The sequence below is a fragment of the Pseudomonas sp. IT-347P genome (assembly GCF_949768005.1).
Taxonomy (GTDB): domain Bacteria; phylum Pseudomonadota; class Gammaproteobacteria; order Pseudomonadales; family Pseudomonadaceae; genus Aquipseudomonas.
Genome location: NZ_CATKPQ010000057.1, coordinates 1 through 227,272 on the forward strand (window position 1 = coordinate 1; position 227,272 = coordinate 227,272).

Annotated in this window: 208 protein-coding genes, 6 tRNA genes and 1 pseudogene (1 of these 215 cut by a window edge); 156 read left to right on the forward strand and 59 right to left on the reverse strand. The window is 58.7% G+C overall.

Features of this window, described 5'->3' with window-relative positions; all coding sequences use genetic code 11:
* Positions 1-256 precede the first annotated feature (256 nt).
* The 4 genes from ACM6IV_RS22430 (at position 257) to ACM6IV_RS22445 (ending at position 5,453) form a co-directional block, all read left to right on the forward strand.
* The gene (locus ACM6IV_RS22430; protein WP_414871704.1) at positions 257-1,861 is read left to right on the forward strand and encodes a response regulator; all 1,605 of its coding nucleotides are present in this window, start codon (positions 257-259) and stop codon (positions 1,859-1,861) included.
* Entirely contained in the window at positions 1,858-2,550 is a 693-nt protein-coding gene (locus tag ACM6IV_RS22435; protein ID WP_414871705.1) for a sensor histidine kinase, read from the forward strand. The genes ACM6IV_RS22430 and ACM6IV_RS22435 overlap by 4 nt, the downstream gene beginning before the upstream one ends.
* Before the next feature lie 200 nt (positions 2,551-2,750).
* Positions 2,751-3,992, forward strand: a complete 1,242-nt coding sequence (locus tag ACM6IV_RS22440) for a glutamine synthetase family protein (protein ID WP_414871962.1) — start codon at positions 2,751-2,753, stop codon at positions 3,990-3,992.
* A gap of 69 nt (positions 3,993-4,061) precedes the next feature.
* Entirely contained in the window at positions 4,062-5,453 is a 1,392-nt protein-coding gene (locus tag ACM6IV_RS22445) for an MFS transporter (protein WP_414871706.1), read from the forward strand.
* Between the two features lie 73 nt (positions 5,454-5,526).
* Here ACM6IV_RS22445 and ACM6IV_RS22450 read toward each other — a convergent pair whose 3' ends face one another.
* From ACM6IV_RS22450 to flgA, 4 genes are all read right to left on the reverse strand, one after another.
* Positions 5,527-6,273 carry a flagellar brake protein gene (locus ACM6IV_RS22450; protein ID WP_414871707.1) on the reverse strand — a complete coding sequence of 249 codons (747 nt, stop codon included), beginning with the start codon at positions 6,271-6,273 and terminating at the stop codon, positions 5,527-5,529.
* 88 nt (positions 6,274-6,361) lie between these two features.
* Positions 6,362-6,829 carry a flagella synthesis protein FlgN gene (locus ACM6IV_RS22455; protein ID WP_414871708.1) on the reverse strand — a complete coding sequence of 156 codons (468 nt, stop codon included), beginning with the start codon at positions 6,827-6,829 and terminating at the stop codon, positions 6,362-6,364.
* A gap of 48 nt (positions 6,830-6,877) precedes the next feature.
* Positions 6,878-7,204 carry a flagellar biosynthesis anti-sigma factor FlgM gene (gene flgM / locus ACM6IV_RS22460; RefSeq protein WP_414871709.1) on the reverse strand — a complete coding sequence of 109 codons (327 nt, stop codon included), beginning with the start codon at positions 7,202-7,204 and terminating at the stop codon, positions 6,878-6,880.
* A 148-nt stretch (positions 7,205-7,352) separates the two neighbouring features.
* The gene (flgA, locus tag ACM6IV_RS22465) at positions 7,353-8,114 is read right to left on the reverse strand and encodes a flagellar basal body P-ring formation chaperone FlgA (protein ID WP_414871710.1); all 762 of its coding nucleotides are present in this window, start codon (positions 8,112-8,114) and stop codon (positions 7,353-7,355) included.
* Between the two features lie 83 nt (positions 8,115-8,197).
* Here flgA and ACM6IV_RS22470 point away from each other — a divergent pair, with 83 nt between their 5' ends.
* From ACM6IV_RS22470 to flgE, 6 genes are all read left to right on the forward strand, one after another.
* Positions 8,198-9,130 carry a chemotaxis protein CheV gene (locus ACM6IV_RS22470; protein ID WP_007917585.1) on the forward strand — a complete coding sequence of 311 codons (933 nt, stop codon included), beginning with the start codon at positions 8,198-8,200 and terminating at the stop codon, positions 9,128-9,130.
* Positions 9,131-9,176: 46 nt separating this feature from the next.
* Complete coding sequence (gene cheR / locus ACM6IV_RS22475) at positions 9,177-10,004, forward strand: protein-glutamate O-methyltransferase CheR (RefSeq protein ID WP_414871711.1); 828 nt, start codon at positions 9,177-9,179, stop codon at positions 10,002-10,004.
* A 368-nt stretch (positions 10,005-10,372) separates the two neighbouring features.
* Entirely contained in the window at positions 10,373-10,780 is a 408-nt protein-coding gene (gene flgB / locus ACM6IV_RS22480; protein ID WP_053122819.1) for a flagellar basal body rod protein FlgB, read from the forward strand.
* 3 nt (positions 10,781-10,783) lie between these two features.
* On the forward strand, positions 10,784-11,227 hold the full coding sequence (gene flgC, locus ACM6IV_RS22485; protein ID WP_003227217.1) for a flagellar basal body rod protein FlgC: 444 nt from the start codon (positions 10,784-10,786) through the stop codon (positions 11,225-11,227).
* Between the two features lie 15 nt (positions 11,228-11,242).
* On the forward strand, positions 11,243-11,968 hold the full coding sequence (flgD, locus tag ACM6IV_RS22490; RefSeq protein WP_414871712.1) for a flagellar hook assembly protein FlgD: 726 nt from the start codon (positions 11,243-11,245) through the stop codon (positions 11,966-11,968).
* Positions 11,969-11,996: 28 nt separating this feature from the next.
* Positions 11,997-13,334 carry a flagellar hook protein FlgE gene (gene flgE, locus ACM6IV_RS22495; RefSeq protein WP_414871713.1) on the forward strand — a complete coding sequence of 446 codons (1,338 nt, stop codon included), beginning with the start codon at positions 11,997-11,999 and terminating at the stop codon, positions 13,332-13,334.
* Positions 13,335-13,650: 316 nt separating this feature from the next.
* Here flgE and ACM6IV_RS22500 read toward each other — a convergent pair whose 3' ends face one another.
* The gene (locus tag ACM6IV_RS22500) at positions 13,651-16,545 is read right to left on the reverse strand and encodes a ribonucleoside-diphosphate reductase subunit alpha (protein ID WP_414871714.1); all 2,895 of its coding nucleotides are present in this window, start codon (positions 16,543-16,545) and stop codon (positions 13,651-13,653) included.
* Positions 16,546-17,399: 854 nt separating this feature from the next.
* Here ACM6IV_RS22500 and ACM6IV_RS22505 point away from each other — a divergent pair.
* On the forward strand, positions 17,400-18,122 hold the full coding sequence (locus ACM6IV_RS22505; protein ID WP_414871715.1) for a response regulator: 723 nt from the start codon (positions 17,400-17,402) through the stop codon (positions 18,120-18,122).
* Positions 18,119-19,729: an ATP-binding protein gene (locus ACM6IV_RS22510; RefSeq protein ID WP_414871716.1), complete on the forward strand. Its 1,611-nt coding sequence runs from the start codon at positions 18,119-18,121 to the stop codon at positions 19,727-19,729. Before ACM6IV_RS22505 ends, ACM6IV_RS22510 begins: the two co-directional genes overlap by 4 nt.
* A 116-nt stretch (positions 19,730-19,845) precedes the next feature.
* On the opposite strand, the gene ACM6IV_RS22515 is transcribed toward ACM6IV_RS22510, so the two are convergent.
* Both ACM6IV_RS22515 and ACM6IV_RS22520 read right to left on the reverse strand, forming a co-directional pair.
* Entirely contained in the window at positions 19,846-20,571 is a 726-nt protein-coding gene (locus ACM6IV_RS22515; protein ID WP_414871717.1) for a 4'-phosphopantetheinyl transferase family protein, read from the reverse strand.
* Positions 20,572-20,708: 137 nt separating this feature from the next.
* Positions 20,709-21,500 (reverse strand): dienelactone hydrolase family protein, encoded by a 792-nt coding sequence (locus ACM6IV_RS22520; RefSeq protein ID WP_414871718.1) that lies wholly within the window; start codon positions 21,498-21,500, stop codon positions 20,709-20,711.
* Positions 21,501-21,644: 144 nt separating this feature from the next.
* On the opposite strand from ACM6IV_RS22520, the gene ACM6IV_RS22525 reads away from it, so the two are divergent.
* From ACM6IV_RS22525 to ACM6IV_RS22535, 3 genes are all read left to right on the forward strand, one after another.
* Complete coding sequence (locus ACM6IV_RS22525) at positions 21,645-22,250, forward strand: hypothetical protein (protein ID WP_123453372.1); 606 nt, start codon at positions 21,645-21,647, stop codon at positions 22,248-22,250.
* 148 nt (positions 22,251-22,398) lie between these two features.
* On the forward strand, positions 22,399-23,076 hold the full coding sequence (locus tag ACM6IV_RS22530) for a response regulator transcription factor (protein WP_016987432.1): 678 nt from the start codon (positions 22,399-22,401) through the stop codon (positions 23,074-23,076).
* Positions 23,073-24,419 carry an ATP-binding protein gene (locus ACM6IV_RS22535; RefSeq protein ID WP_038367433.1) on the forward strand — a complete coding sequence of 449 codons (1,347 nt, stop codon included), beginning with the start codon at positions 23,073-23,075 and terminating at the stop codon, positions 24,417-24,419. The genes ACM6IV_RS22530 and ACM6IV_RS22535 overlap by 4 nt, the downstream gene beginning before the upstream one ends.
* A gap of 204 nt (positions 24,420-24,623) precedes the next feature.
* Here the strand turns inward: ACM6IV_RS22535 and ACM6IV_RS22540 are convergent, their stop codons facing one another.
* Positions 24,624-25,622, reverse strand: a complete 999-nt coding sequence (locus ACM6IV_RS22540; protein ID WP_414871719.1) for an AraC family transcriptional regulator — start codon at positions 25,620-25,622, stop codon at positions 24,624-24,626.
* A gap of 351 nt (positions 25,623-25,973) precedes the next feature.
* Here ACM6IV_RS22540 and ACM6IV_RS22545 point away from each other — a divergent pair, with 351 nt between their 5' ends.
* Complete coding sequence (locus tag ACM6IV_RS22545) at positions 25,974-27,308, forward strand: dicarboxylate/amino acid:cation symporter (RefSeq protein WP_414871720.1); 1,335 nt, start codon at positions 25,974-25,976, stop codon at positions 27,306-27,308.
* A 145-nt stretch (positions 27,309-27,453) separates the two neighbouring features.
* Positions 27,454-28,635: a CaiB/BaiF CoA transferase family protein gene (locus ACM6IV_RS22550; protein ID WP_414871721.1), complete on the forward strand. Its 1,182-nt coding sequence runs from the start codon at positions 27,454-27,456 to the stop codon at positions 28,633-28,635.
* A gap of 108 nt (positions 28,636-28,743) precedes the next feature.
* Here ACM6IV_RS22550 and ACM6IV_RS22555 read toward each other — a convergent pair whose 3' ends face one another.
* Both ACM6IV_RS22555 and ACM6IV_RS22560 read right to left on the reverse strand, forming a co-directional pair.
* Positions 28,744-29,238 (reverse strand): SprT family zinc-dependent metalloprotease, encoded by a 495-nt coding sequence (locus tag ACM6IV_RS22555; RefSeq protein ID WP_122597276.1) that lies wholly within the window; start codon positions 29,236-29,238, stop codon positions 28,744-28,746.
* A gap of 127 nt (positions 29,239-29,365) precedes the next feature.
* Positions 29,366-29,968 carry a Yip1 family protein gene (locus ACM6IV_RS22560; protein WP_016773629.1) on the reverse strand — a complete coding sequence of 201 codons (603 nt, stop codon included), beginning with the start codon at positions 29,966-29,968 and terminating at the stop codon, positions 29,366-29,368.
* Positions 29,969-30,256: 288 nt separating this feature from the next.
* On the opposite strand from ACM6IV_RS22560, the gene ttcA reads away from it, so the two are divergent.
* Positions 30,257-31,081, forward strand: coding sequence for a tRNA 2-thiocytidine(32) synthetase TtcA (gene ttcA, locus ACM6IV_RS22565; protein WP_093442168.1), 825 nt, complete (start codon positions 30,257-30,259; stop codon positions 31,079-31,081).
* Between the two features lie 150 nt (positions 31,082-31,231).
* Positions 31,232-31,906, forward strand: coding sequence for a DNA-3-methyladenine glycosylase I (locus tag ACM6IV_RS22570; protein ID WP_414871722.1), 675 nt, complete (start codon positions 31,232-31,234; stop codon positions 31,904-31,906).
* A 99-nt stretch (positions 31,907-32,005) separates the two neighbouring features.
* Here ACM6IV_RS22570 and ACM6IV_RS22575 read toward each other — a convergent pair whose 3' ends face one another.
* The 3 genes from ACM6IV_RS22575 to arsC are packed head-to-tail and all read right to left on the reverse strand — an operon-like array spanning position 32,006 to position 33,380.
* The gene (locus ACM6IV_RS22575; RefSeq protein ID WP_414871723.1) at positions 32,006-32,431 is read right to left on the reverse strand and encodes a DUF2069 domain-containing protein; all 426 of its coding nucleotides are present in this window, start codon (positions 32,429-32,431) and stop codon (positions 32,006-32,008) included.
* Between the two features lie 2 nt (positions 32,432-32,433).
* Positions 32,434-33,030 (reverse strand): NAD(P)H:quinone oxidoreductase, encoded by a 597-nt coding sequence (gene wrbA / locus ACM6IV_RS22580; RefSeq protein ID WP_414871724.1) that lies wholly within the window; start codon positions 33,028-33,030, stop codon positions 32,434-32,436.
* Positions 33,027-33,380 carry an arsenate reductase (glutaredoxin) gene (gene arsC, locus ACM6IV_RS22585; protein ID WP_414871725.1) on the reverse strand — a complete coding sequence of 118 codons (354 nt, stop codon included), beginning with the start codon at positions 33,378-33,380 and terminating at the stop codon, positions 33,027-33,029. Before arsC ends, wrbA begins: the two co-directional genes overlap by 4 nt.
* 113 nt (positions 33,381-33,493) lie before the next feature.
* Between arsC and ACM6IV_RS22590 the strand changes: the two genes are divergently transcribed.
* The gene (locus tag ACM6IV_RS22590) at positions 33,494-33,961 is read left to right on the forward strand and encodes a TlpA family protein disulfide reductase (protein WP_414871726.1); all 468 of its coding nucleotides are present in this window, start codon (positions 33,494-33,496) and stop codon (positions 33,959-33,961) included.
* A gap of 409 nt (positions 33,962-34,370) precedes the next feature.
* Here ACM6IV_RS22590 and ACM6IV_RS22595 read toward each other — a convergent pair whose 3' ends face one another.
* On the reverse strand, positions 34,371-34,775 hold the full coding sequence (locus ACM6IV_RS22595; RefSeq protein WP_414871727.1) for an META domain-containing protein: 405 nt from the start codon (positions 34,773-34,775) through the stop codon (positions 34,371-34,373).
* Positions 34,775-35,209 carry a hypothetical protein gene (locus ACM6IV_RS22600; RefSeq protein ID WP_414871728.1) on the reverse strand — a complete coding sequence of 145 codons (435 nt, stop codon included), beginning with the start codon at positions 35,207-35,209 and terminating at the stop codon, positions 34,775-34,777. The genes ACM6IV_RS22595 and ACM6IV_RS22600 overlap by 1 nt, the downstream gene beginning before the upstream one ends.
* A gap of 133 nt (positions 35,210-35,342) precedes the next feature.
* Between ACM6IV_RS22600 and ACM6IV_RS22605 the strand changes: the two genes are divergently transcribed.
* Positions 35,343-35,789, forward strand: coding sequence for a hypothetical protein (locus ACM6IV_RS22605; RefSeq protein ID WP_414871729.1), 447 nt, complete (start codon positions 35,343-35,345; stop codon positions 35,787-35,789).
* A 12-nt stretch (positions 35,790-35,801) separates the two neighbouring features.
* Here ACM6IV_RS22605 and ACM6IV_RS22610 read toward each other — a convergent pair whose 3' ends face one another.
* Together ACM6IV_RS22610 and ACM6IV_RS22615 are read right to left on the reverse strand one after the other, a co-directional pair.
* Positions 35,802-36,791, reverse strand: coding sequence for a 2-hydroxyacid dehydrogenase (locus tag ACM6IV_RS22610; RefSeq protein WP_414871730.1), 990 nt, complete (start codon positions 36,789-36,791; stop codon positions 35,802-35,804).
* An 82-nt stretch (positions 36,792-36,873) separates the two neighbouring features.
* Complete coding sequence (locus tag ACM6IV_RS22615) at positions 36,874-39,627, reverse strand: response regulator (protein WP_414871963.1); 2,754 nt, start codon at positions 39,625-39,627, stop codon at positions 36,874-36,876.
* 219 nt (positions 39,628-39,846) lie between these two features.
* On the opposite strand from ACM6IV_RS22615, the gene ACM6IV_RS22620 reads away from it, so the two are divergent.
* The 7 genes from ACM6IV_RS22620 to ACM6IV_RS22650 all read left to right on the forward strand — a co-directional run bounded on the left by ACM6IV_RS22620 (position 39,847) and on the right by ACM6IV_RS22650 (position 48,366).
* Positions 39,847-40,569: a response regulator transcription factor gene (locus ACM6IV_RS22620; protein WP_414871731.1), complete on the forward strand. Its 723-nt coding sequence runs from the start codon at positions 39,847-39,849 to the stop codon at positions 40,567-40,569.
* Positions 40,556-41,980 (forward strand): histidine kinase sensor domain-containing protein, encoded by a 1,425-nt coding sequence (locus tag ACM6IV_RS22625; RefSeq protein WP_414871732.1) that lies wholly within the window; start codon positions 40,556-40,558, stop codon positions 41,978-41,980. Before ACM6IV_RS22620 ends, ACM6IV_RS22625 begins: the two co-directional genes overlap by 14 nt.
* A gap of 212 nt (positions 41,981-42,192) precedes the next feature.
* Positions 42,193-43,095 (forward strand): cysteine synthase CysM, encoded by a 903-nt coding sequence (gene cysM / locus ACM6IV_RS22630; protein ID WP_414871964.1) that lies wholly within the window; start codon positions 42,193-42,195, stop codon positions 43,093-43,095.
* A complete protein-coding gene (rlmD, locus tag ACM6IV_RS22635) occupies positions 43,095-44,471 on the forward strand; it encodes a 23S rRNA (uracil(1939)-C(5))-methyltransferase RlmD (protein WP_414871733.1) in 1,377 nt (458 codons plus the stop codon). The genes cysM and rlmD overlap by 1 nt, the downstream gene beginning before the upstream one ends.
* A gap of 101 nt (positions 44,472-44,572) precedes the next feature.
* Positions 44,573-46,816: a GTP diphosphokinase gene (gene relA / locus ACM6IV_RS22640; RefSeq protein WP_414871734.1), complete on the forward strand. Its 2,244-nt coding sequence runs from the start codon at positions 44,573-44,575 to the stop codon at positions 46,814-46,816.
* 148 nt (positions 46,817-46,964) lie between these two features.
* Positions 46,965-47,798, forward strand: a complete 834-nt coding sequence (gene mazG / locus ACM6IV_RS22645; protein WP_414871965.1) for a nucleoside triphosphate pyrophosphohydrolase — start codon at positions 46,965-46,967, stop codon at positions 47,796-47,798.
* Between the two features lie 25 nt (positions 47,799-47,823).
* Positions 47,824-48,366 (forward strand): DUF2058 domain-containing protein, encoded by a 543-nt coding sequence (locus tag ACM6IV_RS22650; RefSeq protein ID WP_038367495.1) that lies wholly within the window; start codon positions 47,824-47,826, stop codon positions 48,364-48,366.
* Positions 48,367-48,435: 69 nt separating this feature from the next.
* Here the strand turns inward: ACM6IV_RS22650 and ACM6IV_RS22655 are convergent, their stop codons facing one another.
* The 6 genes from ACM6IV_RS22655 to ACM6IV_RS22680 all read right to left on the reverse strand — a co-directional run bounded on the left by ACM6IV_RS22655 (position 48,436) and on the right by ACM6IV_RS22680 (position 55,967).
* A complete protein-coding gene (locus tag ACM6IV_RS22655; protein WP_034155814.1) occupies positions 48,436-48,624 on the reverse strand; it encodes a hypothetical protein in 189 nt (62 codons plus the stop codon).
* 390 nt (positions 48,625-49,014) lie between these two features.
* Positions 49,015-50,235, reverse strand: coding sequence for a beta-ketoacyl-ACP synthase I (gene fabB / locus ACM6IV_RS22660; protein ID WP_007957797.1), 1,221 nt, complete (start codon positions 50,233-50,235; stop codon positions 49,015-49,017).
* A gap of 11 nt (positions 50,236-50,246) precedes the next feature.
* Positions 50,247-50,762: a 3-hydroxyacyl-[acyl-carrier-protein] dehydratase FabA gene (gene fabA / locus ACM6IV_RS22665; protein WP_003227150.1), complete on the reverse strand. Its 516-nt coding sequence runs from the start codon at positions 50,760-50,762 to the stop codon at positions 50,247-50,249.
* 247 nt (positions 50,763-51,009) lie between these two features.
* The gene (locus ACM6IV_RS22670; RefSeq protein WP_414871735.1) at positions 51,010-52,914 is read right to left on the reverse strand and encodes an ATP-binding protein; all 1,905 of its coding nucleotides are present in this window, start codon (positions 52,912-52,914) and stop codon (positions 51,010-51,012) included.
* Positions 52,911-53,843 carry an ABC transporter substrate-binding protein gene (locus tag ACM6IV_RS22675; protein WP_414871736.1) on the reverse strand — a complete coding sequence of 311 codons (933 nt, stop codon included), beginning with the start codon at positions 53,841-53,843 and terminating at the stop codon, positions 52,911-52,913. Before ACM6IV_RS22675 ends, ACM6IV_RS22670 begins: the two co-directional genes overlap by 4 nt.
* Positions 53,844-55,967 carry a TonB-dependent receptor plug domain-containing protein gene (locus tag ACM6IV_RS22680; RefSeq protein ID WP_414871737.1) on the reverse strand — a complete coding sequence of 708 codons (2,124 nt, stop codon included), beginning with the start codon at positions 55,965-55,967 and terminating at the stop codon, positions 53,844-53,846.
* A gap of 196 nt (positions 55,968-56,163) precedes the next feature.
* Here ACM6IV_RS22680 and ACM6IV_RS22685 point away from each other — a divergent pair, with 196 nt between their 5' ends.
* The 9 genes from ACM6IV_RS22685 (at position 56,164) to ACM6IV_RS22725 (ending at position 64,355) form a co-directional block, all read left to right on the forward strand.
* A complete protein-coding gene (locus ACM6IV_RS22685) occupies positions 56,164-57,189 on the forward strand; it encodes an NAD(P)H-dependent glycerol-3-phosphate dehydrogenase (protein ID WP_095114424.1) in 1,026 nt (341 codons plus the stop codon).
* 21 nt (positions 57,190-57,210) lie between these two features.
* Complete coding sequence (locus tag ACM6IV_RS22690; RefSeq protein ID WP_122592244.1) at positions 57,211-57,558, forward strand: DUF4389 domain-containing protein; 348 nt, start codon at positions 57,211-57,213, stop codon at positions 57,556-57,558.
* Positions 57,555-58,007, forward strand: coding sequence for a phosphohistidine phosphatase SixA (sixA, locus tag ACM6IV_RS22695; RefSeq protein WP_414871738.1), 453 nt, complete (start codon positions 57,555-57,557; stop codon positions 58,005-58,007). Before ACM6IV_RS22690 ends, sixA begins: the two co-directional genes overlap by 4 nt.
* Before the next feature lie 203 nt (positions 58,008-58,210).
* On the forward strand, positions 58,211-59,866 hold the full coding sequence (locus ACM6IV_RS22700; protein ID WP_414871739.1) for an AMP-binding protein: 1,656 nt from the start codon (positions 58,211-58,213) through the stop codon (positions 59,864-59,866).
* A 31-nt stretch (positions 59,867-59,897) separates the two neighbouring features.
* A complete protein-coding gene (locus tag ACM6IV_RS22705; RefSeq protein WP_414871740.1) occupies positions 59,898-60,341 on the forward strand; it encodes a hotdog fold thioesterase in 444 nt (147 codons plus the stop codon).
* 312 nt (positions 60,342-60,653) lie between these two features.
* Positions 60,654-61,460, forward strand: coding sequence for an alpha/beta fold hydrolase (locus ACM6IV_RS22710; protein ID WP_414871741.1), 807 nt, complete (start codon positions 60,654-60,656; stop codon positions 61,458-61,460).
* Entirely contained in the window at positions 61,457-62,311 is an 855-nt protein-coding gene (locus ACM6IV_RS22715) for an alpha/beta hydrolase (RefSeq protein WP_123594404.1), read from the forward strand. The genes ACM6IV_RS22710 and ACM6IV_RS22715 overlap by 4 nt, the downstream gene beginning before the upstream one ends.
* 115 nt (positions 62,312-62,426) lie before the next feature.
* Positions 62,427-63,233, forward strand: a complete 807-nt coding sequence (locus ACM6IV_RS22720) for a DUF4892 domain-containing protein (RefSeq protein ID WP_414871742.1) — start codon at positions 62,427-62,429, stop codon at positions 63,231-63,233.
* A gap of 69 nt (positions 63,234-63,302) precedes the next feature.
* A complete protein-coding gene (locus tag ACM6IV_RS22725) occupies positions 63,303-64,355 on the forward strand; it encodes an AI-2E family transporter (protein ID WP_414871743.1) in 1,053 nt (350 codons plus the stop codon).
* Between the two features lie 798 nt (positions 64,356-65,153).
* Here ACM6IV_RS22725 and xopAW read toward each other — a convergent pair.
* The 3 genes from xopAW to ACM6IV_RS22740 form a co-directional block, all read right to left on the reverse strand.
* Complete coding sequence (xopAW, locus tag ACM6IV_RS22730; RefSeq protein ID WP_414871744.1) at positions 65,154-65,777, reverse strand: XopAW family type III secretion system calcium-binding effector; 624 nt, start codon at positions 65,775-65,777, stop codon at positions 65,154-65,156.
* Between the two features lie 145 nt (positions 65,778-65,922).
* On the reverse strand, positions 65,923-66,963 hold the full coding sequence (locus ACM6IV_RS22735) for a sensor histidine kinase (RefSeq protein WP_414871745.1): 1,041 nt from the start codon (positions 66,961-66,963) through the stop codon (positions 65,923-65,925).
* The gene (locus ACM6IV_RS22740; RefSeq protein ID WP_371260451.1) at positions 66,963-67,724 is read right to left on the reverse strand and encodes a response regulator; all 762 of its coding nucleotides are present in this window, start codon (positions 67,722-67,724) and stop codon (positions 66,963-66,965) included. The genes ACM6IV_RS22735 and ACM6IV_RS22740 overlap by 1 nt, the downstream gene beginning before the upstream one ends.
* Positions 67,725-68,008: 284 nt before the next feature.
* Between ACM6IV_RS22740 and pyrF the strand changes: the two genes are divergently transcribed.
* Positions 68,009-68,707 (forward strand): orotidine-5'-phosphate decarboxylase, encoded by a 699-nt coding sequence (pyrF, locus tag ACM6IV_RS22745; protein ID WP_414871746.1) that lies wholly within the window; start codon positions 68,009-68,011, stop codon positions 68,705-68,707.
* A 127-nt stretch (positions 68,708-68,834) separates the two neighbouring features.
* Here the strand turns inward: pyrF and ACM6IV_RS22750 are convergent, their stop codons facing one another.
* Together ACM6IV_RS22750 and ACM6IV_RS22755 are read right to left on the reverse strand one after the other, a co-directional pair.
* Complete coding sequence (locus tag ACM6IV_RS22750) at positions 68,835-69,839, reverse strand: NADP-dependent oxidoreductase (protein WP_414871747.1); 1,005 nt, start codon at positions 69,837-69,839, stop codon at positions 68,835-68,837.
* A complete protein-coding gene (locus tag ACM6IV_RS22755) occupies positions 69,836-69,973 on the reverse strand; it encodes a hypothetical protein (protein ID WP_414871748.1) in 138 nt (45 codons plus the stop codon). The genes ACM6IV_RS22750 and ACM6IV_RS22755 overlap by 4 nt, the downstream gene beginning before the upstream one ends.
* A gap of 95 nt (positions 69,974-70,068) precedes the next feature.
* On the opposite strand from ACM6IV_RS22755, the gene ACM6IV_RS22760 reads away from it, so the two are divergent.
* The 4 genes and pseudogenes from ACM6IV_RS22760 (at position 70,069) to ACM6IV_RS22775 (ending at position 74,498) form a co-directional block, all read left to right on the forward strand.
* On the forward strand, positions 70,069-70,830 hold the full coding sequence (locus ACM6IV_RS22760; RefSeq protein WP_414871749.1) for an SDR family oxidoreductase: 762 nt from the start codon (positions 70,069-70,071) through the stop codon (positions 70,828-70,830).
* 190 nt (positions 70,831-71,020) lie between these two features.
* Positions 71,021-72,421, forward strand: coding sequence for a PLP-dependent aminotransferase family protein (locus tag ACM6IV_RS22765; protein WP_414871750.1), 1,401 nt, complete (start codon positions 71,021-71,023; stop codon positions 72,419-72,421).
* Positions 72,422-73,412: 991 nt separating this feature from the next.
* A pseudogene (locus ACM6IV_RS22770) lies at positions 73,413-73,637 on the forward strand (HAMP domain-containing protein); the annotation flags it as partial.
* The gene (locus ACM6IV_RS22775; protein WP_414871966.1) at positions 73,635-74,498 is read left to right on the forward strand and encodes a methyl-accepting chemotaxis protein; all 864 of its coding nucleotides are present in this window, start codon (positions 73,635-73,637) and stop codon (positions 74,496-74,498) included. The pseudogene ACM6IV_RS22770 and the gene ACM6IV_RS22775, both read left to right, overlap by 3 nt.
* Before the next feature lie 617 nt (positions 74,499-75,115).
* On the opposite strand, the gene ACM6IV_RS22780 is transcribed toward ACM6IV_RS22775, so the two are convergent.
* On the reverse strand, positions 75,116-75,874 hold the full coding sequence (locus tag ACM6IV_RS22780; RefSeq protein WP_414871751.1) for a hypothetical protein: 759 nt from the start codon (positions 75,872-75,874) through the stop codon (positions 75,116-75,118).
* Positions 75,875-76,258: 384 nt separating this feature from the next.
* Between ACM6IV_RS22780 and ACM6IV_RS22785 the strand changes: the two genes are divergently transcribed.
* The 6 genes from ACM6IV_RS22785 (at position 76,259) to ACM6IV_RS22810 (ending at position 76,882) form a co-directional block, all read left to right on the forward strand.
* Positions 76,259-76,334: transfer RNA gene (locus ACM6IV_RS22785), tRNA-Glu, on the forward strand.
* Positions 76,335-76,336: 2 nt separating this feature from the next.
* Positions 76,337-76,412, forward strand: a tRNA-Gly gene (locus tag ACM6IV_RS22790).
* Positions 76,413-76,516: 104 nt separating this feature from the next.
* Positions 76,517-76,592, forward strand: a tRNA-Glu gene (locus ACM6IV_RS22795).
* A gap of 3 nt (positions 76,593-76,595) precedes the next feature.
* Positions 76,596-76,671, forward strand: a tRNA-Gly gene (locus tag ACM6IV_RS22800).
* A 57-nt stretch (positions 76,672-76,728) separates the two neighbouring features.
* A tRNA-Glu gene (locus ACM6IV_RS22805) sits at positions 76,729-76,804 on the forward strand.
* A 2-nt stretch (positions 76,805-76,806) separates the two neighbouring features.
* A tRNA-Gly gene (locus tag ACM6IV_RS22810) sits at positions 76,807-76,882 on the forward strand.
* A gap of 127 nt (positions 76,883-77,009) precedes the next feature.
* Here the strand turns inward: ACM6IV_RS22810 and ACM6IV_RS22815 are convergent.
* The 3 genes from ACM6IV_RS22815 to ACM6IV_RS22825 form a co-directional block, all read right to left on the reverse strand.
* On the reverse strand, positions 77,010-77,648 hold the full coding sequence (locus ACM6IV_RS22815) for a LysE family translocator (protein WP_414871752.1): 639 nt from the start codon (positions 77,646-77,648) through the stop codon (positions 77,010-77,012).
* A gap of 1 nt (position 77,649) precedes the next feature.
* Entirely contained in the window at positions 77,650-78,420 is a 771-nt protein-coding gene (locus ACM6IV_RS22820) for a 2OG-Fe(II) oxygenase (protein WP_414871753.1), read from the reverse strand.
* Between the two features lie 87 nt (positions 78,421-78,507).
* Positions 78,508-79,134 carry an alanyl-tRNA editing protein gene (locus ACM6IV_RS22825; protein WP_414871754.1) on the reverse strand — a complete coding sequence of 209 codons (627 nt, stop codon included), beginning with the start codon at positions 79,132-79,134 and terminating at the stop codon, positions 78,508-78,510.
* A gap of 90 nt (positions 79,135-79,224) precedes the next feature.
* On the opposite strand from ACM6IV_RS22825, the gene ACM6IV_RS22830 reads away from it, so the two are divergent.
* A complete protein-coding gene (locus ACM6IV_RS22830; protein ID WP_134178203.1) occupies positions 79,225-80,223 on the forward strand; it encodes a LysR family transcriptional regulator in 999 nt (332 codons plus the stop codon).
* A 61-nt stretch (positions 80,224-80,284) separates the two neighbouring features.
* Here the strand turns inward: ACM6IV_RS22830 and ACM6IV_RS22835 are convergent, their stop codons facing one another.
* Positions 80,285-80,692, reverse strand: a complete 408-nt coding sequence (locus tag ACM6IV_RS22835) for a PA2817 family protein (protein ID WP_007967565.1) — start codon at positions 80,690-80,692, stop codon at positions 80,285-80,287.
* Positions 80,693-80,766: 74 nt separating this feature from the next.
* Positions 80,767-83,214: an acyl-CoA dehydrogenase gene (locus tag ACM6IV_RS22840; RefSeq protein WP_414871755.1), complete on the reverse strand. Its 2,448-nt coding sequence runs from the start codon at positions 83,212-83,214 to the stop codon at positions 80,767-80,769.
* Between the two features lie 248 nt (positions 83,215-83,462).
* Between ACM6IV_RS22840 and ACM6IV_RS22845 the strand changes: the two genes are divergently transcribed.
* The 4 genes from ACM6IV_RS22845 (at position 83,463) to ACM6IV_RS22860 (ending at position 86,630) form a co-directional block, all read left to right on the forward strand.
* Positions 83,463-84,122 (forward strand): transglutaminase-like domain-containing protein, encoded by a 660-nt coding sequence (locus ACM6IV_RS22845; protein ID WP_414871756.1) that lies wholly within the window; start codon positions 83,463-83,465, stop codon positions 84,120-84,122.
* Between the two features lie 43 nt (positions 84,123-84,165).
* Positions 84,166-84,789, forward strand: coding sequence for a glutathione S-transferase family protein (locus ACM6IV_RS22850; protein ID WP_414871757.1), 624 nt, complete (start codon positions 84,166-84,168; stop codon positions 84,787-84,789).
* Positions 84,790-84,921: 132 nt separating this feature from the next.
* Positions 84,922-85,854: an ABC transporter ATP-binding protein gene (locus tag ACM6IV_RS22855; RefSeq protein ID WP_122597239.1), complete on the forward strand. Its 933-nt coding sequence runs from the start codon at positions 84,922-84,924 to the stop codon at positions 85,852-85,854.
* Positions 85,851-86,630, forward strand: a complete 780-nt coding sequence (locus ACM6IV_RS22860; RefSeq protein ID WP_007908200.1) for an ABC transporter permease — start codon at positions 85,851-85,853, stop codon at positions 86,628-86,630. Before ACM6IV_RS22855 ends, ACM6IV_RS22860 begins: the two co-directional genes overlap by 4 nt.
* A 141-nt stretch (positions 86,631-86,771) precedes the next feature.
* On the opposite strand, the gene ACM6IV_RS22865 is transcribed toward ACM6IV_RS22860, so the two are convergent.
* Positions 86,772-87,290: a DUF2062 domain-containing protein gene (locus ACM6IV_RS22865; protein WP_414871758.1), complete on the reverse strand. Its 519-nt coding sequence runs from the start codon at positions 87,288-87,290 to the stop codon at positions 86,772-86,774.
* A gap of 136 nt (positions 87,291-87,426) precedes the next feature.
* Between ACM6IV_RS22865 and ACM6IV_RS22870 the strand changes: the two genes are divergently transcribed.
* The 12 genes from ACM6IV_RS22870 to ACM6IV_RS22925 all read left to right on the forward strand — a co-directional run bounded on the left by ACM6IV_RS22870 (position 87,427) and on the right by ACM6IV_RS22925 (position 98,888).
* Positions 87,427-89,661: a DNA internalization-related competence protein ComEC/Rec2 gene (locus tag ACM6IV_RS22870; RefSeq protein ID WP_414871759.1), complete on the forward strand. Its 2,235-nt coding sequence runs from the start codon at positions 87,427-87,429 to the stop codon at positions 89,659-89,661.
* A gap of 101 nt (positions 89,662-89,762) precedes the next feature.
* Positions 89,763-90,398 (forward strand): MotA/TolQ/ExbB proton channel family protein, encoded by a 636-nt coding sequence (locus ACM6IV_RS22875; protein WP_007908216.1) that lies wholly within the window; start codon positions 89,763-89,765, stop codon positions 90,396-90,398.
* Positions 90,395-90,823, forward strand: coding sequence for an ExbD/TolR family protein (locus ACM6IV_RS22880; RefSeq protein ID WP_007908223.1), 429 nt, complete (start codon positions 90,395-90,397; stop codon positions 90,821-90,823). The genes ACM6IV_RS22875 and ACM6IV_RS22880 overlap by 4 nt, the downstream gene beginning before the upstream one ends.
* Complete coding sequence (gene lpxK / locus ACM6IV_RS22885) at positions 90,823-91,833, forward strand: tetraacyldisaccharide 4'-kinase (protein ID WP_414871760.1); 1,011 nt, start codon at positions 90,823-90,825, stop codon at positions 91,831-91,833. Before ACM6IV_RS22880 ends, lpxK begins: the two co-directional genes overlap by 1 nt.
* Before the next feature lie 21 nt (positions 91,834-91,854).
* Positions 91,855-92,040: a Trm112 family protein gene (locus ACM6IV_RS22890; protein WP_003179363.1), complete on the forward strand. Its 186-nt coding sequence runs from the start codon at positions 91,855-91,857 to the stop codon at positions 92,038-92,040.
* A complete protein-coding gene (gene kdsB, locus ACM6IV_RS22895) occupies positions 92,037-92,801 on the forward strand; it encodes a 3-deoxy-manno-octulosonate cytidylyltransferase (RefSeq protein WP_414871761.1) in 765 nt (254 codons plus the stop codon). Before ACM6IV_RS22890 ends, kdsB begins: the two co-directional genes overlap by 4 nt.
* Positions 92,801-93,265, forward strand: a complete 465-nt coding sequence (locus ACM6IV_RS22900; RefSeq protein ID WP_414871762.1) for a low molecular weight protein-tyrosine-phosphatase — start codon at positions 92,801-92,803, stop codon at positions 93,263-93,265. Before kdsB ends, ACM6IV_RS22900 begins: the two co-directional genes overlap by 1 nt.
* Positions 93,262-94,281 (forward strand): UDP-N-acetylmuramate dehydrogenase, encoded by a 1,020-nt coding sequence (gene murB, locus ACM6IV_RS22905; RefSeq protein WP_414871763.1) that lies wholly within the window; start codon positions 93,262-93,264, stop codon positions 94,279-94,281. The genes ACM6IV_RS22900 and murB overlap by 4 nt, the downstream gene beginning before the upstream one ends.
* A gap of 245 nt (positions 94,282-94,526) precedes the next feature.
* Positions 94,527-94,997, forward strand: a complete 471-nt coding sequence (locus ACM6IV_RS22910; RefSeq protein WP_414871764.1) for a (2Fe-2S)-binding protein — start codon at positions 94,527-94,529, stop codon at positions 94,995-94,997.
* Positions 94,994-97,315 (forward strand): molybdopterin cofactor-binding domain-containing protein, encoded by a 2,322-nt coding sequence (locus ACM6IV_RS22915; RefSeq protein ID WP_414871765.1) that lies wholly within the window; start codon positions 94,994-94,996, stop codon positions 97,313-97,315. The genes ACM6IV_RS22910 and ACM6IV_RS22915 overlap by 4 nt, the downstream gene beginning before the upstream one ends.
* Positions 97,315-98,295 carry an XdhC family protein gene (locus ACM6IV_RS22920; protein WP_414871766.1) on the forward strand — a complete coding sequence of 327 codons (981 nt, stop codon included), beginning with the start codon at positions 97,315-97,317 and terminating at the stop codon, positions 98,293-98,295. Before ACM6IV_RS22915 ends, ACM6IV_RS22920 begins: the two co-directional genes overlap by 1 nt.
* Positions 98,292-98,888, forward strand: a complete 597-nt coding sequence (locus tag ACM6IV_RS22925; RefSeq protein ID WP_414871767.1) for a nucleotidyltransferase family protein — start codon at positions 98,292-98,294, stop codon at positions 98,886-98,888. Before ACM6IV_RS22920 ends, ACM6IV_RS22925 begins: the two co-directional genes overlap by 4 nt.
* Before the next feature lie 266 nt (positions 98,889-99,154).
* Here the strand turns inward: ACM6IV_RS22925 and rne are convergent, their stop codons facing one another.
* Positions 99,155-102,367, reverse strand: coding sequence for a ribonuclease E (rne, locus tag ACM6IV_RS22930; RefSeq protein WP_414871768.1), 3,213 nt, complete (start codon positions 102,365-102,367; stop codon positions 99,155-99,157).
* Positions 102,368-103,066: 699 nt separating this feature from the next.
* Here rne and rluC point away from each other — a divergent pair.
* The 3 genes from rluC to sppA are packed head-to-tail and all read left to right on the forward strand — an operon-like array spanning position 103,067 to position 105,689.
* A complete protein-coding gene (rluC, locus tag ACM6IV_RS22935; RefSeq protein WP_414871769.1) occupies positions 103,067-104,026 on the forward strand; it encodes a 23S rRNA pseudouridine(955/2504/2580) synthase RluC in 960 nt (319 codons plus the stop codon).
* Positions 104,013-104,675 (forward strand): HAD-IA family hydrolase, encoded by a 663-nt coding sequence (locus ACM6IV_RS22940; protein ID WP_414871770.1) that lies wholly within the window; start codon positions 104,013-104,015, stop codon positions 104,673-104,675. The genes rluC and ACM6IV_RS22940 overlap by 14 nt, the downstream gene beginning before the upstream one ends.
* 24 nt (positions 104,676-104,699) lie before the next feature.
* A complete protein-coding gene (sppA, locus tag ACM6IV_RS22945; protein ID WP_414871771.1) occupies positions 104,700-105,689 on the forward strand; it encodes a signal peptide peptidase SppA in 990 nt (329 codons plus the stop codon).
* Between the two features lie 49 nt (positions 105,690-105,738).
* Here sppA and ACM6IV_RS22950 read toward each other — a convergent pair whose 3' ends face one another.
* Positions 105,739-106,317: a Maf family protein gene (locus ACM6IV_RS22950; RefSeq protein ID WP_414871772.1), complete on the reverse strand. Its 579-nt coding sequence runs from the start codon at positions 106,315-106,317 to the stop codon at positions 105,739-105,741.
* Between the two features lie 105 nt (positions 106,318-106,422).
* On the opposite strand from ACM6IV_RS22950, the gene ACM6IV_RS22955 reads away from it, so the two are divergent.
* The 27 genes from ACM6IV_RS22955 to ACM6IV_RS23085 all read left to right on the forward strand — a co-directional run bounded on the left by ACM6IV_RS22955 (position 106,423) and on the right by ACM6IV_RS23085 (position 131,627).
* Complete coding sequence (locus ACM6IV_RS22955; RefSeq protein WP_038364482.1) at positions 106,423-106,950, forward strand: YceD family protein; 528 nt, start codon at positions 106,423-106,425, stop codon at positions 106,948-106,950.
* 13 nt (positions 106,951-106,963) lie between these two features.
* Positions 106,964-107,146: a 50S ribosomal protein L32 gene (gene rpmF, locus ACM6IV_RS22960; protein WP_003179396.1), complete on the forward strand. Its 183-nt coding sequence runs from the start codon at positions 106,964-106,966 to the stop codon at positions 107,144-107,146.
* 4 nt (positions 107,147-107,150) lie between these two features.
* Positions 107,151-108,161, forward strand: coding sequence for a phosphate acyltransferase PlsX (plsX, locus tag ACM6IV_RS22965; RefSeq protein ID WP_414871773.1), 1,011 nt, complete (start codon positions 107,151-107,153; stop codon positions 108,159-108,161).
* 123 nt (positions 108,162-108,284) lie between these two features.
* Positions 108,285-109,223: an ACP S-malonyltransferase gene (gene fabD / locus ACM6IV_RS22970; RefSeq protein ID WP_414871774.1), complete on the forward strand. Its 939-nt coding sequence runs from the start codon at positions 108,285-108,287 to the stop codon at positions 109,221-109,223.
* 16 nt (positions 109,224-109,239) lie between these two features.
* Positions 109,240-109,983 carry a 3-oxoacyl-ACP reductase FabG gene (gene fabG, locus ACM6IV_RS22975; protein ID WP_034155354.1) on the forward strand — a complete coding sequence of 248 codons (744 nt, stop codon included), beginning with the start codon at positions 109,240-109,242 and terminating at the stop codon, positions 109,981-109,983.
* A gap of 196 nt (positions 109,984-110,179) precedes the next feature.
* Complete coding sequence (gene acpP / locus ACM6IV_RS22980) at positions 110,180-110,416, forward strand: acyl carrier protein (RefSeq protein WP_003175607.1); 237 nt, start codon at positions 110,180-110,182, stop codon at positions 110,414-110,416.
* Positions 110,417-110,524: 108 nt separating this feature from the next.
* Positions 110,525-111,769 (forward strand): beta-ketoacyl-ACP synthase II, encoded by a 1,245-nt coding sequence (fabF, locus tag ACM6IV_RS22985; protein WP_101156232.1) that lies wholly within the window; start codon positions 110,525-110,527, stop codon positions 111,767-111,769.
* The gene (pabC, locus tag ACM6IV_RS22990; protein WP_414871775.1) at positions 111,769-112,584 is read left to right on the forward strand and encodes an aminodeoxychorismate lyase; all 816 of its coding nucleotides are present in this window, start codon (positions 111,769-111,771) and stop codon (positions 112,582-112,584) included. Before fabF (ACM6IV_RS22985) ends, pabC begins: the two co-directional genes overlap by 1 nt.
* A 3-nt stretch (positions 112,585-112,587) precedes the next feature.
* Positions 112,588-113,763: an endolytic transglycosylase MltG gene (gene mltG, locus ACM6IV_RS22995; protein WP_414871776.1), complete on the forward strand. Its 1,176-nt coding sequence runs from the start codon at positions 112,588-112,590 to the stop codon at positions 113,761-113,763.
* Positions 113,764-113,782: 19 nt separating this feature from the next.
* Positions 113,783-114,415 (forward strand): dTMP kinase, encoded by a 633-nt coding sequence (gene tmk, locus ACM6IV_RS23000; protein WP_414871777.1) that lies wholly within the window; start codon positions 113,783-113,785, stop codon positions 114,413-114,415.
* Positions 114,408-115,391 carry a DNA polymerase III subunit delta' gene (locus ACM6IV_RS23005; RefSeq protein ID WP_414871778.1) on the forward strand — a complete coding sequence of 328 codons (984 nt, stop codon included), beginning with the start codon at positions 114,408-114,410 and terminating at the stop codon, positions 115,389-115,391. The genes tmk and ACM6IV_RS23005 overlap by 8 nt, the downstream gene beginning before the upstream one ends.
* A gap of 42 nt (positions 115,392-115,433) precedes the next feature.
* A complete protein-coding gene (locus ACM6IV_RS23010; RefSeq protein WP_414871779.1) occupies positions 115,434-115,790 on the forward strand; it encodes a PilZ domain-containing protein in 357 nt (118 codons plus the stop codon).
* A gap of 14 nt (positions 115,791-115,804) precedes the next feature.
* On the forward strand, positions 115,805-116,596 hold the full coding sequence (locus ACM6IV_RS23015) for a TatD family hydrolase (RefSeq protein ID WP_414871780.1): 792 nt from the start codon (positions 115,805-115,807) through the stop codon (positions 116,594-116,596).
* Between the two features lie 352 nt (positions 116,597-116,948).
* On the forward strand, positions 116,949-117,587 hold the full coding sequence (locus tag ACM6IV_RS23020) for a TetR/AcrR family transcriptional regulator (RefSeq protein WP_007950805.1): 639 nt from the start codon (positions 116,949-116,951) through the stop codon (positions 117,585-117,587).
* 138 nt (positions 117,588-117,725) lie between these two features.
* On the forward strand, positions 117,726-118,694 hold the full coding sequence (locus ACM6IV_RS23025; protein ID WP_414871781.1) for a GTP 3',8-cyclase MoaA: 969 nt from the start codon (positions 117,726-117,728) through the stop codon (positions 118,692-118,694).
* A 169-nt stretch (positions 118,695-118,863) separates the two neighbouring features.
* Positions 118,864-119,469 (forward strand): DUF4823 domain-containing protein, encoded by a 606-nt coding sequence (locus ACM6IV_RS23030; protein ID WP_007908280.1) that lies wholly within the window; start codon positions 118,864-118,866, stop codon positions 119,467-119,469.
* Positions 119,470-119,484: 15 nt separating this feature from the next.
* Positions 119,485-120,045: a DUF1285 domain-containing protein gene (locus ACM6IV_RS23035; protein WP_414871782.1), complete on the forward strand. Its 561-nt coding sequence runs from the start codon at positions 119,485-119,487 to the stop codon at positions 120,043-120,045.
* Positions 120,046-120,237: 192 nt separating this feature from the next.
* Positions 120,238-120,954, forward strand: coding sequence for a FadR/GntR family transcriptional regulator (locus tag ACM6IV_RS23040; RefSeq protein WP_414871783.1), 717 nt, complete (start codon positions 120,238-120,240; stop codon positions 120,952-120,954).
* 131 nt (positions 120,955-121,085) lie between these two features.
* Positions 121,086-121,961, forward strand: a complete 876-nt coding sequence (locus ACM6IV_RS23045; protein ID WP_414871784.1) for an SMP-30/gluconolactonase/LRE family protein — start codon at positions 121,086-121,088, stop codon at positions 121,959-121,961.
* Between the two features lie 271 nt (positions 121,962-122,232).
* Positions 122,233-123,051, forward strand: coding sequence for an SDR family oxidoreductase (locus ACM6IV_RS23050; RefSeq protein WP_414871785.1), 819 nt, complete (start codon positions 122,233-122,235; stop codon positions 123,049-123,051).
* A 137-nt stretch (positions 123,052-123,188) separates the two neighbouring features.
* The gene (locus ACM6IV_RS23055) at positions 123,189-124,193 is read left to right on the forward strand and encodes a substrate-binding domain-containing protein (RefSeq protein ID WP_414871786.1); all 1,005 of its coding nucleotides are present in this window, start codon (positions 123,189-123,191) and stop codon (positions 124,191-124,193) included.
* Between the two features lie 53 nt (positions 124,194-124,246).
* A complete protein-coding gene (gene araG / locus ACM6IV_RS23060) occupies positions 124,247-125,794 on the forward strand; it encodes an L-arabinose ABC transporter ATP-binding protein AraG (protein WP_414871787.1) in 1,548 nt (515 codons plus the stop codon).
* 12 nt (positions 125,795-125,806) lie between these two features.
* Entirely contained in the window at positions 125,807-126,775 is a 969-nt protein-coding gene (araH, locus tag ACM6IV_RS23065) for an L-arabinose ABC transporter permease AraH (RefSeq protein WP_034155398.1), read from the forward strand.
* A gap of 544 nt (positions 126,776-127,319) precedes the next feature.
* Entirely contained in the window at positions 127,320-128,033 is a 714-nt protein-coding gene (locus tag ACM6IV_RS23070; RefSeq protein WP_325721419.1) for a GntR family transcriptional regulator, read from the forward strand.
* On the forward strand, positions 128,030-129,028 hold the full coding sequence (locus tag ACM6IV_RS23075; RefSeq protein ID WP_414871788.1) for an ADP-ribosylglycohydrolase family protein: 999 nt from the start codon (positions 128,030-128,032) through the stop codon (positions 129,026-129,028). Before ACM6IV_RS23070 ends, ACM6IV_RS23075 begins: the two co-directional genes overlap by 4 nt.
* Positions 129,029-129,238: 210 nt before the next feature.
* Complete coding sequence (locus tag ACM6IV_RS23080) at positions 129,239-130,705, forward strand: purine-cytosine permease family protein (RefSeq protein ID WP_414871789.1); 1,467 nt, start codon at positions 129,239-129,241, stop codon at positions 130,703-130,705.
* Complete coding sequence (locus ACM6IV_RS23085; protein WP_414871790.1) at positions 130,698-131,627, forward strand: PfkB family carbohydrate kinase; 930 nt, start codon at positions 130,698-130,700, stop codon at positions 131,625-131,627. Before ACM6IV_RS23080 ends, ACM6IV_RS23085 begins: the two co-directional genes overlap by 8 nt.
* A 107-nt stretch (positions 131,628-131,734) precedes the next feature.
* On the opposite strand, the gene ACM6IV_RS23090 is transcribed toward ACM6IV_RS23085, so the two are convergent.
* The 4 genes from ACM6IV_RS23090 to ACM6IV_RS23105 form a co-directional block, all read right to left on the reverse strand.
* On the reverse strand, positions 131,735-132,115 hold the full coding sequence (locus ACM6IV_RS23090) for a Rho termination factor N-terminal domain-containing protein (protein WP_414871791.1): 381 nt from the start codon (positions 132,113-132,115) through the stop codon (positions 131,735-131,737).
* Positions 132,116-132,178: 63 nt separating this feature from the next.
* The gene (locus ACM6IV_RS23095) at positions 132,179-132,436 is read right to left on the reverse strand and encodes a hypothetical protein (protein ID WP_414871792.1); all 258 of its coding nucleotides are present in this window, start codon (positions 132,434-132,436) and stop codon (positions 132,179-132,181) included.
* 44 nt (positions 132,437-132,480) lie between these two features.
* Positions 132,481-132,822 (reverse strand): hypothetical protein, encoded by a 342-nt coding sequence (locus ACM6IV_RS23100; protein ID WP_414871793.1) that lies wholly within the window; start codon positions 132,820-132,822, stop codon positions 132,481-132,483.
* Between the two features lie 97 nt (positions 132,823-132,919).
* Positions 132,920-133,573: an HD domain-containing protein gene (locus tag ACM6IV_RS23105; RefSeq protein ID WP_414871794.1), complete on the reverse strand. Its 654-nt coding sequence runs from the start codon at positions 133,571-133,573 to the stop codon at positions 132,920-132,922.
* Positions 133,574-133,714: 141 nt separating this feature from the next.
* Between ACM6IV_RS23105 and ACM6IV_RS23110 the strand changes: the two genes are divergently transcribed.
* Entirely contained in the window at positions 133,715-134,194 is a 480-nt protein-coding gene (locus tag ACM6IV_RS23110) for a GNAT family N-acetyltransferase (protein WP_414871795.1), read from the forward strand.
* 273 nt (positions 134,195-134,467) lie between these two features.
* Here ACM6IV_RS23110 and ACM6IV_RS23115 read toward each other — a convergent pair whose 3' ends face one another.
* Entirely contained in the window at positions 134,468-134,914 is a 447-nt protein-coding gene (locus ACM6IV_RS23115) for a hypothetical protein (protein ID WP_414871796.1), read from the reverse strand.
* Positions 134,915-135,107: 193 nt separating this feature from the next.
* Here ACM6IV_RS23115 and ACM6IV_RS23120 point away from each other — a divergent pair, with 193 nt between their 5' ends.
* The 5 genes from ACM6IV_RS23120 to ACM6IV_RS23140 all read left to right on the forward strand — a co-directional run bounded on the left by ACM6IV_RS23120 (position 135,108) and on the right by ACM6IV_RS23140 (position 140,232).
* Complete coding sequence (locus ACM6IV_RS23120; RefSeq protein WP_414871797.1) at positions 135,108-136,097, forward strand: 2-dehydro-3-deoxygalactonokinase; 990 nt, start codon at positions 135,108-135,110, stop codon at positions 136,095-136,097.
* A gap of 19 nt (positions 136,098-136,116) precedes the next feature.
* Positions 136,117-136,737, forward strand: coding sequence for a 2-dehydro-3-deoxy-6-phosphogalactonate aldolase (locus ACM6IV_RS23125; RefSeq protein ID WP_414871798.1), 621 nt, complete (start codon positions 136,117-136,119; stop codon positions 136,735-136,737).
* A 46-nt stretch (positions 136,738-136,783) separates the two neighbouring features.
* The gene (gene dgoD, locus ACM6IV_RS23130) at positions 136,784-137,932 is read left to right on the forward strand and encodes a galactonate dehydratase (protein ID WP_007908327.1); all 1,149 of its coding nucleotides are present in this window, start codon (positions 136,784-136,786) and stop codon (positions 137,930-137,932) included.
* 123 nt (positions 137,933-138,055) lie between these two features.
* A complete protein-coding gene (locus ACM6IV_RS23135) occupies positions 138,056-139,366 on the forward strand; it encodes an MFS transporter (RefSeq protein WP_414871799.1) in 1,311 nt (436 codons plus the stop codon).
* A 62-nt stretch (positions 139,367-139,428) separates the two neighbouring features.
* Positions 139,429-140,232, forward strand: coding sequence for an IclR family transcriptional regulator (locus ACM6IV_RS23140; RefSeq protein ID WP_007908330.1), 804 nt, complete (start codon positions 139,429-139,431; stop codon positions 140,230-140,232).
* Here ACM6IV_RS23140 and ACM6IV_RS23145 read toward each other — a convergent pair.
* A complete protein-coding gene (locus tag ACM6IV_RS23145) occupies positions 140,229-141,281 on the reverse strand; it encodes an NAD(P)-dependent alcohol dehydrogenase (RefSeq protein WP_414871800.1) in 1,053 nt (350 codons plus the stop codon). The two genes, ACM6IV_RS23140 and ACM6IV_RS23145, sit on opposite strands and share 4 nt — an antisense overlap.
* Before the next feature lie 192 nt (positions 141,282-141,473).
* Here ACM6IV_RS23145 and ACM6IV_RS23150 point away from each other — a divergent pair, with 192 nt between their 5' ends.
* Positions 141,474-142,364, forward strand: coding sequence for an AraC family transcriptional regulator N-terminal domain-containing protein (locus ACM6IV_RS23150; protein WP_414871801.1), 891 nt, complete (start codon positions 141,474-141,476; stop codon positions 142,362-142,364).
* A gap of 186 nt (positions 142,365-142,550) precedes the next feature.
* Here the strand turns inward: ACM6IV_RS23150 and ACM6IV_RS23155 are convergent, their stop codons facing one another.
* Positions 142,551-144,215 (reverse strand): electron transfer flavoprotein-ubiquinone oxidoreductase, encoded by a 1,665-nt coding sequence (locus ACM6IV_RS23155; RefSeq protein WP_414871802.1) that lies wholly within the window; start codon positions 144,213-144,215, stop codon positions 142,551-142,553.
* 548 nt (positions 144,216-144,763) lie between these two features.
* Between ACM6IV_RS23155 and ACM6IV_RS23160 the strand changes: the two genes are divergently transcribed.
* From ACM6IV_RS23160 to ACM6IV_RS23205, 10 genes are all read left to right on the forward strand, one after another.
* Positions 144,764-145,513 (forward strand): electron transfer flavoprotein subunit beta/FixA family protein, encoded by a 750-nt coding sequence (locus tag ACM6IV_RS23160; RefSeq protein ID WP_007908338.1) that lies wholly within the window; start codon positions 144,764-144,766, stop codon positions 145,511-145,513.
* A gap of 2 nt (positions 145,514-145,515) precedes the next feature.
* Positions 145,516-146,445 carry an electron transfer flavoprotein subunit alpha/FixB family protein gene (locus ACM6IV_RS23165; RefSeq protein WP_414871803.1) on the forward strand — a complete coding sequence of 310 codons (930 nt, stop codon included), beginning with the start codon at positions 145,516-145,518 and terminating at the stop codon, positions 146,443-146,445.
* Positions 146,446-146,525: 80 nt separating this feature from the next.
* Positions 146,526-147,347, forward strand: coding sequence for a substrate-binding periplasmic protein (locus tag ACM6IV_RS23170; protein WP_414871804.1), 822 nt, complete (start codon positions 146,526-146,528; stop codon positions 147,345-147,347).
* A gap of 9 nt (positions 147,348-147,356) precedes the next feature.
* On the forward strand, positions 147,357-147,713 hold the full coding sequence (locus tag ACM6IV_RS23175; RefSeq protein WP_414871805.1) for a DUF4398 domain-containing protein: 357 nt from the start codon (positions 147,357-147,359) through the stop codon (positions 147,711-147,713).
* Positions 147,710-148,522, forward strand: coding sequence for an OmpA family protein (locus tag ACM6IV_RS23180; RefSeq protein WP_414871806.1), 813 nt, complete (start codon positions 147,710-147,712; stop codon positions 148,520-148,522). The genes ACM6IV_RS23175 and ACM6IV_RS23180 overlap by 4 nt, the downstream gene beginning before the upstream one ends.
* Positions 148,523-148,724: 202 nt before the next feature.
* Positions 148,725-150,164: a PLP-dependent aminotransferase family protein gene (locus ACM6IV_RS23185; protein ID WP_414871807.1), complete on the forward strand. Its 1,440-nt coding sequence runs from the start codon at positions 148,725-148,727 to the stop codon at positions 150,162-150,164.
* A 78-nt stretch (positions 150,165-150,242) separates the two neighbouring features.
* Positions 150,243-150,713 (forward strand): translation initiation factor 2, encoded by a 471-nt coding sequence (locus tag ACM6IV_RS23190; protein ID WP_414871808.1) that lies wholly within the window; start codon positions 150,243-150,245, stop codon positions 150,711-150,713.
* 166 nt (positions 150,714-150,879) lie between these two features.
* Complete coding sequence (locus tag ACM6IV_RS23195) at positions 150,880-151,134, forward strand: YkgJ family cysteine cluster protein (RefSeq protein ID WP_007908349.1); 255 nt, start codon at positions 150,880-150,882, stop codon at positions 151,132-151,134.
* Between the two features lie 41 nt (positions 151,135-151,175).
* Positions 151,176-151,781: an START domain-containing protein gene (locus tag ACM6IV_RS23200; RefSeq protein ID WP_414871809.1), complete on the forward strand. Its 606-nt coding sequence runs from the start codon at positions 151,176-151,178 to the stop codon at positions 151,779-151,781.
* A gap of 296 nt (positions 151,782-152,077) precedes the next feature.
* Positions 152,078-154,171, forward strand: coding sequence for an LTA synthase family protein (locus ACM6IV_RS23205; RefSeq protein ID WP_414871810.1), 2,094 nt, complete (start codon positions 152,078-152,080; stop codon positions 154,169-154,171).
* Positions 154,172-154,248: 77 nt separating this feature from the next.
* Here the strand turns inward: ACM6IV_RS23205 and ACM6IV_RS23210 are convergent, their stop codons facing one another.
* The gene (locus tag ACM6IV_RS23210; RefSeq protein ID WP_169432680.1) at positions 154,249-154,407 is read right to left on the reverse strand and encodes a DUF3309 family protein; all 159 of its coding nucleotides are present in this window, start codon (positions 154,405-154,407) and stop codon (positions 154,249-154,251) included.
* A 323-nt stretch (positions 154,408-154,730) separates the two neighbouring features.
* On the opposite strand from ACM6IV_RS23210, the gene ACM6IV_RS23215 reads away from it, so the two are divergent.
* The 3 genes from ACM6IV_RS23215 to csrA all read left to right on the forward strand — a co-directional run bounded on the left by ACM6IV_RS23215 (position 154,731) and on the right by csrA (position 156,262).
* Positions 154,731-155,546 carry an SDR family oxidoreductase gene (locus tag ACM6IV_RS23215; RefSeq protein ID WP_414871811.1) on the forward strand — a complete coding sequence of 272 codons (816 nt, stop codon included), beginning with the start codon at positions 154,731-154,733 and terminating at the stop codon, positions 155,544-155,546.
* Positions 155,547-155,609: 63 nt separating this feature from the next.
* Positions 155,610-155,942 carry a YnfA family protein gene (locus tag ACM6IV_RS23220; protein WP_414871812.1) on the forward strand — a complete coding sequence of 111 codons (333 nt, stop codon included), beginning with the start codon at positions 155,610-155,612 and terminating at the stop codon, positions 155,940-155,942.
* Between the two features lie 134 nt (positions 155,943-156,076).
* On the forward strand, positions 156,077-156,262 hold the full coding sequence (gene csrA, locus ACM6IV_RS23225; RefSeq protein ID WP_414871813.1) for a carbon storage regulator CsrA: 186 nt from the start codon (positions 156,077-156,079) through the stop codon (positions 156,260-156,262).
* 5 nt (positions 156,263-156,267) lie between these two features.
* On the opposite strand, the gene ACM6IV_RS23230 is transcribed toward csrA, so the two are convergent.
* The 4 genes from ACM6IV_RS23230 to ACM6IV_RS23245 all read right to left on the reverse strand — a co-directional run bounded on the left by ACM6IV_RS23230 (position 156,268) and on the right by ACM6IV_RS23245 (position 161,541).
* A complete protein-coding gene (locus ACM6IV_RS23230; RefSeq protein WP_003199186.1) occupies positions 156,268-156,495 on the reverse strand; it encodes a YheU family protein in 228 nt (75 codons plus the stop codon).
* A gap of 170 nt (positions 156,496-156,665) precedes the next feature.
* Entirely contained in the window at positions 156,666-157,856 is a 1,191-nt protein-coding gene (locus ACM6IV_RS23235) for an osmoprotectant NAGGN system M42 family peptidase (RefSeq protein WP_414871814.1), read from the reverse strand.
* A gap of 160 nt (positions 157,857-158,016) precedes the next feature.
* The gene (gene ngg, locus ACM6IV_RS23240) at positions 158,017-159,765 is read right to left on the reverse strand and encodes an N-acetylglutaminylglutamine synthetase (RefSeq protein ID WP_414871815.1); all 1,749 of its coding nucleotides are present in this window, start codon (positions 159,763-159,765) and stop codon (positions 158,017-158,019) included.
* Positions 159,766-159,768: 3 nt separating this feature from the next.
* On the reverse strand, positions 159,769-161,541 hold the full coding sequence (locus tag ACM6IV_RS23245) for an N-acetylglutaminylglutamine amidotransferase (RefSeq protein WP_414871816.1): 1,773 nt from the start codon (positions 161,539-161,541) through the stop codon (positions 159,769-159,771).
* A gap of 230 nt (positions 161,542-161,771) precedes the next feature.
* Between ACM6IV_RS23245 and ACM6IV_RS23250 the strand changes: the two genes are divergently transcribed.
* A complete protein-coding gene (locus ACM6IV_RS23250) occupies positions 161,772-166,607 on the forward strand; it encodes an NEL-type E3 ubiquitin ligase domain-containing protein (RefSeq protein WP_414871817.1) in 4,836 nt (1,611 codons plus the stop codon).
* A 3-nt stretch (positions 166,608-166,610) separates the two neighbouring features.
* Here the strand turns inward: ACM6IV_RS23250 and mnmC are convergent, their stop codons facing one another.
* Positions 166,611-168,590 carry a bifunctional tRNA (5-methylaminomethyl-2-thiouridine)(34)-methyltransferase MnmD/FAD-dependent 5-carboxymethylaminomethyl-2-thiouridine(34) oxidoreductase MnmC gene (gene mnmC, locus ACM6IV_RS23255; protein WP_414871818.1) on the reverse strand — a complete coding sequence of 660 codons (1,980 nt, stop codon included), beginning with the start codon at positions 168,588-168,590 and terminating at the stop codon, positions 166,611-166,613.
* 172 nt (positions 168,591-168,762) lie between these two features.
* Here mnmC and pap point away from each other — a divergent pair, with 172 nt between their 5' ends.
* Both pap and ACM6IV_RS23265 read left to right on the forward strand, forming a co-directional pair.
* Entirely contained in the window at positions 168,763-170,277 is a 1,515-nt protein-coding gene (gene pap, locus ACM6IV_RS23260) for a polyphosphate:AMP phosphotransferase (RefSeq protein ID WP_414871819.1), read from the forward strand.
* A gap of 102 nt (positions 170,278-170,379) precedes the next feature.
* Positions 170,380-171,564, forward strand: coding sequence for a thiolase family protein (locus tag ACM6IV_RS23265; RefSeq protein ID WP_414871820.1), 1,185 nt, complete (start codon positions 170,380-170,382; stop codon positions 171,562-171,564).
* 111 nt (positions 171,565-171,675) lie between these two features.
* On the opposite strand, the gene ACM6IV_RS23270 is transcribed toward ACM6IV_RS23265, so the two are convergent.
* Entirely contained in the window at positions 171,676-171,870 is a 195-nt protein-coding gene (locus ACM6IV_RS23270) for a DUF6316 family protein (RefSeq protein WP_414871821.1), read from the reverse strand.
* Between the two features lie 212 nt (positions 171,871-172,082).
* Between ACM6IV_RS23270 and ACM6IV_RS23275 the strand changes: the two genes are divergently transcribed.
* Entirely contained in the window at positions 172,083-173,042 is a 960-nt protein-coding gene (locus ACM6IV_RS23275) for a DMT family transporter (protein ID WP_414871822.1), read from the forward strand.
* Between the two features lie 122 nt (positions 173,043-173,164).
* Here ACM6IV_RS23275 and ACM6IV_RS23280 read toward each other — a convergent pair whose 3' ends face one another.
* Positions 173,165-174,559 carry a class II fumarate hydratase gene (locus ACM6IV_RS23280; RefSeq protein WP_414871823.1) on the reverse strand — a complete coding sequence of 465 codons (1,395 nt, stop codon included), beginning with the start codon at positions 174,557-174,559 and terminating at the stop codon, positions 173,165-173,167.
* Positions 174,560-174,752: 193 nt separating this feature from the next.
* On the opposite strand from ACM6IV_RS23280, the gene ACM6IV_RS23285 reads away from it, so the two are divergent.
* The 7 genes from ACM6IV_RS23285 to ACM6IV_RS23315 all read left to right on the forward strand — a co-directional run bounded on the left by ACM6IV_RS23285 (position 174,753) and on the right by ACM6IV_RS23315 (position 182,582).
* Complete coding sequence (locus ACM6IV_RS23285) at positions 174,753-175,271, forward strand: DUF2059 domain-containing protein (protein ID WP_102354097.1); 519 nt, start codon at positions 174,753-174,755, stop codon at positions 175,269-175,271.
* Between the two features lie 12 nt (positions 175,272-175,283).
* Positions 175,284-175,583: a BolA family protein gene (locus ACM6IV_RS23290; protein ID WP_007908388.1), complete on the forward strand. Its 300-nt coding sequence runs from the start codon at positions 175,284-175,286 to the stop codon at positions 175,581-175,583.
* 102 nt (positions 175,584-175,685) lie between these two features.
* Complete coding sequence (locus ACM6IV_RS23295) at positions 175,686-176,627, forward strand: rhodanese-related sulfurtransferase (protein ID WP_250606018.1); 942 nt, start codon at positions 175,686-175,688, stop codon at positions 176,625-176,627.
* Positions 176,628-176,662: 35 nt separating this feature from the next.
* A complete protein-coding gene (locus ACM6IV_RS23300) occupies positions 176,663-177,265 on the forward strand; it encodes a DsbA family protein (protein WP_414871967.1) in 603 nt (200 codons plus the stop codon).
* Positions 177,258-179,084, forward strand: a complete 1,827-nt coding sequence (locus ACM6IV_RS23305) for an ABC transporter ATP-binding protein (RefSeq protein ID WP_414871824.1) — start codon at positions 177,258-177,260, stop codon at positions 179,082-179,084. Before ACM6IV_RS23300 ends, ACM6IV_RS23305 begins: the two co-directional genes overlap by 8 nt.
* 197 nt (positions 179,085-179,281) lie before the next feature.
* Entirely contained in the window at positions 179,282-181,741 is a 2,460-nt protein-coding gene (locus tag ACM6IV_RS23310; RefSeq protein ID WP_414871825.1) for an EAL domain-containing protein, read from the forward strand.
* A gap of 79 nt (positions 181,742-181,820) precedes the next feature.
* Positions 181,821-182,582 (forward strand): TenA family transcriptional regulator, encoded by a 762-nt coding sequence (locus ACM6IV_RS23315; protein ID WP_414871826.1) that lies wholly within the window; start codon positions 181,821-181,823, stop codon positions 182,580-182,582.
* 137 nt (positions 182,583-182,719) lie between these two features.
* Here the strand turns inward: ACM6IV_RS23315 and ACM6IV_RS23320 are convergent, their stop codons facing one another.
* The 5 genes from ACM6IV_RS23320 to ACM6IV_RS23340 all read right to left on the reverse strand — a co-directional run bounded on the left by ACM6IV_RS23320 (position 182,720) and on the right by ACM6IV_RS23340 (position 187,548).
* Positions 182,720-183,646: a GGDEF domain-containing protein gene (locus ACM6IV_RS23320; protein WP_414871827.1), complete on the reverse strand. Its 927-nt coding sequence runs from the start codon at positions 183,644-183,646 to the stop codon at positions 182,720-182,722.
* A 362-nt stretch (positions 183,647-184,008) separates the two neighbouring features.
* Positions 184,009-184,749, reverse strand: a complete 741-nt coding sequence (locus ACM6IV_RS23325) for a YciK family oxidoreductase (RefSeq protein ID WP_007908397.1) — start codon at positions 184,747-184,749, stop codon at positions 184,009-184,011.
* Positions 184,750-184,781: 32 nt separating this feature from the next.
* Positions 184,782-185,453 (reverse strand): N-acetylmuramic acid 6-phosphate phosphatase MupP, encoded by a 672-nt coding sequence (mupP, locus tag ACM6IV_RS23330; RefSeq protein WP_414871828.1) that lies wholly within the window; start codon positions 185,451-185,453, stop codon positions 184,782-184,784.
* Positions 185,454-185,457: 4 nt separating this feature from the next.
* On the reverse strand, positions 185,458-186,156 hold the full coding sequence (gene ubiG / locus ACM6IV_RS23335) for a bifunctional 2-polyprenyl-6-hydroxyphenol methylase/3-demethylubiquinol 3-O-methyltransferase UbiG (RefSeq protein ID WP_007908399.1): 699 nt from the start codon (positions 186,154-186,156) through the stop codon (positions 185,458-185,460).
* A 57-nt stretch (positions 186,157-186,213) separates the two neighbouring features.
* Complete coding sequence (locus ACM6IV_RS23340) at positions 186,214-187,548, reverse strand: TRZ/ATZ family hydrolase (RefSeq protein ID WP_414871829.1); 1,335 nt, start codon at positions 187,546-187,548, stop codon at positions 186,214-186,216.
* Positions 187,549-187,656: 108 nt separating this feature from the next.
* Between ACM6IV_RS23340 and mtnA the strand changes: the two genes are divergently transcribed.
* From mtnA to ACM6IV_RS23470, 26 genes are all read left to right on the forward strand, one after another.
* Complete coding sequence (gene mtnA / locus ACM6IV_RS23345; RefSeq protein ID WP_414871830.1) at positions 187,657-188,733, forward strand: S-methyl-5-thioribose-1-phosphate isomerase; 1,077 nt, start codon at positions 187,657-187,659, stop codon at positions 188,731-188,733.
* A gap of 423 nt (positions 188,734-189,156) precedes the next feature.
* Complete coding sequence (gene gyrA / locus ACM6IV_RS23350) at positions 189,157-191,931, forward strand: DNA gyrase subunit A (protein ID WP_414871831.1); 2,775 nt, start codon at positions 189,157-189,159, stop codon at positions 191,929-191,931.
* Positions 191,932-192,162: 231 nt separating this feature from the next.
* Positions 192,163-193,248, forward strand: coding sequence for a 3-phosphoserine/phosphohydroxythreonine transaminase (gene serC / locus ACM6IV_RS23355; RefSeq protein WP_414871832.1), 1,086 nt, complete (start codon positions 192,163-192,165; stop codon positions 193,246-193,248).
* Positions 193,248-194,342 (forward strand): prephenate dehydratase, encoded by a 1,095-nt coding sequence (gene pheA / locus ACM6IV_RS23360; protein WP_016770924.1) that lies wholly within the window; start codon positions 193,248-193,250, stop codon positions 194,340-194,342. The genes serC and pheA overlap by 1 nt, the downstream gene beginning before the upstream one ends.
* 13 nt (positions 194,343-194,355) lie before the next feature.
* The gene (hisC, locus tag ACM6IV_RS23365) at positions 194,356-195,468 is read left to right on the forward strand and encodes a histidinol-phosphate transaminase (RefSeq protein WP_414871833.1); all 1,113 of its coding nucleotides are present in this window, start codon (positions 194,356-194,358) and stop codon (positions 195,466-195,468) included.
* A 28-nt stretch (positions 195,469-195,496) separates the two neighbouring features.
* Positions 195,497-197,704, forward strand: coding sequence for a bifunctional prephenate dehydrogenase/3-phosphoshikimate 1-carboxyvinyltransferase (locus ACM6IV_RS23370; protein WP_414871968.1), 2,208 nt, complete (start codon positions 195,497-195,499; stop codon positions 197,702-197,704).
* On the forward strand, positions 197,701-198,390 hold the full coding sequence (cmk, locus tag ACM6IV_RS23375; protein ID WP_064391442.1) for a (d)CMP kinase: 690 nt from the start codon (positions 197,701-197,703) through the stop codon (positions 198,388-198,390). Before ACM6IV_RS23370 ends, cmk begins: the two co-directional genes overlap by 4 nt.
* Positions 198,391-198,509: 119 nt before the next feature.
* Positions 198,510-200,195, forward strand: coding sequence for a 30S ribosomal protein S1 (gene rpsA, locus ACM6IV_RS23380; RefSeq protein WP_414871834.1), 1,686 nt, complete (start codon positions 198,510-198,512; stop codon positions 200,193-200,195).
* A 203-nt stretch (positions 200,196-200,398) separates the two neighbouring features.
* Positions 200,399-200,677: a hypothetical protein gene (locus tag ACM6IV_RS23385; protein ID WP_414871835.1), complete on the forward strand. Its 279-nt coding sequence runs from the start codon at positions 200,399-200,401 to the stop codon at positions 200,675-200,677.
* 152 nt (positions 200,678-200,829) lie between these two features.
* Positions 200,830-201,126 (forward strand): integration host factor subunit beta, encoded by a 297-nt coding sequence (gene ihfB, locus ACM6IV_RS23390; RefSeq protein ID WP_007950920.1) that lies wholly within the window; start codon positions 200,830-200,832, stop codon positions 201,124-201,126.
* Positions 201,127-201,156: 30 nt separating this feature from the next.
* Entirely contained in the window at positions 201,157-201,396 is a 240-nt protein-coding gene (locus ACM6IV_RS23395; protein ID WP_414871836.1) for a lipopolysaccharide assembly protein LapA domain-containing protein, read from the forward strand.
* Between the two features lie 224 nt (positions 201,397-201,620).
* On the forward strand, positions 201,621-202,697 hold the full coding sequence (gene rfbB / locus ACM6IV_RS23400) for a dTDP-glucose 4,6-dehydratase (protein ID WP_414871837.1): 1,077 nt from the start codon (positions 201,621-201,623) through the stop codon (positions 202,695-202,697).
* The gene (gene rfbD / locus ACM6IV_RS23405) at positions 202,694-203,587 is read left to right on the forward strand and encodes a dTDP-4-dehydrorhamnose reductase (protein WP_414871838.1); all 894 of its coding nucleotides are present in this window, start codon (positions 202,694-202,696) and stop codon (positions 203,585-203,587) included. Before rfbB ends, rfbD begins: the two co-directional genes overlap by 4 nt.
* Positions 203,584-204,474, forward strand: a complete 891-nt coding sequence (gene rfbA / locus ACM6IV_RS23410) for a glucose-1-phosphate thymidylyltransferase RfbA (RefSeq protein WP_414871839.1) — start codon at positions 203,584-203,586, stop codon at positions 204,472-204,474. Before rfbD ends, rfbA begins: the two co-directional genes overlap by 4 nt.
* A 56-nt stretch (positions 204,475-204,530) precedes the next feature.
* Positions 204,531-205,454 (forward strand): glycosyltransferase, encoded by a 924-nt coding sequence (locus ACM6IV_RS23415; protein WP_414871840.1) that lies wholly within the window; start codon positions 204,531-204,533, stop codon positions 205,452-205,454.
* Entirely contained in the window at positions 205,451-206,413 is a 963-nt protein-coding gene (locus tag ACM6IV_RS23420; RefSeq protein ID WP_414871841.1) for a UDP-glucose 4-epimerase family protein, read from the forward strand. The genes ACM6IV_RS23415 and ACM6IV_RS23420 overlap by 4 nt, the downstream gene beginning before the upstream one ends.
* A complete protein-coding gene (locus tag ACM6IV_RS23425) occupies positions 206,410-207,426 on the forward strand; it encodes an MraY family glycosyltransferase (RefSeq protein ID WP_414871842.1) in 1,017 nt (338 codons plus the stop codon). Before ACM6IV_RS23420 ends, ACM6IV_RS23425 begins: the two co-directional genes overlap by 4 nt.
* Positions 207,427-207,751: 325 nt before the next feature.
* Positions 207,752-208,690, forward strand: coding sequence for a glycosyltransferase family 2 protein (locus ACM6IV_RS23430; RefSeq protein ID WP_414871843.1), 939 nt, complete (start codon positions 207,752-207,754; stop codon positions 208,688-208,690).
* 186 nt (positions 208,691-208,876) lie between these two features.
* Complete coding sequence (locus ACM6IV_RS23435; RefSeq protein ID WP_414871844.1) at positions 208,877-209,707, forward strand: ABC transporter permease; 831 nt, start codon at positions 208,877-208,879, stop codon at positions 209,705-209,707.
* Positions 209,697-211,100 (forward strand): ABC transporter ATP-binding protein, encoded by a 1,404-nt coding sequence (locus ACM6IV_RS23440; protein ID WP_414871845.1) that lies wholly within the window; start codon positions 209,697-209,699, stop codon positions 211,098-211,100. Before ACM6IV_RS23435 ends, ACM6IV_RS23440 begins: the two co-directional genes overlap by 11 nt.
* A complete protein-coding gene (locus tag ACM6IV_RS23445) occupies positions 211,093-212,292 on the forward strand; it encodes a sulfotransferase (protein ID WP_414871846.1) in 1,200 nt (399 codons plus the stop codon). Before ACM6IV_RS23440 ends, ACM6IV_RS23445 begins: the two co-directional genes overlap by 8 nt.
* Before the next feature lie 23 nt (positions 212,293-212,315).
* Positions 212,316-214,331 (forward strand): rhamnan synthesis F family protein, encoded by a 2,016-nt coding sequence (locus ACM6IV_RS23450; RefSeq protein WP_414871847.1) that lies wholly within the window; start codon positions 212,316-212,318, stop codon positions 214,329-214,331.
* Positions 214,332-214,447: 116 nt separating this feature from the next.
* Entirely contained in the window at positions 214,448-216,277 is a 1,830-nt protein-coding gene (locus ACM6IV_RS23455; protein WP_414871848.1) for a rhamnan synthesis F family protein, read from the forward strand.
* A gap of 78 nt (positions 216,278-216,355) precedes the next feature.
* A complete protein-coding gene (locus ACM6IV_RS23460) occupies positions 216,356-217,783 on the forward strand; it encodes an MBOAT family O-acyltransferase (RefSeq protein ID WP_414871849.1) in 1,428 nt (475 codons plus the stop codon).
* Between the two features lie 3 nt (positions 217,784-217,786).
* Positions 217,787-219,286 (forward strand): alginate O-acetyltransferase AlgX-related protein, encoded by a 1,500-nt coding sequence (locus tag ACM6IV_RS23465; RefSeq protein WP_414871850.1) that lies wholly within the window; start codon positions 217,787-217,789, stop codon positions 219,284-219,286.
* A 29-nt stretch (positions 219,287-219,315) separates the two neighbouring features.
* Positions 219,316-220,380, forward strand: coding sequence for an NAD-dependent epimerase/dehydratase family protein (locus ACM6IV_RS23470; protein WP_414871851.1), 1,065 nt, complete (start codon positions 219,316-219,318; stop codon positions 220,378-220,380).
* Positions 220,381-220,466: 86 nt separating this feature from the next.
* Here ACM6IV_RS23470 and ACM6IV_RS23475 read toward each other — a convergent pair whose 3' ends face one another.
* Both ACM6IV_RS23475 and cysC read right to left on the reverse strand, forming a co-directional pair.
* Entirely contained in the window at positions 220,467-221,846 is a 1,380-nt protein-coding gene (locus ACM6IV_RS23475; protein ID WP_414871852.1) for an FAD/NAD(P)-binding protein, read from the reverse strand.
* On the reverse strand, positions 221,843-222,436 hold the full coding sequence (gene cysC / locus ACM6IV_RS23480) for an adenylyl-sulfate kinase (RefSeq protein ID WP_414871853.1): 594 nt from the start codon (positions 222,434-222,436) through the stop codon (positions 221,843-221,845). The genes ACM6IV_RS23475 and cysC overlap by 4 nt, the downstream gene beginning before the upstream one ends.
* A gap of 363 nt (positions 222,437-222,799) precedes the next feature.
* On the opposite strand from cysC, the gene ACM6IV_RS23485 reads away from it, so the two are divergent.
* The 4 genes from ACM6IV_RS23485 to fabF (ACM6IV_RS23500) form a co-directional block, all read left to right on the forward strand.
* Positions 222,800-224,794 (forward strand): polysaccharide biosynthesis protein, encoded by a 1,995-nt coding sequence (locus tag ACM6IV_RS23485; protein WP_414871969.1) that lies wholly within the window; start codon positions 222,800-222,802, stop codon positions 224,792-224,794.
* A gap of 110 nt (positions 224,795-224,904) precedes the next feature.
* Positions 224,905-225,240, forward strand: coding sequence for a ComEA family DNA-binding protein (locus ACM6IV_RS23490; RefSeq protein WP_414871854.1), 336 nt, complete (start codon positions 224,905-224,907; stop codon positions 225,238-225,240).
* A 215-nt stretch (positions 225,241-225,455) separates the two neighbouring features.
* A complete protein-coding gene (locus ACM6IV_RS23495; RefSeq protein ID WP_414871855.1) occupies positions 225,456-226,259 on the forward strand; it encodes an SDR family NAD(P)-dependent oxidoreductase in 804 nt (267 codons plus the stop codon).
* Positions 226,260-226,281: 22 nt separating this feature from the next.
* A protein-coding gene (fabF, locus tag ACM6IV_RS23500; protein ID WP_414871856.1) for a beta-ketoacyl-ACP synthase II crosses the window boundary here: on the forward strand, positions 226,282-227,272 show its 5' portion. The gene runs 284 nt beyond the window's last position; 991 of the gene's 1,275 nt are visible here — the first part of the coding sequence; it begins with the start codon at positions 226,282-226,284; the stop codon falls past the right edge of the window.

Consider the following 227,272-nt stretch of genomic DNA (forward strand, 5'->3'; position numbering starts at 1 on the left):
TAAACGCCCTCGTAGAAGGCGCTCGCTAAAAGCCCCGACAGAGTCATCTGCCGGGGCTTTTTTCACGCCTACCGCCTGCACAGAAAATTAATTGTGGCCGCAGATTCTTGAAGGATTCGCTTCAGAGAACGCCACTTCTGGCCGATAACCCATTCGGTGACTTCAAAGTCGCGCTATATCGCTTGATAGCATCTGGCCGCCAGCTATCATCTGCGCGCCTGAAACTGCCCTCACTTCAATTGCCTGGAAATCTTCGATGCTGTCGTATCACCAAAAAAGTTTTCTGATCGTCGATGATTTTTCGGATTTCCGCAGTTCCGTACGTTCAATGCTGCGCGAGCTTGGGGTCAAAGACGTCGACACCGCTGACACCGGTGAGCAGGCGCTGAAGATGTGCGCGCAGAAGTCCTATGATTTCATCCTGCAGGATTTCCATCTCGGCGATGGCAAGAAGAACGGCCAACAAGTGCTCGAAGACCTGATGTCGGAAAAGCTCATCAGCCATGAAGCGGTGTTTGTCATGGTGACGGCCGAGACTAGTCAGGCGATGGTGCTCAGTGCATTGGAGCACGAGCCGGATGCGTACCTCACCAAGCCGTTCAACCGCTCCGGTCTGGCCCAGCGCCTGGAACGCCTCGAGCAACGCAAGACCTTGCTCAAACCGATTCTGCAAGCCCTCGACCGCGGTAAACCGGTTGAGGTGCTCAACGCTTGCATCGCCCTGTGCAAACAGGACATTCGCTATGCACCGCTGTGCCTGCGTTATCGCGCCGATGCGCTGCGCGATATGAATCAGAACGAAGCGCTGGAACGCCTCTACGACAGCATCATTGCCGACCGACCGTTGCCTTGGGCGTTTGCCGGGTTGGGTAAATTGCTGTTCAAGCGTGGCCAGGTCGCACAAGCCAAGGGCGTTTATGAAAAGGCGCTGAAAGTGTTCCCGATGATGCCGGCGCTGTACGACGGCATGGCCGATGTACTGGTCGCTGAAGGCGATAGCAAAGGTGCGCAGCGTGTGCTGGAAGAAGCTATTCGCCTGTCTCCGTTGGCGGTGCGCCGGCAGGCATTGCTGGGCAAACTGGCAATGGCCAACGAAGACTTCGACACTGCCTCGCGCGCCTATCGTCAGGCTGTGGCGCAGGGTGCGCAATCGCGCTTCAAGGATCCGGAAAGTAATCTCGGCCTGGCTCACGCGCTGATCAGCAAAGGCAGTGAGCGTGGTCTCGACACCCGCACACGGCTGGAGATCAACACCACGCTCAGTGCAGTGGCAAAAGAGAACCCGACCGACCCCGGCCTGCAGATTCGCGCGCGTCTGATGAAGGCCACCAGTCTGTTGCTCAATGACGCGGAAACCGCTGACAAGCTCACCGAACAAGCGCTGATGCGCCTCGACGGCATGGAGCAGTTCATGAGTCCCGAGGCGGCGCTGCTGGTCGCCAAGCAATTGCAGATGCTCGGGCAGGCCGAGGCGGGCACCTCGATGCTCAAGAGCTGTGCAGAGATCTACGGTGACGATCCGGCAGTGATGAAAGACATCGCCAAGCTCACCGATGACCCGACTATCCTCAGTTCCAGCAACGCCGCTGCCGATCTCAACCGTCAAGGCGTGCGTGTGTACAAGACCGGCAACCTGGTGGAGGCTCGCGAGGTCTTCCGCAAGGCGCTGAAGATGCAACCGAAGAACATCAGTATCGCGCTGAACATGGCCCAGTCGCTGCTCCACGGTACTGACACCAGTCTGCCGTCGGCGGAGCTGGAAGAATGTCGGGCCTGCCTGAAAATGGTCGGCCTGATGCCCGACACCGACGCGCGTTATGCGCGTTATCAGAAGCTGAAAAGCAAGGCGTTTGGCGAATGAACCTAGACGAGCAGGCACTGGATTTTTCCACGGTGATTGCCTCCACCGTCCACGACATGAAGAACTCACTGGCCATGCTGATGCAGGCCCACAGCCAATGGCTGGGACGTTTGCCCCAGGACCTGCGCGAGGGCTCGGAGCAGGGCGTCATTGACTTCGAGTTTGCCCACCTCAACGGCATGCTCGTGCAGTTGCTCGGGCTGTACAAGCTCGGCGTCAATCAGCTGCCGCTGCAACCGGCGTATCACGAACTCGATGACTTCATCGAGGCGCAACTGGCGGCGCATCAAGAAGTGTTCGCCAGCCGCGGCATCATCGCCACCTATGAAGTCGATCCGCTGAGCCCTTTGGGTTTCTTCGACCGAGAGCTGATTGCTTCGGTGCTGGGCAACTGCATCAACAACGCCATTCGTTATGCGCGCGAATCGCTGTTGATCACCGTCAGTGACGAAGCCGGGCAATTGGTGCTGAGCATCAATGATGACGGCGACGGTTACCCTGCCGAGATGCTCGAGCGCCAGGCCGATTATGTGCAGGGCATCAATCACAGCAGTGGCAGCACCGGGCTCGGTTTGTATTTCGCCAATCGCATCGCGGCGCTGCATCAGCGCAATGGTGTCGAAGGGCGCACCGAAATCCGCAATGGCGGACCGCTTGGCGGCGGGGTGTTCAACCTTTATCTGCCGTGACACAGGTTTTTGTTTGACGTTGCTTGATATTCCGAACAGCCGGTGCCTATTTTGTTCGGGTCGCCGTTCGCGGCTCGCACAATAACAAGGATTGCGTCATGACAACCGATGGCCAGCGTTCACTCGCGCAGCGATTGACCGGCATTGATGAGATTGAATGTGTTACGCCTGATTTGAATGGCGTACCGCGAGGCAAGGTGATGACCGCCGAGGGTTTCCTTGAAGGACGGCGTTTGCAACTGGCGCGTGGCGTGCTGTTGCAATGCATCATGGGCGGTTACCCGGCAGCACGGTTTTACGGCAGCGACGACGGCGATCTCGCCCTGATTGCCGAGCCGACCCAGATCCATCGTTTGCCATGGAGTGATGACTCCCGTGCCCTGGCCATTTGCGACGCCGACGAGCTGACCGGCGAAAGCTCCAACCTGTCGACCCGCGGTCAGCTCAAGAAAGTCATCGCCCGCTACGCCGCGCGCGGCCTGGCACCGGTGGTGGCGACCGAGCTGGAATTCTTTGTCTTCGCGCCGAACACCGATCCGACCCAGCCGTTCCGTCCACCTGTTGGGCTCGACGGACGTCGCGAAGATGGCCAATCGGCATTCAGCGTCAGTTCCAATAACGGTCTGCGACCGTTCTTCAACGAAGTCTATAAATGCATGGCAGCCCTTGGCTTGCCGCGCGATACCTTCATGCACGAGATGGGCGTCAGCCAGTTCGAGATCAATCTGCTGCACGGTGATCCACTGTTGCTGGCCGACCAGACATTCCTGTTCAAGCATCTGCTCAAGGAAGTCGCGCTCAAGCACGGCCTGACCGTGGTGTGCATGGCCAAGCCGCTGGCACACACGCCGGGCAGTTCGATGCATATTCATCAGAGCCTCGTCGAGATCGACAGCGGCAAGAATGTCTTCAGTGACGAACACGGTGAGCCGACGGCGATGTTCCGCCACTTCATCGGTGGTCAGCAGGCGGGCATGGCCGATTTCACCGCGCTGTTTGCACCCAATGTGAATTCTTATCAGCGCCTGTGCCATCCGTACGCATCGCCGAACAACGCCTGCTGGTCCCATGACAACCGGGCGGCCGGGCTGCGAATTCCGGCCAGTTCGCCGGTTGCCCGTCGGGTGGAAAATCGTTTGCCGGGCGCCGACGCGAATCCGTATCTGGCGATCGCCGCGAGTCTTGCCGCTGGTTTGCATGGCATCGAGCATGAGCTGGAACCGAGCGAGGCGATTCAGGGCGAGTTCGCAGTGCCGGACAATCTTGCGCTGCCGTGTACCTTGCATGCCGCGCTCGAACGTCTGAAACGTAGCCAATTGGCGAGGGAACTGTTCGGACCGGAGTTCATCGAAGGCTACATCGCTTCGAAGACCATGGAGTTGACTAGCTTCTTTGATGAAATCACTCCCTGGGAACGGCGTGTTCTAGCAGCCCAGGCCTGACGTACCGCCGCCATCGGGCTATCGTTCTGGTAGTCCGATATTTACTGCAAGGAGCCGCTCGGAACGCCGATGCGCCAAATCTGGAAATCCTTTCGAGCCCTGTATTTCGCCTCGCTGATGATGTTGATCGGCTCCGGCCTTTTATCCACTTATCTGGCATTGCGTCTGGCTGCTGACAATGTCGACGGCCTGTGGGTCGGTGCGCTGATGGCGGCCAACTATTTCGGCCTGGTGCTGGGTGGCAAGATCGGCCACCGCCTGATCGCCCGGGTCGGGCATATCCGAGCATATTCAGCCTGCGCCGGGATCGTCGGGGCGGCGGTGCTTGGTCATGGTCTGGTCGATTGGCTGCCGGCGTGGCTGGTGCTGCGGACCATCGTCGGTCTGGGCATGATGTGCCAGTACATGGTGATCGAGAGTTGGCTCAACGAGCAGGCGGACGCCAATCAGCGTGGCCTGGTGTTCAGCGGTTACATGATCGCTTCGTATCTGGGGCTGGTGCTCGGCCAACTGATTCTGGTCATGCATCCGGGCCTGGGCCTGGAACTGCTGATGCTGGTCGCCCTGTGCTTTGCGCTGTGTCTGGTGCCAGTGGCATTGACACGACGGATTCACCCGGCGCCTTTGCATCCGGCGCCGATGGAGCCGCGCTTCTTTATCAAGCGGGTGCCGCAGTCGTTGAGCACGGTACTGGGTGCCGGTTTGATCATCGGCTCTTTCTACGGTCTGGCGCCGCTGTATGCCTCGCAACAAGGGCTGTCGACCGAGCAGGTCGGTCTGTTCATGGGTAGCTGCATTTTTGCCGGGCTGCTGGTGCAGTGGCCGTTGGGCTGGTTGTCCGATCGTTACGACCGGGCGCTGCTGATTCGCTGCTTTGCCGGATTTCTCGCGGTGGCGGCGTTGCCATTGGCGGTGTTGCCGCAGGTCCCGCTGGAAGTGCTGTTCGGGGTTGGCTTCCTCTGTTCGCTGGTGCAATTCTGCTTGTATCCGCTGGCGGTGGCGTTCTCCAACGACCACGTCGAAGGCGATCGTCGTGTGTCGCTGACGGCGATGCTGCTGGTGACCTACGGGGTGGGTGCGAGCATCGGACCGTTGCTCGCGGGTGTGCTGATGAAGCTGTTTGGCAGCCAGAGCCTGTATGCGTTCTTCAGCTTCTTCGCGTTGGTGCTGGTGTGGCGAATCCGGCCGAAAGCCGTGACCAATCTGCATCAGGTCGACGACGCGCCGTTGCATCACGTGGCCATGCCCGACAGCATGTCCAGCTCGCCGCTGGTGGCGGCTCTCGATCCTCGGGTAGACGAGCAAGTGGTGCAGGAGCAGATGGTGCAGGACCCTGTGCAGACACCGGCAAATCCAGAGCCTGAATCTGAGGCTCAGCCAGAGCCAGCGGCAGTGGTCGAACCGGATCGCGACACTGACACCGACACGCCTGCGCCCGATCTCAGCGGCGGCAGACCCTGAACTGAACAAAAAACACCGCGCATAAAAAAGGGCAGTCCCGCCAAGGACTGCCCTTCTTATTGATCGCGACGAATCAAAGATCGTCTTTGTCGAAGCGGCGTGCTTCCCGCTGTAACTGATACACGAAACGCTCAACGTTGCGCGCTGCCTGACCACTGATGTTGTGGAAGCGCAGGCCGGCAAAAGTGATGTTGAGTTTTTCTTCAAAGTGCAGATAGCGCAGTTCGACGGAAATCGGCTGATTACCGAACAGCGGCGGGGCGATCAATCGGTCATAGACCTGGCCCAGTTGCAGACGGTCAGTGATATCGCCGTCGAAACGGAACTTGCAACCGGTCGCAGAGATATCCAGCAGCTTGCCCTGCAGAGGCGATTTGAGCTTTTCCCCGCCCAGCTCAACGCTGACCAGATCGGTCAGTTTCAACGCAGCCCGGAAGGCATTGCGGCGCTGGTGATAAACCACTTCGGTCGGCAGCTCGCCGGTGTAGAAGCGATCACCGTCGGATTCCTCGATATTCAGCTTGCCGGTGCATTCCCAGGCAATACGCACGCCATCATGAAAGCCTTCAACCTTGAACGGCTCTCCGGCCTGCAGAAAACGTTCGCCATCACGCGGGATCATCTCGTCCAGGGCGATCGAAGCGCTGTCGCGGTCGACTTTGATCAGATAGCTCTGGAAGCGCTGACTGCGCTCATGAAAGGTAATGATCAGCGGATCGTGGCTGTCTTGCAGCTGGCGCAGGTTGCTGGAGATTTCCAGTGGCGTGGTGAGCACCTTAGGGGGCTGCGGAGCATCATCCGCGCTGAGGGCGTTGGACACGGTTTATCAATCTCCAGACAAAATATGACGACTAGCCAGCATTTTGCCAGCATGTTTCGCAGGTAGATAGTGCTGGCGCATCAACGGCTCATGCCTGGCTGAGCGGACGCGGTGTGGCGGGTTTGGCAAATGTACCGCTGGCGTTATACAGGGCCGGCGCCTCACCACCGGTGAGGATCTTCAGCTGATTGGCCGTGGCGGCCTGCTGGATCTGGATCGACTGGCCATTCTTGAGGTTGGCCGCCTGGCACTGGGCAATCAGGTCGGTCAATGCGTCGCCTTGCGTCAGCAACTGGTCGCCAATGCTCGATTGGCTGGCCAACTGCGCCAGACCTGTACGGTCGGTCGGCAAATTGAGGCTGGCGAGGATTTCACTGCGCTTGCGGCCATGCTGTTCAAGCAGAATGATCAGTGCCTGTTTGTGCGCCAGAATTTCTTCCAGCAACGGCATGTCGCGACCGTGCAACGCGAGGGATTCGGTTTGCAGTAACTCCAGCAATTGTTGAGCTGGAGCAAAGTCGTCGTTGATCAATTGCAATAAGTTAGTGTCGTGCATGGCTGGCCTTGGGTTTTAAGCGTCCAAAAGCCTGGCGCCGGCAAAAGCCTAGCGCTGGGCTTCGAAGTTGAGCAGTTTGCTGGCTACACGGTTGCTGTCGACTTTATAGCTGCCATCGGCAATCGCGGCTTTCAACTCGGCCACACGGGCTTTGTCGACAGCAGGTTGATCGCGCAGCTTGTCAGTGACCTTCTGCAACTGTTGAGCCTCATTGCTGAGGTGTACCGATTCCCCGCTTTTTGCGGTACTGGCCGGTTCGGCCTGGGTATTCAGCGGCGCAGAGGTGCCGGTTTCGGCGGTTTCCTTGGCGTTGCTGGTACGTGTACTGCCTGTAACTGACGAGGAGCTGTTCAAACGGCTGAAATCGATGACCATGATAAAAACCTCTGGGAATTTGGACGCTTGCCATGTTTTCGGCCATCCCCTGGAAAACTTTAGGCACATTTGCAATGAGCCTTGCATGCGCCGGCGCGTGTCCTGCTGCGGCACAGTTTAGGGAACAGCCGGGGCCAGCGCCAGTTTTCTACATCGCCACTTCCACTTGGCCCGGCGCGGTGACTTGCGCCTTGATGACCCGTTGCGAGTTGAGGTTTTTCACCCGGATCTGTTCTTTCAAACCGCCATTGGCCAGCGCTTCGCCGGGCATGCGCACGGCGAGTGTGCCGCTGCGCGCGGTGATCACGACTTGATCGCCCTTGCGAATGACTTCCGCCTGTTCCAGATGAACCAGGGTAATGACCTGATCGGCTACCGTTGGTCGGGTCAATTTTTGCCCGATCGCTTCGTCAACGGAGGTCAGAAAGCCCTGGTTGATCTGACTGATGTCGCGCTCCCGCAAGGTCACGTCCTGCGGCTCTATAATCCCGGCCCGTTTGAGCGGGCGCGTAGTGGTTACGATCTCGCGAAACAGGCGGACTTGAGCGGGCACGAACACGGTCCAGGGCGAGGCGCCCTCACAGCGAACCTTCACGGTAACCCGGCCCAGCGGACGTGCTGGGCTCTCCAAAGTGGCTGTCAATTCCTTGTCGCACATAGGCATGCGCATACGGGGATCGAGCTGGTTTACTTCGATTTCGTAACGGCCTTCCGTTTGACTGGTAGCCAGATAGTCTTCTACGGTGAATTCAAGAAAGCCCTGAGTGACGCCGATAAGCATGTCAGGCAAGGTAACCGCATCAGCAATGGCAGGGCTGCCAGCGAAAAAGCAGCAAATGGCAGACGCAGCACAAAACCCTCTGCGGAGAGGTGATGTCAGGCGTCGAAAAAATGTCGTTTGAGCGTTCATGCAAGTTAAAAAGCAAGCGCCGTGCCGTTTAGCAATGAATGTGCGTCGCAACAACACTTGGCGTTGGTGTAGGAGTCTGGGGCATGGCTGGTGTAATGGATTCGGTGAACCAGCGCACGCAACTGGTGGGGCAGAATCGCCTGGAGCTGTTGTTGTTCCGTCTTGACGGTCAGCAGCTCTACGGAATCAACGTGTTCAAGGTACGGGAAGTGTTGCAGTGCCCGTCGCTGACGTTGATGCCCAAGTCCAGTCCTGTCGTGTGCGGGGTGGCAAATATCCGGGGGGCGACCATTCCGATCCTTGATCTGGCGATGGCCACCGGTTCCGGAGCGTTGAAAGACAAGAACAACCCGTTCGTGATCATCACGGAGTACAACACCAAGACGCAGGGTTTCCTGGTCCGCTCGGTGGAGCGCATCGTCAACATGAACTGGGAAGAGATTCATCCACCACCCAAGGGCACGGGTCGCGATCATTACCTGACCGCTGTGACTCGGGTGGACAATCAGTTAGTCGAAATCATCGACGTCGAGAAAGTGCTGGCCGAAGTTGCGCCGACACCGGAAGCGATTTCGGTGGGCGTGGTCGATGTCGAGACCCAGACCAAGGCACTGTCGTTGCGTGTCTTGACGGTCGATGACTCGTCGGTGGCGCGCAAGCAGGTCACGCGTTGTCTGCAGACCATCGGTGTCGAAGTGGTGGCGCTGAACGACGGCAAGCAGGCGCTGGATTACCTGCGCAAGCTGGTCGATGAGGGCAAGAAGCCGGAAGAAGAGTTCCTGATGATGATTTCCGACATCGAGATGCCGGAGATGGACGGGTACACCCTGACGGCGGAAATCCGCGGCGACGCACGCATGCAAAAGCTTCATATCATCCTGCATACTTCGTTGTCGGGGGTATTCAATCAGGCGATGGTCAAGAAAGTCGGTGCTGATGACTTTTTGGCCAAATTCCGTCCTGATGACCTCGCATCCCGGGTAGTCGACCGGATCAAAGCAGCAGATATCAGCTAGGCGCGTTTTGCTCCTGGCGGTCAACACGATTTAAGAGGCGGCATCATTGTCTACGGGTAATTTGGATTTCGAACAGTTCCGGGTCTTCCTGGAAAAAGCCTGTGGCATTCTGCTCGGTGAAAACAAGCAGTATCTGGTCTCGAGCCGTCTCAACAAACTGATGGAGCAGCAAGGCATCAAGTCCCTGGGTGAGCTGGTTCAGCGCATCCAGACCCAGCCGCGCAGCGGTTTGCGCGAGCAGGTGGTCGATGCCATGACGACCAACGAAACCCTGTGGTTTCGTGACACCTATCCGTTTGAAGTCTTGAAGAACAAGGTACTGCCGGAAGCGATCAAGGCGAGCCCCAACCAGCGCCTGCGGATCTGGTCGGCAGCCTGCTCGTCGGGTCAGGAACCGTATTCGCTGTCGATGTCGATCGACGAGTTCGAGCGCAGCAATCTTGGCCAGTTGAAGATGGGCGTGCAGATCGTTGCCACCGACCTGTCGGGCAGCATGCTCAACAACTGCAAGACCGGCGAGTACGACAGCCTGGCCATCGGCCGTGGCCTGTCGCCGGAACGCCTGCAACGCTATTTCGACCCGAAAGGGCCGGGACGCTGGGTGATCAAGGCGCCGATCAAGAACCGTGTGGAATTTCGCTCGTTCAACCTGCTCGACAGCTATGCCGCGCTGGGCAAGTTCGACATCGTGTTCTGCCGCAACGTGTTGATCTACTTCTCTGCCGAAGTGAAGAAAGACATCCTGTTGCGCATTCACAGCACGTTGAAGCCGGGCGGTTATCTGTTCCTTGGCGCCTCCGAAGCGTTGAACGGTTTGCCGGATCACTACCAGATGGTTCAGTGCAGCCCGGGGATCATTTACCAGGCGAAATGATTGCAGTAGCAATAAAAACGGGAGACCCCAAAAGGTCTTCCGTTTTTTTGTGCCTGAATTATCTCCCAAACCACCAAAAATCCCCTTGTGGGAGCGGGCTTGCTCGCGAAGGCGGTGTGTCAGTCAATATTTGGTTTTCTGATACGCCGCCTTCGCGAGCAAGCCCGCTCCCACAGTTGTCCGGCGGTGGTAGTGAGGGAGGAGGCAAGCGGCAGAAAAGCGGCATCCAGCGGAAACCGGTTGCCGCTTTTCTGGCATTGCCGCTTTGCCGACTCCCGGCAAAGCCCCGGTTTATGGGGCTTTTATGGTTTGGCACGGCGCTTGCTAAAGCTCAGTTACGAAAAACCGGTCACCTGAAGGTTCCCGACATGAGCATCAGCTTCGATAAAGCGCTCGGCATTCACGAAAAGGCATTGGGCTTCCGCGCCCAGCGTGCCGAAGTACTGGCCAACAACATCGCCAACGCCGATACCCCGAACTACAAGGCGCGGGATCTGGACTTCTCCAAAGTGCTTGAAGCACAGACCCAGAAAAACGCCAACGGCACCATCGCCCTGAACATGACCAACAGCCGTCACATCGAAGCTGAAGGTCTGGGCAACGGCGACGAATCGCTGCTGTATCGCACGCCGATGCAACCTTCGATCGACCAGAACACCGTGGACGCCCAACTGGAACAGTCGAACTACGCGGAAAACGCCGTCGGCTTCCAGGCCAGCTTCACCCTGCTCAACAGCAAATTCAAAGGGCTGGTGTCAGCCCTGCGCGGAGAGTAATCCATGTCCCTGTCCAGCGTTTTCAACATTGCCGGCAGCGGCATGAGCGCACAAACCACGCGTCTGAACACCGTGGCCTCGAACATCGCCAACGCCGAAACCGTTTCATCGAGCATCGACCAGACCTACCGTGCCCGTCACCCGGTGTTCGCCACCATGTTCCAGGGCGGTCAGAACAGCGGCAGCAACTCGCTGTTCCAGAGCCAGGATGCGGCCGGTCAAGGCGTACAGGTACTTGGTGTGGTTGAAGACCAGAGCAACCTCGAAGCGCGCTATGAGCCGAACCATCCGGCGGCCGACGCCAAAGGCTACGTCTACTACCCGAACGTCAACGTGGTGGAAGAGATGGCTGACATGATTTCCGCGAGCCGGTCGTTCCAGACCAACGCCGAAATGATGAACACCGCCAAAACCATGATGCAGAAGGTACTGACCCTCGGTCAGTAATAAGGGGCGACTGCCATGAGTGTTTCCGATACCACCAGCAGCCTGAGCATGAATGACATCCTGGCGAACTCGTCGAAAAAGACCAGTTCGACCACCGGTGGCATTGCTTCGGCGACCAACAGCGCTACCGGCGGCCAGGCACTGGGCAAGGATGCGTTCCTGCAACTGCTGGTCACCCAGCTGAAAAACCAGAACCCGCTCGATCCGCAGGACAACAGCGCCTTCGTTGCGCAGTTGGCGCAGTTCAGCAGCCTTGAGGGGATTACCACCCTCAACAGCACCGTCAGTTCGCTGGCCGGCAACTACAACTCGTCGCAAGCCTTGCAGGCGTCGTCGCTGGTTGGCCGCAACGTGATCGTGCAGACCAACACAGTTCAGCTCGACGATCCGAGCAAAGGCATGACCGGCTCGGTCACCGTTCCGTCGTCGATCGCCGGCGGCACCGTCAGCATCACCGACAGCAGCGGCGCGGTGGTTCGCACCATCGATCTGGGCAGTCGCGCCGCAGGCAATGCAAGCTTCACTTGGGACGGCAAGGACAAGGACGGCAATCTGGTCAAGACCGGTACCTATACCGTCAAAGCCAACGCATCGATCAATGGTACTTCGACCGATATGGCGACCTATCTGCCGGCCACCGTCACCAGCGTGACGATCAGCCAGACCGGCGGCGAGCTGATGCTCAACCTGTCCGGCAAGGGCACGGTTGCCCTGTCCAAAGTACAAACCATTGGTATATAGAGCCGACTAACCGGCACAGGAGTGGAATATGTCTTTCAATATCGGCCTTAGCGGTCTCTATGCAGCCAACAAACAACTGGACGTGACCGGCAACAACATCGCCAACGTTGCGACTGCCGGTTTCAAATCGTCCCGTGCAGAATTCGAAGACGTCTACTCGGCCACTCGCCTGGGTAGTGGCAGCAAAGTGATCGGTAACGGCGTGCGCCTGGCCAACGTGTCCCAACAGTTCACCCAGGGTGACATCAACAACACCGGTAACGTGCTGGACATGGGTATCAACGGTTCGGGCTTCTTCACCATGAGCAACAACGGCTCGGTGTCCTACACCCGTGCCGGTACGTTCAAGGTCGACAACGCCGGTTACATCACCAACACCGACTACACCTCGCGCCTGCAGGGTTACGGTGTGGACGCCAACGGCAAGATCATCAACGGTGTATTGACCGACCTGAAGATTGATACCTCGAACCTGGCGCCGAAATCGACTTCGTTGGTGACTTCGAGCATCAACTTGAACTCGACTGCGCCGAAGATCGACGACACAGTGGCGGCCGGCAAGTTTGATCCGAGCAAGCTTGAGACGTACACCAAAAACTTCAGCACTCCGATCTATGACTCGCAGGGCAACTCGCATGTTATGGATCAGTATGTGGTGAAAACCGGTGACAACACCTGGAAGGTGTACACACTGGTAGACGGTCGCAACCCGGATGCTACCGGTAGCGATCCGAAAACCACTCCGCCGGTGGCCTCCACCATGACCTTTGACTCGGCGGGCAAACTGATCCAAGTCAGTACGCCAAGCACCTTGCCGGCTCCGGCGCCGAACCCAATTATCAGCAGCGACCTGACGCTCAAAGGTTGGGTGCCGGGGAATGTGGTCAATGGCACCTTTACGCCTAACGGTGCGGCTGCCAACCCGGCCGGTATTACCATTTCGATGGCCAAGACCACTCAGTACAACGCTGACACCGCGCGTTCGATTCCGACTCAGGACGGTTACGCCACTGGCCAGATCACCAACCTGACCATCGACGGCACCGGTACCTTGTTTGCCAACTTCAGCAACAACCAGAGCAAGGCCATCGGTCAGGTTGCACTGGCCAGCTTCACCAACGAACAAGGCCTGCAGGCAATCGGTGGTACCAGCTGGAAAGAGACGTTCGCTTCGGGTATCCCGGGCTACGACGCACCGGAAACCGGTACCTTGGGCTCGATCGCTTCCAACTCGCTGGAAGAGTCGAACGTTAACCTGACCAACGAACTGGTAGACCTGATCAAGGGCCAGAGCAACTATCAGGCGAACGCCAAGACCATTTCGACTCAGAGCACCATCATGCAGACCATCATTCAGATGACCTGATTCTGGTTTCTGGTTGTAAGGAAGCCCCTCTTTTGAGGGGCTTTTTTATGTGCGGTTGTTTTGTGGGCTTATCCGTTGCCCTTCTGTCAGTTGCACTCAACCTCTGTAAGAGTTGCCTAAGGCTGGGGCCGTGTTAGGCCGATCTTTCGGTCCTTGGTGGCAGCAATAAAGGTCAAAAGATCGCAGCCTCGTTTCACTCGACAGCGCCTACAGGTAAATGGTGGGCAAAAGAAAACCCCCGACACACCAAAGTCTGTCGAGGGTTTCTTTTGCCCGGAGAGTATCAGGCGTCTCGCAACGCCTGACTCGGCTCAGCTTATTGGCAAGCTTCGCAATCCGGCTCGTCAATGGCGCAAGCCTTTGGCACTGGAGCTGGACCGGCAGGTGCTGCCAGAACCGAATCGTCGCCGTGGTTGCCGCCGCTGGAAACAGCGTTCAGCTTGCCGGTGTTGATGGTCGACTTCTCGGTGCTGGTCGCGGCCAGGGCACGGAGGTAGTAAGTGGTTTTCAGGCCACGGTACCAGGCCATGCGGTAGGTCACGTCGAGCTTCTTGCCCGAGGCGCCAGCGATGTACAGGTTCAGCGATTGGGCCTGGTCGATCCACTTCTGACGACGGCTGGCCGCGTCAACGATCCACTTGGTGTCCACTTCGAACGCGGTCGCGTAGAGCTCTTTGAGTTCTTGCGGGATGCGCTCGATCTGCTGAACCGAACCGTCGTAGTACTTCAGGTCGTTGATCATGACCGAGTCCCACAGACCGCGAGCCTTGAGGTCGCGAACCAGGTACGGGTTGATCACGGTGAATTCGCCCGACAGGTTCGATTTCACATACAGGTTCTGGTAGGTCGGTTCGATCGATTGCGAGACGCCAGTGATGTTGGCGATGGTCGCGGTCGGTGCGATGGCCATGATGTTCGAGTTGCGAATGCCTTTCTGTACACGGGCGCGAACCGGTGCCCAGTCCAGGGTTTCGTTCAGGTCGACATCGATATATTTCTGGCCGCGCTGCTCGATCAGGATCTGTTGCGAATCCAGCGGCAGGATGCCTTTGGACCACAGCGAACCCTGGAACGTCTCGTACGAGCCGCGCTCGTCAGCCAGGTCGCAGGACGCCTGGATCGCGTAGTAGCTGACCGCTTCCATCGACTTGTCGGCGAACTCGACGGCAGCGTCGGAACCGTAAGGGATGTGCTGCAGGTACAGCGCGTCCTGGAAACCCATGATGCCCAGACCGACCGGACGGTGCTTGAAGTTGGAGTTCTTCGCTTGTGGCACCGAGTAGTAGTTGATGTCGATCACGTTATCGAGCATGCGTACAGCGGTGTTCACGGTGCGTTGCAGCTTGGCGGTGTCCAGCTTGCCGTCAACGATGTGGTTCGGCAGGTTGATCGAGCCCAGGTTGCAAACGGCGATTTCGTCCTTGTTGGTGTTCAAGGTGATCTCGGTGCACAGGTTCGAGCTGTGAACCACGCCCACGTGCTGCTGCGGGCTGCGCAGGTTGCACGGATCTTTGAAGGTCAGCCATGGGTGGCCGGTTTCAAACAGCATGGACAGCATTTTGCGCCACAGGTCTTTGGCCTGGATGGTCTTGAACAGTTTGACCTTGCCTGGGTATTCGGTCAGGGCTTCGTAGTACTCGTAGCGTTCTTCGAAGGCTTTACCGGTCAGGTCGTGCAGGTCCGGCACTTCGGATGGCGAGAACAGGGTCCACTTGCCGTCATCGAAGACGCGCTTCATGAACAGGTCAGGGATCCAGTTGGCAGTGTTCATGTCGTGGGTACGACGACGATCATCACCGGTGTTCTTGCGCAGCTCGATGAACTCTTCGATGTCCATGTGCCAGGTTTCCAGGTAGGCACACACAGCGCCTTTGCGCTTGCCACCCTGGTTAACGGCTACAGCGGTGTCGTTCACTACTTTGAGGAACGGAACCACGCCTTGCGACTTGCCGTTGGTGCCCTTGATGTACGAACCCAGTGCACGCACCGGCGTCCAGTCGTTGCCCAGGCCGCCAGCAAATTTCGACAACATGGCGTTGTCGTGGATCGCGTGGTAGATGCCCGACAGGTCATCCGGCACGGTGGTCAGGTAGCAGCTCGACAGCTGTGGACGCAGGGTGCCGGCGTTGAACAGGGTCGGGGTCGACGACATGTAGTCGAAGGACGACAGCAGGTTGTAGAACTCGATCGCACGGTCTTCTTTCTGCTTCTCTTCGATCGCCAGGCCCATGGCCACACGCATGAAGAAGACCTGCGGCAGTTCGAAACGCACGCCATCCTTGTGGATGAAGTAACGGTCGTACAGGGTTTGCAGGCCCAGGTAGGTGAATTGCTGATCACGCTCGTGGTTGATCGCCTTGCCCAGTTTTTCCAGGTCGAAGGAGGCCAGCACAGGGTTCAGCAGTTCGAACTCGATACCTTTGGCGATGTAAGCCGGCAGAGCCTTGGCGTACAGGTCGGCCATTTCGTGGTGAGTGGCGCTCTCGGCGACACCGAGGAAACCCAGACCTTCGGCACGCAGGGTGTCCATCAGCAGGCGGGCGGTCACGAACGAGTAGTTCGGCTCACGCTCGACCAGGGTGCGGGCGGTCATCACCAGCGCCGTGTTGACGTCAGTCAGGGCCACGCCGTCGTAGAGGTTTTTCAGGGTTTCGCGCTGAATCAGGTCGCCGTCGACTTCTTCCAGACCTTCGCAGGCCTCGGTGACGATGGTGTTCAGGCGGCCCATGTCCAGCGGCGCCAGGCTGCCGTCGGCACGGGTGATGCGGATCGACGGGTGCGCGTTGACCGCTTCTTCGGCCGGGGCGTGGGCAGCGCGTTCTTTCGAACGACCGTCACGGTAGATCACGTAGTCGCGCGCGACTTTCTGCTCACCGGCACGCATCAGGGCCAGTTCGACCTGGTCCTGGATTTCTTCGATGTGGATAGTGCCACCCGACGGCATGCGACGCTTGAAAGTCGCGGTGACCTGTTCGGTCAGACGGGCAACGGTGTCATGGATTCGCGACGAAGCGGCAGCGGTGCCGCCTTCAACTGCGAGGAACGCTTTGGTGATAGCGACGGTGATCTTGTCATCGGTGTAAGGAACGACAGTGCCATTACGCTTGATCACGCGCAGTTGACCAGGCGCGGTGGCTGCCAGATCCGAATTCGAATCAGCGGCCTGCGGCAAGGTGCCCTGCGGGTTCTCGCGAGTTGTGTCGGTTTGCATGGGGGGTGGTCTCCACATTCTCTATGTTTGTTTGGCACCGTCATGGTGCTCACCGTTCTGTACCGAAGCACTGCAACCGACAAGCGTCGGCGTAACAACTTCGGAACAGTAGGAAAAAGGCTTGTAACGCCGCATCCTTGCCGAAGTCTTTGGCGCCGAGCCAGGGCTCGAGCCAAACTCCTTTCAGGGTGACAGTAATGACTGCAACACCCGTACCGTTCCGGTCGTTTCCGGCCTAAAAAACGGTGCCATCCGCAAGTGCGGTTTGGGCTTTGAAAAACTTGCTTGGTTCAACCGGAAACTGGCAATAAAGCACTTGAGTTTCAGGCCCTAAATGTGGTTGGGCGTTTGAGCGGAAAACCCCATATGTAGGGTCTCTCCCCGCGCCGTGCTACAAGATAATGCGTTTCAAGGGTGCTTGCAACGTACTAGCTGTGGATAAACCTGTGCGTAAATTGTGTAAGAAATCCGGAATTCGCGTGTAGGCCGCGAACCTGCTGAGCTAGACCGTCTGTCACTGCTTTTCCACCGGGAAAAACGCTTCAGCGGATTTTTAAGGGCGCGAACCCTATCACAAAAAACCGCCTTGTCCGAACGCATTTACCGACTTGTGTTCTGGCTGAACGCCGTTTATACAATCGGCCCATGCGCAGGCATTCTTATCCTCCAGAAACATGACAAAAGCACGGGAGGATCTAAAACTGTGGGAGCGAGCTTGTTCGCGAATGCGGTAGGTCATCTGACTCGGATGTTGGCTGATACGACGCCTTCGCGAGCAGGCTCGCTCCCACAGGGAATTGTGTCGAGTCAGATGTTCCTCCTTTATTAATAACAATAGAAAGCAGAGGTCACCGGTGGAGCAACAAGCCTTTCAGGTCTTGATCGTCGAGGATGACCAGCGACTGGCCGAACTGACGCGCGATTACCTGCAAGCCAACGGACTGTGCGTGGACATCGAAGGCAACGGTGCACTGGCGGCGGCGCGGATCATCAAGGAGCAGCCGGATCTGGTGATCCTCGACCTGATGCTGCCCGGCGAAGATGGCCTGAGCATCTGTCGCAAGGTGCGCAATCAGTATGACGGGCCGATTCTGATGCTCACCGCCCGCACCGACGATGCCGATCAGATTCAGGGCCTCGACCTCGGTGCCGACGATTACGTGTGCAAACCGGTGCGCCCACGGCTGTTGCTGGCGCGAATCCAGGCGCTGCTGCGCCGTAGCGACACACCTGAACCGCTCGCCGAAAAATCCCGGCGCCTGCAATTCGGCCCGCTGGTGGTCGACAACGCCTTGCGCGAAGCGTGGCTGAGCGACAACGGCATCGAGCTGACCAGCGCCGAATTCGATCTGCTCTGGCTGTTGGTGTCCAACGCCGGGCGGATCCTGTCCCGGGAAGAAATTTTCACCGCCCTGCGCGGCATCGGCTATGACGGCCAGGACCGCTCGATTGATGTGCGCATCTCGCGCATCCGCCCGAAAATCGGCGACGACCCCGACCACCCACGGCTAATCAAGACTATTCGCAGCAAAGGCTACCTGTTCGTACCTGAAGCCTGTGTAGACCTGCCGCTGTGAACTCGATCTTCCTGCGCATCTACGGCGGCATGTGCGCAGCGCTGATTCTGGTGGCTGTGCTCGGCGTGCTGGCGCTGAATCTGCTCAATCAGGTACGCAGCGAACAGTATCGCGAGCGGCTGGCCCACGGCACGTTCTCGCTGATGGCCGACAACCTGCAACCGATGAACGAAACCGAACGCCATCGTGCGTTGCTGGTGTGGGAGCGGTTGCTGGGGATTCCGCTGGCGCTGAAGAAGTTTGCCGAGACCGATCTCGATCTGACCCAGCGCACCCGCGTGCAGCGGGGTCAGGCCCTGGTCGAGCAGACCGGACCCCACGCGGCGAAGGTCTACCGGCTGGTCAGTGACAAGGAACAACTCGTCCTCACCGGTGAAGTGCAGCAGATCAGCGAGCAACTGGCCCGCGCGACCATTTACCTGTTGGCCGATGAACTGGTGCGCGTGCCTGTTGGCGAACAACCCAAACGCCTCGCGCAGATAAAGGAAGAAAAGGGCTTCGGTTTCGATTTGCGCCTGGTCACGGTGAATGACGCCGACATGGATGAAGATCAGAGCCGCCGTGTGGCCGAAGGCGACACGGTGATGGCGCTGGGCAAGGGCGGTGATTCGATCCGTGTGTTCGCCGGCATGGTCGGCACGCCGTGGGTGCTGGAGATCGGGCCGCTGTATCAGATGAACCCGTACCCGCCGGAATGGCTGGTGTTGATCGCCGCACTCGGCCTGACCCTGATCGGCCTTATCGTGTATCTGCTGGTGCGCCAGCTCGAACGGCGTTTACGCGGCCTCGAAGCAGCGGCCACGCGCATCGCCAAGGGCAGCCTGGAAACCCGTGTGCCAGCGCGCGGTGCCGACTCGGTCGGGCGCCTGGCGTCGGCGTTCAACGGCATGGCCGAGCACTTGCAACAGTTGCTGGCGATCCAGCGCGAACTGGTGCGCGCGGTGTCCCATGAGTTGCGCACGCCGGTGGCGCGTCTGCGTTTCGGTCTGGAAATGATCGGTTCGGCGACCACTCCGCAAGCGCTGGAAAAGTACCGCGAGGGCATGGATCACGACATCGAAGACCTCGATAAGCTGGTCGATGAAATGCTCACCTATGCGCGGTTGGAGCAAGGCTCACCGGCGCTGACCTTCCAGCGCATTGATCTGGATGCGCTGGTCAATCAAGTGATTGAAGAGTTGGCGCCGTTGCGTGCCGAGGTCACGGTGCAGCGTGGTTTGTGCCTGTCTGCGGCGGATAACGATGATGCCTGGGTCGAAGCCGAGCCGCGTTATCTGCATCGGGCGTTGCAGAACCTGGTGAGCAACGCCATGCGCCATGCCCGTTCGAAGGTGACGGTAAGTTATCAGGTCGGGCAATTGCGCTGTCGGGTCGACGTCGAGGACGACGGGCCGGGCGTGCCGGAAGTGGCGTGGGAGCGGATTTTCACGCCGTTTCTGCGTCTGGATGACAGCCGTACGCGGGCGTCGGGCGGGCATGGTTTGGGCTTGTCGATTGTGCGGCGGATCATTCACTGGCACGACGGCCGGGCGATCATTGGCAAGAGCAAGAGTCTGGGTGGGGCTTGCTTTAGCCTGAGCTGGCCGAGGAATCAGGAACGCCGGTAATTCTTGTGGTGGCCGCGATGCCGCCTTCGCGAGCAAGCTCGCTCCCACATTTGAAATGCGGTTTCCTGTGGGAGCGAGCTTGCTCGCGAAGAGGCCCTTGCAGGCACCGAAAGATTTCAGGCCTTGATGCTGACCAGACTCAACAACTGCCCATCCCGCACCCCGAACTGCGCCTCCAGTTCAGTGCCGTTGCGCCATTCAGCCGACAAGTCCGTTAACAAGCGCAAACGCACCTGACCCGCCTCCGTCCATTCGAGCACTTCAGCATGCTCGAAATAAAAGCGCTTCTGCACAATCGGATACAGCGCCTTGAACAAGCTTTCTTTCACCGAAAACGTCAGCGTCACGCATAGCGCCAGTTGCTCCCGCGACCCGGCCGCCATGCGTTGCATCTCTGCTGGCGTGAGAATTTCTCCGGCCAGCCGCTCGGCACGTTCGCTACTCAGCAGATTTTCCAGGTCCATGCCCAAACCGCGCCAGTGCTGCTTGTTGGCGACTATCGCCGCGGCACGACCGGTGCTGTGAGTGATTGAGCCGCAGATGTGTGCTGGCCAGATCGGCGCGCGGTCTTCACCGATGGCCGGCACCACGCTGCTGCCTTCCAATTGCTGCAACGCCGCGCGGGCGCAGATCCGTCCGGCGAGGAATTCTGCCTGACGCTTGGCCACCGAGCGTTGAATGCTCGGCGGCGCAATAACGGCGCTGCGCTGGAAATCGTCGCCGAGCAGTTGTGCCGGGTCGAAATGAGTGCTGAGCAGCACGGTGTCGGGCAATACCGTCGGCAACGGCCAGTGGCTGTCGAGCGCGGTGCAGCAGGCGGGGAGAGCGGGGGCAAGATTCATGGCGGGCATTTTGCCGGTTAGTCGGGCCAAGGTCGAGATAGCGGTGAAGCTATCGCGAGCCGGCTCGCTCCTACAGGGGAACACATTCAATTGTAGGAGTGAGCCTGCTCGCGAAGGCCGCGCCACGGTGTCTCTGATCAGCTGAAGATTTTCTGCAAGAACGCTTTCATGTCCGCCCAGGATTTTTCATCCGCCGCTTTGTTGTACCCGATGTCCGGGCCGCCGTGTTCGCCATGACTCAGACGATCAGCATCCGGATTGGTGAAACCATGCTTGGCGCCCTCCAGGCTGACAAACTTGTAGTCAGCCCCGGCCTTGTCCATTTCTGACTTGAACGCCGTGACGTTATCGGCGGTGACCATGCTGTCCAACGCACCATGCTCGACCAGAATCTTCGCCTTCACACTGCCGGGCGTCGCCGGGGTTTTGGTTGCCAGCGCGCCATGGAAACTCACCACGCCCGCCAGCGGCTCACCTTGCCGCGCTGCGTTGAGCACCACGCCACCGCCGAAGCAGTAACCGATGGCGGCGATTTTATTCACGTCGGTCTGCGGCTGTTTCTTCAATAAATTCAGCCCCGCCTCGAAGCGCTTGCTGGACGCGGCTGCATCCTGGGTCGCCGCCTGCATGGACGCCAGCGCATCTTTCGGGTGCTCGGTGTTCTTGCCTTCACCGTACATATCGATCGCCAGGGCGCTGTAGCCGAGTGCGGCGAGATCCCGTGCGCGGCGCTTGGCGTAGTCGTTCAGGCCCCACCATTCGTGCACCACGACGACACCTGGGCGTTTGCCCTTGATGGCGTCGTCGTAGGCGTAGTAGCCGATCAGGTTGGTGCCATCGGCGCTTTTATAGGGAATTTCTTCAGTCTTGATCGCAGCCTGAGTGAGGCTGCTGACAGCCAGCAAAGTGAGGGCGAGGAACAGGCGCATGGTCGGGTCTCCTGACAATAAAGGGTCAAAACAGCCTAGTTCATTTGGTTCAGGTCAGGTTCAGAGACGGTTCAGGGGCGGTACAGGGGAGGGGCAGTAACCTTGCGCCATACCCAAACAGCAACTGTGAAAGAGGAAATACCCATGACTCGTTTTAACAAACTGCTGCTGGCATTTACCCTGTTAGGCTCCAGCATCGCGGCCAACGCCGACGACACCAGCAACTTTGCCGGCCTGACGTTCGGCCAGACCAGCGACAAGATCGACAAGTCCCACGCACTGAACAACAACCTCGACCACCCGAACGCCACCGGCGCCATCGACGGCAACAACACTTACGGCGTGCGCCTCGGTCAGCAAAACAGTCAGGGTCGCTACTACGCTACCTACGACAACGTGTCGGGCTCGCACAATGGCATTAAACTGCGTCAGGAAAATCTGCTCGGCAGCTACGATCTGTTCTACCCGGTGGGCGGCAGCACCAAACTGTTTGGCGGCGCCACGGCCGGTCTGACCAAGCTGACTCAGGATTCGCCAGGCTACAGCCGCGACAGTGACATCGGTTACGCCGTCGGCGGTCAGTTCGGTGTGTTGCAGCAAGTCTCGCAGAACACCTCGGTCGAACTCGGTTACCGTTATCTGATGAGCAACGCCAGCACTGAAATGAAAGAGAGCGGTGGCAGCAAGCAGGGCTCGCTGGATCTCAATAGCAGCGCGCAGACTTATCTGTCGGCCAACTACAATTTCTAAGGAGCGAATCGCCTTGGAGTCCTTTGGGAGCGAGCTTGCCTGCGAAAGCGATGTTTCATTCAACATCATCGTTGACTGAATAACCGCCTTCGCGAGCAAGCTCGCTCCCACAGGTGGTTGTGGAGATTTCAAGTGATTAGGAGAAGTCATGAAACTGTTGGTCGTCGAAGATGAAGCGCTGTTGCGCCATCACCTGCAAACCCGCCTGACGGAAAGTGGCCACGTCGTCGAATCCGTGGCCAATGCCGAAGAGGCGCTGTACCAGACCGGACAGTTCAACTTTGACCTGGCGGTGATCGATCTCGGCCTGCCGGGCATGGGCGGTCTGGACCTGATTCGCCAGTTGCGCGCGGGGGGCAAGACTTTCCCGATCCTGATCCTCACCGCGCGTGGCAATTGGCAGGACAAGGTCGAAGGCCTCGCCGCTGGCGCCGACGATTACGTGGTCAAACCGTTTCAGTTCGAGGAACTCGACGCGCGCCTGAATGCCTTGCTGCGTCGCTCCAGCGGGTTCACCCAGTCGACCATCGTTGCCGGGCCGTTGCTGCTCGACCTCAATCGCAAACAGGCGACCCTCGATGAGCAACCGCTGGCGCTGACCGCTTACGAATACCGCATCCTTGAATACCTCATGCGTCATCACCAGCAAGTGGTGCCCAAGGATCGCTTGATGGAACAGCTCTATCCGGACGACGACGAGCGCGATCCGAATGTCATCGAAGTACTGGTCGGCCGCCTGCGGCGCAAACTCGAAGGCCCGGCCGGGTTCAAGCCGATCGACACCGTGCGCGGCCTCGGCTACCTGTTCAATGAGCGTTGCACTTGATTCGTTCCCTTCGCGTTCGCTTGATGCTCGCCGCCACTACGTTGGCGGTGTTGTTCATGCTCGCCTTGTTGCCGGCAATGCAAGGCGCGTTCAGCCTGGCCTTGCAGGACTCGATCGAGCAGCGGCTGGCCTCGGACGTCACCACGCTGATCTCGGCTGCACGCATTGAAAACGGTCGACTGGTGATGCCGACGCAACTGCCGGATGAGCGCTTCAACCTCACCGACTTCCGTTTGCTCGGCTACATCTACGACCGCGAAGGGCATCTGGTCTGGCGCTCGAAAGCTACCCAGGAAGAGCAGATCAACTACAAGCCACGTTACGACGGCCTCGGCAACGAGTTCGCGCGGATCCGCGAAAGCAACGGCCAGGAATTCTTCGTCTACGACGTCGAAGTCAAACTGCTCGGCGGCAAAAGCGCGGCGTTCAGCATCGTCGCCCTGCAACCGGTGCGCGAGTACGAAACCACCCTCGAAGGCTTGCGGGAAAATCTCTATCTGGGCTTCGGCGCTGCCTTACTCGTGCTGCTGGCGCTGCTGTGGATCGGCCTGACCTGGGGTCTTAAAGCCTTGCGTCGGCTCAGTCAGGAACTCGACGAAATCGAAGGTGGCACTCGTGAGAGTCTGACCGAACAACATCCGCGCGAGTTGCTGCGTCTGACCGGCTCGCTCAACCGCTTGCTGCACAGTGAGCGTCAACAGCGCAGCCGCTATCGCGACTCTCTCGATGACCTGGCGCACAGCCTGAAAACGCCGTTGGCGGTGTTGCAAGGCGTCAGCGAAGACATGGCGCAACGTCCCGAAGAACGCGATCAGGCCTGGGTCCTGCAAAGCCAGATCGAACGCATGAGCCAGCAGATCAGCTACCAACTGCAACGGGCCAGCCTGCGCAAAAGCGGACTGGTGCGGCACCAGGTGCGGCTGCAACCGGTGCTCAAAAGTCTCTGCGACACGCTGGACAAGGTTTACCGCGATAAACATGTACGGGTGGCATTCGATCTGCCCGAGCATTGCTACGTGCCGATCGAGCAGGGCGCGTTGCTGGAAATGATGGGCAACCTGTTGGAAAACGCCTATCGCCTGTGTCTGGGCGAAGTGCGTATCAGCGTGCGCGAGACTTTGGCCGGGATTGAACTGTGCGTCGAAGATGACGGCCCGGGCGTACCACCGGATCAGCGTGCGCGGATCCTCGAGCGTGGCGAACGCCTGGATGCCCAGCATCCGGGGCAGGGGATCGGCTTGGCGGTGGTCAAGGACATTATCGAAAGCTACAACGCCAAACTGGCGCTGGGGGATTCACCGATGGGCGGGGCGGCGTTCAGGATTCATTTTCCGGCGGTGTGATTGGAAGTTGCCCTCACCCCAGCCCTCTCCCAGAGGGAGAGGGGGCCGACCGAGGTGTCTGGCGCTATACATCGACCTGAAATAGCCAGTCGATTATGGATTCAATGACGAAATTTCAGGTCGGCGGATTGACCGAGCATCCCCCGATCAGTCCCCTCTCCCTCCGGGAGAGGGTTAGGGTGAGGGGCTTTTGATTTTAGTGCCTCATTGCTCCTGCGCCCGGTAAGCCCCCGGCGTCAGCCCCGTCCATTTCTTGAACGCCCGGTGAAACGCCGACGGCTCGGAAAACCCCAATTGCTCGGCAATCTGCTGCAACGACAGCTCCGCGCGGCCCAAATGATAGATGGCGATATCCCGCCGCAGTTGATCCTTCAACGCCTGAAAGCTCGTGCCTTCCTCGCGCAAATGCCGACGCAGGGTCTGCGGGCTGATGTGCAAGTGCGCCGCCACCGCTTCCAGATCCGGCCAGTTTGCGCTGTCGCGACTGAGCAAACGGCGCAGGCGGCTGCTCAGACTGTCGCCGTTGTCGGGGCGTGAGAGCAGGTCGGCGGGAGAGCGTTCGAGAAAGTGTTTGAGGGTGCGTTCGTCCTGCAACAGCGGCATCGACAGGTAGCGGCTGTGGAACAGCAGGCTGCTCTGCTCGGTGCCGAAGGTCAGCAGGCAAGGGAACAACAAATCATATTCAGCGCCGTGTTCGGGCCGGGGATAGCTGAACGTCGCCTGTTCGAGGCGAATTCGCTGGCCGATCAGCCAACTGCCGAGGCGATGCCAGATCACCAGCAAACTCTCGGTGAGAAAGTGATCCGGGTCCCACAACCGGGAGTCGTCGAGGCTCAAACGCACCCATTCGTCTTCACGCGTCAGGCTCAGGCGCGGGGCTTCGGGGAATAGGCTATAAAACAATAAACCCCGTTGCAGCGCTTTCTCCAGATTGCGGCAATGAATCGAGGCGTGGCACATCATGGCGAAACTGCCGGGTTTGCTCGGTGCGTTGCCGAAACCCAGGTATTCGTCGTCCAGCGCCAGCCACAGGCCCTGAATAAGGCGGGTGAATTGTTCCGGTGCAATGCGCGCACGTGGCTCATCGAGCAGTTCCGGGCTGATGCCCAGTTGCAACAGTAGGCCCGAGTAATCGAACCCTTGGCGGCGCGCGCCACCGAGGGCGGCACGGGCGAAATGACTGGCGATGGTGCGTTCGCGCATAAGCGGCAGATCCTTCCTCAGGCGCCGGATGGTAGCTGGCGGCAGAATGCACCTACAAGGCGGATTTCCGCCAAATTGCAGGATGAGAAGCGGCGAGTTGGCGGAAATCCGCCACAGTTGAGTCACCGGACGGTGACATTCGTGCACCAGTAATCCCTGATATCAAAAGGCTTGCTGGCAATCGCACCAAAGTGGCACGAGGTTTGCGATACAAGCCACAGAAGCTTGCGTTTGGCCCTGATGGAAAATGCTGCTCCAACAACAAATCCCTCCAGTGCAGGAGGGTTCGCAATTAAGGTTTCGCGGCCAACAGATGGATGTTGCTACGCGGGACGCTTGAGGAAACCTGCAATGACGACTCGTCAGCCACTGTACAAATCCCTGTATTTCCAGGTGATCGTTGCCATCGCCATCGGCATCCTGCTTGGTCACTTCTATCCTCAGACCGGTGTGGCCCTCAAGCCACTGGGTGACGGGTTCATTAAACTGATCAAAATGGTCATCGCCCCGATCATCTTCTGTACCGTTGTCAGCGGCATCGCCGGCATGCAGAACATGAAATCCGTGGGCAAGACCGGCGGCTACGCGCTGCTGTACTTCGAAATCGTTTCGACCATTGCCCTGCTGATCGGTCTGGTCGTGGTCAACGTTGTGCAACCGGGCGCCGGCATGCACATCGACGTCACCACCCTCGACGCCTCGAAAATCGCCACCTATGTGACGGCCAGTAAAGACCAGAGCATTGTCGGCTTCCTCCTCAATGTGATCCCGAACACCATCGTCGGCGCATTCGCCACCGGTGACATCCTGCAAGTGCTGATGTTCTCGGTGATCTTCGGTTACGCCCTGCATCGCCTGGGTTCTTACGGTCGTCCGCTGCTGGACATGATCGATCGCTTCGCCCACGTCATGTTCAACATCATCAACATGATCATGAAACTGGCGCCACTGGGTGCGCTGGGCGCCATGGCGTTCACCATCGGTGCCTACGGTGTCGGCTCGCTGGTGCAACTGGGCCAGTTGATGATCTGCTTCTACATCACCTGCATCCTGTTCGTTGTGCTGGTGCTGGGTGCGATCTGCCGTGCTCACGGTTTCAGCGTGTTCAAACTGGTGCGTTACATCCGTGAAGAGCTGTTGATCGTACTGGGTACGTCCTCGTCGGAATCGGCACTGCCACGCATGCTGATCAAGATGGAGCGTCTGGGCGCGAAGAAATCGGTAGTCGGTCTGGTGATCCCGACCGGTTACTCGTTCAACCTCGACGGTACTTCGATCTACCTGACCATGGCGGCCGTGTTCATCGCTCAGGCGACCGACACCCACATGGACATCACCCACCAGATCACCCTGCTGCTGGTATTGCTGCTGTCCTCCAAAGGTGCGGCTGGCGTGACCGGTTCGGGCTTCATCGTGCTGGCGGCGACCCTGTCGGCGGTCGGTCACCTGCCGGTGGCCGGTCTGGCGCTGATCCTCGGTATCGACCGCTTCATGTCCGAAGCCCGCGCATTGACTAACCTGGTGGGTAACGCGGTAGCGACCATCGTGGTTGCCAAGTGGGTCAAGGAACTGGATACCGATCAACTGCAAACCGAGCTGGCCTCGGGCGGTCGCGGTATCTCGGATGAGCGTGAAGAAGATGACTTGGGTGTAGCCGAAGGCCCGACTCCAAGCAATGTAAAATAAGCACTGCTTACCTGGAAAAACCCGCTTCGGCGGGTTTTTTCTTGCCTGCGGTTTGAGCGTAACGGTCACACCCGCTGACATTTGCGGTGATTGCCGTTCGCGACATCGCTGCCTAGGCTGAGTAGATCGCTCAAGGAGTTCTCCCATGTCTGCACCGCTGGCCTCACTGAAGATCCTCGATTTCTCGACGTTGTTGCCGGGGCCGTTCGCCTCGCTGTTGCTGGCGGACATGGGCGCTGAAGTGCTGCGCATCGAGTCACCGACGCGCATGGATTTACTGCGCGTGTTGCCGCCGCACGATGGCGGGATGTCCGCCAGTCACGCTTATCTGAATCGCAACAAACGCAGCCTGGCGCTGGATCTCAAGCAGCCCGAGGCGCTGGAAGTGATCAAGCAATTGCTGGCCGATTACGACATCGTCCTCGAGCAGTTTCGCCCCGGTGTGATGGAGCGTCTGGGCCTGGGCTATGAAGCGCTGAAGGCGATCAATCCGAAGCTGATATATGTGTCGATCACCGGTTACGGCCAGACCGGGCCGTACAAGGATCGCGCCGGGCATGACATCAACTATCTGGCGCTGGCGGGGCTGGCCAGTTACACCGGCCGCGCCGACAGCGGCCCGTTGCCGCTGGGCATGCAAGTGGCGGATGTCGCCGGTGGCTCGTTGCACGGGGTGATCGGCTTGTTGGCGGCGGTGATTGCGCGACAGCAAACGGGGCAGGGTACACATCTGGATGTGAGCATGACCGACTGCGCGTTCAGCCTGAATGCCATGGCCGGTGCCGGCTATCTGGCGTGCGGCGAAGAGCCTGAATGGGAGGAGCAGATGCTCAATGGTGGCAGTTTCTACGACTACTACCGCTCCCGCGACGGACGCTGGATGTCGGTGGGCAGTCTGGAACCGGGCTTTATGCAGCAACTGTGTACGGCTTTGGGCCGGCCGGAGTTGGCAGCGCAGGGTTTGTCCCCCAAGCCTGAACAGCAGCGGGCATTGAAATACGCGCTGACGGTCGAGTTTGAAAAACATGACTTTGCCGAGTTGTGCGAGATGTTCGCCGGGATCGATGCATGTGTCGAGCCAGTGTTGAGGCTGGGGGAGGCGGTACGCCATCCCCAGTTGCAGGCGCGGGAGCTGGTGACGCAGGTGCCACGTGGCGATGGCACGACGCAGGCGCAGATGACGTGTCCGTTGAAGTTTTCCGAGGCGTTGCCGGCACCGCGGCATGTTGGCGCGGTGTTGGGGCAGCATACAAATCAGGTGTTGGCGGAGTTGGGGTTGAGTCCTTCGAAAATTGAAGAGCTGCGCCGTGCCAAAGTCATTCTTTAGTGCCTGTGCCGACCCTTTCGCGAGCAAGCTCGCTCCCACAGGAGAATGCATTCCAAGGTGGGAGCGAGCTTGCTCGCGAAGAGGCCAGAACAGGCAATAAAAAACTGACTATTCGACGCGCATCTCACCACTGAACACCAAGGTGCTCCGGCATCGCCGACACAAATACCGCCGCCCCTGCCGTACCAGGCTATGACGTTGCGCCGAAAACGGAAAATCACTGTCGGCGCACGGGCATTTGTAAATGTAGCGAGTCACGCTGCGCCGTTTGATTGCATAAGTGTGGCAGCGATCCGGCGGCAGTTCGTAAACGCCACGCATGATCAGTTGCCATTCCTCGCCGTGGGGTTGAATGCGCTCGCCAAACAGTTGGTGGGCGATCAGGTGCGCGACTTCGTGGGCCACGGTCTGCTTGAGGAAGTGTTCGGTGTTTTCCCGGTACAGCTGCGGATTGAAGCGCAGCAGGTTCTCGTGCAGATGCGCGACACCGGCTTTTTGCCCGCGCAGCTTGAGGCTGACGACGGGGCGTGGGAAGGAGCGTTTGAAAAAGGATTCAGCGAGTTGGTAACAGTCTTCGACGCGGGTATTGAGTTGCTCGGGCATGCTTGATGGATCTCCAGAGACGTCGAGTATGCCGCAACGCTGTGGACTTGCGAATCGTCGAGCTGCCGAATGGTCATCCTTGAAACGACAAGGCCGCCTTGCGGCGGCCTGTGATCAGCCTGTCGAGTCAGTTGGTATACACAGGCCCAACGCCCAGCCCCCAGACAATCACGGTGAACGCCATGATGGCGACCAGCACCACCAGACCCACCGCCAGCACCGAACTGGAAAACAGGAAACCTTCGTCCGACGGAATATTCATGAACGTCGGCAGACCCACATACAACAGATAAACCGTGTAACAGATGGCCGCCGTACCGACGATCATCCCCAGCCACATATGCGGATACAGCGCCGCCAGACCGCCGACGAACAACGGTGTCGCGGTATAAGTGGCAAATGCGACACAACGGGCCAGACTCGGGTTTGCGTCATACGTACGCGCCATCCAGTGCACGAAGGCGCCCATGACCGCGACCCCGCCCAGCATCGCCAGGTAGGACATGATCGTCATCCACAGCGCGCTTTCAAAGGTCAGCATGACCGGTGCGCGGTTGCCGATCACCCAGCCCACCTGAGTCGTACCGATAAAGGCCGAAACAGCGGGGATTGCCGCCAGAATCAGCGTGTGGGTGAGGTACATGTGGCTGATGCTTTCCTCTTGGTCGCCACGGATTTCCTTCCATTCCTGATCGGGGTGGGTAAAAAGTCCCACTACGTGATGGATCATGCCAGTCACTCCTCTTGTTATTGCCATCGCCCCCCAACGGAGCGCCTACGGGCCAAGGTGGCCGAGCAAATACAGGTCTTCAGATTGTGTGCGACCTTATGTCGCAGTATAGAAAGGACTTACCCGCACAGGTATTAGGGGCTTAGAGCAAATCGCGCTGTAAACACGGGGCTTAATCGCCTCGGGGTCTGTGCACATGCTATTGGCCGACGACGACAACCTGTGCCCACAACCCGGGGTTTTTGCGTAAAATGCCGGCCTTTCGTCACACCTCACGGATTTCGCGTCATGGGCACTCTTACGGTCAACCAGAACAAACTGCAAAAGCGCCTGCGCCGCCTGGCCGGCGAAGCGGTCGCCGATTTCAACATGATTGAGGACGGCGACAAGGTCATGGTCTGCCTGTCCGGGGGCAAGGACAGCTACACCATGCTCGATGTGCTGCTGCATCTGCAGAAGGTGGCCCCGATCAAGTTCGAGATCGTCGCGGTAAACATGGACCAGAAGCAGCCGGGCTTCCCCGAACATGTGCTGCCGGCCTATCTGAAAGAACTGGGTGTCGAGTACCACATCGTCGAGAAAGACACCTACTCGGTGGTCAAGGAACTGATTCCGGAAGGCAAGACCACTTGCTCGCTGTGCTCGCGCCTGCGTCGCGGCACGCTATACACCTTCGCCGATGAGATCGGTGCGACGAAAATGGCCCTCGGTCACCACCGTGATGACATCGTCGAGACGTTTTTCCTCAATATGTTCTTCAACGGCTCGCTCAAGGCCATGCCGCCGAAGTTGCGTGCCGATGACGGTCGCAACGTGGTGATCCGCCCGCTGGCGTACTGCAACGAGAAGGACATTCAGGCGTATTCGGACTTCAAGGAATTCCCGATCATCCCGTGCAACCTCTGCGGTTCCCAGGAAAACCTGCAGCGTCAGGTGGTCAAGGAAATGCTTCAGGACTGGGAGCGCAAGACCCCGGGCCGTACTGAAAGCATCTTCCGCAGTCTGCAGAACGTGATCCCGTCGCAGCTGGCCGACCGCAACCTGTTCGACTTCACCAGCCTGAAGATCGACGAGACGGCAGCTTCGCGCTTCGTCAACGTCGTCAACCTGTAAACCCGATCCATGTGGGAGCGAGCTTGCTCGCGAAGGCGTCGTGTCAGCCGACATCTGTGTTGAATGACAGACCGCTTTCGCGAGCAAGCTCGCTCCCACAGTGTTTTGTGTTCACAGGTAAAATTTCATTTTCAATTCCCAGGAGAGGGCATGCGCGATTACAAGTGGCTGCACGAATACTGTCTGAACCGCTTCGGTTCGGCGGCTGAACTGGAAGCCCATCTGCCCGTTCCCAAGACTCCCGCGCAACTGCGTAAGATCAGCGACGACCGCTACCTCTCGACCATGGCTCTGCGCGTGTTCCGCGCCGGCCTCAAGCACAGTCTGGTCGACGCCAAATGGCCGGCCTTCGAAGAAGTGTTCTTCAGGTTCGACCCGGAAAAAGTCGTGCTGATGAGCGCCGAGCACCTTGAGCGCCTGATGCAGGATGCGCGGATCATCCGCCACCTGGGCAAACTCAAGAGCGTGCCGCGCAATGCGCAGTTCATCCTCGACGTCGAGAAAGAAAAGGGCAGCTTCGGCGCACTGATCGCCGACTGGCCGGTGACCGATATCGTCGGCCTGTGGACGTACCTGAAAAAGCATGGCCATCAATTGGGCGGGCTCTCCGCGCCACGGTTTTTGCGCATGGTCGGCAAGGACACCTTTGTGCCGAGTTACGACGTGGTCGCGGCGCTGAATGCGCAGAAGATCGTCGACAAGGTGCCGACCAGTCTGCGCGATCTGGCGATCGTGCAGGAGGCGTTCAACCAGTGGCATGAGCAGAGTGGCGGGCGGGCGATGAGCCAGATTTCGATGATGCTCGCTTACACCGTCAACCATTGAGACCGAGTCGCGCCTATCGCGAGCAGGCTCACTCCTACAGGTGATTTGTGAACGCCACAGATCCCCTGTAGGAGTGAGCCTGCTCGCGATAGCTATTTGTCAGGCGACGGAGATTTCTCCTTCGCCAGCCAACTTGCGATTCAACTGATACCGCCACCGCACATACAACAGCGCCGAGCAGAACACCGCCAGGCTGACCATCATCTCCAGCACGCCAAACCACTGCCGGCTCGGGTCATACGCCGCCAGTGCGCCTTTGATGAAATACAGGTTCACCACAAAACACATCCACGAATGCCCACGGGCGCTGCCCATGATCATCGCGGGAGCGAGAACGATCCACGGGATCAACTCGACCAGCAGAATCACCCACGGCCGCGCACCGTGCAGGTCGGCGAACAGCAGATAGTAGGCCGCCAGCAAACCGGCGAGGGCGAAAAAGCTCAGCAGACTGAGCACCCGCATCGCCTTCACCCGAGGCTCAAGCCACTCGACACTGGGCAGGATCTTCGGCTTCTTCGCCACCCTCAGCCCTCCAGTTTTTGCGCAGTCTTGGCTAGACGCAGGCCGAGTGCGCGACACAGCGCCACTTCGTGCGGATCAAGGCCGTTTTTGCCGTCGGCCCCAGCGTGATGGCTGGCACCGTAAGGCGTACCGCCGCCCTGGGTTTCCAGCAGCGCCGACTCGCTGTACGGCAGACCGGTGATGAGCATGCCGTGGTGCAACAGCGGCAACATCATCGACAGCAGCGTGGTTTCCTGCCCACCGTGCAAACTGGCGGTGGAGGTGAACACGCCGGCCGGTTTGCCGACGAGGGCGCCGGTCAGCCAGAGGTTACTGGTGCCGTCGAGAAAGTACTTCAGCGGCGCGGCCATGTTGCCGAAACGGGTCGGGCTGCCGAGGGCGAGACCGGCGCAGTTCTTCAAATCATCGAGGGTCGCGTACAGCGCGCCTTCGTCCGGAATGTCCGGAGCCACGGCTTCGCACTCGGTGGAAATCGCCGGCACGGTGCGCAGGCGCGCTTCGAGTCCAGCCTGTTCGACCCCGCGGGCAATCTGCCGGGCCATTTCGTTGGTCGAACCGCTGCGGCTGTAATACAGCACCAGAATGTATGGCGCGCTCACGGCAGCAACTCCAGGATATTTTCCGGTGGACGGCCGATGACGGCTTTGTCGCCGACTTCAAGAATCGGCCGCTCCATCAGTTTCGGATGCTGGGCGATGGCGTCGATCAATTGCGCTTCGCTGAGGCTTTCGTCCGCTAGCTGAAGCATTTTGTATTCATCTTCCCCGCTGCGCAGCAACTGGCGGACGCTGATCCCCAGCTTGCCGAGCAGGGCCTTGATTTGCGCCGCATTCAGCGGGGTTTCCAGGTAACGCACGACGTTCGGGGTCAGGCCGCGGGCTTCAAGCAGCTCCAGCGCGCCGCGGGATTTCGAGCAGCGCGGATTGTGATAAAGCGTCAGATCGGTCATGGCGGGTCGCTTCTGGCGTAAAGTGGCGGCTATTCTAACTGTGCAGCGCGCAATCCAGAACCTTCAGAGGCGATGGGTCGCAGGCGCCTTCAAATTTTCACAAGGAACACGACATGACACGGCGATTGGCAGCGGCATTGACGATAATCGGGGCGTTGATGCTGGGGGGCTGCGGCAATGATTACGGGATCGATCAGAACGGTCAGAAAGTGGCGTCCGAGCGTTTGGATAAACAATGGGTAGTGCTGAACTACTGGGCCGAATGGTGCGGCCCGTGCCGGACCGAGATTCCGGAACTCAACCATTTGGCTGATGAGCTGAAGAGCAGGAATGTTGGCGTGTTCGGGGTCAACTTCGACAATGTCCAAGGCGAGGAGCTGAAGAGCGCCAGCGAGAAGCTGGGCATCAAGTTCACCGTGCTGGCGCAGGATCCGGCGGAGCTGTTTGACGTGCCGCGCAGTGAAGCGCTGCCGGTGACGTACATCATCGACGACAAGGGCAAGGTGCGGGAACAGTTGATGGGCGAGCAGACGGCGGCGGGGGTGATGGCGAAACTGGAGGCGTTGCAGGCGACCAAGTAACGTCAAAAGCCCCTCACCCCAGCCCTCTCCCAAAGGGAGAGGGGGCCGACCGAGGTGTCTGGCGAGTTACATCGACCTGAGAGATCGAGTTGATTGTGAATTCACCAAAACCAGATCCGCTCGATTAGGCAGTCGCCAGAGCGGGATTCGATCGATTATGGATTCGGCGATGGCCGTTCAGGTCGACGTAGCTCCCCAATATCCCCCAATCAGTCCCCTCTCCCTCTGGGAGAGGGCTAGGCGGGCGGCGTTCCGATGAGGGCATCGGCGGACTCATCGACCTAAAAGATCCAGTCGATTATGGATTCAATTGCACTCGTTCAGGTCGATGTACTTCTCCAATATCCCCCAATCAGTCCCCTCTCCCTCTGGGAGAGGGTTAGGGTGAGGGCATCGGCGGACTAGCCAATCACCCCTCTTCCAGCCACCAGCGCAGCGGCTTGCCCTCAGCCGGCCAGAAGCGCATCTGCTCGATCGGCGAGATGTCCCAGCGCTCGACATGCTCCAGCGCCTGCAAAAAGCGCTGTTCCTGCTCCATCAGTGCAGGGGCACAAAGCTTGCGGGTCTTGCCGATCTTGCCGAAGGTCAGCTTGTCACCGTCCAGCGTATACGGCGCAAACCAATGGTTACAGCCGCCGTTGCCATAGGCGCGACCATCATCGCCCAGGGTCACGGTCAGATGGCTGTAATCCATCAGCGGTCGCTCGCCAATCCACTCCAGAATGTAGCTGCGGTTCTGTTGCAGTTGCACGGGCTCTGCCGCGCAACCCACCAGACCCACAGCGACCATGGCGGTCAGGGCCAAGCGTTTCATCACGCAGGCTCCTGGCATTTCGGGCACAGGTGCTTGTCGCCAATGGTTTTCCAGCCCAGCTCGGCGATGCGCGCGGTGGCCGCCGGTTTCTCGGCGGTTTTGCCGAGTTTGGCATCCACGGCGAATTCGAAGCTCAGCTCTTTCGCGCAGCTGTCGCAGTTGACCTGCCAGGTGTGGATCGCCAGCTCACCGAATACCGGGCCCGTGGTCATCGCGGTCCATTGGCCCGGCGGGTTGATCAGGTGGCGGACGGTATCAACGGTCAGGCGCATGGACAGGTCCTTGCTGCCTTTGAGGGTGACCAACAGTGCGTCACCGATGCGAATCGAGCCACCATTGCCGGTGACCTGATAGCGGCCCGGAACGAGGGCGCGGCATTCGGTGAGGGTGTGTTGCGGGTTCATCAGGGTGTAGCGGAAATCGTGTTCGACCATGGGTCCTCCAAATATGCGCGACATGCTAGCACGGGCTTGATTGCAGAATGATGCGCGCGTGCGACCTTCGATCCGGTTCAAATGCCGCGCCACTCATGGCAAACTGCCGGCCTCGAATCTGAAGGAACGGAACATGGCGCTGATCGAATGTTATGAATGCAAAAAGAGCATCAGCTCCGTAGCCAGCGCGTGCATTCATTGTGGGGCTCCGATGCTGGAGCAAAGCGCTCAAACGCAGGCGGCACCGGCTCAGCCGTCGACGATTTCTTTCGGCAGTCTGCCGCGTAACAAAGCGGTGCCCGACGTCAGTGCTCCAGCACCTGAGCCGCAGCCTTTACCGAAAGTCATGCCAGCCGCTGCCCGACGTCGGCGCCAGCAGCCAGCTGAACAACCGGCCACTGAGCAGGCCAATGCCGACGGCAGCCGTCCGGTGGAAGGCTGGCTGAAGATCATGGTCTTCCTGATGCCTATGTTTTTCGTCTGGTTCCTGCTGCGCAACGGCCATTCGATGAAGCAGCGCTTTTTTGGTTTCGGCTGGCTGGCGCTGTTGATTCTGGCGTCGTCGCTTTCACCGAAATAAGCCGCTGGACTGTCAACCCTCGACCTGGTTCTGCGGCGCGCCTGCCGCCCAGGTCGCGATGTTGTGCAAGGTGGTTGCGGCAATCGCCCCCAGCGCTTCATGGGTCAGAAACGCCTGATGGGCGGTGATGATCACGTTGGGAAAAGTCAGCAATCGCGCCAGCACATCGTCCTGCAAGGGCAGGTCGGAGCGATCCTCGAAAAACAGCTGCGCCTCTTCTTCATAGACATCCAGACCCAGATAGCCCAGTTGGCCGTCCTTCAGTGCATCAATCAGCGCCGGCGTGTCGACCAGACCACCGCGGCCGGTATTGATGAGCATGGCGCCGGCCTGCATGTGCGCCAGTGAATCGCGGTTGATCAGGTGTTTGCTCTGCTCGTTGAGCGGGCAGTGCAGGCTGACGATCCGCGATTGCGCGAGTAACTGCGGCAGGCTCAGATAGCGTGCCCCCAACGCCAGCACATCCGGATTCGGGAAAGGGTCATAGGCCAGCAGCTCACAGCCGAAACCGTGCATGATTTTGGCGAAGGTCGCGCCGATCTGCCCGGTGCCGACAATCCCCACGGTTTTGCCGACCAGATCGAAACCGGTCAGGCCATGCAGGCTGAAATCGCCTTCACGGGTGCGGTTATAGGCACGGTGCAGGCGACGGTTGAGGGCCAGAATCAGCGCCACGGCGTGTTCGGCCACCGCATGCGGCGAATAGGCCGGCACGCGCACCACGGCCAGTCCCAGACGTTTCGCCGCGCCCAGGTCGACGTGGTTGTAACCCGCCGAGCGCAGGGCAATCAGGCGTGTGCCGCCCGCCGCCAGACGCTCCAGCACTGCAGCGCTGAGGTCATCATTGATGAACGCACAAACCACGTCGTGTTGGTCGGCCAGCGCGGCCGTATCGAGGCTGAGCCGGGCCGGTTGAAAGTGCAGCTCGATACCCGTCGGGCAATCGGCGGCGAGAAAACTGTCGCGGTCGTAGGTCTGGCTGCTGAACACGAGTGTGCGCATGAATTCCTCCTGGAGCATCGACACGGATTGAATCACCCGAACCCACTTTAGCGCTGTTGGCGTTGACCGGCATTGCTGTGGATCAGGCGCTGATCTTCGCTTGTGCAGCCAACCGGTTGATCGCCCGCTCTAGCTCATCCAGGGCCAGTGCCGCTTTCGGGTCGTCCTGTTTGAGCAGCGTTTCACTGCGCTGGCAGGTAGCACGCAACTGCGGCACACCGCAGTACCGCGTCGCGCCGTGCAGGCGATGCACGCGTTCAAGCAGCGCATTCTGATCGTGGCTGTCGCGTGCCGCGCGAATGGCTTCGCGGTCGGCTTCCAGAGACGCGAGCAGCATCGCCAGCATGTCCGCCGCCAGATCAGCCTTGCCGGCGGCCAGGCGCAAACCTTCCTCGTGATCGAGCACCGGCAATTCATTATTGCCGGCGGCGTTGTCGCTGAGCCGTTCCGGCCCTTGATTGCGTAAAGCCAGGCCGGTCCATTTCAGTACCACTTGCGCCAGTTGCCGCTCGCTGATCGGTTTGGTCAGGTAATCGTCCATGCCGCTTTGCAGCAGCGCGCGTTTTTCGTTGGCCATGGCATGGGCGGTGAGGGCGACGATCGGCAGTGGCGTAGAGTGCCGCTCGCTTTCCCACTGGCGAATGGTTTCGGTGCTCTGGCGGCCGTCCATGCCGGGCATCTGCACGTCCATCAGCACCAGATCGAAGGATTCGCTCTGCACCGCTTTGACCGCCGCGTAGCCGCTTTCCACTGCGAGTACCTTGGCGCCCATGTCTTCGAGCAGGGTTTGCACCAGCAGCAGGTTGGCCGGGTTGTCGTCGACACACAGGACTTTCGGTGCACGGCTCGACAACGGTTCGCCCGGCTCATTGCGCGGCTGGCGCGGGTTGACCAGATCGGCCAGGGCCCGGCGCAGTTTGCGCGTGCAGGCCGGTTTCGCTTGCAGCTGACTGTGCGGGTTCGGCACCGATAAATGGAACAGCGTCTGTTCGGTGGTCGGGCACAGCACCAGCACTTTGCAGCCGAGGTGTTCGAGGTCCCAGATGTGCTGATTCAAACGCTCGGGCAGCATGTCGTTGCTGGTGATGCCGATGACCGCCAGATCAATCGCCTGATCGGTCTGGTGCGCGCCAGTGACGCCGTTGGTCAAGGTTTCCAGGGTATTGAACGGCGTGACATCGAGGCCGCAATCTTCCAGTTGGTGCTGCAAGGCCTGACGCGCCAGTTCGTGACTTTCCAGCACCGCCACGCGGCGCCCGAGCAACGGCGCGGCCGGCAAGTCTTCGGCGTCGTCGCGGGTTTTCGGCAGGCTCAGGCTGATCCAGAATTCCGAGCCTTCGCCCGGCGTGCTGTCGACGCCGATTTCACCGCCCATCTGTTCGATCAGGCGCTTGGAAATCACCAGCCCCAGACCGGTGCCGCCCGGTTGCCGCGACAGCGAGTTGTCGGCCTGACTGAAGGCCTGGAACAACGCGCGCACGTCCTGATTCGACAGGCCGATGCCAGTATCCTGAATGCTGATGCGCAGTTGCACGCTGTCTTCGTGTTCATCTTCAAGCATCGCGCGGGCGACGATGGTGCCTTCGCGGGTGAACTTGATTGCGTTGCTGACCAGGTTGGTGAGGATCTGCTTCAGGCGCAGCGGATCACCGACCAGCGACAGCGGCGTGTCGCGATAGACCAGACTGACCAGTTCCAGCTGTTTGGCGTGCGCGGCGGGGGCGAGGATGGTCAGGGTGTCCTGCAACAGGTCGCGCAGGTTGAACGGAATGTGGTCGAGCACCAGTTTGCCGGCCTCGATTTTCGAGAAGTCGAGGATCTCGTTGATGATCCCCAGCAGGCTGTCGGCGGACTTCTCGATGGTGCCCAGATAATCGAGCTGGCGCGGGGTCAGTTCGCTTTTTTGCAGCAGGTGCGTGAAGCCGAGAATGCCGTTGAGCGGCGTGCGGATTTCGTGGCTCATGTTGGCGAGGAATTCGGATTTGATCCGGCTCGCCTCCAGCGCCTCTTTGCGCGCCAGGTCGAGTTCGATGTTCTGGATCTCGATGGTTTCCAGGTTCTGGCGCACGTCTTCGGTGGCCTGATCGACGCTGTGTTGCAGTTCTTCGCGGGCGTTCTGCAGGGTGCCGGCCATGCGGTTGATGCCGGAGGCCAGCTCATCCAGTTCCTGGCTACCGAGTGGCGGCAGGCGGGTTTCCAGATGGCCGTCCTTGAGTTGCGCGACGGCCTGTTTGATCTGGCTCAGCGGGCGGTTGATCGTGCGGCCCATGCGCAACGCCAGCAGGGCCGCGCCCACCAGGCCGGCGGCGATCAGCAACAGACTGGCAAACAGACTGCGATAACCGCGCAGCAACATGCCGTTGTGCGACAGCTCCAGTTCGACCCAGCCGAGCAGGCGTTCGGACTCTTGCGGGATCAGTTCGCCGGCGAGGTTGCGATGTTTGCCGAACACCGGCATCAGGTAACGCGTCGCGTCATTGCCGCTGCGCCGTTGCAATTGCGCGCTGTCGCCGCTCGGGGCTTGATTGAGCATGGTCGGGCCGGCATGCGCCAGCGGCGAGCGATCCGGGGCGAGGAAGGTCACTGCGCGCACGTCCGGCTGTTCAAGGGATTGCGTGGCGATGCGCTCCAGCAGTTCGCTGTTGCCGTGCCCCATGGCGGGGGCCACCAGTGGCGCCAGTTGCTCGGCGATCATTTCGCCGCGCTGCATCAATTGGCTCTGCAAGTCGGCCTGCTGCGTCCAGGTGAAATAACCACCCAGCACCAGCGCCATCAGGCTGGTCGGCAACAAGGTCAGCAGCAACACACGACCTTTGATTCCCAGTTTCTTGAGCACGCCTATCTCCTGCATCCCGCTGATCTGTTGACTCATGCATGCATCCAGCACGCGACATGGGCGCAGTGTAGCGATTTGCTCGCGGGCAATCTCCGGAAAAATGCGCTCGCCTCGGGGCAGGGCGGCGCTGCTCGTTGGTCAGCTCGGTCAACCTTGAGTTGCCCGCTGTCCGACAATCTTGAATAATCGCGCTCAACTGAGAATTACTTGCAGATACTCATGACTCCTGTTTCCGCTGGCCAGCCACGCATTCTTTCCATTGAAGACGACCCCGTTCTCGGCGCCTATGTTCACGAACATCTGGGCCGCAGCGGCTTTCAGGTGACCTGGTGCCAGAACGGCCAGGAAGGCCTGAACATCGCCACCGCCCAGCCGTTCGACGTGGTGCTGATGGATATCCTCTTGCCGGGCCTGGACGGTTTGCAGGTGTTGACGCAATTGCGCCAGAGCCATTCCACGCCGGTGCTGCTGATGTCGGCCCTCGGCGCCGAGGCCGATCGCATCAGCGGTTTCCGTCTCGGTGCCGACGATTATTTGCCCAAGCCGTTCAGCATGGCCGAGTTGCATGTGCGCATCGAAGCGATCCTGCGTCGGGTGGCGCTGGATCGGCGACCGGCATTGCTGGCGGCGCCAGTGGCGCCCGGTACGCTGCGCTTCGACGATGAACAGAGCGATGTGTTTTTCCGTGAACGACCCGCCGGGCTGACCCGTAGCGAATACCGTTTGCTGGAAACCCTCAATCGCAACGACGAGGAAGTGCTGAGCAAAGCCTTCCTTTATCAGCACGTTCTGCAGCGTGGATACGCGGCCCATGACCGCAGTCTCGACATGCACATCAGCCAGATCCGCCGCAAACTGAAAGCCATCGGTTACACCGAACGCGAAGTGCGCACCGTCTGGGGCAAGGGTTACGTGTTGAGCGCCGCTGATGAAACGCTCTGAACTGCCGGGGCGGCATTCACTGTTCTGGAAACTGGCGTTTCTGCTGGTGGCATTCTGTCTGCTGATGATCTGGCTGAGCTGGTCGTGGGGCCGCTATATGGAGGAGCGCAACCAGTTCCTCTCCGACGAGGCGCGCGGCACCCTGACGCGTTACGCCGCGCAAGCGGAACAGGCGTGGCAGCATGGCGGCCGCAACGGCGTCGATGACTGGCTGCAGAGCATGGAATTGCGCGAGGCCAGTTGGGTCGGCGTCATCGGCAGCAATTTGCATTCGCTGGGCAGTGATGCGCTGAATGATCAGGAACTCCAGCACCTGACTTTTTTGCGCGGCCTCGACTGGCCGATCCACAAGAAGGGACGGCCGTGGTTGCGCATTCCTTTTCCCAAAGAACCGTCTGCCGGCAGCCTGGTGATCGAATTGCCCGAGCGATTTGTTCCGGGCAAGTATCGGCTGTTCTGGCGCGTCATCACCAACGGCGTGATTCCCGGTCTGTTCACGTTATTACTGTGTGTCGGTCTGTACCGCTTGCTGGTCGTGCCCCTGAACAACCTGCGCGAACAGGCCAACGCCTGGCGGGCGGACCAACTGAATGTACGGCTGTCGAGCGGCATCACCCAGCGGCCGGATGAACTTGGCGAACTGGCGCGGGCATTCGACTCGATGTCCGAGCGCCTGCAATCCACTGTGGCTCTGCAACAGCAACTGCTGCGTGATCTGTCCCACGAGCTGCGCACACCGCTGAGCCGACTGCGAGTGGCCAGCGAAAGCGAGCAAGACCTGCTGCAACTGCGCGAGCGCATCAGTCGGGAAGTCGACGGCATGCAACGACTGGTCGAAGACACGTTGCAATTGGCCTGGCTCGACACTGATCGCAGCCCGTTGCCGGACGAAGCCATCCAGATTCAGGCCCTGTGGGAAATGCTCACGGACAATGCCTGTTATGAAAGCGGCTGGCCGAGTGTGCAATTGCAATGTTCGGTCGAGGCGTCGTGCTGGGTGCGAGGCAACCTGAATACACTGGCGCAGGCGCTGGAGAATATTTTGCGTAACGCCATTCGGCATTCGCCGCCGGGCGCGATTGTGCGTCTTGATGGTCGGCGCGATGGCGATTACTGGCATCTGTGGCTGGAAGACCAGGGCGGCGGCGTAGCGGAAGGAGATCTCGAAAGGATCTTCTCCGCGTTCACTCGACTCGACGGCTCGCGGCCCGGAAATGGTGGATTTGGTTTGGGGCTGAGCATTGCGCGCAATGCCGTGCAGCGTCAGGGCGGGAGTATTTGGGCGGAGAACAGTAAGGCCGGATTGCGCTTGAATTTGCGCTTGGTCGCTGCGGGTGATGTTGCGTCGACGGACGCCTTCGCGAGCAAGCCCGCTCCCACAGTGGATCTCGGTTCGCCGCAGATTGTGTGAACAACGCTGATCCCCTGTGGGAGCGGGCTTGCTCGCGAAGATGCCATACACATCACCGCCCATTAAGATGACCCACCGCAAAAGTCGCACCACTGACGCGACTTTTAATCCCTTATTCCCATAAACCATAAGCACCGCACTTTGCGTGATATGGCCTTCGCAGGTTTGCCGGTATGATAGGCGCCCCCGCACGTCTGGATTGCGAATACGCCATGACCCTGCAGTACCCAACCATCGCCGATTGCGTCGGCAACACGCCGCTGGTGCGTTTGCAGCGCCTGCCCGGTGCTACCAGCAACACCCTATTGCTCAAGCTCGAAGGGAATAACCCGGCGGGTTCGGTCAAGGACCGTCCGGCGTTGTCGATGATCACCCGCGCCGAGTTGCGCGGGCAGATCAATCCCGGCGACACGTTGATCGAAGCGACCTCGGGCAACACCGGCATCGCGTTGGCCATGGCTGCCGCGATCAAGGGTTACAAGATGATCCTGATCATGCCGGACAACTCCAGCGCCGAGCGCAAAGCGGCGATGACCGCTTACGGTGCCGAGCTGATTCTGGTCAGCCAGGAAGAAGGCATGGAAGGCGCCCGCGACCTCGCCCAGCGCATGGAAGCTGAAGGCCGTGGCAAGGTGCTCGATCAGTTCGCCAACGGCGACAATCCTGAAGCGCACTACACCACCACCGGTCCGGAAATCTGGCGTCAGACCCAGGGCACCATCACCCATTTCGTCAGTTCGATGGGCACCACCGGCACCATCATGGGCGTATCGCGCTACTTGAAAGAGCAGAGCGACAGCGTGCAGATCGTCGGTCTGCAACCGATGGAAGGCTCGGCCATTCCCGGTATCCGCCGCTGGCCGCAGGAATACCTGCCGAAGATCTACCAGGCCGATCGCGTCGACCGCATCGTCGACATGGCGCAAAGCGAAGCCGAGGACGTGACCCGGCGTCTGGCCCGCGAAGAAGGCATCTTCTGCGGCGTGTCCTCGGGTGGTGCGGTGGCAGCGATGCTGCGCCTGTCCAGAGAAGTTGAAAACGCGGTGATCGTCGCGATCATCTGCGACCGTGGCGACCGTTACCTGTCGACCGGCATTTTCGACGCGCTCAACTGATGGCCAAGCATGAGAGAGGCCTGCGCTTCCAGCCCACGGGCGGGAGCAAGGCCGCGCAAATCCCGACTGGCAAAAAACAGCGCTTGAGCATCGAGCGCCTGGCCAATGACGGTCGCGGTATCGCGTTTTTCGAAGGCAAAACCTGGTTCGTCCTCGGCGCCCTCGCCGGTGAAGAGGTTGAAGCACGGGTGCTCGGCGCTCACGGCAAAGTGGTCGAGGCGCGCACCGAACGCGTGTTCAAGGCCAGCGAGTTGCGTCGCCCGGCACCGTGTCAGCACGCCGGCCGTTGCGGCGGTTGCAGCGTTCAGCATTTGCCCCACGGCGAACAACTTGCCCTGAAACAGCGCATGCTCGCCGAGCAGTTGTCGCGTGTCGCCGGTGTCGAACCGCAAGAGTGGGCAGCGCCACTGACCGGCCCGGAATTCGGCTATCGCCGCCGTGCCCGGATCGCGGTGCGCTGGGACATGAAAGCGAAGAAACTCGAAGTCGGTTTCCGTGCCGCCGGCAGTCAGGACATCGTCGCCATCAACGAATGCCCGGTGCTGGTACAGCCCTTGCAGCCGATCATGAGCCGTTTGCCGGAGATGCTTCGCCGATTGAGCAAACCGCAAGCGCTGGGCCATGTCGAGTTGTTCAGTGGCTCGTCACTGGCGGTGCTGCTGCGGCACATGGCGCCGTTGTCCGAAGCGGATCTGACGATCCTCAAGGACTTCTGCCAGTTCCATGAAGCGCAATTGTGGCTGCATGGCGAAGGCGAGCCACAACCGGTCGATGCGACCCAGTCTCTGGGCTATCGCCTGGAACAGTGGGATCTCGATCTGGCGTACCGCCCGGGTGACTTCATTCAGGTCAACGCCGGCGTCAACGAAGCCATGGTTGCGCAGGCGCTGGACTGGTTGAAACCGCAGGCTGACGAGCGTGTGCTGGATCTGTTCTGCGGCCTCGGCAACTTCGCTTTGCCGCTGGCCAGAAGCGTGCGTGAAGTGGTCGCGGTCGAAGGCGTGCAGACGATGGTTGAACGGGCCGAAGCCAACGCCGCTAGTAACAATTTGCATAACACAAAGTTTTTTCAAGCCGATTTATCCCAGCCTTTGACCGATGCCCAGTGGATCGGAAAAGGCTTTTCTGCGGTACTCTTGGACCCACCGCGTGACGGTGCTTTCGAGGTGGTTCGCAAGCTGGCGACCCTGGGTGCCAAACGGTTGGTGTATGTGTCGTGCAACCCTGCAACTCTGGCGCGCGATACGGTCGAATTGATCAAGCAGGGCTACCGGTTAAAACGTGCCGGGATTCTCGATATGTTTCCTCAGACGGCACATGTCGAGGCCATGGCGTTATTTGAAGCGAGCCAGGATGGCTCGTCTGAATCCGCCTGATCTGTCCGCACAGCGCTCGCTTTAGCCCCGCGAGTGCAAACGGGCAACAAGGATCAGCGATTTGACGCATTGAATCTGCGTCGTAGGGAAGGTAAAGCAAGATGGTACAGGTGAGAGCACACCAGCCGATCAACACTGACGGCAGTATCAATCTCGAGGCTTGGCTCGATCACGCGGTCAGTGTCGATCTGGCACTGGATCGCGAAGCCTTGAAAGAAGCCTGCGAGTTCGCTCGCGAGGCCGAACAACAGTCCAATGCCAAGAAGAATCTGTGGGCCGAAGGCTCCGGCAGTTTCAGTACCGGCCTGGAAATCGCCGAGATTCTCGCCGATCTCAAACTCGATCAGGATTCGCTGGTCGCCGCGGTCCTGTATCGCGGTGTGCGCGAAGGCCAGATCGAACTCGCGGCGGTCGGCCAGCGCTTCGGCCCGGTGGTGGCCAAACTGATCGACGGCGTGCAGCGCATGGCGGCCATCAGCGCCAGCCTCAGCCCGCGTCAGTCGATGGTCATGGGCACGCAAGGGCAAGTGGAAAACCTGCGCAAGATGCTCGTGGCGATGGTTGACGACGTTCGCGTTGCGCTGATCAAACTCGCCGAACGCACCTGCGCCATTCGCGCGGTGAAAACCGCCGACGACGAAAAACGCAACCGTGTCGCCCGCGAAGTCTTCGACATCTATGCGCCGCTCGCGCACCGCCTCGGCATCGGTCATATCAAGTGGGAACTGGAGGACTTGTCCTTCCGTTACCTGGAGCCGGATCAATACAAGCAGATCGCCAAGTTGCTCCACGAGCGACGGCTGGATCGCGAGCGTTTCATCGCCGATGTGATGACCCAGCTCAAGGACGAACTGCAGGCCACCGGCGTCGATGCCGATATCAGCGGCCGGGCCAAACACATCTATTCGATCTGGCGCAAAATGCAGCGCAAGGGGCTGGAGTTCAGCCAGATCTACGACGTGCGTGCGGTGCGTGTGCTGGTGCCGGAAATGCGCGACTGCTACACCGCGCTGGGCATCGTCCACACCTTGTGGCGGCACATCCCGAAAGAATTCGACGATTACATCGCCAACCCGAAAGAGAACGGCTACCGCTCGTTGCACACGGCGGTGATCGGTCCGGAAGGCAAAGTCCTCGAAGTGCAGATCCGTACGCACTCGATGCACGAAGAAGCCGAGCTTGGCGTCTGCGCGCACTGGCGCTACAAGGGCACCGACGTCAAATCCGGTTCGAACCACTACGAAGAGAAAATCTCCTGGCTGCGGCAGGTCCTCGAGTGGCACGAAGAACTGGGCGATATCGGTGGTCTGGCCGAACAGCTGCGCGTCGATATCGAGCCGGATCGGGTCTACATCTTCACTCCCGACGGTCACGCCATCGACTTGCCGAAAGGCGCGACGCCGCTCGACTTCGCCTATCGCGTACACACCGAAATCGGCCACAACTGCCGTGGCGCGAAGATCAACGGGCGCATTGTGCCGCTCAACTACAGCCTGCAGACCGGTGAGCAGGTCGAGATCATCACCAGCAAGCACGGCACGCCGAGCCGCGACTGGCTGAACTCCAACCTCGGTTACGTCACCACCTCGCGGGCGCGGGCGAAGATCGTTCACTGGTTCAAATTGCAGGCGCGCGATCAGAACGTTGCGGCCGGTAAAACCCTGATCGAGCGCGAACTGACGCGTCTCGGTCTGCCAGCGGTGGACTTCGACAAGCTGGCCGACAAGGCCAACATGAAAACCGCCGAAGACATGTTCGCCGCCCTCGGTGCCGGCGACTTGCGTCTGGCGCAACTGGTCAATCTGGCGCAGCAACTGGTCGAGCCGGAACGCGGCAACGAACAATTGGAGCTGATTCCGCGCAAGGCCACCGGGTACAAACCGGGCAAGCGCGGCGACATTCAGATCCAGGGCGTGGGCAACCTGATGACGCAGATGGCGGGTTGCTGCCAGCCGCTGCCGGGCGATGCAATCGTCGGTTACATCACCCAGGGCCGTGGCGTGAGCATTCACCGTCAGGACTGCGCCTCGGTGCTGCAACTGGGCGGACGCGAGCCGGAGCGGATCATTCAGGTCAGCTGGGGGCCGGTGCCGGTGCTCACCTATCCGGTGGACATCATCATCCGCGCCTACGACCGTTCCGGGCTGCTGCGTGACGTCTCGCAGGTGCTGCTCAACGAGCGCATCAACGTGCTGGCGGTCAACACCCGCTCGAACAAGGAGGACAACACTGCGCTGATGTCCCTGACCATCGAGATCCCGGGACTGGATGCGCTGGGGCGCTTGCTGGGGCGCATTTCGCAGTTGCCGAACATCATCGAAACGCGGCGTAACCGTACTCCGTGAGGATTGGCGCTCTCGAATGTTAACCGCCGATCCAATGTGGGAGCGAGCTTGCTCGCGAAGACGGTATCGCATCCAGCAGTGATGTGATTGAAAGTCCGCCTTCGCGAGCAAGCTCGCTCCCACAGGGATCTATGTAGTGAGTGAAATGATGTACAGCCTTGAAGACCTGCTCCACCTCATGAACCGTCTGCGCGATCCACAGTACGGTTGCCCGTGGGACATCAAGCAAACCTACGCGACCATCGTCCCGCACACCCTCGAAGAAGCTTACGAAGTGGCCGACGCCATCGAGCGCGGCGACTTCGATCACCTGCAGGGCGAGTTGGGCGATCTGCTGTTCCAGGTGGTGTATTACAGCCAGTTGGCCAAGGAAGAAGGGCGCTTCGAATTTGCCGGGGTGATCGACAGCATTACCCGCAAGCTGATCCGTCGCCACCCGCACGTGTTTCCCACCGGCGATCTGTACGCGCCGCTGGATGTGCCGCGCTTGAGCGAAGAACAGGTCAAGCAGCGCTGGGAAGAGATCAAGGCCGAAGAGCGTGCGGAGAAATCCGCCGCGCCCGAGCAACTGTCGCTGCTCGATGACGTGCCGGCCACGTTGCCGGCACTGTCGCGTTCGGCCAAATTGCAGAAGCGCGCCGGGCAGGTCGGTTTCGACTGGCCGGACGCCTTGCCGGTGCTCGACAAGGTGCGCGAAGAACTCGATGAAGTCCTCGAAGCGATGTCCGAAAATGATGCCGTCGCCGTGGCTGACGAGATCGGCGACTTGCTGTTCTCCGTGGTCAATCTGGCCCGGCATCTGAAGGTCGACCCGGAAACGGCACTGCGTGGCGCCAACGGCAAGTTTGAAAGACGTTTCCGTTTTATCGAACAGGCATTGCGCGACACCCACCGTCCCATGGAAGATTGCACCCTCGAAGAGTTGGACGCCCTGTGGGGTGAAGCCAAACGTCAGGAAAAGAATGTGCCCGGCTGCGGCTGAGCCACTGCCCAAGTGAGTAAGCACCATGAGTATTTCCCTTCGCGATCAGTTGCTCAAAGCAGGCCTGGTCAACCAAAAGCAGGCCAAGCAGGTCAGCAAGGACAAGCAAAAGCAGCAGCGTCTGGCGCACAAAGGCCAGATCGAGCTGGATGACTCGCAACAGCGTGCCGCCCAGGAAGCCATGGCCGAGAAGGTCAAGCGTGACCAGGAGCTGAACCGTCAGCAGAAAGAGAAAGCCGAGGCCAAGGCGCGTGCAGCGCAGGTCAAGCAACTGATCGAAGTCTCGCGTCTGCCGAAGCTGACCACCGAGGACTACTACAACTTCGTCGACGACAAGAAGGTCAAGCGCATCTCGGTCAACACGCTGATGCGCAACAAGCTCAGCAGCGGTTCGCTGGCGATCGTGCACCATGCCGGCGGCTACGAAGTCATTCCGCGTGAAGCGGCCCTGAAGATTCAGGAGCGTGATCCACAGCGCATCGTCCAGCTCAACGTGCAGACTGAAGAGGTCAGCAGCGAGGACGATCCGTACGCGGCCTATCAGATCCCTGATGATCTGATGTGGTAAACCGATACAGCTGTAACAACGACAAACCCCGCTCATGGCGGGGTTTGTCGTTTTCAATGCTGTGGTGACTCAGGAGGAACGGGCTTCGCGTTGTTGCTCTTGCACTTCGAGTTCGGCCTTGTAGTTGTGGGCGTCGATCTCGTTGTGGAACATGCCGACCAGCAAGTCTTGTTGATGCACATCCCAGATGCGGATACCGGCGGCTACGCCTTCGTGGGACATGTGTGAATCGTCGCGTTCAGTTACTTTTACAGTCATCTGCTAGCTCCAAATCTCAAGTTATCTGCAGCAAGGCGTGTGCAGGACTCTTTTATAGAATTTGTTAGCCTGCTAAGTAAACGGCTGATTTGCGCAAGGTGTTGTTGCGTTTTTTGCAACAGTGCTGCAGCCCGCGTAATCCGCGACATTCGGTCGCAGGGCGGTAGGTTTCATGACAGAAGTTTCATTTTCAGACCATCGCAAACCCTTGTAGGAGTGAGCCTGCTCGCGATAGCGCAGTGTCAGTCACCAACGATGTTGGCTGATCCACAGCCATCGCGAGCAGGCTCACTCCTACAGTGGATTTGTGTCGGCCATGAGTTTTCTTCAGGCAAAAAAAACGCCCCGAACCAGTCGGGGCGTTTTCAGGTGTGGCTCAGCAGCGGGAAATTATTTGCCTTCCCAACGCTTCAGTACCAACGTGGCGTTGGTGCCGCCGAAGCCGAAGCTGTTGCTCATCACGGTATTGATGGTGGCGTTCTCGCGGGTCTTGGTCAGCACCGGCAGATCGGCCACTTCAGGGTCCAGCTCGTCGATGTTGGCGGAGCCGGCAATGAAGTTGCCTTCCATCATCAGCATGCAGTAGATCGCTTCGTGAACGCCGGCGGCGCCCAGGGAGTGACCGGACAGGCTCTTGGTCGAGCTGATTGCAGGTGCCTTGTCGCCGAACACTTCGCGCACACCTTTCATTTCCGCAACGTCGCCGACCGGAGTCGAAGTGCCGTGGGTGTTCAGGTAGTCGATTGGCGTATCAACGGTGGACAAGGCCTGCTGCATGCAACGGATGGCGCCTTCGCCACTCGGTGCAACCATGTCGTAGCCGTCGGAGGTCGCGCCGTAGCCAACGATTTCCGCGTAGATTTTCGCGCCGCGGGCCAGAGCGTGTTCCAGCTCTTCAACCACGACCATGCCGCCACCGCCAGCGATGACGAAACCGTCACGGTCGGCATCGTAGGCACGGGAAGCTTGTTCCGGGGTGTCGTTACGCTTGCTGGACAGAGCGCCCATCGCGTCGAACAGGAACGACTGGCTCCAGTGCTCTTCTTCACCGCCGCCGGCGAAGACGATGTCCTGCTTGCCCATCTGGATCTGTTCCATGGCGGTACCGATGCAGTGAGCACTGGTGGCGCAGGCAGAAGCGATGGAGTAGTTCAGGCCCTTGATCTTGAATGGCGTGGCCAGGCAAGCGGAAACGGTGCTGCTCATGGTCCGCGTTACGCGGTATGGGCCAACGCGCTTCACGCCTTTCTCGCGCAGGATGTCCAGCGCTTCCATCTGGTTCAGCGTGGAGGCACCCCCGGAGCCGGCGATCAGGCCGGTACGCGGATTGGACACTTGCTCTTCGGTCAGACCGGAGTCGGCAATCGCGTCTTTCATGGCCAGGTAGGCGTAAGCCGCTGCGTGGCCGACGAAACGATAGATCTTGCGATCGATCAGTTCTTCAAGGTTGAGGTCGATGGAGCCGGAAACCTGGCTACGCAGACCCATTTCAGCATATTCCGGGTTGAACCGGATGCCAGGGCGGCTTGCACGCAGGTTAGCGGAGACGGTCTCTTTGTCATTGCCCAGGCACGAAACAATGCCCAGACCAGTGATAACGACGCGGCGCATGCGAATAACCCTTAGAAGTTGTCAGTGGAGGTGAACACGCCGACGCGAAGGCCTTCGGCGGTGTAGATTTCGCGACCGTCGACAGTCACCGAACCATCGGCGATGGCCAGGTTCAGCTTGCCCTTGAGGACGCGTTTGATATGAATGTTGTAGGTGACTTTCTTGGCGGTCGGCAGGACCTGACCGAAGAATTTCACTTCGCCCGAACCCAGCGCACGGCCGCGGCCCGGCAGGCCTTGCCAGCCCAGGAAGAAGCCGACCAGTTGCCACATGGCATCCAGACCCAGGCAGCCCGGCATCACCGGATCGCCTTCGAAGTGGCACGCGAAGAACCACAGGTCAGGGTTGATATCCAGCTCGGCGACCAATTCACCTTTGCCGTACTTGCCGCCTTCTTCGCTGATCAGGGTGATGCGATCCACCATCAGCATGTTCGGGGCGGGCAGTTGCGCGTTACCTGGGCCGAACAGCTCACCGCGACTGCAGCGCAGCAGATCTTCCCGAGTAAAGGCGTTTTGTTTGGTCATGCGAGCTCCTCAATAATCCCATGCGGCAGGTGGGGCAAATCTTCCCGACCGTTCGAAGCGTTCATGCCTCGAACCGGCAGCCTACTCATAGACTATTGCGTTGTGGTGAAAGTCACAGCACCAAGGACATGAATGTACACTTGTGCACTGAAATTTTTATTCAAGCCTCTTTTGAGGCTTGTTCGGGTGCCTAAGACTGCCGCACTTTCGCATTTCACGCCAGTCGCAGATGGTCGAAAGGCCCACACTACGACACCCAGCGCTGCAGAATCTGCTGCAGATCATTACGTTTGAACGGCTTTGCCAGATAATCGTTCATGCCCGCCGACAGACAGGTTTCACGGTCGCCCTGCAAGGCGTTGGCGGTCAGCGCGATGATCGGCACTTCGCTGCGGCCAGGCAGGAGACGAATCTGCCGGGTGGCCTCGTAGCCATCGATGATCGGCAACCGGCAATCCATCAGAATCACTTCAAAGTCATGGCCCTCGGCACTGCGCACGGCCTGCGCGCCATCGGTGGCAACACTGACAGTAAAGCCCAGACTGCGCAGCATCGCTTCGATAACCGTCTGGTTCACCGGATTGTCTTCGACCAGCAAGACATTGCGGCCCTCGCCATGCCCTTTGCCGTTCAGCGCACGGGGCACGGCCAGTGGCGGCAGCGCCTGCTTGTAGAGTGCCAGCGGAATCTCCAGGGTGAACACTGAGCCGCGACCTTCCTCGCTCTGCGCGCGCAAGGTGCCGCCCATGCGTTCGGCCAGCGTACGGGCGATCGGCAAACCGAGGCCGGTGCCGCCATAGCGCCGTGAGATCGAACTGTCGGCCTGCTGGAAAGCGTTGAACATCAACTCCAGACTCTCAGAAGAAATACCGATGCCGCTGTCGCGCACCGAGCAGGTGAACCACAACAATTCGTGATCCAGTGACTGCCACTGCGCCTCGATGCTGACCCGGCCCTGTTCGGTGAACTTCAGCGCATTGCCGACCAGGTTGACCAGAATCTGCCGGATCCGCGTCGGATCGCCCTGCACCTGCAAACCGCGCATGTCGTCCGGGATCCGCAGATTCAGCGCCAGACCGCGTTGCACCGCGCTGTGCTGGAACGACTGGGCGCAGGCGCCAATCAGTTCGGCGAGGTTGAACGGGATGTGCTCCAGTTCCAGCTCCGAGCGTTCGATACGCGAGAAGTCGAGAATATCGTTGATGACTTTCAACAGGTGTTCGGTGGACTCCGAGGCGAGCGCGGCGTATTCGACCTGCTCCTCGGTCATCTCGGTGGTTTCCAGCAATTGCAGCATGCCCAGCACACCGTTCATGGGTGTACGCAGTTCGTGGCTCATCATCGCCAGAAAATCGGACTTGGCGTTGTTGGCCTTTTCCGCTTCCTCGCGGGTCTGGATCAGTTGCGCCATAGCCTGGTGCTGCTCACGGCTGGCCTGTTCCAGCGCCTGGGCGAGGTTGTTGATGTGTTGTGACAGCGCGCCCAGTTCGGTGTCATCGACAATCGGCAGCGGGGTTTTGTAATCGCCGTCCTGAATCGCCTTGACCGCATCGCCGATATCGCGAATCGGCTGCGACAGGCTACCGGCCAGGCGCCGCGCCAACACAAAAGTGAAGAGCAGGGCGAACAGCGCGAGAATTCCGGCCTTGAGCAGGATCTCTTGCTGGCGCTGGCTGAAGGCATCGTTGGACAGGCCAACAATCACCCGCCCCAGATAGTCCTCGCTGGCCCCGCCATTGCTGACCTTACCGTCCTGAAAGAAATCATTATGCAGGGCGATGCGCTGCAGCCGTACCGGTGCCTGAAACACTTCGACCTGATGCGGCCGGCTGTGCGCAGCGGCGGGTTGTTCGACGTACACCAGAATCCGGTTGGCGCTGTCCTGTATTTCCAGAAAACGTACGTTAGGCGTGGCCAGTGTCGCTTTGAGCAGGCTTTCCAGGACTTCGTTGTTGCCGGAAATCACCCCGTATTCGGTAGCCGGCGCCAGTTGGTTGGCGATCAACTGGCCGGTGTGGTTCAGCTCCTGGCGCAAATCCTGAATGCGCACGAAAGTGAAGAAGCTGATCAGCAACAAGGTCAGCAACAACGCCGGACCCAGGCTGATCAGCTGAGTGCGGGTGTTGATATCCCAACGGCGACGGAAACTCATGGGCGGCGTTCTCCTTCAGCCAGCGCGCTGGCAACAGACGCTTCATTCAGCGGTTCGATACCCAGTGAACGAGCGACCTGTGCATTACTTGAGACTTTAAAACGTGCGGGATAGAGCGAGCGCGGCCAGTTGGATGGTGGCTGGTCAAGCAATTGATCGAGGATGGCCAGCCAGTCGTTCTGATCGCTGTAACTGCTGGCCAGGCTGCCGGCGCGAACGAATGCCACGTTGGGGCCGACCAGCGCGACTTGCCGTGAGTAACTGCTGAGCAGCAGGTTTTTCGCGGTTTTCGGGTTGTACAGGTCGGGGTCGTCGAACCCCAGCATTACATCGCTGTTCTTCAGCACGGCTTGCAGAGGGCGGCTGTCGTGAATGTTGTCCCAGCGCTGGCTGACGATTTCCAGTTTCAGTGGTTGCGCGACCTGATGCAGTTCGTTGAGCAGGAATTCACTGTGTTGGTCAAACAGCACACCGATGCGCCGCGCCTGCGGCAGAATCCGCCGGATCAACTGCAACTGCCGGCTCAGCGGCGGATCGCTCCACAACAGGCTCAAGTGGGGCGGTTGTGCGTTGCCGAGCCGTTGTCTGGCCTGCAAGCGGCTGATGCGCAGAACCAGGGTCATCGGCCCCTGAGAATCCTGCAGGCGCCAGTCGAGGCTCGGCAGATCGAGCAGAATCAAGCGCAGGTTGGAGGGCAACTTGCCCGGTGCCGGCAGACTGGCCAGTGGCTGGAAACGCACGTTGTCGGTCGGTCGCAACTCGCTCAGCGCCTGCACGAACGCCTGCACGCCGGGGCTTTCCTCGGCGCCGGTCAGCAGAATGTCGGCGGCCTGCACCGCCACGCCATGCAGCCACGCGGTCAAAAACAGACAAAAACCCGCCAGCCAGTGGCCAAGGGTAGGCGTCTTGCGTGACAGGTTGCGGCGCATCTAGAACTCCAGCTCGGCGCTGAAATACATCACGTGGCGTTCGTCATAATTGTTGTCGACGAAAGTGTTCGGCTCGTGGTCGAGACGCTGTTGCAGCACGCCGGCCAATTGCAGCTGGGCTTTGCCCAGCGGAATGCGTTTGGCGATGCGCGTGTCGACCCGTTCGAAACGGTAGCCATTAAGCGCGTTGTCGCCGTAATAGAAGAGGGCGCTGTTCCAGCCATGTCCCCAATCGCGTAACCAGCCGGCCGATCCGCTGTTGCGCGAGGTGAATTGCTGGTCCAGCGGATTGCTCGCTTCGGCATCGACGAAGGCGTAAGTGAAGCGCAAACGGTCGGCCAGGCTAACGCGCCAGTCGAGCTGGGTTTCAACGCCGCGAAACCGTGAACTGTTGGCGTTGCTCGCGATGTATTGGTTGTTGCGCAGCGGCTCACTGATCATTCCGGTGATCTCGTCGTAGAACAGCTTCACGTCGAGGGCCAGCCCCAATTCGGCGAAATAGCCGTTATAGCCGAGCTCTCGTGAACGCATGTGTTCCTGATCGAGATCGCCCGGGCCGCGGGTCTTGACGAAGTAACGTGCCGATGACTGGCCGTAAGCCGAGGGCTGCAGTTTGCTGACCTGGTAGCTCCAGTTGACGTTGTTCTCGAACATGTCCGGCGAGCGGATGGCCTCCGAGTACACCGCGCGCAGGCCATGGCGCGGGTTGATCAGGTAATTGACAGCGAAGCGCGGGGTCAGCGAACTGCCGATCAGTTGCGTGTCTTCAAACATCGCACCGCCCTGCAACAGCCAGTGTTCCGTGGCGCGCCATTCCAGTTGGCCGAACGCGCGCCAGGTGGTGTCGTCCAGCGTGCCATTGAAGTAGGTCTCGGAGTCGGCGCGGTCGTAACGATAGTTCATGCCGCTGACCAGACGCAGGCTGTCGGACAGGCTGAGGGTGTCCTGCAGTTCGAGGTCGTAACGCGATTCCCGCGCGCTCTGATCGATGTCGCCGCACAGGGTTCGGCTGGCGCCGTTGCGCCACTGGTCGAGCACCTGATTGGCCAGGGCCATTTCCTGCGGGGTGCCGGGCGCAGCGCCCGGGCCGGTGAACTGCGTGATGTTGCGCGCCAGACGTTCGGTGTAATTCGGGTTGAGTTGCCACAGTTGCGTCAGCTCGGGGCTGAACGACACTTCGGCATCGCAGGCACGCCAGGTTTGCTGTCGATCCCAGTGTTGCGCCGAACCTTGTATATAAAGGCTGTGCTCGGGGTTGATGTCGAGGTTCCAGCGCACCGAACCGGCGTAATCCTTGGCCACTACGTCGGAATTGTTCCCGGCGGCGGTAATCCCGGAGAAGACGGGGCGGTACGTGTACGGCCGCTGGTTTGTTCCGTCCTTCGCGTTGACCTGCCAGTCGAGACTCTGGTTGTCGCTAAGGGTATGGCTGACTGCAAGACTGAAACGGTTCAAACGCCGACTGTCACGGTAATCGGCACCGCTGCGATCGCTGTCGAAGCCGTCATCTTCCTGGCCGGACAGGGACAGACGCAGATCGCCGCCATTCCAGCCGGTGCCCTGGCTGGCGTAGAAGTCATTGATGCCACGCTGGCCACGGGTGTACTTCAGCCGCGTGCCGTGGCTGTCCGCCGGGTGACGGGTAATGATGTTGACCACCGCCATCAGCGCGTTGGCCCCATAGCTGACGGTGTTCGGGCCGCGAAAGACTTCGATGCGCTCGATGTCTTCCATGGCCACCGGAATATCGCTCCAGTCCACCGTGGACAATCCGGCGCGATACACCGAACGGCCATCGATCAGCACTTGCATGCGCCGCGCTTCGCTGGCGTTGGTGCCGTGGTAATTGACCGCCGCCTGATTGCCGCTGATGTTGCCGACCATCATCCCCGGCACCAGCCGCAGCAGTTCGCTGATGTCGCGGGCACCGCTGGCGTGGATCAGTTCGCTGTCGAGTACGGTCATGCTCCCTGGCACTTCCGCCGGTGTCTGTTTCAGGCGCGTGGCGGTCAGCACCTGGGGCAGTGCTGCGTTGTCCAGGAACAGGTCGTCCGCCATCAATACCGGGCTGAACAGCAGCGCCAGTAGCACGGACGAACGCGGGGACGCAGAGCCAAAAGACACGACACAACCTTGATAGCGAAGAATTGGCGCGCATGTTAACCGAGGGCAGCGACTTTTCCAGTCACGTTGCAGGCATTTTCCTAGGTTTTATTGGTCTTCTTCCTACAAGTGTCGGTAATTGACGCAGGGGCTGGCCGCGACCGGGTCGCCCCGTATAATGCCGGCATCGCCACTGGTATGGATTAACGGATTGCATATGACTGAACAGCGCCCGATTGCGGTCCTGGGAGGCGGAAGTTTTGGTACCGCCGTGGCCAATCTATTGGCCGAAAACGGCCATCAAGTCCGGCAGTGGATGCGTGACCCCGAGCAGGCCGAGGCCATCCGGGTCAATCGCGAGAACCCGCGTTACCTCAAAGGCATCAAGATTCTGCCCGGTGTGACTGCGGTCACCGACTTGCAAGCAACCCTCGATGCCTGCGATTTGTGCTTTGTCGCGCTGCCGTCCAGCGCGTTGCGCACGGTGCTCGCCGCCCACGCCGAGCGGTTGAGCGGCAAGATGCTGGTCAGCCTGACCAAAGGCATCGAAGCCCAGACCTTCAAACTGATGAGCCAGATCCTCGAAGAGATCGCCCCGCAGGCGCGCATCGGCGTGTTGTCCGGGCCGAACCTGGCGCGCGAGATCGCCGAACACGCGCTGACCGCCACCGTGGTCGCCAGCGAGGACGAAGAGCTGTGCAAAGCCGTGCAGGCTGCGCTGCATGGCCGCACCTTCCGCGTTTATGCCAGTGCCGACCGTTTCGGCGTCGAACTGGGCGGGGCGTTGAAAAACGTTTACGCGATCATCGCCGGCATGGCGGTGGCACTGGAGATGGGCGAGAACACCAAGAGCATGCTGATCACCCGCGCGCTGGCCGAGATGACCCGCTTCGCGGTGAATCAGGGGGCGAATCCGATGACCTTCCTCGGTCTGGCCGGTGTCGGTGATTTGATCGTGACCTGCTCGTCGCCGAAGAGTCGCAACTATCAGGTCGGTTTCGCGCTGGGTCAGGGCTTGAGTCTCGACGAAGCGGTGTCGCGCCTCGGTGAGGTCGCCGAAGGGGTCAACACCTTGAAGGTGCTCAAGGCCAAGTCCCAGGAAGTCGGCGTCTATATGCCGCTGGTCGCCGGGCTCCACGCAATCCTGTTCGAAGGACGCACGCTGGAGCAGGTGATCGGTCTACTGATGCGAGCCGAGCCGAAAACCGACGTCGATTTTATTTCCACCAGCGGTTTCAACTGAGTGAGCCGGGAGTAGCAAGCCATGAACGATCCGAAAACCGAAGCCAAGTACGAATCCATCCTCCTGCGCGTGCTGTGGATGATCGTCTACGTGCTGGTCTGGCAAGTGGCGCAGTTCATCCTCGGCGCGGTGGTGCTGGTGCAACTGATCTATCGTCTGATCTATGGCGCCCCGAGCGCCAGCCTGATGAACTTCGGCGACAGCCTGAGCCAGTTTCTGGCACAGATCGGCCGCTTCGGCAGCTTCCACAGCGACCAGAAACCCTGGCCTTTCGCCGACTGGCCTGCGCCGCGTACCCCGGAAGGCGAAGCGCCGCACGCCGTCGCACCGGCACCGCATCCGGTCCGAGATGAGGAACCCAAGCTATGAAACTCTGGGTATTGCGTCACGGTGAGGCGGTGCCTCACGGCTCGAAGATCGATTCCGAGCGGGAATTGACCGAACACGGGCGTAAGGAAGTGTTGAGCAGCGCCGCTCACTTGATGGGACAGCCGCTGACCGCGATCTACGCCAGCCCTTATCTGCGTGCGCAACAAACTGCGCAGATTGTTCGTGAGGCGCTGGGTTTCGAGCCGGAGATTCGCACGGTGGAGTGGCTGACGCCGGAGACCGATCCGGACAGGGTCGCCGAGCAACTGGTGGCAGTCAGCAACGTGTTGCTGGTCAGCCACAACCCGTTGGTGGGCAATTTGCTCAGCTATCTGCAGCACGGCACCGGATATCCGCCGGAGCGCGTGAGTACAGCGGGGCTGGCGGAGCTTGAGCACAGTGAGCTGCTGATTGGCTCGATGACCCTCAATAGCCTCAAACACCCGTAACGCTGATTCCTGTGGGAGCGGGCTTGCTCGCGAATGCGGTGTATCAGACACATCGATTGTGAATGACACACTGCATTCGCGAGCAAGCCCGCTCCCACATTTGAATTGCGCAAACCGTATGAAATTATTTGTTTGAATTTTCCAACCAAGCACTTGCTTGGTTGACTACGCTTGCTCCAGACCCAAAAACAGGAGCGAGTCGCATGTCTGCCGCCTTCCGTTTGCCGCTGGACGTGTTCTACGAACGTGAAGCGCGGCACCCGCGCCAGCGCTTTCTCGTGCAGCCCATCGGTGGCGGGCAAGTCGAGACCCTGAGCTGGGCCGACGTCGGTCATCAGGCCCGCTGCGCTGCGCATTGGCTGCGTGCGCGGGAGTTGCCGCAGGGCAGCCACATCGCCCTGATCTCGAAAAACTGCGCGCACTGGATCATCGCTGACCTGGCGATCTGGATGGCCGGACACGTCTCCGTTCCCTTGTATCCCAACCTCACCGCCGACTCTGTCGCACAAGTGCTCAATCACTCGGAAAGCGCTCTGGCTTTCATCGGCAAGCTCGACGACTGGCCGGGCATGTCCAAAGGCGTGCCGGCGGATCTGCCGACCATCAGCCTGCCACTGCATCCGCCTGGGGATTTCGATTTCAGTTGGGCCGACTTGCAGCGCTGCTCACCGATTCAGGACGATCCGCGTCCTGCCGCCGAGCAACTGGCGACAATCATCTACACCTCCGGCACCACCGGTCTGCCCAAAGGCGTGATGCACAGCTTTGCCAATCTCGGTTTTGCCACCACGCGCGGTACGCAACTGTTCGGGCTGAACGAGAACGATCGATTGCTCTCGTACTTGCCACTGTGTCACGTCGCCGAGCGGATGTTCGTGGAACTGGCGTCGATCTATACCGGGCAGACGGTGTTCTTCGCCGAGAGCCTCGAGACCTTTATCACTGACTTGCAGCGCGCGCGGCCGACCGCGATGTTCGGCGTGCCACGCATCTGGACCAAATTCCAGATGGGCGTGTACGGCAAGATCCCGGCAAAGCGTCTGGATTTGCTTCTCGGTCTGCCATTCATTGGCAAACGGGTCGGGCACAAAGTGCTGGCAGGGCTGGGGCTGGATGCCTTGCGCGTGGCGTTGTCCGGCGCGGCGCCGGTGCCGCAGACCTTGCTCGCCTGGTATCAGAAACTCGGCCTCGAGGTGCTGGAGGTCTATGGCATGACCGAGAGCTGCGGTTACTCGCACATCTGTCTGCCGGGGCAATACAGGCAGGGCTGGATCGGCAAGCCATGCCCGGATGTCGAAGTGCGCATCGATGAGTCGGGCGAGGTACAGGTGCGCAGTCAGGCGAACATGCTCGGCTACTTTAAGGAACCGCAGAAAACTGCCGAAACGTTGACCGAGGACGGTTTTCTGCGCACCGGCGACAAGGGCGAGCAGGATGCCGAGGGGCGCCTGCGCCTGACCGGCCGGCTCAAGGAAATCTTCAAGACCAGCAAGGGCAAATACGTCGCCCCGGCGCCGATCGAAAACCGCCTGGCGGTGCATTCGCGGATCGAACAGGTGTGCGTGGTCGGCGATGGCCTGAGTGCGCCGCTGGGCTTGTGCGTGCTGTCGACGGTCAATCAGGACGAGGGGCGGGCGAGTCTGCATTCGAGCCTTGAGAAACTGCTGGAAGAGGTCAACGCCGTACTCGACAAGCATGAACGCCTGCGCCGCCTGGTGGTGGTCAAGGACAGTTGGGCGGTGGAAAACGGCTTCCTCACGCCGACGCTGAAGATCAAGCGCAACGTCATCGAAGACACCTATGGCGCGCGTTTCGAAGAATGGAGCGAGCGCAGCGAGGCGGTGCTGTGGCAGGATTGAGCGACCACTAAAACAACAAAGGAAGTCTGCGATGAGCTTGTGGCGTACCGCTCCCAATATCGAGCAATTGAATGCAATCCAGAAGAACACCATTGGCGAAGTGCTGGACATCCGCTTCGAAGCGTTCGATGAAGAATCGCTGACCGCGAGCATGGTCATCGACCATCGCACCCATCAGCCCTACGGCTTGCTGCATGGTGGCGCGTCGGTGGTGCTGGCGGAAACCGTTGGGTCGATGGCCAGTTATCTGTGCATCGATGCCAGCCAGTTTTATTGCGTCGGTCTTGAGATCAACGCCAACCATTTGCGCGGCTTGCGCAGTGGCCGAGTGACGGCGGTGGCCAAGCCGATTCATATCGGCCGTACCACGCATGTGTGGGATATCCGTTTGAGCAGCGATGAAGGCAAAGCCAGTTGTGTGTCGCGTTTGACCATGGCGGTGGTGCCGTTGGGTGAGCAGCCGCCGGCACGTTGAGTGGGTTTCTTCAGTGATCAGCCCCTCACCCCAGCCCTCTCCCAGAGGGAGAGGGGGCCGACCTTGTTGTTTTCACGTGCTTCATCGACCTGAGATACCGAGTCGAATACAGATTCGTAAAAGCATGCAGATCGGCTCCCTTTCCCCCCTCGCCCCCAAGGGGGAGAGGGCTGGGGTGAGGGGGGAAGCGATCTTCCTGACACACCATCACGCTGACCGGACTGTCATCATTCCTGGCAGTTACGGTCATTGCCGCGGGACGCGGTCTTACGGACAATCAACGCCACGTTTTCCGCTCATGGATTTACCAGCATGTCGCAACCGATTTTTTTCGCCCACGCCAACGGTTTCCCTTCGGGCACCTATGGCAAGTTGTTCGCGGCGCTGGCGCCCGAGTACCGGGTCGCGCATCTGGAGCAGCATGCCCATGACCCGCGTTTTCCGGCGGACGACAACTGGTACAACCTTGTCGATGAGCTGATTCATCATTTGCAGCAGCAGGATCAGCCGGTGTGGGGCGTCGGCCATTCTTTCGGTGGTGTTTTGCACTTGCACGCGGCGTTGCGTTGTCCGGAGCTGTATCGCGGCGTGGTAATGCTGGATTCGCCGGTGCTGACCCGCACCGATCAGTGGGTGATCCGCGCGGCCAAGCGTTTTGGTTTTATCGACAAATTGACTCCGGCAGGGCGCACCCTTGGTCGCCGTGAAGAGTTCGCCGATCTCGACAGTGCGCGCAGTTATTTTGCCGGCAAGACGCTGTTTCGTGGTTTCGACCCGGAATGCTTCGACGCCTACCTGCAACATGGTCTGCACCAGGTCGGCGGCAAATTGCGGCTGCGCTTCGACCCGGCCACCGAGATCAGCATCTATCGCGGCGTGCCGCATACCAGCCCTGGCCGTACCCGGCAATTGCAGGTGCCGCTGGCAGTGGTGCGCGGGCACAAGAGTCGCGTGGTCATGCGCCATCACACCCGCTTCGTTTCGCGTCTGGCACAAGGGGAGGCACTGAGCATGCCCGGCGGCCACATGTTTCCGCTTGAGCGTCCACAGGACACCGCGCGGTTGTTGAAAGATCTGTTTACCCGTTGGGAAAACCGTCAGGACAAGGATTGCGCATGAGCCCGACCTTCGAAGAAGTGCGCCTGAGCCTGCCGCATATTGAACTGGCCGCGCATTTGTTCGGGCCCGAGGACGGAGTGCCGGTGATCGCGCTGCATGGCTGGCTCGACAACGCCAACAGTTTCGCCCGATTGGCGCCGAAGCTCAAAGGCTTGCGCATTATTGCTCTGGACATGGCCGGCCACGGGCATTCCGGGCACCGGCCGAATGGCGCCGGCTATGCGCTGTGGGATTACGCCCATGATGTGCTGCAAGTCGCCGAGCAACTGGGCTGGAAGCGTTTCGGCCTGCTCGGGCATTCCATGGGCGCCATTGTCTCGATGGTGTTGGCGGGTTCGTTACCGGAGCGCATCAGTCATCTGGCGCTGATCGACGGTGTGATTCCGCCTACAGACAAAGGCGAAAATGCTGCCGAGCGCATGGGCATGGCCCTGCAGGCGCAACTGGATCTGCGGGAAAAACGCAAACCGGTCTATAACACCCTCGACCGCGCCATCGAAGCCCGAATGAAGGGGCTGGTGGCGGTCAGTCGAGAAGCCGCCGAATTGTTGGCTCAACGCGGTCTGATGCCGGTACCGGGCGGTTACACCTGGCGCACCGACAATCGCCTGACCCTGCCATCGCCGCTGCGCCTGACCCAGGAGCAGGCAATGGCGTTCGCGCTTCGAGTCAGTTGCCCGGCGCATCTGGTGGTCGCGGCTGACGGCATGCTGGCCAAACATCCCGAGCTACTGGAGCGTCTACCCTTTAGCCGGGAACAGTTGGCGGGCGGGCACCATTTGCACCTTAACGACGAGGCCGGGGCGGACCTTGTCGCAGACTGTTTCAATCGGTTCTTCGCCATTCCTTGACTTGCTGCGGGCAACTGTCGAGGCTGGGCGGGTTGAAATGGGAGACAACCACGATGGATTTCTACACCGCTGCGACCTCGAATCACCCAGTCATGCCGATCCGATGAGGCTGACTATGCGGTCACTCAGTCTGTTGGCACTGTGCTGTTTCAGTACCGTTTCGTTCGCCGCCGATGTGCCGGGCAGTCAGGATCTGCAGATCGTGCCGCGACTGGCCGATGCACAGATCGTCGACTACCGTCCGCCGGTGGAGCTTGAGCGGATCTATCCACTGGGCTCGATCCGCAAGATCAGCGGGCAGCTGCGTTTCGATGGCCAGGTCACCGCCCGTGGCCAGACCACTTCAGTAACCTACGAGTTGCCGCCCGAACACTCCGCCACCGAAGCCTTTACCGCCGCGCGCGAGGCTCTGCAAAAGCAGGACGCCGAATTGCTGTTCTGGTGTCAGGCACGCGATTGCGGCGAAAGCAGCCTGTGGGCCAACGAAGTGTTCGGTAACTCCAAGTTGTACGGCGCTGACGAGCAACAGGCGTACCTGTTGTTGAGGCTGGCCACGCCGCGCGACAACACGCTGGTGGCGCTTTACAGCATCACCCGCGGCAATCGCAAAGCCTATCTGCATGTCGAACAGTTCGAGGCGATTGCACCGTTGGGGGAGCTGCTGCCGACCTCGGCGACCCTGTTGCGTCAACTGAAAAGTACCGGCGAACTGGATTTCCCTGATCGCGTGGATGACCCGGATGACACATGGCTACGCCTGATTTCCCGTGGACTTAACCTCGATACAACGTTGCGCGTAACGGTGTCCGGGCCGAAAGCCGAGGCCTGGCGACAGGCGCTGATCAATCAGGGCGTGCGCGCGGCACGCATGGAAACCGGCAGTGTCGAAGGCTCTGGCCTGCGTATCGACCTGTTACGCTAAGCTGCCTCGGGCGAGCACGAACCCTGTGTTCGCCTACTCTTTGCCTGACTGATTTTTTCGAGACCTTACATGCTCAATAACGATCGCCTGCTGGTGCAGATCCTGCTGCTGGTGTTGTTTGGTGCCAGCCTGTGGGTGATGGCGCCCTTCTGGTCGGCGCTGTTCTGGGGCGCGGTGCTGGCGTTTGCCAGTTGGCCGCTGATGCGCCTGTTGACCCGCTGGCTGAACGGCCGCGAATCCTTGGCTGCGGCGATTCTGACAATGGGCTGGATGCTGCTGGTGGCGGCACCGCTGGTGTGGCTGGGGTTCAACCTGGCGGATCATGTGCGCGATGCCACGGCGTTCATCAAGGATGTGCAGGTCGACGGTCTGCCGGAAGCGCCGGTGTGGCTGGGGACTTTGCCGTTTGTGGGAGAGCGTCTGGTCGGGCTGTGGAACAGCGTCGATCAGCAGGGCGCCGCACTGATGGTATCGATCAAACCGTATCTGGGGCAGGTCGGTAACTGGCTGCTGGCGCGCAGTGCGCAGATTGGCGGCGGGATTCTCGAGCTGACCCTGAGCATTGTCTTTGTGTTCTTTTTCTATCGCGACGGGCCGCGACTGGCGGCGTTTGTGCATAGTCTGCTGCAGCGGCTGATCGGTGATCGCGCGGGGTATTACATCGATTTGGTGGCCGGCACGGTGCAGCGGGTGGTCAACGGGGTGATCGGCACAGCGGCGGCGCAGGCGGTTCTGGCGTTGATCGGGTTTTTGATTGCCGGTGTGCCCGGGGCGCTGGTGCTTGGGATTGTCACTTTCCTGTTGAGTCTGATTCCGATGGGGCCGCCGTTGGTGTGGGTGCCGGCCACGGCCTGGCTGGCGTGGAAGGGCGAGTACGGGATGGCGATATTTCTCGGGATCTGGGGGACGTTCATCATCAGTGGCGTGGACAACGTGCTCAAGCCGTATCTGATCAGCCGCGGGGGGAATTTGCCGCTGGTGATTGTGTTGCTTGGGGTGTTTGGCGGGTTGATCGCGTTTGGGTTTATCGGGTTGTTTATCGGGCCTACGCTGTTGGCGGTGGCTTATAGTTTGTTGACGGATTGGAGCAAGAGTCAGGGGCGGGTTGAGGAGCGGCGCTAGCGGTTTGGGTTTGGGTTTGGGTTTGGGTTTGGGTGAATATCCGTTGCTGCGGTAACGGCTGCTTAGGGTTCCGCCCTTACGGCGGGTCACTTTTGGCAAACGCCCCAAAAGTAACCAAAAGGGCTTGCTCCTGCGTGCGGCCCGCTCGCTGGGGCTCGGGGTTCCTTCGCTGCGGGATCGATCCGGGCGCAGCGTCTCCGGTTTGCTTCGCTGCACCTCCTCTCGCTGTGTTTGGCTTCGCCAAACGGTCGCTGCGCTCCCACCCCCGGATCAATCCCTCCACTCAGCCTTCCGACGTCGCCCGTGGATCAAGATCAAAAGCAGGCGAGCTGACACTCGGCCTATTGAGTGGTGAAGAGCGCGGGTGTTCGGCTTTGGTTTTGTGGTGGATTTACCCCTCACCCCAGCCCTCTCCCGAGGGAGAGGGGGCCGATTTGTGGGCTTTTCGGGACCTGAGTTCGACTCGGTATTTCACGTCGGCGTATCTCTTCCAGTGCATGCGGTCAGTCCCCTCTCCCTCCGGGAGAGGGCTAGGGTGAGGGGCTTTTGATCTGTTTCAGAATCTGAGTTCAACTCGGTATTTCACGTCGGCGTAATTCGTCCAAACACCTCGATCAGTCCCCTCTCCCTCCGGGAGAGGGTTAGGGTGAGGGGCTTTTGATCTGTTTCAAAATCTGAGTTCAACTCGGTATTTCACGTCGGCGTAATTCGTCCAGACACCTTGATCAGTCCCCTCTCCCTCCGGGAGAGGGTTAGGGTGAGGGGCTTTTGATTGTCCGCAGCAAAAATGTCGTCGACTCAAGTCGCCACATTCAAATACTTGCCCACCGGCGCTGCGCTAACGAGCGAATACTGCTTGCTCAAATTGGCAATCATGCGATTCAGCGCTTCTGTCGTGCTCTGAGTCGAAGCGGTCTGCTCTTCCTCCGGTCGTTCTCTCCCAGCTTGTAACGCCGCTTTCAGCTCATCACTGCTCACGCCGCCACTGCTGTCGCTGTCGAGTATGTTGAGCAGTGCGGCGCTGGTGTCAGTGCTTGTCGATGAGGTGCTGTTGCTGGTCTGCAGAGCGCTGCTTAATTCGGTGGCAGTCACGCTGCCGTCGCCATCGGCATCGAGTTGGCTGAACAGCTCGTCGCTGTCGATTTTTGGTGGGGGAGGCGGCGGGGTCAGGCTGGCGGTGAGTTCGTCCTGGCTCACGGTGCCGTCCTTGTTCTTGTCGAGGGCGGAGTAGATTTCGTTGCTGTCGGCAGTGCTGCCGGCGCTGATCAGGCCGCTGCTCAGTTCGTCCTGATCCACCGCACCGTCGCCGTTGCTGTCGAGTTTGGCGAACAGTTCTTTTTGCAGCTGCGGGCTGCGGGTGTTTTGCGTGGTGGTGTTGCTGGCGCTGGTATAGCTCGCGTAGTTGCTGACGCTACCGATCATCGGACTCACTCCCTGGAATGGAAAACCGGTGGGTGTACCGGCTTACGCAGCGTCGGGGCGCAAATTGTCGGGGGTATGTGGGGTTTGTACCGGTGAGTACACATGATGGACTGAACACCGCTCCCACAGTGATCAGATGGTGTTCTCAGGGGCGCGGCAGGCGAATGATGGCAGTCAGGCCGCCACCGGGGGTTTCCTCAAGGTTGAGCTGTCCGCCCAGCCGCTGCGCCGCCTCGCGCGCAATGGTCATGCCCAGGCCGACGCCGCCGGAGTTGCGATTGCGCGAGCCTTCCAGGCGATAAAACGGTTCAAACACCGCTTCACGCTTGTCTTCGGCAATCCCCGGGCCGTGGTCGATCACGCGGATCAGCAGTTGCTCGCGCTGATCCTGCAACTCGATGCGTGCCTGCCCGGCATAACGCAGAGCATTGTCCATGAGGTTGTTGATGCATGAACGCAGCGCCATCGGCTGGACCGGCAGCGGTGCACAATGGCCGCTGACTTGCACATCAGCGCCCTGGTCCTGAGCGTTTTCGCACAGCGACTCGACAAGCGCCTGCACATCCATCAACTGCAACGCCTCGCTGGTGCGCTGTTCGTGCAGGTAGGTGAGGGTGGCGTCGAGCATGCCGATCATATCGTCCAGGTCCTGACGCATCTGCCCTTGCAGCTTTTCATCGCTGATGTTTTCCAGGCGCAGTTTCAGGCGTGACAACGGTGTGCGCAGGTCGTGGGACACCGCGCCGAGCATGCGCGCGCGTTGCTGCACTTGTTCGCGAATGCGCCGCTGCATCAGGTTGAAGGTGGAGGCGGCTTGTCGCGCTTCTCGCGGGCCGGACTCGTCAAGCGGTGGGCTGTCGAGATCTTCGCTGAGACGTTCGGCAGCGTCGCTCAGACGCTGAATCGGGCGGCTCAGCAGTTTGGCGCCGTACCACGCTGCGATCATCAGCGTGATGAACTGAAAGGTCAGCGGCACCACCGGGCCACCGAACCACGGACGCGGAGGCCGTGGCGGGTAGCGCGGATCATGCGCCATCGCTTGCCCCCCGGCGCCTTGGGAGAACTCCGGCGGCGGGGGGGGGCCGTAGTGGTGGAACCAGGCAAAAGCCAGCAGGTGCGCCAGGACAATCGCCACGAACAGCACGCCAAACAGGCGACCGAACAGCGTGTCGAAGCGCGCTCGCATCAGCCGATGTCCCGCGCGTCGAACAGGTAACCCTCACCGCGCACGGTTTTGATCAACTGCGGGGCCTTTGGATCGTCGCCGAGTTTCTGCCGCAGGCGCGACACCAGCAGGTCGATGCTGCGGTCGAAGGCTTCGATCGAGCGGCCACGGGCAGCGTCGAGCAGTTGCTCGCGGCTGAGCACCCGGCGCGGACGTTCGATAAACACCCACAGCAGGCGGAATTCGGCGTTGGACAGCGGCACCACCAGGCCATCGTCGGCGATCAACTGGCGCAGGACGCTGTTCAGGCGCCAGTTGTCGAAACGAATGTTGGCGCGTTGTTCGGTCCGATCATCGCGCACCCGGCGCAGAATGGTCTGGATGCGCGCAACCAGTTCACGCGGTTCGAACGGCTTGGCCATGTAGTCATCGGCACCCAGTTCCAGGCCGATGATGCGGTCGGTCGGTTCACAGCGGGCGGTGAGCATCAGGATCGGGATGTCCGATTCGGCGCGCAGCCAGCGGCACAGCGACAAGCCGTCTTCGCCGGGCAGCATCAGATCGAGCACGACGACGTCGAAATGTTCGGCCTGCATGGCCTGTCGCATCGCCGCACCGTCGGTGACGCCGCTGGCGTGGATATTGAAGCGGGCGAGGTAATCGATCATCAACTCGCGGATCGGCACGTCATCGTCGACGATCAGCGCACGAATGCTCCAGCGTTTGTCGTCTTTTTGCTCATCCGTCACGGTCGTTTGGGTGTTGTGCATGGGGCTGTTCATCTGCCGGTAGGCCGCCAACCACAAAAGATGGGCTGCGAGGTGGTGGTTTCAGCATAGGCGTCCGGCCGTGAGGCGGGAAGTGCTGATGTAAGGGCGTGTTGCGGCTGGCGAGGCTAGCGCGGGTGCTTGTTGCTGGCGTGTCGGTTGTGTATCGGCGTCGACACAATAGCAGCGAGCGCTATGCTGATCACGGTCGGCGCGACGATTTACCGATCATCGGGTGCCGCGCCGCCGCCGGTTCCGCTACAATGCGCGCCGATTTCGACCTGCCTGAGAGCCCATTCATGTCCGCCTGCCAGACTCCTATCATCGTCGCCCTGGATTTCCCCACCCGTGACGCCGCACTGAAGCTGGCCGACCAGTTGGACCCGAAACTGTGCCGGGTCAAAGTGGGCAAGGAACTGTTCACCAGTTGCGCAGCGGAAATTGTCGGCACCCTGCGTGACAAGGGTTTTGAAGTATTCCTCGACTTGAAATTCCACGACATTCCCAACACCACCGCGATGGCCGTCAAAGCCGCTGCCGAGATGGGCGTGTGGATGGTCAACGTGCACTGCTCCGGTGGCCTGCGCATGATGGCGGCCTGCCGTGAAGAGCTGGACAAGCGCAGCGGCCCGCAACCGTTGCTGATCGGTGTGACCGTGCTCACCTCGATGGAGCGTGAAGACCTGGCCGGTATCGGTCTGGATATCGAACCGCAGGAACAAGTGCTGCGTCTGGCCGCACTGGCCGAGAAGGCTGGCATGGACGGTCTGGTGTGTTCGGCACTGGAAGCCTCGGCGCTGAAAACCGCCCATCCGTCGCTGCAACTGGTGACCCCGGGCATTCGTCCGGCCGGCAGCGCGCAGGACGACCAGCGCCGCATCCTGACCCCGCGTCAGGCGTTGGATGCCGGTTCCGACTATCTGGTGATCGGCCGTCCGATCAGCCAGGCGGCTGATCCGGCCAAGGCATTGGCGGCAGTTGTAGCCGAAATCGCCTAAGCCACACTGAAGATCCAATTGTGGGAGCGAGTCTGCTCGCGAAGAGTGTGTATCAGTCGACGTCAGTATCGACTCAACCACCGCTTTCGCGAGCAGGCTCGCTCCCACATTGGTTTTTGTGCTGGCCTTAAACCTTCAGCACCAACTTGCCGAAGTTCTCGCCGCTGAACAATTTCATCAGCGTTTCCGGGAAGGTCTCCAGGCCTTCGACGATATCTTCCTTGCTCTTGAGCTGCCCCTTGGCCATCCAGCCGGCCATTTCCTGCGCGGCGCTGGCGTATTGCGCGGCATAGTCCATCACCACAAAACCTTCCATCCGCGCACGGTTGACCAACAGCGACAGGTAATTGGCCGGGCCTTTGACCGCTTCCTTGTTGTTGTATTGACTGATCGCGCCGCAGATCACCACCCGCGCCTTCATGTTCAACCGGCTCAACACCGCATCGAGGATGTCGCCGCCGACGTTATCGAAATACACGTCGACGCCTTTCGGGCATTCGCGTTTAAGCCCGGCCACGACATCTTCGGATTTGTAGTCGATGGCACCGTCAAAGCCCAACTCATCGATGAGGAATTTGCACTTGTCGGCGCCACCGGCGATGCCGACCACGCGGCAGCCTTTGAGCTTGGCAATTTGCCCGGCAATGCTGCCCACCGCGCCCGCCGCGCCGGATAACACAACGGTGTCGCCAGCCTTCGGTGCGCCGACATCCAGCAGGGCGAAGTAGGCGGTCATGCCGGTCATGCCCAGTGCCGACAGATAAACCGGCAGCGGTGCCAGTTTCGGATCGACCTTGTAGAAACCTCTTGGCTCGCCAAGGAAATAATCCTGCACGCCAATGGCGCCGTTGACGTAGTCCCCGACCGCGAAGCCCGGATTGTTCGACGCGATGACTTTACCTACACCCAGCGCACGCATGACTTCGCCGATACCGACCGGCGGGATGTAGGATTTGCCTTCATTCATCCAGCCGCGCATGGCCGGGTCGAGGGACAGGTATTCGTTCTTGACCAGAATCTGGCCCGCCGCCGGTTCGCCAACCGGCACTTCCTGATAGGTGAAGGTCTCGCGGTTGGCCGCGCCCACCGGGCGTTTGGCGAGCAGGAACTGGCGATTGGTCTGGTTGGTCATGGCAGGCACTCGAACGGAATGAAGCCTTGTTGATAGACCTTCGACAGGCTTGGCGCAAGGTTGGCTGATGCGGCGAATGCACGCCGATCCAGTGCAGTGATGATCACCTGGCTGGTTTTATCACTGCGACGCATGGGCGCATAAACAGCCATTGGATAGTGCTGACGCTCGGCAGACCCCAGTGGCTATGCTGGAGATCCCCAGCAGCTATCCCTTCGAGGGCATAACAATGAGCATGACGTTTTCCGGCGAGGTTGCCGTAGTCACCGGCGCAGCCAATGGCATTGGCCGTGCGACCGCGCAGGCGTTCGCCGCCGAAGGCCTGAAAGTGGTGGTCGCTGACCTGGACGCGGCAGGAGGGGAGGGCACGGTAGCGCTGATTCGTACCGCCGGCGGCGAAGCGACCTTCGTGCGCTGTAACGTGACCGTCGAAAGCGAAGTGAAAAACCTGATGGACGAGGTCATCAATACCTACGGTCGTCTGGACTACGCCTTCAATAATGCCGGGATCGAAATCGAAAAAGGCAAGCTCGCCGACGGTTCCATGGATGAGTTCGACGCGATCATGGCGGTCAACGTTAAAGGCGTCTGGCTGTGCATGAAGTATCAGCTGCCGCTGTTGCTGGCCCAGGGCGGAGGGGCGATTGTCAATACCGCCTCGGTGGCAGGACTGGGCGCCGCGCCGAAGATGAGCATCTACGCGGCGTCGAAGCATGCGGTGATCGGTTTGACCAAATCGGCGGCCATCGAATACGCGAAGAAGAAAATCCGCGTCAACGCTGTGTGTCCGGCGGTAATCGATACCGACATGTTCCGCCGTGCCTATGAAGCCGATCCGAAGAAGGGCGAGTTTGCCAATGCCATGCACCCGGTCGGGCGTATCGGCAAAGTCGAGGAAATTGCCAGCGCGGTGTTGTACCTGTGCAGCGACGGTGCGGCATTCACCACCGGCCACTCTCTGGCAGTCGATGGCGGCGTCACCGCTTTCTGAATAACGCGTAAGAAAACTGGCCCGCATTCGTTGCGGGCTTTTTTATGGACCTCGTTCAGTTCCGTGAAGACCCTTAAACAATGTGTATCAAATAGTTAGAACGGTCGCTTTTGGCGGCGTTGTCGCACAGCCTGTGCGGCGCGGCTGTGATTTACTGCCGCCAGCAAAACGGACAGGAGTTTGCTTGCTCATGGAATTGAGAATTGATCGACAGGCAATGGTGCCGGTCGTGCAGCAGATTGTTGACGGACTGACCGAATGGATCACGCAAAGCGGTGTACCGCCTGCCACCCGGTTGCCCTCCGTGCGGCAGATCGCCCGGGGCAATCTGCTCAGCCAGTCGTGCGTGGTCGAGGCGTGCGAACGGCTGGTATCGCAGGGCGTTCTGAGCTCCTGCCAAGGCACTGGTTTCATCGTTGCCGCCTTGCCCTCGACATCAGTGGCGGAGGATGAGCTGACGCCATTCGAGGGGCGTTATGCCTGGTGCGATGCCGTGTGTGAAGCCGCAGGTGGCTTGAAACTGGGGGCAGGTGGCCTGCCGCAGAGCTGGCGCGAGCCCGACGACCTCAGCTATGCGTTGCGCGAGGTGGCGCGTACCGACATGGCCAGCCTGTTCAACTACAGCACGCCCTTGGGGCTGCCAGCGTTGCGCGAGCAGATCGTCAAACGTCTGAAGCTGTTCAATATCGAGGCTCGCTGTTCGCAATTGCTGAGCACGTGCGGCGCCAGCCATGCGCTGGATCTGATCGTGCGCACCTTGTTCAAGGCCGGAGACTGCGTGGTGGTCGAAACCCCCGGATACGCGCCACTGTTCGATCTTCTGCGCCTGCATGGCGTACGCATGCTCGAGGTGCGCCGTACCCCGAACGGGCCGGATATCGACGCGCTGGAAGCCTTGCTGCAACAATTTCGGCCTGGCGCATTGTTCATCAACAGCCATCATCACAACCCCACCGGCAGTTGCCTGTCGCCGAGTGTGGCGCAACGCCTCCTGCAGCTGAGCAAGACCTACGATTTGCGCGTGATCGAAGACGATGTCTACGCCGACTTGCACACCGGCAACGGCACACGACTGGCGGCTCTGGATGGTGAGGGGCGAGTCATTTACGTGGGCAGTTTTTCCAAGACGCTGAGCAGTTCGTTGCGCGTCGGCTTCGTCTTCGCCGACAGTGAAGTTGTCAGGCGGCTGGCGCAGGTCAAGATGATCAGCGGTCTGGGGGCATCGCGGTTTACTGAAGCGGTATTGGCCAGCCTGATGGGCAGCGGCGCTTATCGCAAACTGGTGCAGCGCCAGCGACAACGCCTGAATGCTGATCGCGCTGCCGCCCTGCAGGCGCTGGAAGACGCTGACTGGGAGGTTTTCGGCAAGCCTGCGGGTGGACTGTTCATCTGGGCGCGCTCGCGCATGAATGATCAGATGCGGGTGCGTCGGCAGGCCCAACGCTGCGGTGTGTCTTTGTCAGCGCCAGATGCGTTCAGCCCCAGTGGCGAGTCGGGCGACTGGCTGCGCATCAACGTCGCCTATGCATGCGATCCACGCGCCCGGCAGTTTTTCCGCCACACCGGTTCGGATCGACCTCAAGTGTTCTGAAAACGACGCAGGCGTAGCTTTTTGCCATTATTCCGACCTCAGAGACTTGTGCCGGTGGATGGCCGTTGCGACTCTTCGCTCTACTGACAATGGCAGGGGACTACGCGCAATGATTTCGGCCATGCAAGGACGTTTTGCCAACCTCGGTATGGCGAAAAAACTGGGTATCGGGTTTGTACTGGTCTTGCTCCTGACCGCGCTGGTGGCGGCTATTGGCGTCTGGTCCCTGCAAACCATCAGTCAGCGTTTCGACGGGCTGAAACAGATGTCCTCGCTCAACAGCGGCCTGCTCAACGTGCGTCTGCTCGAGCAGGAATATGCCTTGCGGGGCGATCCAAAGACGGCCGATGCCCTGCGTAAGGGCGTCGACGAACTGGTTGCTCTGGCTGATCAGCTCAAAGCGCAGTCGGCGGCCAATGTGCCAGTCATGAATGATGTGCAACAGTCGCTCGGCGCTTATCGCAAGGCGTTCGACGAGTTTGTGTCGTTGACTCAGGCCAAGGACCTCGCGCTGGAAATGGCCAGTTGGTCGGTGTCCAGTGTGGCCAACAACCTTGACGTATTGCAGTCCGGGCTTGCTGATGACGGCGCCTATACCTTGAAAGACAGCGAGGGCAAGGACGGCGCGCAGTTCATCGAGCAGGCCAGTCAGGTCAGCCAGGTTTCGCGGTTGATGCTGCAAGCGATGAACGAAGCGCGGATTCGTCTTGATCAAAGCCGCAAGGGCGATGCCGACAGTGCCGCCAAGGGCAATATCGAACAGGCCGCGCAGGCGCAGGCGCAGGCCGAAGAATTGAAAACCACGGTCAAGGACGAAGGCTACCTGACCGTACTCAATGAGGTGTCCGGGCACATCGCCGGTTTCAACGACAAACTGGCCGAGTACACCGGATTGCTCGCGCAGGAAAAAACCGTCTACGCGCAATTGCACCAGCGTGCCGACCAAGTGGTCGAGCGGGTGAATCAGGCTTATGTCGCTGAAGACGGCGCGATGCAGGCGGAACTGAAGAAAAACTCGCTACTGATCATTGGTTCATCGGCGCTGGCGTTGCTGGTCGGATTGCTCGCTGCGTGGCTGATCACTCGACTTATCGTCGCGCCGTTGCGCAGCGTGATTCAGGTCGCCCAGCAGATTGCCGCCGGCGACTTGAGTGCGACCGTGGAGGTGACCCGGCGGGACGAGATCGGCCAGTTGATGCTGGCGATGCAGCAGATGGGCGCGGGCCTGAGTACGATCGTCAGCGGTTTGCAGGCCGGGATCGAGCAACTGGCCAGTTCGGCACAATCGTTATCGGCGGTGACTGAGCAGACCAATCTTGAGGTCAGCAGCCAGAAGGAAGAAACCGAACAGGTTGCCACGGCGATGAACCAGATGACCGCCACCGTGCATGACGTTGCGCGCAACGCCGAAGAAGCGGCGCTGGCCGCGCAGACGGCGGATGACAAGGTCGAAAGCGGGCAGCAGGTGGTCCGTCAGAGCATGGCGCGAATCGAGCAATTGGCTGACTCGGCGACGTCGGCCAGTTCCAGCATCGAAAGTCTCAGTGCGCAAATCCAGAATATCGGCACGGTGCTGGAGGTGATCAAGAGCGTCGCCGAGCAGACCAATCTCTTGGCGTTGAACGCCGCGATCGAGGCCGCACGGGCCGGGGAGCAGGGCAGGGGCTTTGCGGTGGTGGCCGATGAGGTACGCGCACTGGCTCGGCGCACGCAACAATCGACCGAGGAAATTGAACGGCTGGTGAGTGCGTTGCGTGCGGCTGCACATTCGTCGGTGCAGCAGATTCAGAGCAGCGGCGAGTTGGTCAAGCTGGCGGTCAGTGATGCCTTGCAGACCGAGAGTGCGCTGGGGAGTATCGCGGTGGCGGTGTCGTTGATTCAGCAGATGAATCAGCAGATTGCGGCGGCGGCCGAAGAGCAGAGTTCGGTAGCGGAGGAGATCAATCGCAGTGTGACGAGTATTCGTGCGAGTGCGGATCAGTCGTCGATTGCGATGCGCGGGAATGCGGCTTCGAGTGTTGAGCTGGCGCAGTTGGGGAGTGAGTTGCGCGGGATGGTTGGGCATTTTCGGCTTTGATTGAGCCTTGGCAGCTTTTGGGCCGACCATGTTCTTGGGGGGTTGGGTGTATATCCGTTGTTGCGGGTGTTGCTGATTAGGGTTCCGCCCTTACGGCGGGTCACTTTTGACAAACGCCTCAAAAGTAACCAAAAAGGCTTGCTCCTACGTGCGGCCCGCTCGCTGGGGCTCGGGGTTCCTTCGCTCCGGGATCGATCCGGGCGCAGCGTCTCCGGTTTGCTTCGCTGCACCTACTCCCGCTGTGTTTGGCTGCGCCAAACGGTCGCTGCGCTCCCACGCCCGGATCAATCCCTCCACTCAGCCTTCCGACGTCGCCCATGGATCAAGATCAAGAGCTGCAGCCGAGCTAACGCTCATCCTGTTGAGTGGTGAGGAGCTGATGCGGTTGCGAGGTGGGCGTTGCTTTTGCTTTTCCGTGGGAGTGAGCTTGCTCCGGGCGGCGTTCCGACGAAGGCGGCCTGACAGCCGACCAATCCTCTATCGGATGTACTCAGTCCCAATGTAGGAGTGAGCCTGCTCGCGAAAGCGGCCTTACATTCACCGGTTTTCTATCAGGTTCACTCCCGCAAACCTACAAAAAAGCCACCTCTCGGTGGCTTCTCTTTCAACATCTGCAATCAGTCGTAGATCACTTTCTTCTTCCAGTCCGCATCGGCCTCGACATCTTTGAGGCCGGCAGTCAGTTGGTTCTCTTCACCCTCAACCGGTGCAATCTTGTCCATGACCTGGGCGTTGGCGCGGGCCAGCAGTTTTTCCAGGTATTGCAGTTGTTCGGCGTACATCTGCGGATCCTGCTGTTTGCGCAGGTATTGCACGCCGCGTTCGAAGGCGAGGCGGGCCTGGCCGGGCTGGTTTTGTTGCAGGGACTGTTGGCCGAGGTTGTTGAAGAATTCGATGTGCAGCAGCACCAGAATGTGGCGGACTTCGCGGATCCAGTGTTTGGCTTCGTTCGGTGGCAGGAAGCCGTCGTGGGCGGCGCGGGTGATCTGGCCGTGGAGGGCTTCGAGGAGGAAGCGTACGTCTTTGGCTTTGGCTTCGGTCAGGATCGGGGCCGGTGGGTTGTTCACCGGTATCGATTCGCCTTGCGCGACCAGGGCGCTCAGTTCGGTGATGCGTGCTTTGGTGGTGGCGCTGTTTTTTTCCAGATTCAGCAGGCGCTGGCAGACGTTCAGTTCCAGACGGGTCAGCAGCAGCTTGAGCGCCGGGGTCATGAACTGGCCGGGGAAGGTTTCGGTCAGTTCGCCACAGCGGCGCAGGCGGTCGTTGAGTTCGACCTTGGTACGGGCCTTCTCCAGTTTGTTGTTTTCCACCACATGGTTCATGTAGCCAATGGCGATCAGAATTGCGATCCCGGCTATGACTAGCAGGGTGATCATGAGTGGTGTCACCGGTAAGACCTCTTTATAGGGTTCGCATGCGAGTGTAGTGGCTGGGCATTTAGCCGCCTAGCGCCGCTCGACGAGTTGGATCGGCAGGTTCAATCTGTATCGGCCACACACTGCTTATATGAATGCTGGCGCTGCGGGTGCATATTGCCATCACTGTGCGGTGGACTATAGCGTCTTGGCGAGTGGCGGAATATAGGCGTCAATCGCCGGACGACGGAAAAGGCTGGTTGCCGCGGTAAAGCGGGTCGAAGTCATTGATTTAAATAAATTTATATCAGGGGGTTGACGACCTCTCAATCCATCCATAGAATGCGCGCCACTTGCAGCGTAAAGCACACAGCGAAGCGCGGCAGGGAGTGAATGTTGTAGTGTGTCCCCTTCGTCTAGTGGCCTAGGACACCGCCCTTTCACGGCGGTAACAGGGGTTCGAGTCCCCTAGGGGACGCCAATGCGGGAATAGCTCAGTTGGTAGAGCACGACCTTGCCAAGGTCGGGGTCGCGAGTTCGAGTCTCGTTTCCCGCTCCAATTTTAAACAGCAGTGCTTTCGGGCGGTGCTGAGTGAAACCAGAACCAAGTCTTCGGATGCGGATCTGGACACCGAAACACACACCATGTGTTCCGGGTAGCGTGTCCCCTTCGTCTAGTGGCCTAGGACACCGCCCTTTCACGGCGGTAACAGGGGTTCGAGTCCCCTAGGGGACGCCATTTGCGGGAATAGCTCAGTTGGTAGAGCACGACCTTGCCAAGGTCGGGGTCGCGAGTTCGAGTCTCGTTTCCCGCTCCAAATTCTAAAAACGCCGCTCAGTGAGCGGCGTTTTTATTAGTGAAAGTTGTAGCCTGTGTCCCCTTCGTCTAGTGGCCTAGGACACCGCCCTTTCACGGCGGTAACAGGGGTTCGAGTCCCCTAGGGGACGCCATTGCGGGAATAGCTCAGTTGGTAGAGCACGACCTTGCCAAGGTCGGGGTCGCGAGTTCGAGTCTCGTTTCCCGCTCCAATTTCACAAAAACGCCGCTCAACAGAGCGGCGTTTTTGTATGCGTGCGATTTGTGGCTGTGCCATCAACCCTAAAGAAAAAGGCCCGCCGAGGCGATTCGGCGGGCCTTTTTGCGTTTTGTGTCTGCTTACCAGGACAGCATTAGTCGGCCGGCAAACAGAATCAGTACCACGCCCATGGTGCGTTCAAACCAATGGCCCATGCGCATGAACAGCAGTCGCACTTTGCTGCTTGAGAAAAACAGCGCAACGATCACGAACCACAACGCGTTTACAAAACACATCCACAAACCGTAGAACGCCTGGATTTGCAGAGGTGTTTCGGCGCTGATGATCGTGGTGAAAATGGCCAGGAAAAACAGCGTCGCCTTGGGGTTGGTCGCATTGGTCAGAAAACCGGTGCTGAAGGCTTTGAACAGCGTTTGCTCAACGACCGGTTCATCGCTGGTTTTCTCTCCTTCGATGGCCGACTTGGGTTTGCTGCGCAGCAGACTGACGCCCAGATAGAGGATGTAAGCACCGCCAATCACTTTGGCGACGGTCAACAACCACGGAGTGGTGTGCATCAAAGCGCCCACGCCAAGCAGCGTGTACAGCACGTGCACGGAAATCCCCGCGCCGATACCCAGCGCCGTGCAGATTCCCACCAGTCGGCCGAAACGTACGCTTTGACGAATAGTCACCGCGAAGTCCGGGCCGGGAGCAACCACGGCCAGAAAGTGAATGGTTGCCAGTGCCAGAAACTCGCCCAGATAATTCGAATACATCTCAGCTCCAGTAGGTCAGGGGTGAAGCATTGCCGCGGTAGCCGACAAAAAAAGAAAGGCTCAAGCGCGGATCTGCCACGCCCGGGGTCACCGAGTGCATGCGTCGCGAATTGAACATGATGAAATCGCCGGGCTGCGGCCGGACTTCCAGCGCGGGTGGGCCGAGCAGCGCCGGTTCGATGCCGTAACTGTCGCCACGCATCGCGTCGAATTGATCCGGGCTGATGTCGTCATCCCACATCTGCAACGCGCCGCCCTCGGTCGGCATGTTCAGATAGACGTTGCAGGCGAACTGCGCCTCCAGACTGCGGGCCTGAAAACTGTCCGGAGCGTCCTTGGCGAAAATGTCGTGATGGGCGAGGAAGCACACCCCCGGTTTCACCACGCGCGAAAGGCCGACATACATTTTCCGGCCGTAGAGATTTTCAAGGTGCGCCCCGGCCGGCCAGGATTCGTCGAGCATGCAGCGCAATGTGTCGATCGGCGAGGAGTAGGGCGCGCAGCGATTGCGCAGCTCAGCGATGTTGCTGGTGGCGCGTTCGAAATAGTCCTCGATCAGCAGCGGCTGGTTTTCCGCCTCGTAAAATGCCATGCCGATGCGGCCGATACTCGGTGCGTTGATGTAACCCTCAAAGCCTGGAGCGAGAATCTTGTCGCCAATCTGAATGGCCAGCGGCTCCGGCAAAAAACCTTTGACGCGGATGGCGAGGACTTCTTCGTTGGCCAGTTTTTTTATGCACGTCTCATCGAGACGCTCGACGTCTAGCATCATTTTTTAGGTCCATCTATCGATAGTCAACGGAACCTGCGAATGCGGTTCCCCGGCGTCGAACGCTGCGTGAGGCAGCGCCCGAAATGCTCAATCCACGTTGTAGTGGACGGACAGCGTGCCCTTTTTCTGTGAAAGGGACGCGATCGTGACTGTGCCCAGTTCCTTCAGGCTGCGTACATGGGTGCCGCCGCAGCCATAGGCGGGCAGGTCACCAAATCCGATTTCCCGCGCACCTTCGCGTAGCGAGGTCAGGCGGGGCAGGTCGTGTTCGATCCACTGCTCGATGCCGTGTTGAACAGTCTCGGCATCGACTTCCTGCGCGGCATCGCCGGGTTTGAATTGCACTCGACCTTCATCCGGCCAATGGTGTGCCTTGATCGGCATCCAGCCCATGGCCTGAACGAAATGCCCGATCAGGTGCCCGGCCGAATGCATGCGCGTATTGAAGCGGCGGCGCTGTTCGTCAACGCGAATACAGGTCATGCCGAGCGCCACCGGCCGGTCGACAAAATGAATGATCCGCTCCGGTTCCTGCACCACCCGCAGTACCTGGCTTTCACCGATCCAGCCGGTATCACACGGCTGACCACCGCCTTGCGGGTGAAACAGCGTGGCGCGCAGGACCACGGCGAATTCGTTCTCTTGGGGCGTGCAGTCGAGGACTTCCACATTGGCCTTGAGGTCATCACTATGGAAAAAGAGGCGAAGCGTCATATTCCATGCCCTTATTAAAGTTTCTGTTTTTATTATATGAATCGTGCAATAACGTGATAATCCGTTCAAACATCAAAGGACTTGTGCGCTGTGAGCATCAATCTGCCGCTACCCCTGCTCGGTGAAATGGCAATTTTCGTCAAGGTCGTGGAGACCGGCAGCTTCTCTGAGGCGGCCCGACAGTTGGGTTCATCGCCATCAGCGGTCAGCCGCAGTATTTCACGGCTGGAAAAAGCCTTGGCCACGCGACTGCTGCAGCGCACCACGCGCAAATTGCGCTTGAGTGACGGCGGTGAAGAGGTATTCAAGCGTTGTCAGGAGATGGTCAGTGCGGCCAAGTCGGTGATGGAAATCAGCGGCCAGTTCACCCATGAAGCGGAAGGGCTGGTGCGGGTCAGCGTACCGAAAGCGGTGGGGCGCTTTGTGATTCATCCGCACATGCCCGAATTTCTACGGCGTTACCCCAAGGTCGATGTCGAGTTGTTGCTGGAGGATCGTCAGGTCGACTTGATCGACGACCATGTCGATCTGGCGATTCGCATCACCGATCGACCCCCGGCCGGGCTGGTCGGGCGGCAGTTACTGACCATCGACCATTTGCTCTGTGCCACGCCGCAATACCTGGCCGAACACGGCACGCCGACTCACCCGCATGATCTGCTCAATCACAGCTGTATTTATCTGGGCGAAACCCCGAGCGATGCGCGCTGGAAATTCAAAAAGGGTAGTAAAGCGGTGACGGTGGGTGTCCGCGGGCGTTATGCCGCCAATCACACCGGCGTGCGATTGGGCGCGGTGTTGCAGCACATCGGCATCGGCAGCCTGCCGTATTTCACCGCCCGTTACGCGCTTGAGCAAAAGTTGGTGGTGCAGGTGTTGCCGGACTGGACGTTCCTCGCTTCCTATCATGGCGGACTGTGGTTACTGCACTCGCCAACGCGCTATCTGCCACCTAAATTGCGGGTGTTTATCGACTATCTGGTGGAGTGTCTGCAGAAAGAACCGACCTTGAGCAAGCCGGGAAAATCGGTGGGGGAGAGTAACGCCGCGATGGCGTATGAATTACCCGAGAGCGAAGGACTGCTCTAACGCCAGCGCAAAAAAATGCCCGCATGAATCACTCTGCGGGCATTTCATGAGCGTCAAAAAATCAGTGCTTGCTGTCCTGAGCAGACATCGCCAGCAGTTGTTTTTCCTGATTCCAGTCGAACGGCTCATCGTTCTGTTCAGCTTCGTAGCGGCGTTCTTCCAGTGCCTGATACAGGTCGATTTCTTCATCGGACAGGTAGTGCAGGCAGTCACCGGCGAAGAACCACAGCAGATCGCGCGGAATCAGGTGGGCGATTTGCGGGTAACGGGTAATCACTTGAGTCAGGATGTCCTGGCCCAGGTACTGGCTTTCGATCGGGTCGATCGGCAGCGATGCCAGCAGTTCATCGAAGCGCTCCAGGAACAGGGCATGGCTTTCTTCGGGAACCTGTTCGGCCTCACCTACGGCGACCAGGATACTGCGCAGGTGGTCGAGCAAAACAAGATGATCGGCAACGACGTTGGACACGAGATAAGTCCTCAAGAGCAAAACGGGCGCGGGAGTATAAAGCGCCCGCGCCCTCTTGGACATGGTTGTCAGGATCAGCGGACTTTGCCCTCTGCCTGTTTCAGTTCCTCTTTGTCGAAATCATCGACATCGATCACTTTGCGTCGCGCCGCTTCGGCATCGCGCAGACTCTGCGCTTCTCCCGGTTGCAACACCCCGGCCTCCAGCGCCGCATCGATGGCGTGTTCGCCCGCGCCCGGTTTGACCTGACCGCTTTTCAGCGACGTGTGCAATTTTTTGTGCAGCGGCTGCGCAGCATTCAGCAGATCGCTGGCATGTTGCAGAGCACCGACCGCGTCGTCTGCCGATTGTGGGCGATAGCAGCCGGCAAGCAGCTCTTCCAGCGCCGGATCACCCTTGGCGCGACCAATCACGCCTGCCACTTCGGCGCCGAGTTTGTCCGACGGCCCTTTGTGACGACGACCGAACGGGAACACGATGGCACGCAACAGACAGCCGAAGACCTTGTTCGGGAAGTTGCGCAGCAATTCATCCAGCGCCCGCTCCGATTGGCCGAGGCTTTCTTCCATCGCCCATCTGAACAGCGGCTCCATGTAGGCCGGCGAATCCAGATCGTGATAACGCTTGAGCGCGGCGGACGCCAGATACAGATTGCTCAACACATCACCCAGACGTGCCGACAGACGCTCGCGGCGCTTCAGTTCGCCACCGAGCAGCATCATGCTGAAGTCGGCGAGCATCGCGAACGCCGCGGCCTGGCGATTGAGTGCGCGGAAGTAACCCTGGCTGATCTTGTCGCCCGGCGCATGTTCGAAGTGGCCGAAACCGAGGTTCAACACCAGCGTGCTGGCCGCATTGCTCACGGCGAAACCGATGTGCTTGAGCAGCAGGCCGTCGAACTCTTTCAGCGCCTGATCCTTGTCTTCGCGACCGGCCAGCGCCATTTCCTTGAGCACGAATGGATGGCAACGAATCGCGCCCTGACCAAAGATCATCAGGTTGCGCGACAGGATGTTCGCACCTTCCACAGTGATGAAAATCGGCGCACCGTTCCAGCTGCGCCCCAGGTAGTTGTTCGGACCCATGATGATCGCCTTGCCGCCATGCACGTCCATGGCATGGCTGATGCACTCGCGGCCGCGCTCGGTCAGGTGATACTTGAGAATTGCCGACAGCACCGACGGTTTCTCGCCCAGATCCACCGCGTTGGCGGTAAGCATCCGTGCCGCGTCCATCATCCACGCGTTGCCGCCGATGCGTGCCATGGCCTCCTGAATACCTTCGAAGGCCGATAGCGGTACATTGAATTGCTCGCGAATCTGCGCGTACTGGCCGGTCACCAGGCTGGTGAACTTGGCCGCGCCGGTGCCGACTGCCGGCAGCGAGATCGAACGGCCGACCGACAGGCAGTTCATCAGCATCATCCAGCCCTTGCCGAGCATCTCCTGACCGCCGATGAGGAAGTCCAGCGGGATGAACACATCCTTGCCCGAGTTCGGGCCGTTCATGAATGCCGCGCCCAGTGGCAGGTGTCGACGACCGATTTCCACGCCTGCGGTGTCGGTCGGAATCAGCGCGAGGCTGATGCCAAGGTCTTCCTTGTCGCTCAGCAGGTGCTCCGGGTCGTAGGCCTTGAACGCAAGGCCGAGGAGCGTCGCGACCGGGCCGAGGGTGATGTAGCGTTTTTCCCAGTTCAGACGCAGGCCAATGACTTCCTGACCTTCCCATTGGCCTTTGCAGATGATCCCGGTATCAGGCATCGCCCCGGCATCGGAACCGGCAAGCGGACCGGTGAGGGCGAAGCACGGGATGTCATCGCCCCGGGCCAGGCGTGGCAGGTAATGATTGCGTTGTTCGTCGGTGCCGTAATGCAGCAGCAGTTCGGCCGGGCCGAGGGAGTTGGGCACCATCACGGTGGAGGCGAGGTCACCGCTACGGGTGGCCAGCTTCATCGCCACTTGCGAGTGGGCATAAGCGGAGAAACCTTTACCGCCAAATTCTTTCGGGATGATCAGGGCAAAGAAACCGTGTTCCTTGATGTGCGCCCAGGCTTCGGGCGGCAGGTCCATCGACTGGCCGATCTGCCAGTCAGTGACCATCGCGCACAGCTCCTCGGTCGGGCCGTCGATGAACGCCTGTTCTTCTTCGCTCAACTGGGCCTTGGGATAGGCCAGCAGTTTGTCCCAGTCCGGACGGCCGCTGAACAGCTCGCCGTCCCACCACACGGTACCGGCGTCGATCGCGTCGCGTTCGGTCTGCGACATGGGTGGCAGGGTTTTCTGGAACCAGTTGAACAGCGGCGCAGTGAAATGTTTGCGGCGCAGGTCAGGCAGCAGCAACGGTGCGGCGACCACCGCCAGCAAGATCCACAACACCGCCAATAACCAGCCCGGCGCATGACTGAAAATGCCCATCGCCAGCAGGTAGACCGCAACGATGCCCAACGCAGGCAGAGGTGAAATACGCCGGTGGGCGAGATACGCCACGCCAACGATCAAAACCAGTATCCACAACAACAGCATATTCAGTCCTCCGTGAACCAAGGCAAAACGACCCTCCAGAGCTTAGACGGCATCTGTAAAACCGGGTGGTCAGACCAAGGTGATTAAAATCGTGGGAAACCCCGGATGGTTTTCGTAGGTTCGGTGGGCAACACGTGTGGGAAATCGTTCGCCGATCCCGCGTCTTTGCGTCCAAGTTTGGCCGAAACGTCGTTATCTCTGTGCTGACGGGGTCGCTAGACTCGGGGCTCACCCAGGAGATTGTCGTCATGCACGAGTATCTGAGCCCCGGCCGCTTCATCGATAGTGACCACCCGGCAGTGGTGGAGTTCGCCGAACAACATCGAGGGGCCAGCCGCGATCCGCTCGAGCAGGCGATCAGTCTTTATTACGCCGTGCGTGAGACGGTGCGTTACAACCCCTACACGTTCAGCCGTGACCCGCAGACCCTGTGTGGCAGCTATGCATTGGCGACGGGGGAGAGCTATTGCGTGCCCAAAGCCACATTGCTCGCCGGTTGTGCGCGGCATTGCGGGATTGCGGCGCGGATCGGCCTGGCCGACGTGAAAAATCATCTGTCGACCCCGCGCCTGCTCGAATTATTGAAAAGCGACATGTTCGCCATGCACGGCTACACCGAGTTTTTTCTGAATGATCGCTGGGTCAAGGCCACGCCGGCGTTCAATCAGAAGCTTTGCGAGTTGTTCAACCTCGCACCGCTGGAATTCGACGGCATCAACGACAGCGTTTTCCACCCGTTCAACCGCGACGGTGCGCAGTTGATGGAGTATCTGGTCGATCACGGTCAATTTGCCGATGTGCCGGAAGTGTTCTTCTTCGAACACCTGCAAAAGTGCTATCCGCATCTGTTCACCGATCAGCAGCCACCCTTGCTGGGTGATATGCAGAGTGATTTGAGCCGTACCTGAACCGGCGTATGCTGCCTGCCCACTCATTTGAAAAGAGGCGGTCATGCTGAAGATCTGGGGACGGAAAAACTCATCGAATGTCAGGAAGCCATTGTGGGCCGCCGAGGAGCTCGGCCTGGCCTACGAGGCGATTGATGCCGGCGGCGCATTCGGTGTCGTCGACACACCCGAGTACCGGGCGATGAATCCGAACGGCCGCGTGCCGGTAATCGAAGACGACGGTTTCGTGTTGTGGGAATCCAATGCCATCGTCCGCTATCTGCTGGCCAGACATGCGCCCGATAGCCACTGGTATCCGGCGGATCCGCAAGCGCGCGCCATCGCTGACAAATGGATGGACTGGACCACGTCGAGTTTTGCCGGCCCCTTCCGCACTGTGTTCTGGGGCGTGCTGCGCACTCCGGCGGACAAGCAGGACTGGGCCGCGATCAACGCCGCGATCAAGGAATGCAGTGAGCTGCTGAGCATGGCCGACCATGCCCTGGCCAGTCAGCCGTATTTGTCCGGACAGGATATCGGCATGGGGGATATTCCGCTTGGCAGTTTCATTTATGCCTGGTTCGAGATGCCCATCGAACGTGCGCCGCAACTTCATCTGCAGGCCTGGTACGAGCGCCTGAAAGAGCGTCCGGCTTACCGCAAAGCGGTCATGACCGCGTTGACTTAATACTTACTATCGACACACTTGACTGTACTTGTGCGGCGGCGGCACGCAACATTGCGCCCTGTGTCGCGGTTGTTTCCCTCGCCGCCCGCCCTTATCTATCCCTTTCTTCCCTTCTTGGTGCGTAAATCAGATATGAGTTCCGCTCTGTCCATCCGGCAGCTAACCAAAACCTACGGCAACGGGTTCCAGGCCTTGAGTGGTATCGATCTGGACGTTGCCGAAGGTGACTTTTTCGCCTTGCTCGGCCCTAATGGTGCCGGCAAATCCACGACCATCGGCATTCTCTCCACCCTGGTGAACAAGACCAGCGGCACGGTGAATATCTTCGGCCATGACCTGGACAAGAACCCGGCCGCACTCAAGCGCTCAATCGGCGTGGTGCCCCAGGAATTCAACTTCAACCAGTTCGAAAAGACCTTCGACATCGTCGTCACCCAGGCCGGTTATTACGGCATTCCGGCGAAAATCGCCAAGGAACGCGCCGAACAGTACCTGACCCAACTCGGCCTCTGGGACAAGCGCGATGTGCCGTCGCGTTCGTTGTCCGGCGGCATGAAGCGGCGTTTGATGATCGCCCGGGCGCTGGTGCACGAACCGCGCTTGCTGATCCTTGATGAGCCGACCGCGGGCGTCGATATCGAGCTGCGTCGTTCGATGTGGACGTTCCTCACTGAACTGAACCAGAAAGGCATCACCATCATCCTCACCACGCACTATCTGGAAGAGGCTGAGCAGTTGTGCCGCAACATCGGCATCATCGACCACGGCACCATCGTCGAGAACACCAGCATGAAGCAGTTGCTCGGCCAGTTGCACGTGGAAACCTTTTTGCTGGACCTGAAAAACGACTTGAACGCCGCGCCGCAATTGCTCGGCTACCCGTCCCGGTTGATCGACAGCCATACCCTGGAAGTCCAGGTCGACAAATCCATGGGCATCACGGCGTTGTTCACCCAGTTGGCGCAGCAGAACATCGAAGTGTTGAGCCTGCGTAACAAAACCAATCGCCTCGAGGAACTGTTCGTGTCCCTGGTGGAGAAAAATCTGTCGAAGGTGGCGGTATGAGTTCCGAATTCCGTCCCAACCTCGTCGCCCTGCAGACCATTGTCTACCGTGAGGTCAAACGTTTTACGCGGATCTGGCCGCAGACTCTGCTGCCGCCGGCGATCACCATGGTTCTGTACTTTGTGATCTTCGGCAATCTGATCGGTCGGCAGATCGGCGACATGGGTGGCTTCACTTACATGGAGTACATCGTGCCGGGGCTGATCATGATGTCGGTGATCACCAACTCCTACGGCAACGTGGTCTCGAGTTTCTTCGGCAGCAAGTTCCAGCGCTCCATCGAAGAGCTGATGGTGTCGCCGGTGTCGCCGCACACGATTCTGATCGGCTTCACCATTGGCGGCGTATTGCGGGGGCTGATGGTTGGCGTGATCGTGACGATTCTGTCGCTGTTCTTCACCCATTTGCAGGTGCATCACCTCGGCGTGACCATTTTGGTGGTGGTGCTGACGGCGACGATCTTCTCGCTGTTGGGCTTCATCAACGCGGTGTTTGCGCGCAACTTCGATGACATCTCGATCATCCCGACCTTTGTGCTGACGCCGCTGACGTACCTGGGTGGGGTGTTCTACTCGATCACGTTGTTGCCACCGTTCTGGCAGACCGTGTCGCTGGCCAACCCGGTGCTGCACATGGTCAACGCCTTCCGCTACGGCATTCTGGGGGTTTCGGATATCCGCATCGGCATCGCGATCACTTTCATGCTGGTGGCGACGGTGGTGTTGTATCTCGGTTGTGCACGGTTGCTGGTGAGCGGGCGCGGGATGCGTACCTGACTCCAGACCGAGTCGTGGCCATCGCGAGCAGGCTCACTCCTACAGAGGAACGCATTCCAATGTAGGAGTGAGCCTGCTCGCGATGGGGCAATACAGACGCCACAAATGAAACGGCCTCCCATTGCGGAGGCCGTTTTGCATTCAGCGCATGCGACTTTTCTTGCGTCGCGCCCATTGCCGTGCCACCCACCAGCGCCAGTACATCATCACAATGCAGTAGGCGAGTGCGCCGAGCACCAGTCCCACCACCACCGAACCCAGCAGAAAGGGCTGCCACAACGTCGACAACTCGCCACTGATCCACTCCCAGGTCAACTCGTCCGGCAGATGTCGGGCGGGCACGTCCAGCAAAAACGCCCCGGCCTGATAGGTGCAGAAGAACACCGCCGGCATGGTGATCGGATTGGTCAGCCACACCAGACTGACAGCAATCGGCATGTTCCCCCGCACCATGACGGCGAGGGCGGCGGCCACCAGCATCTGCGCCGGAATCGGCAGGAACGCGGCGAACAGACCGACCGCCATCGCCCGGGCGACCGAGTGACGATTGAGGTGCCAGAGGTTCGGGTCATGCAGCAACTTGCCGAGAAAGCGTAAGGATTTGTGTTCCCTGATGCTCGTCGGATCGGGCATGTAACGTTTGAATAAGCGCCGGGGCATAAGGCTTCTCGGTCGGTTAAGGCGGCAAGTATGTCTGGATTCTACGAAGCACCCATTCAGACTTTGTGACAATTGTTGACGACGCTGGTGCCCGATACCCGCTATGCCTAAGTGCGGGACTCTCAAGGACGGGCTTATGCGCACAGGGATGATGGCGCTCGCAGTCGGTCTGCTCGCCCCGATTTTTATGCCGGCATTACCGCCGGTCTGGTTGATGCTGTTGCTGCCGGTGATGGGTTTGATGCTGCTGCCGTTTCGCAGCTACCCGTTAGCGTTTTTGCTGTTTGGCTTCACGTGGGCCAGCGTCGGCGCGCAATGGGCACTGAACGATCGTTTGCCGTCTGATCTGGATGGCGAAACCCGTTGGCTTGAAGGGCGGGTCGTCGGTTTGCCACAGAACAGCGACGGCGTGGTGCGCTTCGAATTAGCCGATACGCGATCACGTCATGAAAAACTGCCATCGCTGATGCGGCTCGCCTGGTACGCCGGGCCGCCGGTCAACAGTGGCGAGCGCTGGCGCCTGGCGGTCAAGCTCAAGCGTCCCGGTGGTCTGCGCAATCCCGAGGCCTTCGACTATGAGGCCTGGCTGCTGGCACAACGCATCGGCGCGACCGGCACAATCAAGGACGGCCAGCGCCTGAGCGAAGCACGCTGGGCCTGGCGTGACAGTATTCGCCAGCATCTGCTGAGCGTGGATGCGCAGGGACGAAACGGTGCATTGGCCGCGCTGGTGTTGGGCGACGGTTCAGGGCTCAGTCGGGAGGACTGGCAGATTTTGCAGGACACCGGCACCGTGCACTTGCTGGTGATTTCCGGTCAGCACATCGGTTTGCTGGCGGCGGTGATGTACATGCTGGTTGCCGGCATGGCCCGTTTTGGCTTTTGGCCGCTGCGTTGGCCATGGCTGCCATGGGCGTGTGGTCTGGCATTCATGGCGGCGTTTGGTTATGGCCTGCTCGCCGGGTTCGATGTGCCGGTGCAGCGGGCCTGCGTGATGGTCGGACTGGTGCTGTTATGGCGTTTGCGCTTTCGCCATCTCGGCGTCTGGTGGCCGCTGCTGCTGGCGTTCAATGGCGTGCTGTTACTGGATCCGCTCGCCAGTTTGCGTCCGGGTCTGTGGCTCTCGTTTGCGGCGGTGGCGGTGCTGATTTTTACCTTTAGCGGCCGCTTGGGCGCGTGGCGCTGGTGGCAGACCTGGACGCGGGCGCAATGGTTGATCGCGATCGGTTTGTGCCCGGTGTTGCTGGCGCTGAACCTGCCGATCAGTCTCAGCGGGCCGCTGGCCAATTTGCTCGCGGTGCCCTGGGTCAGTCTTGCGGTGCTGCCGCCGGCACTGCTCGGGACGTTGTTGCTGCCTGTTCCCTATGTCGGCACCGGCCTGCTGTGGCTGGCCGGCGGACTGATCGATGGGCTGTTTCGTGCGCTGGCCATCATTGCCGGGCACTGGCCGGCGTGGATCGCCCCCTCGATACCCGCTTGGATCCTGGCGATTGGCTGCCTCGGCACTGTGTTGTTGCTGTTGCCGCGCGGCGTACCGCTGCGTCCACTGGGCTGGCCGTTGCTGTTGTTGCTGATCATGCCGCCACGGGAGCGGCTGGATGAAGGCCTGGCCGATATCTGGCAGCTCGATGTCGGCCAAGGCCTGGCCATCCTGATCCGTACCCGCCATCACGCGTTGCTCTACGATGCGGGGCCGCGCTTTGGCGAGTTCGATCTCGGCGAGCGGGTGGTGTTGCCCGCCTTGCGCAAACTCAGTGTGAAAAAACTTGATCTGATGTTGCTCAGTCATGCCGACGCCGATCACGCGGGTGGCGCTCTGGCGATCAGCCGTGGTTTGACCGTCGATCAAGTGATCAGCGGCGACCCGGCGGGACTGCCCGCACCATTGAACGCCGAAGCCTGCGCCAGTGGCCGGCGATGGCAGTGGGACGGTGTCAGTTTTCAACTCTGGCAGTGGGTGGACGCTCACGACAGCAATCAGCGTTCCTGCGTATTGCAGATCGAGGCCAATGGCGAGCGCTTGCTGCTGACCGGCGATATCGACACCGATGCCGAACGCGTCTTGCTCGACAGTCCACTGGCCGTGCCGACGCAATGGCTGCAATCGCCCCATCATGGCAGCCGCAGTTCATCGTCAATGGCGCTGCTCAAAGTCTTGAAGCCTGAGTCCGTGCTGATCTCCCGGGGCCATGGCAACGCTTTTGGTCATCCCCATCCGACTGTGCTGGCGCGGTATCGCAAACTCGGCCTGCACATTTACGACAGCGCCGAGCAGGGCGCCATTCACCTGCAGCTAGGCACCTTCACGGCGCCACGCACGATGCGTCATCAGCGGCGTTTCTGGCGTGATCCGCCCGCATTGGCCCGCTGATCGGGACGTGGAGCAATGGGCAGTCACGGTCGTCGGGGCGGCGGGTCTTAATCGTGAATCGGTATGGTAAAGTGGCGGACTTTTTCGAGGGGACTGTCACTGTGTGGGAATTGGTCAAATCCGGCGGCTGGATGATGTTGCCGATCATTCTGAGCTCCATCGCGGCCATGGCGATCGTCGCCGAACGCCTGTGGACCCTGCGCGCCAGTCGCGTCACCCCCGAGCATCTGCTGGGCCAGGTCTGGGTCTGGATCAAGGACAAGCAGCTCAATAAAGAAAAACTCAAGGAATTGCGCGCCAATTCGCCGCTGGGGGAAATCCTCGCAGCGGGTCTGGCCAACTCCAAACATGGTCGCGAGATCATGAAAGAGTGCATCGAAGAGGCCGCCGCACGGGTGATTCACGAACTCGAGCGCTACGTCAATGCGCTGGGCACCATCGCCGCCATGTCGCCGCTGCTCGGTCTGCTTGGCACCGTGTTGGGCATGATCGATATCTTCAGTGCATTCACCGGGTCCGGCATGACCACCAATGCTTCGGTATTGGCCGGTGGTATTTCCAAGGCACTGATCACCACGGCTGCAGGCCTGATGGTCGGTATCCCGGCGGTGTTCTTCCACCGGTTCCTGCAACGCCGCATCGATGAACTGGTGGTGGGCATGGAGCAGGAAGCAATCAAACTGGTTGAAGTGGTGCAGGGCGATCGTGACGTCGACCTGGCCGAGGGCCGCGCGTGAAATTCCGTCGCAAACCTCGGGAAACCATCGACATCAACCTCGCGTCGCTGATCGACGTGGTGTTCATTCTGCTGCTGTTTTTCGTCGTGACCACCACGTTCACTCGCGAAACCCAGTTGCGTGTTGATCTGCCGGAAGCGGTCAGCGGCTCTCCGGCCGAAGATCAACAGCTCAAGCAGATCGACGTGGCCATCAGCGCCGAAGGCGTGTTTTCGGTGAACAACAAGATTCTGCCGAAGAACGATCTGGCGACCCTGATGGAAGCCATGCAGAAAGAGTCCAACGGCGACACCAACATGCCGTTGTCGATCAGTGCCGATGGCAAGACTCAGCATCAATCCGTGATCACTGCCATGGATGCGGCCGGCAAGCTCGGTTTCAGCCATCTGCGCATGACCACGGTCGAGGCGGCGCCCAAATCCTGATGAGCCTGTCCGATCGCTTGCTCGCCGCGTGGTATCAGGGGCACCCGGCCCTGATGCTGCTACGGCCGCTGGAAATGCTCTATCGCCGCGTGGTGGTCGGTAAACGCCGGCGCTTTCTCGCCGGTCAGGGTGAAATCTATCAGCCATCGGTGCCGTTGATTGTGGTCGGCAACATCACCGTCGGTGGTACCGGCAAAACGCCGATGATTCTCTGGTTGATCGAACATTGCCGCCGCCGCGGTGTGCGCGTCGGCGTGGTCAGCCGTGGTTACGGTGCCAAGCCGCCGCGACTGCCGTGGCGGGTTGAGGCCGAGCAAACCGCTGACATCGCCGGCGACGAACCGTTGCTGATCGTCCAGCGTACCGGCGTGCCGTTGATGATCGACCCCGATCGCAGCGCTGCGGTCAAAGCCTTGCTCGCCAGCGAACCGCTGGACCTGATTCTGTCTGACGATGGTATGCAGCATTATCGTCTGGCGCGGGACCTGGAGCTGGTGCTGATCGACGCCGCGCGCGGTCTCGGTAACAAACGCTGCTTGCCGGCGGGGCCGTTGCGTGAACCGATCGAGCGCCTGCAAAGCGTCGACGGCGTGCTGTTCAATGGTGCCACCGAGGACCGCGACGGCGGTTTCGCTTTCCGTCTGCAACCGACCGCGCTGGTCAATCTGCGCAGCGGCGAGCGCAAGTCGCTCGATCATTTTCCCGCCGGCCAGGCCGTGCACGCGGTCGCCGGGATCGGCAATCCGCAACGTTTCTTCAACACCCTCGAAGCGCTAGACTGGCGAGCAGTCCCCCATGCGTTTGCCGACCACGCCGAATACAGCGTGCAGGCCTTGAATTTCACACCGTCATTGCCGTTGGTGATGACCGAAAAGGACGCGGTGAAGTGCCGTGCCTTCGCGGCTGTCGACTGGTGGTATCTGGCGGTCGATGCCGTGCCGTCGCCGGCCTTCGTGGCCTGGTTCGACACGCAGTTGATGCGCCTGTTGCCGGATCGTCTTTTGCCTTAACTCTTTATCCAGGGAATGTTCATGGACACCAAATTGCTCGACATCCTCGCGTGCCCGGTCTGCAAAGGCCCGCTCAAGCTCAGCGCCGACAAGACCGAACTGATCAGCAAGGGCGCCGGTCTGGCCTATCCGATTCGCGACGGCATCCCGGTGATGCTCGAAAGCGAAGCCCGCACCCTGACCACCGACGAGCGTCTGGATAAATGACCACCGCCTTCACCGTTGTCATCCCGTCGCGTTATGCCTCGACGCGTCTGCCCGGCAAACCGTTGCTGGACATCGCCGGCAAGCCGATGATCCAGCACGTCTGGGAACAGGCGAGCAAAAGCAGCGCCACCCGTGTGGTGGTCGCGACTGACGATGCGCGCATCGTCGAGGCCTGCAAGGCTTTTGGTGCCGAAGTGGTGCTGACCCGTGAAGACCACAATTCCGGCACCGATCGTCTGGCCGAAGTCGCGGCGAAACTGGGGCTTGAGCCCGACGCGATCGTGGTCAACGTGCAAGGTGATGAACCATTGATCCCGCCGAGCGTGATCGATCAGGTCGCTGCCAATCTGGCTGCCCACACCGAAGCGCGCATGGCCACGCTGGCCGAACCGATCGAGGACGTGGACACCCTGTTCAATCCGAACGTGGTCAAGGTCGTCAGCGATCTCAACGGTCTGGCGCTGACCTTCAGTCGGGCGACCCTGCCGTGGGCGCGCGATGCCTTTGCCAAGAGCCGCGAGCAACTGCCGGAAGGCGTGCCATACCGTCGCCACATCGGCATTTATGCCTATCGCGCCGGGTTCCTTCACGACTTCGTGAGCTGGGGCCCGTGCTGGCTGGAAAACACCGAATCCCTCGAGCAACTGCGTGCCCTGTGGCACGGTGTGCGGATCCATGTCGCCGACGCGCTGATTGCGCCGCCAACCGGCGTCGACACCGCTGAAGACCTCGAGCGCGTTCGTCGCCTGCTGGGGGCCTGATGCGCGTTCTGTTTGTGTGCCTGGGCAACATCTGCCGTTCGCCCACGGCTGAAGGCGTATTGCGCCACAAACTTCGTGAAGCCGGGCTGGCGGATCGGGTCGAGGTGGCCTCCGCCGGCACCGGTGACTGGCATGTTGGCAACCCGCCGGACAAACGCAGCCAGGCCGCCGCCAAAGTGCGCGGCTATGACTTGTCGGCGCAACGCGCGCAGCAGGTCAGCCGAGCCGATTTCGCCAGTTACGATCTGATCCTGGCGATGGACAACAGCAATCTGCGTAACCTCAAGGCGCTGCAGCCATCCACCGGCAAAGCCGAGCTGGATCTGTTCCTGCGCCGTTATGCCGGTGTGCTCGATGAAGTGCCGGACCCGTATTACGACGGCGATCAGGGTTTCGAGCAGGTGCTGGATCTGATCGAAGCCGCGTGTGACCAATTGTTGATCGAAGTGAAGGGGCGGTTATGAGTTTGCAGGTGCAACCGCAGGTTTCCCTGAAGCCGTTCAACAGTTTTGGCGTGGATGTGCGCGCGCAACTGTTCGCCGAAGCCCATAGCGATGCCGATGTCCGTGAAGCGCTGGCCTATGCCACGGCGCACGATGTGCCGTTGCTGGTGATTGGCGGTGGCAGCAACTTGCTGCTGACCGCCGACATTGCCGCGCTGGTGCTGCGCATGGCAACGCGCGGGATCCGGGTGATCAGCGATGATGGCAGCCGTGTGGTGATCGAGGCCGAGGCCGGCGAACCGTGGCACCCCTTTGTGCAATACACGCTGGCGCAGGGCTTTTCCGGACTGGAAAACCTCAGCCTGATTCCCGGCACCGTCGGCGCGGCGCCGATGCAGAACATTGGTGCCTATGGCGTCGAGATCAAGGATGTGTTTGCCGGACTGACCGCGCTGGATCGTCAGACCGGCGAGCTGCGCGATTTCAGCCTCGAAGACTGCAACTTCGGCTACCGCGACAGCGTGTTCAAGCAGCAACCGGGCCGCTGGCTGATTCTGCGCGTGCGCTTCAATCTTGATCGCGTCGCCCATCTGCATCTTGAATACGGCCCGGTGCGTCAGCGCCTGAGCGAGCAGGGTATCGAGCAGCCGACGCCGACTGACGTCAGTCGCGCAATATGCAGCATCCGCAGTGAAAAACTGCCGGACCCGGCCGTACTCGGCAACGCCGGCAGCTTCTTCAAGAATCCGCTGGTGTCGGCGGCCATCGTTGCGCAGATCAAAGCGCAGCACCCGGACGTAGTGGCGTACGCGCAACCGGACGGGCAGATGAAGCTGGCCGCTGGCTGGCTGATCGAGCGGGCCGGGTGGAAAGGTTTCCGCGAGGCCGATGCCGGCGTGCATAAGTTGCAGGCGCTGGTACTGGTCAACTACGGCGCGGCCACCGGGCTGCAACTGCTCGAACTGGCGCAACGCATCCAGAAAGACATCGCCGAACGTTTCAATGTCGAGCTGGAGATGGAGCCTAACCGCTATTGAAGCTACGCTTTGAAAGCGCTATCCAAAGCCCTGCACTGATAAAAAAGTGCAGGGCTTTTTGTTAACGCTGGGTTAACTTAGCGAGCTAACGATAACCGTCATTTGCTCCACCAAAGGCCCGGTGCAGACGTTTTCGTCGGCACAAGAGAGCCTGATTAGCCTGAGTCGATCTGCGTGAACCACCGCCGATGCAACGGCGGCAGATTGCTCGACCCGATAACCACCAAAAATATGCGGGCGTGCCCATGATTACCCTGAAACTCAACGGTCAAGACCATCCCCTCGATGCCACGGAAGACATGCCGCTGTTGTGGGCGATTCGTGATATCGCCGGTTACAACGGCACCAAGTTTGGCTGCGGCATGGGCCTGTGCGGCGCCTGCACCATTCATATCGACGGCTTGCCGGCACGCAGTTGCATCACGCCGATCGGCTCGGTGGTCGGCCAGAATGTCACCACCATCGACAATCTGCACGCCGACCCGGTTGGGCAGATCGTCCAGCAAGCCTGGCTCGACACGGCTGTAGCCCAGTGCGGTTTTTGCCAGGGCGGGCAGATCATGTCGGCCACCGCGTTGCTCAAGACCAACCCAAACCCGAGCGACGAGCAGATCGAAGAAGCCATGGTCGGCAACATTTGCCGCTGCGGCACCTACAACCGGATCAAGACCGCGATCCGTCAGGCGTCCACGCACTTGAAGGAGGCCAAGGCATGAGCCGCCTGCCGAATGATTTCGCCCTGAGCAATCTCAGCCGTCGCGGTTTCCTCAAAGGCGTCGGCGCCACAGGGGCGCTGGTGCTGGCGGCGAGCTGGGGCTGGCAGGATGCGTTGGCTGAAGACAAGCCAAAGCAATTCGGCGCCGATGGCATGCCCAACGGCTGGATTGATGATCCAAAGGTCTACGTCAGCATCGCTGCTGACGGCACCGTTACGGTGGTCTGCAACCGCTCCGAGATGGGCCAGGGCGTGCGCACCAGTCTGACCATGGTCGTCGCTGATGAGCTGGAAGCCGATTGGGCGCAGGTCAAAGTGCAGCAGGCGCCGGGCGATGAGGTGCGTTTCGGTAACCAGGACACCGACGGCTCGCGCAGCATGCGCCACTGGTATGAACCGATGCGGCGATGTGGCGCTGCGGCGCGCACGATGCTTGAGCAAGCGGCGGCCGCGCAGTGGAAAGTGCCGGTTGGCGAATGCCACGCGCAGTTGCATAAAATCATTCACAAACCGTCCGGCCGTGAACTGGGCTATGGCGAGCTCGCTGCGGCAGCCAGTGCATTGGCGGTACCGGCGCGTGACAGCCTGCGGCTCAAGCAGCCGTCGGAGTTTCGCTACATCGGCAAGGAAGGCACGAAAGCCATCGACGGCGCAGACATCGTCAACGGTCGTGCAGTGTACGGCGCCGACGTGCATTTCGATGGCATGTTGTACGCGACCATCGCCCGCCCGGCGGTGTACGGCGGCAAGGTCAAATCGCTGGATGACAGCGCCGCGCTGAAAGTCCCCGGCGTGCTCAAAGTGCTGCAGATCGAAAGCCGCCCGTTGCCTTCGGAGTTTCAGCCGTTGGGAGGCGTGGCTGTGGTGGCCAGCAACACCTGGGCCGCGATCAAGGGGCGCGAAGCGTTGAAAATCGAGTGGGACGATGGCCCCAACGCCAGTTACGACTCGATCGCCTATCGCAAGGAACTGGAAGCCGCGTCGCTGAAACCCGGCAAAGTGGTGCGCAACACCGGTGATATCGACAAGGCCCTGAGCGGCGCTGCCAGCACGCTCGAAGCTTCTTACTATTTGCCGCATCTAGCGCAGGCGCCAATGGAGCCGATGGTTGCCATTGCCCGTTACCAGGATGGCGTCTGCGAAGCCTGGGCACCGAGTCAGGCGCCGCAAGTCACCCGCGAGCGGATTGCCGAGCGTCTTGGGCTGCCGTTCGACAATGTCACCTTTAATGTCACCTTGCTTGGCGGTGGTTTCGGTCGCAAGTCGAAACCGGACTTCGTCGTTGAAGCAGCGATTCTCGCCAAAGAGTTTCCCGGCAAAGCCGTTAGAGTGCAGTGGACGCGTGAAGATGACATCCACAACTCGTATTTCCACACCGTGTCCGCCGAGTATCTGAAGGCGGGCGTGGGCAAGGACGGTATGCCGGCCGGCTGGCTGCATCGCACCGTCGCGCCGAGCATCACCGCGTTGTTCGCGCCGGGCATGAACCATGAAGCAGCCTTCGAGCTGGGCATGGGTTTCACCAACATGGCTTACGCGATTCCCAATGTGCGTCTGGAAAACCCCGAAGCGAGCGTGCACACGCGAGTTGGCTGGTATCGCTCGGTATCGAACATTCCCCATGGCTTCGCCATCCAGAGTTTCGTCGATGAGTTGGCGCACAAGGCCGGCGAGGATCCGCTCAAGTACCAGATCAAACTGCTCGGCCCGGATCGGCAGATCGACCCGCGTACCTTAAGCGAAGAGTGGAACTACGGTGAATCTCCCGAGCATTATCCGATCGATACCGGGCGTATGCGCACCGTGCTGGAAACCGCAGCGAAGGGGGCCGGCTGGGGGCGTAAGTTGCCCAAGGGGCGTGGTCTTGGTCTCGCAGTGCATTACAGCTTCGTCACTTATGTGGCGGCGGTGATCGAAGTTGAGGTCAAGGATGACGGCACGTTGATCGTGCACAAGGCTGACATCGCCGTCGATTGCGGGCCGCAGATCAATCCCGAGCGCATTCGTTCGCAGTTCGAGGGTGCTTGCGTGATGGGCCTTGGTAATGCGGTGCTGGGCGAAATCAGCTTCAAGGACGGCAAGGTGCAGCAGGACAACTTCCACATGTATGAAGTGGCGCGCATGTCGCTGGCGCCGAAGGAAGTGGCCGTGCATCTGGTGACGCCGCCGGGCGACGTGCCCTTGGGCGGTGTCGGCGAACCGGGCGTGCCGCCGATTGCCCCGGCCTTGTGCAATGCGATCTTCGCCGCCACCGGCAAACGCATCCGCAATTTGCCGGTGCGTTATCAGTTGCAGGGCTGGCAAAAGGCAGAAGCGTAATGGACAGCGTCGACCTGAATGTCTTGCGCAGCGTCCTCGAATGGCGCCGCGCCGGGCAGCGGGTGGTGCTGTTCAGCGTGGTGCAGACCTGGGGCACAGCGCCCCGGGCGCCCGGGGCCATGCTCGCCTTGCGTGAGGATGGCGTGGTGATCGGTTCGGTGTCGGGTGGCTGCGTCGAGGATGACTTGATCGCCCGCCTGCACGACGGCCGTATCGCCACGGATGGGCCGCCGGTGCAGTTGATCACCTATGGGGTCACGCGCGAGGAGGCGGCGCGCTTCGGTTTGCCTTGTGGCGGCACGTTGCGCCTGATCGAAGAGCGTGTCGGCGATCCTGCATGGGTCGCCGAACTGTTGGCCCGTTGCGAGGCTCACGAGATCCTCGCTCGCGAGTTGAACATCGAAACCGGTGAAGTGCTGTTGTCGCCGGCGAGCAAGAGTGATGCGCTGGAGTTCGATGGCAAAACCCTGCGCGCAATCTACGGCCCGCGCTGGCGCCTGCTATTGATCGGCGCCGGGCAGTTGTCACGCTACGTTGCAGATATGGCGCGGCTGCTGGATTTCGAAGTGTTGATCTGCGATCCGCGCACCGAGTTTGTCTACGGTTGGGAGGAGCACCACGGTCGCTTCGTCCCGGGGATGCCGGATGACGCGGTGCTGAGCATCCAGACCGATGAGCGCACGGCGATTGTCGCGCTGACTCATGATCCGCGTCTGGATGACATGGCGCTGCTCACGGCGCTGGATTCGCCGGCGTTCTACGTCGGCGCACTCGGCTCGCGGGTCAATAGTCAGAAGCGACGGGAAAATCTGGCTCAGCTAGGCTTGTCGGTACAGGCGATCGCTCGACTGCACGGTCCGATCGGTTTGCACATCGGCAGTCATTCGCCGGCGGAAATTGCTTTGTCTTTGCTGGCGGAAATCGTCGCGATCAAAAACGGCGTCGAGTTGAAGCAGAAGAAAACCCTGGAGGGCGCATGAGTCGTTCCATTGCAGTAGTAGTGCTGGCGGCGGGCGAGGGCAGGCGCTTTCGTCAGGTAGCGGGTGATGATAAAGACAAGTTGCTGGCGGACTGCACCGGGCGGGATGGCGCAGTGCGTTCGGTGATCGAGCAAGTGCTGGTGAATCTGCCGGCCAGTCTCGACAAGCGCGTGCTGGTGACGACCGAGACGCGCCCGCAGGCTATGCGTATGGCGCAGGCATATGGCTTTGACGTGGTCTCGATCGAATCGACGGGGATGGGTGACAGTATTGCCGCCGGCGTTGCCACTTGCCCGGATGCCGATGGCTGGTTGATTGTGCTCGGCGATATGCCGTTTATCTTGCCGTCGAGTATTGAGCGCGTGGTCGCGGCGATTGCTGATGATGCAGTGAGCGTGCCGGTGCAGGGTGGCGAGTTTGGCCATCCGGTGGGGTTTGGGCGCTCTTTTGGTTCAGCGTTGCAGGCGTTGAACGGTGATCGTGGGGCCAGGCCGTTGTTCACGCAGGGCAGGGTGGTGGAGATTGCTGTCGATGATCCAGGTGTGCTGTGGGATATCGATGTGCCTGAGGCTTTGGTTTTTGCCTCGTCTTGAGGTCTGCGTAATTCCTGAAAGCCCCTCACCCTAGCCCTCTCCCGGAGGGAGAGGGGACTGACCGAGGTGTTCTTTCAAGGTACACCGACCTGAGCTATCCAGTCGAACTCAGGATTTGAAAAGCACAGAGATCGGCTCCCTTTCCCCTCGCCCCGTGGGGAGAGGGCTGGGGTGAGGGGGTTGGATCTAGAGTCCACCACAAAAAATCGAGGCATAAAAAAGCCCCGCTTGAATAATCAGGCGGGGCTTTTTAACGGCTTCGGGAATTACACGAGTGGTTTAGGCTCGTGCTCTTTTTCCTCGGCCTCTTGGTGTTGCTCGACCGCGTCCTGAACGGAGCGTGGTGCTTCAGCGATCACCGCTTCGACAACCGCTTCTTCAGCGACCGGGGCAGGCGCTGCCTCGACCACTTCAGCAGCCGGAGCAGCAGCGGCAGCCAGTTCGGCTTCCTTCTGCAGACGCTCTTCTTCACGCTTGCGACGACGCACTTCACGTGGATCGTTTGGCGCGCGGCCGCTTGGCGTCAGCGCGCTGACTGGCGCTGGCGCTTCAACCACTGGAGCTGGCACTTCGGCAACCACGGGTGCTTCTACAACCGGTGCTTCAGCAACAGGCGCTGGAGCCGGTTCGGCGGCAGCCACCACTGGCTCGGAAACCATGGCTTGTGGCACTTCAGCTTCAGCGACAGGTGCTGGTGCTTCAGTCGCAACCGGCTCGGCAACCCAGTTGAAAGCGGTCTGCTCTTCGCGAACTTCACGCACGGTTTCGGTCACGGTTTCGGCGACGGCTTCAACCACCGGCTCGGCAGCGACAACCGGCGCTGGCTCTACTTGAGGCAGAGTTTCTTGAACCGGTGCCACTTCGACTTCTGGAGCCGCAACCACTTCTACCGGGGTGGTTGCTTCAACAACCGGCGCTTCCACTGGAGCGGATTCCTGAACAGCTGCGGTAGCGCGTTCGGCTTGCTCGTGGGCTTGTGCTTCGGCCGGAGCGCTGATCACGCTGCTGGCAACAGCGGCGGTCACAGCGAGGCCTGCAGCCAGATCGGCAGCGCTTGGCGCTTCAGCGTTTTCGCCGGCTTCGGATTCTTCCGAACCTTCGATCACGTTGCCGTTGGCATCACGCTGACGCTCACGACGGTTGCTGCGACGACGCTGACCGCGCGAGCGACGACGTGGACGATCGCCTTCGGCGTTCTCCGAACCGTCTTCCGGCAGTTGCTCTTCGTTGGTGTTCACTTCTTCTTCAGCAACGGCAGCAGCGGCCTGTTCGGCGCGCGGTTGACGCTCTTCACGTGGCGGACGCGGTGCGCGCTCTTCACGTGGCTGACGGGCCGGGCGTTCTTCAGCGGTCACGGCTGCGGCGGCTGCAGCAACCGGCGCGGCGTCCAGTGGCTCGCGCAGTTCACGTACGCGTTCTTCACGCTCGCCACGTGGCTTGCGGTCTTCACGCGGCGCACGTGGCGCACGTTCTTCACGCGGAGCGCGTGGTGCGCGTTCTTCGCGGGCGACTGGCGCTTCGGTACGGGCTTCACGAGGCTCGCGGACTTCACGGGCTTCACGTGGCGCGCGCTCTTCACGCGGCTCGCGTGGAGCACGTTCTTCACGTGGAGCACGTTCTTCGCGCGGCTTGCGCTCTTCATCGCGGCGACCGTTACGGTTGCGGCTCTGCTGACGACCGTTGCGACGCTCTTCGTTACGGGCCGGACGCTCGGCAGCCGGTTTTTCAACCACGGCCGGGGCAACAGGCTCTTCTTTGGTGGCGAACAGGCTGACCAGCGATTTCACCAGACCTTTGAACAGGCTTGGCTCTGGTGCGGCAACTGGCGCCGGGGCCGGAGCGGCAGGGGCGGCGGCTTCGGTTGGAACCGGAGCGTTGGCACGGGCCGGTGCAGTCTTGACGGCTGCTTCCTGGCGAACCAGGGTGCGCGTCGCAGCGGCTGGCTGGACTTCTTCGACTTCGGCAGCGGCCGCAGCGATTTCGTAGCTGGACTGGTTGGTCGCGGCTTCCGGGCTGTCGTCACGCAGGCGCTGAACTTCGAAGTGCGGCGTTTCGAGGTGATCGTTCGGCAGAATGACGATACGGGCACGGGTGCGCAGTTCGATCTTGGTGATCGAGTTGCGTTTTTCGTTGAGCAGGAACGCAGCGACCGGGATCGGCACCTGGGCGCGCACTTCGGCAGTGCGGTCTTTGAGGGCTTCTTCTTCGATCAGGCGCAGGATCGCCAGCGACAGCGATTCAACATCACGGATGATGCCGGTACCGTTGCAACGCGGGCAGACGATGCCGCTGCTTTCGCCCAGGGATGGACGCAGGCGCTGACGGGACATTTCCAGCAGGCCGAAGCGCGAGATACGGCCGATTTGCACGCGAGCGCGGTCGGCTTCCAGGCATTCGCGGACTTTCTCTTCCACGGCGCGCTGGTTCTTGGCCGGGGTCATGTCGATGAAGTCGATGACGATCAGGCCGCCGATGTCGCGCAGGCGCAACTGACGGGCGATTTCTTCAGCGGCTTCAAGGTTGGTCTGCAGCGCGGTTTCTTCGATGTCGCTGCCTTTGGTGGCGCGCGCCGAGTTGATGTCGATGGACACCAGAGCTTCGGTCGGATCGATGACGATGGAGCCGCCGGAAGGCAGTTCAACGACGCGCTGGAAAGCGGTCTCGATCTGGCTTTCGATCTGGAAACGGTTGAACAGCGGCACGCTGTCTTCGTACAGCTTGATCTTGCTGGCGTACTGCGGCATTACCTGGCGGATGAAGGTCAGGGCTTCGTCCTGGGCTTCAACGCTGTCGATCAGCACTTCGCCGATGTCCTGGCGCAGGTAATCGCGGATGGCGCGGATGATCACGTTGCTTTCCTGGTAGATCAGGAAAGGTGCGGAGCGATCCAGCGAGGCTTCTTTGATGGCGGTCCACAGTTGCAGCAGGTAGTCGAGGTCCCACTGCATTTCTTCGCTGCTGCGGCCCAGGCCGGCAGTGCGCACGATCAGACCCATGTCGGCCGGTGCGACCAGACCGTTCAGCGCTTCACGCAGTTCATTGCGCTCTTCGCCTTCGATGCGACGGGAGATACCGCCGGCACGCGGGTTGTTCGGCATCAGCACGAGGTAACGACCGGCCAGGCTGATGAAGGTGGTCAGGGCGGCGCCCTTGTTGCCACGTTCTTCTTTTTCGACCTGAACGATGACTTCCTGGCCTTCGCTCAGGACGTCCTTGATGTTGACGCGGCCTTCAGGGGCTTTCTTGAAGTACTCGCGGGAGATTTCTTTGAGGGGCAGGAAGCCGTGGCGCTCAGAGCCGAAATCGACAAAGGCAGCCTCAAGGCTTGGTTCGATGCGAGTGATGCGGCCTTTATAGATGTTGGCCTTCTTCTGCTCGCGTGCACCGGATTCGATGTCCAGGTCGTAGAGGCGCTGGCCATCTACCAGTGCAACACGCAACTCTTCGGGTTGAGTTGCGTTAATCAGCATTCTTTTCATGTAGTACCGTCGGTTTCCGGGCTGCCGGAAACGGCGTTCGGCACACACGACTTCTCACGGTCGGTGTCAGGTGCGTCGGGAGTGGTTGGCCATTCCCGTGTCCAGCGATATGCGGCCAATTGGGCCGATATAGCGACGTACGCGTCCTGCTTGCTGTGGCTACTTAAGCACTCAGTCAGGAGGAGGAATCAACCAGCGGCTGTGGACGAGATGAAGCGTCTTGATAAAGCCTATTGCTACACAGTCCAGCGGTTGTGCATCTCCACCCTACACGTATCCCTGATAATTCGGGTGCTGCCGCGCGCAGAATCCGCAGCGGGTTGGCATTTACCGTGAGCTCCGAAAGGGGAGGTCACGCATCATGGCTAATTCAGGCGTTGTTTCCGAAGCATTCGCTCGGGGTCATCTGCAGCTGACTGCACTTTGTGAACTGGCCTTGAATGTGTGCCTGCCAGGCGAGTAAAAACTCTGCTCGGCGGTGTAATTCAGGCCTCATGTCACCTGCGCTTGTTACAACTGAAAACTCCACCGTTACGTAGCGAAAGCCCCGTAGGACGGCCTCGCGTCCTGGTGAATTGCGTTGGTCAGGGCCGGTTTTTGACCGTGGTTCCTCTGTCCAGGCCGCTTTTGGCGGCGTTCGCGACTATAGCAGCAATGATTAAGTGCTTCAATTCCATAAAAATTGTTATCATCCGCGGCATGACAACTACTGCCCCTTCGACTCCAGGCGTTCAATTGCTTGAAGTCTCGCCGGAGTATGCCGGCCAACGAATCGACAATTTTCTCCTCGCCCGGCTCAAAGGCGTGCCCAAGACCTTGATTTACCGCATTTTGCGTAAAGGCGAAGTGCGCGTTAACAAAGGCCGGATCAAGCCCGAGTACAAGCTGCAGGCCGGCGATATCGTGCGCGTGCCGCCGGTTCGCGTGCCTGAGCGTGACGAGCCGGTGCCACTGGCCCAAGGGCTGCTGCAACGCCTTGAAGCCTCGATTGTCTACGAAGACAAAGCCCTGATCGTGATCAACAAGCCCGCCGGCATTGCGGTTCACGGTGGCAGTGGCCTGAATTTCGGTGTGATCGAAGCCTTTCGTCAGTTGCGTCCCGATGCCAAGGAGCTGGAGCTGGTTCACCGTCTCGACCGTGACACCTCCGGGCTGCTGATGATCGCCAAGAAACGCAGCATGCTGCGCCACTTGCACGAAAAGCTGCGCGGTGACGGTGTCGACAAGCGTTACATGGCGCTGGTACGCGGTAACTGGGCGACCTCGATCAAGCAGGTCAGTGCGCCGTTGCTCAAGAGCAACCTGCGTTCCGGCGAGCGCATGGTCGAAGTCAACGACGAAGGCAAAGAAGCCCTCACCGTGTTCAAGGTGCTGCGCCGTTTTGGCGATTTCGCCACCATGGTCGAGGCCAAGCCTGTGACCGGCCGTACTCACCAGATTCGTGTGCACACGCTGCACGCCGGGCATTGCATTGCCGGTGACAGCAAGTATGGCGATGAGGATTTCACCAAGGAAATTCGCGATCTGGGCGGCAAGCGTCTGTTTCTGCACGCTTACATGCTGACCGTGCCGCTGCCCGATGGCGGCAAGCTGACCCTGCAGGCACCGGTCGACGAAATGTGGGCCAAGACCGTGGAGCGATTGAGTGCGCCCATCTGATTACAAACTGCTGATTTTCGATTGGGACGGCACGCTGGCCGACTCCATTCATCGAATTGTCGAGGCGATGCATTCGGCGTCCGGGCGCTCCGGTTTCGAGTTGCGCGATGATTTTGCCGTCAAAGGCATTATCGGTCTGGGCTTGCCCGAAGCTATTCGCACCTTGTATCCGGAAATCAGTGATGCCGAAATGACCGCGTTTCGTGAGTATTACGCCGATCACTACATCGCCGCAGAAGCCGTGCCTTCGCCATTGTTCGAGGGTGTAGTCGAGTCGATGGCGTCCTTTCGCGAGCAGGGTTATCACCTGGCGGTGGCGACCGGCAAGAATCGTCGCGGCCTGGATCGGGTACTCAAGGCCAATGGCTGGGACGATTATTTCGATATCACCCGCGCCGCCGATGAAACTGCGAGCAAGCCGCACCCTCTGATGCTGGAACAGATCGTTGCTCATTGTGGCGTGCGCCCGGAGCAGGCGTTGATGGTCGGCGATTCGTCCTTCGATCTGCTGATGGCGCGCAATGCGGGGATGGATTCGGTGGCGGTCAGTTATGGCGCGCAATCGATCGAATCGCTGCAGCAGTTCGAGCCGCGCCTGTCGATTGACCGTTTTTCCGAATTGCATGCCTGGCTGGGGCAGCAGGCTTAATACGTTTTTGCTGGGGTGGATGGCATGACCGACGAATGGAAAGCACCGGCCAAGGCAAGTGCCGACGGCGGTGACGAGAAAAGCTGGAAGCTGTTGGAAAAGACCCTGCTGGCCGGGGTTCAGGAGCAGCGTCGTTCGCGGCGTTGGGGGATTTTTTTCAAGCTGCTGACGTTTGTTTATCTGTTTGTTGCGCTGATCCTGTTCACACCATTGATGGACATGGAAAAGAGCGCCACGCGCGGGCCGAACTACACCGCGCTGATCGACGTCACCGGCATGATCGCCGATAAAGAACCGGCCAGTGCCGATAACATTGTCGGAAGTCTGCGGGCGGCGTTCGAGGACAAGAAGGTCAAGGGCGTGATCCTGCGCATCAACAGCCCGGGCGGCAGTCCGGTGCAGTCGGGTTATGTCTATGACGAGATCAAGCGTCTGCGCGGCCTGCATCCGGATACCAAACTGTACGCGGTGATTTCCGATCTGGGCGCGTCTGGTGCCTATTACATCGCCAGCGCGGCGGATCAGATCTACGCCGACAAGGCCAGTCTGGTCGGCTCGATTGGTGTGACGGCGGCCGGTTACGGCTTTGTCGGCACCATGGAAAAGCTCGGTGTTGAGCGTCGTACGTACACCTCCGGCGAGCACAAGTCGTTCCTCGATCCGTTCCAGCCGCAGAAGCCTGAAGAAACCGCGTTCTGGCAGAGCGTGCTCGATACCACGCACAAACAGTTCATTAACAGCGTCAAGCAGGGTCGTGGCGATCGCCTGAAGGATAAAGAGCATCCGGAGTTGTTCTCCGGCCTGGTCTGGTCGGGTGAGCAAGCGCTACCGCTGGGGCTGATCGATGGTCTGGGCAACGCCAGTTCGGTGGCGCGTGATGTGATTGGCGAGAAAGAGCTGGTCGACTTCACTGTTCAGGAATCGCCGTTCGACCGCTTTTCGAAGAAGCTCGGCGCCAGTGTCGCTGAGCAACTGGCAATGTGGATGGGTTTCCACGGGCCTTCGTTGCGTTAAAAGGTCGCAGTTAAATAAAAACCGGCCTTGATGGCCGGTTTTTTGTGGGTCAGGGGATTTGCACGTCCTCAACCAATAACATGTCGATCAGTCGAATCAGCGGCAGGCCGATCAGGCTGGTGGCGTCAGGGCCTTCGGTGGATTGAAACAGACTCACGCCGAGGCCTTCAGCTTTGAAGCTGCCGGCGCAGTCGTAGGGCTGCTCGAGACGCAGATAGCGTTCGATGCGCGCCTGATCGAGCTGGCGCATATGTACGGTGAACGGCACGCAGTCAACCTGGCATTGCCCGGTCTGGCTGTTGAGCAGTGCCACGCCGGTCAGAAATGTCACGCTGGCGCCGCTGGCAGCCATCAGTTGCTCGCGGGCCTTCTCGAAAGTGTGCGGCTTGCCAATGATCTGTTCGCCGAGTACAGCGACCTGGTCTGAACCGATAATCAGATGAGCGGGGTGGCTGTCGGCCAATGCCCGGGCTTTTTGCTCGGCAAGGCGTTTGACCAGTTCGGTGGCTGACTCGCCCGGACGATGGCTTTCATCGATATCCGGCGAGCTGCAGACGAACGGCAGGTGCAGGCGGGCGAGCAATTCCCGGCGATAGGTCGAGCTTGAAGCGAGTAATAAAGGCAGCATTCGCGTCTCCTGAGGCAGGTGCGAATTCTAGCGGAGGCACGCAAGTGACGGACAGGGCACAATTTCCTTTGACATGGGTGGGTGCATCCCTATAATGCTGCGCCTATGTTGAATGACCCGATTCCACCTCACGTTGACCCGCGCAAATTGGCTGACCGTGGCACCACCCTTCAAGGTGAACTGCTGCTGGCCGATTTGAAGAGACTCTGCGACCCGCTTTCCGACGATGTCGGTACGGTGCAGGCGAAATTCGTTTTTGAACGAGATGAACGTAAATCTGTGGTGATCCACAGCTTTATCGACACCGAAGTCAAAATGGTTTGCCAGCGTTGTCTTGAGCTGGTCACCCTGCCGATCCACAGCGAATGCAGTTACGCTGTGGTGAAGGAGGGTGCGAATACCCAGTCGTTACCGAAAGGTTATGACGTGCTGGAACTGGGCGAAGATCCATTGGATCTGCAGTCACTGGTCGAGGAAGAGCTTCTGCTTGCCTTGCCCATTGTGCCTGCTCATCATCCGGAAGAATGCCAGCAGCCGGCGGGAGCAGATGAGCCCGAACCGAGCGAGGACGAGGTAACGCGGTCCAACCCGTTCAGTGTATTGGCGCAGTTAAAGCGTGACCCAAACGTTTAGGAGTTAATCAATTATGGCTGTTCAGCAGAACAAAAAATCCCGCTCTGCCCGTGACATGCGCCGTTCGCACGACGCTCTCGAGGCTAGCACCCTGTCTGTAGAAAAAACCACTGGTGAAGTTCACCTGCGTCACCACGTATCGCCAGAAGGCGTATACCGTGGCCGTAAAGTGATCGACAAGGGCGCTGACGAGTAATCACTTGTCCGCTCAAGTCATCGCGATTGACGCAATGGGCGGGGACTTCGGTCCCCGCAGCATTGTTGAGGCCAGCCTTGCTTGTCTGTCTGCTACGCCCTCGCTACACCTGACCCTCGTCGGTCAACCCTCCCTTCTTGAAGAATTGATCAACGGCCAATCGGCTGCCGATCGCGCGCGCCTGACGATTGTCCCGGCCAGCGAAGTCATCACCATGGACGAAAAACCGACCCAGGCCTTGCGTGGCAAGCCGGACTCGTCGATGCGTATCGCCCTTGAACTGGTTCGTGATGGCAAGGCGCAGGCGTGTGTCAGTGCCGGCAACACGGGGGCGTTGATGGCGTTGTCGCGGTTTGTGTTGAAGACATTGCCGGGGATTGATCGACCGGCGATGGTGGCGGCCATTCCGACGCAGAAGGGCTTTTGTCAGTTGCTCGACCTGGGCGCCAACGTCGATTGCAGTGCCGAGCATTTGCTGCAATTTGCGGTGATGGGCTCGGTGGCGGCGCAGACGCTGGGTATCCATCGCCCGCGTGTCGCGCTGCTGAACATCGGCACCGAAGACATCAAGGGCAATCAGCAGGTCAAGCTGGCTGCGACGCTGTTGCAGGCTGCCCGTGGCATCAATTACATCGGCTTTATCGAAGGCGACGGTTTGTATCGTGGCGAGGCCGATGTCGTGGTGTGTGATGGTTTCGTCGGCAACATCCTGCTCAAATCGAGCGAAGGGCTGGCTACGATGATTGCTGCGCGCATCGAGGCGCTGTTCAAAAAGAATCTGGCCTCCCGTGCGGTGGGGGCTTTGGCGTTGCCGCTGATGAAGCGCTTGCAGGCGGATCTGGCGCCGGCGCGACATAACGGCGCAAGCTTTCTCGGCTTGCAGGGAATCGTCGTGAAAAGTCACGGTTCGGCCGGGGTTCAGGGCTTCCAGAGTGCTATTTCGCGCGCGCTGATCGAGATTCAGGAAAACCTTCCCGAGCGTCTCCACGGTCGTCTGGAGGATTTGTTGTCTTAGGCGTTTTCGTCGGACAATGCTTAAATGTGACCGCCCGGTTCAAAGGGCCATCCAACTGTCAGTTTCTTGCGTCCCCAAGCGGGGCGTCATTTTTCGACGACAAGATCATTAGGGGCTTGTTACATGTCTGCTTCCCTCGCATTCGTCTTTCCAGGACAGGGTTCGCAGTCCCTCGGCATGCTGGCCGAGCTGGGCGCGGAATATCCGTTGATCCTCGAAACTTTCAAAGAAGCCTCTGCGGCTCTGGGCTATGACCTGTGGGCACTGACCCAGCAGGGCCCGGTAGAGCTGCTCAACGAAACCGATAAAACCCAACCGGCCATTCTGACCGCTTCGATCGCCCTGTGGCGTCTGTGGCTGGCTGAAGGCGGCGCGCGTCCGGCCTTTGTTGCCGGTCACAGCCTGGGTGAATACAGCGCGCTGGTCGCTGCTGGCAGCCTGACACTGGCTGACGCGGTGAAGCTCGTTGAGCGCCGCGGCCAGTTGATGCAGGAAGCTGTTCCGGCGGGGCAGGGCGGAATGGCTGCCATTCTCGGTCTGGATGATGCCGACGTGCTGGCTGCCTGCGCCGAAGCGGCGCAAGGTGAAGTGGTCAGCGCGGTCAACTTCAACTCGCCGGGCCAAGTGGTGATTGCCGGTGCCAAGGCTGCCGTCGAGCGCGCCATCGAAGGTTGCAAGGCGCGTGGCGCCAAGCGTGCCATGCCGCTGCCGGTGAGCGTGCCGTCGCACTGCGAGCTGATGCGTCCGGCTGCCGAGCGTTTCGCCGAGTCCATCGACGCCATCGACTGGCAGGTGCCGCAGATTCCGGTGGTACAGAACGTCAGTGCGCAAGTGCCGGCTGATCTGGAAACCCTCAAGCGCGATCTGCTTGAGCAGCTGTACAAGCCAGTGCGCTGGGTCGAGTCGGTCCAGACTTTGGCGGCCAAGGGCGCGACCAATCTGGTCGAATGCGGCCCGGGCAAGGTCCTGGCCGGTCTGAACAAACGTTGCGCCGAAGGCGTGGCGACTTCCAACCTCAATACCCCAGACGCTTTCGCTGCCGCTCGCGCAGCGCAAGCCTGAATCAGGAGAAACTTGCATGAGTCTGCAAGGTAAAGTTGCACTGGTCACCGGTGCAAGCCGCGGTATCGGCCAGGCTATCGCACTGGAACTGGGTCGCCAGGGCGCCATCGTCATTGGCACCGCGACTTCCGCTTCGGGCGCTGAGCGTATCGCTGCAACCCTGAAAGAAAACGGTATTCAGGGCGCCGGTTTCGAACTCAACGTCACCAGCGATGAATCGGTCAGCGCAGTGCTGGCGGGCATTCAGGAGCAGTTTGGTGCACCGGTGGCGATCCTGGTCAATAATGCCGGCATCACCCGCGATAACCTGATGATGCGCATGAAAGACGACGAGTGGTACGACGTGATCGATACCAACCTGAACAGTCTGTATCGTCTGTCCAAGGGCGTTCTGCGCGGCATGACCAAGGCACGTTGGGGGCGAATTATCAGTATTGGCTCGGTGGTGGGTGCCATGGGCAACGCAGGCCAAGTAAACTATGCAGCCGCCAAGGCCGGTCTGGAAGGTTTCAGTCGTGCAATGGCGCGTGAAGTCGGTTCGCGTTCGATTACGGTCAACTCGGTAACCCCCGGGTTTATCGACACCGATATGACGCGCGAGCTGCCTGAAGCACAGCGTGAAGCCTTGCAGACGCAGATTCCGCTGGGTCGTCTGGGACAAGCTCAAGAGATCGCGTCTGTGGTCGCTTTTCTTGCATCCGACGGTGCGGCATACGTCACTGGGGCTACAATCCCGGTGAACGGTGGGATGTACATGTAAGTAAAATGTGACGGATCGCTTCAAAAAAATGTCATACGAGCTGTCTAAAATCCGTTATAAAGCTGCAATCTATTTATAGGCAGAGGGCTGCAGGGTTTGAGGAGTGAAGCTTTCAGTTGAAAAACTGAAAAGTCTTTCTATACACTTACCCACTGGCCAGCTGCCTGAATTTGTCCATTAGGAGTGAAAACAAGGTATGAGCACCATCGAAGAGCGCGTCAAGAAAATCGTTGCCGAGCAACTGGGTGTTAAAGAAGAAGAAGTGGTCAACACCGCTTCCTTCGTAGAAGACCTGGGTGCCGACTCCCTTGACACCGTTGAGCTGGTGATGGCTCTGGAAGAGGAATTCGAGACCGAAATCCCTGACGAAGAAGCTGAGAAGATCACTACTGTACAAGCTGCAATCGACTACGTTACTAGCCACCAGGCGTAATAGTTTGTAATCGTTGCTTGCTGTCATGGAAAAACCGCACTGCCATCATGGCGTGCGGTTTTTTCTTTAGGCCTGATGCAAAATCGTCATTTGAAAAAGGAGAGTGCTGTGTCGCGTAGACGCGTCGTAGTCACCGGTATGGGTATGTTGTCGCCACTGGGCACGGATGTGCCGAGCAGTTGGCAGGGCATTCTGGCTGGCCGCAGTGGCATTGGTCTGATCGAACACACCGACCTTTCTGCCTATTCCACCCGCTTTGGCGGCTCGGTAAAGGGCTTCAATGTCGAGGAATATCTGTCGGTCAAGGAAGCGCGCAAGCTCGACCTGTTCATTCAGTACGGTCTCGCCGCAGGCTTTCAAGCCGTGCGCAATGCCGGTCTGGAAGTCACCGACGCCAACCGTGAGCGCATTGGCGTGGCCATGGGTTCGGGTATCGGCGGTCTGACCAACATCGAAGAAACCAGCCGTACCCTGCATGAAACGGGCCCGCGTCGAATCTCGCCATTCTTCGTGCCAGGCTCGATCATCAATATGATTTCCGGTTTTCTGTCCATCCACCTGGGTGCACAGGGACCTAACTACGCCATCGCTACTGCATGTACCACTGGTACGCACTGCATCGGCATGGCAGCGCGCAATATCATGTACGACGAAGCGGACGTGATGATTGCCGGCGGTGCCGAAATGGCCGCGTGCGGTCTGGGCATGGGCGGCTTCGGCGCGTCTCGTGCGCTGTCGACCCGCAACGACGAACCGACCCGCGCCAGCCGTCCGTGGGACAAGGGCCGTGATGGCTTCGTCCTGTCCGACGGTGCAGGCGCATTGGTGCTCGAAGAACTCGAGCACGCCAAGGCCCGCGGTGCGACCATCTACGCCGAGCTGATCGGTTTCGGTACCAGTGGCGATGCGTTCCACATGACCTCGCCACCTGCCGACGGCGCCGGTGCAGCACGCTGCATCACGAACGCGCTGCGCGATGCGAAGATTAACGTCGATCAAGTGCAATACATCAACGCCCACGGCACCTCGACGCCGGCTGGCGACCTCGCTGAAGCCAATGCGATCAAGACCGTGTTCGGTGATCATGCCTACAAACTGGCGGTCAGCTCGACCAAGTCCATGACCGGTCACCTGTTGGGTGCGGCGGGCGCGGTGGAGGCGATCTTCAGCGTGCTGGCGATCAACAGCCAGGTCGCACCGCCGACCATCAACCTCGATGAGCCAGACGAAGGCTGCGATCTCGATTTCGTGGCGCACACGGCGCGCAACATGGACATCGATGTCGTACTGTCCAACTCCTTCGGTTTTGGCGGCACCAACGGCACCTTGGCATTCCGCCGGTTCGCAGGCTGATGGACAGCTGGGTCGACGGTCAACCGGCTGACGCTCTGTCGCTGAAAGATCGCGGCCTGGCTTACGGCGACGGTCTGTTCGAGACCATCGCCGTGCGTGGCGGCCAACCGATCCTGCTGGATCGGCATCTGACGCGTCTGGCCGATGGCTGTTCGCGTCTGGCCATCGCCGCCGATATCGAGCTGATTCGCCATGAGCTGCTGAGCTATGCGGCAGCGATGGGCGAGGGCGTGCTCAAGCTGATCCTCACCCGTGGCGACGGTCTGCGCGGTTATGCGCCTGATCCGGCGGCGCCCGGCCGACGCATTTTGCAAGGCAATCCTCCGGCGGCTTATCCCGCTGTGCATGCTGAACAAGGCGTTCGCCTGTTTCCCTGCAATACGCGACTCGCCAATCAGCCATTACTGGCGGGTCTCAAACACCTTAATCGACTGGAACAAGTCATCGCCCGTGCCGAATGGCAGGACAGCGAGCACGCCGAAGGCTTGATGCTCGATCAGGCCGGTCGCGTCATCGAAGGGGTGTTCAGCAATGTATTTCTGGTTCGCGACGGGGTGTTGCTCACGCCGGATCTGAAGCGTTGCGGCGTCGCCGGGGTGATGCGCGCCGAAATATTGTTTCAGGCCGAGTCATTGGCCATTCCTGCGCAGATTGCCGACATCAGCCTCGAGCAGCTGCAATGGGCCGATGAAGTGTTTGTCTGCAACAGCGTGTATGGCGTCTGGCCGGTACGCGCCTGTGCTGCACTGAGCTGGCCGGTTGGCCCGCTCACCCGTAAACTGCAAACCCTTGCCCGCGCCCTACTGGATGCCTGATTTGTGAGACGTAAACTTTTGCTGCTGCTGGAAACCGGACTGGTTCTGGCAGGGCTGTTGATGGGCGCCAGCGCCTGGAAGATTCACAGTGCGCTGGAACAGCCTTTGAACATCACGCAGGAAGAGCTGCTGGATGTGCCGAAAGGCTCCACGCCGACCCGTACGTTCCTTTCCCTCGAAACCGATGGCGTCATCAAGGACGCGTTCTGGCTGCGCGTCTATTGGCGCTTCAACCTCGCCGGTACGCCGATCCACAGCGGCGAATACCGCATGCAGCCGGGCATGACCGTCAACGGTCTGATCGACTTGTGGAAGCGCGGTGAAGTGGTTCAGTACAGCCTGACGCTGGTCGAGGGCTGGAATTTCCATCAAGTACGCGCGGCGTTGGCCAAGGATGACAAGCTTGAGCAGACCCTTAATGGTTTGAGCGACAGCGATGTCATGGCGAAGATTGGTCATAAGGGCTTGTTCCCGGAAGGGCGATTCTTCCCCGACACCTATCGTTTCGTGCGCGGCATGTCCGATGCCGAATTGCTGAAGAAAGCCTTTGATCGCCTCGATGAAGTGCTGGCAAAGGAATGGGACAGTCGTTCTGCCGATGTGCCGTATACCGAGCCGTATCAAGCGTTGATCATGGCGTCGCTGGTCGAGAAGGAGACCGGCGTGCCGCAGGAGCGCGGGCAGATTGCCGGCGTTTTCGTACGGCGCATGGCCTTGGGCATGCAGTTGCAGACCGATCCGACCGTCATTTACGGGCTGGGCGATCGCTACACTGGCAAGCTGACTCGCGCCCATTTGAAAGAGCCGACGCCGTATAACACCTACGTGATTCCCGGGCTGCCGCCGACGCCGATTGCGATGGTCGGGCGTGAAGCGATTCACGCGGCGCTGAATCCGGTGAACGGCACCAGCCTGTATTTTGTCGCGCGTGGTGATGGCAGCCATGTGTTCTCCGATGATCTGGATGCGCACAATAATGCGGTGCGTGAGTACCAGCTCAAGCGCCGCGCCGATTACCGTTCCAGCCCGGCACCGGCGACACCCACTGAATCCGCGCCTGCTGCCGAGGAGGCGATTCCCGCCGCCTCTCCGGATACAGCCCCGGAATCGTTGCCGCAAGTGACGCCTCAGGAGCCCGTGCCGGCTCCCGAAGCCGCCGCTCCACAAAACACGCAATGACTTTGATTAAGGACTGCCCGTGACTGGCTTGTTTATTACCCTGGAAGGCCCGGAAGGCGCCGGCAAAAGCACCAATCGCGACTACCTCGCCGAGCGCCTGCGCGCCGCCGGTATCGAAGTGGTGCTGACCCGCGAGCCAGGCGGCACGCCATTGGCCGAGCGGATTCGCGATGTGCTGCTGGCACCGGCCGACGAGGTCATGAACCCGGACGCCGAGCTGTTACTGGTGTTCGCTGCGCGCGCTCAGCACTTGGCTGAAGTGATTCGACCGGCGCTGGCCCGGGGCGCGGTGGTGCTGTGTGATCGCTTCACCGATTCGACTTATGCCTATCAGGGTGGAGGTCGCGGTTTGTCGCTGGAGCGCATCGCCACGCTGGAAACTTTCGTGCAGGGTGATCTGCGTCCGGATCTGACGCTGATTTTCGATCTGCCGGTGGAAATCGGCCTGGCCCGCGCCAGTGCGCGTGGCCGTCTGGATCGTTTCGAGCTGGAGGGGCGGGCTTTTTTCGAGGCGGTGCGCAATGCGTTTCTGAAACGCGCTGAAGCCGATCCCGCGCGCTATGTGCGCATTGATGCCGGTCAGCCATTGGCCAAGGTTCAACAATCGCTGGATACCTTACTGCCGAATTTGCTGGAGCTGGCCCGTGGCTGAGGCCTATCCATGGCAGGACAGCCTCTGGCAGCAACTGGCCGGGCGTAAACAGCACGCCCACGCCTATCTGCTACATGGCCCGGCCGGGATCGGCAAGCGTGCCTTGGCCGAGCGTCTGATGGCCAGTCTGTTGTGCCAGCGGCCGACGCCGGAAGCCTGCGGCGAGTGCAAATCCTGCCTGCTGCTCAAGGCGGGCAGCCATCCTGATAATTACATCCTCGAACCGGAAGAAGCCGATAAGGCGATCAAGGTTGATCAGGTGCGCGATCTGGTCAGCTTCGTGGTGCAGACCGCGCAGTTGGGCGGGCGTAAAGTGGTGTTGATCGAGCCGGTCGAGTCGATGAACATCAACGCCGCGAACGCCTTGCTCAAGAGCCTTGAAGAACCGTCCGGCGATACCGTGTTGCTGTTGGTCAGCCACCAGACCAGTCGATTGCTGCCGACGATCAAAAGCCGTTGCGTGCAACAGGCCTGTCCGTTGCCGGGCGAGGCGATGAGCTTGCAATGGCTGGCCCAGGCACTGCCCCATTGCTCTGAAGAAGAGCGTGTCGAATTGCTGACGCTGGCGGCCGGCTCGCCGTTGATGGCGGTCAGTCTGCAGTCTCAGGGCGTGCGCGAACAGCGCGCGCAAGTGGTCGAAGGCGTGAAGAAGTTGCTCAAGCAGCAACAATCACCGACGCAACTGGCTGAGGAATGGAAGAGCATTCCGATGTTGCGCCTGTTTGACTGGTTCTGTGATTGGTCGAGTCTTGTCCTGCGGTATCAGTTGACTCAGGATGAAGCGGGGCTCGGTCTGACCGACATGCGCAAAGTCGTGCAGTACCTGGCGCAGAAAAGTGCGCAAGGCAAAGTCCTCGAGATCCAGGACTGGATTCTCGCCCAGCGTCAGAAAGTCCTGAGCAAGGCCAACCTCAATCCGGCCTTGTTGCTGGAAGCGTTGTTGGTGCAATGGGCGGGATTGCCTGGTCAAAGATAAGCATCTGTACCTAGACTCTGAGTATCAGCAGTGGAGGTCAACATGAATGAAGCCGTCAGCCCCGGGCCGCGCAACGGCATCTTGTCCCTGACCATCAAGGACAAGTCGGTGCTCTACGCCGCGTACATGCCGTTTATCAAAAACGGTGGCCTGTTCATCCCGACCAACAAGAGTTACCGGTTGGGCGATGAGGTGTTCATGCTGCTCAACCTGATGGACGAGGCCGAGAAGATCCCGGTGGCCGGCAAGGTCGCCTGGATCACCCCGAAAGGGGCGCAAGGCAATCGCGCTGCCGGTGTCGGCGTCCAGTTCAACGATGGCGACAACACGGCGCGCAGTCGCATCGAAACCCATCTGGCCGGAGCGCTTAAATCCGACCGTCCCACCCATACGATGTAAGTAGCCGTCTTTTTATGCTTGTAGATTCCCATTGTCACCTTGATCGCCTCGACCTCGCCGCCCACGACGGCTCGCTGGATGCTGCACTGGATGCGGCTCGCGGGCGCGGAGTCGGGCACTTCCTGTGCATCGGCGTGAGTGCCGATAACGCCGCCGACGTCAAAGCCCTGGCTGAGCGTTATGACGATGTCGATTGTTCGGTCGGCGTGCATCCGCTGGATGTGCAGCCGGGTGCGGCGCCGGCGCTGGACTGGCTGTTGCACGAGCTCAATCATCCGAAAGTCGTGGCGATCGGTGAAACCGGTCTGGATTATCACTACGAACCGGAAGCTGCCGAGCTGCAGCAGGAGTCGTTCCGTCTGCACCTGCAAGCGGCTCAGCAGACCGGCAAACCGGTGATCATCCACACCCGTGGCGCGCGTGCCGACACCCTCGAGTTGCTGCGTGAAGCGGCGTTGCCTCAGGCCGGTGTGCTGCATTGCTTCACGGAAGACTGGGACATGGCCAAGGCTGCACTGGACATGGGTTATTACATATCCCTGTCGGGCATTGTCACGTTCCGCAATGCCGATGCATTGCGCGATGTCGCGAGCAAAGTCCCGGCGGATCGCTTGCTGGTGGAAACGGATTCACCGTATCTGGCGCCGATCCCTTATCGCGGCAAGCCCAACCTGCCGCAATACGTGCGCGAGGTGGCGGAGTTCCTGGCGATGCTGCGCGGGGAAAACTACGAGCGTTTTGCCGAGCAGACCACCGAGAACTTCAAGCGTCTGTTTCCGCTGGCGAGTGTTAAATCTGCCCAGTAGCCGAGGGGCAAATCGCAGGCAAAAAAAACCCGGGTTCTGGGGGGTGAATCCGGGTTAAGACCATTAGGAGTAAAACAAAGGCACGCGGTCCCTTGGTACCTTTACCGGCGCGACACTTGGGGGAGATGTCGCCCGACAGTTCAAGTATTGATCAGTCTGGCGCGCAGTCCAGTGAGCCGGTCAGGGTTTTTAAACAAATTTGGAATACGTTCGCTTCAGTTGAGTTCTCATTGCGCCCAAAACGTTCTCAAAATGAACAAGAAACACAGATATGGTCGGATGATCCGTGCATTTTTGCGCAAGTTAGGCATAATACGCGGCTTCGAATTTTGACCCTTCAGACCTTTTTCTTATGCATAAAGAACCTCGTAAGGTCCGTGAATTTCGTCGCCGCGAGCAAGAAATTCTCGATACCGCGCTCAAGCTGTTCCTCGAACAAGGTGAAGACAGCGTCACCGTCGAGATGATTGCTGATGCCGTGGGTATCGGCAAAGGCACGATCTACAAGCACTTCAAGTCCAAGGCCGAGATCTATCTGCGCCTGATGCTCGATTACGAGCGCGATTTGAACGAGCTGCTGCATTCGGCCGATGTCGACAAGGACAAGGAAGCGCTGTCCCGCGCCTACTTCGAATTCCGCATGCGCGATCCGCAGCGTTATCGCCTGTTCGACCGTCTCGAAGAGAAGGTCGTAAAAGGCAATCAGGTGCCGGAAATGGTCGAGGAGCTGCACAAGATCCGTGCCTCGAACTTCGAACGCCTGACCCTGCTGATCAAAGGCCGCATCAGCGAAGGCAAGCTTGAAGACGTGCCGCCGTACTTCCACTACTGCGCATCCTGGGCGCTGGTGCATGGCGCTGTGGCGCTGTATCACTCGCCGTTCTGGAGCAATGTGCTGGAAGACCAGGAAGGTTTCTTCCAGTTCCTGATGGACATCGGCGTGCGCATGGGCAACAAGCGCAAGCGCGACCCGGAAACACCAAGCAGCTGAGCCATTCAGCGGCGTTATTGCGCCATGATTTAGCTACATGACGCAGTAACGCAGGAATATACTCAGGCATAGGGCTTGCTAAAACTTGATTTGTGAGTCAAGTTTTAGCGGCTCGAACTTCTTTCGCCGGAGTGATCCATGATCGTTGACCGTCAAGGCAGGCGCTTTCGCAATTTGCGGATCAGTCTGACTTCAGCCTGCAATTACGCGTGTACCTACTGCGTGCCCAACGGCAAGCGGTTGGTGGCTGCGCAGGATGAGCTGTCGGCCGAAGCCATGGCCCGTGGCGTGGCGTATCTGATCGAAGCTGCTGGCATCGAACGGCTGCGCATCACTGGCGGCGAGCCGCTGGTCAGTCCCAAACTCGAATCGTTCATGACCGCTGTCGGCAAGATGGGCCTGGAAGACATCAGCCTGACCACCAACGGTCAACTCCTCGCGAAAAAACTGCCGCTGCTGGTGGATGCCGGTCTGCGCAGGATTAATGTCTCGCTCGACACCCTCGACGCCAACGCTTTTCGCAGCATCGCGCGTGGCGGCGATCTGGCCACCGTGCTGGATGGCATGGATCAGGCGAAAGCTGCCGGGATGAAGATCAAGGTCAACATGGTGCCGTTGCGCGGGCAGAACCTCGATCAGGTCATGCCGTTGCTGGATTACTGCCTGGATCGCGGATATGAATTGCGCTTCATTGAGCTGATGCGCATGGGCCATCTGGCCAAAGACAACAATGCGTTCCTGCAACAGTTCGTCAGCCTGCAGCAATTGCTGGCGCTGATTGGCGAACGTTATGAGTACGCACAAACCGACGCTCCGGTAGATGCCACGGCCGTGCGCTATGCGATTCCTGGCCTGGGCAACTTTGGCGTGATCGCCAACGAAAGCGTGCCGTTCTGCCGTACATGCTCGCGCTTGCGCTTGTCGTCGACCGGTTGGCTGCATGGCTGTCTGTCGTCGAGCAACCGCCACTATGTCGGCGACCTGCTCGACAAACCGCGCCATCAGGCACTGCCGGCGCTTCAGCGTTTGCTGGTGAAGGCGTTGGGGGACAAGCAGGAGGTGGCGTTCTCTGGCGGTGCGACCGTCATGAAAATCATCGGCGGCTGAACAACCGCTTTCGCGAGCAAGCCCGCTCCCACATTTGGAATGCATTCTTCTGTGGGGCGAGGTTGCTCGCGAATACGATCTAACTACCAACAAAAAAACAGAGCTGGCGCAAAAGCTGCATCCAATGGCCATTCGCCGGTTTTCCGTCACCGGCCTCTGGAGGAATAGGATGCGTAGCCTGGTTTTGCTGCTGGCCGTTTTGGCGCTTGGCGGCTGTATGACTGTCAGCGATATGGCCGAAGGCACTCGCTACCAGATGAGTGACGCGGGCTTGCTGGACCACAGCGACAGCCGTCGCGTGAACAACTTCCGCATTCAGCCTGACTCATTTATCTACATCGCCCAGGGCGCGTTTGCACCGCCAGGTGGATCTTATCCGCGACCGAACGTGGTCGCCGAAGAAGCCTTCAAGGGCTTCGTCGAGTACTTCCCGATGGTTCGCCGTGCTCGTGCGCCGGAAGGCCTTGATCAGGCGATGGGCGAAGCTCGCGATGCCGGTGCGCACTATCTGCTGTACACGCGTTTCGCCAAGGCGGATGACCGCATCGGCAACTCCGATGAGTGGCTCGATGAAGAGGCGGTCGATCGCCTCGGCATCGACGGCGGCGTGATTCAGATCATGTTGATCGAGACCAGCACCCAGTATTTGATTGATACTGCACGGATCAAGAGTCGTGGCGGTTTACTGACGTTCCACGACAGCAAGCCGGAAGACCTGATCGGCCCGCCGCTGGCCCAGTACGCGCGCAGTCTGTTGGGAGTCGGCGACCAATAATTCAAGGAGAACGCCATGAGTGGCCCGCAAAAAGCCAATGACCTGTTGGGACAGATCCCGAAAACCAAAGGCTTGCCGCCAGTGCACTTGTGGAACCCGGACTTCTGCGGCGACATCGACATGCGCATCGCCCGCGACGGCACCTGGTATTACCTGGGCACGCCGATCGGGCGCAAGCCGATGGTCAAATTGTTCTCCACGATCATCCGCCGCGACGGCGATGATTATTTCCTGATCACCCCGGTCGAGAAGGTCGGGATCAAGGTCGACGACGCGCCGTTTGTGGCGATTGCGGTGGAGGTTGAAGGCGAGGGGGAGGCGCAGCTGTTGCGCTTTACCACCAACGTTGATGAAACCGCCGAGGCCGGGCCGGAGCACCCGATCCGGGTCGAGATTGATCCCGCCACGCAAGAGCCTGCGCCCTACGTGCATGTGCGCACCAACCTGGAAGCGCTGATCCATCGCAATGTGTTCTATCAACTGGTGGAACTGGCGGTCAGCCGTGAAATCGACGGACAGCGTTGGCTTGGCGTATGGAGCGGCGGTGAGTTCTTCCGCATCGGCCTCGAACCGTAAACACAAATCCCTGTGGGAGCGAGCTTGCTCGCGAAAGCGGTATGTCAGTCAATATTTAGGGTGACTGATACACCGCCTTCGCGAGCAAGCTCGCTCCCACATTGGTTTTGTGAATCACCTTAAAATCTGATTGACTGTTAATCGTATGATGATTAGCGTGTTCACCCATCGCGATCCGCTTTTGAGGTGTTCATGTCCAGCAGCTTTCACGCATCCACGGTCGATTGGCTGGGCAGCTGGATCGCCGCTGGCCAGGTCAAACCGGGACAGACCATCAAGGTCGAGGCTGATCTGGGCGAACAGCTCGGCGTCAGCCGCACGGTTATTCGCGAAGCAATCAAGACTCTCGTCGCCAAAGGCATGCTCGAAGTCGGGCCGAAAGTCGGCACGCGCGTGCTGCCGGTACGGCGCTGGAACCTGTTCGATCCGCAAGTGGTGGGGTGGCTGTCACGCAACGGCTTGCCGGAAAATTTCGTCGATGACTTGCTCGATCTGCGTCGGACCATCGAACCGATGGCCGTGCGCTGGGCGTGTGAGCGCGCCACCTTCGAACAAATCGAAGCCGTACAACTGGCTTATAACGCCCTTGAGCGTGCAGTGGACTGCGATGCCGATTACAACCGCGCCGATCAGATCTTCCACGAATGCATCCTCGCGGCCAGCCACAATCAATTCATCGAACAAATGGTCCCGGCCCTCGGCGCGTTGCTCGCGGTATCGTTCGAAGTCTCCGCCGCCGACCCGGATGAACTGCGCCGTACGCTACCCATCCACAAGGACATGGCCGACGCCATCGCCGCCCGGGATTCCGCACGCGGTGTGTGGGCGTGCATGACCCTGATCGACAATGCAGACCTGGCCATCAAACGGTTTTACCCGAAAGTCATGGCCGACAAAAAAGCCGGCTGACACAAAAATCCCCTGTAGGAGTGAGCTTGCTCGCGATAGCGTCGTATCAGGCAAATTAGCTTCGACTGGTCCACCGCGATCGCGAGCAGGCTCACTCCTACAGTAAAAACAAGAACAGTGGAGACCGTTATATGACGTGGACCGCCCTGACCCAACACCGTGCCCGACTCGGCGAGGGCCCGTTCTGGGACGCGCCGACCCAGGCGTTGTACTGGGTCGATATCGCCGGCAAACAAGTCTTGCGCCTGATCGGCCAGAACGTGCAGATCTGGCAGATGCCCGAGCACGTTTCCGCGTTCATCCCCTGCGCCAGCGGCGATGCACTGGTGACCCTGAGCAGCGGCGTCTATCGTCTCGATCTTGATTCCCCCGGCCTTGAACCCCGCCTGACGCTGTTCTGCGTCGCGGATCCGCAACCGGGTAATCGTCCCAACGAAGCGCGTTGCGATGCTCAGGGGCGCCTGTGGCTCGGCACCATGCAAAACAACATCGGCGAGCAGGGCGAAGATCTGCCGATTACCCGTCGCTCCGGCGGACTGTTCCGCATCGATCCGGATAAACGTGTTACGCCATTACTGCGTGGCCTGGGCATTCCCAACACGCTGCTGTGGAGCGATGACGGCACCACAGTGCTATTCGGCGACAGTCTCGACAGCACGCTGCACCGCTACTTCATTCACACCGACGGCAACCTTGATGCTGCGCAAGTCTGGTATGGCCCTGATCAGCAGGGTGGCCCGGACGGTTCGGCAATGGACACCGAGGGCTACGTGTGGAACGCCCGCTGGGACGGCAGCTGTCTGCTGCGCCTGACGCCCGATGGCGAGATTGATCGCAGGATCGATCTGCCGATCAGCCGCCCGACCAGTTGTGTGTTTGGCGGTGAAGACTTGAAAACCCTGTACATCACCAGCGCCCAGAGTCCGCACAACCATGCATTGGATGGCGCGGTGCTGTCGATGCGCGTGGATGTGGCAGGAAAACTCTGTACGCGTTTTGCTGGTTAAATCCCAAAATATGGGATGCAAAATTATATATTGAGATTATTTGGTGGTCGGGTTTATAGTCGGCTCCAGCAGTAACACGCACTCACACTTAAAAAGAACAAAACAGGTGAAGTGATGCAGCGAATGTCTATCGCACTCCCGAGTGGAGTCCGCGTCTCGCAACAGCCCAAGGCTGTCGGCCGCGCCTGCCTGTTTCGTTCCAACCGCCTTCCAGACCGGACATCGGCCGATGCCCGGTTTTTTTGTGCTTGCGAAACAGGAGTCCTGATCCATGGCTGAACCTCTTTCCCTGCCGGCGGCGCCCGCACCGCCGAAGGGCGAGCGTCTGAAAAACAAGGTCGTGCTGCTGACCGGCGCTGCGCAAGGCATTGGCGAAGCCATCGTTGCTGCCTGCGCCTCGCAGCAGGCGAAACTGCTGATCAGCGATATTCAGGCCGACAAGGTCGAACAGGTTGCCGCGCACTGGCGTGAGCAAGGTTACGACGTGCAAGCGCTCAAAGCCGATGTCTCGCATCAGCCCGACCTGCAGGCCATGGCCAAACGTGCCGTTGAACTGCACGGGCGCATCGATGTGCTGGTCAACTGCGCCGGGGTCAACGTGTTCCGCGATCCGCTGCAGATGACTGAAGAGGACTGGCGCCGCTGCTTCGCCATCGATCTGGACGGTGCCTGGTTCGGCTGTAAAGCGGTGTTGCCGCAGATGATCGAGCAGGGCGTCGGCAGCATCATCAATATCGCCTCGACCCATTCCAGCCACATCATTCCCGGCTGCTTTCCGTACCCGGTGGCCAAACACGGTTTGCTCGGCCTGACCCGCGCGCTCGGCATCGAGTACGCCGCGAAGGGCATCCGCGTCAACGCCATTGCGCCGGGTTACATCGAGACGCAACTGAACGTCGACTACTGGAACGGTTTCGCCGACCCGCACGCCGAGCGTCAGCGCGCTTTCGATCTGCATCCGCCGAAACGTATCGGCCAGCCGCTTGAAGTGGCGATGACCGCGGTATTTCTGGCCAGTGATGAAGCGCCGTTCATCAATGCCTCGTGCATCACCATCGATGGTGGCCGCTCGGTGATGTACCACGACTGAACAAACAGATTTCGAGCACTGAACTACGCTTGAAATCCAATCATCATACGATATGACTATTTTAAACCCGCTTCACTGAGAACACGCTTCAACGCTTTTCAAACATTGCTCAAAAAAAATAACAAGGAGTCAGCTTTATGAAACGTCGTTTCGGGATTCGTACCCTGTGCAGTACCGCCCTGGCGGTTACCGCGTTCAGCCTCAGCAGTGCACTGCTCGCTGCCGATACCGTGAAAATCGGTTTTCTGGTCAAGCAGGCGGAAGAGCCGTGGTTCCAGACCGAGTGGGCCTTCGCCGAGAAAGCCGCCAAAGACAAGGGCTTTGAACTGATCAAGATCGCCGTGCCGGATGGCGAGAAAACCCTTTCGGCGATCGACAGCCTTGCTGCCAACGGTGCCAAGGGCTTCGTGATCTGCCCGCCAGACGTGTCGCTGGGCCCGGCGATCATGGCCAAGGCCAAACTCAATGACCTGAAAGTGATTGCCGTCGATGACCGCTTCGTCGACGCCAGCGGCAAGTTCATGGAAGACGTGCCGTACCTCGGCATGGCCGCGTTCGAAGTCGGCCAGAAACAGGGCGCCGCCATGGCTGCCGAAGCGAAAAAGCGTAACTGGGAGTGGAAAGACACCTTTGCGGTGGTCAACACCTATAACGAACTCGACACCGGCAAGAAGCGCACCGACGGTTCGGTCGATGCGCTGAAGAAGGCCGGCATGCCGGAGGATCACATCCTCTTCGCCGCGCTGAAAACCCTCGACGTACCGGGCAGCATGGACGCAACGAACTCGGCGCTGGTGAAACTGCCAGGCGCGGCGAAGAACCTGATCATCGGCGGCATGAACGACAACACCGTCCTCGGCGGCGTGCGCGCTACCGAAGCCGCTGGTTTTGCTGCGGCCAACGTGATCGGCATCGGCATCAACGGCACCGACGCAATCGGCGAGCTGAAAAAGCCTGACAGCGGCTTCTTCGGTTCGATGCTGCCTAGCCCGCACATCGAAGGCTACAAAACCGCCGAGATGATGTACGAGTGGATCACCGCCGGCAAAGAACCGCCGAAGTACACCGCCATGGATGAAGTCACCCTGATCACTCGCGAGAACTTCAAGAAAGAGCTGGAAGCCATCGGCTTGTGGAACTGAGGCAGCGACGGCCCGGGCAGCCGGGCCGTTTTTCGGTGTGAAGAGGTGGCTTTATGCACGCGCAAGTACAGACACAAGAACAACACGGCGCCAGCGGCAGCCTGCGTTTCAACGGGATCGGCAAAACCTTTCCCGGGGTGAAAGCGCTGGACGCCATCAGCTTCGTTGCTCATCCGGGGCAGGTTCATGCCTTGATGGGCGAGAACGGCGCCGGCAAATCGACCCTGTTGAAAATCCTCGGCGGTGCATACATCCCGAGCAGCGGCGAGTTGCAGATCGGCGAGCAGACCATGGCGTTCAAATCGACCGCCGACAGTATCGGCAGCGGCGTCGCGGTGATTCACCAGGAGTTGCATCTGGTGCCGGAAATGACCGTTGCCGAGAACCTGTTTCTCGGCCATCTGCCGGCCAGTTTCGGTTTGATCAATCGCAGCGAGCTCCGCCAGAAAGCCTTGAATTGCCTGAAAGGCCTGGCCGACGAAATCGATCCGCAAACCAAGGTCGGGCGCTTGTCGCTGGGCCAGCGGCAACTGGTGGAAATCGCCAAAGCGCTGTCGCGCGGTGCTCACGTCATCGCTTTCGACGAACCGACCAGCAGCCTTTCGGCCCGCGAGATCGACCGCTTGATGGCGATCATCGGGCGCCTGCGCGACGAGGGCAAAGTCGTGCTCTACGTGTCTCATCGCATGGAAGAAGTGTTCCGCATCTGCGACGCCGTCACGGTGTTCAAGGACGGCCGCTACGTACGCACCTTTGATGACATGAGCCAGTTGACCCACGATCAACTGGTGACCTGCATGGTCGGGCGCGACATTCAGGACATCTACGATTACCGCCATCGCCCGCGTGGCGCTGTGGCGCTGAAAGTCGACGGCTTGCTCGGCCCGGGCCTGCGCGAGCCGATCAGCTTCGAGGCACACAAGGGCGAAATCCTTGGCCTGTTCGGGCTGGTCGGGGCAGGGCGCACCGAGCTGTTTCGCCTGCTCAGTGGCCTTGAGCGCAATACCGCTGGACGCCTGGAATTGCGCGGCCATGAGCTGAAACTGCGCTCGCCGCGTGACGCCATTGCTGCCGGCATTCTGCTGTGCCCGGAAGATCGCAAGAAGGAAGGCATTATCCCGCTGGCCAGCGTCGCCGAGAACATCAATATCAGCGCGCGCGGTGCGCATTCCGGGCTCGGTTGCCTGATTCGCGGTTTGTGGGAAAAGGGCAACGCCGACAAACAGATCAAAGCGCTGAAAGTGAAAACGCCGCACGCCGGCCAGCAGATCAAGTTCCTTTCCGGCGGTAATCAGCAGAAGGCCATTCTCGGCCGCTGGCTGTCGATGCCGATGAAGGTCTTGCTGCTCGACGAACCAACGCGCGGCATCGACATCGGCGCCAAGGCCGAGATCTACCAGATCATCCATAACCTCGCCGCCGATGGTATTTCGGTGATCGTGGTGTCCAGCGACCTGATGGAAGTGATGGGTATTTCCGACCGCATTCTGGTGCTCTGTGAAGGCGCCCTGCGAGGCGAAATCAACCGTGACCAGGCTAATGAATCCAACCTGCTGCAACTGGCTTTGCCGCGCCACCGCGCTGACGGCGTGGCGAACTGAGAGGTGACTATGATGACAACCCAAAACGAAACCCTGCCGACCGCGCGCAAACCGCTGGACATGCGCCGCTTCCTCGATGACTGGGTCATGCTGCTGGCGGCGATCGGTATCTTCATCGCTTGTACGTTGCTGATCGACAACTTCCTCTCGCCGTTGAACATGCGCGGTCTGGGTCTGGCCATTTCCACCACCGGGATTGCCGCGTGCACGATGTTGTATTGCCTGGCGTCCGGGCATTTCGACCTGTCGGTGGGCTCGGTGATTGCCTGCGCCGGCGTGGTCGCGGCAGTGGTGATGCGCGACACCAACAGCGTGTTCCTCGGTGTCAGCGCGGCGCTGGTGATGGGCCTGATTGTCGGGCTGATCAACGGCATCGTGATTGCCAAGTTGCGCGTCAACGCGTTGATCACGACGCTGGCGACCATGCAGATCGTCCGCGGCCTGGCCTATATCTTTGCCAACGGCAAAGCGGTCGGCGTCTCGCAGGAATCGTTCTTCGTCTTCGGCAATGGTCAGTTGTTCGGTGTGCCGGTGCCGATTCTGATCACCATTGTCTGCTTCCTGTTTTTTGGCTGGCTGCTCAACTACACCACCTACGGGCGCAACACCATGGCCATTGGTGGCAACCAGGAAGCGGCGTTGCTCGCGGGCGTGAACGTTGACCGGACCAAGATCATCATCTTTGCCGTGCACGGCGTGATCGGTGCGCTGGCCGGGGTGATTCTGGCGTCGCGGATGACCTCGGGGCAGCCGATGATTGGTCAGGGTTTCGAGCTGACGGTGATCTCGGCTTGTGTGCTGGGCGGGGTTTCGCTGAGCGGCGGTATCGGCATGATCCGGCATGTGATTGCCGGGGTGCTGATTCTGGCGATCATCGAGAATGCGATGAACCTGAAGAACATCGACACGTTTTATCAGTATGTGATTCGTGGTTCGATTCTGCTGTTGGCCGTGGTCATTGACCGCCTCAAACAACGCTGAGTCAAAAGCTACCCTCACCCCAGCCCTCTCCCGGAGGGAGAGGGGGCCGACCGAGGTGTTTTGCGTCCCGCATCGACCTGAAAGACCTAGTCGATTATGGATTCGGCAAAGTACTTTCAGGTCGGCGTACCTCTTGAGCATCCCCCGTTCAGTCCCCTCTCCCTCCGGGAGAGGGCTAGGGTGAGGGGAAGGGCCGACCGAGGTGATCCGTCAACCTGACAGGGCTCGTCGATTATGGATTCGGTAAAGCACTTTCAGGTCGGCGAACCTCCACAATATCCCCCATTCAGTCCCCTCTTCCTCCGGGAGAGGGCTAGGGTGAGGGGAAGGGCCGACCGAGGTGATCCGTCAACCTGACAGGGCTCGTCGATTATGGATTCGGCCAAGCACCTTTCAGGTCGGCGAACCTCCACAATATCCCCCATTCAGTCCCCTCTCCCTCCGGGAGAGGGCTAGGGTGAGGGTGCTTTTGACTTTCAACCTTCTGTCTCTTCCTCTAAATATTCCTTGCTCGCCCGCACCCGTTTCGGTTATCAATTTGTACATGATTAGACAGGTACGATTTGACAAGAAACAAAGGGTGGTCGACGAACTCGTCCGACGCATCGAAAGCGGCCTCATGGAGGACGGCTTTCTGTTGCCTGGCGAACATCAGTTGGCTCAAGAATTCCAGGTCAGCCGTGGCACCTTGCGTGAGGCGCTGGCTGAACTGAAACGGCGCAATTACATCGCCACGCAAAGCGGTGTCGGCTCCATCGTCACGTTCGACGGTGTTGCGCTCGACCAGCGCAGCGGCTGGGCGCAGGCGCTGGCCGACAGCGGGGCGCTGATCAATACCGAAGTGTTGCGCCTTGAGGCGGTGACCCGGCCCGATCTGCTGGTGCGTTTCGGCACCGATCAATTCATTACCCTCGACCGTCGCCGACGCGCCACCGACGGCACGCTGGTATCGCTGGAACGTGCATTGATGCCAGCCAACGGCGGCCTGGAAAGCCTGCCGCGTGTCGGTCTGATCGACAACTCTCTGACCATCACCCTGGCCGCCTACGGCTACATCGGCGAGCGCGGCGATCAGTGGATCGGCGCCGAACCGCTGAATGCCGAAGACGCCGAACTGCTCGGACGCCCGGTCGGCACTGTTTTTCTCAAAGCGCTGCGCACCACCTACGACCGCCAGAACCGTTTCATGGAGCAGGTCGAAAGCCTGCTCGACCCGGTGCATTTTCGTCTGCACCTGCAATTTGGAGAATCGAAATGACCGCGCTCAACCGTGCGCTTGGCGCTTTCTACGGTCTGGCCCTGGGTGATGCGCTGGGCATGCCGACGCAGTCGCTGAACCGCGAAACCATCAAGACCCGCTTCGGCACAATCACCGATCTGCAGGACGCCGGGCCGCTGCAACCGATTGCCGCGAACATGCCTAAAGGCTCGATCACCGACGACACCGAACAGGCGATTCTGGTCGGTGAGTTGCTGGTCGAAGGCCAGGGCCACATCGAACCCGCCGTTCTCGCCCAGCGCTTGATCGAATGGGAAGCCGAGATGCAGGCCAAGGGCTCGCAGGACTTGCTCGGGCCGTCGACCAAGCGCGCGATCGAAATGATCCTGGCCGGCCATTCGCCGGAGGAAGCCGGGCGCTACGGCACCACCAACGGCGCGGCCATGCGCATCACGCCGGTCGGCATTGCCGCGAACGTGGCTGATCCAGAGCGCTTTATTGCGGCGGTGGTGCAGGCTTGCCAGGTGACTCATAACACCACGCTGGGCATTTCCAGCGCGGCAGCGGTGGCGGCGGTGGTGTCTGCGGGCATCAACGGCGTCGATCTGGGCGAGGCGCTGAACCTCGGCCAGCAGATTGCACAGCAAGCCGAAGCCCACGGGCACTGGGTCGCCGGTGGACGCATTGCCTCGCGGATCAGTTGGGCGCGCAGCATCAGCGTCGACAGTGACAAAGCGTTGCTCGCCGATCTGCTCTATGACGTGATCGGTACTTCGGTGGCGTCGCAGGAATCGGTGGTGGTTTCATTTGCGCTGGCACAACAAGTGGCCATCGGTGAAATGAGCGCTTTTGAAGCGGTGTGCATGGCCGCCAGTCTGGGCGGTGACACCGATACCATTGCGGCGATTCTCGGCGCCATGCTCGGGGCCTGCCTGGGTCTTGGGTGCTGGCCTGAACAGATGATCGAGACGGTGAAAGCGGTTAATCAGCTGGAGCTCGAGCCATTGGTGCAGGGGTTGTTGGCCTTGCGTTGACTGGACTGACGCCTTCGCGAGCAGGCTCGCTCCCACATTGGATCTGTGGCGTTCACATACCCTGTGGGAGCGAGCTTGCTCGCGAAGGCCGCACCGCATAGTCGAATACTTAACCCGCAATGGATCGCACAGACAGGCCTCGGAAGGCCAATTGTCTTGTCGTTTTGCATCATTGCCACAACCACAAAAAAGGCAAACAGGAGCACCTTCATGAGTTCATCAAACGCCGGGCAAAGCGCCGGGCAACTGGAAACCCGCGGCATCGAACCGGTGCCGGAAGCCGAGTGCAACGGCCACCCGCTGCAACTGTTCTGGGTCTGGTTCGCCGCCAATATCTCCATCCTCGGTCTGCCGTTGGGCGCCACGCTGGTGGCGTTTCGCGGGCTGGCGATCTGGCAGGCGATCATCGTGGCAATCATCGGCGCTGCCGGTTCGTTTGCGGTGGTCGGGATCATCTCGATTGCCGGCCGCCGGGGCCGCGCGCCGAGCCTGACCTTGTCGCGAGCGATCTTCGGCGTACGCGGCAATATCGGCCCGACGCTGGTCTCGCTGATGTCGCGTCTGGGTTGGGAAACCGTCAATACCACCACCGCTGCCTTCGTTTTGCTGTCGCTGTGCTCGATCCTGTTCGGCTCACCAGTGGAAGCGAAAAGCGCGCCGGTACTGACGCTGATCTTCATCGCGATTTTCGTTCTGCTGACCCTGGCGGTGTCCGGCCTCGGTCACGCGACCTTGCTGGTGATCCAGAAGTGGGCGACCTATGTATTCGGCGGGCTGAACATTCTCGTTGGTGGCTTCCTTTGCGCGACCATCGACTGGGGTGCGGTGTTCAACGCCACGCCGGCACCGATGAGCGCAATGATCATCGGCATCGGCACCATGGCCGCCGGCACCGGCATTGGTTGGGCCAACGCGGGCGCCGACATGTCGCGCTATCAGCATCGCAGCGTCAAGGCTGTGCGACTGGTCGCGTCCGCTGCGTTCGGCGCGGGTATTCCGCTGGTGTTGCTGATCACTCTCGGTGGCTTGCTGTCGGTGGGCAACAACGACCTCGCTTCGGCGACTGACCCGATCGTGGCGATTCGCGACATGCTGCCGACGTGGATGGCCGTGCCGTACCTGATCACCGCGTTCGGTGGCTTGCTGCTGTCGAACAACCTGTCGGTGTACTCCGCCGGCTTGACCACGCTGACCCTTGGCCTGAAGGTCAAGCGCGTCTACGCGGTGGTGGTCGATATCGTCGCGATCTTCGCCGGCTCGATCTACTTCATGCTGATCGCCGACAGCTTCTACGGTCCGTTCATCACTTTCATTTCCCTGCTGGCGGTACCGATCACCGCGTGGGTCGGGATCTTTGTTGTCGACCTGATTCACCGTCACTACTACAGCCCGACAGACCTGCTCGACGTGAGCCCGAGCAGCACTTACTGGTATCACGGTGGTATCGAATGGCGCGCGTTCGGCGCATGGGCGATTGCCATCGTCCTGGGTTTCAGCTTCACCACCATCGGCACCACCGCTGAAAACGTCTGGTTCAAAGGCTTCTTGTCCGATTCGTGGCTGGGCCACAACGGCCTCGGCTGGATCGTGACCTTCGTGGTCGCCGGCGGCATTTACTTCGTCCTCGGCGGGGCGAAAGATCGTCGCGCCGCGCAAACCGAGAATGCTCATGCCTAAGATGTTGCACACCGGCCAGGTCATCATCGACCTGGTCATGGCCGTGGATAAGTTGCCGCAGATTGGCGGCGACGTGCTGGCGCAGTCGGCCGGGTTCGAAGCGGGCGGCGGTTTCAATGTGATGGCGGCGGCGGTGCGCAACGGCCTGCCGGTGGTTTATCTCGGTCGGCATGGCACTGGGCGTTTCGGCGATCTGGCGCGCCAGGCGATGAATGCCGAAGGCATTCACATCGGTATTCGCGCACCTGCGCAGCGTGACACCGGGTTGTGTGTGGCGCTGACCGATGCGTCCGCCGAGCGCAGTTTCATTTCCTACATCGGCGCTGAAGGTGAAGTGACTGAAGAGGATTTGAACAGCGTCGCGGCTGAGGCGGGCGATTACGTTTATCTGAGCGGCTACAGCCTGCTCCACGAGGGTAAGGCGCAGGCGTTGCTCGATTGGACATTAACGTTACCGGAGTCGATCAACGTGGTGTTCGATCCGGGCCCGCTGGTGGAATCGCCGGACTCGCCAATGATGCAGGCGCTGCTGCCACGCATCGACGTGTGGACCAGCAACAGTGTCGAAGCGCTGCGGTTTACCGGGGCTGAGGACATTGGAGTGGCGCTTGATTGTCTCGCTGAGCATCTGCCGGAAGAGGTGCTGATGGTGGTCCGCGACGGGCCACAAGGCTGCTGGATTCATCAGGCCGGGGAGCGTCGGCATGTGCCGGGATTTGCCGTGAAAGCGGTGGACAGCAACGGCGCGGGTGATGCCCATGCCGGGGTGTTTGTTGCCGGGTTGGCGCAGGGCTTGAGCGCGGCTGAAGCGGCGCGACGGGCGAATGCGGCGGCGGCTATTGCGGTGACTCGCTGGGGCCCGGCGACTTCGCCGGGGGCGGCTGAGGTGGATGCGTTTATCCGCGAGTCCGGCGGCGCCTGATCTACCGTCTTCGCGAGCAAGCCCGCTCCCACACTGGATTGATGTCGTTCACACATCCCCTGTGGGAGCGAGCTTGCTCGCGAAGCGGCCATCAGCCTCATTCAAAGTCAGCCGGCCTTGCGCAACGCCTCAATCAACTCCTGCTTGCGCATCGAGGACCGCCCGGGGATCTTTTTCTCCCGCGCTTCCTTCATCAAACTATCAACCGTCTGCGTTTCGCGTGAGGCCTTGCTGTTGCGCGAATGCCCCTCGCGACTGGCCACCGCACGTCGCGAGGATTCCTTGCGGTCCTCAGACTTGGCACTCGCCGGTTTTTTGCGTCCCGAACCGCCGGTCTTTTCACCGCCGCCCGATTGCTTGTTGACCGTCGCCCAGGCGCGCGCCTCTGCCGCATCTTTCGACAGACCCTTTTTCTCGTAGCTGTCTTCGATGTGCTCGGCCTTGCGCTTCTGTTCGGCGGTGTATTTGTCTTTGCTTCCGCGAGGCATGGGATATCTCCTCTTGTATGCAGATTCGGCCGCTCGCCGCCTCGGCAGCGAGCGGACTTCGGACTACTGCAGATCCAGCTTGCGCGCCGCTTCAACGCCGGCTGCACTGAGTTTGATCGGCAGGTTCAACGAATGTTCGCCCGCCTCGTTGCAGGTCACATGACCATGGTGAATCAGTCCGCGTTCCTGCAGGGCGGCGAGGGCGCTGGCCACGACCTTCTCGCCCCGGTAATTGTCCAGCACCTCCTTGCCCAGGCCACTTGGATGGGCGTGCAGCAGGCGGGTGAGGACTTCTTTTTCCAGGCTTTTATCGACGTTCATGGTTACCTCTTCATTGGATTGAATAGGACGCTCGCGTCGGCGAACTACTGACCGGCTCCTTCGGAGCCGGAGCCACCCGTGGTGGTTTTGGAGCCAACGCCGGGGCCGGCGTTGTCTGGCGTGGCGGGGGCGTCGGGGGTGTTCATGCCGCCCTGACGACCAGGGTCACTGCCCTGAGTGCGCGGATCGGTACCGGTGGCGGGAGGCTGATTGATCAACGGCACGCCCGAGCCGTCGGTATTCATACCGGGAGCACTGTTGATGGCAGGGGCGCGTGGTGGAGTCGGATCGGTAGGGCCGGTGCCCGCAGCGGTGGTGGATGCTGCAAAAACTGCGGGACACAGCAGGGCGCTGAATACGAAAGCGGTCAACCTTGACGAGATCATAGGGCGTCTCCAGTGATTGGAATCCTTACCTGTCGTTGGTCTGCCCGCGAATCGGATTGGTGCCTGATGAACGACGAACGGTCGAACCACAGGATGATCAGCCGAGGCCGATTTCTTCTTTGAATTGCTCCATGAAACCCTTCAGGCGCTGATGACGGACTTGCGCCAGACGCTGGCCGGCGGCGGTCTGGAAACCGTCGGCGAGGTGCAGCAGTTTGGTCTGGAAATGATCCAGGCAAAACCGCGTGTCGTCGTAATCGCGCTGTTTCGCTTCGGGATCCTGTGGGTCATAGAGCGCCGAGCCCATGCGTCCGGCGACGTAAAACGTGCGGGCGACGCCAAGCATGCCCAGTGAGTCGAGACGGTCGGCGTCCTGGACGATTTTCGCTTCGAGGGTGCGCGGGGTGAGGTTGGCGGAGAAACTGTGCGCTTCGATGGCGTGGGCGACGGCAGCGATTTTTTCTTCGGCCCATCCCAGCTCGGCCAACACTGCCGAAGCTTTATTCGCTGCCAGTCGCGAGGCTTGCGCACGCAGCGGCGAGTTCTTTTCGACGGCTACACAATCGTGGAGTAGCACCGCAGCAAGCAGCACTTCCAGATCTCCGCCTTCATCAGTCTGCAGCGTACGCACGTTGTGCCAGACCCGTTGCAGGTGGGCGAGGTCGTGGGCGCCGTCGTTGGACGGCTCCAGGGCGTGGGGCAACAGAGTTACTGCAAGTGCCTCCACGGGGGTAAAAAATGCCAGGTTCATGAGCATCCTTTCAGTTTGTCGAAGTCCCTGTGGGAACTGCAGTGTTTGCAACAATACGCAGGGTAGTGTGTGTTTTGCCATGTGACGAGCGCCGCTCACCGTCTTAGTATGGCGTTTTCCTTTTTCCGACAAGGCCCGTCCATGACGATCGAAATCCGCCCGGCGACCCCCAGCGATGCTCCGCAAATTCTCGCCTTCATCACTGAACTCGCCGATTTCGAAAAGGCCCGGCACGAAGTCATCGCCAATGTGACCGACATCGAACGCAGCCTGTTCGGCGAAGGCGCCACCGCCCACGGCCTGATCTGCCTGCGCGACGGCGTGCCGATCGGTTTCGCGGTGTTCTTCTTCAGCTATTCGACCTGGTTGGGCAGCAACTGCCTGTACCTCGAAGACCTCTACATCACCCCGGAGCAACGCGGCGGCGGGGCCGGCAAAACCTTGTTGCGGCATCTGGCAAAAATCGCCTGCGCCAATGATTGCGGTCGCTTCGAATGGAGCGTGCTGGAGTGGAATACCCCGGCGATCGAGTTCTACAAATCCCTTGGCGCGCAGCCGCAGGAAGAGTGGGTGCGCTACCGCATGGATGGCAGGGTTCTGCGTGAGTTTGCCGAGGGCTGACCACAATGATGGCAATCCAATGCTAATTCGATATCGCCAGCGCTCTAGTCCGGCATTCTACGCGCCATTTTTGACGCTGATGACCAGCAAGGACTTACGCACTGAGTTAGCAGGCCGAAAGTCAATCGCATGCAAAGTCAGAATCAACGCCTACTCCTACAAAATCTACTTTTCAGAAGTGATGAATATTCTTGTTGCTGATCTGTTCAAGGAAATCAACAAGTATTGAATTGCGGCTTCTTGCCTGCACGCAGGAAGCCTTGATCCCGTTGATTATTCTTCTGTCGTTTCCCAATTGCCACTGAGTAATCCATCAAGTGCCTTGCGCACGGAAATCTTGAAAGCTCCGGCTTTCCTTTCATCGAAGGCCGCTTTCCAGTAGGCGTAGCCCTGACTGAAATCCGGAACCTGCTTCGTTTCGCCCACACGCTGAGTCAGGCTGCGTTGTAACGCTTTGGCTTGAAAAGGCAGGTGCGGCATTTGGTTGAATTCGCCGCCCGTGACGGGGTTGGTCATCCGAATGCCATCGACCCGGATATGCACGACTCTGCCGTACTGCGGATAGTCCTCGACTTTGAGTATCGTCAGGGTTGAGGCCTCTTCACCAGTCCGGGTCTTGTAGGCCCAGATGTCGCCTTCCTGGATTGCGGGCAGTGCGCTGGCCATTGCCGCGAAGCAGAGAGCGCCACCCAGCAAAAGCACGTTTAAAGCTGATTTCATTTTTGTCGTCCCTGAGCGTTCGAAGCTGGCCGCTTCATAAGCATGCGGGTCGGCATTTTAGGGGCTTGCCTAAAAAATTGTTGTCACACTTGTAAATCTCATAATGTGGGATTGATATTTATATATTGAGATTTCTTGGTTCATGGGTTTATAGTCCGTCGCACTCACTGCCAAAAACAAAACAGGTGAAGCGATGCAGGCGCAATTGATCGCGCTCGACTGGGGGACGACCTCATTACGTGCTTACAAACTCGCGGCGAATGGTGCAGTGCTGGAACAGCGCGCGCTGTCGTCCGGGATCATGCAGTTGCCCAAGACCCCGCGAATCATCAACGGTCGCGAATGTGCCGACGGTTTTGAACTGGCGTTCGACGAGGCGTGCGGCGACTGGCTCGATGCGCAGCCGGATCTGCCGGTGATCGCCTGCGGCATGGTCGGTAGTGCACAGGGCTGGCGTGAAGCGGCCTACTGCGAGACGCCGGCGAACGTCGCCAATCTCGGAAACTCCTTACAAACCATTGTCAGCCTGCGCGGCACTCTCGTGCAGATCGTGCCGGGCGTGATTCAGCGTTCGCGTCTGCCGAACGTGATGCGCGGCGAAGAAACCCAGGTGCTTGGCGTGCTGCAGAATCTGCCGGTCGAGGCGGGCAATGATCTGCTGATCGGCCTGCCCGGCAGCCATTCGAAGTGGGTGGAGGTGGTCGATGGCTGCATCACTCATTTCGATACCTTTATGACGGGCGAAGTGTTCGCGGTGCTCAGTGAACACAGCATTCTCAGCCGTACCCTGAAGCAAGGCGCGGCGTTCGATGCTCTGGCGTTTGACCGGGGCGTGCAGGTTGCTCTGTCGGCGGACGGCGAACTCGGCGTGCTGTCGACCTTGTTCAGCGCCCGTACCCTGGGCCTGACCGGCGAACTCAGCCCGACGGCGCAGGCGGATTATCTGTCCGGCCTGATGATCGGCCATGAACTGGCGGCGCTCGCCACGGTTCAACGACGTCGTCGCAATAACCCGAATCTTCCTTCGATCATCCTCATCGGCAACGCGCAACTCTGTCTGCGCTACAGCCGTGCCCTCGATGCCTGCGGTTTCGCCAACGTGACGCTGGCCGAACAGGCCACCGAGCGTGGCCTGTGGCAACTGGCGCTGGCCGCCGGACTGATCGACACCTCATCCCGTTAACCCTGACTGGAGGCCTGACATGCTCAAACAAGCATTGGCGCAAAACGGTCTGATCGCGATCCTGCGGGGCCTGCAGCCGCAGGAAGCCGCCGCTGTCGGAGAAGTCCTGTATGCCGCCGGATTTCGCGTCATCGAAGTACCGCTCAATTCCCCTTCGCCGTACGAAAGTATCCGCATCCTGCGCAAGACCTTGCCCGCCGATTGCCTGATCGGTGCCGGCACGGTGCTGACGCCGGAGCAGGTCGAGTTGGTCAAAGAGGCCGGCGGCCAGGTGATCGTCATGCCGCACAGCGATGCCAAGGTGTTGCGCGCGGCAAAAGCGGCCGGGCTGTTTCTGTCGCCGGGTGTCGCCACGCCGACCGAAGCCTTCGCGGCGCTGGAGGAGGGCGCGGACATTCTCAAGTTGTTCCCGGCCGAGCAGATGGGCCCGGCGGTCGTCAAAGCCTGGCTCGCGGTGTTGCCATCCGGAACGGTGCTGGCGCCGGTCGGCGGCATTACGCCGGACAACATGCAGGCATTTATCGATGCCGGCGTGAAAGGCTTCGGTCTCGGCTCCGGTTTGTTCAAACCGGGCATGACGGCGGAGCAGGTGGCGGTGAATGCCAAGGCCTACGTGGCCGCGTGGAAGGCCCTTCGCTAAGACTTTTTTGGCGCTGCGTGCGCTGCATCTATAAGAGAGACAAAAGATGAAAATCACCAAACTCACGACCTTCATCGTTCCGCCGCGCTGGTGTTTCCTCAAGGTCGAAACCGACGAAGGTGTGACCGGTTGGGGCGAACCTGTGGTGGAAGGTCGCGCACACACCGTCGCGGCTGCCGTTGAAGAGTTGTCCGACTACCTGATCGGCAAAGACCCACGCAATATCGAAGACATCTGGACCGTGCTCTATCGCGGCGGCTTCTACCGGGGCGGCGCGATCCACATGAGCGCACTGGCCGGGATCGATCAGGCGCTGTGGGACATCAAGGGCAAGGCGCTCGGCGTGTCGGTCAGCGATCTGCTTGGTGGCCAGGTGCGCGACAAGATTCGCGTGTATTCGTGGATCGGCGGCGATCGTCCGGCCGACACCGCGCGTGCCGCCAAAGAGGCGGTGAGCCGTGGTTTCACTGCGGTGAAAATGAACGGCACCGAAGAGCTGCAGTTCCTCGATACCTTTGAAAAAGTCGATCTGGCGCTGGCCAACGTTGCCGCCGTGCGTGACGCGGTCGGGCCGAATGTCGGCATTGGTGTCGACTTCCATGGCCGCGTGCACAAGCCGATGGCCAAGGTGCTGATGAAGGAACTCGATCCGTACAAACTGATGTTTATCGAAGAGCCGGTGCTCAGCGAAAACTACGAAGCGTTGAAAGAGCTGGCGCCGTTGACCAGCACGCCGATTGCCCTCGGTGAGCGCTTGTTCTCGCGTTGGGACTTTAAACGTGTATTGAGCGAAGGCTACGTCGACATCATCCAGCCGGATGCTTCCCACGCCGGCGGTATCACCGAAACCCGCAAGATTGCCAACATGGCCGAAGCCTACGACGTCGCGCTGGCGCTGCACTGCCCGCTGGGGCCGATTGCGCTGGCGGCATGTTTGCAACTGGACGCGGCTTGTTACAACGCGTTTATCCAGGAGCAAAGCCTGGGCATCCATTACAACGAGAGCAATGACTTGCTCGACTACGTGAAGGACCCGCGCGTCTTCGATTACGACAAAGGCTTCGTCAAAATTCCCAACGGCCCGGGCCTGGGCATCGAGATCAACGAGGAATACGTGATCGAGCGCGCGGCCGTCGGCCACCGCTGGCGCAACCCGATCTGGCGCCATGCCGATGGCAGCTTTGCCGAGTGGTGAGTCCTGCCTGACACACCCAAAAAACCCCTGTGGGAGCAAGCCCCCTCCCACAGATTTTTAATCTCCACATGGATGGGAGATCTGCGTCACGACCTCAAATAAACACAAGAAGAGGCCTCTCTCATGCAACCGCAAACCCTCACCGGGCAGGCGTCTTTAGTCACGCCCAGCCGCAAGCGGTTTTTCATCATGGTGCTGCTGTTTATCACCGTGGTCATCAACTACCTCGACCGCAGCAACCTGTCGATTGCCGCGCCGGCGCTGACCAGTGAGCTGGGCATCGATCCGATTCACGTTGGTCTGATCTTTTCTGCGTTCGGCTGGACCTACGCGGCCATGCAGATTCCCGGCGGCTGGCTGGTCGATCGCGTACCGCCGCGCATTCTTTATAGCGTCGCCTTGCTGCTGTGGTCGCTGGCCACGGTGATGCTGGGTTTCGCTGCCAGTTTCATCGCACTGTTCGTACTGCGCATGGCGGTCGGTGCGCTGGAAGCTCCGGCTTATCCGATCAACAGCCGCGTGGTGACAACCTGGTTTCCCGAGCGTGAACGCGCTACCGCGATTGGTTTCTACACCTCCGGGCAGTTCGTCGGTCTGGCCTTCCTGACTCCGGTTCTGGCCTGGCTGCAACACGAATTTGGCTGGCACATGGTGTTCGTCGCCACCGGCGCCGTCGGCATTATCTGGGCGGCCATCTGGTACGCGGTGTATCGCGAACCACGGGATTTCAAAGGTGCCAACGAAGCGGAAATCGACCTGATCCGCGAGGGCGGTGGTCTGGTCGATATTCAGCAAGAATCCGCCAAGGTCAAAGCCAGATTCAGCTGGACCGATCTCGGTATCGTCCTGACCAAACGCAAGTTGTGGGGCATCTACCTGGGCCAGTTCTGCCTGAATTCGACGCTGTGGTTTTTCCTCACCTGGTTTCCGACTTACCTGGTGAAGTATCGCGGCATGGACTTCATCAAGTCCGGTCTGTTGGCGTCGCTGCCGTTCCTCGCCGCCTTCGTTGGCGTGCTGTGTTCGGGGTTCTTTTCCGACTTTTTGATTCGCCGTGGTTGCAGCGTCGGTTTCGCGCGCAAGTTGCCGATCATAGGCGGGCTGCTGATTTCCACCTCGATCATTGGCGCCAACTTCGTCGAATCGACGCCGCTGGTGATTGCCTTTCTGGCATTGGCGTTTTTCGGTAACGGTCTGGCCTCGATCACCTGGTCGCTGGTCTCGACCCTGGCGCCGGCACGTTTGCTCGGGCTGACGGGCGGGGTGTTCAACTTCATCGGCAACCTGTCGGCGATTGCCACGCCGATCGTGATCGGGTTTCTCGCCAGCGGCGATTCGTTCGCGCCGGCGATCACCTATATCGCGGTTCTTGCATTGATCGGAGCATTGTCCTACGTGCTGCTGGTCGGCAAGGTCGAGCGTATCGAGTTGTAGTGGTCTGCGTCGGGCGACCATAATGCCGCCCGTTCCCTCGCTCAACGGTAAAAAGGCTGGATATGCAGGAAGACGCCCCGGAAAAAACCAAGGACGCCGCGCCCACCGGCACCCAGACGCTGTTGCGTGGCTTGGGTGTGGTCCAAGCGGTGGCCAGTGGCGCTCGCGATCTCAAGGAGATCGCCCGGCTGATTGGTACCACGCGCAGCACCACTCATCGCCTGGCCAGTTGTCTGGTCGACGAGCGCTACCTGCGCGTGGTGCCGCAAGTCGGTTACCTGCTAGGGCCGAAGTTGATTGAATTGGGCTTCCAGGCGCGCGAAGAGTTGCCGCTGGTGACTCTGGCCGGGCCGTATCTGGACGAATTATCGGCGCTGACCGGCGATACGGTGCACTTGGGCATTCGCGAAGGCGATGAAGTGCTGTATCTGCTGAAAAATCCGGGGCGCAACGGCCCGGAAATGCGTTCGCGGGTCGGTCATCGGATGCCGCTGGCACGCACCGGTATCGGTAAGGCGTTGATGCTCGATGACTCGCCGAAAGATTGGCAACGGCTGTACGACATCAGCCTGCCGGCGGGTGGGAAAAGTCAGTTCTGGCCGCAGCACCCCCAGCAGTCGTGGGAACAACTCGAGCAGCGCATGACCGAGTACGTTGCCGGTGGCTACGCCTTCGATCTGGAAGACAACGAACCGTCGATCCGCTGCGTGGCGGCGCCGATTCGCGATGCGAGCAAGGGCATCGTGGCGGCGATCAGTATCGCCAGCACCGTGCCGTACATGCCGCTGGAAAAAATGGCCGAGCTGATTCCCCTGATCAAAGGGGTCACAGCCCGGCTCTCGGCGGAACTCGGTCTGAAGATTTAGACCTTGAGCGTCGCCATGTCGATCACGAAACGGTACTTCACATCGCCGGCAATCATGCGGGCGTAGGCCTCGTTGATCTGGCGGATGTCGAGCATTTCGATGTCGCAGGTGATGTTGTGCTCGGCGCAGAAATCCAGCACTTCCTGGGTTTCGGCAACGCCACCGATCAAGGAGCCGGCCAGCACACGACGGCTCATCACCAGTTTGCCGGCGTGTACCGGTGGATCGATCGGCTCGATCAGACCGACCAGAATGTGCACACCGTCGAAACGCAGGGTATCGAGGTACGGGTTGAGATCGTGCTGCACCGGAATGGTGTCGAGCAGGAAGTCGAAGTAACCGGCAGCGGCTTTCATCTGCTCGGCATCGGTGGAAACGATTACATGGTCGGCGCCCTGACGACGACCTTCTTCCGCTTTGCTCGCCGAACGGGTGAACAGCGTCACTTCGGCGCCCATGGCCTTGGCGAATTTGATGCCCATGTGACCGAGGCCGCCCATGCCGAGAACTCCGACCTTGTCGCCGGCCTTCACGCCATAGTGCTTGAGCGGCGAGTAGGTGGTGATGCCGGCACAGAGGATCGGCGCGGCGCTAGCCAATGCCAATCTCTCCGGGATGCGCACGACGAAGTGTTCACTGACGACGATGCTGTCCGAATAGCCGCCCATGGTGTTGCTGCCATCGACCCGGTCCGGGGTCGCGTAAGTCATGGTCGGACCTTCGAGGCAATATTGCTCAAGGTTCGACTGGCAGGCTTCGCAAGTGCGGCAGGAGTCGACCATGCAGCCAACCCCGACCAGATCGCCTACTTTGTGTTTGGTGACATTCGCACCGATCGCGGTGACTTTTCCGACGATCTCGTGGCCAGGCATCAACGGGTAAACGGCGATACCCCATTCATTGCGCGCCTGGTGGATGTCGGAGTGGCAGACGCCGCAGTAGAGGATTTCGATGGCGACGTCGTCGGCGCGGGGGCTGCGGCGTTCGAATTTCATCGGGGCGAGGGGAGTGGTGGCCGATTGGGCGGCATAACCGATGGCGGTGTACATGTGAAACCTCGCAAAAGCAGGAACAAGTGAGGCGGCGCATTCTGGGCGCCGACTCTCGCTGCGGCCATGACGATTCCTCCGGCTCTCATGCCTAATTCTCCGGCATGCAGGTTTGATCGGTCGCATTGGCAAAAGGATCTGCGATGATGCTTTCATCCCTTGGTTTCGTGATTTTTTGTGAAGAACAATTCGATGCAATTGACCCGTCATCTCGATGCCAATGCCCGGCTGGTTTCGCTGATCGAACCGCTGGCGCTGCGCGATGGTTACAGCCAGACCGCACTGCCCGGCGTGCAGGTGTTGCGCGCCAGTTGCGATGTCGCCCGTGGCCCGCACATTTACGAGCCGAGCCTGATGATCATCGCCCAGGGCAGCAAACTGGCGTTTCTCGGGCCGCGCACCATGGAGTACGGCGCCGGGCATTATTTGATTCAGGCACTGCCGGTGCCGTTCGAGTGCGAAACCTTTGCCTTGCCGGATGCACCATTGCTCGGGGTGTCGGTGGCGATCGATCGGGTGTTGCTCGGTGAGTTGGTGCTGGCCATGGGGCTGGCGCCGGGCCGGCATATTCCGGCGCAGACACCGGAGTCGATGACCTCGGTGGTGCTCGACGATGCCATGCGTGGCTGCGTCGAGCGCCTGCTCGGTTGCCTGCATGATCCGCTGGAATGTCGGATTCTCGGGCCGGCGCGGGTGCGTGAGTTGTTGTTCGTCGCCTTGCGCGGCCCCCAGGCCGATGTGTTGCGGGCGTTGGTTGAGCAGCAAGGACAATTCGCACGGGTGGCAGCGTCGATCAGTCATCTGCATGCGCATTACACCGAGCCGTTGAATGTCGAGACCCTGGCCAGTTGCGCGAACATGAGCGTGTCGACCTTCCATGAACATTTCAAACGCAGCACGTTGCTCTCGCCGGTGCAGTATCTGAAGCGCCTGCGGTTGTTGAAGGCGCAGACGTTGTTGGTCGCCGAAGGCCTGGGCGTGGCGCAGGTCGCGCATCGGGTGGGGTATCAGAGCACGTCGCAGTTCAGCCGCGAGTACAAGCGCTACTTCGAGCGCAGTCCGGGTGACGAGCGCGCTGCCTGAGCCAACGAAAATCCCCCTGTGGGAGCGGGCTTGCTCGCGAATGCGGAGTGTCATTCAGCCAATTCATTGACTGATGCACCGCATTCGCGAGCAAGCCCGCTCCCACAGTTGTTTTGTGGTGATACAAGGAATTGTGGGCAACAAAAAGGCCCCCAAATCGGGAGCCTCGTTGTTCAGCGGTTCGACTTACATATTCGGATAAGTCGGGCCGCCAGCGCCTTCCGGCGTGACCCAGGTGATGTTCTGCGAAGGGTCCTTGATGTCACAGGTCTTGCAGTGCACGCAGTTCTGGGCGTTGATCTGGAAGCGTTTCTCGCCGTCTTCCTTGGTGATCACTTCATACACGCCGGCCGGGCAGTAGCGCTGCGCCGGTTCGTCGTACAGCGGCAGGTTCTTGCTGATCGGGATGCTCGGGTCGGTCAGCTTCAGGTGGCACGGCTGCTCTTCTTCGTGGTTGGTACCAGAGATGAACACCGAGCTGAGTTTGTCGAAGCTGAGTTTGCCGTCCGGCTTCGGATAGTCGATCTTCTTGCAGTCCGCCGCGAGCTTGAGGCAGGCGTAATCCGGCTTGGTGTCGTGCAGGGTGAACGGCAGTTTGCCGCCGAAGATGTTCTGGTCCAGCCAGTTGAAGCCGCCGCCGACAATGGCGCCGAACTTGTGGATCGCCGGGCCAAAGTTGCGGCTGGCGAACAGTTCGTCGTAGAGCCAGCTCTTCTTGAACGCGTCGACGTAAGTGGTCAGTTCTTCAGTGCCGTCCTTTTCCGCGAACAGTGCTTCAGCCACCGACTCAGCGGCGAGCATGCCGGACTTCATCGCGGTGTGGCTGCCTTTGATCTTGGCGAAGTTCAAAGTGCCGAGGTCGCAACCGATCAGCGCGCCACCCTTGAAGACCATTTTCGGCAGCGAGTTCAAGCCACCTTTGCAGATGGCGCGGGCGCCGTAGCTGACCCGCTTGCCGCCTTCCAGGTATTGCTTGAGAACCGGGTGATGCTTGAGGCGCTGGAACTCGTCGAATGGCGACAGGTAGGTGTTGCTGTAGGACAGGTCAACGATCAGACCGACCACCACCTGATTGTTTTCCAGGTGATAAAGGAATGAGCCGCCAGTGTTCTCGGTGCCCATGATGTCCAGCGGCCAGCCGGCGGTGTGCACCACCAGGCCTGGCTGGTGCTTGGCCGGGTCGATTTCCCAGATTTCTTTCAGGCCGATGCCGTAGTGCTGGGCGTCGGCATCGCTGTCGAGGTTGTAGCGCTTGATCAGTTGCTTGCCGATGTGGCCACGGCAGCCTTCAGCGAACAGCGTGTATTTGCCACGCAATTCCATGCCGGGGGTGTACAGGCCTTCTTTCGGATTGCCTTCGCGGTCGACGCCCAGATCACCGGTGATGATCCCGCGCACCACGCCTTGCTCGTCGATCAACGCTTCCTGAGCGGCGAAGCCCGGATAGATTTCCACGCCCAGGTTCTCGGCCTGTTGGGCCAGCCAGCGGCACAGGTTACCGAGGGAAATGATGTAGTTGCCTTCGTTGTGCATGGTTTTGGGCACAAAGAAGTCAGGAATTTTTTGCGCGCTGTCGGCGTTTTTCAGGACGAAAATATCGTCGCGGGTGACTGGCGTATTCAGCGGGGCGCCGAGTTCCTTCCAGTCAGGGAACAGTTCGTTCAGAGCGCGTGGTTCGAACACGGCACCGGAAAGGATGTGTGCGCCGACTTCGGAGCCTTTTTCGACCACGCAGACGCTGATTTCCTTACCGGCTTCGGCGGCCTTCTGCTTCAGACGGCAGGCGGCGGACAGGCCAGCGGGGCCGGCACCGACGATGACCACGTCGAATTCCATGTATTCGCGTTCCACAGGCTATCTCCTACTCAAGGCTCAACAGTTTTTTTTCTAATTTGGAGGTTTGATGTCGCATCCGCTATTCCTTTACGTTAACGTCAAGGGGAATATTGGAGACCGACCTTTCTCTCTAGGCGGCGCATTATATCTACACCACTCCGAGCGTCCAATACAAACGTTTGTTTGAATCGGCTCCAGCCCAGAGAAATCAAAGAAGCGCGGCTTATGAATGGTCATTTTGCTGTATTGACCGGAATAGGCGTTCCGGTCAAGATACGGGCGGTTTTGCGCTCGTCGTAGGCAGACTGGCGGTTTCAAGAGCACGTCTAAAGACAGGGCACAGGCAGTAGAAGGTGATGCGCAGCGCAAGTCCGGCGCGCAGTTTACACCGCGTGAAGATCCATGACTGGTCGGTCACCACTGACGAACGGTCGCAGGCCTTCACACCGTGCAACACCAGACACTCGCGTCGGCGTTTTTAGAGGTGCCCTTTAGCCTGATGAGCATCAACCGCCAGGTTCGCCTAGGCGACTTTCTTTTCACCGGAGAGTAACGAGGAATCCATGAAGGTTCTTGTAGCTGTCAAACGCGTTGTGGATTACAACGTCAAGGTTCGCGTCAAGGCGGACAATTCCGGCGTCGATCTCGCCAACGTCAAGATGTCGATGAACCCTTTCTGCGAAATCGCAGTGGAAGAAGCCGTACGCCTGAAAGAGAAAGGTGTTGCGACTGAAATCGTCGTCGTCTCCATCGGCCCGACCACCGCTCAGGAGCAACTGCGCACCGCACTGGCTCTGGGTGCCGACCGTGCCATCCTCGTCGAATCCGCTGAAGATCTGACCTCGCTCGCCGTGGCCAAGCTGCTCAAGGCTGTGGTCGACAAGGAGCAGCCGCAGTTGGTGATCCTTGGCAAACAAGCCATCGACAGCGACAACAACCAGACCGGCCAGATGCTCGCGGCACTGAGCGGCTACGGTCAGGGCACGTTCGCGTCGAAAGTCGAAGTCTCCGGCGACAGCGTTGCCGTGACTCGCGAAATCGACGGCGGCGCGCAGACTGTTTCGCTGAAACTGCCTGCGATCGTCACCACCGACCTGCGTTTGAACGAGCCGCGCTACGCGTCCCTGCCAAACATCATGAAAGCCAAGAAGAAGCCTCTCGAAGTGCTGACTCCGGACGCTTTGGGCGTTTCCACCGCCTCCACCAACAAGACCCTGAAAGTCGAAGCGCCGGCGGCACGCAGCGCGGGCATCAAGGTCAAGTCGGTGGCTGAACTGGTCGAGAAACTGAAAAACGAAGCGAAGGTAATCTAAAAATGACTATCTTGGTAATCGCTGAACACGACAACAAAGTGCTGGCCCCGGCCACACTGAACACCGTGGCTGCTGCTGCCAAAATCGGTGGCGACATCCACGTGCTGGTTGCAGGTCAGGGCGCTGGCGCCGTGGCTGAAGCCGCTGCGAAAATTGCCGGCGTGAGCAAAGTCCTGAATGCTGACAACGCCGCTTACGCGCATCAGCTGCCGGAAAACGTTGCGCCGCTGGTAGCAGAGTTGGGTGCTGGCTACGGCCACATCCTGGCCGCCGCCACCTCCAACGGCAAAAACATCCTGCCGCGTGTTGCCGCGCAACTGGACGTTGACCAGATCTCCGAGATCATCTCGGTCGAAAGCGCTGATACCTTCAAGCGTCCGATCTACGCCGGTAACGCCATCGCTACCGTGCAGTCGACCGCTGCGATCAAAGTGATCACCGTGCGTGCCACCGGTTTCGACCCGGTTGCCGCTGAAGGTGGTTCGGCTGCGGTTGAAGCCGTTGCTGCTGCGCACAACGCCGGCACTTCGAGCTTCGTCAACGAAGAACTGGCCAAGTCCGATCGTCCGGAACTGACCGCTGCCAAGATCGTCGTTTCCGGCGGCCGCGGCATGCAGAACGGCGACAACTTCAAACACCTGTACGCCCTGGCCGACAAGCTGGGCGCTGCCGTCGGTGCTTCGCGCGCCGCGGTCGACGCAGGTTTCGTACCGAACGACATGCAGGTCGGTCAGACCGGCAAGATCGTCGCTCCACAGCTGTACATCGCCGTCGGTATCTCCGGCGCGATCCAGCACCTGGCCGGTATGAAAGACTCGAAAGTGATCGTTGCGATCAACAAGGACGAAGAAGCGCCAATCTTCCAGGTGGCCGATTACGGTCTCGTGGCGGATCTGTTCGAAGCCGTCCCTGAGCTGGAGAAGCTGGTCTAATCCAGCCGCTTCACTTATAAAGAGCCCGGCCTGTTGGTCGGGCTTTTTTTTGTCTCGGATTTGAGTGGGAGCGTGTTGCCATGGATCTGCGCAGCGGATTGTTGTTGGGGTTGGCCTTGTTGCCAGGTTTGGCCACGGCCGCTGGCAAGTGCGAGCGCCTCATTGTCACCGGTAGCCCGGATGCGCCGCCGTACCTGTGGCAAGACCCACAAAATCCCAAGCAACTGATCGGCGCCAGTGCGGATTTGTTGCAACAAGTGGCCAAGGATCTCGGCATCAAAATCGAGCTGCTCTACGCTGGCAAACGCGCGCAAGCCCTCGATGAAGTGCGCAGCGGGCGCATGGACATGCTCGCGGACGCGCCGCTGACCGTCAATGAGCTGGAAAACCTCGACTACATCCATCCGCCGCTGCTGGAAAACGACTATCTGGTGTGGACCCGCAAAGGCTCGACACTGGTCTACAGCGAGGCCAAGGACCTGCACGGCCACGCCGGCGCGCTGTCGGAAAAGTCTCGCATGACCCAGGCATTTGGCACTTTCGCCGAGCAGAATCTGACCCTGACCCGAACAGCCAACCTCACCCAAGCGCTACAGAAATTGCTCCTGGGCGAAGTGGAATATGTACTCGCCGGGCGCTACTCGGGCATGGCCGCCGCGCAGGCGTTGGGCATGGCCGATGACTTGCTGGTGTTCGAACAGCCCGTCGACCGACCGGGGTTGTTCGTCGCGGTTTCGCATAACTCGGCATGTAATGATCCATGGTTGCGCGGACAGTTGGCCAAAAAGATGACAGAATTGCCCGCGTCCGGACTGACGGAAACCGCGCTGCAACGCAATGTCGAACGCTGGAAGGCGCAGCAGCAACAGCCGCCACAACCTGTCAGTGCCCCAAAACAGTAGGGATTCTTAGTGAGTATTCGACCTCTTTTCGCGGCGGTGGCCGTTCTGGCCCTGGCCGGTTGCGCGACCGATCCGGCACCCAATGAACAAATGCGCCTGACCGAGCAAGCCATCACCCAGGCCAAGGCTGTTGGCGCCACCGCCGACGAAGTGCCGGAAATGCAACTGGCCGAAACCAAGTACAACCGCGCCAAAGGCAACATGGCTGACGAGTCTTATCGCAACGCGCGCATGCGTGCCGAACAGGCCGAACTGGATGCCCGTCTGGCCGAAGCCAAAGTGCTGACGCAAAAAAGTGAAGAACAGGTGAATGTGCTCAACACCCGCATTGTCCGTCTGCGCAAGCAACTGGGAGATGCGAAATGAGCTTCAAGTCAAAAGTTCTCGGCAGTTTGCTGCTCGCCGGTTGCATCAGCCTGTACGGCTGCGCCGGTCAACACAGCGAATCCGCGCTGCAAGAAGCCAGCGCCGACTTCCAGAAGGTCAAGGAAGACTCCAACGTCCTGCGCATCGCGCCAAAAGACGTGATCCGCGCCGGTGAGTCCCTGGCCCGTGCCGATCGCCTGTCGACCTATTGGGGCAGCGGCTCGGATGTGGTGCATTACGCCTACCTGAGCCAGCGCTACAGCGAAATCGCCCGTGAGCACACCAATCAGGTGCTCAACGAAGAGCGTGCGGCCAAGCTCGAACTGGAACGTCAGCGCCTGCAACTGGCCCTGCGTGAATCGAAACTGCTGAGCGTGCAACAGCAGGGTAAATGGCTCGAAGAACAGATCGTCGCACTGGCCACCACCCAGACCGACCGCGGTCTGGTGATGACCCTCGGCGATGTGCTGTTCGACACGGGGGAAGCGGAGCTGAAAAACTCGGCCAACCGGGTCGTGCTGAAGATTGTGCAGTTCCTGCAACTGAACCCGAAACGCGTGGTGCGCATCGAGGGCTACACCGACAGCACCGGCGGCAAACAGGAAAACCTCAAGCTGTCCCGTGACCGCGCACAGTCGGTGGCGGATGTGCTGATGGATCTGGGCATCGACGACAAGCGTATTCAGGTCGAAGGCTACGGCGACGAATACCCGGTGGACGCCAACGCTTCGGAGCGCGGGCGGGCACAGAATCGTCGCGTGGAAATTGTCTTCTCCGATGAAAAAGGCCAGCTCGGCGCCGCCCGCTGAGGGTTGCGTCTCTGGAAAGCCCGGACTGTCATGCAGTGCCGGGCTTTTTTACGTCTGTCGAATGCCTCGCAAATCGGTACAGTCAGGGGCAGACACCGCACTGTATGGTCGAGTAATCTGGCAACTGTCCCAGTACACTTCTAAACTGTTCCGGTATTGTTTCACACAAGAATAAAATGCCTGTGAAATCGAGTGCTGCGTCATGACCAATCTCTTGCTCTACCAACGTATTGCTCAGCAACTGGCTGAAGACATCCGCCGTGGGGTCTATCAACCGGGGGAGCGCGTGCCTTCGGTGCGCAAGATGAGTTCGCAGCTCAACGTCAGCCATGCGACGGTGTTGCAGGCTTACGCCAATCTCGAAGATCAGGGGCTGATTCGGGCGCGTCCGCAGTCCGGATATTACGTACACCAGACGCCTGCGCTGACGGCTCCGACGCCGGACATTGCCCGGGTCGAACGGCCGGGTCTGGTCACTCGCAGCAGCATCATTCAACAGGTGCTGGTCGAGTCGCGCCGTGAAGGTGTGTTCCCGCTCGGCGCTGCGGTGCCCAGTGTCGATTACCTGCCGGTGCGCGCGCTGCATCAGCAACTGGCCAAGGTTACCCGTTTCCATAGTCCGCGCGCCTTCAGCTACATGTTCAGCCCCGGTTTTGAACCGCTGCGCCGGCAAGTGGCGATCCGCATGCGCGACGCCGGTGTGGTGATCGACCCCTCGGAAGTGGTGATCACCCACGGCTGTGTCGATGCGTTGCAGATGTCGCTGCGCGTGTTGACCCGTCCGGGCGATCTGATTGCCGCTGAGTCGCCGACTTATTACGGTTTGCTGCAATTGGCTGACCTGCTCGGCCTGAAAGTCATCGAGATCCCCAGCGACCCTGCCACCGGCATGAGCCTCGAAGCCCTGCAACTGGCGGCCAACCAATGGTCGATCAAAGCGCTGGTGCTGACTACGCGCCTGAGCAATCCCCTGGGCGGTACCATGCCCGAGGAGCGGCAGAAGCAGTTGCTGCGGCTGGCTTCTGATTTCGATATCCAGATCGTCGAAGATGATATTTATGGCGAGTTGATGTTCGAGCAAGGCAAAACCAAAGCGCTCAAGGCATACGACCGACTGGATCGGGTGATCTATTGTTCGAGTTTCTCCAAGACCTTGTCTCCCGGTGTGCGCATCGGCTGGATGATCGCCGGCAAGTATCAGCAGGAAATCCAGCGTCTGCAGACCTTCAGCACCCACTCGGCGTGCAGTGTGACGCAGATGGCGATCGCCGCTTATCTGGAAAATGGCGGTTATGACCGGCATTTACGGTACATCCGCCAGGAATACCGGAAAAACCTCAGCGCGTTCCAGTTGGCGGTGCAGCAGTACTTCCCCGAAGGCACCCAAATGACCCGGCCTACGGGCGGTTTCATCCTTTGGGTGAGCCTGCCGGGGAGGGTAAATACCCAGGACTTGCATGTGCGTGCCTTGCAGCAGGGCATCAGCATTGCGCCTGGGCTGATCTTCAGTAATACCGAGCAGTTCAACCACTGTATCCGCCTGAACTGCGGGATTCCGTGGAACCGTGAGGCGGAGCGGGCGTTGATGACTCTCGGTCTGCTGGCGACGCAACTGTGTCAGGAAACCGCTGGCGGATTCTGAACGAGCGGTGGGTGATGCTTGTCTTGTGGCGTCCAACAGGCGAGCATATGGCCCTCTGCCGTTAGTGTCGTTGGTTCCATGAAAGCGATTGCTCCTGCTGCTTGGGTTTTGCTGGGTTTGCTGATGATCGGTCATGCGCCTGGCGTCGTGGCCGCTGCGGTTCAGGAAAAAACCGCGGTGACGAGCCCGGCGAAAAAAACCACGCCGGCGCAGAAGGCCGTTCCCGCAAAGAAAACCCAGCAAAAAGTCATCAAGAAACGCAAGCCGATCACCTCCAAATCGAAACCCGCCAGCGAAGTGGTGAAAACCAGACTGCCGCCGGCCAGGCTCGATCTGAGCCTGCCCAAAGACATGGTCCAGGACCTGAAGCCCAAGGGCACGGTTGAGTTGCCCAAGCGCGAACCTATCCTGCCGCAGATGTTTGGCGAAAAGAACAACGGCTTCCAGCTCAACGGCCGTTTGCTCAACAACGAAATGCAATTGCAACTGCGCAACGAAGAACGCCGGGAAATCGAAGGCGCAGCACTGGATTTCGAATTCAAGCAGTAAATCCAGCCCAGGCGTGACCCGCAGACCAGACGCTTTGTCGGCGACTGGTCAGTCACATTCAGTTATCGGTAAAAACCCCGGTTCAGGGAATTTGAAACAGCCGTTTTAGCGGTTACTCTGTTCCGCGTCCCTTTTACACATCGCCCGTCGCGAGGAAACGTTCGTCATGAAATGCCGTGAAGGCTGTGGCGCTTGCTGCATTGCCCCCTCCATCAGTTCGCCGATTCCCGGCATGCCTGATGGCAAACCTGCCGGCGAACGTTGCGTGCAACTCTCGGTCGAAAACCTGTGCAGCATTTTCGGCCGCCCCGAGCGCCCGGCAGTCTGTTCCGGCTTCGCGGCGGATGTCGAAGTCTGTGGCAGCAGCTCGGAAGAAGCGATCAGGTTGATCGGCTGGTGGGAGCAGATGACGGCGGCGTGATGTGTCAAACGAACGGAACTTCAACAATAAGGAATAACACTATGGGTTCGCTGCATCGTATTGCTGTGTTGTGTGGTTTGACTGCTGTGCTGGCCACGTCCGTCGCTCAGGCGGAGGACTGGAAGGTCGCCAAGGAGCAGGATGGCATCAAGGTCTCGCTGGCCGAAGTGCCGGGCTCTGATTACAAGTCCTATCAGGGTGTGACCCTGATGAAGACCAGCATCGCCAAACTGCGCGCCTTGCAGGAAGACGTCTCCGGTGCCTGTGCCTGGATCTACGAGTGCAAGTCCCAGAAGTTGCTCAAACACGAGGGCGATCAGAGCTGGACCTACACTCAGTTCAATACGCCGTGGCCAGTAACCTCGCGTGATTCGGTGCTGCACATCACCACCGTCGAGGGCGCCGACGGCAGCCTCACCCGTAACCTCGAAGGTGTGCCGAAGTACATTCCGGAAGAAAAAGGTTTTGTCCGTGTCACTCAGGTCAAAGGCTTCTGGAAATTCGTGCCGAAGGGTGATCAGGTCGAAGTGACCTATCAAGTGCACACCGAGCCAGGCGGCAGCGTGCCGGCGATGGTTGCCAACAAGTTTGTGGTCGACGCGCCGTTCAACACCCTCAAAGCGATGAAAGAACGCGCCGAAAAATAATCTCGTGTTCCAACCAAACGCCCCGATCGATTCGGGGCGTTTTGTTTTGTATCTATATTGTGTTTCCAGATATGCGTTGCACGAAATTTTCACAAAGTGTCCAAGACAATTCGCCCGCGCTGTTTGCGCTGCGCCAGATGAAAGTGTCTGGCGGCGGGGCAGTAATCAATGGCAATGGTGCGGGTGATCGTGCAACATTTGCGCACCGCGCAAGCCCCGGGGTCTGGAATGACCAATAGAGGGCATGGCGCCGCTGTATTTTTGCAACTTCAACTTCCAATGGGTCCTAAAACGACATGGCAAACCCGGACGCCCTGAATCAGCAGCGATCTTCTGCTCGCCTGCTGCAACCGACCGTCAAATCGCATCTGGCCTACACGCTGCTTTGTGCACTGGTCATGATGGTGATGTTTTCCGTGCTGCGCCTCGCGCTGCTGGTCTACAACCGCGAGATGATCCTCGATACCCCGGCTTCGACCTTCCTCGAAGCCTTCGCCAACGGCCTGCGTTTCGACCTGCGCCTGGTGGTTTATGTGTGCATTCCGCTGGTGCTGGCGCTGTTCAGTGCGCGCGCCATGGCTGCCCGTGGCTTCTTCCGTCTGTGGCTGACCATCGCCTCGAGCATCGCGCTGTTCCTCGGCCTGATGGAGATGGACTTCTACCGCGAGTTCCACCAGCGCCTCAATGGCCTGGTGTTCCAGTACGTGAAGGAAGACCCGAAAACCGTGATGAGCATGCTCTGGTACGGTTTTCCGGTGGTGCGCTACCTGCTCGCGTGGGTGATCGGCACCGTGATCCTGACACTCGCGTTCAAAGGCGCCGACCGTGCCACGCGTCCGCGCGGACCTTTCAGCGGTGGCAGCGTCGGCACCCGTCAGGTCGCGCCGTGGTACACGCGTCTCGCGGTGTTCGTGGTCTGCCTGTTGATCTGCGTGGTGGCTGCTCGTGGCACCCTGCGTCAAGGCCCGCCAATGCGCTGGGGTGACGTGTACACCACCGATTCGAACTTCGCCAACCAGCTCGGCCTCAACGCCACGCTGTCGCTGATCGAGGCCGCCAAGTCCCGCATGGGCGAAGATCGCGACAATATCTGGAAAGCGACGTTGCCGCAGGAGCAAGCGCAGAAAGTCGTGCGCGATATGCTGCTGATGCCTGACGACAAACTGGTCGATGCCGATATTGCCGCGGTGCGCCGTGATTACACGCCACCAGCCGACAAGACCCTGCCGATCAAAAACGTCGTGGTGATCCTGATGGAAAGCATGGCCGGTCACTCGGTTGGCGCCTTGGGTGCTCCGGGCAACATCACGCCTTACCTGGACAAGCTGTCCAAGGAAGGCCTGCTGTTCGACCGTTTCTTCTCTAACGGTACGCATACCCACCAGGGCATGTTTGCGACCATGGCCTGCTTCCCGAACCTGCCTGGCTTCGAATACCTGATGCAGACCCCGGAAGGCAGCCACAAGCTGTCCGGCCTGCCGCAGGTGCTCAGCGCCCGTAACTACGACGACGTGTACGTCTACAATGGCGACTTCGCCTGGGACAACCAGTCGGGCTTCTTCAGCAACCAGGGCATGACCAACTTTGTCGGTCGTAACGACTTCGTCAACCCGGTGTTCTCCGATCCGACCTGGGGCGTGTCCGACCAGGACATGTTCGACCGTGGTCTGCAGGAACTCAAGGCGCGGGAAAACGGCAAGCCGTTCTATGCGCTGCTGCAAACCCTGTCCAACCACACGCCTTACGCCTTGCCGACGCCATTGCCGGTCGAGCGCGTGACTGACCGTGGCAGCCTCAACGAACACTTGACCGCCATGCGCTACTCCGACTGGGCATTGGGTCAGTTCTTCGAGAAAGCACGCAAAGAGCCGTACTTCAAGGAAACTCTGTTTGTCATCGTCGGCGACCACGGTTTCGGCAACGAGCGCCAGATCACCGAAATGGACCTGGGCCGCTTCAACGTGCCGATGCTGATGATCGCGCCGGGCATCCAGGAGAAGTTCGGTACCCGTGACCACACCGTGGGCACGCAGATCGACATCGTGCCGACCATCATGGGGCGTCTCGGTGGTGAAGTGCGTCATCAGTGCTGGGGCCGTGACCTGCTCAACCTGCCGGAAGGCGACACCGGTTTCGGTGTGATCAAACCGTCGGGCAGCGAGCAGACCACCGCCATCGTCACCGCCGACCAGATCCTGGTGTTGCCGCGAGACAAGGACATGGGGCCGAAAATGTGGCAGTACCAGTTGGGTGCCAACCCGCACGCCGAAGTCGTTCCGAATGCGCCGCGTACTGCCGAGTTGAAACTCAAACTCGAAGCGTTCCTGCAAACGGCGACCAAAAGCCTGATGGATAACACCGCAGGCGTCATTCACGGCAAACCGGATTGATCATTCGTCGACATTAAAATCCGCGCAATAAAAAAGAGGCCCTGAACAGGGCCTCTTTTTTTGCGCTTGAATCGTTGTTATATCCGACCGAGTAACAGCAGTACCAGCAGCACTACCAACACCACGCCGATAATGCCCGAAGGACCATAACCCCAACTTCTGGAGTGCGGGAAGACCGGCAGACCACCGATCAGCAACAGGATCAGGATAATGATTAGAATTGTGCCCATGTCGATTTCCTTGTTGATAGCGTTCGAGAAGTCTTGGTATTCAAGGGCGACTGGAAACTAAGTAATTCCAGGCGGCTTACAAATTCCGACCGGTGCGCATGAAAGAAAATTCAATGTTTTTTTAATGTATTTGGATTGCTCGCTTATTTCTTTTAAAGCACAAGATCAAAAGATCGCAGCCTGCAGCAGCTCCTGCATTGAACGCGTGTAGAAGCTGCCGCAGGCTGCGGCCTTTTGATCCTCCATTCAGCAATCTGATGGAGCGTGGGCGGGCGTCGATCCTTCGCTACACTCCGCGCATCTTCCCCGGAACAACAAGGCTGTCTGCTATGCAAAATCGCATGATGATCACTGGTGCGGGCTCGGGCCTGGGTCGCGAAATCGCGCTGCGCTGGGCCCGTGAAGGCTGGCGGCTGGCCTTGTCCGATGTCAGCGAACCCGGCCTGCAGGAAACCCTGAAACTGGTGCGCGAGGCCGGCGGTGACGGTTTTATCCAGCGTTGCGATGTGCGTGATTACAGCCAGCTCACCGCCTTCGCTCAAGCCTGCGAAGAAAAGCTTGGCGGCATCGACATCATCGTCAACAACGCGGGCGTGGCTTCGGGCGGTTTCTTCAGCGAGCTGTCGCTGGAAGATTGGGACTGGCAGATCGCGATCAACCTGATGGGTGTGGTCAAGGGCTGCAAAGCGTTCCTGCCGCTGCTTGAGCAAAGCAAAGGCAAAATCATCAACATCGCCTCCATGGCGGCACTGATGCAAGGCCCGGCGATGAGCAACTACAACGTGGCCAAGGCCGGTGTGGTAGCCCTTTCGGAAAGCCTTCTGATCGAACTGGCGCAGCAGGAAGTCGGCGTCCATGTGGTGTGCCCGTCGTTCTTCCAGACCAACTTGCTCGATTCGTTCCGTGGCCCGACCCCGGCGATGAAAGCGCAGGTCGGCAAGTTGCTGGAAAGTTCGCCGATTACGGCGGCGGACATCGCCGACTACATCTTTCAGCAAGTGGCGGCCGGCGAGTTCATGATCTTGCCCCATGAACAAGGGCGCATGGCTTGGGCGCTGAAACAGAAGAATCCGCAGTTGCTCTACAACGAAATGACGGCCATGGCGGAAAAAATGCGCGCCAAGGCCAAACAGAACAACGGCTGACCTTGCCCGTTGCAGATGGCGTCGTTAGGGTGGCCGCAATGGTCACCCTGTCGAGACGCATCAATGCTCAATTATTTGTGGTTCTTTCTCGCGGCGCTGTTTGAGATCGCCGGCTGTTTCGCCTTTTTCATGTGGCTGCGTCAGGGCAAAAGTGCCTTGTGGGTGATGCCTGCGCTGCTCAGCCTGACCCTGTTCGCACTGTTGCTGACCCGCGTTGAAGCCAACTATGCCGGGCGTGCCTATGCCGCGTATGGCGGGATCTACATTGTTACTTCGATTGGCTGGCTGATGGTGGTCGAGCGCGTGCGTCCATTGGCTTCGGACTGGATCGGTGTGGCGTTGTGCGTGATCGGCGCCAGCGTGATTCTTTTCGGGCCGAGGTTTTCCGCTGCCTGATGGCTTTTGTGGGAATCGTCTGACGGCTTGGGGTTGGCAGGGGTGTAAGGCAAAACTGATTTGCCCGGCGCGCATTGTGGAGCCGCGGCAAGCCGCGCATCTTCAGGGTTCGCTAACCCTGAAGGACGAATCTCATGCTTGTACTCAGCCGTGTCGTTGGTGAGTTGATTTCAATCGGCGACGACATTTCCCTGCGTGTGTTGTCGGTCAACGGCTCCAGCGTGCGCTTTGGCATCGAGGCCCCACAAAAGGTCCACGTGCATCGCGCCGAGGTCTATGACCGGATCAAACGCAAGCAGGCCACCGAAAAGCTGCGCTGAGGATTTCAATCGAACAGGTGCTTGGGCACATCGTGCTTGAGCATCAGTTGGCATTGCTCGCTTTCCGGGTCGAAGACGATCAATGCCTGGCCTTTGGTCAATGCCTGACGCACGCGCAGCACGCGGGTTTCCAGCGGCGTGTCATCGCCGTTGTCGGTACCGTCGCGGGTGACGAAATCCTCGATCAGGCGGGTGAGGGTGTCGACTTCAAGTTGGTCGTGGGGGATGAGCATGGGCACCTCGGCTGAATCAATGGCGGGATGCTACGGCGATTGCGGTTTGTCTGCCAGTTTTGTGTTGCCTGTACCTACGCCATCGCGAGCAGGCTCACTCCTACAGGGGAACGCATTCCAAAGGTAGGCCTTCGCCTGCTCGCGATAGCGGTATTTCAAACAACGATGATCTAACTGTCGGAACGCTGCCCCACCAGACTGTCCACCGACGGCACGCGCGTATCGCTCTCCATCTGCGTGTCATGTTCAATCTGATGACTGAAGCGATCCAGCGAGGCATTGGCCGGCGCCGCATCGCTGGCGAACACGGGCGGGCTCAGAATGTACGCGCCGAGCAAACGACTGAGCGCCGCCAGACTGTCGATGTGCGTGCGTTCATAACCGTGCGTCGCGTCGCAGCCAAAGGCGAGCAGGGCGGTGCGAATGTCGTGGCCGGCGGTCACCGCCGAATGCGCATCGCTGAAGTAGTAACGGAACAGGTCACGGCGCACCGGCAGTTCGTTGTCACCGGCCAGACGCAGCAAATGTCGCGACAAGTGATAGTCGTAAGGCCCGCCGGAATCCTGCATCGCCACACTCACCGCATGCTCACTGGAGTGTTGCCCCGGCGCGACGGGAGCGATGTCGATGCCGACGAATTCGCTGACGTCCCACGGCAATGCTGCCGCCGCGCCACTGCCGGTTTCTTCGGTGATGGTGAACAGCGGATGGCAGTCGATCATCAATTCCTGGCCGCTGTCGACGATGGCTTTGAGTGCCGCCAGCAGCGCTGCAACCCCGGCCTTGTCGTCCAGGTGACGGGCGCTGATGTGGCCGCTTTCGGTGAACTCCGGCAGCGGGTCGAAGGCGACCACGTCACCGATGCTGATGCCCAGCGAATCGCAATCGGCCTTGGTCGCACAGTAGGCGTCCAGGCGCAGTTCAACGTGATCCCAACTGATCGGCATTTCATCCACGGCGGTGTTGAACGCGTGTCCGGAGGCCATCAGCGGCAACACACTGCCGCGAATCACGCCGTTGTCGGTAAACAGGCTGACGCGGCTGCCCTCGGCAAAGCGGCTCGACCAGCAGCCGACCGGAGCGAGGGTCAGGCGGCCGTTATCTTTGATTGCACGGACCGCCGCGCCAATGGTGTCGAGGTGCGCCGAGACCGCGCGGTCCGGGCTGTTTTTCTTGCCCTTGAGCGTGGCGCGAATGGTGCCGCGCCGGGTCATTTCGAAGGGGATGCCGAGTTCTTCCAGACGCTCGGCAACGTAACGCACGATGGTGTCGGTGAACCCGGTGGGGCTGGGAATGGCGAGCATTTCCAGCAAGACTTTTTGCAGGTAGTTGAGATCCGGTTCGGGGATTTGCGTGGTCATGGAAACTCCTGATGGGTTAAGCACATCGATGGTTTCGATGAGGGAAAATGGGTGGTGGATTTAAGAGCCTCTTCGCGAGCAGGCTCGCTCCCACATTTGGAATGCATTCCCCTGTGGGAGCGAGCCTGCTCGCGAAGGCGTCAGTCCTGACAAAGCAGATTCAAGAAATGGCCGGCTGACTGTGCGGAAACAACAAATCAACAAACCGCTCCGCCGTCGGCTGCGGCTCGTGGTTTGCCAACCCGGCGCGCTCATTGGCCTCGATAAACACGTACTCGGGCTGATCCGCCGCGGGCACCATCAAGTCGAGGCCGACCATCGGGATGTCCAGCGCCCGTGCCGCCCTTACTGCCGCATCGACCAAGGTCGGATGCAGAATCGCGGTGACATCTTCCAGTGTGCCGCCGGTGTGCAGATTCGCCGTACGGCGCACAAACAGGTGCTCGCCGGCCGGCAGAATGCTGCTGTAGTCGTAACCCGCGGCATGGAGGGTGCGCTGGGTTTCGTGATCCAGCGGGATTTTGCTTTCGCCGCTGGTGGCCGCTTGCCGACGCCGACTCTGCGCCTCGATCAACGCGCCCACCGAATGCTGGCCATCGCCGACCACTTCTGCCGGTTTACGAATCGCCGCCGCCACCACTTCAAAACCAATCACCACAATCCGCAGATCAAGCCCTTCGTGGAAGCTTTCCAGCAGCACGCGGCTATCAAATTGCTTCGCCGTTTCGATGGCTTGCTGCACCTCTTCGATGCTCCGCAAATCCACCGCCACGCCCTGGCCCTGTTCACCGTCGAGTGGCTTGACCACCACCCGTTGATGCTCGTCGAGGAAGGCCAGGTTGTCGTCGGCATTGCCTGCTAATTGCTGCGAGGGCAGGTTCAGTCCGGCGCCTTTCAGCACTTTGTGGGTCAGGCTTTTGTCCTGACACAGGCTCATGCTGATTGCACTGGTCAGGTCGCTCAGCGATTCGCGGCAACGCACGCGGCGTCCGCCATGGCTGAGGGTGAACAACCCGGCATCGGCATCATCCACCTGCACATCAATGCCGCGTCGATGGGCTTCTTCCACGATGATCCGCGCATACGGATTGAATTGCGCTTCAGGCCCCGGGCCGAGAAACAGCGGCTGATTGATGCCGTTCTTGCGTTTGATGGCGAAGGTCGACAGGTTGCGAAAACCGAGCTTGGCGTAGAGGTTTTTCGCCTGACGATTGTCGTGCAACACCGACAGGTCGAGATAGCTCAGACCGCGACTCATGAAGTGCTCGATCAGGTGCCGCACCAGCACTTCACCGACCCCCGGACGCGAACATTGCGGATCAACCGCCAGGCACCACAGGCTGCTGCCATTTTCCGGGTCGTTGAAGGCCTTTTGATGGTTCAGGCCCATGACGCTGCCGATCACCGCGCCGCTGTCTTCATCCTCGGCCAGCCAGTACACCGGGCCGCCCTGATGATGCGGGGTCAGCCGCGTGGCATCGATCGGTAACATGCCGCGCGCCTGATACAACAGATTGATCGCCTGCCAGTCCGCCTCACTCTGCGCGCGGCGAATACGAAAGCCGCGAAAGACTCTTGTGGCCTGCCGGTAATCGCTGAACCACAGGCGCAAGGTGTCGGACGGGTCGAGAAACAGTTGCGTCGGTTCCAGGCCGAGAATCTGCTGTGGCGCGGCAACATATAACGCGATATCGCGCTCACCGGGCTGCTCTTTGAGCAGCTCCTGCGCCAGCGATGCCGGGTCGGGAAAGGTGTGCCCGATCAGCAAGCGGCCCCAGCCGCAATGGACCGCAATCGGGTCGGCGACCAGCGTGCTGCCGTCTTCGGCCAGACGTGCCTGCAAGCGTTCATAGGACGGTGTCTGACCGCGTATCAGCCGTTGGTTGATGGCCGTGGCGTGGGGTTTCATCGATCAGATTCCTTGTTCACTGAGCCACAGGTTCAGGGCTGCCAGTTGCCACAGCTTCGAACCGCGCAACGGCGTCAACTGGCCTTGCGGGTCGGTCAGCAATTTATCGAGCATGGCCGGGTTGAACAGGCCGCGATCCTGACTTGGATCGAGCAGCAGTTCGCGTACCCAGTTCAGGGTGTCGCCTTGCAAGTGCTTGAGACCGGGCACCGGGAAGTAGCCTTTTTTGCGGTCGATCACTTCACTCGGGATGACCCGGCGCGCTGCTTCTTTGAGCACTTGTTTACCGCCGTCGGGCAGCTTGAATTGGCCCGGTACGCGAGCGGACAGTTCCACCAGTCGATAGTCGAGAAAAGGTGTGCGCGCCTCGAGGCCCCAGGCCATGGTCATGTTGTCGACGCGTTTGACCGGGTCATCGACCAGCATCACCGTGCTGTCCAGACGCAGGGCTTTGTCCACTGCGGCATCGGCGCCAGGTTGTGCGAAATGCGCCTTCACGAAGTCACCGGCAGCGTCGTTCGCAGTCAGCCATTTCGGCTGCACGGTCGCGGCATAGTCGTCATAGCTGCGGTCGAAAAACGCGTTGCGATACGCCGCATACGGATCGGCCGCGCCGTCGACTTGCGGATACCAGTGATAACCGGCAAACAACTCGTCAGCACCCTGTCCGCTTTGCACCACCTTGCAGTGCTTGGCCACTTCGCGCGACAGCAGGTAGAAAGCGATGCAGTCATGACTGACCATCGGCTCGCTCATCGCTCGAAACGCGGCGGGCAGTTGCTCGATGATTTCTTTCTCGTCGATGCGCAATTGGTGATGCTGAGTGCCGTAGTGTTTGGCGATCAGATCGGAATACTGAAACTCGTCACCGCGTTCGCCACCGGCATCCTGGAAACCGATGGAGAAGGTCGAGAGATTCTCCACGCCGACTTCACGCAACAGGCCGACGAGCATGCTCGAATCGACACCGCCGGAGAGCAGCACACCGACATCCACCGCCGCACGTTGACGAATCGCCACCGCTTCGCGGGTGCTGTCGAGGACGCGGTCGACCCAGTCTTCCAGCGTCAGATTTTTCTCGTCGTCGTGCGGGCCGTAGGGCAGGGTCCACCAGGTTTTCTGCTCGGTGCTGCCATCGGCTTCAACGCGCATCCACGTCGCGGGTGGCAGTTTTTCAATGCCGGCCAGCAGGGTGCGCGGGGCGGGGACCACGGCATGGAAATTCAGGTAGTGATTGAGCGCCACCGGATCGAGGATCGGGTTGATGTCGCCGCCCTTGAGCAGCGCCGGCAACGCCGAGGCAAAGCGCAAGCGCTGACCGGTACGTGACAGGTACAAGGGCTTTACGCCGAGACGGTCGCGGGCGATGAACAGGCGTTGGGCGTCGCGTTCCCAAATGGCGAACGCGAACATGCCGTTGAGCTTGGGCAGCAGCGCTTCGCCCCAGGCGTGGTAGCCCTTGAGCAGCACTTCGGTGTCGCCACCGGAATAAAAGGCGTAACCCAGCGCTTCGAGTTCGGCGCGCAGTTCCGGGAAATTGTAGATAGCGCCGTTGAAGGCCAGGGACAAGCCCAACTGGCTGTCGATCATCGGCTGCGCCGAGCCGTCCGACAGGTCCATGATTTTCAGGCGACGATGGCCCAGGGCAATCGGCCCTTGGGCATGGAAGCCCCACGCGTCGGGGCCGCGAGGGGCCAGGTGATGGGTGATTCTCTCGATCGCTGCAAGGTCTGCAGGTTGGTGATCAAAACGTAACTCGCCAGCTAATCCGCACATAAAGTCCTTACCGGTTTTTCCGTTGGGGAGGGGTCAAGCCGTACCTGCCAGAAGGGCGGTACTCAGAAACTGACCCGTGCCGGTAAGTGGAGTTTTAGAACAATGAGTTATAAGCCGACTGAACCTTCAATTCTCCGGCTTTCGCGTTGCGAATATCACTATGTACCGCACCGTCCTGTCGCGAGCCCGATAAGGTTTTGGCTTCGAACCTGCAATAAAGGATTATTGCGATGATCACTGCACAGGATAAACCCGCGCCGCAAGCACCCACCCATCAGGAAACGCTTGGTGTGTTGCTCGAAGCCACTGGCGATCTGGACACCGCCGAAGCGTTGCAAGAAAGCTTGCCCGAGAGCTTGCTCAAAAGTTCGGCCAGCACACTGGCCGCCCTTGATCTAACCGCGCGCGAACTGCACGCCGTTCAGCTCAGAGTCGAAAAGGATCTGCTCAAACTCAAGCCGCTGAACGATTTTTGCAAAAAGGAACTGACCGAGGCGATGAATCGCAAGTGGTCGGCGGTATTTAATGTCGAAAAGGATCTGTTGAGCCTCCCGGGACCGGATTGCGGCTGCTCGCCCGTCACCACCGATGACAAGGCTGTCGAAGCGGTGCCGCACGCCACCCAGACATTGTTGCAAGCGGCGATGCAGAACTTCACCGATGACGAGGAGGCTGACGGTTTCCCCTCTGGCAGTCTGGTGCGGGTGAGCAGTGCGCCGGCGGGCGTGGCAGGGCTGACCCCGGCATCATTTGCCGGATTTTGTCGTGAACTGGATCTGGGCAAACGCTACCAGAAGCATTTTCAGGAAGTATTCGGCCTCCAGGACGCTGACGGCAAGGTCGTAGCGACCAGTCCAATGACCCGCGACATCGCGGCGCTCAAAAAGCAGCTGCTGCAATTGGACATGCATCTGGCGGGCTTGCGCCGACACATCACTCCCGCGAGCGTACGTACATTGCAGAGACTGATCGACGCTGACGGCGTGGTTTCAGCAAAAAACCTGCACCACAAGGGGCGCCCTTTGATCATGCAGGGCATCGAAATATTCGACAGTTGCATCTGGGGCGTCGTGGTGTTTTCTGTCAATTCGCTAGCGTCGCACCCCGACGAAGGGTGTCTGGTTTACGCAGCTAACGAGCCCGACAGGCCGTTGTACGAATACGCCAGTTTTACTGCGTTCAAGGAGTACCTCGCGGGGAAGCTGAAGGAAAAAAACTACAAGAATTACTTCGCCAACTGCCTTGATGAAGATGACAAGGCAGACTTTTTCAAGACCTTGGTCAGTCGCGCGGACCTGGGGACCATCACGCCGCTGCCAATCAAGGTGCCGCTGTTCGAATTCATGGTGCAGAGCCATGTTGGCAAGCTGCAGATCGACGCGCGCAAACTCGCCGTGCCGACCGAAGATATTGACGAGGACGTGCGCCAGAAACGACTGCTCGATTTTCTTGAACTGGGGGTGACGCTGGCAACGGTGGCAGGGTTCTTCGTTCCGGTGGTCGGCCAACTGATGATGGGGGTGGCCGTGGGGCAGTTGCTGGCGGAAGTGTACGAGGGGGTTGAGGACTGGCGCCGCGGCGATCATCAGGAGGCCTTGTCTCACGTGTTAAGTGTGGTAGAGAACATCGTGGTGATGGGCCTGTTCGCGGGTGGGCAAAAAGTTGTGGGCACGCTGGGACGCAAACTGGTCAAGGCCCAACCGGCGTTTTTCGGTCAGTTCGCTCCCATTACCAATACCGCTGGCAAGGCGCGGCTGTGGAAGCCCGATTTGACGCCCTATGAGCATCGGTTGCCGGTGGGTTTTACGGTCGCATCCGATTCCGAGGAGGTGTTCGAGATCAGGGACAAGACGGTCGGCCGTGTCGATCATCGAATCGTCTCCGGTTCCATCGACGCGCAAACCAGGCGCTGGCGTCTTGAACATCCCCTCCGTGCAGACGCCTACTCTCCTGAACTCGAGCGGCACATCGAGGGCGGCTGGCGACTGGCCCATGAAGATCCTGCACAGTGGAGCAGCACGCCCTACACCCTCAAGCGCATGGACCCGCATCTGAGCGAGTTTGTCGACAACGATCTGGACATGATGCGACGCCTGAGCGGTGTCAGCCACGAACAATTGCAGCGCGCCGCTGCCGACAATCTGGCGCTGCCAGTGCGCTTGCGCGACACCGTGGAACGCCTGCGTATCGAACGCCAGTTGCGCCAGCTCATCATCGAGCTGGGAAGTGGTGAGACGCACGCTGGCCAACCGGTGGAAGAACAACTGCACGGCTTGGCGAAGTTGCCGGGCTGGCCAGCCGATCGCTATATCGAGGTTGCCGATGAGGACGCCAACGTCACGGCAAGGTATCCCGCCCCTCAGCGTCCTGACGACAAACTCAGTGTGCCTGTCAGCCAGGAGCAGCTCGATTCCGGTCAATTGCTTCAAACCGTGATCGATGGCTTGTATCAGAAGGAGGTCGATACGTTGGTGGGAACCAGGGTTCTTGGCGAGGGTGAACGTCAGGCATTGGCGAAAAAACTGGCCGCTGCACTCGCCTCGGATCGTCGGGAAGTCTTTGAGCGGATGTATGCCCGCTACGATCAGAGCGATGCTGACGAGGTGAAGAAGTTGCGCGCCGTGTTTGCCGATATCCCCGCTCGTTATGCACAACATTTGATTGATCGGGCCGCGAGTGTCGACCGTTTGCACTTGCGATCAACCGGGCGCGTGCCTTTGCGTCTGGGGCAAAAAATCCGCGAGGGTATGGCGCAGGTACGGGTTGATCGCGCGTTGACCGGGTTGCACGTGCCGCAGGTCGCCAATGCCGACAGTGATCGACTGGCGATTCAACTGCTGCCTCGGTTGAATGGCTGGGACGTCGGAATGCGCCTCGCAGTGCGGGACAAGGCGTTGAAGGGGCCGGTGCTGGAAGCCATCGGCAGCGAGTCGGCGTTGCCTTCCAGCGCCTGCACGCTGGTCAAGTCCAGCCAAGGCTATGAAGCGTTCGCCGGGGATGGTAAATCCCTCGGTCGCGTGGCTGCGGGGCCGGACAGCCTCTATGCCGCGATCCTCAAGGCACTACCATTGCGTCAGCGTACCGCCCTCGGTTTTGCCGATCCCGTGGCTGCCGACAGTGCGCGGTTGCGCGGGAAATTGCTCAACGTGGCGCTGGATGAGCGGAAGGCCAGTGAACGCGTCTTGACGACCGGCAAACTTGAATTGCCGGTGACTGAGTCTGCCTGTATCCAGGCTGACCCTGTCAGCACGGCGACGACTCACCCGCGCGCGTTGCTACGCAAAGTCAGAAAGCTTTACCCGCGCTTCAGTGAACAACAGGCCAGCGAGTTCATCGATGGCCTCGGCACTGACTTGTTGGCCCGGGCAACTCGGGTGAAAGGATTGCGCGCTGATCTGAAGCAATTGCGTGAAGTGCTGGCGGCCTGGGCTGAAGATGAGACCGCCATGAAGGCACTGGGCGGCGAATTGCAAGTGGTGCACCGCAGCCGAACTTTTACGGCAGAGCAGATCGAAGACAGTTTCCGACGAATTGTCATGGCCGTGGATGAAAGCGGAAAATCCGTCTGCGCTCTCAATCTCGACAAGATGCACGTCGGCAAGTTGCCCACGCTCCCCACGGGTTTGAATTTCGATCATGTAAAGCACTTGTCGTTGAAGCAGATGGACCAGGGTGACGATCTCGCGTATTTCCTCAAAGCCTTCAGGCAAGTCGAATCGCTGGAACTGGACGGCAACAAGCTCACTCGGTTGCCTGAGGTGTTGTCACACATGCCGAACCTCGCGCGGTTGAGCCTGGCGAACAATCAGATCAAGCTGACCGAATACACGCTGGTCAAATTGAGCAATATGCGCACGCTGTCCCACCTGAACATGAACTACAACACGCTGGACGCTACCCCGGATGTGAGCAAACTGTTGGATTTGCGCAGCCTGGCGTTGCGCGACACGGGCGCGACCGAGCTGCCGAAAGGAATTGCCCGGCTGCCTTCTCTGGATTGGGTGGATCTGCGCTACAACCAGATCAAGGACCTGCCAGCCTGGTTGTTCAAATCATCGAAACGCTACAGCAAAGCGTTCAATCTGCGCGGCAATCCATTGTCGCTGGCCAGCAGCACCCATTTGGCCGACTACTTGAACAATGTCGGCATCGGCATGGGCTATCTGGAAAACGACAATGCCCGAATGGACGAATACAAGGCGCGCTCGTTGTGGCTGGACGAAGGGGTGGGAACGGACTTTACCCGACGTCAACGCATCTGGAAGGCATTCAGGGACGACCCGAATGCCGAGGGCCTGTTTTTTCTGCTTTCGGAGCTGGGCAATACGGCCGATTCGGTAAAGGTCAACGAAGACATGCGTCGACGCGTGTGGGTCGTGCTGGAGGCGGCCGAACGCGACGCCATCCTGTGTGATCAAGTGCTTAACCTGGCCGCCAACCCTATCAACTGTACAGATTCGGCGGCGATCAATTTCAGCCATCTGGAACTGGCCGTGGAAATTGACCAGGTGACCAGCCTCGCCGGAGGCCGCATCACCAGCGCCAGGCCACTGCTCAAGCTTGGCCGGGGGCTGTTCCGGCTGGACCAGGTTAACCAGATTGCCCACGAGCATGCGCTCAAGCATCCGGCTCTCGACCCACTGGAGGTGAGCCTGGCTTATCGGATCGGGCTGGCCGAGACGCTGGATCTGCCAGGGCAGCCCCAGCATATGCAGTTTACCGGGCTGGCCAAGGTCACTGCGGCGGATCTGGCAACTGCAAAGAGCAAGGTCGAGACAGCCGAGCTGTCATCCGAATGGCTGACCTTCATGTTGCGCAAGCCGTTCTGGTGCGACTATCTCAAACGGACGTTTCCCCGCCAGTTCGCCAGTATTCAGGCAACCTATAACGAAAAAATCGAAGCGCTGGAGGACCAGCGCGATAAGCTGTCTGAGGACGACCTCAGAAACGCGATGGATGTGCCCCAGCTCGAGCGCGAGCAAGCCGAAGAAAAGGTGTTCTCCCGCCTCACCGCAGACGCGATACGCGTGATGGATCTTGGATTGTGTGCGATGTCCGATGAGTGAGCCTTACCTGCCGCGTATCAACTGGCGCAACGCGAAACGGTTGGGATGACAGGCTTCGGCCACGCTGCGTGGCAGTGGTAGCGGTTCGTTGTCCAGCCACGCGGCAAGCAGTTCGCCTGACAGCGGCGCGGTGATCAGCCCGCGAGAGCCGTGGCCGCTGTTAACGTACAAGCCATCCAACCAGGGGCAGACGATGTCCGGAACCTGACGGGCGTCCTTGCTCAGGGCGGCATAGGCGTCGAGGAACGCTTCGCGGTCGGCGAGGGGGCCGACAATCGGCAAATAGTCAGGGCTGGTGCAGCGAAAGGCTGCGCGGCCCTGCAGATCTTCGACCGGTTGTTCGCTGACGTGCAGACGCGCGGCCAGGTCGCTGGAAATCTCTTCGAGCATCGCCAGATTGCCCAGATGTTCGGCCGTGGTCGGCGTCAGGTCATCGCTGTTGAAATCGAAACTGGCGCCGAGGGTGTGTTCACCCAAACGCGCCGGGGCGACGTAGCCTTCGGCACAGACCACGGTGGTCAGCGCTTGGCTTTCTGATGTTTCAGCAAGGCGTGTGATCTGCCCGCGAATGCGCTTGAGCGGTAACTCGGCGCTTTGCACAAAGCGTTTGATCTCGGCGGCACCGGCCAGTACCACGACCGGGGCGCTGGCGAGCAAGCGGTCGCCGGCGAAGGCTTGCCACTGATCACCGACCTTGCGCAGTTCCAGAGCTTCGTGATGGTTGAGCAGTTCGATGTTCGCCTGCGCGGTTTGCGCCTGACACAGCGCCGGCGGATGCACCCAACCGCCTTCGGGATAGTACAGACCGCCATGGACCACACCGACGCCCGCGCGGACTTGCGCGTCGGGTTGATCGAGCCACTGCAACAGATCTTGCGGGAACGCCTGCGCCAATTGCGCGTGGCGTTCAGCTTCCTTGGCATTGAATGCCAATTGCAGTACACCGCAATCGTCCCAGTCGGTGCCCCGTTGCAGGGTTTCGAGCAGGCGTCGGGTGTAGCCGAAGCCACTGACGATCAGTTGCGACAGCGCCGTGCCGTGGGCGGACAATTTCAAGTACAGCACGCCTTGCGGGTTGCCCGAAGCTTCTTGTGCCACGGCTGCATGGCGTTCGAGCAACGTGACCTGCCAGCCGCGTGCGGCCAGACTGGACGCTGTGGCACAGCCAGCGAGACCGGCGCCGATCACCAGCGCACGACGCTCAGCGGCGATCGGCGCAGGACGAGCGAACCACGGCTTGTCCGGCGCTGGCGGCGCAACTTCCGCCGGCCAGCCGAGAAACTCGCCACGGAGGATTTCCCACTTGTGGCCGATGCCCGGTGTGCGCTTCATTTTGAATCCGGCGGCATTCAGCAAACGGCGAACCCAACCGGTGCTGGTGAAGGTGCTGATGGTCGAGCCGGGCGCCGCCAGCCGTGCCAGCTCGACAAACAATTCGGCGGTCCACATGTCGGGGTTTTTCGCCGGGGCGAAACCGTCGAGAAACCACGCGTCGATCTGCGCGTCGAGCTGCGGCAGTTGTTCCAATGCATCGCCGATCAACAGCGTCAGCGTCACGCGGCCGCTGGCCAGGGTGATGCGCTGGAAGCCTGCGTGGATCGCCACGTAATGCGTCAGCAACTGATCGGCCAGAGGCTTGAGTTCCGGCCACAAGGCCAAGGCTCGTTTCAGGTCGGCGGGGCTCAACGGGTATTTTTCGACGCTGACGAAATGCAGGCGTGCACCGGCCACGGCGTGTTGCTCGAACAACTGCCAGGCGCAGAGAAAATTCAGCCCGGTACCGAAGCCGGTTTCACCAATAACCAGACGACCAGTTGCCGGCAGTGCGGCAAAACGCTCGGCCAGGCGATTCTGTTCGAGGAACACGTAACGGGTTTCCTCCAGACCTGACTGGTCGGAAAAATACACGTCATCGAACACCCGCGAACGCGGGCGGCCGTGGTCATCCCAGTCGAGTTGGGCGTGGGGCAATACAGGTTTCATGGCAGGCTCGGCAACGACAAGGCCGCCATTCTAGCCGATCGCGCCGGGGCTGCTTGATCCATGGCAAGGCTTGCGCGCGACGACTCACGGACAATCCGCCACCCGCGGGAATTTCTGCGCCGCGGCTGTGCCCAATCCGCTAGTCTTGCTGAATCCTGGAAGGAGCCGTCCCATGTTTGAATCCGCTGAAATCGGTCACGCCATCGATAACGACACCTTTGATGCGGCCGTCCCGGCATTGCGTGAAGCCTTGCTCGAAGCCCAGTTCGAATTGCAGCAGCAGAAGCGTTTCCCGGTGATCATCCTGATCAACGGCATTGAAGGTGCGGGCAAAGGCGAGACGGTCAAGTTGCTCAACGAGTGGATGGACCCGCGCCTGATCGAAGTGCGCACCTTCGATCAGCAGACCGATGAAGAGCTGTCACGGCCACCGGCGTGGCGCTACTGGCGGATGCTCCCGGCCAAGGGGCGCATGGGCATTTTCTTTGGTAACTGGTACAGCCAGATGTTGCAGGGGCGGGTGCATGGTTTGTTCAAGGATCCGCGTCTGGATCAGGCCATTGCCGGTGCCGAGCGTCTGGAAAAGATGCTCTGCGATGAAGGCGCGCTGATCTTCAAGTTCTGGTTTCACCTGTCCAAGAAACAGATGAAGGCGCGGCTCAAGGCGCTGGCCGATGATCCGCTGCACAGCTGGCGCATCAGCCCGCTGGACTGGCAGCAATCGCAGACTTACGACAAGTTCGTCAAGTACGGCGAGCGGGTGCTGCGCCGTACCAGCCGTGATTACGCACCGTGGCACGTGATCGAAGGCGCCGACGCCAATTACCGCAGCCTGGCGGTCGGCAAGATTCTCCTCGAAGGTTTGCAAAATGCGCTGAAACGTTCAGACGTGCATCCCCACGATGTCAGCGCCGCGCCGCTGGGCACACCGGTCGATCAGTTGAACCTGCTCGACAGCCTCGACCTGACCCAGCGTCTGGAGAAGAAAGACTACGAAGAGCAACTGATCACCGAGCAGGCGCGCTTGTCCGGGCTGATGCGCGACAAACGCATGCGCCGCCACGCCTTGGTCGCGGTGTTCGAAGGCAACGACGCGGCCGGCAAGGGCGGCGCGATTCGCCGGGTGGCAGCGGCGCTCGATCCGCGTCAATACAACATCGTGCCCATCGCTGCGCCCACTGAAGAGGAGCGCGCGCAGCCGTACCTGTGGCGCTTCTGGCGGCATATTCCGGCGCGCGGCAAGTTCACCGTGTTCGACCGTTCCTGGTACGGGCGGGTGCTGGTGGAGCGTGTCGAGGGCTTCTGTACGCCGGCCGACTGGCTGCGCGCCTACGGCGAGATCAACGATTTCGAAGAGCAACTGGCCGACGCCGGAGTGATCGTCGTCAAGTTCTGGCTGGCCATTGATAAAGACACGCAGATGGAGCGTTTCCAGGCGCGCGAAGAGATTCCCTTCAAGCGCTTCAAGATCACCGAAGACGACTGGCGCAATCGCGACAAGTGGGATGCCTATCGCGCTGCTGTGGGCGATATGGTCGACCGCACCAGTTCGGAAATCGCCCCGTGGACGCTGATCGAGGCCAATGACAAGCGCTGGGCCCGGGTCAAGGTGCTGCGCACGATCAACTGCGCGCTGGAAGAAGCCTTCGAGAAATCCGACAAGCGCGCGAAGAAACACAAGGACTGAACCGATGGGCGCGCATACGCGGGGTGAATGATTGTCGCGGTCGGGAATGGGGTGGACTTATGCTCGGTCCACTCTCAACTGACCCCAACAATGAGGTATGCCATGCGTGAAGTGGTGATCGTCGACAGCGTGCGGACTGGCCTGGCCAAATCCTTTCGCGGCAAGTTCAACCAGACCCGTCCCGATGATATGGCGGCCCATTGCGTCAACGCGCTGCTCGAGCGCAACGACATCGATCCGGCCAGTGTCGAGGATTGCATCGTCGGCGCTGGCTCCAACGAAGGTGCGCAGGGCTACAACATTGGCCGTAACGTTGCGGTGCTGTCGCGCCTGGGCACCGGCACCGCCGGCATGACCCTCAACCGTTTCTGCTCGTCGGGTTTGCAGGCAATTGCGATTGCCGCGAACCAGATTGCCTCGGGTTGCAGCGATATCATCATTGCCGGCGGCGTCGAGTCGATCAGCCTGACGCTGAAAAGCGTCAACACCGATCACCTGATCAACCCGCTGCTGAAACAGCAGACGCCGGGCATCTATTACACGATGGGCCAGACCGCCGAAGTGGTGGCGCGACGTTATGGCGTGAGCCGTGAAGCGCAGGATCGCTACTCGTTGCAAAGTCAGCTTCGTACCGCCCAGGCACAGGCGGCCGGGCTGTTCAATGATGAAATCGTGCCGATGGCGGTGAAGTATCGCGTCGAGGACAAAAACACCGGCGAAGTGCAGATTCTCGATGGCGTCGTCGACCGCGACGATTGCAACCGCCCGGACACCACGTATGAAAGCCTCGCCGGGCTGAAACCGGTGTTCGCCGAGGATGGCTCGGTGACGGCGGGCAACTCGTCGCAACTGTCCGACGGTGCTTCGATGACTTTAGTGATGAGTCTGGAAAAAGCCCTGCAACTGGGGCTCAAGCCGAAAGCGTTTTTTCGTGGATTCACCGTGGCCGGTTGCGAACCTGACGAGATGGGCATCGGCCCGGTGTTCTCGGTGCCGAAGCTGCTCAAGGCCAAGGGCTTGCAGGTGGCGGATATCGATCTGTGGGAGCTGAACGAGGCGTTTGCGTCGCAGTGCCTGTACAGCCGCGATCGGCTGGAGATCGATAACGAGAAGTACAACGTCAATGGCGGCTCGATTTCCATTGGTCACCCATTCGGGATGACCGGGTCACGGCAGGTCGGGCATCTGGTGCGGGAGTTGCAGCGGCGTAATGTGCGCTATGGCATCGTCACCATGTGCGTGGGCGGCGGGATGGGGGCGACGGGGTTGTTTGAGGCGGTGCGCTAAACCACAAACTATCGGGTGTCTGTTCGGCCCTCTTCGCGAGCAAGCCCGCTCCCACATTTGAAATGCATTCCATTGTGGGAGCGAGCTTGCTCGCGAAGGCAGCGCCACGGACTAGCGGTTGGAATCCTGCAACTGCATCCGCGCGATATACGCCTTTATTTCCTGCTCAGCCTTCTCGGGACTGTCAAACGGCCCCTCAAGGGTATTTTCCCGAGTGCTGAAAAAGAGTTCGCCATTGACCCGGCACAGCCGGCTGCTGCGAAAGTGTGTGGCGGGGGCGCTGTCCTGGGCGCGCATTGCTAACATGATCGGGCTCCTTGGCTGATGGGCTGGAAGGGGATCCAAAGAGCTTATGCCTGAAGCACTTGGCGCGCCTGCCAGGCCGATCAACGGCGTCCCCGTCAATTTAATGCTGCGACCTGTACAGTTTCATTCGCGGCCTGGCGCCAACTGTCCCTGTGTTGCGCCCGACGGCGGGCCTAGAATGAGCGCTCTTGTCAGCAGGCTTTGGGGTTTCCATGCACATTTCATCCGGTCGCTGGGTCTATGGTCTGTTCCTGGCGCTGCTGACTGCTTTTCTGTGGGGCATCCTGCCGATCAAACTCAAACAGGTGTTGCTGGTGATGGACCCGGTGACGGTGACCTGGTTTCGCCTGTTGGTCTCCGGCGGCTGTCTGTTCATCTATCTGGCAGCGGTCAAACGCCTGCCCAGCCGCAAAGTGCTCGGCCCCAAGGGCGGGTGGCTGGTGCTGATGGCGGTGCTCGGACTGGTCGGCAACTATGTGCTGTATCTGATGGGGCTCAAACTGCTCAGCCCCGGCACCGCGCAACTGGTGGTGCAGATGGGCCCGATCATGTTGCTGATCGCCAGTCTGTTTGTGTTCAAGGAGCGCTTCAGTATTGGCCAGGGCATCGGGCTGCTGGTGCTGTTGATCGGTTTCGTGCTGTTTTTCAATCAGCGTCTGGCTGAACTGCTGACCTCGCTGTCGGATTACACCGCCGGGGTTTTGCTGGTGCTGCTGGCATCGACGGTGTGGACCTTCTATGCGCTGGGCCAGAAGCAATTGCTGACGGTGTGGAATTCGTTGCAGGTGATGATGGTGATCTACCTGTTCTGCGCCCTGTTGCTGACGCCGTGGGTGCATCCGCTCGAAGCGTTGGAACTGAGTCCGTTGCAGGGCTGGCTGTTGCTGGCGTGCTGCATGAACACCTTGATTGCCTATGGCGCGTTCGCTGAAGCGCTGGCGCATTGGGAGGCGTCGCGGGTCAGTGCGACGTTGGCGATTACGCCGTTGGTGACGTTTGGTGCAGTGGCGATTGCGGCGGCTATCTGGCCGGACTATGTGCATGCCGAACAGATCAACGGCCTGGGTTATGGCGGAGCGGTGCTGGTCGTGCTGGGATCGGCGCTGGTGGCGTTGGGGCCGTCGTTGATTGCCGGGCTCAAGGCGCGGCGAATGCGTATAGCAGCAGGTTAACCGAGTTATCGTTCTTCGCGAGCAAGCCCGCTCCCACAGTTGACCGCATTCTCATGAGAGGAATGCAATCGAATGTGGGAGCGGGCTTGCTCGCGAAGACTGACTTTCAGGCGCTGAAAAACTCAGCCCTTGGCCCCGGCCTCGATCATGTTCTCCGGCCGCACCCACGCATCGAACTCTTCATCGGTCAGATAACCCAATTGCAGCGCCGCCTCACGCAAGGTCAAGCCTTCGCTGTAAGCTTTCTTGGCAATCTCCGCCGACTTGTCATAACCGATGTGCGGGTTCAGTGCGGTCACCAGCATCAGCCCACGTTCCAGATGGCGGGCCATGACGTCGGCATCCGGCTCGAGCCCGGCGATGCAGTGCTGCTGGAAGTTGCTGCAACCGTCGGCCAGCAGGCGAATCGATTGCAGCAGGTTGTGGATGATCACCGGTTTGAACACGTTCAATTGCAGGTGGCCCTGACTCGCGGCGATGCCGATGGTCACGTCGTTGCCCAGCACCTGACAGGCGAGCATCGACAGCGCTTCGCACTGGGTCGGGTTGACCTTGCCCGGCATGATCGAGCTGCCCGGCTCATTCGCCGGCAGCCGCACTTCGGCAAACCCTGCCCGTGGGCCGGAGCCGAGCAGACGCAGGTCGTTGGCGATTTTCATCAGTGCCACGGCGAGGGTTTTCAGCGCGCCGGACAGGCTGGTCAGCGGTTCGTGGCCGGCGAGGGCGGCGAACTTGTTCGGTGCGGTGACGAAGGGCAGGCCGGACAATGCCGCCAGTTCAGCGGCAATCGCCTCACCAAAACCGTGCGGCGAATTCAGCCCGGTGCCGACCGCAGTACCGCCCTGCGCCAGCTCACACACCGCCGGCAATGCAGCGCGGATCGCGCGTTCGGCGTAATCCAGCTGCGCTATGAAACCGGACAGCTCCTGCCCGAAGGTGATCGGCGTCGCGTCCATCATGTGCGTTCGCCCGGTTTTCACCAGTTTCATGTGCCGCGCCGCCAGTTCAGCGAGGCCGCCGGACAGCTCGGCAATCGCCGGCAGCAGTTGCTCCTGCACGGCTTGTGCGGTGGCGATGCTCATGGCGGTGGGGAAGCAGTCGTTGGAGCTTTGCGAGCGGTTGACGTGATCGTTCGGGTGCACCGGGGTTTTGCCGCCGCGCGGGTTGCCGGCCAGTTCATTGGCGCGACCGGCGATCACTTCGTTGACATTCATGTTGCTCTGGGTGCCGCTGCCGGTCTGCCAGACCACCAGCGGGAACTGGTCGTCATGCTGGCCGTCGAGGACTTCGTCGGCGGCCTGCTCGATCAGGCGGGCGATGTCGGCGGGCAGGTCGCCGTTGCGGTCATTGACCCGTGCGGCGGCTTTCTTGATCAGGGCCAGGGCGTGCAATACCGGCAGCGGCATGCGTTCCTGACCAATGGCGAAGTTGATCAGCGAGCGTTGCGTCTGAGCACCCCAGTAGGCGTCGTCCGGGACTTCGATCTGGCCCAGGCTGTCGGTTTCGATACGGCTCATCGTGCACACTCCTGTTGGTCTGTTTGCGCAGTTTAGGCCCGGTCAGGCCGAGGTGGTTCCCTCGATCCGATTGTTGACCGGTAAAACCCCGCCAATCAAGCACGGCAAGGCTCGGGGGTTGAGCCACGAGGTTTTTTAGGCGCAGAATGGTCGCCCTTGGGGTTTTACCTCGCCTAGCTGAAAAGGAAACTCGATGACTCGTCTTCGTGCCATCTGCACCGCGGTTGCACTGGTTTGCGCCAGCGGCCAGGTGCTTGCCGATACCGCCAGCCACAACGCCAGTGCTGAAGCTTTCCTGACCCTGGCGCACGCTGACAAGCTGGGCACTCCGGTGTACATGCAAGTGCAGCAAATGTTCGCTCAGCGTTTCGAACAGACCAAAGCCCCGGAAGCCAAGAAAGCCGTACTGGAAACCTACCAGGCCAAGGCCAACGCCGCTCTGGATCAGGCCATCGGCTGGAACAAGCTCAAGCCTGACATGGTCAAGCTCTACACCAGCAACTTCAGCGAATCCGAGCTGAAAGACCTGGTCGCGTTCTACCAGTCGCCACTGGGCAAGAAAGTCCTGGAAAAAATGCCGCAGCTGACCCAGCAATCGGCCCAGATGACCCAGGCCAAACTGGAAAGCGCCGTACCTGTCGTCAACAAGCTGCTCGACGACATGACCAACGAGCTGGCACCGAAAGGCGCTGCGCCGGCCAAGAAGAAGTAAGCGGAGTTCGTGATGACCATGCAACAACGCATCGAATCGACGCTGGCCCTGCTTCAGCCTGAGCACCTGCAAGTGCTGGATGAAAGCCACATGCACAGTCGCGGGTTGCAGACCCACTTCAAGGCAGTGGTGGTCAGTGCGCAGTTCGACGGCCTGAACCGGGTCAAGCGCCACCAGAAAGTCTACGGCACGCTCGGCGAGCTGATGGGCGAGTTCCATGCGTTGGCGCTGCACACTTACACCCCGCAGGAATGGGCAGAGATTGGCGCCGCCCCGGCGTCGCCGACCTGTGCCGGCGGCAGCAAGCATTAAGCTTCGGTTTTTTGCTAGAATCCGCAACGCGCCGCTGACCCGGCGCGTTTTTTTTTGAATCCGGTTCACCCTTTGCGAGGGTAGCCACCTGGAGAAATACCCATGACACAACCGATTGTCGTGGCGGCACTGTATAAGTTCGTCACCCTCGAAGATTACGTTGACCTGCGCGAGCCGCTGCTGCAAGCGATGGTCGACAACCAGATCAAAGGCACCCTGCTGATTGCCGAAGAAGGCATCAACGGCACGGTTTCCGGCACGCGCGAAGGCATCGACGGCCTGCTCGCCTGGCTCAAGAACGATCCGCGCATGGTCGACATCGACCACAAGGAATCGTATTGCGACGAGCAGCCGTTCTATCGCACCAAGGTCAAGCTGAAGAAAGAGATCGTCACCCTCGGCGTCGAAGGCGTCGACCCGAACAAAAAGGTTGGCACCTACGTCGAGCCGCAAGACTGGAACGCGTTGATCAGCGACCCGGAAGTGTTGTTGATCGACACCCGCAACGACTACGAAGTGTCGATCGGTACCTTCGAAGGCGCCATCGATCCGAAAACCACCAGTTTTCGTGAATTCCCCGACTACATCAAAGAACACTTCGATCCGGCCGTGCACAAGAAGGTCGCGATGTTCTGCACCGGCGGCATTCGCTGCGAGAAAGCCTCGAGCTACATGCTCGGCGAGGGCTTCGAAGAGGTTTACCACCTCAAAGGTGGCATTCTGAAGTACCTCGAAGAGGTGCCGCAGGAAGAAACCAAGTGGCAGGGCGACTGCTTCGTGTTCGACAACCGCGTGACCGTGCGCCACGACCTCAGCGAAGGCGACTACGATCAATGTCATGCCTGCCGCACGCCGGTCAGCGTTGAAGATCGCGCCTCCGAGCATTACGTGGCCGGTATCAGCTGCCCGCATTGCTGGGACAAGCTCAGCGAGAAAACCCGCCGCAGCGCCATCGATCGGCAGAAGCAGATCGAACTGGCCAAGGCGCGTAACCAGCCGCACCCGATCGGCTACAACTACAAGCAAGCATCCACCGAGGCTTAACCATGTCTGCGCGCCTGCTCTATGTGATGGATCCGATGTGTTCATGGTGCTGGGGTTTTGCTCCGGTGGCCAAGGCATTGGTCGAGCAGGCGCAAGCAGCCGGGGTGGAGTTGCATCTGGTGGTCGGTGGGCTGCGCACCGGCAGCGGTTCGGCGCTGGAGCCGACCACACGTCGCTACATCCTTGAACACTGGCAAGCGGTCACCGAAGCCACGGGTCAACCGTTCAAGTTTGAAGGTGCGTTGCCTGACGGTTTTGTCTACGACACGGAGCCGGCGTGCCGGGCAATCGTTACCGCACGCAGTCTGGCGCCGGATTGCGCGTGGAAGCTGGTCGGGTTGATCCAGCAAGCGTTTTACGCTGAAGGTCGCGATGTCACCCAGGCCAGCGTGCTGGTCGAACTGGCGGAACAGGCCGGTGTGCCACGCATCGAATTTGCGGCGTTGTTCGATCATGCCGATCAGCACAAAGCGACTCAGGCCGATTTCAGTTGGGTGCAGGATCTGGGCATCGCCGGTTTCCCGACCCTGCTCGCCGAGCGCAACGGCCAACTGGCACTGCTGACCAACGGCTATCAACCGCTCAGCGAGCTGTCGCCATTGCTCGGCCGCTGGCTGGAGCGCGCCGCCTGTGCCTGATCAGGCCGATGACACGCCAGCCGTAAAGCGTGTCGACCGGCTGAGCTGGGCAGAAGTCCGGCGACTGGCACTTCATCATAAAAAATCCCTGTGGATCGCCAATGGCGTGGCCGTTCTGGCGACGCTGTGCAGCGTGCCGATTCCGCTGCTCCTGCCCTTGCTGGTAGACGAAGTACTGCTCGGCCACGGCGATGCCGCACTGAAACTCATGAACCACGTGTTGCCGGGCATGTGGCAGCAAGCGGCCGGTTATATCGGTCTGATGCTGCTGGTGACCTTGACCCTGCGCTGCTGCTCGCTGTGTTTTGGTGTGTTGCAGTCGCGGCTGTTTGCGCGGCTGGCCAAAGACATCGTCTACCGCATTCGCGTGCGCCTGATCGATCGGCTCAAGCGGATTTCCCTCGGTGAATACGAAAGCCTCGGTAGCGGCACAGTGACGACGCACCTGGTCACCGATCTGGATACCCTCGACAAATTCGTCGGCGAAACCCTCAGCCGCTTTCTGGTGGCGATGCTGACGCTGGTCGGCACCGCCAGCATCCTGATGTGGATGCACTGGAAACTGGCGCTGCTGATTCTGCTGTTCAACCCGCTGGTGATCTACGCCACGGTGCAGTTGGGCAAACGTGTCAAACACCTGAAGAAACTCGAGAACGACAGCACTTCGCGCTTCACCCAGGCGTTGAGCGAAACCCTCGATGCGATTCAGGAAATCCGTGCCGGTAACCGTCAGGGGTTCTTCCTCGGGCGGCTCGGCCTGCGCGCGCAGGAGGTGCGCAACTACGCGGTCAATTCGCAGTGGAAAACCGACGCCTCCAACCGTGCCAGCGGTTTGCTGTTCCAGTTCGGCATCGACATCTTCCGCGCGGCGGCGATGCTCACGGTGTTGTTCTCCGACCTGTCGATCGGCCAGATGCTCGCGGTGTTCAGTTACCTGTGGTTCATGATCGGCCCGGTCGAACAACTGCTGAACCTGCAATACGCCTATTACGCGGCGGGCGGGGCGCTGGCGCGGATCAACGAACTGCTGGCGCGCGCCGATGAGCCGCAATATTCCGGCGGCGTCGATCCGTTCAAGGGGCGTGACACCGTCGGCATTCAGGTGCAGGGCCTGAGCTTCGGCTACGGCGATGAACTGGTGCTGGATCAGTTGAATCTGTCGATTGCCCCCGGTGAAAAAGTCGCGATTGTCGGCGCCAGTGGCGGCGGCAAAAGTACCCTCGTGCAATTGCTGCTCGGGCTATATACGCCGCTGTCCGGGACCATCCGCTTCGGCGGTTCGACTCAGCAGGAGATCGGCCTGGAAACGGTGCGGGAAAACGTCGCGGTGGTGTTGCAGCACCCGGCGCTTTTCAACGACACCGTGCGCGCCAACCTGACCATGGGCCGCACCCGCAGTGATGAAGCCTGCTGGCAGGCGCTGGAAATCGCTCAGCTCGAAGCGACCATCCGCGCCTTGCCCAATGGCCTCGACAGTATCGTCGGTCGTTCCGGCGTGCGCCTGTCAGGCGGGCAGCGCCAACGACTGGCCATCGCGCGGATGATCCTTGCCGAACCGAAAGTCGTCATTCTCGACGAAGCCACCTCGGCCCTCGACGCTGCCACCGAGTACAACCTGCATCAGGCCATGGCGCGCTTCCTCAATGGTCGCACCACGCTGATCATTGCCCATCGGCTGTCGGCAGTGAAGCAGGCTGATCGCGTGCTGGTGTTTGATGGTGGCCAGGTCGCTGAAGATGGCGATCACCAGCAGTTGATCGCCGACGGCGGTCTGTATGCCAAGCTTTACGGTCACCTGCAGCAGATCCAGCGCCCTTGAGTTTTGTGCCGGTTTCTGTGCTTAGTGCTTGAATTGCATTGATTAAAATCACTTGGAATGCCCGCGCAGAACAGCCATTTGCACAATCGACCCGGAGGACGGCCAAGCTGTCCCTTTGCCTTGTCGAAAATTAGCCTAGGCTGAGCTGTCAGGAGCGGGATTTTCCGGTGTTCATCTGGCAGTGCTCAAGGGATCTCATGAAGCAAAAGCGGACTCTCGGAACGCCACGGTTGTTGGGCATCGTCTGGCCATTTATTGCCGTCGTGTTGTTTCAAGCGTTATTGGGCGGCGTGAGTCTTTACGTGCTCTCGGCCGTTCGCGGTTATGTTGCTGGCGAGAGCCTCTGGTCCAAGGGGCAGAAAGACGCGATCTACTACCTCAATCTCTACGCCGACAGCCGCGACGAGGCGATCTTCCTCAAGTACCGAATCGCGATCGGTGTGCCGCAAGGCGGGCATCAGCTACGTCTGGCGCTGGATCGGCAACCGCCGGATCTGGCCGCGGCGCGCGATGGCATTCTCAAGGGTGGCAACCACCCGGACGACGTTTCCAGCCTGATCTGGCTGTACCTCAACTTCCGCCATTTCAGTTATCTGGAAACCGCGATTGATCGCTGGACCGTCGGTGACGCCTATCTGGTGGAACTGGATGATGTGGCGCAGGAGATGCACCGCAGCATTACGCGGAACACGGCCACCAGCGCCGATATCCAGCGCTGGAAGGCGCGCATTTTTGCCATCAATGATGGCGTGACTCCGGCCGCAAAGGCCTTCAGCGATGCCTTGGGTGAAGGCTCGCGGATGATTCTGCGCTTGTTGCTGCTCACCAATCTGGCTACGGCGCTGGGGCTGATCGTGCTGGCCCTGTGGCGCACGCACAAGTTGCTCAAGCAGCGTCACGCCTTCGCCGAGGCGCTGCAACTGGAGAAGGATCGGGCGCACGTCACCTTGCATTCGATCGGTGATGGCGTCATCACCACCGACGTCAGCGGTGCCATCGATTACATGAACCCTGCCGCCGAAGCCATGACCCACTGGAAGGCCGAGCAGGCGGCGGGCTTGCCGCTGGCGGCGTTGTTCAATCTGCTCGATGACAACGCCCAGTCCGAGGGGCTGACCCTGATCGAGCACATTCTCAGCGGCAAGCTCAGTGGTGGCAGCGAGCATTCGAAACTGATCCAGCGCCTCGATGGCACCACGTTGTCGGTGACCCTGGTCGGCGCGCCGATCCGCAATGCCGGCAAGGTCAGCGGCACGGTGCTGGTGTTGCACGACATGACCCAGGAGCGGCAGTACATCGCCAATCTGTCATGGCAGGCCACCCATGACGCGCTGACCGGGCTGGCCAACCGTCGCGAGTTCGAATATCGCCTGGAACAGGCGCTGCACAAGCTCACGCGCCATGCCGGGCGACATGCGCTGATGTTCCTCGATCTCGATCAATTCAAACTGGTCAATGACACCTGTGGCCACGCCGCCGGCGATGAGCTGCTGCGGCATATCTGTACGCTGCTGCAATCGGGACTGCGCGAGGGCGATACGCTGGCGCGTCTGGGCGGTGATGAGTTCGGCATTCTGCTGGAGAACTGCGCGCCGGAGGCGGCGGAGAAGATTGCCGAGGCGTTGCGCCAGACCGTACAGAATCTGCATTTTGTCTGGAAAGGGCGGCCGTTCCTGACCACGGTGAGCATTGGCCTGGTGCACATCGCGCAAACCCCGACGACCCTCGAAGCGTCATTGCGCGCCGCCGATATGGCTTGTTACATGGCCAAGGAAAAGGGCCGCAACCGCGTGCAGGTCTACCACGCCGACGATTCCGAACTGTCGCTGCGCTTCGGTGAGATGGCGTGGGTGCAACGCCTGCACATGGCCCTGGAGGAAAACCGCTTTTGTCTGTACGCCCAGGAAATCGCACCGCTCAAGCCGGGTAACAACAAGGGCGGGCACATCGAGATTCTGCTGCGCCTGCATGATGAAGCCGGGCGAATGATTCTGCCGGACAGTTTCATTCCGGCTGCCGAGCGCTATGGTTTGATGAGCCAGCTGGACCGTTGGGTAGTTCAGAACGTATTTAAGGTTATTGCTCAATGTATTGCACAAGAACATCAAGAACCTTTAGCAATGTGTGCGATTAATCTGTCAGGCATTACTATAGGAGATGACGCGTTTTTGCACTTTCTGCGAGAACAGTTTGTTAACTACGCAATACCGCCTGAAATGATTTGTTTTGAAATTACTGAAACCAGCGCAATTTCAAATCTGGGCAGTGCAATAAGATTTATTAATGAACTCAAAGGCTTAGGTTGCTATTTTTCGTTAGATGACTTTTGCGCCGGAATGTCTTCATTCGCTTATCTGAAACATTTGCCTGTAGACTTCCTGAAGATCGACGGGAGTTTCGTAAAGGATATGCTGGACGACCCGATTAACCGCGCAATGGTCGAAGTGATCAATCACATCGGGCATGTCATGGGTAAGCAGACAATTGCCGAGTTTGTTGAAACAACCCAGATCGAGCAGGCCCTGCTTGAAATTGGTGTGGATTATGCTCAGGGTTATGTTATAGAACGCCCACAGTTGTTTACCTGCGACAGTTTGCAAAGTCGGCCCGCCAGACCGCAACCGCTGTTATTCAAAGCGCCTGGCACGTTCCGTTGAAGTCTCTCGCCGATCCTTACAATCACAAATCAAAAGGAGCCGAACAGTGATCGACACATTCAACCGAACCGGACCACTCATGGAAGCTGCAAGTTATCCAGCCTGGGCACAACAGCTCATTCAGGATTGCAGCGAGAGCAAGCGCCGGGTTGTCGAACATGAACTTTACCTGCGCATGCGTGATAACAAGCTCAGCGCCAGAACCATGCGTCAGTACCTGATCGGCGGCTGGCCGGTGGTTGAGCAGTTTGCGTTGTATATGGCGCAGAACCTCACCAAAACCAGATTTGCCCGTCATCCGGGTGAGGACATGGCGCGGCGCTGGCTGATGCGCAATATTCGCGTTGAACTCAATCATGCGGATTACTGGGTGCATTGGAGTCGTGCCCACGGTGTCAGCCTGGAAGACCTGCAGGCCCAGCAGGTGCCGCCCGAGCTGCACGCCTTGAGTCATTGGTGCTGGCACACAAGCTCGGCTGACTCGCTGATTGTGGCCATCGCGGCCACCAACTATGCGATCGAAGGCGCGACCGGGGAGTGGTCGGCGCTGGTCTGCTCCTCCGGCGTGTATGCCGCGGCGTTTCCCGAAGAGGATCGCAAGCGCGCGATGAAATGGCTGAAGATGCATGCCCAGTACGACGATGCCCATCCTTGGGAGGCGCTGGAAATCATCTGCACTCTGGCCGGGATGAACCCGAGCAAAGCGTTGCAGGCCGAACTGCATCAAGCCATCTGCAAGAGCTATGACTACATGTATCTGTTTCTGGAGCGCTGCATGCAGCTGGAGACTTCGGAGCGCCTGCTGGTCAACCGTGAGCGCAGGGCGGTAGTCGAGAGCTGATTTAAGGCTTCACGTAAATACCAATGTGGGAGCGAGCCTGCTCGCGAAAGCGGTATGCCAGTCAACTCATGGTTGAATGGCACATCGCATTCGCGAGCAGGCTCGCTCCCACACTGTTTTTTGCTGTCTGGAAAGACTTAACCCGCCATCGCCAAGCGGTTACGCCCCTCGCGCTTGGCCACGTACAGCGCACTGTCGGCACGGCGCAACAGACTGTCGGCCGATTCGCCCGGCAGCAACGTCGAACATCCCAGGCTGACCGTCAATTCAATCAACTGCCCATCCGCATAATATTCGGCCGCCTGCGTCGCATAGCGCAGGCGCTCACCGACCATTGCAGCGGCTTCCCGGCTGGTATTGGACAGCAGCACCAAAAACTCTTCGCCACCGTACCGAAACACCATATCGACGTTGCGCAGTTGCGCCTTGATTGTCGCCGCAATGGCTTTAAGCACGTCATCGCCAGCGCTGTGGCCATGACTGTCGTTGACCCGTTTGAAGTGGTCGATATCCAGCATCAGCACCGACAACGGTTGTTGATGCCGGCGGGACATCTCGATTTCCCGTTGCAGCGTCTGCTCCATGGCAATGCGGTTGCCGGCACCGGTCAGTGGATCACGCAGGGCGCTCTGGGTTGCCTCTCGGTAAAGCAGCGCGTTGCGCATCGGGTACAGCAAGGAAGACAACAGCGATTCCAGCTGACCTTGTTCCTTGTCGCTGAAGCGCTGATTGCGACGAAACACCAGTTCGCCCAGGTGCTCGCCTTCGTGGCTCAGGGTATAGCTGATCGTATGGTGGCCGCGGGTGCCGAATTCCAGGCGCAAGTCGCTGGCGTGGTGCACATAGCTGAGCGCGTCCAGCGGCACGAGGCGCTGAACTTCGCGGAAAAACAGACCGAGGATGCGTTGCGGTTCAAGGCTGGTTTGCAGTTGCAGGCTCATTTGCTGACGCAGTTGCGCCAGGCTGGCCGGTCGCTCCAGAAGCGGAGGCAACTGACCAAAGCCCAGGCGTTGCAATTTGGCACTGTCAAAGTCAATTGCATTGGTCTGGGAGGGTGATTTCATATGGCGTGAGCCCCTAAGCAGTAAGTCTGTCTTACAGGCTGGGTGAGAGCGGCTATGGGCTGCGCGTCATACTGATCCATCAGTCCCGTAGGACATTTGGCGTAAGTTTAGTCTGCCTGATGACGAACAGTCAGCTATCAAAATCGGCCTTGCCCCATTGCCTTCACACGGCATGCTTTGAGGAGATTTAGAGCGAAAGTCGTGCCATTCGGTTCGCTTTTATTTAAAGCGTTTGGAATCAATGGGTTGTATGGCAGAAGAGAAGAGGCGTGCTGGAAAATTGACTGATTTGTGACAGTCACTTACGGCAATTGCATGCCGCGACAGGAATCTGCCGCGGCAACAAAAGCGACGTATGGCCATTATTGCGCGTTGAAGGCCTGGCCATTGATGCCGGTGCTGTCCGGGCCCATCAGGTAGAGGTAGACCGGCATGATCTCCTCCGGCGTCGGGTTGTTCAGCGGGTTTTCCCCCGGGTAAGCCTGGGCGCGCATGCTGGTGCGCGTGCCGCCGGGGTTGATGCTGTTGGAGCGTACCGGCGCGACGCCGTCGACTTCGTCAGCCAGGGTTTGCATCAAGCCTTCGGTGGCAAACTTCGACACGCCATAAGCGCCCCAGTACGCACGACCCTTGCGGCCGACACTGCTGGAGGTAAACACCACCGACGCATCTTGCGACAGCTTGAGCAGCGGCAGCAGGGTGCTGGTCAGCATGAACATGGCGTTGACGTTGACCTGCATGACGCGCATGAAGTTTTCCCCGGACAGCTGCTCGATCGGCGTGCGTGGGCCGATGATCGAAGCGTTGTGCAGCAAGCCATCGAGGTGGCCGAATTCGGCCTCGATCATCGCGGCCAACTCATCGTACTGATGGGGCAGGGCGGTTTCGAGGTTGAACGGAATCACCGCCGGTTGCGGGTGGCCGGCGGCTTCGATCTCGTCGTAGACCTGCGTCAGGTTGGCTTCGGTCTTGCCCAGCAACAATACCGTGGCGCCGTGGGCGGCGTAGGTTTTCGCGGCCGCCGCACCGATGCCACGACCGGCACCGGTGACCAGAATGACCCGATCCTTGAGCAATTCGGGACGAGCGGAGTAATCAAACATAAAACCTCACAATCCATTTGAACGCTAAAAGATCAGCAGCTGCACAGCGCGCTATCGAGCACCTTGCGCAACTCCGACGGATGATCCACCACCACATCCGCGCCCCAATGCCGCGGGTTGTCGTCCGGGTGGATGTAGCCAAACGTCACTGCCGCGGTTTTCGTGCCGGCATCGCGCCCCGATTCGATATCACGCAAATCATCGCCGACAAACAGAACGGTCGATGGATCCAGATCAAGCATTTTGCACGCAAGGATCAACGGTTCAGGATCCGGCTTGCTGTTCTTCACGTGATCCGGGCAGATCAGCAGCGCCGAACGCTCGGCCAGTCCCAGTTGTTGCATGATCGGCTCGGCAAAGCGCAGCGGCTTGTTGGTCACCACGCCCCAGATCAGATTGGCCTTTTCGATATCGGCCAGCAGTTCGCCCATGCCGTCGAACAGCTTGCTGTGCACAGCGCAGCCGACCAGATAACGCTCAAGGAATTCCAGGCGCAGTGCTTCGAAGCCCGGCGATTCCGGGTCCATCGAGAACGTCACGGCGACCATGGCTTTGGCGCCTCCGGAGATCTCGTCGCGGATGTGCTTGTCGTTGATCGGCGGCAAGCCGCGATCCGCACGCATGGCCTGGCAGATGGCGATGAAGTCCGGCGCCGTGTCGAGCAGGGTGCCGTCCATGTCGAAAAGAACTGCTCTGATGGCCATCGGCTTACTCCTCGCGCAGGGTCTGGATCATGTAGTTGACGTCAACGTCGTTGGCCAGCTTGTAGTGCTTGGTCAGCGGGTTGTAGGTCAGGCCGATGATGTCCTTGACGGTCAGGCCGGCCATGCGGCTCCAGGCGCCGAGCTCGGACGGGCGGATGAATTTCTTGAAGTCGTGGGTGCCGCGCGGCAGCAGCTTCATGATGTATTCAGCGCCGATGATGGCGAACAGATACGCCTTCGGGTTGCGGTTGATGGTCGAGAAGAACACCTGGCCGCCCGGCTTGACCATGCGGAAGCAGGCGCGGATCACCGACGACGGGTCGGGCACGTGCTCGAGCATTTCCAAGCAAGTGACCACGTCGAACTGCTCGGGCATTTCTTCGGCCAGGGCTTCGGCGGTGATCTGGCGGTACTCGACGCTGACGCCGGATTCCAGCTGATGCAGTTGCGCAACCGCCAATGGCGCTTCGCCCATGTCGATGCCCATCACGGTGGCGCCACGTTGGGCCATGGCTTCGCTGAGGATGCCGCCGCCGCAACCGACGTCGAGGACTTTCTTGCCGGCCAGATTGACCCGCTCGTCAATCCAGTTGACCCGCAGCGGGTTGATGTCATGCAGGGGTTTGAACTCGCTTTCGCGGTCCCACCAGCGATGGGCCAGGGCTTCGAATTTGGCGATTTCGGCGTGGTCGACGTTGCTCATGTGTAATTCCTCTGAAACTTGAAAAAGGCTGTAGCCCCGGCGTGCGTTCCGGGGTTTTTACGATTCTTTGTGGCCGCTGATGCGCTGGCCCCAGGCCCGGGCAATAGTGCCAAGCTGTTCTTCATCCAGTCGCGTCAGGCGGCGGTCTTCGAGCAGTTGCTTGCCGGCGACCCACAGGTGTTTCACGCAGTCGCGGCCGGTGGCGTATATAAGCTGCGAAACCGGGTCGTAGACCGGTTGTTGCGCCAGACCGGACAGGTCGAAAGCGACGATGTCCGCGGCTTTGCCGATCTCCAGCGAGCCGACTTGCGCTTCGATCCCCAATGCCCGGGCGCCGTTCAGAGTGGCCATGCGCAGTGCCCGATGGGCATCCAGCGCCGTGGCCGAACCGGCGACGGCTTTGGCCAGCAGGGCGGCGGTGCGGGTTTCACCAAGCAGGTCAAGATCATTGTTGCTCGCCGCGCCATCGGTACCGACCGCTACATTGACGCCAGCCTGCCACAGGCGCTCGATCGGGCAGAAGCCGCTGGCCAGTTTCAGGTTCGACTCCGGACAGTGGATCACGCTGGTGTTGCTTTCTACCAGCAACGCCAGATCGTCATCGCTGATCTGGGTCATGTGCACGGCCTGGAAGCGCGGGCCGAGCAGACCCAGGCGACCTAGGCGGGCGAGCGGACGTTCGCCGTGTTGCTCCAGCGCCTGCTGGACTTCGAAGGCGGTTTCATGGACGTGCATGTGGATCGAAGCGTCGAGTTCCTCGGCAATCACGCGGATTTTCTCAAGGTTTTCGTCGCCGACGGTGTACGGTGCATGGGGGCCGAAAGTGATCTTGATGCGTTCGTGATGCTTCAGATCGCCGAACAATTCGACGCCCTGACGAATGGCTTCATCGGCGCTGCTGGCGCCCGGAATCGGGAAATCAAGGATCGGAATGGCGATCTGCGCACGAATGCCGCTGTTGTGTACGCGCTCGCTGGCGACTTTCGGGAAGAAATACATGTCCGAGAAACAGGTGATGCCACCTTTGAGCTGCTCGGCGATGGCCAGGTCAGTGCCGTCACGGACGAAATCTTCATCGACCCACTTGGCTTCGGCTGGCCAGATGTGGTTTTCCAGCCAGGTCATCAATGGCAGATCGTCGGCCAAGCCGCGGAACAGTGTCATCGCTGCGTGGCCGTGAGCATTGATCAGTCCGGGGGCGAGCAGCACGTCCGGCAATTCGCGGACTTCAGTGGCGTTGCACTTCAGTGCTTCGGCGCGCGGGCCGATAAACACGATGCGACCGTCGCGTATGCCCAGGCCGTGCTCCTTGAGCACAACGCCTGCGGGTTCGACGGGTACCAGCCAGGTCGGCAGCAATAATAAGTCGAGCGCAATGGCAGGTTTCGGCATCGAGGGTCGGTTCCAGTGCTTTTGTAAAGGATGGCGAAGTATACCCGAGCGTCTTCGCGGGGGGATCGCTATAATCGGCGGCTTTTGTTCATGAGTGCGGGGTGAGGGATGCGCGATCGACTGTTGGCTGCGGAGAAAGTAAAGGCCATCGATTGGCGAGATGGCGCGCTCCACCTGCTGGATCAGCGTATTTTGCCGTTCGAAGAAACCTGGATTGCCTACACCAGCGCCGCGGGTGTGGCGCAGGCGATTCGTTCGATGGTGGTGCGTGGCGCGCCGGCCATCGGCATCAGTGCGGCCTATGGCATCGTCCTCGCCGCACGAGCGCGGCTTGCCGAAGGTGGCGACTGGTATGCGGCGCTGGAAGAGGATTTCGCCTTGCTGGCCGATTCGCGTCCGACGGCAGTCAATCTGTTCTGGGCGTTGGGCCGAATGCACGATCGCCTCGATCGCCTGAAAGAAAACGCCGATCCGCTGGTGGCGCTCGAAGCCGAAGCCATCGCCATTCATGAAAGCGATCGCGAAGCCAATCTGACCATGGCTCAGCTCGGCGTTGATCTGATCCGCAAACATCAGGGCAATGCCCAGGCGATTCTGACCCACTGCAATACCGGTGCCCTGGCTACCGGCGGGTTCGGTACGGCGCTGGGGGTGATTCGCGCAGCTTATCTGGAAGGCATGGTCGAGCGCGTTTATGCCGATGAAACCCGTCCCTGGCTGCAGGGTTCGCGCCTGACGGCGTGGGAACTGGCCAACGAAGGCATTCCGGTGACGCTCAATGCCGACTCCGCTGCGGCGCATATCATGAAAACCAAAGGCGTGACCTGGGTGATCGTGGGCGCGGATCGCATCACCGCCAATGGTGACGTGGCCAACAAGATCGGCACCTATCAACTGGCGGTCAACGCTATGCACCACGGCGTGCGTTTCATGGTGGTGGCGCCGAGTTCGACCATCGACATGAACCTGGCCAGTGGTGACGACATTCCCATCGAGGAGCGCGACGGCGCCGAGTTGCTGGAAGTCGGTGGCAAGCGCGTCGGTGCGGACGTTGAAGCATTCAACCCGGTGTTTGACGTGACCCCGGCGGATCTCATCGACGCGATCGTCACCGAAAAAGGCATCGTCGAGCGTCCGGACACCGCGAAAATGGCCCAGTTGATGTGCCGCAAACGCCTGCACTGATTGACTTGATGTCTGCGTTGTCCTCTTCGCGAGCAAGCTCGCTCCCACAGGTTTTGTGATCACCATTGAACAATGTGGGAGCGAGCTTGCTCGCGAAGGGGCCTTAAAAGTCAATAAACATCGCTAAACCAAGCTCCAATTTCGCATTCAAAGAAGCTCTGAGCCTCTCTCGTCCCCGTTAAGCCTGTCACCGGTCAACTAACTATGCTCCATGCGCATCAGGGGGATAGGTGCGTGGCGGCTCTTGTGATAACATCCGGCGTTTTCCGAGGCAGCTCCACGGAGCTGTCTTTACTGCGCAAATCCGCGATCCAATGTTGATTTGTCGTAAGTCGGCGCATGGCACTCGGCCTGCCCCGACGAGCTTCGTTGGTCCCATATGGATATGACGAAGTTTCACCAGAAAAAGGAATCAGGCTTCTCATGGGCGAACTGGCCAAAGAAATCCTCCCGGTCAATATCGAAGACGAGCTGAAACAGTCCTACCTCGACTACGCGATGAGCGTGATCGTCGGCCGTGCACTGCCGGATGCGCGCGATGGCCTCAAGCCCGTGCACCGTCGCGTACTGTTCGCGATGAGCGAGCTGGGCAACGACTTCAACAAGCCGTACAAGAAATCTGCCCGTGTTGTCGGCGACGTGATCGGTAAGTATCACCCGCACGGTGATACTGCGGTGTACGACACCATCGTTCGTATGGCTCAGCCTTTCTCCCTGCGCTACCTGCTGGTAGACGGTCAGGGCAACTTCGGCTCGGTCGACGGCGACAACGCTGCGGCCATGCGATACACCGAAGTGCGCATGACCAAGCTGGCGCACGAGCTGCTGGCTGACCTGCACAAGGAAACCGTGGACTGGGTGCCGAACTACGACGGCACCGAAATGATCCCGGCGGTCATGCCGACCCGTATCCCCAACCTGCTGGTCAACGGCTCCAGCGGTATCGCCGTGGGCATGGCGACCAACATTCCGCCGCACAACCTCGGTGAAGTCATCGACGGTTGCCTGGCGCTCATCGACAACCCTGAGCTGACCGTCGATGAACTGATGCAGTACATCCCGGGTCCGGACTTTCCGACCGCGGCGATCATCAACGGTCGCGCCGGCATTATCGAAGCTTACCGCACCGGTCGCGGACGTATTTACATGCGTGCCCGCTCGATCATTGAAGACATCGACAAGGTCGGTGGCCGTCAGCAGATCGTCATCACCGAACTGCCGTACCAGTTGAACAAGGCGCGTCTGATCGAGAAGATCGCCGAGCTGGTCAAAGAGAAGAAGCTGGAAGGCATCACCGAACTGCGCGACGAGTCCGACAAGGACGGTATGCGCGTCGTGATCGAACTGCGTCGCGGCGAAGTGCCTGAGGTGATCCTCAACAACCTCTACGCCCAGACCCAGCTGCAATCGGTATTCGGCATCAACATCGTTGCGCTGATCGACGGCCGCCCACGCATCCTTAACCTCAAGGATCTGCTGGAAGCCTTCGTCCGTCACCGTCGCGAAGTCGTCACCCGTCGTACCGTGTTCGAACTGCGCAAGGCGCGCGAGCGTGGGCACATCCTCGAAGGCCAGGCTGTTGCCCTGTCGAACATCGACCCGGTGATTGCCCTGATCAAGGCTTCGCCGACGCCGTCGGAAGCCAAAGAAGCGCTGGTCAGCACGCCGTGGGAATCCTCGGCAGTGGTGGCGATGGTTGAACGTGCCGGTGCCGATTCGTGCCGTCCGGAAAACCTCGATCCGCAATACGGTCTGCGCGAAGGCAAGTACTTCCTGTCGCCAGAACAGGCGCAAGCCATTCTGGAGCTGCGTCTGCACCGTCTGACCGGCCTGGAACACGAAAAACTGCTGGCCGAGTATCAAGAGATCCTCAACCAGATCGGCGAGCTGATCCGCATCCTCAACAGCGCCGTGCGCCTGATGGAAGTGATCCGCGAAGAGCTGGAAGTGATCCGCGCCGAATACGGCGATCAGCGTCGTACCGAAATTCTCGATGCCCGTCTCGACCTGACCCTGGGTGACATGATCCCGGAAGAAGAGCGCGTCGTGACCATCTCCCACGGTGGCTATGCCAAGACCCAGCCATTGGCTGCGTACCAGGCTCAGCGTCGTGGCGGTAAAGGCAAGTCGGCCACCGGCGTCAAGGATGAGGACTACATCGCTCACCTGCTGGTAGCCAACAGCCACACCACGCTGCTGCTGTTCTCCAGCAAGGGCAAGGTGTACTGGCTCAAGACCTACGAGATTCCGGAAGCGTCCCGCGCCGCCCGTGGTCGTCCGCTGGTCAACCTCTTGCCGTTGAGCGAGGGTGAATACATCACCACCATGCTGCCGGTCGATCTCGAAGCCATGAAGCGTCGGGCCGATGAAGAAGAGGCCGAAGGCGTCGAGGCTGATGTAGAAGAGATCGAAAACAGCAACGAAACCGACGAAGAGCGTCGCGCTCGCATCAAGGCTGCTGACCGCAAGAAAGCGCCGTTCATCTTTATGTCGACCGCCAACGGTACTGTGAAGAAGACTCCGCTGGTGGCCTTCAGCCGTCAGCGCAGCGTCGGTCTGATCGCGCTGGAACTGGACGAGGGCGACATCCTGATCTCCGCTGCCATCACCGATGGCGAGCAGGAAATCATGCTGTTCTCCGACGGCGGCAAGGTCACGCGCTTCAAGGAATCCGAAGTTCGCGCCATGGGCCGTACCGCCCGCGGTGTGCGTGGCATGCGTCTGCCGGAAGGGCAGAAGCTGATCTCCATGCTGATTCCGGAAGAAGGCAGCGAAATCCTCACCGCTTCCGAGCGCGGCTACGGCAAGCGCACGGCGATCACCGAATTCCCTGAATACAAGCGTGGCGGTCAGGGCGTGATCGCCATGGTCAGCAACGAGCGTAACGGTCGTCTGGTCGGCGCAGTTCAGGTGCAGGACGGTGAAGAAATCATGCTGATCTCCGATCAGGGTACTCTGGTGCGTACCCGTGTCGACGAAGTGTCGAGCCTGGGCCGTAACACTCAGGGCGTGACGCTGATCAAGCTGGCCAAGGATGAAACCCTGGTCGGGCTGGAGCGGGTTCAGGAGCCTTCGGAAGTTGAAGGTGAAGAGCTTGAGGGTGAAGAGGGCGAGGAATTCGAAGGCACTGTCGTTAACGACGATGCCGGTGAAGACCAGCAACTCGACGCCGCAGCAGACGAAGAACCGCAAGAATAAGCGGACAAACGAGGGGGCGGATGAGAATTCGCCCCCTTGTTATTTGTCCGGTATGAAATTTCGACATCATGGATATCCCCTGTGGGAGCGAGCCTGCTCGCGAATGCAGGCGCTGCGGTACCTCTGGCACACCGCGGTGATGCATTCGCGAGCAGGCTCGCTCCCACAGGACCGTGTTGATCGGTAGTGTGATTTATTGCGTGATACCACCAAATCAGAGCGAGATTGGATGTGAGCAAGCGAGCCTATAACTTCTGCGCCGGTCCTGCGGCGCTTCCTGAAGCTGTCCTGCAGCGCGCCCAAGGTGAACTCCTTGATTGGCATGGCAAGGGTCTGTCGGTCATGGAAATGAGTCATCGCAGCGATGAGTTCGTGTCCATTGCCACCCAGGCCGAGCAAGATCTGCGTGATCTGCTGAACATCCCGTCGAACTACAAAGTGCTGTTTCTGCAAGGTGGCGCCAGCCAGCAATTCGCGCAGATACCACTGAACCTGCTGCCGGAAAACGGCTCGGCCGACTACATCGACACCGGTATCTGGTCGCAGAAAGCCATCGAAGAAGCCTCGCGCTACGGTCACGTCAATGTTGCCGCTACCGCCAAGCCTTATGATTATTTCGCTATTCCCGGCCAGAACGAATGGAGCCTGTCGAAAGACGCCGCTTACGTTCACTACGCGCCGAATGAAACCATCGGTGGTCTGGAATTCCAGTGGATCCCGGAAACCGGTGATGTGCCCCTGGTCGCCGACATGTCTTCGGACATTCTCTCGCGCCCGGTCGACATCTCGCGTTTCGGCATGATCTACGCCGGCGCGCAGAAGAACATCGGCCCGAGCGGCATCCTCGTCAACATCATCCGCGAAGACTTGCTGGGCAAGGCGCGTGCGCTGTGCCCGACCATGCTCGACTACAAGGTCGCGGCCGATAACGGCTCGATGTACAACACCCCGCCGACGTTGGCCTGGTACTTGTCCGGCCTGGTGTTCCAGTGGCTGAAAGAGCAGGGTGGCGTTGAAGCCATCGCCAAGCTCAACGACGTCAAACAGCGCACGCTGTATGAGTTCATCGACGCCAGCGGCCTCTACAGCAACCCGATCAACAAGTCGGACCGCTCGTGGATGAACGTGCCGTTCCGTCTGGCTGATGATCGTCTGGACAAGCCGTTCCTCGCCGGCGCCGATGCGCGTGGCCTGCTCAACCTCAAGGGCCACCGCTCCGTGGGCGGCATGCGCGCCTCCATCTATAACGCCGTCGACATCACCGCGGTCAACGCGCTGGTGGCGTACATGGCGGAATTCGAGAAGGAACACGGCTGATGTCCGAGCAAGAACTCAAGGCACTGCGCGTTCGCATTGACGCTCTGGACACCAAAGTCCTCGAGCTGATCAGTGAGCGTGCGCGTTGCGCCCAGGAAGTCGCCCGCGTGAAGATGGCCTCGCTGGCCGAAGGCGAAGTGCCGGTGTTCTATCGTCCTGAGCGCGAAGCTCAGGTGCTCAAGCGGGTGATGGAGCGCAATCAGGGGCCGCTGGGCAACGAAGAGATGGCGCGCTTGTTTCGCGAGATCATGTCCTCGTGCCTGGCGCTGGAGCAGCCGCTGAAAGTGGCTTACCTCGGCCCGGAAGGCACCTTCACCCAGGCGGCGGCGATGAAGCATTTTGGTCACGCGGTGATCAGCAAGCCGATGGCGGCGATCGACGAAGTGTTCCGTGAAGTGGCGGCTGGTGCGGTGAATTTTGGCGTGGTGCCGGTGGAAAACTCCACCGAAGGCGCGGTCAATCACACGCTGGACAGCTTCCTCGAACACGACATGGTGATCTGTGGCGAAGTCGAGCTGCGTATTCACCATCACCTGTTGGTCGGTGAAAACACCAAGACCGACAGCATCAGCCGCATCTATTCCCACGCGCAGTCGCTGGCCCAGTGCCGCAAGTGGCTGGACGCACACTACCCGAATGTCGAGCGCGTGGCGGTGTCCAGCAACGCTGAAGCGGCCAAGCGGGTCAAGGGTGAGTGGAACTCGGCGGCGATTGCCGGTGACATGGCGGCAGGGCTGTATGGCCTGACCCGTCTGGCCGAGAAGATCGAAGACCGTCCGGACAACTCGACGCGCTTCCTGATGATCGGTAATCAGGAAGTGCCGCCGACCGGCGACGACAAGACCTCGATCATCGTGTCCATGAGCAACAAGCCGGGCGCGCTTCACGAGCTGCTGGTGCCGTTCCATGACAACGGGATCGACCTTACCCGGATCGAAACCCGTCCGTCGCGCAGCGGTAAATGGACGTACGTGTTCTTCATCGACTTCGTCGGCCACCACCGTGATCCGTTGATCAAGGGTGTGCTGGAAAAGATCAGTCAGGAAGCAGTAGCACTCAAAGTGCTGGGTTCCTACCCGAAAGCAGTTCTTTAAGGGGCGGTAGCAAATGAGTGGCAACTTCCTCGCTCTGGCACAGCCGGGCGTGCAACAACTTTCGCCGTACGTTCCGGGCAAACCGGTGGACGAACTGGCGCGCGAGCTGGATCTGGATCCGGCAAAAATCGTCAAACTGGCGAGCAACGAAAACCCGCTGGGCGCCAGTCCGAAAGCCTTGGCGGCGATCCGCGAAGAGTTGGCCGAGCTGACTCGTTACCCGGATGGCAATGGTTTCGCATTGAAATCCCTGCTGGCCGAGCAATGCCGTGTCGAACTGAACCAGGTCACGCTGGGCAATGGCTCCAACGACATTCTCGAGCTGGTCGCGCGGGCCTATCTGGCGCCGGGCCTCAATGCGGTGTTCAGCGAGCACGCGTTTGCGGTGTACCCGATTGCCACTCAAGCGGTCGGCGCGCAAGCCAAAGTGGTGCCGGCGAAGGATTGGGGGCATGACCTGCCTGCAATGCTCGCGGCCATCGATGCCAATACTCGCGTCGTGTTCATTGCCAACCCTAACAACCCGACCGGCACCTGGTTCGGCGCAGAAGCGCTGGACGAATTCCTGCAGGATGTACCGGAGCATGTGCTGGTGGTGCTGGACGAGGCTTACATTGAGTACGCCGAGGGCAGCGATTTGCCGGACGGTCTGGATTTCCTCGCCGCTTACCCGAATCTGCTGGTTTCGCGCACCTTCTCCAAGGCGTACGGCCTGGCGGCGTTGCGTGTCGGCTACGGTCTGTCAACTCCAGTTGTTGCTGACGTGCTGAACCGTGTGCGCCAACCGTTCAACGTCAACAGTCTCGCCTTGGCGGCAGCCTGTGCGGCGTTGAAGGACGAGGAATATCTCGCGCAAAGCCGCCAGCTCAATGAGTCGGGCATGCAGCAGTTGCAAGCCGGTTTCCGTGAGTTGGGCCTGAGCTGGATCGAATCCAAAGGCAACTTCATTTGTGTTGATCTTGGTCGGGTTGCAGCCCCGGTGTTCCAGGGCTTGCTGCGCGAAGGCGTGATCGTGCGTCCGGTGGCCAACTACGGCATGCCGAACCACCTGCGGGTGACCATCGGTCTGCCGGCGGAAAACAGCCGCTTCCTCGAAGCGCTGCGCAAGGTTCTGGCTCGTGGGTGATGTCACTGCACTGCAATCTGCTGCACCTATGATCGGGCGCCTTGTGGTGGTCGGTCTGGGATTGATCGGTGGTTCGTTTGCCAAAGGCTTGCGCGAAAGCGGTGTATGCCGCGAAGTGGTCGGGGTCGATCTCGACCCGCAATCGCGCAAGCTGGCGGTCGAGTTGGGTGTGGTCGATCGCTGTGAAGATGACTTGGCGATCGCATGCCAGGGCGCTGACGTAATTCAGTTGGCGGTGCCGATACTGGCGATGGAAAAAGTGCTCGCGCGTCTGGCGAGTATGGATCTGGGGTCGACGATTCTCACCGATGTCGGCAGTGCCAAAGGCAATGTGGTGCGCGCAGCAACCGAGGCGTTCGGCGGCATGCCGGCGCGCTTCGTGCCCGGCCATCCGATCGCCGGTTCCGAGCAGAGTGGGGTAGAAGCCTCCAATGCCGAGCTGTTCCGTCGCCACAAAGTGATCCTCACGCCGCTTGAGCAAACCGATCCGGCCGCATTGGCTGTGGTCGATCGTCTGTGGCGCGAATTGGGCGCCGACGTCGAGCACATGCAGGTCGAGCGTCACGATGAAGTGCTGGCCGCGACCAGCCATTTGCCGCACCTGCTGGCCTTTGGTCTGGTTGATTCGTTGGCCAAGCGCAATGAAAATCTTGAGATCTTCCGTTACGCTGCGGGCGGTTTCCGCGATTTCACAAGAATCGCCGGAAGCGACCCGGTGATGTGGCACGACATCTTCCTCGCCAACCGCGAGGCTGTCCTGCGCACACTCGATACATTTCGCAGCGACCTCGACGCCTTGCGCGACGCGGTCGATGCAGGGGATGGGCACCAATTGTTGGGCGTTTTCACGCGCGCCCGGGTTGCCCGCGAGCATTTCAGTAAAATCCTGGCCCGCAGGGCCTATGTGGACGCTATGAATTCCAACGATCTGATCTTCCTGGCTCAACCTGGTGGCCGCCTGTCCGGTCGGATTCGCGTACCGGGTGACAAATCGATTTCCCACCGTTCGATCATGCTCGGCTCGCTGGCCGAAGGCGTCACCGAAGTCGAAGGCTTCCTTGAGGGCGAAGATGCCCTGGCGACCTTGCAGGCGTTCCGCGACATGGGCGTGGTCATCGAAGGCCCGCACCACGGCCGCGTGACCATCCACGGTGTCGGCCTGCACGGTCTGAAGCCTGCGCCGGGCCCGATCTATCTGGGCAACTCCGGTACTTCGATGCGTCTGCTGTCCGGCCTGTTGGCTGCACAGAACTTCGACAGTGTTTTGACGGGTGATGCCTCGCTTTCGAAGCGTCCGATGAACCGCGTGGCCAACCCGCTGCGTGAAATGGGCGCCGTAATCGAAACCGCTGCCGAAGGTCGTCCGCCGATGACCATTCGTGGCGGGCACAAGCTCAAAGGCCTGACCTACACCATGCCGATGGCCAGTGCTCAGGTGAAATCCTGCCTGCTGCTAGCGGGGCTGTACGCTGAAGGCAAGACCACGGTGACCGAGCCTGCACCGACCCGCGATCACACCGAGCGCATGCTGCGTGGCTTCGGTTATCCGGTCAGCGTTGAAGGCGCTACGGCTTCGGTTGAGTCCGGTGGCAAGCTGACCGCGACCCATATTGAAGTACCAGGTGACATTTCGTCGTCGGCATTCTTCCTGGTTGCCGCTTCGATTGCCGAAGGTTCCGAGCTGGTGCTCGAGCACGTCGGCATCAATCCGACCCGCACCGGTGTGATCGATATCCTGCGCCTGATGGGCGCGGACATCACCCTGGAAAACCAGCGTGAAGTTGGTGGTGAGCCTGTAGCTGACCTGCGCGTACGGGCAGCTAAACTCAAAGGTATCGAGATTCCGGAAGCGCTGGTCCCGCTGGCGATTGATGAGTTCCCGGTGCTGTTCGTGGCCGCTGCCTGCGCCGAAGGGCGCACCGTGCTGACGGGGGCCGAAGAGTTGCGGGTCAAGGAGTCTGATCGTATTCAGGTCATGGCGGACGGTCTGTTGGCGCTGGGCGTCAAATGCCAGCCGACTCCGGACGGCATCATTATTGACGGCGGCCGGATTGGCGGCGGCGAAGTGCATGGGCATGGCGATCACCGTATTGCGATGGCGTTTAGCGTTGCATCGTTGCGCGCCACTGCACCGATCCGCATCCATGATTGCGCCAACGTCGCGACGTCGTTCCCGAACTTCCTCGCGCTGTGCGGGCAGGTCGGTATCCGTGTGGCACAAGAGGCTCAGTCGTGAAAAACATTGCACCGGTCATCACCATTGATGGGCCAAGCGGTTCGGGCAAAGGCACCGTAGCCGGGATTCTGGCCAAGCGTCTGGGCTGGAACCTGCTGGATTCCGGTGCGCTGTACCGCCTGCTGGCATTTGCTGCGCACAACCATGGTGTCGACCTGACCAATGAAGAGCTGCTGAAGAAGCTTGCCGCTCATCTGGATGTTCAGTTCATAGCGGCGACTGAAGGTCAGCTGCAGCGCATCATTCTGGAAGGTGATGAGGTCAGCGATGTCATCCGCACTGAAAGCGTCGGCTCCGGCGCTTCTCAGGTCGCGGCATTGCCGGCCGTGCGCGAGGCGCTGTTGCAGCGTCAGCGTGCTTTTCAGGAGGCGCCGGGTCTGGTGGCCGACGGCCGCGACATGGGTACGGTGGTTTTTCCCGATGCACCCCTGAAGATTTTTCTCACCGCCAGTGCTGAGGAGAGGGCGCGCCGTCGATATTTGCAGTTGAAGGGCAAAGTCGAGGGTGTTAGTCTGTCGAGTCTGCTAGATGAGATCCGTGCACGCGACGAGCGTGACACCCAGCGCGCAGTAGCCCCGCTCAAGCCGGCGGCCGACGCGATTCAGCTGGATTCCACGGAGCTTTCCATCGATCAGGTGCTTGAACGCATCATGAGCGAGATCGCCATTCGCGATATCGCCGGGTGACCAAGAGGGTCGCAGGGGACCAGTCATAGTCCTGCGGTGCTTCTTTTAAATGAAACTAACCCACACCGTCTGGGGTGTGGAGATGGGCGTTTACTTCGCCCTCATCTACAGGAATTAAAATGAGCGAAAGCTTTGCGGAACTCTTTGAAGAAAGCCTGAAAACCCTGAACCTTCAGGCAGGCTCCATCATCACCGGTGTTATCGTTGATATCGATTACCAGGCTCGCTGGGTAACCGTTCACGCTGGTCTGAAGTCTGAAGCACTCATCCCGCTTGAGCAGTTCTACAACGATGCTGGCGAACTGAACATCAACGTCGGTGACGAAGTTCACGTTGCTCTGGATTCGGTTGAAGACGGCTTTGGTGAAACCAAGCTGTCCCGTGAGAAAGCCAAGCGCGCTGAATGCTGGATCGTTCTGGAAGCAGCCTTCGCAGCCGAGGAAGTGGTCAAGGGCGTTATCAACGGTAAGGTTAAAGGCGGCTTCACTGTCGACGTTAACGGCATCCGTGCGTTCCTGCCAGGTTCCCTGGTTGACGTCCGTCCAGTGCGCGACACCACGCACCTGGAAGGCAAAGAGCTGGAATTCAAGGTCATCAAGCTGGACCAGAAGCGCAACAACGTTGTCGTTTCCCGTCGCAGCGTCCTGGAAGCCGAGAACTCCGCCGAGCGTGAAGCTCTGCTGGAATCGCTGCAGGAAGGCCAGCAAGTCAAAGGTATCGTCAAGAACCTCACCGATTACGGCGCATTCGTCGATCTGGGTGGCGTGGACGGCCTGCTGCACATCACCGACATGGCCTGGAAGCGCATCAAGCATCCTTCCGAGATCGTCAATGTTGGTGACGAAATCGACGTCAAGGTTCTGAAATACGATCGCGAACGCAACCGTGTTTCCCTGGGCCTGAAGCAACTGGGCGAAGATCCATGGGTTGCTATCAAAGCCCGTTACCCAGAAAGCACTCGCGTTACCGCTCGTGTAACCAACCTGACCGACTACGGCTGCTTCGCTGAGCTGGAAGAAGGCGTTGAAGGTCTGGTACACGTTTCGGAAATGGACTGGACCAACAAGAACATCCACCCTTCGAAAGTCGTACAAGTCGGCGACGAAGTGGAAGTTATGGTTCTGGACATCGACGAAGAGCGTCGTCGTATCTCCCTGGGCATCAAGCAGTGCAAATCTAACCCATGGGAAGATTTCTCTGGCCAGTTCAACAAGGGCGATAAAATCTCCGGCACCATCAAGTCGATCACCGATTTCGGTATCTTCATTGGTCTGGACGGCGGCATCGACGGTCTGGTTCACCTGTCCGACATCTCCTGGAACGAAGTTGGCGAAGAAGCTGTTCGTCGTTTCAAGAAGGGCGACGAGCTGGACACCGTTATCCTGTCGGTTGACCCAGAGCGCGAGCGTATCTCCCTGGGTATCAAGCAACTGGAAAGCGATCCGTTCTCCGAGTACGTCTCGGTTAACGACAAAGGCGCAATCGTTACTGGCACCGTGAAAGAAGTTGACGCCAAAGGCGCCATCATCGTTCTGGCCGACGATATCGAAGCGACTCTGAAAGCCTCCGAAATCAGCCGTGACCGCGTTGAAGACGCGCGCAACGTTCTGAAAGAAGGCCAGGAAGTAGAAGCCAAGATCATCAGCGTTGATCGTAAGAGCCGTGTAATTCAGCTGTCGATCAAATCGAAAGACGATGCTGAAGAGAAAGAAGCTATCCAGAGCCTGAAAGCAGCTCCGGAAGGTGAAGCAGCTGACACCACCATGGCGGCACTGCTGCGTCAAGCAATGGCCAAACAGAACTAAGTTCTGCTTGATCGTAAAAGGGGCGACTTCGGTCGCCCTTTTTTGTGCCTGAGATTTGGTGGTTCGTCGCACCGGGAGGGTTTGGGTGAAACCAATCTCTCTTCGGGGTGGTCTGTTTCTTTAATCGGATCAATCGCCTATTCACGACTAAGCTTGGTCTTAAGCGTGTAGTCGTCGGGCAGTTGCCTGGCATAAGGAAGTGGATGAACAAGTTTATTGTCCTCATGGTTGTATTGGTTCTGGCTGGCTGTACGACCAGTGCCAAGACCCATGCCGTGCGTGGTGTCAGTGGTATAGAGGTTGACTGCTCCGGATTGGGCTCTGGCTGGGAGAAATGCCAGAAGCGCGCAGCCAAGGAGTGCAAGGGGGCGGGGTACAAAGTGATCACGCGTTCAGATGATGCCAAGGATGAAGATGAGTTTCCTTTTGGCTTCAATCCGGCGGGCTACGTGACACGAACCATGCTGGTGATATGTCGTTAAGTATGCGGTGCCTTGTTTGTTGCTGTGATGCCCTGAAAACGGGCGTTTCGACGCGGTGGAAGATATGTCAATCCCTGGGCTGTTCAAAATCTTCCGGGCGTGCTAAAACCTTTCAAGCGCTGATCTAGCTGCTTGAAAAAGAAGGGAAAAATATGACGAAGTCGGAGTTGATCGAACGAATTGTCACCCATCAAGGGCTACTCTCATCCAAGGATGTGGAGCTGGCCATCAAGACCATGCTTGAACAAATGTCCCAGTGCCTCGCCACCGGTGATCGCATCGAGATCCGTGGATTTGGCAGCTTCTCCCTGCACTACCGTGCGCCTCGCGTTGGGCGTAATCCCAAGACCGGACAGTCCGTCAGTCTTGACGGTAAGTTCGTTCCGCATTTCAAGCCGGGTAAAGAATTGCGCGACCGTGTGAACGAGGAAGAGGAGGAGGGCGCTTGATCTTCGCTATTAAAATTCGAGGGGGCGTGAATGCGTAACCTGAAACGCATACTGCTTGGCGTGTTTCTTCTGCTGATGGTTCTGATTGTTCTGGCGTTTGTGCTTGAGAATCAGCAATCGGTTTCGCTTTTGTTCCTTGGGTTTTCCGGCCCGCAGTTGCCAGTGTCGCTGATTGCAGTGTTAGCACTGTTGATCGGAATGCTGATTGGCCCGTTATTGGGCTGGTTTCTTGGGCGTTCGTCCAGAGCGGCACGCAAGCGTCTCGTTTGAGATTGGGAGACACAGGGCGTCTGTCGAATTTGCGTCCTCGGTTTTCTATATCCATTAGTAAAAGATTCATTAAGCTGTAAAATACAGCCCTTGTTCGATAGGGGTCTATGCCCACGTCGATTCAGTCTTGCTCTGACGGAAGCCTAAGTTTGATGGCTTCTGCATTCATGGATTAGACAGTGCTCATTGGTATCACTGTCCGCAGCTCAAGGGTATGGTTTCGCGTGAAAATTCTAGTTACCGGCGGCGCCGGGTTCATCGGTTCGGCAGTCATCCGTCACATCATTTCCAATACCAGCGACGCAGTGATCAACGTCGATAAGCTGACGTATGCCGGTAATCTTGAGTCCCTGGCAGAAGTCAGTGGTGATTCGCGCTACGTGTTCGAGCGTGTCGACATATGTGATCGTGATCAGATTGACCGTGTCCTGCGTGATCATCAGCCAGATGCCATCATGCACTTGGCCGCGGAGTCCCACGTCGATCGTTCGATTACCGGTCCATCCGAATTCATTCAGACCAACATCATCGGTACGTACACTCTGCTGGAAGCTGCCCGCCACTATTGGGCGGCGCTGGATGATGCGCGCAAAGCCAAATTCCGCTTCCATCACATTTCCACCGACGAAGTCTATGGTGATTTGGAAGGCCCAGAGGATCTGTTCACCGAAACCACGCCTTATCAGCCAAGCTCGCCGTATTCGGCCAGCAAGGCCAGTTCCGATCATCTTGTCCGTGCCTGGGCTCGTACCTATGGCCTGCCGACACTGGTTACAAATTGCTCGAACAATTATGGGCCCTGCCATTTCCCTGAGAAGTTGATTCCGTTGATCATTCTCAATGCGCTGGAAGGCAAACCGCTGCCGGTTTACGGTAAAGGCAATCAGATTCGCGACTGGTTGTATGTCGAGGATCACGCTCGAGCATTGTACAAAGTCGTCACCGAGGGTGTGATTGGTGAGACTTACAATATTGGCGGACACAACGAGAAGCAGAACATCGAAGTGGTTCACACCCTTTGTGCTTTGCTTGATGAGCTGCGCCCTGATTCTGCCCATCGACCGCATGCAAGCCTGATCACTTACGTTCAGGATCGCCCGGGGCACGATCAGCGTTATGCAATTGATGCCAGCAAGATCGAGAAAGAGTTGGGCTGGACTCCGGAAGAAACGTTCGAGACCGGAATTCGCAAAACTGTCGAATGGTATCTGGCTAATACCGAATGGGTGGAGCACGTAAAAAGCGGCAGCTACCAGCAGTGGATTGATGCCAATTACAGCGACCGCTCGGTGAAAAAATGAAAATTTTGTTGCTCGGCAAAAATGGCCAGGTTGGCTGGGAGCTTCAACGCGCCCTCGCACCTCTTGGTGATTTGGTAGCGCTGGATCGTAATGCGGTTGGTGAATTGTGCGGTGACTTGGCAAACGCCGATGCGCTGCGTAGAACTATTCGTCAGGTCAAGCCCGATGTGATTGTAAACGCCGCGGCTTACACCGCAGTGGATAAGGCCGAGTCGGACAAGGACCTGGCGGACCGAGTCAATGGTGAAGCGACCCGCGTAATGGCGGAAGAAGCAGCACTTCTGGACGCATGGTTAGTCCACTATTCAACCGATTACGTATTCAGCGGTACCGGTGTGAATCCTTGGCAGGAAACCGATGATGTGGCTCCTGTGAATCATTATGGCGCCAGCAAGCTCGCGGGTGAACAGGGGATTCTGGAATCCGGCTGCAAGCATCTGATCTTCCGTACCAGTTGGGTATATGGCGCGCGCGGTAACAACTTCGCCAAAACGATGTTGCGTCTGGCCAAAGACCGCGAAAGTCTCAATGTCATCGCCGATCAAATTGGCGCACCTACAGGTGCGGATCTTATTGCTGATGTTACTGTATTAGCTATCCAGAAAGTGCAGCAAACGCCTGAGCTGGGTGGTCTGTATCACTTGGCTGCTGGTGGTGAGATTTCCTGGCACGGTTATGCGGCTCACGTCATCGACTTTGCGCGAGCAGCTGGCGAAGAGTTGGCGGTCAAGGAGGTGAATCCGATTGATACGACGGCTTACCCTACCCCTGCACGCCGTCCATTGAATTCGCGTCTGAATACTCAAAAAATCCGCGACAATTTCTCTTTGCACTTGCCGGATTGGCAAAGTGGTGTCACCCGAATGCTTATGGAAGTGTTAAATAAATGACCACTACAAATCGTAAAGGCATCATTCTCGCTGGCGGTTCGGGTACACGTCTACACCCATTAACCTTGGGCGTATCCAAGCAGATGCTGCCTATCTACGACAAGCCGATGATCTTCTATCCGCTGTCGGTGTTGATGCTTGCAGGCATGCGGGAAATCCTCATTATTTCTACGCCTGAAGATCTGCCTTGTTTCCGCAAGCTGCTCGGTGACGGTAGCGTATATGGCATCAAGTTGTCTTATGCAGAGCAACCGAGTCCTGACGGCTTGGCGCAGGCATTTATTATCGGCGAGGAATTCATCGGCAAAGACCCTTGCTGTTTGATTCTTGGCGACAATATTTTTCACGGGCATCATTTTTCGGACAATCTGCGCGCTGCCAGTAATCAGGAAAGTGGTGCCACGGTTTTTGGCTATCACGTTTCTGATCCGGAGCGTTTTGGTGTCGTTGAGTTTGATGATTCTGGCCGTGCCTTGAGTATTGAGGAAAAGCCTGTTCGGCCGAAATCCAGCTATGCGGTGACTGGCCTGTACTTCTACGACAATCATGTTGTTGATATCGCCAAAAACATCAAGCCGTCGGAACGAGGCGAGCTGGAGATTACCGACGTCAACCGAGTTTATCTGGAACAAAAAGCGCTCAGCGTTCAAATGCTTGGGCGTGGTTTTGCATGGCTTGATACAGGGACTCATGATTCGTTGCTCGAAGCCAGTCACTTTGTGCACACCATTGAGCATCGTCAGGGATTCAAGATCGCGTGCCTTGAAGAAATTGCCTATACCAATGGGTGGATTGACGCCGAACAACTTGGAGCTCAGGCAGAGCGTCTGAAAAAAACCGGGTACGGCCAATATCTACAAAAACTGTTGGATCATGGCTCGCTGTAAGTCGAGCGATGCACCTTCTGGATTAGTAAATCCAGCACCGTCTATGCAGGATTCGCATGCCAGTAGAAAATCAGAACGTTGCAGTTTTGCTGGCTGCGTACAACGGTATGCTTTGGATCGAGGAACAACTTGATTCGATTCAAGCCCAAACCATGACGGATGTAACAATCTACATCAGTGTCGATTCGTCTACCGATGGTACGGAGGGTTGGTGTGCTGCCTACGCGGCACGCCATTCCAATGTGGTTGTTTTGCCACTGCACAGCAAGTTCGGTGGGGCATCACGTAATTTCTTTCGTCTGATACGGGATGTCGATTTTTCCAGGCATGACTTCGTTGCCTTTGCCGATCAAGATGATATTTGGCACGAAGAGAAGCTTATTCGCGCGACCCGTACGCTGATTGATGGTCAGTCTGACGCCTATTCGAGCAATGTTACTGCGTTTTGGGCGAGCGGAGAGTCGCGTTTGTTAAACAAGGCTCAACCTCAAGTCGAATGGGACTACTTGTTCGAAGCCGCAGGGCCGGGTTGCACCTATGTATTGGGGCGCAGACTGGCAGACGCTCTTAAAAAATCGCTCCTTGCTAATTGGTCGGCGCTGCAGTGTGTTGATCTACACGATTGGTATTGTTACGCGTTCGCTCGTAGTCGTGGTTTCAAATGGGTAATTGATCCTGTATCCACGATGCAATACAGACAGCACGAGCGCAACCAAGTCGGTGCCAATACCGGAATCAAGACGTTGATCGCGCGCTACAAGACCGTGCGGGATGGATGGTGGTTCAAGCAGGTTCGAATAATCGTAGAACTGATTGGCTTGGTTGATGACCGATTCGTTCGTCAATGGATTAGCTTTAGTCGCAGGGGGCTGATTTTACTTTCATTGAGTTCATATCAATGCCGCCGACGCAAGCGCGATAAAGCGCTGTTCTTTATTCTTTGCTGGATTGCAGCGCTTTTGGGGGCGAAGAAACAATGAATCAGCCGCTGGTCCTGGTTACGGGGGCGACAGGGTTCGTAGGTGAGGCCGTAGTCTTCAAGCTGCTAATTGATAGAGTATTTACACCGCTAGCCAGTGTGCGCTCTCAGTCAAGACTCAGCGGGCTGTGTAAAACTCTATATTGGGATATGAATTCTTCAGATATCGGTTTTTCTCTTGAAGGTATTCACGCAATCGTTCACTGCGCCGCCAGGGTGCATGTGATGGATGAAACCGCCGCGGATGCTCTAGCGGAATTTCGCAAGATCAATGTCATCAGTACTTTAAATCTGGCGCGGAACGCCGCCAGGTCGGGCGTAAGGCGGTTTATATATATCAGTTCAATAAAAGTTAATGGTGAGAGTACTCATCCAGGTCATCCGTTTACACCTGTTTTGAACTCAGTGCCGCAAGATCCGTATGGGCTTTCGAAGTTCGAAGCAGAACAGGGCCTGAGAAAGATAAGTATAGATACTGGCATGGAGTTGGTAATTATTCGACCGCCGCTGGTTTATGGACCGGGCGTCAAGGCAAATTTTCTAAGTATGATGAACTGGCTGGACAGGGAGGTACCGCTCCCCTTTGGCGCTATTCATAATCAGCGAAGTCTTGTATTTATAGAAAATTTAGTGGATTTGATTGTCACCTGCATCAGCCATCCGTCCGCCAAGGGGCATGTATTGATGGTCAGTGACGGGGCAGACATATCCACATCGCAATTGCTTGGATTAATGTCGAGAGCGTTGGGGAAGAAAAGTCGCTTGATTCCCATTCCTGTAGCGCTGCTCAAATTGGCTGGTTTTTTGACAAAGCGCCGGGATTTGACTCAGCGACTTTGTAGTTCGCTGCAAGTTGATATTAGCGAGACATGTAGCCTGCTCGGGTGGACTCCTCCAATCACAAGGGAACTGGCATTTCGTCGAAGTGCGCTTCACTTTAAGGATAATCGGAAAGCATGATTTTCTGCTGGCTATTGATAGTCGTTCTTTGCATTTCTCTCGCTTCGACGTGGGCTCTGCGTCGTTACGCGCTCAATGCAAGCATAATGGATATCCCGAACGACCGAAGCTCTCACACGGTGCCTACGCCTAGAGGCGGCGGTGTTGCAATCGTCGTTTCTTTCATTGCAATGCTTCCGATACTTGTCGGATTTGAGTCTTTGACGCTATCTGATGCGGTAGCAATGGGCGGCGCAGGCTTGTTTGTAGCCATTTTGGGGTTTGCGGATGATCACGGACACATCGCTGCAGTGTGGCGTCTGCTGGGGCATTTTATCGCTGCAGCCTGGCTTTTATTCTGGTTAAACGGTTTGGCCCCCATTTCGCTTTTTTCCCAAACACTGGAATTGGGATGGGCGGGTCCGTTATTCGGAGTCCTGTATCTGGTATGGCTTCTCAATCTATATAATTTTATGGATGGCATTGATGGCCTTGCAAGTGTAGAAGCCATTTGTGCTTGTTTGGGTATGTGTGTGATTTACTACCTTGCGGGAGCGCCACAGCTAGTAGCTGCACCTTTGTTACTGTCTGCGGCCGTCATGGGATTCCTCTTTTGGAACTTTCCCCCTGCGAAAATATTCATGGGCGACGCGGGTAGCGGGTTTCTGGGGATTGCGTTAGGTGGACTTTCTCTGATCTCCGCTTGGCATTCACCTCATTTTCTGTGGAGTTGGCTAATATTGCTTGGCGTCTTTGTAGTAGACGCTACATTCACACTCTTTCGCAGAGTTGCCCGTGGCGAAAAAGTTTATCAGGCTCACTGTAGTCACGCCTATCAAAATGCTTCAAGGTGTTTCAGGAGTCATAAGTTCGTTACATTGGCTGTGCTCGCAATTAATATACTCTGGCTTCTACCGATTGCTGTACTTGTTGCCCTCAACGCGTTGGAAGGCGTGATAGGGATTTTGGTGGCCTATATACCAATTGTTGTACTTGCCTGGAAATTTGGGGCGGGATCGGTTTCACACCAGTAGGAGTTCGCTATCATGGTTCTGAGTATTATCTACCGAGGGCGAGTGCTAACCACGGCCGGGGCGTTGTTGAGAATGACGGTTCGGCTGTGATTTTTTGAGATCCAGGCATGGATTTGATAAGATCAATGTCCTGATATTCGTATTCCTTTCGATTTCAGGATTCTCAAGCCGCTGACCTCAAAACCAGTGATTTCTGGCATCAGCCTCCGTTTTTTGTCAAGAGCTGCGAAGGTAACGAACATGCTTCCCCGAACAATGCGCTGCGCCCTGGAATATCGGTCTGCATACGGTGAGTGACTTTTTTTTGGGCAAGGAAAGCAATGCAGTGACCGTTGGTAATGAGACGAATGGGAAGGTCGCAATATTACTTTGCACCTATCAGGGGGAGCGCTATCTCACGGAGCAGATCGACTCCATCGTCAGTCAAACTTACGATAATTGGGTTATTTATGCGTCTGATGACGGATCGCAAGATCGTACCTTGGGGATTTTGCGTGCCTATCAGACAAAGCTAGGCGCAGACCGATTTTTTATATTCCCAGGCCCGCAGCAAGGTTACGCAAGCAATTTTGCTTCTTTGGTAAAGAACCAAAGTATTGTGGCGGATTATTATGCGTTCTGTGATCAGGACGACATATGGTCGGCGGATAAACTCTGCGTGGCTATTCAGTGGCTGACTGAACACGCAGTTGATACCCCAGCACTTTACTGTGGGCGGACAGCTCTGATCAATGAGTTGGGAGTGAAAATTGGTAACTCACCTCTCTTTAAATATCCGCCCAGCTTCGAAAATGCACTGGTTCAAAGTCTTGCTGGTGGAAATACGATGGTGTTCAACCATGCGTTGAAAGTAATAGCCAGCACGACTGTTAGCTCAGAAATGATTTCTCATGACTGGTGGTTTTACATACTGGCCACGGCCTGCGGTGGTCGAGTTTATTACGATTGCGAATCACATGTCAGTTATCGACAGCATTCAGCCAATGTTATCGGTGCTAATGCTGGCTTTATCGCCGGTTTGGCGCGCTTAAGGAAAATGCTTCGTGGACGGCTGTCGGAGTGGAATAACCGTAATCTTGAAGCAATTCAGTTAATAAGAGAGCGGATGCCACCTTCAAACTTGCTGGTTTTAGAGGATTTCGAAAAGGCTAGATGCTCGCCGTTATTGAAACGGTGCTTTTTTTTGCTGCGTTCGGGTGTTTATCGACAAACACTACAGGGGAATTTGGCCCTATGGGTAGCTGTGTTCCTCAATAGGATTTGATAGGGTTGCGTATGCTGGTAAATAGAGTTGAGATTTTACCGAAAAAACGAAGAGATCCTCAAAAAACTGTAGAGGTTCTATCTGAACTAGAAGGCTTTGGTTTTCATTATTTATGTCAGTAGTTTGTTTTTCTGATTGTTGAGATTTATTTTATTTGCTAGATAGAACGATATTTTTGGAGTGGCTATGGCCAGTTTTGTTGGAGGTTTAAAGGCGAGTATTCTTGCACCAGCCATTTCGGTTGTGCGCAATCGTTCGTTGATACTCGCATTGAGCAAGCGTGAAGTGCTCGGACGTTATCGTGGTGCTAGTTTTGGCCTTTTGTGGTCAATTTTAAGCCCTTTTCTGATGTTGTGTGTCTACGCTTTCGCATTCGGTAGCATTCTTAATAGTCGCTGGCCTCAGCCAAGTGGTTCGGTAAACAGTTTTGCGATAATTCTTTTTGTGGGGCTTATTGTTCATGGTTTTTTTGCGGAGTGCTTTACCCGTGCCCCCATGTTGATTACCAGTAATGTGAGTTACGTTAAGAAAGTTATTTTTCCTATTGAGATACTTCCTTGGCCGATGGTGGTCTCGGCGTTGTTTCATACCTTCATGAATGTAGTCGTCCTGATTGTACTAAGATTGGCAGTTGATCATCAATTTTCCTGGAGTATTGTTCTTTTGCCAGTGGTGTTTCTACCGTTGATTATATTGATGTTGGGCGTTGGCTGGTTTCTTTCCGCTCTGGGTGTTTACATTCGAGATATCAGTCAGGTTACGGGAGTGCTGTCCACTGCACTATTATTCACTTCTTCGGCTGTGGTTCCGGTTAATGCCATTCCAGAACAGTATCGATTTGTTTTCTCGCTAAATCCATTGACTTTTATTATCGATCAGGCTCGAGAAGTTTCTCTCTGGGGTGGGATGCCCGATTGGACAGGGTTAGGACTGTATGCCTTGGCCAGTTCACTGTTTGCCTTGATCGGGTATACATGGTTTTCAGCGACAAGAAGGGGCTTTGGCGATGTGCTCTGACTCTGCAGTAATTGTGAGCAATGTAAGTAAAAGCTTTCCTGTATATGAAAAGCCCCATCATCGGCTTCTGCAGATGCTCTCTCCAGCCAGTAAGAAAAATAGCTGGTTTAGGGAGTTTCATGCGCTAAAAGATATTAGTTTTGAAGTCAAGCGCGGAGAAACGTTTGGGATTGTCGGTAGAAATGGTTCCGGTAAATCAACTTTATTGCAATTAATCTGCGGTACGCTATTTCCTAGTCAAGGTGGGATAAAGGTTAACGGGCGTATCGCTGCACTGCTGGAGTTGGGTGCTGGTTTCAATCCGGATTTTACCGGGCGTGAGAATGTTTACTTGAATGGTTCCGTACTTGGCCTTGCCAAGGAAGAGATCGACTCACGATTTGAGGCAATAGCCGCATTTGCCGATATCGGCGATTTTATTGAACAGCCGGTAAAAAGCTACTCAAGTGGAATGTATGTTCGTTTGGCGTTCTCCGTAGCGATCAATGTAAGCCCGGATTTGCTCATTGTAGATGAGGCGCTGGCCGTTGGTGACGAAGCCTTTCAGCGTAAGTGTTTCGCGCGTATTCAGCGACTGAGGGATGACGGTTCTACAATTCTGTTCGTATCTCATTCTGCCGGGATCGTTACCGAGCTTTGTGATCGAGCTATTCTTTTGGATCAAGGCGAGGTGCTTGCTCTCGGCGGTCCAAAGTCAGTTGTTTCCAAGTATCACAAACTAATCTACTCTCCTGCTGATACTGTTGAAGCATTGCGAACAGAAATAAAATTGCAAATGCATGAGGAGTTGCAGAGCCCTGACAGATTTGTTTCGGCCGCCGACAGAGTCGACTCCAAATTGGTAATCAGTGCTAAGAAAGACGCTGAAGCTAAAGAGGAAGCTTATTACGATGAGGGCATGGTTCCGCAAAGCACTTTGAGTTATAGCTCCAACGGTGTATCAATACATAATGCTCAGATTGAAACTCTTGACGGTCGCCGGGTCAACGTGATTCAGGAAGGCGAGGCCTATCATTTTGTCTACGAAGCTGAATTTGCAGAATCTGCTGCAAAAGTCAGATTCGGTATGATGATTCGTACTACATCCGGACTGGAGTTGGGCGGGGCAGTCAGTTCCACAACCCAAGATGCGATTGAGACCATAGAGAAGGGGACTCGAGTCAAGGCCGTTTTTCCTTTCGTTTGCCAGTTAATGCCTGCAATGTACTTTTTGAACGCGGGGGTATTGGCTGTTTTAGATGGACAAGAGCAGTTCCTGGATCGAAAAATCGATATTGGAATGTTCCGGGTGCTGCCTAATCCATCTCGCCTCTCAACCGGTTTGACAGATCTGGTTGAATCGCCCGATTTATGGTTCTCCTCTATAGATTCAACGGTACCTCATCATGACTAACCCTACAGCGATTCTGGTGTTGGGAATGCCGCGTAGCGGTACCTCGGCAGTCACCCGTGTGCTTAACCTGTGTGGGGCAGCATTGTCGGGTAACTTGTTACCTGCAGCCAAACCTAACCCCAAAGGCTTTTTTGAAAGCGCAGATGCATTGGCCATTCATGAGCGGCTATTAACCGCTTTAGGGCGTACCTGGTTTGACGTCAGTGAAATGCCTGAGGATTGGCTTGAGCATCCAGCGACCCAGAGGGCACATGAAGAGCTTGTCGAGTTGGTGCGACGTGAATATGGCGACCAGATGCTCTGGATCATCAAAGAGCCGAGAATGTGCCGTATTGTCCCTTTATGGCTCAGAGTTCTTCACTCGCTGAACATTTCGCCTCGAGCGTTACTGGTTACCCGTCATCCCGGCGAGGTTGTGCGTTCTGTCGCTCGAATGGTCGGGGAGGAACAGTGGGGCCCCAAAAATACTGAAATTCTGTGGCTTGAATACTTTTTTGAAGCTGAAAAAGCCACGCGTGAAATTCCCCGAGCGTTAATTACTTATGATCAGTTATTGGGCGATTGGGCCTTCAGCGTAGAGCGGGTTGCCGCTGAACTGAAGCTTGAATGGCCTGTTTCGATCACAGAGGCGAAGCAAGAAATTGATGATTACCTGGGGGTTGAGGATCGTCACCATGATCACAACTCGGACGCAGAACCGCGACCCGAACGCAGAACGTTTGCAGAGCGTGTGTATTCTATATGCAACGAAATGCAGAGTGATTACTGGAAAGTCATCGAAAACGCGCAGATCGAATTTTCTGAAATGCTGGCTCTTTTTTCTTCGCCAATGCGCGAGGCAGTTAACAAAGCTATTGAAGAGCGAGATGAAGAAAAGCTCTTGCAGCAGGCTGAGCTTGAGGCGTTGAGGCAGCATCATAACGAGGTTTTTTTCACCCAGCATGCCCAGCTGATCGAACTGAAAGACGCGCGAGAGCAAATGGATAAAGCGCTTTCCGATAGCAAGGTGGAGATATCTAAATTGATAAATTCACTTAATGATGTCTCCCATGAACTAGAGGTCGTGACTGCGCGAGAGGAAAGCTGTCGACAGCAGTTAAATGATGCCCAGGCAAGTTACGCGGCGCTCCTCGCGCTGACAGGCAGCCGGATGTGGCTGGCAAAAAAAATATTTTCGATCGAAAAAAAATAAGCCTTATTTAAATTGGTGGTTATATGAAACGCGTACTATTTTATCTTTTTTATGATGAGCAGGGTCAAGTCGATGACTATGTTACTCATAAGTTGAAATCGTTGAAGGAGAGCATTGATACGATCTTTGTCGTGTCAAACTCTGCGCTGACAGTCGAGTCAAGAAAGAAGCTTGAAGATGTCGTTGATGTTGTTTATGTCCGTGAGAATATCGGTTTTGATGTTTGGGGATATAAAGATGCAATGGAGACGTTTGGTCTCGATAAGCTCGAAGAGTACGACGAGCTGATTCTGATGAATTACACATTCTTCGGTCCTATTTTTCCGTTCTCCGAAACGTTTGAAAAAATGGATGCGATGGAGTGTGACTTTTGGGGGATCACCGCGCACAAGGCAATGGTGCCTAATCCGTTCACTGGTCGTGATGAACTTCCCCTTCATTTGAATTCACACTGGATTGCAGTGCGAAAGAAAATGTTTACATCTCCGGAGTTCAAGCAATATTGGCGTGAGATGCCAATGATCAACTCCTACGTAGATTCTATTCTTCAGCATGAATCACGCTTTACTAAACATTTTAGTGATTGCGGCTTCGGCTTTGAGGTGACGTTTCCCGTAGAAGATTATCCAACTGAATACTCCGCGTTCCAGAGCATTGAACTGATGTTTGAGAATCGGAGCCCGATTTTAAAGCGACGCCCGTTTTTTCATGATCCGATTTTTCTTGAACAAAACGCGATGACTCTGAAAGGGGTGATGAAAAAGATAGAGGAGGAAAGCGATTACGACACTTCCCTTATCTGGAAAAATGTCGTTCGTAGTACTCAACCGCGTACGCTTCATACTAATATGGACTTGCTCGAAGTTCTGCCGGCTGAAGATTTTGACGAACCAGAGAGTAAGGCGCCTCGTATTGCGGTGCTGGCACACTTGTATTATGACGACATGCTCGAAGAAGCAATGTCGTATATCACGAATATTCCATACCCATATGACCTTTACATTACAACCAGCAGTGAGCAGAAGAAAAAGAACATTGAGCTTGCTCTGCTGAAATATAATGTCAACAAGTTTGAGGTGCGCGTTACCGAGGAAAATCGTGGCAGGGACATGGGGTCCCTGTTCATGACGCTGCGCGATGTTTTGTTGTCAGATGAATATGATTATCTGTGCCGGGTTCATTCCAAAAAATCCCCGCAAAATGGTCATAATATGGCATTGATGTTCAAACAGCACATGTTTGATAATCTGTTGCACAGCCCGGGATATGTAAAGCGTGTAATTGGGTTGTTTGAAAAGAATGAAAGTTTGGGGATGGTTTTTCCTCCAGTGGTTCATATTGCCTACCCCACATTGGGGCACGCTTGGTTCGAGAACCGCGAGCCAGCTACTGAGTGGGCGAAAAAATTAGGCATTACCACTGCGTTTGATGACTCAACACCGATGGCGCCGTATGGAACGATGTTCTGGTTCCGGCCAGAGGCGATCAAGAAAATTTCAACCTATCCGTTCAAATGGTCTGATTTCGATCCAGAACCGAATCATATGGACGGCAGTCTTGCTCATGTTCTAGAGCGGTTGTTAGGTTATTCAGTGATGAGTGATGGTTATCACATGAGGTGTGTTATCAACACATACCAGGCCTCAATCAACTACACGAAACTTGAATACAAACTCCAACGTCTTGGATCCATGTTGCCTAACGGAAATATACAGTATCAAATTCAATGGTTGGGACAGGCCAAGGACGTTTGCAATCGCGTAAATCATCTTTCTACAGCGAACAATACTTACGTGCCTCCTGTCGAGTGGCTGGATCAAGCGAGAGAGCTCCATGAGAAGCTGGTTACTTTCTTGCCAGGTGGCACGTTTCGTGAAAGGATGGGAGCTTTGGATCAGGCTCGAATCTTGAATGATAAATTGAACTCTTTCATGGGCGATTCGGATATTTTGACTCGCTTGCGTTGGGTAGATCGAGCCAAGCTGTCCGTTCAACGACGGATATTGAGTCGAATCGCATCGTTGTTCAGGGGTAAGTAAGCAGCAAATGACAAATGGCGAGTCTGAAGGTTCGCCATTTGTTATAAGTCTATGCATATGCTTTCGGGTATGGGTGCATACGGTTTGTTTGAGAGCTTAATGGAATCAGATTGAATATGCGTAGAGTTGCTTTTTATCTTTTTTATGATAATGACGGAGTGGTGGATGACTACATAGTCTATAAGCTTCGTAAGCTTCGTGCGCACGTTGATACCATCTTTTTCGTTTCTAACTCTAAAATCGCTCCCGGTTCTCTAGAGAAGATTGAGCAATTGGTCGATGTCGTTCACTGTCGGCAAAATATTGGTTTTGATGTTTGGGCCTATAAAGAATCGATAGAGAAGTTTGGCTGGGAAGCGTTGCGTCAGTATGACGAGGCACTATTCCTGAATTACACGTTCTATGCGCCGATTTTTCCCTTTTCGGAACTGTTTGACTCGATGAGTGAAACCGACGTGGATTTTTGGGGGGTGTCTGCACATAACCAGATTTCACCCAACCCCTTTACCGGCAATGGCGATTTGCCGTTTCATATCCAATCGCATTTTATCGCTGTGCGTAACAAGATGCTTTGCTCTGATGGCTTTTATAAATATTGGCATGAGATGCCAATGATAAAATCTTATGAAGATTCTATCTTAAAGCACGAGGGGCGGTTTACCCAGTATTTTAAAGACCTGGGGTTCCAATACTCGGTTTATCTGGATCCGGAAACTTACAATACCGATCATCCGGTATTTTCTGAAATTGATTTAACCGTAGAGCGACGTTCGCCGATTTTAAAGCGGCGCCCCTTTTTTCATGACCCTGGCTTTCTTGAAAGTGAGGCAATTGATGTCAAACGTGCGTTGGAAAATGTACGAGAGAATTCGGATTACGATGAAGGATTGATTTGGAAGAATCTGATCCGCACCACCCCCTTACGCACGCTTTATACAAATCTTGAGCAACTGAGCATTCTTTCAGATTCTCATGCGAATCCGATTAGTCCTGATCTTTCAGTTAAGAAGGTCGCGGTGATCGCGCATATTTATTACGTCGATATGCTCGATGAGATCTTGAATTTAGTAAAAAATATTCCGCTGAATTGCTCGTTATTTATCACGACCGATTCGGAAGGAAAGAAAGCGCAGATCAACGATGCGCTCACGGGTATGCGTTTATTCGATTATTCCGTATTGGTTTGCGCTTCAAATTTTGGAAGGGATACGTCCGCATTATTTATCACGTGTCGTGACATCGTGCTCCATGGTGGGTTTGATTATATTTGCAGACTTCATAGCAAAAAGTCTCCCCAGGATGGATGGGCAAAGGCTTCCATGTTTAAGCGCCATCTTTTCGAAAACCTTCTTTCCAGTGAAGAATACGTAAGCAACGTACTTGAGTTGTTTGAGACAACGCCATGGGTCGGTGTCGCGATGCCGCCAGCTGTGCATATTGGTTATCCCACGCTAGGTCATGGGTGGTTTCTCAATAGGGAGCGGGCTGTGGAAGTGGCCAGTCAGCTTGGCTTGAACGTTCCACTGGATACCGAAACACCCATCGCAACGTATGGATCGATGTATTGGTTTAGACCCGATGCATTGAAAAAAATGTTTGAGCATGATTGGAAGTGGAGCGACTTTGATGAGAAGCGCTACGGAGATGGAGATCTCCCTCATGTTCTTGAGCGTTTGATCACATATTGTGCTCAAGATGCTGGTTTCATAAGCCGTTGCATAATGACGCCAGGCCAAGCGTCGAAGAACTACGTCAAGCTAGAGTATAAAGTGCAGGCGCTGTCCAGTTGTTTTCCTTCGGGAGACCTACGTGAGCAAATGCAAATCGCTAGAACGGCACGCTTCGCAGGGGGAGTAATAGTCTCTTTGAAACGTTCTATAATGTTCAGGTTTCCACGATTGGCACCAATTCTACGTAGTGGCTACCGTTGGGTGTTGAAAAAATAATAATGCTTGAGAAGATGCCGATTTCGCCACTCTCCTGCGTTAGCTTCAGTGCCATTGTTACCAACTGGAAAATAGATTATGGTTTTTAGTTCTTACCTGTTCATTTTTCTGTTCTTGCCCGCCTTTTTGATAGCTTACAAGCTAGTCGGGCATCGACTCAGAAATATTCTGATTTTGGTTGCGAGTCTTTTTTTTTACTACCTGGGGGATGCAAAGGGGGTCTGGATTCTCTTGGCCGCCATTGTCGGAAACTACGCTTTCGGTTATTTGATTGCGATATATCGACAGCCAAATGGCAGTGAAAAGGCGAATAAACTAGCCAGGATTTTTCTCGTTCTTGGTCTGTTTTTCAACCTTTCTGTATTGGGCTACTTCAAATACATTGGTTTTATTACTCAGAATATCAATATCATCGCTGAAAAGTTTGGTCACCCATCAGCGGTCCCGGTCATATCCGTGCTTTTGCCCCTCGGCATCAGTTTTTTTGTTTTCCAAGGCATCAGCTATTTGGTCGATGTGTACCGGGGCACCATTCAGGCAACTAAAAGCCTATTGATTTTTGGCACATTCAAGTCATTATTTCCGCAACTTATTGCAGGACCTATTGTCCGTTACCGTGATATCGCTGCAGAGCTTCCGGATCGTTCTGTCAACCCCGATATGGTCGTTGAAGGCATCACCCGATTTGTTATTGGTTTTGCAAAAAAAGTGTTGTTGGCCGATACCTTCGCTATTACCGCTGATGCCATATTCGCACTGCCTTCGTCCGAACTGAATTTCGGTACGGCCTGGTTGGGCGCTGCCAGTTATACGCTGCAAATATATTTTGACTTTTCCGCATACTCCGACATGGCTATCGGATTAGGTTTGATGATGGGGTTCCGCTTTCCGGAAAACTTCAACTACCCCTATAAAGCAGCGTCTATTCGTGACTTCTGGCGTCGCTGGCATATGACCTTGTCCGGTTGGTTTCGCGATTACGTCTATGTGCCTCTGGGCGGAAACCGAACAGGCGCCGCTCGTACTTACGTAAATCTTATGGCTGTGTTCATTCTTACAGGGTTATGGCACGGCGCGTCGTGGACATTCGTCGCATGGGGTCTCTGGCATGGCCTGTTCCTTGTTTTAGAGCGTTTCACGAATATGGAGAGCCGAGGCATACCGATTGTGCTGCGTTGGTTCTATACCCTGGCAGTGGTGGTTTTCGGCTGGGTGCTGTTTCGCTCCGAAACGTTTGAGCACGCATTCCATATGAGCGCCTTGATGTTGAACCTGCGCAGTGGCCCGGAAAATTTCGTAGTCGCCGAGTACATGAGCAACGGGCTGTTATTGGCCTTGGTTGTTGGCGCAATTCTCAGTTTCCCGGTTTACAAGTGGCTGTGTGATCGTCTTTCATCGAGTCAACGGATTGTCGTTGGCGTATTTGGACTCGGTTCGCTCTTCATGCTGGCAAGCATGAAAGTTCTTTCCGGTGCATACAGCCCTTTTCTCTACTTCCGGTTTTAATATATGAGATCAGTATTTACGCCGCGGGTCATCATTGGGTTGTTCATGCTCGCCCTGTGCCTGCCCGGTATTGCGGTGATATTTTCTCCCCAATTCGCTCCTGCGATTAAATCCATCATCAAGCATCCAGGTGAATGGGCAAACCTGAGGGACGGGATTCGTAGAACCACGCCGCTTTGGAATAATGCCGTCGAGGGTTACTCAAGTTTTCTTTACGCTCTCGGGACCACCAATGACAAGGCTATTGCTGTTGTCGGGCGTGATGGTTGGATTTTTCTAGGAGACATCTTCAATAACAATATGTCGCAGGCTCTCGGACGTCGTTACTATAATGAAGCTGACCTGAACGCCTGGAACGGGACAATTGGTGGCCAAGAGCAGTGGTTGGCTCATCGCAATATACCAATGTTGTTTGTTGTTGCGCCTGCCAAGTGGTCTATTTATCCGGATAAACTCCCCCAATGGTCCGAAGGGCGCATGGGTACTCACATCTTCGATCAGTTACTGAATTCGCCGCAGCATCTGCCATTGATTGATTTGCGTCCAGGCTTGCAACAGGCGCGCTCAATAGGAGATACCTATTCGCCATTCAATAGTCATTGGACGCATTTTGGCGCTTGGGTAGGCTGGAAGGAAATCAGCAAAAAACTGGCCACACTCGATCCTAAATTCGTGGATCTGTACGTTCCTTCAGCTGATGGTGCAGTCGTAGATCCTGATTACGGTAGTGAATTCAAGGCAATGATTAGCCTGCCGGAGCCCAATCCCTGGACGATGCCCAGACTCGCTTCCCCTTTGCCTGAATTTGCGATCGTAGGTGAGGACGGCTCAGTTCAGGTCGTGCCTGGCAGTACGCAAACAGATCTATTCGATCTACCGAGAAATACCCGCAACGAATCGGCGAAAAAACGCTTGAGAGCATTGGTGTTGCGGGATTCGATGGGGGACTCACTGTCGCTGTATTTGCAAGCGGCCTTTTATGAAACGATTCAGGTTCGGCATAATATCGACAATCAGTCGCTCGCTCCCAATGTTCCGGCGCTGATTGAAAAGTACAAACCTGATGTTGTGCTCTACGTGATGACTGAGCGTCATCTCGATAATGTTTTGAGTGAGAGTAAATTGTGGTTGTCCGCTAATAATTATGATCTTGCTGTGAGCCAGGGCGCTCGTGTCAACGTAGCAAACGAATCCCAGGTCCTCACCACGAGCGGTAATTCGGATCTGACAGGGCCTTTTGTTCTCAAGTGGGCGGACTCGTCGAAAGGTTTGCGAACTGTGCGGGTTTCCCTGAAGGCGAGCGCCTCAGGGACGCTCAAGATTCAAGGGATGAAGGGTGGGCGACCGGTGGAGTTTGCCGAGCGCTACGCCGAGGGAGATAATGTACTCTTTTTGAGCCTGACCTCCGAGGTTGAGGGCGCTCAAGTCAGTTTTGAAAATATGGACCCTGCTGTTCAGGTGAGCTTGAGCAAAGTTTCCATGGTTGTGCAGGACGCTAAGTAATTTTTTTGAATCAAAATCAGGAGTGGTTAATGAGCAAGACATGTCTAGTTACCGGCGGTGCAGGCTTTATCGGCTGTGCTTTGTCTCCTTTGTTGGCCGGGCAATTCAGCCGAGTTGTTGCTTTCGACAATCTCCACCCTCAGGTGCACCCAAGCGCAGAGCGGCCGGCGGCACTGGATTCGCGTGTTGAGTTTGTGAAAGGCGATGTCACCAGTCCTGAGGACTGGGATCGTGTCTTGAAAGACTTTGCTCCCGACGTTGTTATTCATTTGGCAGCGGAAACCGGCACTGGCCAATCGTTGATGGAAGCGAGCCGCCACGCTCATGTCAACGTTACCGGTACGACCCAAATGCTGGATGCGCTCGTGCGCAACAATCCGGAAGCGTTGCCTGAACGTATTGTTCTGACTTCCAGCCGTGCCGTTTATGGTGAAGGCGCATGGAAAGGTGCTAACGGCGCAATCGTTTATCCGGGCCAGCGCTCCCGTGAACAACTGGAGCGTGCCGAGTGGGATTTCCCGGGCCTCCAGGCTTTGCCGTTCAACTCTCATACCACGACACCTGATCCAACAAGTGTTTATGGTGCAACCAAGCTTGCTCAAGAGCATATTCTCAGCTCTTGGTGCCTTGCACTCGGCGTGACGCCTGTAATGCTGCGTCTGCAGAACGTTTACGGCCCAGGTCAGTCCCTGATCAACTCCTATACCGGCATTGTTTCTCTGTTTGCCCGTATGGCGAAAGAAGGGAAGAGCATTCCGGTCTACGAAGATGGCGTAATTATTCGCGACTTCGTTTTCATCGACGATGTGGCCAACGCGATTTTTGCCGCGACCATCCACTCCGACGGTACCACCAAGCCTTACGACGTAGGTTCGGGTGAAGCGACTAGCGTGGCCCAGTTGGCGGATATCATTTCTCGCTACTACAAGGCCCCTGAGCATCACATCAATGGCAAGTATCGCCATGGTGATGTACGTCACGCTTCTTGCACCATTGAGGAGACCAAGAATGTTTTGAACTGGTCGCCAAAAATCATGGTTGAAGAGGGTGTGCACATCCTTTGCAAATGGATTGATGATGGCGCTCAAGCCTGAAATCGTCTGATGTGAACGAAGGGTGATCTATTTTGATCACCCTTTTTTATGGCCTCGTTCTTCATGCTGGCACCATTGCCGGTACCTTACCTTGCAAACTTCTGACATACATTCAATGCTACCGAGCGTGCGGCCACACGCAATTCGGGAACAGCTGTAAGCTCCCAGTGATCGGCTTTTAGCATGGGGCCGACATAGCTTAACCAGTCACTTGGTTCCCCTTGAGTATTTTTCAGATAGTAATGATCGTTCACACAAACACCCAATCTCAGGGTGTCCGAAACAACCAATCCCTCCTTCAATAACTTTGTGATAAGCGGGCTAGCTGTTTTCTCTGGATTGGAAGTGGGGCCCGTGCAGTTCACGACCAGGTTGACGGTCAGTAATCTACTTGATTCCTTGCGTCGCTCCTTTATCACTGCAGTTACACAGCCGTTCACGACGTCCATCGAGATGATGCGCCCGGCCAGGGGAATTAGTTGGCCACGATTCAGTGCATCTTCAAATATCAGGAATGTTTCCGGTGCGACCCTGTGGCGATGTACGTCCCAGTAGCTTTGGAGGTGGCGCAGGAATCGGCGTCGTTCGCTATCGGGAAGACGTTTCCAGAGCTCTGCTGTTACGGGACGGATTGAGGCAATGATATCTCGCCAGTCAATTTGTTCATTTAACCCGGCTTCTATCGCATTTCGAATGATTTTCAAATAGCTCCGTATTGACGGCTTTGACTCGAGCAACCGATAACGTGTGTTTGTGTGATCCGTATGTTGACCTCTCGCGAGACGATGAGGTTTGGGTAGTAAGCCCCGTCGCGAAAGCATGTACACTTTGCCGGTATGCTTTGACTTCATCAAATTGCTGATGACATCGATTGCCGTAAGTCCGCCTCCGATCAGAAGTATCGGCTCATCCTTCTGGATTTTAGTGTCAGCGCGCTGTTCCCAAGGGTCTTGCTGATAGTAGTGCGTTTCGCTCACGGACCCGAGGCCCGATGGTGTGCTGGGAGGGAAATGTCCGAAAGCCAGCGTGACTTGATCAGCTGTGAATGTCTTTCCTGAGTCTAATTGGATGGTGGCCCCTCGACCGTTTGGAGTCAGGCTGACAACTTCAGCATTGATCTGAGTCGTTTTGACGCGTGGGGACGAACGTTCAATCGCTTGATTGAGCAAGTGTTCGAGATAGTCGCCATAGACTTTGCGCGAAACAAACGAGCTGGCTGTCACTTCCATGTTGCGTTCGAGGCAATAATTCAGAAAGGAATCCGGCTCGTCTGCCAAGGCTGTCATGTTGCCGGCTGGTACGTTTAAGAGATGCAGCGGGCTGTTCGTGCCATAAGCAAGCCCGCGAGCAATCAGTCCAGACCGATTGATGATGAGCAACTGAGCTTCGTGATGCACACGATTCAAGAATTCGATAGCAGCGACGGTTCCGCTGAAACCTGCTCCAACAACGGCGAACGTGTTCATGCTTCGAGGTTTTCTTGAAGCACAGCGAGAATGCGTTGTACGGATTCTTCGAGGCTTTCTTCAAGTGTGTTGATTCTTATCTTGGGGGCAAGAGGGGCTTCATACGCGGAATCAATTCCGGTGAAGTTCTTGATCAGCCCCTGTCTTGCTTTTCCGTACAAGCCTTTAGGGTCGCGTCGTTCACACTCGATTAAAGGCGTATCGATATGGACTTCTATAAAGTTTTTCTCGCCAATGACGCTGCGGGCCAAGTCTCTATCACGGCGGAAGGGTGATATGAATGCAGTTATTACGATAAGTCCGGCATCGAGAAATAATTTTGAAACTTCCGAAATTCTTCGAATGTTCTCTTCACGGTCTTGATCGGAGAATCCAAGATCGCTACATAGACCTAGCCTGACGTTATCTCCATCGAGAAGATAAGTGTGTCGTCCTGTTTCTAATAGTGCCAGTTCCAAGGCGTTGGCAATGGTTGACTTGCCTGCGCCACTCAACCCGGTCAGCCATATGACGATCGGTCTCTGTCCTTTAAGGGCTGTTCGATTTTCAGAGGTTACCACTTGAGGAGGTGAGGTCAGATTTCTGCTCATGATGCCTCTTTTACAAAAAATTGGTTACAAGTGGTGGATTTATTTAATGGTAAAGGAATATGCATTATTAATATTTTGAAGAAGGTCTGGATTTAATTTGAATAGCATTCGAATGGTCTCAAGTGTAGCTGAAGTCCCTGTGTGCCTCAATTTCATTTCCGCTTTTCCGGCCGCAACCTTTCTCAAAATATGACATTCTGTGCTTCAAAGGTTACATTCAGTTGTCAGAGTTGCGGTTTTTTAAGAGCGTCATCGGTCGTGGTGGTCTGGCAACCGATTTGATTTCACCTAGAGTCTCGGTAGACGGTTACAATGTGAAACGCTGACCTTGGTGAAAGGAGTGGGCACTAAGCCATTATGCTGATGGATAAAATTCGATCTTTTTTGTTGGGGTTACCGCGGCGCAAGAAACGGCTGATACAGGTTGCCACTGACGTCGTTCTCGTTTGGGGCGCGCTCTGGCTTGCGTTCATCGTGCGTCTAGGCATAGACGATATGTACAACCCCTTGAAGGTCCACTTCTGGCTCTTCGCTTGCGCACCGATTATCGCCATCCCCCTGTTTATCCGTTTTGGCATGTACCGTGCCGTCATGCGATATTTCGGCAATGATGCGCTCATCGCGATCATCAAGGCTGTAAGCCTCTCCTCACTGATTCTGGCTCTGGTGGTTTATTGGTATAGCAACCACGAGGCTGTAGTTCCCCGGTCCATCGTTTTCAACTATTGGTGGCTTAGCCTTGTCATCATCGGTGGCTTGCGCCTGTGCATGCGCCACTATTTCATGGGGGACTGGTTCACAGCCGCCCAGCACGTACCCTTTACGTCCCGGGATGATGGTCTGACGAAGGTGGCCATCTACGGCGCCGGCGTTGCGGGTAACCAACTGGTCGCCGCCTTGCGCATGGGGCGAACCATGCGCCCTGTAGCGTTCATAGATGACGACTCCAGCATTGCCGATCGTTCAATTTCCGGTCTGCAGGTGTACAAGCCCAAGCACATTCAGCAAATGATCGACGCCACCGGCGCGCAGGAAATTCTTCTTGCGCTCCCGTCTTCGACCCGCGCTCGACGCAGGGAGATTCTGAATCTGTTGGAGGGATTCCCACTTCACATACGCAGCGTGCCCAATTTCACCGATCTGGCCAGCGGTCGGGTGAAGGTTGAAGATATTCAGGAAGTGGATATTGCCGATCTGCTGGGACGGGATTCGGTGCCAGCGCAGCCAGACCTGCTCGAGCGTTGCATAAAAGGGAAGACCGTAATGGTCACCGGTGCCGGTGGTTCAATCGGTTCGGAATTATGCCGACAGATCTTTTCACTGGAACCGACCACGCTGTTGTTGTTTGAACACAGTGAATTCAATCTGTACAGCATCCTGACCGAGTTGGAGCAGCGTGGGTCTCGGCACTCTGTTTCTGTGCAATTGCTGCCGATCCTGGGCTCCATTCGTCATCAGGACAAGCTTCTCGATGTGATGAAGACCTGGAAAATCGACACTGTCTACCATGCGGCAGCATACAAACATGTGCCGATGGTGGAGCACAACATTGCCGAGGGTGTGCTCAATAACGTATTCGGAACCCTGAACACCGCTCAAGCGGCGCTTCAGTCCGGAGTGTCGAATTTTGTCCTGATTTCTACAGACAAGGCTGTGCGGCCGACGAATGTCATGGGCAGTACCAAGCGTCTGGCTGAGCTGACCCTGCAGGCGCTGAGTCGAGAGGTTGCCCCGGTGATGTTCGGCGACAAGGCCAACGTTTCCCGGGTCAATAAAACCCGCTTCACCATGGTTCGGTTCGGTAATGTTCTGGGATCGTCGGGCTCGGTGATTCCGTTGTTTCACAGCCAGATCAAATCCGGTGGCCCGTTGACGGTCACTCATCCGCGGATCACCCGCTATTTCATGACCATTCCCGAGGCTGCGCAACTGGTCATCCAGGCAGGGTCGATGGGACAGGGTGGGGATGTCTTTGTCCTGGACATGGGCGAGCCGGTAAAAATCGTCGAACTGGCGGAGAAAATGATTCACCTGTCGGGATTGAGCATTCGTTCCGAGCGTAATCCGCAAGGCGACATCTCCATTGAGTTCACGGGACTCCGTCCGGGAGAAAAGCTGTACGAAGAGTTGCTGATTGGTGACAACGTGGCAGCCACACCCCACCCGATGATCATGAGCGCCAGCGAGGACCATTTGCCTTGGGACTTGCTCAAGTTGCGTTTGACGGATTTGCTGACTGCTGTCGAACAGGATGATTATTCGCGTGTACGCCAATTGCTGCGTGACACCGTCAGCGGTTACACCCCCGACGGCGAGATCGTCGACTGGATCTACCAGCAACGGCGTCTCGAACCTTGATTGTTTCACATCCTGTAACGCTCGTATTTTTGACATAGCTCCACCATGACCTACGTTTGGAGAGCAGCTTCGGAAAAGCTGCTTTCTCAAATGATGATGGAGCGTCAAAAATGCGTACCGGTTACTTCTACTCTCTGATTTTTGCTTTCCTTGCCAGTGCCTCGATCGCCGCAATTGCCGCACCTGTTGCGCCAGCGGAGTCGCCAAAAGCGCCTTTGGTCATGGATACAGCGGCTCCTTCCCAAAGCGCAAAAGTCGATCTCAACGATGCTGACGCGGCGACGCTGCAAAAGGAGTTGTCTGGAGTCGGCGAGGCCAAGGCGAAAGCAATTGTTGCTTATCGTGAAACAAACGGGCCGTTTGCGTCGGTGGATGAGTTGCTGGAAGTGAAGGGTATCGGCAAGGCGATTCTGGATCGCAATCGCGACAAGCTGCAAGTCAACTAAGCTGAGTGTTCAACGCCAAGGGGCCGGTCATTGACCGGCCTTTTTTCCTTGCGCAGCGCATGACCGCGGGCAGTTGTGGAGAGGTCACCGGTCAGACAATTTAAAATTACGGCTATCATATTGCGTTTGGATTATGCCTATAATAATTTGCCGATGCATCAAGCCAGCGCGCCTCATCGGCAACGTCCTTCATCAAGCATTCCAGGAGCAATCTCATGAATTCCTTACAATCTCAAGGTACTGCTCTCGTTACCGGCGCATCATCCGGTATCGGTGCGATTTACGCTCAGCGCCTGGCGGCGCGTGGTTTTGATCTGCTGCTGGTTGCGCGTGACAAGGACCGTCTGGAAAGTGCAGCGAGCCAGTTGCGCGATGCCCATGGCGTTCAGGTTGAAGTGCTCAAGGCAGATCTGACGCAGAAGGATGACGTGCTCAAACTCGAACAACGCCTGCGTAGCGATTCGAGCATCAGCCTGCTGGTTAATAACGCCGGTGTGGCTTCTGACGGGTTGCTGGCCAATGCCGATATGGACCAGTTGGAGCGACTGATCCAGTTGAACATCACCGCCGTCACCCGTCTGGCATCGGCCGCTGCCGCGAGTTTTGCCAAGGCCGGGCGTGGCACGATCATCAATATCGCCTCGGTGGTGGCGTTGTTTCCGGAACGCTTCAATGCGACCTACAGCGCCAGCAAAGCCTACGTACTGAGCCTGACTCAGTCGCTGAACACTGAACTCGAAGGCACCGGCGTGCAGATCCAGGCCGTGCTGCCCGGTGTAACCCGCACCGAAATCTGGGAGCGCTCCGGTATCGATGCCAGTGGCATTCCGGCCGAAATGGTCATGGACGCGGGCGAGATGGTCGATGCGGCGCTGGCCGGTCTGGATCAGGGCGAGTTGGTCACCATTCCTTCGCTGCCCGATGCAGGCGAATGGCACGCCTTTGTTGCGGCTCGCCATGTCATGGCACCGAACCTTTCCCGCAACTCGGCAGCCCAACGTTACAAGTCCGGCAATTGAATTGATCAGAGGTCACCACGGTATGGATTCGCGTCGAATAGTCGTCACGGGCATGGGCCTGGTTTCACCCTTGGGCAGCGATCTCGAAGTCGTCTGGCAGCGGTTGCTGGCCGGGCGTTCCGGTCTGCGAAACCTGCCTGAAGCAGTGGTTGCTGATTTATCCACGCGAGTCGGCGGCGCGGTGCCGACGCTGGAAGAGGACGCTGAAGCAGGTTTCGATCCGGATCGCGCCACGCCACCCAAGGAACAGAAGAAGATGGACCGCTTCATTCTGTTCGCCATGGAAGCCGCCCGGCAGGCGCTGGAACAGGCTGGCTGGCATCCGTCGCAGAGCGAGAGTCAGGAACGTACTGCCACGATCATCGGCTCTGGAGTCGGTGGTTTTGGCGCGATTGCCGACGCCGTGCGCACCACCGACAGTCGCGGTCCTCGGCGTTTGTCACCGTTTACCATTCCATCGTTTCTGGTCAATCTCGCAGCAGGGCACGTGTCCATTCAACACGGCCTTAAGGGGCCGTTGGGCGCACCGGTGACCGCGTGCGCTGCGGGTGTTCAAGCGATTGGCGATGCGGCGCGTTTGATTCGCGCCGGCGAAGCGGATATTGCCGTGTGTGGCGGCGCGGAAGCCTGCATCGACCGCGTCAGCCTGGCCGGTTTCGCGGCCGCGCGGGCACTGTCGAGCGGTTACAACGACACCCCGGAGCGCGCGTCGCGGCCGTTCGACAGCGGTCGAGACGGTTTTGTGATGGGCGAGGGCGCGGGGCTGTTGGTGATCGAATCTTTGGAGCATGCCTTGGCCCGTGGCGCGAAGCCATTGGCCGAGCTGGTCGGTTATGGCACCAGCGCCGACGCCTATCACCTGACGGCCGGGCCTGAAGATGGCAGCGGTGCGCGGCGGGCGATGACGCTGGCACTGGCGCAGGCGGGTATCGAACCGGATCAGGTGCAGCACCTCAATGCGCATGCCACCTCGACGCCGGTGGGCGACCTCGGCGAGTTGGCGGCGATCAAAG

What these genes read in the sequence shown, in the direction of transcription:
- ACM6IV_RS22430 (WP_414871704.1), top strand. Translation starts at nt 257, where the DNA reads ATGCTGTCGTATCACCAAAAAAGTTTTCTGATCGTCGATGATTTTTCG.
- ACM6IV_RS22435 (WP_414871705.1), top strand. Translation starts at nt 1,858, where the DNA reads ATGAACCTAGACGAGCAGGCACTGGATTTTTCCACGGTGATTGCCTCC.
- ACM6IV_RS22440 (WP_414871962.1), top strand. Translation starts at nt 2,751, where the DNA reads ATGACCGCCGAGGGTTTCCTTGAAGGACGGCGTTTGCAACTGGCGCGT.
- ACM6IV_RS22445 (WP_414871706.1), top strand. Translation starts at nt 4,062, where the DNA reads ATGCGCCAAATCTGGAAATCCTTTCGAGCCCTGTATTTCGCCTCGCTG.
- ACM6IV_RS22455 (WP_414871708.1), bottom strand. Translation starts at nt 6,829, where the DNA reads ATGCACGACACTAACTTATTGCAATTGATCAACGACGACTTTGCTCCA.
- flgM (WP_414871709.1), bottom strand. Translation starts at nt 7,204, where the DNA reads ATGGTCATCGATTTCAGCCGTTTGAACAGCTCCTCGTCAGTTACAGGC.
- flgA (WP_414871710.1), bottom strand. Translation starts at nt 8,114, where the DNA reads ATGAACGCTCAAACGACATTTTTTCGACGCCTGACATCACCTCTCCGC.
- ACM6IV_RS22470 (WP_007917585.1), top strand. Translation starts at nt 8,198, where the DNA reads ATGGCTGGTGTAATGGATTCGGTGAACCAGCGCACGCAACTGGTGGGG.
- flgB (WP_053122819.1), top strand. Translation starts at nt 10,373, where the DNA reads ATGAGCATCAGCTTCGATAAAGCGCTCGGCATTCACGAAAAGGCATTG.
- flgC (WP_003227217.1), top strand. Translation starts at nt 10,784, where the DNA reads ATGTCCCTGTCCAGCGTTTTCAACATTGCCGGCAGCGGCATGAGCGCA.
- flgD (WP_414871712.1), top strand. Translation starts at nt 11,243, where the DNA reads ATGAGTGTTTCCGATACCACCAGCAGCCTGAGCATGAATGACATCCTG.
- flgE (WP_414871713.1), top strand. Translation starts at nt 11,997, where the DNA reads ATGTCTTTCAATATCGGCCTTAGCGGTCTCTATGCAGCCAACAAACAA.
- ACM6IV_RS22500 (WP_414871714.1), bottom strand. Translation starts at nt 16,545, where the DNA reads ATGCAAACCGACACAACTCGCGAGAACCCGCAGGGCACCTTGCCGCAG.
- ACM6IV_RS22515 (WP_414871717.1), bottom strand. Translation starts at nt 20,571, where the DNA reads ATGAATCTTGCCCCCGCTCTCCCCGCCTGCTGCACCGCGCTCGACAGC.
- ACM6IV_RS22520 (WP_414871718.1), bottom strand. Translation starts at nt 21,500, where the DNA reads ATGCGCCTGTTCCTCGCCCTCACTTTGCTGGCTGTCAGCAGCCTCACT.
- ACM6IV_RS22525 (WP_123453372.1), top strand. Translation starts at nt 21,645, where the DNA reads ATGACTCGTTTTAACAAACTGCTGCTGGCATTTACCCTGTTAGGCTCC.
- ACM6IV_RS22530 (WP_016987432.1), top strand. Translation starts at nt 22,399, where the DNA reads ATGAAACTGTTGGTCGTCGAAGATGAAGCGCTGTTGCGCCATCACCTG.
- ACM6IV_RS22540 (WP_414871719.1), bottom strand. Translation starts at nt 25,622, where the DNA reads ATGCGCGAACGCACCATCGCCAGTCATTTCGCCCGTGCCGCCCTCGGT.
- ACM6IV_RS22545 (WP_414871720.1), top strand. Translation starts at nt 25,974, where the DNA reads ATGACGACTCGTCAGCCACTGTACAAATCCCTGTATTTCCAGGTGATC.
- ACM6IV_RS22550 (WP_414871721.1), top strand. Translation starts at nt 27,454, where the DNA reads ATGTCTGCACCGCTGGCCTCACTGAAGATCCTCGATTTCTCGACGTTG.
- ACM6IV_RS22555 (WP_122597276.1), bottom strand. Translation starts at nt 29,238, where the DNA reads ATGCCCGAGCAACTCAATACCCGCGTCGAAGACTGTTACCAACTCGCT.
- ACM6IV_RS22560 (WP_016773629.1), bottom strand. Translation starts at nt 29,968, where the DNA reads ATGATCCATCACGTAGTGGGACTTTTTACCCACCCCGATCAGGAATGG.
- ttcA (WP_093442168.1), top strand. Translation starts at nt 30,257, where the DNA reads ATGGGCACTCTTACGGTCAACCAGAACAAACTGCAAAAGCGCCTGCGC.
- ACM6IV_RS22570 (WP_414871722.1), top strand. Translation starts at nt 31,232, where the DNA reads ATGCGCGATTACAAGTGGCTGCACGAATACTGTCTGAACCGCTTCGGT.
- arsC (WP_414871725.1), bottom strand. Translation starts at nt 33,380, where the DNA reads ATGACCGATCTGACGCTTTATCACAATCCGCGCTGCTCGAAATCCCGC.
- ACM6IV_RS22590 (WP_414871726.1), top strand. Translation starts at nt 33,494, where the DNA reads ATGACACGGCGATTGGCAGCGGCATTGACGATAATCGGGGCGTTGATG.
- ACM6IV_RS22595 (WP_414871727.1), bottom strand. Translation starts at nt 34,775, where the DNA reads ATGAAACGCTTGGCCCTGACCGCCATGGTCGCTGTGGGTCTGGTGGGT.
- ACM6IV_RS22600 (WP_414871728.1), bottom strand. Translation starts at nt 35,209, where the DNA reads ATGGTCGAACACGATTTCCGCTACACCCTGATGAACCCGCAACACACC.
- ACM6IV_RS22605 (WP_414871729.1), top strand. Translation starts at nt 35,343, where the DNA reads ATGGCGCTGATCGAATGTTATGAATGCAAAAAGAGCATCAGCTCCGTA.
- ACM6IV_RS22610 (WP_414871730.1), bottom strand. Translation starts at nt 36,791, where the DNA reads ATGCGCACACTCGTGTTCAGCAGCCAGACCTACGACCGCGACAGTTTT.
- ACM6IV_RS22620 (WP_414871731.1), top strand. Translation starts at nt 39,847, where the DNA reads ATGACTCCTGTTTCCGCTGGCCAGCCACGCATTCTTTCCATTGAAGAC.
- ACM6IV_RS22625 (WP_414871732.1), top strand. Translation starts at nt 40,556, where the DNA reads ATGAAACGCTCTGAACTGCCGGGGCGGCATTCACTGTTCTGGAAACTG.
- cysM (WP_414871964.1), top strand. Translation starts at nt 42,193, where the DNA reads ATGACCCTGCAGTACCCAACCATCGCCGATTGCGTCGGCAACACGCCG.
- rlmD (WP_414871733.1), top strand. Translation starts at nt 43,095, where the DNA reads ATGGCCAAGCATGAGAGAGGCCTGCGCTTCCAGCCCACGGGCGGGAGC.
- relA (WP_414871734.1), top strand. Translation starts at nt 44,573, where the DNA reads ATGGTACAGGTGAGAGCACACCAGCCGATCAACACTGACGGCAGTATC.
- mazG (WP_414871965.1), top strand. Translation starts at nt 46,965, where the DNA reads ATGTACAGCCTTGAAGACCTGCTCCACCTCATGAACCGTCTGCGCGAT.
- ACM6IV_RS22650 (WP_038367495.1), top strand. Translation starts at nt 47,824, where the DNA reads ATGAGTATTTCCCTTCGCGATCAGTTGCTCAAAGCAGGCCTGGTCAAC.
- ACM6IV_RS22655 (WP_034155814.1), bottom strand. Translation starts at nt 48,624, where the DNA reads ATGACTGTAAAAGTAACTGAACGCGACGATTCACACATGTCCCACGAA.
- fabB (WP_007957797.1), bottom strand. Translation starts at nt 50,235, where the DNA reads ATGCGCCGCGTCGTTATCACTGGTCTGGGCATTGTTTCGTGCCTGGGC.
- fabA (WP_003227150.1), bottom strand. Translation starts at nt 50,762, where the DNA reads ATGACCAAACAAAACGCCTTTACTCGGGAAGATCTGCTGCGCTGCAGT.
- ACM6IV_RS22670 (WP_414871735.1), bottom strand. Translation starts at nt 52,914, where the DNA reads ATGAGTTTCCGTCGCCGTTGGGATATCAACACCCGCACTCAGCTGATC.
- ACM6IV_RS22675 (WP_414871736.1), bottom strand. Translation starts at nt 53,843, where the DNA reads ATGCGCCGCAACCTGTCACGCAAGACGCCTACCCTTGGCCACTGGCTG.
- ACM6IV_RS22685 (WP_095114424.1), top strand. Translation starts at nt 56,164, where the DNA reads ATGACTGAACAGCGCCCGATTGCGGTCCTGGGAGGCGGAAGTTTTGGT.
- ACM6IV_RS22690 (WP_122592244.1), top strand. Translation starts at nt 57,211, where the DNA reads ATGAACGATCCGAAAACCGAAGCCAAGTACGAATCCATCCTCCTGCGC.
- sixA (WP_414871738.1), top strand. Translation starts at nt 57,555, where the DNA reads ATGAAACTCTGGGTATTGCGTCACGGTGAGGCGGTGCCTCACGGCTCG.
- ACM6IV_RS22700 (WP_414871739.1), top strand. Translation starts at nt 58,211, where the DNA reads ATGTCTGCCGCCTTCCGTTTGCCGCTGGACGTGTTCTACGAACGTGAA.
- ACM6IV_RS22705 (WP_414871740.1), top strand. Translation starts at nt 59,898, where the DNA reads ATGAGCTTGTGGCGTACCGCTCCCAATATCGAGCAATTGAATGCAATC.
- ACM6IV_RS22710 (WP_414871741.1), top strand. Translation starts at nt 60,654, where the DNA reads ATGTCGCAACCGATTTTTTTCGCCCACGCCAACGGTTTCCCTTCGGGC.
- ACM6IV_RS22715 (WP_123594404.1), top strand. Translation starts at nt 61,457, where the DNA reads ATGAGCCCGACCTTCGAAGAAGTGCGCCTGAGCCTGCCGCATATTGAA.
- ACM6IV_RS22720 (WP_414871742.1), top strand. Translation starts at nt 62,427, where the DNA reads ATGCGGTCACTCAGTCTGTTGGCACTGTGCTGTTTCAGTACCGTTTCG.
- ACM6IV_RS22725 (WP_414871743.1), top strand. Translation starts at nt 63,303, where the DNA reads ATGCTCAATAACGATCGCCTGCTGGTGCAGATCCTGCTGCTGGTGTTG.
- xopAW (WP_414871744.1), bottom strand. Translation starts at nt 65,777, where the DNA reads ATGATCGGTAGCGTCAGCAACTACGCGAGCTATACCAGCGCCAGCAAC.
- ACM6IV_RS22735 (WP_414871745.1), bottom strand. Translation starts at nt 66,963, where the DNA reads ATGCGAGCGCGCTTCGACACGCTGTTCGGTCGCCTGTTTGGCGTGCTG.
- ACM6IV_RS22740 (WP_371260451.1), bottom strand. Translation starts at nt 67,724, where the DNA reads ATGAACAGCCCCATGCACAACACCCAAACGACCGTGACGGATGAGCAA.
- pyrF (WP_414871746.1), top strand. Translation starts at nt 68,009, where the DNA reads ATGTCCGCCTGCCAGACTCCTATCATCGTCGCCCTGGATTTCCCCACC.
- ACM6IV_RS22750 (WP_414871747.1), bottom strand. Translation starts at nt 69,839, where the DNA reads ATGACCAACCAGACCAATCGCCAGTTCCTGCTCGCCAAACGCCCGGTG.
- ACM6IV_RS22755 (WP_414871748.1), bottom strand. Translation starts at nt 69,973, where the DNA reads ATGCGTCGCAGTGATAAAACCAGCCAGGTGATCATCACTGCACTGGAT.
- ACM6IV_RS22760 (WP_414871749.1), top strand. Translation starts at nt 70,069, where the DNA reads ATGAGCATGACGTTTTCCGGCGAGGTTGCCGTAGTCACCGGCGCAGCC.
- ACM6IV_RS22765 (WP_414871750.1), top strand. Translation starts at nt 71,021, where the DNA reads ATGGAATTGAGAATTGATCGACAGGCAATGGTGCCGGTCGTGCAGCAG.
- ACM6IV_RS22775 (WP_414871966.1), top strand. Translation starts at nt 73,635, where the DNA reads ATGGGCGCGGGCCTGAGTACGATCGTCAGCGGTTTGCAGGCCGGGATC.
- ACM6IV_RS22780 (WP_414871751.1), bottom strand. Translation starts at nt 75,874, where the DNA reads ATGATCACCCTGCTAGTCATAGCCGGGATCGCAATTCTGATCGCCATT.
- ACM6IV_RS22815 (WP_414871752.1), bottom strand. Translation starts at nt 77,648, where the DNA reads ATGTATTCGAATTATCTGGGCGAGTTTCTGGCACTGGCAACCATTCAC.
- ACM6IV_RS22820 (WP_414871753.1), bottom strand. Translation starts at nt 78,420, where the DNA reads ATGATGCTAGACGTCGAGCGTCTCGATGAGACGTGCATAAAAAAACTG.
- ACM6IV_RS22825 (WP_414871754.1), bottom strand. Translation starts at nt 79,134, where the DNA reads ATGACGCTTCGCCTCTTTTTCCATAGTGATGACCTCAAGGCCAATGTG.
- ACM6IV_RS22840 (WP_414871755.1), bottom strand. Translation starts at nt 83,214, where the DNA reads ATGCTGTTGTTGTGGATACTGGTTTTGATCGTTGGCGTGGCGTATCTC.
- ACM6IV_RS22845 (WP_414871756.1), top strand. Translation starts at nt 83,463, where the DNA reads ATGCACGAGTATCTGAGCCCCGGCCGCTTCATCGATAGTGACCACCCG.
- ACM6IV_RS22850 (WP_414871757.1), top strand. Translation starts at nt 84,166, where the DNA reads ATGCTGAAGATCTGGGGACGGAAAAACTCATCGAATGTCAGGAAGCCA.
- ACM6IV_RS22855 (WP_122597239.1), top strand. Translation starts at nt 84,922, where the DNA reads ATGAGTTCCGCTCTGTCCATCCGGCAGCTAACCAAAACCTACGGCAAC.
- ACM6IV_RS22860 (WP_007908200.1), top strand. Translation starts at nt 85,851, where the DNA reads ATGAGTTCCGAATTCCGTCCCAACCTCGTCGCCCTGCAGACCATTGTC.
- ACM6IV_RS22865 (WP_414871758.1), bottom strand. Translation starts at nt 87,290, where the DNA reads ATGCCCCGGCGCTTATTCAAACGTTACATGCCCGATCCGACGAGCATC.
- ACM6IV_RS22870 (WP_414871759.1), top strand. Translation starts at nt 87,427, where the DNA reads ATGCGCACAGGGATGATGGCGCTCGCAGTCGGTCTGCTCGCCCCGATT.
- lpxK (WP_414871760.1), top strand. Translation starts at nt 90,823, where the DNA reads ATGAGCCTGTCCGATCGCTTGCTCGCCGCGTGGTATCAGGGGCACCCG.
- ACM6IV_RS22890 (WP_003179363.1), top strand. Translation starts at nt 91,855, where the DNA reads ATGGACACCAAATTGCTCGACATCCTCGCGTGCCCGGTCTGCAAAGGC.
- kdsB (WP_414871761.1), top strand. Translation starts at nt 92,037, where the DNA reads ATGACCACCGCCTTCACCGTTGTCATCCCGTCGCGTTATGCCTCGACG.
- ACM6IV_RS22900 (WP_414871762.1), top strand. Translation starts at nt 92,801, where the DNA reads ATGCGCGTTCTGTTTGTGTGCCTGGGCAACATCTGCCGTTCGCCCACG.
- murB (WP_414871763.1), top strand. Translation starts at nt 93,262, where the DNA reads ATGAGTTTGCAGGTGCAACCGCAGGTTTCCCTGAAGCCGTTCAACAGT.
- ACM6IV_RS22910 (WP_414871764.1), top strand. Translation starts at nt 94,527, where the DNA reads ATGATTACCCTGAAACTCAACGGTCAAGACCATCCCCTCGATGCCACG.
- ACM6IV_RS22915 (WP_414871765.1), top strand. Translation starts at nt 94,994, where the DNA reads ATGAGCCGCCTGCCGAATGATTTCGCCCTGAGCAATCTCAGCCGTCGC.
- ACM6IV_RS22920 (WP_414871766.1), top strand. Translation starts at nt 97,315, where the DNA reads ATGGACAGCGTCGACCTGAATGTCTTGCGCAGCGTCCTCGAATGGCGC.
- ACM6IV_RS22925 (WP_414871767.1), top strand. Translation starts at nt 98,292, where the DNA reads ATGAGTCGTTCCATTGCAGTAGTAGTGCTGGCGGCGGGCGAGGGCAGG.
- rne (WP_414871768.1), bottom strand. Translation starts at nt 102,367, where the DNA reads ATGAAAAGAATGCTGATTAACGCAACTCAACCCGAAGAGTTGCGTGTT.
- rluC (WP_414871769.1), top strand. Translation starts at nt 103,067, where the DNA reads ATGACAACTACTGCCCCTTCGACTCCAGGCGTTCAATTGCTTGAAGTC.
- sppA (WP_414871771.1), top strand. Translation starts at nt 104,700, where the DNA reads ATGACCGACGAATGGAAAGCACCGGCCAAGGCAAGTGCCGACGGCGGT.
- ACM6IV_RS22950 (WP_414871772.1), bottom strand. Translation starts at nt 106,317, where the DNA reads ATGCTGCCTTTATTACTCGCTTCAAGCTCGACCTATCGCCGGGAATTG.
- ACM6IV_RS22955 (WP_038364482.1), top strand. Translation starts at nt 106,423, where the DNA reads ATGTTGAATGACCCGATTCCACCTCACGTTGACCCGCGCAAATTGGCT.
- rpmF (WP_003179396.1), top strand. Translation starts at nt 106,964, where the DNA reads ATGGCTGTTCAGCAGAACAAAAAATCCCGCTCTGCCCGTGACATGCGC.
- fabD (WP_414871774.1), top strand. Translation starts at nt 108,285, where the DNA reads ATGTCTGCTTCCCTCGCATTCGTCTTTCCAGGACAGGGTTCGCAGTCC.
- fabG (WP_034155354.1), top strand. Translation starts at nt 109,240, where the DNA reads ATGAGTCTGCAAGGTAAAGTTGCACTGGTCACCGGTGCAAGCCGCGGT.
- acpP (WP_003175607.1), top strand. Translation starts at nt 110,180, where the DNA reads ATGAGCACCATCGAAGAGCGCGTCAAGAAAATCGTTGCCGAGCAACTG.
- pabC (WP_414871775.1), top strand. Translation starts at nt 111,769, where the DNA reads ATGGACAGCTGGGTCGACGGTCAACCGGCTGACGCTCTGTCGCTGAAA.
- ACM6IV_RS23010 (WP_414871779.1), top strand. Translation starts at nt 115,434, where the DNA reads ATGAATGAAGCCGTCAGCCCCGGGCCGCGCAACGGCATCTTGTCCCTG.
- ACM6IV_RS23015 (WP_414871780.1), top strand. Translation starts at nt 115,805, where the DNA reads ATGCTTGTAGATTCCCATTGTCACCTTGATCGCCTCGACCTCGCCGCC.
- ACM6IV_RS23020 (WP_007950805.1), top strand. Translation starts at nt 116,949, where the DNA reads ATGCATAAAGAACCTCGTAAGGTCCGTGAATTTCGTCGCCGCGAGCAA.
- ACM6IV_RS23025 (WP_414871781.1), top strand. Translation starts at nt 117,726, where the DNA reads ATGATCGTTGACCGTCAAGGCAGGCGCTTTCGCAATTTGCGGATCAGT.
- ACM6IV_RS23030 (WP_007908280.1), top strand. Translation starts at nt 118,864, where the DNA reads ATGCGTAGCCTGGTTTTGCTGCTGGCCGTTTTGGCGCTTGGCGGCTGT.
- ACM6IV_RS23035 (WP_414871782.1), top strand. Translation starts at nt 119,485, where the DNA reads ATGAGTGGCCCGCAAAAAGCCAATGACCTGTTGGGACAGATCCCGAAA.
- ACM6IV_RS23040 (WP_414871783.1), top strand. Translation starts at nt 120,238, where the DNA reads ATGTCCAGCAGCTTTCACGCATCCACGGTCGATTGGCTGGGCAGCTGG.
- ACM6IV_RS23045 (WP_414871784.1), top strand. Translation starts at nt 121,086, where the DNA reads ATGACGTGGACCGCCCTGACCCAACACCGTGCCCGACTCGGCGAGGGC.
- ACM6IV_RS23050 (WP_414871785.1), top strand. Translation starts at nt 122,233, where the DNA reads ATGGCTGAACCTCTTTCCCTGCCGGCGGCGCCCGCACCGCCGAAGGGC.
- ACM6IV_RS23055 (WP_414871786.1), top strand. Translation starts at nt 123,189, where the DNA reads ATGAAACGTCGTTTCGGGATTCGTACCCTGTGCAGTACCGCCCTGGCG.
- araG (WP_414871787.1), top strand. Translation starts at nt 124,247, where the DNA reads ATGCACGCGCAAGTACAGACACAAGAACAACACGGCGCCAGCGGCAGC.
- araH (WP_034155398.1), top strand. Translation starts at nt 125,807, where the DNA reads ATGACAACCCAAAACGAAACCCTGCCGACCGCGCGCAAACCGCTGGAC.
- ACM6IV_RS23070 (WP_325721419.1), top strand. Translation starts at nt 127,320, where the DNA reads ATGATTAGACAGGTACGATTTGACAAGAAACAAAGGGTGGTCGACGAA.
- ACM6IV_RS23075 (WP_414871788.1), top strand. Translation starts at nt 128,030, where the DNA reads ATGACCGCGCTCAACCGTGCGCTTGGCGCTTTCTACGGTCTGGCCCTG.
- ACM6IV_RS23080 (WP_414871789.1), top strand. Translation starts at nt 129,239, where the DNA reads ATGAGTTCATCAAACGCCGGGCAAAGCGCCGGGCAACTGGAAACCCGC.
- ACM6IV_RS23085 (WP_414871790.1), top strand. Translation starts at nt 130,698, where the DNA reads ATGCCTAAGATGTTGCACACCGGCCAGGTCATCATCGACCTGGTCATG.
- ACM6IV_RS23090 (WP_414871791.1), bottom strand. Translation starts at nt 132,115, where the DNA reads ATGCCTCGCGGAAGCAAAGACAAATACACCGCCGAACAGAAGCGCAAG.
- ACM6IV_RS23095 (WP_414871792.1), bottom strand. Translation starts at nt 132,436, where the DNA reads ATGAACGTCGATAAAAGCCTGGAAAAAGAAGTCCTCACCCGCCTGCTG.
- ACM6IV_RS23100 (WP_414871793.1), bottom strand. Translation starts at nt 132,822, where the DNA reads ATGATCTCGTCAAGGTTGACCGCTTTCGTATTCAGCGCCCTGCTGTGT.
- ACM6IV_RS23105 (WP_414871794.1), bottom strand. Translation starts at nt 133,573, where the DNA reads ATGAACCTGGCATTTTTTACCCCCGTGGAGGCACTTGCAGTAACTCTG.
- ACM6IV_RS23110 (WP_414871795.1), top strand. Translation starts at nt 133,715, where the DNA reads ATGACGATCGAAATCCGCCCGGCGACCCCCAGCGATGCTCCGCAAATT.
- ACM6IV_RS23115 (WP_414871796.1), bottom strand. Translation starts at nt 134,914, where the DNA reads ATGAAATCAGCTTTAAACGTGCTTTTGCTGGGTGGCGCTCTCTGCTTC.
- ACM6IV_RS23120 (WP_414871797.1), top strand. Translation starts at nt 135,108, where the DNA reads ATGCAGGCGCAATTGATCGCGCTCGACTGGGGGACGACCTCATTACGT.
- ACM6IV_RS23125 (WP_414871798.1), top strand. Translation starts at nt 136,117, where the DNA reads ATGCTCAAACAAGCATTGGCGCAAAACGGTCTGATCGCGATCCTGCGG.
- dgoD (WP_007908327.1), top strand. Translation starts at nt 136,784, where the DNA reads ATGAAAATCACCAAACTCACGACCTTCATCGTTCCGCCGCGCTGGTGT.
- ACM6IV_RS23135 (WP_414871799.1), top strand. Translation starts at nt 138,056, where the DNA reads ATGCAACCGCAAACCCTCACCGGGCAGGCGTCTTTAGTCACGCCCAGC.
- ACM6IV_RS23140 (WP_007908330.1), top strand. Translation starts at nt 139,429, where the DNA reads ATGCAGGAAGACGCCCCGGAAAAAACCAAGGACGCCGCGCCCACCGGC.
- ACM6IV_RS23145 (WP_414871800.1), bottom strand. Translation starts at nt 141,281, where the DNA reads ATGTACACCGCCATCGGTTATGCCGCCCAATCGGCCACCACTCCCCTC.
- ACM6IV_RS23150 (WP_414871801.1), top strand. Translation starts at nt 141,474, where the DNA reads ATGCAATTGACCCGTCATCTCGATGCCAATGCCCGGCTGGTTTCGCTG.
- ACM6IV_RS23160 (WP_007908338.1), top strand. Translation starts at nt 144,764, where the DNA reads ATGAAGGTTCTTGTAGCTGTCAAACGCGTTGTGGATTACAACGTCAAG.
- ACM6IV_RS23165 (WP_414871803.1), top strand. Translation starts at nt 145,516, where the DNA reads ATGACTATCTTGGTAATCGCTGAACACGACAACAAAGTGCTGGCCCCG.
- ACM6IV_RS23170 (WP_414871804.1), top strand. Translation starts at nt 146,526, where the DNA reads ATGGATCTGCGCAGCGGATTGTTGTTGGGGTTGGCCTTGTTGCCAGGT.
- ACM6IV_RS23180 (WP_414871806.1), top strand. Translation starts at nt 147,710, where the DNA reads ATGAGCTTCAAGTCAAAAGTTCTCGGCAGTTTGCTGCTCGCCGGTTGC.
- ACM6IV_RS23185 (WP_414871807.1), top strand. Translation starts at nt 148,725, where the DNA reads ATGACCAATCTCTTGCTCTACCAACGTATTGCTCAGCAACTGGCTGAA.
- ACM6IV_RS23190 (WP_414871808.1), top strand. Translation starts at nt 150,243, where the DNA reads ATGAAAGCGATTGCTCCTGCTGCTTGGGTTTTGCTGGGTTTGCTGATG.
- ACM6IV_RS23195 (WP_007908349.1), top strand. Translation starts at nt 150,880, where the DNA reads ATGAAATGCCGTGAAGGCTGTGGCGCTTGCTGCATTGCCCCCTCCATC.
- ACM6IV_RS23200 (WP_414871809.1), top strand. Translation starts at nt 151,176, where the DNA reads ATGGGTTCGCTGCATCGTATTGCTGTGTTGTGTGGTTTGACTGCTGTG.
- ACM6IV_RS23205 (WP_414871810.1), top strand. Translation starts at nt 152,078, where the DNA reads ATGGCAAACCCGGACGCCCTGAATCAGCAGCGATCTTCTGCTCGCCTG.
- ACM6IV_RS23215 (WP_414871811.1), top strand. Translation starts at nt 154,731, where the DNA reads ATGCAAAATCGCATGATGATCACTGGTGCGGGCTCGGGCCTGGGTCGC.
- ACM6IV_RS23220 (WP_414871812.1), top strand. Translation starts at nt 155,610, where the DNA reads ATGCTCAATTATTTGTGGTTCTTTCTCGCGGCGCTGTTTGAGATCGCC.
- csrA (WP_414871813.1), top strand. Translation starts at nt 156,077, where the DNA reads ATGCTTGTACTCAGCCGTGTCGTTGGTGAGTTGATTTCAATCGGCGAC.
- ACM6IV_RS23230 (WP_003199186.1), bottom strand. Translation starts at nt 156,495, where the DNA reads ATGCTCATCCCCCACGACCAACTTGAAGTCGACACCCTCACCCGCCTG.
- ACM6IV_RS23235 (WP_414871814.1), bottom strand. Translation starts at nt 157,856, where the DNA reads ATGACCACGCAAATCCCCGAACCGGATCTCAACTACCTGCAAAAAGTC.
- ngg (WP_414871815.1), bottom strand. Translation starts at nt 159,765, where the DNA reads ATGAAACCCCACGCCACGGCCATCAACCAACGGCTGATACGCGGTCAG.
- ACM6IV_RS23245 (WP_414871816.1), bottom strand. Translation starts at nt 161,541, where the DNA reads ATGTGCGGATTAGCTGGCGAGTTACGTTTTGATCACCAACCTGCAGAC.
- ACM6IV_RS23250 (WP_414871817.1), top strand. Translation starts at nt 161,772, where the DNA reads ATGATCACTGCACAGGATAAACCCGCGCCGCAAGCACCCACCCATCAG.
- mnmC (WP_414871818.1), bottom strand. Translation starts at nt 168,590, where the DNA reads ATGAAACCTGTATTGCCCCACGCCCAACTCGACTGGGATGACCACGGC.
- pap (WP_414871819.1), top strand. Translation starts at nt 168,763, where the DNA reads ATGTTTGAATCCGCTGAAATCGGTCACGCCATCGATAACGACACCTTT.
- ACM6IV_RS23265 (WP_414871820.1), top strand. Translation starts at nt 170,380, where the DNA reads ATGCGTGAAGTGGTGATCGTCGACAGCGTGCGGACTGGCCTGGCCAAA.
- ACM6IV_RS23270 (WP_414871821.1), bottom strand. Translation starts at nt 171,870, where the DNA reads ATGTTAGCAATGCGCGCCCAGGACAGCGCCCCCGCCACACACTTTCGC.
- ACM6IV_RS23275 (WP_414871822.1), top strand. Translation starts at nt 172,083, where the DNA reads ATGCACATTTCATCCGGTCGCTGGGTCTATGGTCTGTTCCTGGCGCTG.
- ACM6IV_RS23280 (WP_414871823.1), bottom strand. Translation starts at nt 174,559, where the DNA reads ATGAGCCGTATCGAAACCGACAGCCTGGGCCAGATCGAAGTCCCGGAC.
- ACM6IV_RS23285 (WP_102354097.1), top strand. Translation starts at nt 174,753, where the DNA reads ATGACTCGTCTTCGTGCCATCTGCACCGCGGTTGCACTGGTTTGCGCC.
- ACM6IV_RS23290 (WP_007908388.1), top strand. Translation starts at nt 175,284, where the DNA reads ATGACCATGCAACAACGCATCGAATCGACGCTGGCCCTGCTTCAGCCT.
- ACM6IV_RS23295 (WP_250606018.1), top strand. Translation starts at nt 175,686, where the DNA reads ATGACACAACCGATTGTCGTGGCGGCACTGTATAAGTTCGTCACCCTC.
- ACM6IV_RS23300 (WP_414871967.1), top strand. Translation starts at nt 176,663, where the DNA reads ATGTGTTCATGGTGCTGGGGTTTTGCTCCGGTGGCCAAGGCATTGGTC.
- ACM6IV_RS23310 (WP_414871825.1), top strand. Translation starts at nt 179,282, where the DNA reads ATGAAGCAAAAGCGGACTCTCGGAACGCCACGGTTGTTGGGCATCGTC.
- ACM6IV_RS23315 (WP_414871826.1), top strand. Translation starts at nt 181,821, where the DNA reads ATGGAAGCTGCAAGTTATCCAGCCTGGGCACAACAGCTCATTCAGGAT.
- ACM6IV_RS23320 (WP_414871827.1), bottom strand. Translation starts at nt 183,646, where the DNA reads ATGAAATCACCCTCCCAGACCAATGCAATTGACTTTGACAGTGCCAAA.
- ACM6IV_RS23325 (WP_007908397.1), bottom strand. Translation starts at nt 184,749, where the DNA reads ATGTTTGATTACTCCGCTCGTCCCGAATTGCTCAAGGATCGGGTCATT.
- mupP (WP_414871828.1), bottom strand. Translation starts at nt 185,453, where the DNA reads ATGGCCATCAGAGCAGTTCTTTTCGACATGGACGGCACCCTGCTCGAC.
- ubiG (WP_007908399.1), bottom strand. Translation starts at nt 186,156, where the DNA reads ATGAGCAACGTCGACCACGCCGAAATCGCCAAATTCGAAGCCCTGGCC.
- ACM6IV_RS23340 (WP_414871829.1), bottom strand. Translation starts at nt 187,548, where the DNA reads ATGCCGAAACCTGCCATTGCGCTCGACTTATTATTGCTGCCGACCTGG.
- mtnA (WP_414871830.1), top strand. Translation starts at nt 187,657, where the DNA reads ATGCGCGATCGACTGTTGGCTGCGGAGAAAGTAAAGGCCATCGATTGG.
- gyrA (WP_414871831.1), top strand. Translation starts at nt 189,157, where the DNA reads ATGGGCGAACTGGCCAAAGAAATCCTCCCGGTCAATATCGAAGACGAG.
- pheA (WP_016770924.1), top strand. Translation starts at nt 193,248, where the DNA reads ATGTCCGAGCAAGAACTCAAGGCACTGCGCGTTCGCATTGACGCTCTG.
- hisC (WP_414871833.1), top strand. Translation starts at nt 194,356, where the DNA reads ATGAGTGGCAACTTCCTCGCTCTGGCACAGCCGGGCGTGCAACAACTT.
- ACM6IV_RS23370 (WP_414871968.1), top strand. Translation starts at nt 195,497, where the DNA reads ATGATCGGGCGCCTTGTGGTGGTCGGTCTGGGATTGATCGGTGGTTCG.
- rpsA (WP_414871834.1), top strand. Translation starts at nt 198,510, where the DNA reads ATGAGCGAAAGCTTTGCGGAACTCTTTGAAGAAAGCCTGAAAACCCTG.
- ACM6IV_RS23385 (WP_414871835.1), top strand. Translation starts at nt 200,399, where the DNA reads ATGAACAAGTTTATTGTCCTCATGGTTGTATTGGTTCTGGCTGGCTGT.
- ihfB (WP_007950920.1), top strand. Translation starts at nt 200,830, where the DNA reads ATGACGAAGTCGGAGTTGATCGAACGAATTGTCACCCATCAAGGGCTA.
- ACM6IV_RS23395 (WP_414871836.1), top strand. Translation starts at nt 201,157, where the DNA reads ATGCGTAACCTGAAACGCATACTGCTTGGCGTGTTTCTTCTGCTGATG.
- rfbD (WP_414871838.1), top strand. Translation starts at nt 202,694, where the DNA reads ATGAAAATTTTGTTGCTCGGCAAAAATGGCCAGGTTGGCTGGGAGCTT.
- rfbA (WP_414871839.1), top strand. Translation starts at nt 203,584, where the DNA reads ATGACCACTACAAATCGTAAAGGCATCATTCTCGCTGGCGGTTCGGGT.
- ACM6IV_RS23415 (WP_414871840.1), top strand. Translation starts at nt 204,531, where the DNA reads ATGCCAGTAGAAAATCAGAACGTTGCAGTTTTGCTGGCTGCGTACAAC.
- ACM6IV_RS23420 (WP_414871841.1), top strand. Translation starts at nt 205,451, where the DNA reads ATGAATCAGCCGCTGGTCCTGGTTACGGGGGCGACAGGGTTCGTAGGT.
- ACM6IV_RS23425 (WP_414871842.1), top strand. Translation starts at nt 206,410, where the DNA reads ATGATTTTCTGCTGGCTATTGATAGTCGTTCTTTGCATTTCTCTCGCT.
- ACM6IV_RS23435 (WP_414871844.1), top strand. Translation starts at nt 208,877, where the DNA reads ATGGCCAGTTTTGTTGGAGGTTTAAAGGCGAGTATTCTTGCACCAGCC.
- ACM6IV_RS23440 (WP_414871845.1), top strand. Translation starts at nt 209,697, where the DNA reads ATGTGCTCTGACTCTGCAGTAATTGTGAGCAATGTAAGTAAAAGCTTT.
- ACM6IV_RS23445 (WP_414871846.1), top strand. Translation starts at nt 211,093, where the DNA reads ATGACTAACCCTACAGCGATTCTGGTGTTGGGAATGCCGCGTAGCGGT.
- ACM6IV_RS23450 (WP_414871847.1), top strand. Translation starts at nt 212,316, where the DNA reads ATGAAACGCGTACTATTTTATCTTTTTTATGATGAGCAGGGTCAAGTC.
- ACM6IV_RS23455 (WP_414871848.1), top strand. Translation starts at nt 214,448, where the DNA reads ATGCGTAGAGTTGCTTTTTATCTTTTTTATGATAATGACGGAGTGGTG.
- ACM6IV_RS23460 (WP_414871849.1), top strand. Translation starts at nt 216,356, where the DNA reads ATGGTTTTTAGTTCTTACCTGTTCATTTTTCTGTTCTTGCCCGCCTTT.
- ACM6IV_RS23465 (WP_414871850.1), top strand. Translation starts at nt 217,787, where the DNA reads ATGAGATCAGTATTTACGCCGCGGGTCATCATTGGGTTGTTCATGCTC.
- ACM6IV_RS23470 (WP_414871851.1), top strand. Translation starts at nt 219,316, where the DNA reads ATGAGCAAGACATGTCTAGTTACCGGCGGTGCAGGCTTTATCGGCTGT.
- ACM6IV_RS23475 (WP_414871852.1), bottom strand. Translation starts at nt 221,846, where the DNA reads ATGAACACGTTCGCCGTTGTTGGAGCAGGTTTCAGCGGAACCGTCGCT.
- cysC (WP_414871853.1), bottom strand. Translation starts at nt 222,436, where the DNA reads ATGAGCAGAAATCTGACCTCACCTCCTCAAGTGGTAACCTCTGAAAAT.
- ACM6IV_RS23485 (WP_414871969.1), top strand. Translation starts at nt 222,800, where the DNA reads ATGGATAAAATTCGATCTTTTTTGTTGGGGTTACCGCGGCGCAAGAAA.
- ACM6IV_RS23490 (WP_414871854.1), top strand. Translation starts at nt 224,905, where the DNA reads ATGCGTACCGGTTACTTCTACTCTCTGATTTTTGCTTTCCTTGCCAGT.
- ACM6IV_RS23495 (WP_414871855.1), top strand. Translation starts at nt 225,456, where the DNA reads ATGAATTCCTTACAATCTCAAGGTACTGCTCTCGTTACCGGCGCATCA.